General features: G+C 53.5%; 245 protein-coding genes, 3 tRNA genes and 2 pseudogenes (2 of these 250 only partly in view). 136 read left to right on the top strand and 114 right to left on the bottom strand.

Annotated elements, in window-relative coordinates:
• The 4 genes in view from SYNC_RS09950 to wecB are tightly spaced (each overlapping or abutting the next) and all read right to left on the bottom strand, a layout consistent with a single transcriptional unit that may run on beyond the window.
• Positions 1-138: the start of a sodium:proton antiporter gene (locus SYNC_RS09950; RefSeq protein ID WP_011620075.1), read on the bottom strand. Its footprint begins 1140 nt before the window's first position; 138 of the gene's 1278 nt are visible here — the first part of the coding sequence; it begins with the start codon at positions 136-138; the stop codon falls past the left edge of the window.
• Complete coding sequence (locus SYNC_RS09945) at positions 128-373, bottom strand: hypothetical protein (protein WP_011620074.1); 246 nt, start codon at positions 371-373, stop codon at positions 128-130. Before SYNC_RS09945 ends, SYNC_RS09950 begins: the two co-directional genes overlap by 11 nt.
• Entirely contained in the window at positions 291-920 is a 630-nt protein-coding gene (locus SYNC_RS09940) for a DUF1643 domain-containing protein (protein WP_237699207.1), read from the bottom strand. Before SYNC_RS09940 ends, SYNC_RS09945 begins: the two co-directional genes overlap by 83 nt.
• A complete protein-coding gene (wecB, locus tag SYNC_RS09935; protein ID WP_011620072.1) occupies positions 901-2013 on the bottom strand; it encodes a non-hydrolyzing UDP-N-acetylglucosamine 2-epimerase in 1113 nt (370 codons plus the stop codon). Before wecB ends, SYNC_RS09940 begins: the two co-directional genes overlap by 20 nt.
• A 110-nt stretch (positions 2014-2123) precedes the next feature.
• Between wecB and SYNC_RS09930 the strand changes: the two genes are divergently transcribed.
• Positions 2124-3266 carry a type IV pilus twitching motility protein PilT gene (locus SYNC_RS09930; RefSeq protein WP_011620071.1) on the top strand — a complete coding sequence of 381 codons (1143 nt, stop codon included), beginning with the start codon at positions 2124-2126 and terminating at the stop codon, positions 3264-3266.
• Positions 3267-3271: 5 nt separating this feature from the next.
• On the opposite strand, the gene SYNC_RS09925 is transcribed toward SYNC_RS09930, so the two are convergent.
• Positions 3272-3457, bottom strand: coding sequence for a high light inducible protein (locus SYNC_RS09925; protein ID WP_041426660.1), 186 nt, complete (start codon positions 3455-3457; stop codon positions 3272-3274).
• A 40-nt stretch (positions 3458-3497) separates the two neighbouring features.
• Positions 3498-4568, bottom strand: a complete 1071-nt coding sequence (gene tsaD / locus SYNC_RS09920) for a tRNA (adenosine(37)-N6)-threonylcarbamoyltransferase complex transferase subunit TsaD (RefSeq protein WP_011620069.1) — start codon at positions 4566-4568, stop codon at positions 3498-3500.
• A 77-nt stretch (positions 4569-4645) separates the two neighbouring features.
• On the opposite strand from tsaD, the gene SYNC_RS09915 reads away from it, so the two are divergent.
• The gene (locus SYNC_RS09915; protein ID WP_011620068.1) at positions 4646-5125 is read left to right on the top strand and encodes a photosystem I reaction center subunit III; all 480 of its coding nucleotides are present in this window, start codon (positions 4646-4648) and stop codon (positions 5123-5125) included.
• Between the two features lie 32 nt (positions 5126-5157).
• Entirely contained in the window at positions 5158-5277 is a 120-nt protein-coding gene (gene psaJ / locus SYNC_RS09910; RefSeq protein WP_011620067.1) for a photosystem I reaction center subunit IX, read from the top strand.
• Positions 5278-5329: 52 nt separating this feature from the next.
• On the opposite strand, the gene gmk is transcribed toward psaJ, so the two are convergent.
• Positions 5330-5902 (bottom strand): guanylate kinase, encoded by a 573-nt coding sequence (gene gmk / locus SYNC_RS09905; RefSeq protein ID WP_011620066.1) that lies wholly within the window; start codon positions 5900-5902, stop codon positions 5330-5332.
• 65 nt (positions 5903-5967) lie between these two features.
• Between gmk and SYNC_RS09900 the strand changes: the two genes are divergently transcribed.
• Both SYNC_RS09900 and tatC read left to right on the top strand, forming a co-directional pair.
• Positions 5968-7707, top strand: a complete 1740-nt coding sequence (locus SYNC_RS09900; RefSeq protein WP_011620065.1) for an NFACT family protein — start codon at positions 5968-5970, stop codon at positions 7705-7707.
• A 120-nt stretch (positions 7708-7827) separates the two neighbouring features.
• A complete protein-coding gene (gene tatC / locus SYNC_RS09895; RefSeq protein WP_041427078.1) occupies positions 7828-8562 on the top strand; it encodes a twin-arginine translocase subunit TatC in 735 nt (244 codons plus the stop codon).
• Here the strand turns inward: tatC and SYNC_RS09890 are convergent.
• Entirely contained in the window at positions 8513-8881 is a 369-nt protein-coding gene (locus SYNC_RS09890; protein WP_011620063.1) for a DUF3067 family protein, read from the bottom strand. The two genes, tatC and SYNC_RS09890, sit on opposite strands and share 50 nt — an antisense overlap.
• A gap of 82 nt (positions 8882-8963) precedes the next feature.
• Between SYNC_RS09890 and petC the strand changes: the two genes are divergently transcribed.
• The 6 genes from petC (at position 8964) to SYNC_RS09860 (ending at position 13131) form a co-directional block, all read left to right on the top strand.
• Positions 8964-9500: a cytochrome b6-f complex iron-sulfur subunit gene (gene petC / locus SYNC_RS09885; RefSeq protein WP_011620062.1), complete on the top strand. Its 537-nt coding sequence runs from the start codon at positions 8964-8966 to the stop codon at positions 9498-9500.
• 43 nt (positions 9501-9543) lie between these two features.
• Positions 9544-10476 carry a cytochrome f gene (petA, locus tag SYNC_RS09880; RefSeq protein ID WP_011620061.1) on the top strand — a complete coding sequence of 311 codons (933 nt, stop codon included), beginning with the start codon at positions 9544-9546 and terminating at the stop codon, positions 10474-10476.
• Between the two features lie 5 nt (positions 10477-10481).
• Positions 10482-11348 carry a prolipoprotein diacylglyceryl transferase gene (gene lgt, locus SYNC_RS09875; RefSeq protein WP_011620060.1) on the top strand — a complete coding sequence of 289 codons (867 nt, stop codon included), beginning with the start codon at positions 10482-10484 and terminating at the stop codon, positions 11346-11348.
• On the top strand, positions 11345-12100 hold the full coding sequence (cobM, locus tag SYNC_RS09870) for a precorrin-4 C(11)-methyltransferase (protein ID WP_041426659.1): 756 nt from the start codon (positions 11345-11347) through the stop codon (positions 12098-12100). The genes lgt and cobM overlap by 4 nt, the downstream gene beginning before the upstream one ends.
• Before the next feature lie 40 nt (positions 12101-12140).
• Positions 12141-12212 (top strand) — tRNA-Val (locus SYNC_RS09865).
• A 109-nt stretch (positions 12213-12321) separates the two neighbouring features.
• Positions 12322-13131, top strand: a complete 810-nt coding sequence (locus SYNC_RS09860; protein WP_011620058.1) for a helix-turn-helix domain-containing protein — start codon at positions 12322-12324, stop codon at positions 13129-13131.
• Here SYNC_RS09860 and SYNC_RS09855 read toward each other — a convergent pair.
• Positions 13115-14725: a Ppx/GppA phosphatase family protein gene (locus SYNC_RS09855; RefSeq protein WP_011620057.1), complete on the bottom strand. Its 1611-nt coding sequence runs from the start codon at positions 14723-14725 to the stop codon at positions 13115-13117. The two genes, SYNC_RS09860 and SYNC_RS09855, sit on opposite strands and share 17 nt — an antisense overlap.
• A gap of 102 nt (positions 14726-14827) precedes the next feature.
• Between SYNC_RS09855 and SYNC_RS09850 the strand changes: the two genes are divergently transcribed.
• Both SYNC_RS09850 and SYNC_RS09845 read left to right on the top strand, forming a co-directional pair.
• On the top strand, positions 14828-15715 hold the full coding sequence (locus tag SYNC_RS09850) for a 4-hydroxybenzoate polyprenyltransferase (protein WP_011620056.1): 888 nt from the start codon (positions 14828-14830) through the stop codon (positions 15713-15715).
• The gene (locus SYNC_RS09845) at positions 15715-16647 is read left to right on the top strand and encodes an LD-carboxypeptidase (protein WP_011620055.1); all 933 of its coding nucleotides are present in this window, start codon (positions 15715-15717) and stop codon (positions 16645-16647) included. Before SYNC_RS09850 ends, SYNC_RS09845 begins: the two co-directional genes overlap by 1 nt.
• Here the strand turns inward: SYNC_RS09845 and ispD are convergent.
• On the bottom strand, positions 16607-17284 hold the full coding sequence (ispD, locus tag SYNC_RS09840; protein ID WP_011620054.1) for a 2-C-methyl-D-erythritol 4-phosphate cytidylyltransferase: 678 nt from the start codon (positions 17282-17284) through the stop codon (positions 16607-16609). The two genes, SYNC_RS09845 and ispD, sit on opposite strands and share 41 nt — an antisense overlap.
• Positions 17285-17356: 72 nt before the next feature.
• Between ispD and SYNC_RS09835 the strand changes: the two genes are divergently transcribed.
• The 3 genes from SYNC_RS09835 (at position 17357) to fabG (ending at position 20110) form a co-directional block, all read left to right on the top strand.
• On the top strand, positions 17357-18187 hold the full coding sequence (locus SYNC_RS09835; protein ID WP_041426658.1) for a glycosyltransferase family 9 protein: 831 nt from the start codon (positions 17357-17359) through the stop codon (positions 18185-18187).
• Positions 18187-19293 (top strand): TrkA family potassium uptake protein, encoded by a 1107-nt coding sequence (locus SYNC_RS09830; protein WP_011620052.1) that lies wholly within the window; start codon positions 18187-18189, stop codon positions 19291-19293. The genes SYNC_RS09835 and SYNC_RS09830 overlap by 1 nt, the downstream gene beginning before the upstream one ends.
• Positions 19294-19357: 64 nt before the next feature.
• Positions 19358-20110, top strand: coding sequence for a 3-oxoacyl-[acyl-carrier-protein] reductase (fabG, locus tag SYNC_RS09825; protein ID WP_011620051.1), 753 nt, complete (start codon positions 19358-19360; stop codon positions 20108-20110).
• Between the two features lie 3 nt (positions 20111-20113).
• On the opposite strand, the gene SYNC_RS14750 is transcribed toward fabG, so the two are convergent.
• Positions 20114-20290 carry a hypothetical protein gene (locus tag SYNC_RS14750; protein WP_167897215.1) on the bottom strand — a complete coding sequence of 59 codons (177 nt, stop codon included), beginning with the start codon at positions 20288-20290 and terminating at the stop codon, positions 20114-20116.
• 118 nt (positions 20291-20408) lie between these two features.
• Between SYNC_RS14750 and groL the strand changes: the two genes are divergently transcribed.
• Positions 20409-22070, top strand: a complete 1662-nt coding sequence (groL, locus tag SYNC_RS09820) for a chaperonin GroEL (RefSeq protein ID WP_011620049.1) — start codon at positions 20409-20411, stop codon at positions 22068-22070.
• A gap of 21 nt (positions 22071-22091) precedes the next feature.
• On the opposite strand, the gene SYNC_RS09815 is transcribed toward groL, so the two are convergent.
• Genes SYNC_RS09815 through SYNC_RS09785 form a run of 7 tightly spaced genes read right to left on the bottom strand, consistent with a single transcriptional unit; the run spans position 22092 to position 27328 of the window.
• A complete protein-coding gene (locus SYNC_RS09815; RefSeq protein WP_011620048.1) occupies positions 22092-22274 on the bottom strand; it encodes a hypothetical protein in 183 nt (60 codons plus the stop codon).
• 18 nt (positions 22275-22292) lie between these two features.
• A complete protein-coding gene (locus tag SYNC_RS09810) occupies positions 22293-22994 on the bottom strand; it encodes an N-acetylmannosamine-6-phosphate 2-epimerase (RefSeq protein ID WP_011620047.1) in 702 nt (233 codons plus the stop codon).
• 5 nt (positions 22995-22999) lie between these two features.
• Positions 23000-23449, bottom strand: coding sequence for a hypothetical protein (locus SYNC_RS09805; RefSeq protein ID WP_011620046.1), 450 nt, complete (start codon positions 23447-23449; stop codon positions 23000-23002).
• A gap of 4 nt (positions 23450-23453) precedes the next feature.
• On the bottom strand, positions 23454-24311 hold the full coding sequence (locus SYNC_RS09800) for an ABC transporter permease (protein ID WP_011620045.1): 858 nt from the start codon (positions 24309-24311) through the stop codon (positions 23454-23456).
• Positions 24312-24349: 38 nt separating this feature from the next.
• The gene (locus tag SYNC_RS09795) at positions 24350-25363 is read right to left on the bottom strand and encodes a daunorubicin resistance protein DrrA family ABC transporter ATP-binding protein (protein WP_041426657.1); all 1014 of its coding nucleotides are present in this window, start codon (positions 25361-25363) and stop codon (positions 24350-24352) included.
• A 29-nt stretch (positions 25364-25392) separates the two neighbouring features.
• A complete protein-coding gene (locus SYNC_RS09790) occupies positions 25393-26376 on the bottom strand; it encodes a heme o synthase (RefSeq protein ID WP_011620043.1) in 984 nt (327 codons plus the stop codon).
• A 19-nt stretch (positions 26377-26395) separates the two neighbouring features.
• Positions 26396-27328 carry a heme A synthase gene (locus SYNC_RS09785; protein WP_011620042.1) on the bottom strand — a complete coding sequence of 311 codons (933 nt, stop codon included), beginning with the start codon at positions 27326-27328 and terminating at the stop codon, positions 26396-26398.
• Between the two features lie 229 nt (positions 27329-27557).
• Here SYNC_RS09785 and SYNC_RS09780 point away from each other — a divergent pair, with 229 nt between their 5' ends.
• The 4 genes from SYNC_RS09780 to SYNC_RS09765 all read left to right on the top strand — a co-directional run bounded on the left by SYNC_RS09780 (position 27558) and on the right by SYNC_RS09765 (position 31149).
• Positions 27558-28382: a cytochrome c oxidase subunit II gene (locus SYNC_RS09780; RefSeq protein ID WP_011620041.1), complete on the top strand. Its 825-nt coding sequence runs from the start codon at positions 27558-27560 to the stop codon at positions 28380-28382.
• Positions 28379-30043: a cytochrome c oxidase subunit I gene (ctaD, locus tag SYNC_RS09775; protein WP_011620040.1), complete on the top strand. Its 1665-nt coding sequence runs from the start codon at positions 28379-28381 to the stop codon at positions 30041-30043. Before SYNC_RS09780 ends, ctaD begins: the two co-directional genes overlap by 4 nt.
• Positions 30040-30642: a cytochrome c oxidase subunit 3 gene (locus SYNC_RS09770; protein WP_011620039.1), complete on the top strand. Its 603-nt coding sequence runs from the start codon at positions 30040-30042 to the stop codon at positions 30640-30642. Before ctaD ends, SYNC_RS09770 begins: the two co-directional genes overlap by 4 nt.
• A 96-nt stretch (positions 30643-30738) precedes the next feature.
• Complete coding sequence (locus SYNC_RS09765) at positions 30739-31149, top strand: AbrB family transcriptional regulator (RefSeq protein ID WP_011620038.1); 411 nt, start codon at positions 30739-30741, stop codon at positions 31147-31149.
• Positions 31150-31198: 49 nt separating this feature from the next.
• Here SYNC_RS09765 and SYNC_RS09760 read toward each other — a convergent pair whose 3' ends face one another.
• Positions 31199-31789, bottom strand: a complete 591-nt coding sequence (locus SYNC_RS09760; protein WP_011620037.1) for an HdeD family acid-resistance protein — start codon at positions 31787-31789, stop codon at positions 31199-31201.
• A gap of 73 nt (positions 31790-31862) precedes the next feature.
• Positions 31863-32525, bottom strand: a complete 663-nt coding sequence (locus SYNC_RS09755) for a riboflavin synthase (RefSeq protein ID WP_011620036.1) — start codon at positions 32523-32525, stop codon at positions 31863-31865.
• 58 nt (positions 32526-32583) lie between these two features.
• Here SYNC_RS09755 and SYNC_RS09750 point away from each other — a divergent pair, with 58 nt between their 5' ends.
• Together SYNC_RS09750 and SYNC_RS09745 are read left to right on the top strand one after the other, a co-directional pair.
• The gene (locus tag SYNC_RS09750; RefSeq protein WP_041426655.1) at positions 32584-33189 is read left to right on the top strand and encodes a bifunctional nuclease family protein; all 606 of its coding nucleotides are present in this window, start codon (positions 32584-32586) and stop codon (positions 33187-33189) included.
• A complete protein-coding gene (locus SYNC_RS09745; protein WP_041426654.1) occupies positions 33186-34343 on the top strand; it encodes an aldo/keto reductase in 1158 nt (385 codons plus the stop codon). Before SYNC_RS09750 ends, SYNC_RS09745 begins: the two co-directional genes overlap by 4 nt.
• On the opposite strand, the gene SYNC_RS09740 is transcribed toward SYNC_RS09745, so the two are convergent.
• The 5 genes from SYNC_RS09740 to topA all read right to left on the bottom strand — a co-directional run bounded on the left by SYNC_RS09740 (position 34332) and on the right by topA (position 40414).
• Positions 34332-35225 (bottom strand): ABC transporter substrate-binding protein, encoded by an 894-nt coding sequence (locus tag SYNC_RS09740; protein WP_237699206.1) that lies wholly within the window; start codon positions 35223-35225, stop codon positions 34332-34334. The genes SYNC_RS09745 and SYNC_RS09740 overlap by 12 nt on opposite strands.
• Before the next feature lie 153 nt (positions 35226-35378).
• The gene (locus tag SYNC_RS09735) at positions 35379-36569 is read right to left on the bottom strand and encodes a nicotinate-nucleotide--dimethylbenzimidazole phosphoribosyltransferase (RefSeq protein ID WP_011620032.1); all 1191 of its coding nucleotides are present in this window, start codon (positions 36567-36569) and stop codon (positions 35379-35381) included.
• Entirely contained in the window at positions 36541-37185 is a 645-nt protein-coding gene (locus tag SYNC_RS09730) for a DUF2232 domain-containing protein (RefSeq protein WP_011620031.1), read from the bottom strand. Before SYNC_RS09730 ends, SYNC_RS09735 begins: the two co-directional genes overlap by 29 nt.
• A gap of 5 nt (positions 37186-37190) precedes the next feature.
• Complete coding sequence (locus SYNC_RS09725; protein ID WP_049750352.1) at positions 37191-37697, bottom strand: hypothetical protein; 507 nt, start codon at positions 37695-37697, stop codon at positions 37191-37193.
• Positions 37697-40414, bottom strand: a complete 2718-nt coding sequence (gene topA, locus SYNC_RS09720) for a type I DNA topoisomerase (protein ID WP_011620028.1) — start codon at positions 40412-40414, stop codon at positions 37697-37699. Before topA ends, SYNC_RS09725 begins: the two co-directional genes overlap by 1 nt.
• A 126-nt stretch (positions 40415-40540) precedes the next feature.
• Here topA and SYNC_RS09715 point away from each other — a divergent pair, with 126 nt between their 5' ends.
• Genes SYNC_RS09715 through SYNC_RS09705 form a run of 3 tightly spaced genes read left to right on the top strand, consistent with a single transcriptional unit; the run spans position 40541 to position 43620 of the window.
• Complete coding sequence (locus tag SYNC_RS09715; RefSeq protein WP_011620027.1) at positions 40541-42112, top strand: NAD(P)H-quinone oxidoreductase subunit N; 1572 nt, start codon at positions 40541-40543, stop codon at positions 42110-42112.
• Positions 42105-42830 carry an ABC transporter ATP-binding protein gene (locus SYNC_RS09710; RefSeq protein WP_041426653.1) on the top strand — a complete coding sequence of 242 codons (726 nt, stop codon included), beginning with the start codon at positions 42105-42107 and terminating at the stop codon, positions 42828-42830. Before SYNC_RS09715 ends, SYNC_RS09710 begins: the two co-directional genes overlap by 8 nt.
• Before the next feature lie 37 nt (positions 42831-42867).
• The gene (locus SYNC_RS09705; protein ID WP_011620025.1) at positions 42868-43620 is read left to right on the top strand and encodes a response regulator transcription factor; all 753 of its coding nucleotides are present in this window, start codon (positions 42868-42870) and stop codon (positions 43618-43620) included.
• Positions 43621-43626: 6 nt separating this feature from the next.
• Here SYNC_RS09705 and SYNC_RS09700 read toward each other — a convergent pair whose 3' ends face one another.
• The 5 genes from SYNC_RS09700 to SYNC_RS09680 are packed head-to-tail and all read right to left on the bottom strand — an operon-like array spanning position 43627 to position 47700.
• Positions 43627-44574 carry a M23 family metallopeptidase gene (locus SYNC_RS09700; RefSeq protein ID WP_011620024.1) on the bottom strand — a complete coding sequence of 316 codons (948 nt, stop codon included), beginning with the start codon at positions 44572-44574 and terminating at the stop codon, positions 43627-43629.
• A 15-nt stretch (positions 44575-44589) separates the two neighbouring features.
• On the bottom strand, positions 44590-45390 hold the full coding sequence (locus SYNC_RS09695; RefSeq protein WP_011620023.1) for a biotin--[acetyl-CoA-carboxylase] ligase: 801 nt from the start codon (positions 45388-45390) through the stop codon (positions 44590-44592).
• Positions 45369-46562, bottom strand: coding sequence for an aminotransferase class I/II-fold pyridoxal phosphate-dependent enzyme (locus SYNC_RS09690; protein WP_011620022.1), 1194 nt, complete (start codon positions 46560-46562; stop codon positions 45369-45371). Before SYNC_RS09690 ends, SYNC_RS09695 begins: the two co-directional genes overlap by 22 nt.
• Positions 46549-46875: a thioredoxin gene (gene trxA, locus SYNC_RS09685; protein ID WP_011620021.1), complete on the bottom strand. Its 327-nt coding sequence runs from the start codon at positions 46873-46875 to the stop codon at positions 46549-46551. The genes SYNC_RS09690 and trxA overlap by 14 nt, the downstream gene beginning before the upstream one ends.
• 57 nt (positions 46876-46932) lie before the next feature.
• A complete protein-coding gene (locus SYNC_RS09680; RefSeq protein WP_011620020.1) occupies positions 46933-47700 on the bottom strand; it encodes a PspA/IM30 family protein in 768 nt (255 codons plus the stop codon).
• Between the two features lie 79 nt (positions 47701-47779).
• On the opposite strand from SYNC_RS09680, the gene SYNC_RS09675 reads away from it, so the two are divergent.
• A complete protein-coding gene (locus SYNC_RS09675; protein ID WP_041426652.1) occupies positions 47780-48316 on the top strand; it encodes a DUF721 domain-containing protein in 537 nt (178 codons plus the stop codon).
• On the opposite strand, the gene SYNC_RS09670 is transcribed toward SYNC_RS09675, so the two are convergent.
• Genes SYNC_RS09670 through SYNC_RS09660 form a run of 3 tightly spaced genes read right to left on the bottom strand, consistent with a single transcriptional unit; the run spans position 48310 to position 52228 of the window.
• Entirely contained in the window at positions 48310-50166 is a 1857-nt protein-coding gene (locus SYNC_RS09670; protein ID WP_083756075.1) for a glycosyltransferase family 39 protein, read from the bottom strand. The genes SYNC_RS09675 and SYNC_RS09670 overlap by 7 nt on opposite strands.
• Positions 50157-51269 carry a glycosyltransferase gene (locus SYNC_RS09665; protein ID WP_011620017.1) on the bottom strand — a complete coding sequence of 371 codons (1113 nt, stop codon included), beginning with the start codon at positions 51267-51269 and terminating at the stop codon, positions 50157-50159. Before SYNC_RS09665 ends, SYNC_RS09670 begins: the two co-directional genes overlap by 10 nt.
• Entirely contained in the window at positions 51266-52228 is a 963-nt protein-coding gene (locus tag SYNC_RS09660; RefSeq protein ID WP_011620016.1) for a DMT family transporter, read from the bottom strand. Before SYNC_RS09660 ends, SYNC_RS09665 begins: the two co-directional genes overlap by 4 nt.
• A gap of 54 nt (positions 52229-52282) precedes the next feature.
• On the opposite strand from SYNC_RS09660, the gene sppA reads away from it, so the two are divergent.
• The 14 genes from sppA (at position 52283) to SYNC_RS09595 (ending at position 63858) form a co-directional block, all read left to right on the top strand.
• Positions 52283-53095 (top strand): signal peptide peptidase SppA, encoded by an 813-nt coding sequence (gene sppA / locus SYNC_RS09655; protein WP_041426651.1) that lies wholly within the window; start codon positions 52283-52285, stop codon positions 53093-53095.
• Complete coding sequence (aroH, locus tag SYNC_RS09650) at positions 53092-53478, top strand: chorismate mutase (protein ID WP_193328830.1); 387 nt, start codon at positions 53092-53094, stop codon at positions 53476-53478. Before sppA ends, aroH begins: the two co-directional genes overlap by 4 nt.
• 190 nt (positions 53479-53668) lie before the next feature.
• On the top strand, positions 53669-54166 hold the full coding sequence (locus SYNC_RS09645; protein ID WP_011620013.1) for a DUF2808 domain-containing protein: 498 nt from the start codon (positions 53669-53671) through the stop codon (positions 54164-54166).
• A gap of 54 nt (positions 54167-54220) precedes the next feature.
• Positions 54221-54358 carry a 50S ribosomal protein L34 gene (rpmH, locus tag SYNC_RS09640; protein WP_011620012.1) on the top strand — a complete coding sequence of 46 codons (138 nt, stop codon included), beginning with the start codon at positions 54221-54223 and terminating at the stop codon, positions 54356-54358.
• A gap of 51 nt (positions 54359-54409) precedes the next feature.
• Positions 54410-54799: a ribonuclease P protein component gene (locus SYNC_RS09635; protein ID WP_041427069.1), complete on the top strand. Its 390-nt coding sequence runs from the start codon at positions 54410-54412 to the stop codon at positions 54797-54799.
• Between the two features lie 2 nt (positions 54800-54801).
• A complete protein-coding gene (locus tag SYNC_RS09630; protein ID WP_011620010.1) occupies positions 54802-55218 on the top strand; it encodes a PH domain-containing protein in 417 nt (138 codons plus the stop codon).
• A 90-nt stretch (positions 55219-55308) separates the two neighbouring features.
• On the top strand, positions 55309-56457 hold the full coding sequence (yidC, locus tag SYNC_RS09625) for a membrane protein insertase YidC (protein WP_011620009.1): 1149 nt from the start codon (positions 55309-55311) through the stop codon (positions 56455-56457).
• Positions 56454-57005, top strand: coding sequence for a DUF177 domain-containing protein (locus SYNC_RS09620; protein ID WP_011620008.1), 552 nt, complete (start codon positions 56454-56456; stop codon positions 57003-57005). The genes yidC and SYNC_RS09620 overlap by 4 nt, the downstream gene beginning before the upstream one ends.
• Positions 56998-58497 (top strand): AAA family ATPase, encoded by a 1500-nt coding sequence (locus tag SYNC_RS09615; protein ID WP_011620007.1) that lies wholly within the window; start codon positions 56998-57000, stop codon positions 58495-58497. Before SYNC_RS09620 ends, SYNC_RS09615 begins: the two co-directional genes overlap by 8 nt.
• Before the next feature lie 70 nt (positions 58498-58567).
• Positions 58568-58729, top strand: coding sequence for a hypothetical protein (locus tag SYNC_RS14745; protein ID WP_237699205.1), 162 nt, complete (start codon positions 58568-58570; stop codon positions 58727-58729).
• A 63-nt stretch (positions 58730-58792) separates the two neighbouring features.
• A complete protein-coding gene (gene serS / locus SYNC_RS09610; protein WP_011620005.1) occupies positions 58793-60070 on the top strand; it encodes a serine--tRNA ligase in 1278 nt (425 codons plus the stop codon).
• A gap of 19 nt (positions 60071-60089) precedes the next feature.
• On the top strand, positions 60090-61172 hold the full coding sequence (rseP, locus tag SYNC_RS09605; protein WP_011620004.1) for an RIP metalloprotease RseP: 1083 nt from the start codon (positions 60090-60092) through the stop codon (positions 61170-61172).
• 43 nt (positions 61173-61215) lie between these two features.
• Positions 61216-61518 (top strand): 30S ribosomal protein S14, encoded by a 303-nt coding sequence (gene rpsN / locus SYNC_RS09600; protein WP_011620003.1) that lies wholly within the window; start codon positions 61216-61218, stop codon positions 61516-61518.
• A 174-nt stretch (positions 61519-61692) separates the two neighbouring features.
• Positions 61693-63858, top strand: a complete 2166-nt coding sequence (locus SYNC_RS09595; RefSeq protein ID WP_011620002.1) for a polyribonucleotide nucleotidyltransferase — start codon at positions 61693-61695, stop codon at positions 63856-63858.
• A gap of 17 nt (positions 63859-63875) precedes the next feature.
• Here SYNC_RS09595 and SYNC_RS09590 read toward each other — a convergent pair whose 3' ends face one another.
• On the bottom strand, positions 63876-64793 hold the full coding sequence (locus tag SYNC_RS09590) for a 3'(2'),5'-bisphosphate nucleotidase CysQ (protein ID WP_011620001.1): 918 nt from the start codon (positions 64791-64793) through the stop codon (positions 63876-63878).
• Between the two features lie 23 nt (positions 64794-64816).
• Between SYNC_RS09590 and rsmI the strand changes: the two genes are divergently transcribed.
• Positions 64817-65683 (top strand): 16S rRNA (cytidine(1402)-2'-O)-methyltransferase, encoded by an 867-nt coding sequence (rsmI, locus tag SYNC_RS09585; RefSeq protein WP_011620000.1) that lies wholly within the window; start codon positions 64817-64819, stop codon positions 65681-65683.
• Between the two features lie 20 nt (positions 65684-65703).
• Entirely contained in the window at positions 65704-65937 is a 234-nt protein-coding gene (locus SYNC_RS09580) for a hypothetical protein (protein WP_041427068.1), read from the top strand.
• Position 65938: 1 nt separating this feature from the next.
• Here SYNC_RS09580 and SYNC_RS09575 read toward each other — a convergent pair whose 3' ends face one another.
• A complete protein-coding gene (locus SYNC_RS09575) occupies positions 65939-66769 on the bottom strand; it encodes a helix-turn-helix domain-containing protein (RefSeq protein ID WP_011619998.1) in 831 nt (276 codons plus the stop codon).
• 66 nt (positions 66770-66835) lie between these two features.
• On the opposite strand from SYNC_RS09575, the gene SYNC_RS09570 reads away from it, so the two are divergent.
• The 5 genes from SYNC_RS09570 (at position 66836) to SYNC_RS09550 (ending at position 71601) form a co-directional block, all read left to right on the top strand.
• Positions 66836-66909: transfer RNA gene (locus tag SYNC_RS09570), tRNA-Arg, on the top strand.
• Between the two features lie 190 nt (positions 66910-67099).
• Positions 67100-67291: a hypothetical protein gene (locus SYNC_RS09565; protein WP_011619997.1), complete on the top strand. Its 192-nt coding sequence runs from the start codon at positions 67100-67102 to the stop codon at positions 67289-67291.
• Positions 67292-67604: 313 nt separating this feature from the next.
• Positions 67605-69047, top strand: a complete 1443-nt coding sequence (locus SYNC_RS09560) for an aldehyde dehydrogenase family protein (protein WP_011619995.1) — start codon at positions 67605-67607, stop codon at positions 69045-69047.
• Between the two features lie 1521 nt (positions 69048-70568).
• A complete protein-coding gene (locus SYNC_RS13875; RefSeq protein WP_237699204.1) occupies positions 70569-71057 on the top strand; it encodes a DUF2808 domain-containing protein in 489 nt (162 codons plus the stop codon).
• A 133-nt stretch (positions 71058-71190) separates the two neighbouring features.
• Positions 71191-71601 (top strand): hypothetical protein, encoded by a 411-nt coding sequence (locus SYNC_RS09550; protein ID WP_041426650.1) that lies wholly within the window; start codon positions 71191-71193, stop codon positions 71599-71601.
• A gap of 117 nt (positions 71602-71718) precedes the next feature.
• Here SYNC_RS09550 and SYNC_RS09545 read toward each other — a convergent pair whose 3' ends face one another.
• On the bottom strand, positions 71719-71865 hold the full coding sequence (locus SYNC_RS09545) for a chlorophyll a/b-binding protein (protein ID WP_011619990.1): 147 nt from the start codon (positions 71863-71865) through the stop codon (positions 71719-71721).
• Between the two features lie 45 nt (positions 71866-71910).
• The gene (locus SYNC_RS09540; RefSeq protein WP_011619989.1) at positions 71911-72096 is read right to left on the bottom strand and encodes a chlorophyll a/b-binding protein; all 186 of its coding nucleotides are present in this window, start codon (positions 72094-72096) and stop codon (positions 71911-71913) included.
• A gap of 222 nt (positions 72097-72318) precedes the next feature.
• Between SYNC_RS09540 and SYNC_RS09535 the strand changes: the two genes are divergently transcribed.
• Positions 72319-72648, top strand: a complete 330-nt coding sequence (locus SYNC_RS09535) for a DUF3104 domain-containing protein (protein WP_011619988.1) — start codon at positions 72319-72321, stop codon at positions 72646-72648.
• A gap of 245 nt (positions 72649-72893) precedes the next feature.
• Here SYNC_RS09535 and SYNC_RS09530 read toward each other — a convergent pair whose 3' ends face one another.
• From SYNC_RS09530 to SYNC_RS09520, 3 genes are all read right to left on the bottom strand, one after another.
• A complete protein-coding gene (locus SYNC_RS09530; protein WP_237699203.1) occupies positions 72894-73253 on the bottom strand; it encodes a hypothetical protein in 360 nt (119 codons plus the stop codon).
• A 22-nt stretch (positions 73254-73275) separates the two neighbouring features.
• Positions 73276-73464, bottom strand: coding sequence for a hypothetical protein (locus SYNC_RS09525; RefSeq protein WP_237699202.1), 189 nt, complete (start codon positions 73462-73464; stop codon positions 73276-73278).
• Between the two features lie 412 nt (positions 73465-73876).
• Positions 73877-74113 carry a hypothetical protein gene (locus SYNC_RS09520; protein WP_011619984.1) on the bottom strand — a complete coding sequence of 79 codons (237 nt, stop codon included), beginning with the start codon at positions 74111-74113 and terminating at the stop codon, positions 73877-73879.
• A 220-nt stretch (positions 74114-74333) separates the two neighbouring features.
• Between SYNC_RS09520 and SYNC_RS15045 the strand changes: the two genes are divergently transcribed.
• The 4 genes from SYNC_RS15045 (at position 74334) to SYNC_RS09500 (ending at position 77092) form a co-directional block, all read left to right on the top strand.
• Positions 74334-74540, top strand: a complete 207-nt coding sequence (locus SYNC_RS15045) for a hypothetical protein (RefSeq protein ID WP_011619983.1) — start codon at positions 74334-74336, stop codon at positions 74538-74540.
• Between the two features lie 1180 nt (positions 74541-75720).
• Positions 75721-75960 carry a hypothetical protein gene (locus SYNC_RS09510; RefSeq protein ID WP_011619980.1) on the top strand — a complete coding sequence of 80 codons (240 nt, stop codon included), beginning with the start codon at positions 75721-75723 and terminating at the stop codon, positions 75958-75960.
• Positions 75961-76211: 251 nt separating this feature from the next.
• Entirely contained in the window at positions 76212-76556 is a 345-nt protein-coding gene (locus SYNC_RS09505) for a hypothetical protein (protein ID WP_041427065.1), read from the top strand.
• Between the two features lie 221 nt (positions 76557-76777).
• Positions 76778-77092 (top strand): hypothetical protein, encoded by a 315-nt coding sequence (locus SYNC_RS09500; protein WP_237699201.1) that lies wholly within the window; start codon positions 76778-76780, stop codon positions 77090-77092.
• 43 nt (positions 77093-77135) lie between these two features.
• Here SYNC_RS09500 and SYNC_RS09495 read toward each other — a convergent pair whose 3' ends face one another.
• Entirely contained in the window at positions 77136-77378 is a 243-nt protein-coding gene (locus SYNC_RS09495; protein WP_011619977.1) for a hypothetical protein, read from the bottom strand.
• Between the two features lie 315 nt (positions 77379-77693).
• Between SYNC_RS09495 and SYNC_RS09490 the strand changes: the two genes are divergently transcribed.
• On the top strand, positions 77694-78188 hold the full coding sequence (locus SYNC_RS09490; RefSeq protein WP_011619976.1) for a YajQ family cyclic di-GMP-binding protein: 495 nt from the start codon (positions 77694-77696) through the stop codon (positions 78186-78188).
• 223 nt (positions 78189-78411) lie between these two features.
• Here the strand turns inward: SYNC_RS09490 and SYNC_RS09485 are convergent, their stop codons facing one another.
• The 3 genes from SYNC_RS09485 to hemL all read right to left on the bottom strand — a co-directional run bounded on the left by SYNC_RS09485 (position 78412) and on the right by hemL (position 81914).
• Entirely contained in the window at positions 78412-79368 is a 957-nt protein-coding gene (locus SYNC_RS09485) for a DUF481 domain-containing protein (protein WP_011619975.1), read from the bottom strand.
• A 6-nt stretch (positions 79369-79374) separates the two neighbouring features.
• On the bottom strand, positions 79375-80463 hold the full coding sequence (locus SYNC_RS09480) for a carbohydrate porin (protein WP_237699200.1): 1089 nt from the start codon (positions 80461-80463) through the stop codon (positions 79375-79377).
• A gap of 149 nt (positions 80464-80612) precedes the next feature.
• Positions 80613-81914, bottom strand: coding sequence for a glutamate-1-semialdehyde 2,1-aminomutase (hemL, locus tag SYNC_RS09475; RefSeq protein ID WP_041426648.1), 1302 nt, complete (start codon positions 81912-81914; stop codon positions 80613-80615).
• Between the two features lie 94 nt (positions 81915-82008).
• Here hemL and SYNC_RS09470 point away from each other — a divergent pair, with 94 nt between their 5' ends.
• Positions 82009-83523 (top strand): FAD-linked oxidase C-terminal domain-containing protein, encoded by a 1515-nt coding sequence (locus tag SYNC_RS09470; RefSeq protein WP_049750350.1) that lies wholly within the window; start codon positions 82009-82011, stop codon positions 83521-83523.
• Positions 83524-83560: 37 nt separating this feature from the next.
• Here the strand turns inward: SYNC_RS09470 and xth are convergent, their stop codons facing one another.
• Complete coding sequence (gene xth, locus SYNC_RS09465; RefSeq protein WP_011619971.1) at positions 83561-84385, bottom strand: exodeoxyribonuclease III; 825 nt, start codon at positions 84383-84385, stop codon at positions 83561-83563.
• A gap of 60 nt (positions 84386-84445) precedes the next feature.
• Here xth and SYNC_RS09460 point away from each other — a divergent pair, with 60 nt between their 5' ends.
• Positions 84446-84751 carry a hypothetical protein gene (locus SYNC_RS09460; RefSeq protein WP_011619970.1) on the top strand — a complete coding sequence of 102 codons (306 nt, stop codon included), beginning with the start codon at positions 84446-84448 and terminating at the stop codon, positions 84749-84751.
• Here the strand turns inward: SYNC_RS09460 and SYNC_RS09455 are convergent.
• Complete coding sequence (locus SYNC_RS09455) at positions 84717-85523, bottom strand: lipopolysaccharide assembly protein LapB (protein WP_237699199.1); 807 nt, start codon at positions 85521-85523, stop codon at positions 84717-84719. The genes SYNC_RS09460 and SYNC_RS09455 overlap by 35 nt on opposite strands.
• An 87-nt stretch (positions 85524-85610) precedes the next feature.
• Here SYNC_RS09455 and SYNC_RS09450 point away from each other — a divergent pair, with 87 nt between their 5' ends.
• The 5 genes and pseudogenes from SYNC_RS09450 to SYNC_RS13870 all read left to right on the top strand — a co-directional run.
• Complete coding sequence (locus tag SYNC_RS09450; protein ID WP_011619968.1) at positions 85611-86267, top strand: hypothetical protein; 657 nt, start codon at positions 85611-85613, stop codon at positions 86265-86267.
• The gene (locus SYNC_RS09445) at positions 86267-86905 is read left to right on the top strand and encodes a hypothetical protein (RefSeq protein WP_011619967.1); all 639 of its coding nucleotides are present in this window, start codon (positions 86267-86269) and stop codon (positions 86903-86905) included. Before SYNC_RS09450 ends, SYNC_RS09445 begins: the two co-directional genes overlap by 1 nt.
• Positions 86902-88113, top strand: a complete 1212-nt coding sequence (gene larC, locus SYNC_RS09440; RefSeq protein ID WP_011619966.1) for a nickel pincer cofactor biosynthesis protein LarC — start codon at positions 86902-86904, stop codon at positions 88111-88113. The genes SYNC_RS09445 and larC overlap by 4 nt, the downstream gene beginning before the upstream one ends.
• The gene (locus tag SYNC_RS09435) at positions 88107-89048 is read left to right on the top strand and encodes a lysylphosphatidylglycerol synthase domain-containing protein (protein ID WP_011619965.1); all 942 of its coding nucleotides are present in this window, start codon (positions 88107-88109) and stop codon (positions 89046-89048) included. Before larC ends, SYNC_RS09435 begins: the two co-directional genes overlap by 7 nt.
• A 12-nt stretch (positions 89049-89060) precedes the next feature.
• Positions 89061-89987 (top strand): annotated as a pseudogene (locus SYNC_RS13870) (esterase-like activity of phytase family protein); the annotation flags it as partial.
• An 83-nt stretch (positions 89988-90070) separates the two neighbouring features.
• Here SYNC_RS13870 and SYNC_RS09430 read toward each other — a convergent pair.
• The 4 genes from SYNC_RS09430 to SYNC_RS09420 all read right to left on the bottom strand — a co-directional run bounded on the left by SYNC_RS09430 (position 90071) and on the right by SYNC_RS09420 (position 93453).
• A complete protein-coding gene (locus SYNC_RS09430; RefSeq protein WP_049750349.1) occupies positions 90071-91612 on the bottom strand; it encodes an iron ABC transporter permease in 1542 nt (513 codons plus the stop codon).
• Between the two features lie 235 nt (positions 91613-91847).
• On the bottom strand, positions 91848-91997 hold the full coding sequence (locus tag SYNC_RS14740; protein ID WP_167897213.1) for a hypothetical protein: 150 nt from the start codon (positions 91995-91997) through the stop codon (positions 91848-91850).
• A gap of 89 nt (positions 91998-92086) precedes the next feature.
• Positions 92087-93145: a GTP-binding protein gene (locus SYNC_RS09425; RefSeq protein WP_011619960.1), complete on the bottom strand. Its 1059-nt coding sequence runs from the start codon at positions 93143-93145 to the stop codon at positions 92087-92089.
• Between the two features lie 8 nt (positions 93146-93153).
• The gene (locus tag SYNC_RS09420; RefSeq protein WP_011619959.1) at positions 93154-93453 is read right to left on the bottom strand and encodes a 4a-hydroxytetrahydrobiopterin dehydratase; all 300 of its coding nucleotides are present in this window, start codon (positions 93451-93453) and stop codon (positions 93154-93156) included.
• Positions 93454-93546: 93 nt separating this feature from the next.
• On the opposite strand from SYNC_RS09420, the gene SYNC_RS09415 reads away from it, so the two are divergent.
• From SYNC_RS09415 to SYNC_RS09395, 5 genes are all read left to right on the top strand, one after another.
• Entirely contained in the window at positions 93547-93834 is a 288-nt protein-coding gene (locus SYNC_RS09415) for a hypothetical protein (protein ID WP_049750348.1), read from the top strand.
• 62 nt (positions 93835-93896) lie between these two features.
• Positions 93897-94130 (top strand): hypothetical protein, encoded by a 234-nt coding sequence (locus SYNC_RS09410; protein ID WP_011619957.1) that lies wholly within the window; start codon positions 93897-93899, stop codon positions 94128-94130.
• An 8-nt stretch (positions 94131-94138) separates the two neighbouring features.
• Entirely contained in the window at positions 94139-94351 is a 213-nt protein-coding gene (locus SYNC_RS09405) for a DUF6737 family protein (RefSeq protein ID WP_011619956.1), read from the top strand.
• 117 nt (positions 94352-94468) lie between these two features.
• Entirely contained in the window at positions 94469-96019 is a 1551-nt protein-coding gene (locus tag SYNC_RS09400) for a carboxypeptidase M32 (RefSeq protein ID WP_011619955.1), read from the top strand.
• A gap of 67 nt (positions 96020-96086) precedes the next feature.
• On the top strand, positions 96087-96674 hold the full coding sequence (locus SYNC_RS09395) for an inorganic diphosphatase (protein WP_011619954.1): 588 nt from the start codon (positions 96087-96089) through the stop codon (positions 96672-96674).
• 73 nt (positions 96675-96747) lie between these two features.
• Here SYNC_RS09395 and SYNC_RS09390 read toward each other — a convergent pair whose 3' ends face one another.
• Positions 96748-97725, bottom strand: coding sequence for a hypothetical protein (locus SYNC_RS09390; protein WP_011619953.1), 978 nt, complete (start codon positions 97723-97725; stop codon positions 96748-96750).
• Between the two features lie 128 nt (positions 97726-97853).
• On the opposite strand from SYNC_RS09390, the gene SYNC_RS09385 reads away from it, so the two are divergent.
• Positions 97854-98381 carry a L,D-transpeptidase gene (locus tag SYNC_RS09385; RefSeq protein WP_041426647.1) on the top strand — a complete coding sequence of 176 codons (528 nt, stop codon included), beginning with the start codon at positions 97854-97856 and terminating at the stop codon, positions 98379-98381.
• Positions 98382-98390: 9 nt separating this feature from the next.
• Here SYNC_RS09385 and hemC read toward each other — a convergent pair whose 3' ends face one another.
• The gene (gene hemC / locus SYNC_RS09380; RefSeq protein ID WP_011619951.1) at positions 98391-99341 is read right to left on the bottom strand and encodes a hydroxymethylbilane synthase; all 951 of its coding nucleotides are present in this window, start codon (positions 99339-99341) and stop codon (positions 98391-98393) included.
• Positions 99342-99476: 135 nt separating this feature from the next.
• Between hemC and SYNC_RS09375 the strand changes: the two genes are divergently transcribed.
• A complete protein-coding gene (locus SYNC_RS09375; protein WP_041426646.1) occupies positions 99477-99932 on the top strand; it encodes a DUF6561 domain-containing protein in 456 nt (151 codons plus the stop codon).
• Between the two features lie 67 nt (positions 99933-99999).
• On the opposite strand, the gene SYNC_RS09370 is transcribed toward SYNC_RS09375, so the two are convergent.
• Complete coding sequence (locus SYNC_RS09370) at positions 100000-100356, bottom strand: hypothetical protein (RefSeq protein WP_011619949.1); 357 nt, start codon at positions 100354-100356, stop codon at positions 100000-100002.
• 584 nt (positions 100357-100940) lie between these two features.
• Positions 100941-102263: an RNA polymerase sigma factor RpoD gene (gene rpoD, locus SYNC_RS09365; protein WP_011619947.1), complete on the bottom strand. Its 1323-nt coding sequence runs from the start codon at positions 102261-102263 to the stop codon at positions 100941-100943.
• A gap of 318 nt (positions 102264-102581) precedes the next feature.
• Between rpoD and priA the strand changes: the two genes are divergently transcribed.
• On the top strand, positions 102582-104861 hold the full coding sequence (gene priA, locus SYNC_RS09360) for a primosomal protein N' (protein WP_011619946.1): 2280 nt from the start codon (positions 102582-102584) through the stop codon (positions 104859-104861).
• A 2-nt stretch (positions 104862-104863) separates the two neighbouring features.
• Here priA and SYNC_RS09355 read toward each other — a convergent pair whose 3' ends face one another.
• From SYNC_RS09355 to SYNC_RS09345, 3 genes are read right to left on the bottom strand one after another with little or no spacing between them, the layout of a single operon-like run.
• Entirely contained in the window at positions 104864-105958 is a 1095-nt protein-coding gene (locus SYNC_RS09355; protein WP_041426645.1) for a DUF3153 domain-containing protein, read from the bottom strand.
• A gap of 3 nt (positions 105959-105961) precedes the next feature.
• Positions 105962-106819, bottom strand: coding sequence for an acetylglutamate kinase (gene argB, locus SYNC_RS09350; protein WP_011619944.1), 858 nt, complete (start codon positions 106817-106819; stop codon positions 105962-105964).
• Positions 106820-106830: 11 nt separating this feature from the next.
• Positions 106831-107397: a DUF2854 domain-containing protein gene (locus tag SYNC_RS09345; RefSeq protein ID WP_011619943.1), complete on the bottom strand. Its 567-nt coding sequence runs from the start codon at positions 107395-107397 to the stop codon at positions 106831-106833.
• 67 nt (positions 107398-107464) lie between these two features.
• Here SYNC_RS09345 and SYNC_RS09340 point away from each other — a divergent pair, with 67 nt between their 5' ends.
• Positions 107465-107659, top strand: a complete 195-nt coding sequence (locus SYNC_RS09340) for a hypothetical protein (protein ID WP_011619942.1) — start codon at positions 107465-107467, stop codon at positions 107657-107659.
• 21 nt (positions 107660-107680) lie between these two features.
• On the opposite strand, the gene SYNC_RS09335 is transcribed toward SYNC_RS09340, so the two are convergent.
• On the bottom strand, positions 107681-108163 hold the full coding sequence (locus SYNC_RS09335; protein WP_011619941.1) for a single-stranded DNA-binding protein: 483 nt from the start codon (positions 108161-108163) through the stop codon (positions 107681-107683).
• A gap of 29 nt (positions 108164-108192) precedes the next feature.
• Here SYNC_RS09335 and cobK point away from each other — a divergent pair, with 29 nt between their 5' ends.
• On the top strand, positions 108193-108987 hold the full coding sequence (gene cobK, locus SYNC_RS09330) for a precorrin-6A reductase (RefSeq protein ID WP_011619940.1): 795 nt from the start codon (positions 108193-108195) through the stop codon (positions 108985-108987).
• A 129-nt stretch (positions 108988-109116) separates the two neighbouring features.
• On the opposite strand, the gene SYNC_RS09325 is transcribed toward cobK, so the two are convergent.
• The 4 genes from SYNC_RS09325 to SYNC_RS09310 all read right to left on the bottom strand — a co-directional run bounded on the left by SYNC_RS09325 (position 109117) and on the right by SYNC_RS09310 (position 113857).
• Entirely contained in the window at positions 109117-110130 is a 1014-nt protein-coding gene (locus tag SYNC_RS09325) for an adenosine kinase (RefSeq protein ID WP_011619939.1), read from the bottom strand.
• Between the two features lie 72 nt (positions 110131-110202).
• The gene (locus SYNC_RS09320; protein WP_193328829.1) at positions 110203-111540 is read right to left on the bottom strand and encodes an adenylosuccinate synthase; all 1338 of its coding nucleotides are present in this window, start codon (positions 111538-111540) and stop codon (positions 110203-110205) included.
• 66 nt (positions 111541-111606) lie between these two features.
• Positions 111607-112029: a photosystem II protein Psb27 gene (psb27, locus tag SYNC_RS09315; protein ID WP_011619937.1), complete on the bottom strand. Its 423-nt coding sequence runs from the start codon at positions 112027-112029 to the stop codon at positions 111607-111609.
• Positions 112030-112060: 31 nt separating this feature from the next.
• Positions 112061-113857 carry a proline--tRNA ligase gene (locus tag SYNC_RS09310; RefSeq protein WP_011619936.1) on the bottom strand — a complete coding sequence of 599 codons (1797 nt, stop codon included), beginning with the start codon at positions 113855-113857 and terminating at the stop codon, positions 112061-112063.
• A gap of 148 nt (positions 113858-114005) precedes the next feature.
• Between SYNC_RS09310 and SYNC_RS09305 the strand changes: the two genes are divergently transcribed.
• The 5 genes from SYNC_RS09305 to SYNC_RS09285 all read left to right on the top strand — a co-directional run bounded on the left by SYNC_RS09305 (position 114006) and on the right by SYNC_RS09285 (position 116114).
• Positions 114006-114470, top strand: coding sequence for a hypothetical protein (locus tag SYNC_RS09305; RefSeq protein WP_011619935.1), 465 nt, complete (start codon positions 114006-114008; stop codon positions 114468-114470).
• A gap of 122 nt (positions 114471-114592) precedes the next feature.
• Positions 114593-114829 carry a hypothetical protein gene (locus tag SYNC_RS09300; RefSeq protein ID WP_011619934.1) on the top strand — a complete coding sequence of 79 codons (237 nt, stop codon included), beginning with the start codon at positions 114593-114595 and terminating at the stop codon, positions 114827-114829.
• Positions 114771-115283 carry an inorganic diphosphatase gene (locus SYNC_RS09295; protein ID WP_011619933.1) on the top strand — a complete coding sequence of 171 codons (513 nt, stop codon included), beginning with the start codon at positions 114771-114773 and terminating at the stop codon, positions 115281-115283. Before SYNC_RS09300 ends, SYNC_RS09295 begins: the two co-directional genes overlap by 59 nt.
• Positions 115284-115389: 106 nt before the next feature.
• Positions 115390-115749 carry a 2Fe-2S iron-sulfur cluster-binding protein gene (locus tag SYNC_RS09290; protein ID WP_011619932.1) on the top strand — a complete coding sequence of 120 codons (360 nt, stop codon included), beginning with the start codon at positions 115390-115392 and terminating at the stop codon, positions 115747-115749.
• Positions 115750-115751: 2 nt separating this feature from the next.
• The gene (locus SYNC_RS09285) at positions 115752-116114 is read left to right on the top strand and encodes an arsenate reductase family protein (RefSeq protein WP_011619931.1); all 363 of its coding nucleotides are present in this window, start codon (positions 115752-115754) and stop codon (positions 116112-116114) included.
• On the opposite strand, the gene SYNC_RS09280 is transcribed toward SYNC_RS09285, so the two are convergent.
• Positions 116077-117582, bottom strand: coding sequence for a hypothetical protein (locus SYNC_RS09280; protein WP_011619930.1), 1506 nt, complete (start codon positions 117580-117582; stop codon positions 116077-116079). The two genes, SYNC_RS09285 and SYNC_RS09280, sit on opposite strands and share 38 nt — an antisense overlap.
• Before the next feature lie 51 nt (positions 117583-117633).
• Here SYNC_RS09280 and lepB point away from each other — a divergent pair, with 51 nt between their 5' ends.
• Positions 117634-118407, top strand: coding sequence for a signal peptidase I (lepB, locus tag SYNC_RS09275; protein ID WP_011619929.1), 774 nt, complete (start codon positions 117634-117636; stop codon positions 118405-118407).
• Here lepB and SYNC_RS09270 read toward each other — a convergent pair.
• Entirely contained in the window at positions 118379-119656 is a 1278-nt protein-coding gene (locus SYNC_RS09270) for a dihydroorotase (RefSeq protein ID WP_011619928.1), read from the bottom strand. The two genes, lepB and SYNC_RS09270, sit on opposite strands and share 29 nt — an antisense overlap.
• Positions 119657-119660: 4 nt before the next feature.
• Positions 119661-120989, bottom strand: a complete 1329-nt coding sequence (locus tag SYNC_RS09265) for a histidine phosphatase family protein (RefSeq protein WP_237699309.1) — start codon at positions 120987-120989, stop codon at positions 119661-119663.
• Between the two features lie 124 nt (positions 120990-121113).
• Between SYNC_RS09265 and SYNC_RS09260 the strand changes: the two genes are divergently transcribed.
• From SYNC_RS09260 to SYNC_RS09240, 5 genes are all read left to right on the top strand, one after another.
• The gene (locus SYNC_RS09260) at positions 121114-122493 is read left to right on the top strand and encodes a CPBP family intramembrane glutamic endopeptidase (RefSeq protein ID WP_011619926.1); all 1380 of its coding nucleotides are present in this window, start codon (positions 121114-121116) and stop codon (positions 122491-122493) included.
• Positions 122494-122580: 87 nt separating this feature from the next.
• Positions 122581-123036, top strand: a complete 456-nt coding sequence (locus SYNC_RS09255; RefSeq protein WP_011619925.1) for a hypothetical protein — start codon at positions 122581-122583, stop codon at positions 123034-123036.
• A gap of 4 nt (positions 123037-123040) precedes the next feature.
• A complete protein-coding gene (locus tag SYNC_RS09250) occupies positions 123041-124852 on the top strand; it encodes a penicillin-binding protein 2 (protein WP_011619924.1) in 1812 nt (603 codons plus the stop codon).
• 54 nt (positions 124853-124906) lie between these two features.
• Positions 124907-126079: a transaldolase gene (locus SYNC_RS09245; RefSeq protein ID WP_011619923.1), complete on the top strand. Its 1173-nt coding sequence runs from the start codon at positions 124907-124909 to the stop codon at positions 126077-126079.
• Between the two features lie 147 nt (positions 126080-126226).
• Entirely contained in the window at positions 126227-127741 is a 1515-nt protein-coding gene (locus tag SYNC_RS09240) for a cryptochrome/deoxyribodipyrimidine photo-lyase family protein (protein ID WP_011619922.1), read from the top strand.
• On the opposite strand, the gene SYNC_RS09235 is transcribed toward SYNC_RS09240, so the two are convergent.
• From SYNC_RS09235 to SYNC_RS09210, 6 genes are all read right to left on the bottom strand, one after another.
• Positions 127738-128868: an NAD(P)/FAD-dependent oxidoreductase gene (locus SYNC_RS09235; protein WP_011619921.1), complete on the bottom strand. Its 1131-nt coding sequence runs from the start codon at positions 128866-128868 to the stop codon at positions 127738-127740. The two genes, SYNC_RS09240 and SYNC_RS09235, sit on opposite strands and share 4 nt — an antisense overlap.
• Complete coding sequence (frr, locus tag SYNC_RS09230; RefSeq protein ID WP_011619920.1) at positions 128865-129413, bottom strand: ribosome recycling factor; 549 nt, start codon at positions 129411-129413, stop codon at positions 128865-128867. The genes SYNC_RS09235 and frr overlap by 4 nt, the downstream gene beginning before the upstream one ends.
• A gap of 8 nt (positions 129414-129421) precedes the next feature.
• Entirely contained in the window at positions 129422-130129 is a 708-nt protein-coding gene (gene pyrH, locus SYNC_RS09225; RefSeq protein ID WP_011619919.1) for a UMP kinase, read from the bottom strand.
• A 140-nt stretch (positions 130130-130269) separates the two neighbouring features.
• The gene (cobO, locus tag SYNC_RS09220; RefSeq protein ID WP_049750347.1) at positions 130270-130974 is read right to left on the bottom strand and encodes a cob(I)yrinic acid a,c-diamide adenosyltransferase; all 705 of its coding nucleotides are present in this window, start codon (positions 130972-130974) and stop codon (positions 130270-130272) included.
• Complete coding sequence (locus SYNC_RS09215; RefSeq protein WP_011619917.1) at positions 130971-131636, bottom strand: class I SAM-dependent methyltransferase; 666 nt, start codon at positions 131634-131636, stop codon at positions 130971-130973. The genes cobO and SYNC_RS09215 overlap by 4 nt, the downstream gene beginning before the upstream one ends.
• Positions 131636-132817: a site-specific integrase gene (locus SYNC_RS09210; protein ID WP_011619916.1), complete on the bottom strand. Its 1182-nt coding sequence runs from the start codon at positions 132815-132817 to the stop codon at positions 131636-131638. Before SYNC_RS09210 ends, SYNC_RS09215 begins: the two co-directional genes overlap by 1 nt.
• 72 nt (positions 132818-132889) lie before the next feature.
• Between SYNC_RS09210 and hemH the strand changes: the two genes are divergently transcribed.
• Genes hemH through SYNC_RS09185 form a run of 5 tightly spaced genes read left to right on the top strand, consistent with a single transcriptional unit; the run spans position 132890 to position 138256 of the window.
• The gene (hemH, locus tag SYNC_RS09205; RefSeq protein ID WP_011619915.1) at positions 132890-134065 is read left to right on the top strand and encodes a ferrochelatase; all 1176 of its coding nucleotides are present in this window, start codon (positions 132890-132892) and stop codon (positions 134063-134065) included.
• Positions 134066-134125: 60 nt separating this feature from the next.
• A complete protein-coding gene (gene ilvB / locus SYNC_RS09200; RefSeq protein ID WP_041426644.1) occupies positions 134126-135907 on the top strand; it encodes a biosynthetic-type acetolactate synthase large subunit in 1782 nt (593 codons plus the stop codon).
• On the top strand, positions 135904-136329 hold the full coding sequence (locus SYNC_RS09195; protein ID WP_011619913.1) for a hypothetical protein: 426 nt from the start codon (positions 135904-135906) through the stop codon (positions 136327-136329). The genes ilvB and SYNC_RS09195 overlap by 4 nt, the downstream gene beginning before the upstream one ends.
• 1 nt (position 136330) lies before the next feature.
• Positions 136331-136549: a GIVxVP protein gene (locus SYNC_RS09190; RefSeq protein WP_011619912.1), complete on the top strand. Its 219-nt coding sequence runs from the start codon at positions 136331-136333 to the stop codon at positions 136547-136549.
• A gap of 39 nt (positions 136550-136588) precedes the next feature.
• Complete coding sequence (locus SYNC_RS09185) at positions 136589-138256, top strand: NAD(P)/FAD-dependent oxidoreductase (protein ID WP_011619911.1); 1668 nt, start codon at positions 136589-136591, stop codon at positions 138254-138256.
• On the opposite strand, the gene pgeF is transcribed toward SYNC_RS09185, so the two are convergent.
• Genes pgeF through SYNC_RS09170 form a run of 3 tightly spaced genes read right to left on the bottom strand, consistent with a single transcriptional unit; the run spans position 138248 to position 141263 of the window.
• Complete coding sequence (gene pgeF, locus SYNC_RS09180) at positions 138248-139066, bottom strand: peptidoglycan editing factor PgeF (protein ID WP_041426643.1); 819 nt, start codon at positions 139064-139066, stop codon at positions 138248-138250. The genes SYNC_RS09185 and pgeF overlap by 9 nt on opposite strands.
• Positions 139063-139977, bottom strand: a complete 915-nt coding sequence (locus SYNC_RS09175; protein ID WP_011619909.1) for a Tab2/Atab2 family RNA-binding protein — start codon at positions 139975-139977, stop codon at positions 139063-139065. The genes pgeF and SYNC_RS09175 overlap by 4 nt, the downstream gene beginning before the upstream one ends.
• A complete protein-coding gene (locus SYNC_RS09170; protein WP_041426642.1) occupies positions 139974-141263 on the bottom strand; it encodes a S1 RNA-binding domain-containing protein in 1290 nt (429 codons plus the stop codon). Before SYNC_RS09170 ends, SYNC_RS09175 begins: the two co-directional genes overlap by 4 nt.
• Positions 141264-141319: 56 nt before the next feature.
• Between SYNC_RS09170 and SYNC_RS09165 the strand changes: the two genes are divergently transcribed.
• The 6 genes from SYNC_RS09165 (at position 141320) to folE (ending at position 146666) form a co-directional block, all read left to right on the top strand.
• A complete protein-coding gene (locus tag SYNC_RS09165) occupies positions 141320-142165 on the top strand; it encodes a creatininase family protein (protein ID WP_041426641.1) in 846 nt (281 codons plus the stop codon).
• Between the two features lie 71 nt (positions 142166-142236).
• Entirely contained in the window at positions 142237-142965 is a 729-nt protein-coding gene (locus SYNC_RS09160; protein ID WP_011619905.1) for an aldehyde oxygenase (deformylating), read from the top strand.
• Positions 142966-143122: 157 nt separating this feature from the next.
• Positions 143123-144169 carry a long-chain acyl-[acyl-carrier-protein] reductase gene (locus SYNC_RS09155; RefSeq protein ID WP_011619904.1) on the top strand — a complete coding sequence of 349 codons (1047 nt, stop codon included), beginning with the start codon at positions 143123-143125 and terminating at the stop codon, positions 144167-144169.
• 20 nt (positions 144170-144189) lie between these two features.
• On the top strand, positions 144190-145179 hold the full coding sequence (locus tag SYNC_RS09150; protein ID WP_011619903.1) for an acetyl-CoA carboxylase carboxyltransferase subunit alpha: 990 nt from the start codon (positions 144190-144192) through the stop codon (positions 145177-145179).
• A 24-nt stretch (positions 145180-145203) separates the two neighbouring features.
• A complete protein-coding gene (locus SYNC_RS09145; RefSeq protein WP_011619902.1) occupies positions 145204-145911 on the top strand; it encodes an SDR family oxidoreductase in 708 nt (235 codons plus the stop codon).
• Positions 145912-145922: 11 nt separating this feature from the next.
• Positions 145923-146666: a GTP cyclohydrolase I gene (gene folE / locus SYNC_RS09140; RefSeq protein WP_011619901.1), complete on the top strand. Its 744-nt coding sequence runs from the start codon at positions 145923-145925 to the stop codon at positions 146664-146666.
• A gap of 43 nt (positions 146667-146709) precedes the next feature.
• On the opposite strand, the gene SYNC_RS09135 is transcribed toward folE, so the two are convergent.
• Together SYNC_RS09135 and SYNC_RS09130 are read right to left on the bottom strand one after the other, a co-directional pair.
• Positions 146710-147207, bottom strand: a complete 498-nt coding sequence (locus tag SYNC_RS09135) for a hypothetical protein (protein WP_041426640.1) — start codon at positions 147205-147207, stop codon at positions 146710-146712.
• 25 nt (positions 147208-147232) lie between these two features.
• Positions 147233-147916: a phosphoribosylanthranilate isomerase gene (locus SYNC_RS09130; RefSeq protein WP_011619899.1), complete on the bottom strand. Its 684-nt coding sequence runs from the start codon at positions 147914-147916 to the stop codon at positions 147233-147235.
• 73 nt (positions 147917-147989) lie between these two features.
• On the opposite strand from SYNC_RS09130, the gene SYNC_RS09125 reads away from it, so the two are divergent.
• Entirely contained in the window at positions 147990-149252 is a 1263-nt protein-coding gene (locus SYNC_RS09125; RefSeq protein WP_011619898.1) for a site-2 protease family protein, read from the top strand.
• On the opposite strand, the gene SYNC_RS09120 is transcribed toward SYNC_RS09125, so the two are convergent.
• The gene (locus SYNC_RS09120) at positions 149165-150001 is read right to left on the bottom strand and encodes a ligase (RefSeq protein WP_011619897.1); all 837 of its coding nucleotides are present in this window, start codon (positions 149999-150001) and stop codon (positions 149165-149167) included. The two genes, SYNC_RS09125 and SYNC_RS09120, sit on opposite strands and share 88 nt — an antisense overlap.
• Positions 150002-150008: 7 nt before the next feature.
• Between SYNC_RS09120 and SYNC_RS09115 the strand changes: the two genes are divergently transcribed.
• Complete coding sequence (locus SYNC_RS09115) at positions 150009-150776, top strand: sulfite exporter TauE/SafE family protein (protein WP_011619896.1); 768 nt, start codon at positions 150009-150011, stop codon at positions 150774-150776.
• Positions 150777-150788: 12 nt separating this feature from the next.
• On the opposite strand, the gene SYNC_RS09110 is transcribed toward SYNC_RS09115, so the two are convergent.
• Both SYNC_RS09110 and SYNC_RS09105 read right to left on the bottom strand, forming a co-directional pair.
• Complete coding sequence (locus SYNC_RS09110; RefSeq protein ID WP_049750346.1) at positions 150789-151778, bottom strand: hypothetical protein; 990 nt, start codon at positions 151776-151778, stop codon at positions 150789-150791.
• Positions 151778-152269 (bottom strand): CRR6 family NdhI maturation factor, encoded by a 492-nt coding sequence (locus SYNC_RS09105; protein WP_011619894.1) that lies wholly within the window; start codon positions 152267-152269, stop codon positions 151778-151780. The genes SYNC_RS09110 and SYNC_RS09105 overlap by 1 nt, the downstream gene beginning before the upstream one ends.
• Positions 152270-152348: 79 nt before the next feature.
• Between SYNC_RS09105 and psaM the strand changes: the two genes are divergently transcribed.
• The 3 genes from psaM (at position 152349) to SYNC_RS09090 (ending at position 153924) form a co-directional block, all read left to right on the top strand.
• Positions 152349-152453, top strand: coding sequence for a photosystem I reaction center subunit XII (gene psaM, locus SYNC_RS09100; protein ID WP_041427056.1), 105 nt, complete (start codon positions 152349-152351; stop codon positions 152451-152453).
• Between the two features lie 61 nt (positions 152454-152514).
• On the top strand, positions 152515-152901 hold the full coding sequence (locus tag SYNC_RS09095) for a hypothetical protein (protein WP_041426638.1): 387 nt from the start codon (positions 152515-152517) through the stop codon (positions 152899-152901).
• Between the two features lie 72 nt (positions 152902-152973).
• Positions 152974-153924, top strand: a complete 951-nt coding sequence (locus tag SYNC_RS09090; protein WP_011619891.1) for a protochlorophyllide reductase — start codon at positions 152974-152976, stop codon at positions 153922-153924.
• On the opposite strand, the gene bchL is transcribed toward SYNC_RS09090, so the two are convergent.
• The 3 genes from bchL to SYNC_RS09075 all read right to left on the bottom strand — a co-directional run bounded on the left by bchL (position 153925) and on the right by SYNC_RS09075 (position 157903).
• A complete protein-coding gene (gene bchL, locus SYNC_RS09085) occupies positions 153925-154815 on the bottom strand; it encodes a ferredoxin:protochlorophyllide reductase (ATP-dependent) iron-sulfur ATP-binding protein (RefSeq protein WP_011619890.1) in 891 nt (296 codons plus the stop codon). It abuts the gene before it with no gap.
• A gap of 220 nt (positions 154816-155035) precedes the next feature.
• The gene (locus SYNC_RS09080) at positions 155036-156604 is read right to left on the bottom strand and encodes a ferredoxin:protochlorophyllide reductase (ATP-dependent) subunit B (RefSeq protein WP_011619889.1); all 1569 of its coding nucleotides are present in this window, start codon (positions 156602-156604) and stop codon (positions 155036-155038) included.
• A 12-nt stretch (positions 156605-156616) separates the two neighbouring features.
• Positions 156617-157903, bottom strand: coding sequence for a ferredoxin:protochlorophyllide reductase (ATP-dependent) subunit N (locus tag SYNC_RS09075; RefSeq protein ID WP_011619888.1), 1287 nt, complete (start codon positions 157901-157903; stop codon positions 156617-156619).
• A 152-nt stretch (positions 157904-158055) separates the two neighbouring features.
• Here SYNC_RS09075 and SYNC_RS09070 point away from each other — a divergent pair, with 152 nt between their 5' ends.
• Positions 158056-158580, top strand: coding sequence for a hypothetical protein (locus SYNC_RS09070; protein ID WP_041427055.1), 525 nt, complete (start codon positions 158056-158058; stop codon positions 158578-158580).
• A gap of 19 nt (positions 158581-158599) precedes the next feature.
• Here the strand turns inward: SYNC_RS09070 and SYNC_RS09065 are convergent, their stop codons facing one another.
• Positions 158600-159004 carry a hypothetical protein gene (locus tag SYNC_RS09065; protein ID WP_041427054.1) on the bottom strand — a complete coding sequence of 135 codons (405 nt, stop codon included), beginning with the start codon at positions 159002-159004 and terminating at the stop codon, positions 158600-158602.
• A gap of 96 nt (positions 159005-159100) precedes the next feature.
• Here SYNC_RS09065 and SYNC_RS09060 point away from each other — a divergent pair, with 96 nt between their 5' ends.
• Positions 159101-159886, top strand: coding sequence for a BMC domain-containing protein (locus tag SYNC_RS09060; RefSeq protein ID WP_041426637.1), 786 nt, complete (start codon positions 159101-159103; stop codon positions 159884-159886).
• A 42-nt stretch (positions 159887-159928) separates the two neighbouring features.
• Here SYNC_RS09060 and SYNC_RS09055 read toward each other — a convergent pair whose 3' ends face one another.
• Positions 159929-160531, bottom strand: coding sequence for a non-canonical purine NTP pyrophosphatase (locus SYNC_RS09055; protein WP_011619884.1), 603 nt, complete (start codon positions 160529-160531; stop codon positions 159929-159931).
• Positions 160532-160851: 320 nt separating this feature from the next.
• Here SYNC_RS09055 and SYNC_RS09050 point away from each other — a divergent pair, with 320 nt between their 5' ends.
• The 14 genes from SYNC_RS09050 to SYNC_RS08985 all read left to right on the top strand — a co-directional run bounded on the left by SYNC_RS09050 (position 160852) and on the right by SYNC_RS08985 (position 176353).
• Positions 160852-161163 carry a BMC domain-containing protein gene (locus SYNC_RS09050; protein WP_006169870.1) on the top strand — a complete coding sequence of 104 codons (312 nt, stop codon included), beginning with the start codon at positions 160852-160854 and terminating at the stop codon, positions 161161-161163.
• 68 nt (positions 161164-161231) lie between these two features.
• A complete protein-coding gene (locus SYNC_RS09045; protein ID WP_011619883.1) occupies positions 161232-162644 on the top strand; it encodes a form I ribulose bisphosphate carboxylase large subunit in 1413 nt (470 codons plus the stop codon).
• 103 nt (positions 162645-162747) lie between these two features.
• Positions 162748-163089, top strand: coding sequence for a ribulose bisphosphate carboxylase small subunit (locus SYNC_RS09040; RefSeq protein WP_011619882.1), 342 nt, complete (start codon positions 162748-162750; stop codon positions 163087-163089).
• A gap of 99 nt (positions 163090-163188) precedes the next feature.
• Positions 163189-165576 (top strand): CsoS2 family carboxysome shell protein, encoded by a 2388-nt coding sequence (locus SYNC_RS09035; RefSeq protein ID WP_011619881.1) that lies wholly within the window; start codon positions 163189-163191, stop codon positions 165574-165576.
• A 7-nt stretch (positions 165577-165583) separates the two neighbouring features.
• Positions 165584-167374 carry a carboxysome shell carbonic anhydrase gene (locus SYNC_RS09030; RefSeq protein WP_011619880.1) on the top strand — a complete coding sequence of 597 codons (1791 nt, stop codon included), beginning with the start codon at positions 165584-165586 and terminating at the stop codon, positions 167372-167374.
• Positions 167375-167376: 2 nt separating this feature from the next.
• On the top strand, positions 167377-167661 hold the full coding sequence (locus SYNC_RS09025) for a carboxysome peptide A (RefSeq protein WP_011619879.1): 285 nt from the start codon (positions 167377-167379) through the stop codon (positions 167659-167661).
• Positions 167661-167912 carry a carboxysome peptide B gene (locus SYNC_RS09020; RefSeq protein ID WP_011619878.1) on the top strand — a complete coding sequence of 84 codons (252 nt, stop codon included), beginning with the start codon at positions 167661-167663 and terminating at the stop codon, positions 167910-167912. The genes SYNC_RS09025 and SYNC_RS09020 overlap by 1 nt, the downstream gene beginning before the upstream one ends.
• 46 nt (positions 167913-167958) lie before the next feature.
• Complete coding sequence (locus tag SYNC_RS15230) at positions 167959-168498, top strand: BMC domain-containing protein (RefSeq protein WP_041426636.1); 540 nt, start codon at positions 167959-167961, stop codon at positions 168496-168498.
• A 79-nt stretch (positions 168499-168577) separates the two neighbouring features.
• A complete protein-coding gene (locus tag SYNC_RS09010) occupies positions 168578-170422 on the top strand; it encodes an NAD(P)H-quinone oxidoreductase subunit F (protein WP_011619875.1) in 1845 nt (614 codons plus the stop codon).
• A gap of 7 nt (positions 170423-170429) precedes the next feature.
• On the top strand, positions 170430-171935 hold the full coding sequence (locus tag SYNC_RS09005; RefSeq protein WP_011619874.1) for an NADH-quinone oxidoreductase subunit M: 1506 nt from the start codon (positions 170430-170432) through the stop codon (positions 171933-171935).
• Positions 171932-173074: a CO2 hydration protein gene (locus SYNC_RS09000; RefSeq protein ID WP_011619873.1), complete on the top strand. Its 1143-nt coding sequence runs from the start codon at positions 171932-171934 to the stop codon at positions 173072-173074. The genes SYNC_RS09005 and SYNC_RS09000 overlap by 4 nt, the downstream gene beginning before the upstream one ends.
• Positions 173075-173964: 890 nt before the next feature.
• The gene (locus tag SYNC_RS08990; protein WP_011619869.1) at positions 173965-174258 is read left to right on the top strand and encodes a 2Fe-2S iron-sulfur cluster-binding protein; all 294 of its coding nucleotides are present in this window, start codon (positions 173965-173967) and stop codon (positions 174256-174258) included.
• Between the two features lie 377 nt (positions 174259-174635).
• Positions 174636-175397, top strand: a complete 762-nt coding sequence (locus tag SYNC_RS14375; RefSeq protein WP_011619868.1) for an alpha/beta fold hydrolase — start codon at positions 174636-174638, stop codon at positions 175395-175397.
• The gene (locus tag SYNC_RS08985; RefSeq protein ID WP_011619867.1) at positions 175394-176353 is read left to right on the top strand and encodes an NAD(P)/FAD-dependent oxidoreductase; all 960 of its coding nucleotides are present in this window, start codon (positions 175394-175396) and stop codon (positions 176351-176353) included. The genes SYNC_RS14375 and SYNC_RS08985 overlap by 4 nt, the downstream gene beginning before the upstream one ends.
• 42 nt (positions 176354-176395) lie before the next feature.
• Here SYNC_RS08985 and fldA read toward each other — a convergent pair whose 3' ends face one another.
• From fldA to SYNC_RS08975, 3 genes are all read right to left on the bottom strand, one after another.
• Complete coding sequence (fldA, locus tag SYNC_RS08980; RefSeq protein WP_011619866.1) at positions 176396-176905, bottom strand: flavodoxin FldA; 510 nt, start codon at positions 176903-176905, stop codon at positions 176396-176398.
• 98 nt (positions 176906-177003) lie between these two features.
• A complete protein-coding gene (locus tag SYNC_RS14370) occupies positions 177004-177189 on the bottom strand; it encodes a hypothetical protein (RefSeq protein ID WP_011619865.1) in 186 nt (61 codons plus the stop codon).
• A gap of 24 nt (positions 177190-177213) precedes the next feature.
• Entirely contained in the window at positions 177214-177504 is a 291-nt protein-coding gene (locus SYNC_RS08975; protein ID WP_011619864.1) for a hypothetical protein, read from the bottom strand.
• Between the two features lie 371 nt (positions 177505-177875).
• Between SYNC_RS08975 and SYNC_RS08970 the strand changes: the two genes are divergently transcribed.
• Positions 177876-178127: a 4a-hydroxytetrahydrobiopterin dehydratase gene (locus SYNC_RS08970; protein ID WP_011619862.1), complete on the top strand. Its 252-nt coding sequence runs from the start codon at positions 177876-177878 to the stop codon at positions 178125-178127.
• The gene (cbbX, locus tag SYNC_RS08965; RefSeq protein WP_011619861.1) at positions 178111-179034 is read left to right on the top strand and encodes a CbbX protein; all 924 of its coding nucleotides are present in this window, start codon (positions 178111-178113) and stop codon (positions 179032-179034) included. Before SYNC_RS08970 ends, cbbX begins: the two co-directional genes overlap by 17 nt.
• A 4-nt stretch (positions 179035-179038) precedes the next feature.
• Here the strand turns inward: cbbX and SYNC_RS08960 are convergent, their stop codons facing one another.
• Both SYNC_RS08960 and SYNC_RS08955 read right to left on the bottom strand, forming a co-directional pair.
• A complete protein-coding gene (locus SYNC_RS08960; RefSeq protein ID WP_011619860.1) occupies positions 179039-179266 on the bottom strand; it encodes a DUF3136 domain-containing protein in 228 nt (75 codons plus the stop codon).
• Positions 179267-179339: 73 nt separating this feature from the next.
• A complete protein-coding gene (locus SYNC_RS08955) occupies positions 179340-179738 on the bottom strand; it encodes a RidA family protein (RefSeq protein ID WP_041426635.1) in 399 nt (132 codons plus the stop codon).
• Between SYNC_RS08955 and SYNC_RS08950 the strand changes: the two genes are divergently transcribed.
• Positions 179737-180858 carry an ABC transporter ATP-binding protein gene (locus SYNC_RS08950; protein ID WP_011619858.1) on the top strand — a complete coding sequence of 374 codons (1122 nt, stop codon included), beginning with the start codon at positions 179737-179739 and terminating at the stop codon, positions 180856-180858. The two genes, SYNC_RS08955 and SYNC_RS08950, sit on opposite strands and share 2 nt — an antisense overlap.
• 5 nt (positions 180859-180863) lie before the next feature.
• On the opposite strand, the gene gloB is transcribed toward SYNC_RS08950, so the two are convergent.
• Positions 180864-181628: a hydroxyacylglutathione hydrolase gene (gene gloB / locus SYNC_RS08945; protein ID WP_041426634.1), complete on the bottom strand. Its 765-nt coding sequence runs from the start codon at positions 181626-181628 to the stop codon at positions 180864-180866.
• 29 nt (positions 181629-181657) lie between these two features.
• Here gloB and hisG point away from each other — a divergent pair, with 29 nt between their 5' ends.
• Together hisG and SYNC_RS08935 are read left to right on the top strand one after the other, a co-directional pair.
• Positions 181658-182311, top strand: coding sequence for an ATP phosphoribosyltransferase (gene hisG / locus SYNC_RS08940; protein ID WP_041426633.1), 654 nt, complete (start codon positions 181658-181660; stop codon positions 182309-182311).
• Positions 182311-184149, top strand: coding sequence for an ABC transporter ATP-binding protein (locus SYNC_RS08935; RefSeq protein WP_011619855.1), 1839 nt, complete (start codon positions 182311-182313; stop codon positions 184147-184149). The genes hisG and SYNC_RS08935 overlap by 1 nt, the downstream gene beginning before the upstream one ends.
• Here SYNC_RS08935 and SYNC_RS08930 read toward each other — a convergent pair.
• Positions 184122-184868, bottom strand: coding sequence for an alpha/beta fold hydrolase (locus SYNC_RS08930; RefSeq protein ID WP_041426632.1), 747 nt, complete (start codon positions 184866-184868; stop codon positions 184122-184124). The genes SYNC_RS08935 and SYNC_RS08930 overlap by 28 nt on opposite strands.
• A 36-nt stretch (positions 184869-184904) precedes the next feature.
• On the opposite strand from SYNC_RS08930, the gene SYNC_RS08925 reads away from it, so the two are divergent.
• A complete protein-coding gene (locus tag SYNC_RS08925; RefSeq protein ID WP_011619853.1) occupies positions 184905-185408 on the top strand; it encodes a GNAT family N-acetyltransferase in 504 nt (167 codons plus the stop codon).
• On the opposite strand, the gene SYNC_RS08920 is transcribed toward SYNC_RS08925, so the two are convergent.
• From SYNC_RS08920 to SYNC_RS08910, 3 genes are read right to left on the bottom strand one after another with little or no spacing between them, the layout of a single operon-like run.
• Positions 185378-186133: a TIGR04283 family arsenosugar biosynthesis glycosyltransferase gene (locus SYNC_RS08920; protein WP_011619852.1), complete on the bottom strand. Its 756-nt coding sequence runs from the start codon at positions 186131-186133 to the stop codon at positions 185378-185380. The genes SYNC_RS08925 and SYNC_RS08920 overlap by 31 nt on opposite strands.
• Positions 186130-186768 (bottom strand): TIGR04282 family arsenosugar biosynthesis glycosyltransferase, encoded by a 639-nt coding sequence (locus tag SYNC_RS08915; RefSeq protein WP_011619851.1) that lies wholly within the window; start codon positions 186766-186768, stop codon positions 186130-186132. The genes SYNC_RS08920 and SYNC_RS08915 overlap by 4 nt, the downstream gene beginning before the upstream one ends.
• A complete protein-coding gene (locus SYNC_RS08910; protein WP_011619850.1) occupies positions 186765-187922 on the bottom strand; it encodes a trypsin-like peptidase domain-containing protein in 1158 nt (385 codons plus the stop codon). The genes SYNC_RS08915 and SYNC_RS08910 overlap by 4 nt, the downstream gene beginning before the upstream one ends.
• Positions 187923-188008: 86 nt before the next feature.
• On the opposite strand from SYNC_RS08910, the gene dnaA reads away from it, so the two are divergent.
• Positions 188009-189415, top strand: a complete 1407-nt coding sequence (dnaA, locus tag SYNC_RS08905) for a chromosomal replication initiator protein DnaA (RefSeq protein WP_011619849.1) — start codon at positions 188009-188011, stop codon at positions 189413-189415.
• Here the strand turns inward: dnaA and SYNC_RS08900 are convergent.
• The gene (locus SYNC_RS08900) at positions 189412-190074 is read right to left on the bottom strand and encodes a ParB-like protein (protein ID WP_041426631.1); all 663 of its coding nucleotides are present in this window, start codon (positions 190072-190074) and stop codon (positions 189412-189414) included. The two genes, dnaA and SYNC_RS08900, sit on opposite strands and share 4 nt — an antisense overlap.
• Positions 190075-190215: 141 nt before the next feature.
• On the opposite strand from SYNC_RS08900, the gene gorA reads away from it, so the two are divergent.
• The gene (gene gorA / locus SYNC_RS08895) at positions 190216-191577 is read left to right on the top strand and encodes a glutathione-disulfide reductase (protein ID WP_011619847.1); all 1362 of its coding nucleotides are present in this window, start codon (positions 190216-190218) and stop codon (positions 191575-191577) included.
• Between the two features lie 22 nt (positions 191578-191599).
• Here gorA and SYNC_RS08890 read toward each other — a convergent pair whose 3' ends face one another.
• The 7 genes from SYNC_RS08890 to SYNC_RS08860 all read right to left on the bottom strand — a co-directional run bounded on the left by SYNC_RS08890 (position 191600) and on the right by SYNC_RS08860 (position 198710).
• Positions 191600-193117 carry a GMC oxidoreductase gene (locus SYNC_RS08890; RefSeq protein WP_011619846.1) on the bottom strand — a complete coding sequence of 506 codons (1518 nt, stop codon included), beginning with the start codon at positions 193115-193117 and terminating at the stop codon, positions 191600-191602.
• A 39-nt stretch (positions 193118-193156) separates the two neighbouring features.
• Positions 193157-193762, bottom strand: a complete 606-nt coding sequence (locus SYNC_RS08885) for a heme-copper oxidase subunit III (protein WP_041426630.1) — start codon at positions 193760-193762, stop codon at positions 193157-193159.
• A gap of 4 nt (positions 193763-193766) precedes the next feature.
• Positions 193767-195455, bottom strand: a complete 1689-nt coding sequence (locus SYNC_RS08880) for a cbb3-type cytochrome c oxidase subunit I (RefSeq protein ID WP_041427053.1) — start codon at positions 195453-195455, stop codon at positions 193767-193769.
• 14 nt (positions 195456-195469) lie between these two features.
• The gene (locus SYNC_RS08875) at positions 195470-196405 is read right to left on the bottom strand and encodes a cytochrome c oxidase subunit II (protein ID WP_041426629.1); all 936 of its coding nucleotides are present in this window, start codon (positions 196403-196405) and stop codon (positions 195470-195472) included.
• Positions 196402-197022, bottom strand: coding sequence for a DUF2231 domain-containing protein (locus tag SYNC_RS08870; protein WP_011619842.1), 621 nt, complete (start codon positions 197020-197022; stop codon positions 196402-196404). Before SYNC_RS08870 ends, SYNC_RS08875 begins: the two co-directional genes overlap by 4 nt.
• Positions 197019-197525: a DUF2231 domain-containing protein gene (locus SYNC_RS08865; protein ID WP_011619841.1), complete on the bottom strand. Its 507-nt coding sequence runs from the start codon at positions 197523-197525 to the stop codon at positions 197019-197021. The genes SYNC_RS08870 and SYNC_RS08865 overlap by 4 nt, the downstream gene beginning before the upstream one ends.
• A gap of 81 nt (positions 197526-197606) precedes the next feature.
• Positions 197607-198710, bottom strand: coding sequence for a calcium/sodium antiporter (locus SYNC_RS08860; protein WP_011619840.1), 1104 nt, complete (start codon positions 198708-198710; stop codon positions 197607-197609).
• Between the two features lie 98 nt (positions 198711-198808).
• On the opposite strand from SYNC_RS08860, the gene SYNC_RS08855 reads away from it, so the two are divergent.
• Genes SYNC_RS08855 through SYNC_RS08840 form a run of 4 tightly spaced genes read left to right on the top strand, consistent with a single transcriptional unit; the run spans position 198809 to position 203044 of the window.
• Positions 198809-200485, top strand: coding sequence for a SulP family inorganic anion transporter (locus tag SYNC_RS08855; RefSeq protein WP_011619839.1), 1677 nt, complete (start codon positions 198809-198811; stop codon positions 200483-200485).
• Positions 200486-201598, top strand: a complete 1113-nt coding sequence (gene pyrC / locus SYNC_RS08850; RefSeq protein ID WP_011619838.1) for a dihydroorotase — start codon at positions 200486-200488, stop codon at positions 201596-201598. It abuts the gene before it with no gap.
• A 31-nt stretch (positions 201599-201629) separates the two neighbouring features.
• Positions 201630-202085: a cupin domain-containing protein gene (locus SYNC_RS08845; protein ID WP_011619837.1), complete on the top strand. Its 456-nt coding sequence runs from the start codon at positions 201630-201632 to the stop codon at positions 202083-202085.
• Between the two features lie 11 nt (positions 202086-202096).
• Positions 202097-203044 (top strand): SMP-30/gluconolactonase/LRE family protein, encoded by a 948-nt coding sequence (locus SYNC_RS08840; protein WP_011619836.1) that lies wholly within the window; start codon positions 202097-202099, stop codon positions 203042-203044.
• 262 nt (positions 203045-203306) lie between these two features.
• On the opposite strand, the gene SYNC_RS08835 is transcribed toward SYNC_RS08840, so the two are convergent.
• Positions 203307-204104, bottom strand: coding sequence for an SDR family NAD(P)-dependent oxidoreductase (locus tag SYNC_RS08835; RefSeq protein WP_011619834.1), 798 nt, complete (start codon positions 204102-204104; stop codon positions 203307-203309).
• A 103-nt stretch (positions 204105-204207) separates the two neighbouring features.
• Between SYNC_RS08835 and SYNC_RS08830 the strand changes: the two genes are divergently transcribed.
• Both SYNC_RS08830 and SYNC_RS08825 read left to right on the top strand, forming a co-directional pair.
• Positions 204208-205038, top strand: coding sequence for a hypothetical protein (locus tag SYNC_RS08830; protein ID WP_011619833.1), 831 nt, complete (start codon positions 204208-204210; stop codon positions 205036-205038).
• A gap of 49 nt (positions 205039-205087) precedes the next feature.
• Complete coding sequence (locus SYNC_RS08825) at positions 205088-205579, top strand: DoxX family protein (RefSeq protein WP_041427051.1); 492 nt, start codon at positions 205088-205090, stop codon at positions 205577-205579.
• On the opposite strand, the gene SYNC_RS08820 is transcribed toward SYNC_RS08825, so the two are convergent.
• The 3 genes from SYNC_RS08820 to SYNC_RS08810 form a co-directional block, all read right to left on the bottom strand.
• On the bottom strand, positions 205576-207177 hold the full coding sequence (locus SYNC_RS08820) for a GMC family oxidoreductase (RefSeq protein WP_011619831.1): 1602 nt from the start codon (positions 207175-207177) through the stop codon (positions 205576-205578). The two genes, SYNC_RS08825 and SYNC_RS08820, sit on opposite strands and share 4 nt — an antisense overlap.
• A gap of 51 nt (positions 207178-207228) precedes the next feature.
• Positions 207229-209946, bottom strand: coding sequence for a glucosidase (locus SYNC_RS08815; RefSeq protein ID WP_041426628.1), 2718 nt, complete (start codon positions 209944-209946; stop codon positions 207229-207231).
• 67 nt (positions 209947-210013) lie between these two features.
• Positions 210014-210099 (bottom strand) — tRNA-Leu (locus SYNC_RS08810).
• 57 nt (positions 210100-210156) lie between these two features.
• Between SYNC_RS08810 and SYNC_RS08805 the strand changes: the two genes are divergently transcribed.
• The 4 genes from SYNC_RS08805 to SYNC_RS08790 all read left to right on the top strand — a co-directional run bounded on the left by SYNC_RS08805 (position 210157) and on the right by SYNC_RS08790 (position 212027).
• Positions 210157-210408: an NAD(P)H-quinone oxidoreductase subunit L gene (locus tag SYNC_RS08805; RefSeq protein ID WP_011619829.1), complete on the top strand. Its 252-nt coding sequence runs from the start codon at positions 210157-210159 to the stop codon at positions 210406-210408.
• 5 nt (positions 210409-210413) lie between these two features.
• Positions 210414-210761: a DUF3007 family protein gene (locus SYNC_RS08800; RefSeq protein ID WP_011619828.1), complete on the top strand. Its 348-nt coding sequence runs from the start codon at positions 210414-210416 to the stop codon at positions 210759-210761.
• A 28-nt stretch (positions 210762-210789) separates the two neighbouring features.
• A complete protein-coding gene (gene trpA, locus SYNC_RS08795) occupies positions 210790-211596 on the top strand; it encodes a tryptophan synthase subunit alpha (RefSeq protein ID WP_011619827.1) in 807 nt (268 codons plus the stop codon).
• 161 nt (positions 211597-211757) lie between these two features.
• Entirely contained in the window at positions 211758-212027 is a 270-nt protein-coding gene (locus SYNC_RS08790) for a YciI family protein (RefSeq protein ID WP_011619826.1), read from the top strand.
• On the opposite strand, the gene SYNC_RS08785 is transcribed toward SYNC_RS08790, so the two are convergent.
• Entirely contained in the window at positions 212003-212329 is a 327-nt protein-coding gene (locus tag SYNC_RS08785) for a c-type cytochrome (RefSeq protein WP_011619825.1), read from the bottom strand. The two genes, SYNC_RS08790 and SYNC_RS08785, sit on opposite strands and share 25 nt — an antisense overlap.
• A gap of 57 nt (positions 212330-212386) precedes the next feature.
• Here SYNC_RS08785 and SYNC_RS13860 point away from each other — a divergent pair.
• Positions 212387-212887: pseudogene (locus tag SYNC_RS13860) on the top strand (Nif11 domain/cupin domain-containing protein); the annotation flags it as partial.
• Here SYNC_RS13860 and SYNC_RS08775 read toward each other — a convergent pair.
• Genes SYNC_RS08775 through SYNC_RS08755 form a run of 5 tightly spaced genes read right to left on the bottom strand, consistent with a single transcriptional unit; the run spans position 212850 to position 215412 of the window.
• A complete protein-coding gene (locus tag SYNC_RS08775; protein ID WP_011619823.1) occupies positions 212850-213422 on the bottom strand; it encodes a phosphate-starvation-inducible PsiE family protein in 573 nt (190 codons plus the stop codon). The pseudogene SYNC_RS13860 and the gene SYNC_RS08775 overlap by 38 nt on opposite strands.
• Positions 213423-213428: 6 nt before the next feature.
• On the bottom strand, positions 213429-213686 hold the full coding sequence (locus SYNC_RS08770; protein WP_011619822.1) for a hypothetical protein: 258 nt from the start codon (positions 213684-213686) through the stop codon (positions 213429-213431).
• A gap of 40 nt (positions 213687-213726) precedes the next feature.
• Entirely contained in the window at positions 213727-214056 is a 330-nt protein-coding gene (locus tag SYNC_RS08765) for a hypothetical protein (RefSeq protein ID WP_011619821.1), read from the bottom strand.
• Entirely contained in the window at positions 214053-214427 is a 375-nt protein-coding gene (locus SYNC_RS08760) for a YkvA family protein (protein ID WP_011619820.1), read from the bottom strand. The genes SYNC_RS08765 and SYNC_RS08760 overlap by 4 nt, the downstream gene beginning before the upstream one ends.
• Before the next feature lie 58 nt (positions 214428-214485).
• Positions 214486-215412 carry a sigma-70 family RNA polymerase sigma factor gene (locus tag SYNC_RS08755; RefSeq protein ID WP_041426626.1) on the bottom strand — a complete coding sequence of 309 codons (927 nt, stop codon included), beginning with the start codon at positions 215410-215412 and terminating at the stop codon, positions 214486-214488.
• A 232-nt stretch (positions 215413-215644) separates the two neighbouring features.
• Here SYNC_RS08755 and SYNC_RS08750 point away from each other — a divergent pair, with 232 nt between their 5' ends.
• Together SYNC_RS08750 and SYNC_RS08745 are read left to right on the top strand one after the other, a co-directional pair.
• Complete coding sequence (locus SYNC_RS08750; protein WP_041426625.1) at positions 215645-216136, top strand: DUF2214 family protein; 492 nt, start codon at positions 215645-215647, stop codon at positions 216134-216136.
• Between the two features lie 8 nt (positions 216137-216144).
• On the top strand, positions 216145-216783 hold the full coding sequence (locus SYNC_RS08745; protein WP_011619817.1) for a peptidase: 639 nt from the start codon (positions 216145-216147) through the stop codon (positions 216781-216783).
• Here SYNC_RS08745 and hisIE read toward each other — a convergent pair.
• Positions 216780-217448 (bottom strand): bifunctional phosphoribosyl-AMP cyclohydrolase/phosphoribosyl-ATP diphosphatase HisIE, encoded by a 669-nt coding sequence (hisIE, locus tag SYNC_RS08740; protein ID WP_011619816.1) that lies wholly within the window; start codon positions 217446-217448, stop codon positions 216780-216782. The two genes, SYNC_RS08745 and hisIE, sit on opposite strands and share 4 nt — an antisense overlap.
• 67 nt (positions 217449-217515) lie before the next feature.
• Here hisIE and SYNC_RS08735 point away from each other — a divergent pair, with 67 nt between their 5' ends.
• Positions 217516-218001 carry a 6-carboxytetrahydropterin synthase gene (locus SYNC_RS08735; RefSeq protein ID WP_011619815.1) on the top strand — a complete coding sequence of 162 codons (486 nt, stop codon included), beginning with the start codon at positions 217516-217518 and terminating at the stop codon, positions 217999-218001.
• Positions 218002-218054: 53 nt separating this feature from the next.
• Here the strand turns inward: SYNC_RS08735 and clpB are convergent, their stop codons facing one another.
• On the bottom strand, positions 218055-220463 hold the 3' portion of the coding sequence (clpB, locus tag SYNC_RS08730) for an ATP-dependent chaperone ClpB (RefSeq protein ID WP_011619814.1). It continues 183 nt past the right edge of the window; the window shows 2409 of its 2592 coding nt (coding positions 184-2592); its start codon lies beyond the right edge, outside the window — the gene reads right to left on this strand; it ends in the stop codon at positions 218055-218057.

The raw sequence follows: 220463 nt of genomic DNA, 5'->3' as shown, positions 1-220463 counted from the left end.
GCCAGAGCGCCCGATCAGCAGCCCTGAAAGCAGCAGCAAAACCACGCCATTGATATTGGATAAAGCGGCTAGCAGCCTCGCCCCTGCCCCCGCAAAGACCGTGATGCCCCAAAGCAGCCCTAAACGCTCAGGCGTCATCGATCAAGGCGTATTGCGGTTCAACGCGCATTCCGATGACGGCATCCGGCCGCACCACAAGGAACTCTCCGTCTAGGTCGCTGAGGGGGACATTGACAAAAGCTCCTTCAGCACTGGCATTGACCAAGCCTTGATACCAATCCTGGAATTGTTCAAGTGACGTGAAATGCACCACTTCGGTCTGTCCGCCAGACAGGTGAAGGGAGATCCGATACCGGCGCGGAGTGCGGTTCATCTAGGAACGGTACTGCCCAGGCAACTCTCTGCACATCACTGGGAAGGTAGAGGGGGTGGCGGGGATCGCCCGCTTTGGTCAAACCAGTCACAAAAGGAGGTGGAAGCACTCCTCGTTGATCGCTGACGTCGTTCAACATTCTCAAAACCGCCTTATCCCGTTGCATCAGTCGTCCGCCGACCCCCCATCCCATCCAGAGATCCCATGTGGGCTGCTGCGCCCACTGCTGGAACCAGCTGTGCAGGATCAGATCGTTCTCAGCGCCGATTGGCTCAGCGCAACGGCAAAGCAGTGAGGGGGAGGGGGAGATGCGGGCAAAGAGATTCAGCACCACGAGATGGTGATACTCCCAGTGTTGTGAAAACCTTTGAAGCCTTCGCAGGGTGGGGTCGTCTCGAAGCCCATCGGCTCGCGACGGGTTCAGGCCAATGAACAGAAGCACCCTCCTCTGTTCGGACCTGTGATCCCTGGATGGAATGGGCCGATGCAGCTCCCAGCGGTAGGCACCGCAAGGACTGAACGTTGCTTCAGCTTGCCAACAGCTCAAGAGCAGCCCCGAGAATCCTTTCACTCGCGTGGCCATCACCAAAGGGATTCACGGCTTTCGCCATGGCGTTGTAGGCCTCACTGTCGTCTAATAACAGGGATGCTTCACGGTGAATCGCGGTTGGATCAGTCCCCACCAATTGGGCTGTGCCGGCTTCAACAGCTTCGGGGCGTTCCGTGGTTTCACGCAGGACAAGAACCGGTTTTCCGAGTGCTGGCGCTTCTTCCTGCAACCCACCGGAGTCAGTGAGTAAAAGAGTGCAGCCTTTCATGGCTGCCACCAAGCGGTCGTAATCCAGTGGCTCGGTTAGCACCACACGTGGATGCTCCCCTAGTAGTGCCTGGAGTGGTTCACGCACGGTTGGGTTGCGATGCAAGGGCAACAGCAACACGGTGTCGGGATGGCTGTCGAGAACACGGAGCATTCCATCCGCAATGTTCTTGAGGCGGTCACCCCAATTCTCACGACGGTGAACAGTCGCCAAAATCACCCTTTGCGCGTCCCAATCGATGGATAAGTCGCTTAACGCAGGAGCGCGTTCGGACATTCGCAGCAGAGCATCGATCACAGTGTTGCCCGTAAGCAGCACGCGCCCAACCACCCCAGACGCTTGAAGGTTGGCTTCTGATTGCTTGGTGGGAGCAAAGTGAAGATGAGAAATTTGCGAGATCAATCGACGGTTCGCTTCTTCTGGAAAAGGATCGAGAAGGTTGTCTGTTCGCAGTCCTGCCTCAACGTGTCCAACAGGAATTTGTTCGTAGAAGGCGGAGAGGGCTGCAGCGAAGGCCGTGGTTGTGTCTCCTTGAACCAGCACGAGCTTTGGAGGAAACGCTTGGAAGTCATCACGTAATCCCTGCAGCGCCGCACAGGTCACGTGCGTGAGGGTTTGTCGAGGGGCCATCAAATTGAGATCCAGATCGGCGCTCAGGCCAAACAAATCCATCACTTGCGACACCATTTCTCTGTGCTGCCCTGTCAGCACAACTCGTGTTTCCAGGTCCTTACTGGCCCGGAATTCTTGGATCACAGGCGCCAATTTGATGGCTTCAGGCCTTGTGCCCAAGACGATCGTCACGCGTGGCAGGCGGGCCATAACCATCCAGATTGTGCGGTAATCCTAAGGGCGAACTCCCCTAGAGGTTTGGTGAATCACTTGCCAGCTGACGAAGCATCGCGAAGCTGCATACAGCGGACACCACCAGCATGAGTCAGCCCGTTTTTCCTCCTGGCATCCCAGCCAAGCCCACGTTCACACCATCTTCAGCTCCACAGTCGTCGGCTTCACCGCCTACGTCTTTAGAGCAGATCGTGCGTATCGCGTATGAACAGGGGCATTCCGACGTTCATCTTGGGATCGGGGAGAGCCCAAGATTTCGAGCTCGTGGCGAGATCATTCGCTCCGATTGGCCTCCCACGAAACCCGGCGAGTTTCAGGATTGGCTAGGAGAATTACTCACTCCCCAGCAGATCGACCACTTCAGACAGTGCAAAGAGTTCGACGGGGCTCATGCCTTCTCTTTCGTAAGGGTCCGCATCAACTTGTTCGATGCTTTGAAGGGAGCGGCGATGGTGTTGCGCCTCATTCCTCAAAAGATCCTGTCGATGGATGATCTAAAGCTGCCGTCTGTTCTTCAAGTCCTTTGCGCTCATCCCAAAGGGTTGCTGCTTGTCACTGGGCCTACAGGCTCCGGTAAAAGCACCACGCTGGCAGCCATGATTGATTGGATTAATAACAATCAAAGTAGGCATATCCTCACGATTGAGGATCCCATTGAATTCGTGCATGAAAGCCGGCAGTCTCTTATCCGACAGCGTGAGGTTGGACGACACACACTCCAGTTTCATCATGCTTTGAGAGCGGCGTTGCGTGAAGATCCTGATGTTATTTTGGTTGGTGAAATTCGTGACAAAGAAACCCTAAGTACCGCGATGGAGGCGGCTCAGACTGGGCATCTTGTGTTTGGAACTTTGCATACAAACTCTGCGGTTAAGACCGTTGAGCGAGTGCTTGGAATGTACCAACCTGAAGAACAGGAAAGTGTTCGTCAGTCTTTAGCGGAATCGCTAATGGGAATTGTTTCTCAGGGATTAATACAGAGTGCTGGCGGCAAACGTACCGCGTATCATGACCTAATGATTAATACTGATGCATGTAAGGACTATATTAAAAAAGGAACACTTGATGATGTTGAAGACATCATGCAGAGAAGCGAGTTTGATGGAATGATGACCGCCAATCAGTCCTTGCAACGTTTGGTTGAATCTGGGCAAGTCGAAGCTGAGAAGGCGATAGCCGTTAGCCCTCGCCCGAATGAACTCACTCAGGCTTTAAGGGGTAGAAGTTGAAGCTTTCAGGCCGCGTTGTTAAACATCCGGACGATTAACAGAGTTGCCATGCCGATGGAAAGTCCGAGCATGGCAAGACGTCCATTCCAAATTTCAGCTTGGGGAGTAATTCCTCGCTTCCAAGCATTCAGCTCGATCGGATCAATTTGCTCTGCCACAACGTTTTGTTGGAGATCGGTTTTAGGAGCCATTAGGAAGGATCTCAGTGGAGGCAACCTTAAGAGAATAATTTCAAAAGGGGGGTGTTGAGCCATAAAGGCTTAATGCTTTCTCTAATGGCCATCGTGCTGAGACGCCTAGCTCTAGGGAGCTGGATTTCACGCCGCTTGAAAGTCGACGCAATGCTGCTACGGCAACCATTGCTGCGTTGTCCGTGCAATAGGCCAAAGGGGCGATGTGTACTGACACCCCCTTTGACTGGCCGACAGCATGCATTAGAGAACGCAGGCGCTGGTTAGCGGCAACGCCGCCAACCATGACCAATTGATCAATCCCCTGCTCTAGGCAGCAGCGCAGGCTTCGCTCCACCAGCACATCGGCCACGATCTGTTCAAAGCTGGCCGCGAGATCAGCCAGAGGAAGCTCCTCCGATTCACGCTTCAACGCTTCCACATGCCGAAGCACCGCAGTTTTCAGCCCACTAAATGAAAAGTCATAGGGATAGAAGCCTCCTTCTGGCTTGGAAACGCGCCCTTTTGGTAACCGAAACCGTTTTGCATCGCCCTCCACGGCGATGGCCTGAATCGCAGGACCTCCTGGGTAGCCCAAGCCCATGAGTCGAGCCACTTTGTCGAAAGCTTCACCGGCCGCATCGTCATGGCTTCGTCCCAGGCGTTTCATCTCTCCGCGCTGATCCACCCGGATGAGTTCGGTGTGACCGCCACTCACGAGAAGTACGAGATAAGGAGCCTTTGGTGGCTGATCTGCCAGGAACACGGAAGCCAGGTGCGCCTCCAGATGGTGAACGGCGAGGAAGGGTTTCTGATGCAGGGCCGCGAGTGTCCGCCCGGTGATGGAGCCCACCATGAGGGCTCCAACCAAGCCAGGTGCCACGGTTGCCGCGATGGCATCAAGGTCGGCAGCAATGAGACCAGCGTCTTTTAAGGCGTGCTCTACGAGGTTTGGGAGCGCTTCCACATGCCGTCGTGAGGCAATCTCAGGCACGACCCCACCCCATTGCGCATGCTCCTCAACCTGGGAGGCGATGCCATGGGACAACACTGTGAGTTGATCGCCCTCCTGGCGGAGCACCGCCGCGGCTGACTCGTCACAACTTGTTTCGAGGCCAAGCACTGTGGGCATGAAGATGGAGGGATCTCCCCTACTGTCCGTTTGTGACATCCTGCCGCTTTGGGGCAGGCTCAACAGGAACCGTTCCGATGCGTCGTCTCTTCGCTCTTGCGCTCTCGGCCCTGCTGGTGTTCGGCTTTGCCCCCGTCGCCAAGGCTGATGTAGCAGGTCTGACACCTTGCGCCGAAAGTGCCCGTTTTCAGCAGCGTGCAAGCGCTGCCGCCACGCCTCAAGCTAAGGCTCGCTTCGAGATGTATAGCGAGGCCGTTTGTGGTGAAGATGGGCTGCCTCATTTGATCGTTGATGGCCGCTGGAGCCATGCCGGTGATTTCGTCTTCCCAGGCCTGATGTTCCTCTACATCAATGGATGCATTGGCTGGGCAGGTCGTGAGTACCTCAAAGGCACTCGCGGTACCAAGGAGCAGTACACGAAAGAGATTCAAATTGATGTCTCTCTTGCCCTCAAGTCCTTGTTGGCATCAGCCACTTGGCCTGTCGCTGCTTTTGGTGAATTCACGAGTGGCAAATTGCTTGAAAGCGACAACAAGGTGACCGTCTCTCCTCGCTGAACTCGCACCACGAAGTCCTTATCTTTTTCACGATGAAGAAATTTCTTACAACTGCACCTGTCGTTGCGGCGATTTGGTTCACTCTCACCGCCGGAATCTTGATCGAGTGGAATCGCTTTTTCCCTGATCTCCTCTTCCACCCCATGGGCTGATCGTTCAGTTCACAAGACCATCAAAGAGGGGCCCAATGGCCCCTCTTTTTATTTAGGAGATAGTCAAGTTCATCTGTTTTTCCAACTCAGCTAAAGCTGTTTCAAGATCGTCGTTGACGATCACAGCATCGAATTCTGTTTGAGCTTCTAGTTCTTCTTGTGCTCGCTTCAGTCGGCGCTGGATCGCCTCTTCTGCTTCGGTTCCGCGGCCGCGAATCCGTTTCTCCAGCTCTTCTACACTTGGCGGTGCAAGAAAAATTTGGATTGCTTCTGGCAAGCTTTTCCTAACCTGTCTGGCGCCCTCCAATTCAATTTCAAGAAGCACGGGAATGCCATTCGCGACGCGTTCACTTACGGGTTCTCTAGGTGTTCCGTAGCAGTTTCCAGCGAATTCAGCCCACTCCAGCAAGCCACCGCTTTGAACGAGTTTGTTGAACCGTTCTTTGGAGTGAAAAAAATAGTGAATTCCATCGATTTCTCCACTGCGTGGAGCACGTGTGGTGGCCGACACGGAGAGCCATATCTCTGGATGACGCTCTCTCAGGCGGGCGACCAAGGTGCCCTTACCGACGCCGCTCGGCCCGGTGAGCACCGTGGGCCTGGCGATTGATCCATCAGGAGCCATACGTTGCTTGAGACTGCATCGCAGGGTAGGAAGGCTTCCTATTCAGCCTGCTTCTCAGGCAATTCATGGCCAGCCAAAGTCCGCAAGTGATGGATCTCACCAGCCTGAAGGCTGTGCTGGCGGATTTACGTGCCCGATTAATACCCAGCCGGTTTGAGAAAGCTCAACAGCCCGATCCTCAGACGCTTCAGCTCGGATTTCGCACTCTGCGAGGCATGATTTGGTTGGAGCTGAGCTGGAAAGCAGAAGTTCCCAGACTGGTTGAAATCTCCGCGCCACCCAAGCAGGGTGCAGGAAGCACGTTGGCGCAACAAATTCAGCATGGACTCCGCCAACTTGCGCTTTCGGAGCTCAGCCAGGAAGGTTTTGAACGGGTTGTGCAATTTCAGTTGGCGCCTCGACCTGGACAGCCTCCCCAGCGCACCTTGGTGCTCGAACTGATGGGGCGTCATAGCAATTTGTTGTTACTCGATGACCGACAACGCATCACTGCGATCGCACGCCAGGTCCGCATGCACCAGTCGAGAGTGAGACCGATTGGTACGGGAGATGTCTACAGCGCTCCCCCAGCCCTTCAAGGCATCGCTCCTCGACTCGATGAGCCTGAGCAGCGCTGGAGAGAGCGCTTGGAACTGTTGCCGCTAAGCCTGGAGAAGGCCCTGCGCAGTGCCTACCAGGGCATCAGTCCGGTGCTGGCGAAGCATCTTGCTGGCGAGCATGAAGACGCTGCCAGAGCGCGATTAGCAACAAGCGTTCATGAGCTAAGCGACCAGGACTGGCAGGTGTTGCACCAGCGTTGGCAGTGCTGGTTGAAAGCGCTTGAGACCGACAGTTTTGAGCTGCAATTTGATGGGCCTAACTCCTATCGCGTTTGGAATCCTTCATCGGCATCTGAAGGGGAGTCGTTGGCGGATCTTCCAGAACCTGGGCAGCCCCTAAGCCTGCGTTTGGGTCAGTACTACGCCACTGTTCTTCAACATCAGGAGTTGAATCGTGCCACTCAGGATTTGCAAAAGCAGCTCAAGCAGTTAAGGACTCGTGAGGAGGCCCTATTGGCTGACCAGAGAGCTGGCTTGGAGGAGACCCACGGTGCCGATGATTTGCAACAGCAGGGAGATTCGTTGCTGTGTCAGGTGAGTCCGAATCGGGAAACAATCGATCGCGCGCAGAAGTTGTATGGCAGAGCACGAAAACTGAGACGAGCTGTGCCGGCTCTTGAAGAACGGCTGCAGCATCATCAAAGTCGGCTGGTGTTACTTGAGGGCAGTGAAAGCTTTCTGGAAGAGCTGATTGGTGCTGATTGGGATGGGTTAAAGGCGCGCACGAAAAGCCTTCTGGACTTGCGAGAAGAGTTGGATGATCTGTTGGCTCCAAAACGGCTTCGTCGCCGCCGTCGTCAGGGATCCCGTCGCGTGGACCCTCAGCCCCTCGAAATCCATAGCCCGGCGGGATTGTTGATTCAAGTGGGGCGAAATCATCGTCAAAACGACTGGATCAGTCTCCGGCGGGCACGACCTGGTGACCTTTGGTTCCATGCCCAGGAATGTCCGGGTAGTCACGTTGTGTTGAAGGCATCGGCTGGTTTTGCGGACGAAGATGATGTCACCCTTGCTGCTGACCTCGCTGCGTGGTTTAGCCGCGCGCGTGGTAATCGCCGGGTTGCTGTCGTCAGAGCCCCTGTGGAGCATCTCCAACGCATTGCAGGTGCAGCTCTTGGAACGGTGCAACACAAAGAGGGTGAGGTGGTCTGGGCCGAGCCAGATCGAGCAAGACAGCGACTGATCGCCGGCAAGCTCTTAGCCTGAACTCACCCACCAGCAGTCGGACTGATCCCTCCCGAGCAGAACGAGAAAACAGTGCTTCCCGCTCCCGAACCGATTCGGGTGAAACCTCAACCTGAGCAGCTTCCACCCAATGATGTGGAAATGTCCCTGGTGGATCACCTTGAGGAGCTTCGTCAGCGAGTGTTTCGCAGCCTGATAGCGATTGTGATTGGCGCTTTGGCCTGCCTTCTCGCGGTGAAACCCTTGGTGAGGATCTTGGAGGAACCTGCCGGATCGATCCGATTCCTTCAGCTCGCTCCTGGAGAGTTCCTGTTCGTTTCCTTCAAGGTTGCCGGTTATGCCGGACTCACCTTGGCGATTCCTTACGTCTTGTATCAAGGCTTGGCTTTCGTTTTGCCGGGTCTCACGCGGAATGAGCGTCGTCTTATCGCTCCCGCTGTGGCGGGCTCAGCAGTGCTGTTTTTCGCCGGAATTGCTTTTTCTTGGTGGGCACTCATCCCTGCTGCCCTTGGTTTCCTGGTGAGTTACGGGGCTGATGTGGTGGAACCGATTTGGTCGATCGAGCGCTATCTCGATTTTGTGCTTCTGCTGATGCTCTCCACTGGACTGGCTTTTCAGCTGCCTGTTCTGCAGTTGTTGCTTGGGTTGTTTGGTTTGGTTCGTTGGAAGCGGATGCTCTCGGCTTGGCGCTGGGTCGTGTTGATTGCCGCTTTAGCAGGAGCCGTACTGACTCCATCTACTGATCCGATCACGATGTCCTTGCTGGCCGGTGCGATATCAGCTCTGTTTTTCATTGGCGTTGCTCTCGTTGCGTTCGTCGAGCGGTTCAGACCAGAAACTCCTCCAGACGCTCCTCCCCCTGCAGCTGCAGGCTAAGGGCTTTCCCAAGGCGTGGACGGTCTCGCGTCTCGTTTAGCCAAGAACGCACGGCGCCTGCCTGGCCTGAGCGATTCACCACATCCACCACTTGGGCTATGTGGATGCGGTACTCCTCCTCGTTTAAAGGGAAGGATTGCTGCTCGAGATAGGCCCACATCACTTGGAGATACATCCGTTTGCGCCTCACAACGAGTTGCATGTCGTAGCTGGCTTGCCAGCGTTCCCGCAGCAGGTCGATGACCTCATTGACGGTTAGAGGAGGGATGGATTGTTCGAATGTTGGTTCTACAAGCACGGAAACGGCTGAGTGGATCATCTAAAAGCCCAGTCGTTGCAAAGCGTGACGGGACCTTTACCCTCCATAATGGACCTCATTCAGTGTTGATTGAGCGTCAGCCATGACTCAGATGCCAGCAAGTGATGTGCCCGGTATGGGCCGTCGGCAGTTCATGAATCTGCTGACCTTCGGATCCGTCACAGGCGTGGCCCTGGGGGCTCTTTATCCGGTGGCGAATTACTTCATCCCGCCCAGAGCTGCTGGGGGTGGTGGCGGAACCAGTGCCAAGGATGAGCTCGGTAATTCAGTGACCGCGAGCGGTTGGTTGAGTAGCCACGCCGAGGGTGATCGCAGCCTTGTCCAAGGCTTGAAAGGTGACCCCACCTACTTGATCGTGGAAGGCGTTGATGCCATCGGAAGCTATGGCATCAACGCCATTTGCACGCACCTGGGTTGTGTCGTGCCTTGGAACAGCGGCGCCAACAAATTCATGTGTCCTTGCCACGGCAGTCAGTACGACGCCACAGGCAAGGTGGTGCGCGGCCCCGCGCCTCTGTCCTTGGCGTTAGCCAATGTCAGCGTCGACAACGACAACGTATTTGTCAGCCAGTGGACTGAAACCGATTTCCGGACGGGCGAAAAGCCCTGGTGGTCCTGATCAGCCCCTCCTTTTTGCTGTCTCTCTCCTACCTAGCTTTCCCATGCGTCGCCTGCTCTCCTCCACTTTTGCCGCACTGATCGTCGGCCTCGCTGTTTTCAGCGCACCCGCTGCAAGTTGGGCTTATCCCTTCTGGGCACAACAAAATTACGACTCTCCCCGGGAGGCCACCGGCAAGATCGTTTGTGCGAACTGCCACTTGGCCCAAAAGCTCACTCAGGCAGAAGTTCCCCAGTCCGTGCTGCCTGACAGCGTCTTCAAGGCAGTTGTCAAGATCCCTTACGACACCGGCGTTCAAGAGCTAGGTGCTGATGGCAGTCAGGTTCCCCTCCAGGTTGGAGCTGTTGTAATGCTTCCTGATGGCTTTACGCTCGCTCCTCAGGATCGCTGGACCGATGAGATCAAGGAGGAAACAGAGGGCGTTTATTTCACTGAGTACAGCGACGACCAACCCAACGTGATTTTGGTGGGGCCGATCCCTGGTGATGAGCATCAAGAGATTGTCTTCCCAGTGCTGGCTCCTGACCCCGCAACGGACAGCAGCATCAGTTTTGGTAAGTACTCCATTCACGTTGGTGGAAACCGCGGCCGCGGACAGGTGTACCCAACGGGTGAAAAGAGCAACAACACCGTCTACACGGCCCCGGCTTCCGGCTCTGTTAGTGCCATTGAACCTGGTGACAATGGCGCAAGCGTGGTCACCGTGAAGTCTGCCGACGGTGCTGAAATCACAGAGACCGTTCCAGTGGGTCCTGCTCTGTTGGTCTCTGTTGGAGATGTGGTTGAGGCTGGAGCCCCCATCACGGACGATCCCAATGTTGGTGGATTCGGTCAGCTCGATACCGAAGTTGTTCTTCAGAACCCTGTTCGCATCTACGGCATGCTCGCGTTCTTCGCAGCAGTTGCTTTGGCTCAGATCATGCTGGTTCTGAAAAAGAGGCAGATTGAGAAGGTTCAAGCTGCTGAAGGCGTCTGATCAAGGTGATCATTCCCATTGTATTTACATCACCTGGGCCCGTGCTTTTTCAGTTCGGGCCCATTACTTTGCGCTGGTACGGACTACTCATAGCGCTGGCCGTGCTCATCGGCCTCAATTTATCGAGCTGGTTAGCTAAACAGAGAAATCTTGAATCGGGATTAATTAGCGACCTTCTTCCCATTCTGGTGCTGGCTGCCATCATCGGTGCTCGTCTCTATTACGTGGCCTTTGAATGGCGCTCTTACCAAAACTCCTGGTGGGATGTGTTTGCGATTTGGCAAGGGGGGATTGCGATCCATGGAGCATTGATAGGAGGCACAATCTCCGTAATTTTGTTCTCTCGTTGGCGGAAAGTTTCCTTTTGGGATCTTCTCGATGTTTTGGTCCCATCCGTGATCCTTGGTCAAACAATTGGACGCTGGGGGAATTTTTTCAATTCAGAAGCCTTTGGGGTTCCGACCCAATTGCCTTGGAAATTATTTATCCCTTATTCAAGCCGTCCCCAGATCTTTTCTGATTCAGAGTTCTTTCACCCCACATTCCTTTACGAATCTCTTTGGAATTTGGCGGTTTTCATTGTGCTGATAACGTTGTTTCAATGGGCGCGGAGTGGGCGTATTTCACTCCCATCAGGAGCTCTTAGTTGTGTTTATTTGCTCTGCTACAGCCTTGGTCGTGTGTGGATTGAGGGTCTGCGAATTGATCCGCTCTGCTTAGGAGGAGTCCCTCCATTTTGCGACGGGGGCTTGAGGATTGCTCAGTTGATGAGCCTCTCATTGCTGCTGCTTGCGGGCTTTGGTTTGTTTTGGCTATACGGGAAACGAAAGCCTTTGCCTGATCCAGGCTTACGCATCCCAGGTACTCCATGACCACAGTGTCGATTGTCGGTGCAGGGCCCGGAGCTCCTGATCTCCTAACGCGACGTGCTGAGAACCGGTTGAAGTCTGCCCAGGTTTTGATTTGGACAGATTCGTTGGTGTCGCCTCAGATCGCGGCCTTAGCCCCAGATCACTGCGAAACGATTCGGAGTAGCACTCTCACGCTTGAGGATGTGCTTCCACTGATGATTGATCGGGCCAAAAAAGGTCTTGAGGTTGTTCGTCTTCATGATGGTGATCCCTGCCTGTATGGAGCTCTTTCTGAGCAAATTTGTGGATTAACTGACGCTGGGATTTCTGTCGACGTAGTTCCAGGAATCAGCGCTTATCAGGCGACCGCCTCAGCATTAGGGGCTGAGCTCACGATTCCTGGCCTTGTTCAGACCATTGTTCTAGGAAGGGCTGGTGGACGCACTGGGGTGCCCGAAACGGAGAGTTTGGAGAATCTTGCCCGCCTTAAAGCATCGCTCTGCCTCTATCTCAGTGCTCGCCATGTTGAGGAGGTGCAAGCAACATTGCTGAAGCATTATTCGCCTGATACACCAGTTGCTATCGGTCACCGTGTGAGTTGGCCTGATGAATGGCTTCAAGTCGTCCCACTGGACCGCATGGCAGCGATCTCTCAAGAGCAAAATTTGATCCGGACCACTCTTTATGTGGTGAGTCCAGCATTGAATGCAGGTCGCCAGCGCTCAAAGCTTTACTCGCCAGACCACGATCACCTGTTCCGTCCTAGTCGCTAAGTATCTGGACTTCTCCGTTGTGGTTTAAGATTTGCGTTCGGGGCGATTAGCACAGTGGTAGCGCACTTCCTTCACACGGAAGGGGTCACTGGTTCGAATCCAGTATCGCCCATTGAAACTTTTGATTTGAAAGTTAAATGCTTTATTGACTAGGTGAAATTTAAATTTTGCTGACAGTTTGGCGAAACGCAACTAAAATTTTTTGACGGTGAATACATGAAATGGCCGAAGTTAGTGACGCTACCGATCATTCAGATTTCCGTCAGGACGAACTCGCTTCCCTCGGCCGCGTCTTAAAGGAAGAGCGGGAAAGGCAAGGGATGACTTGCCAAGCTTTTGCCGATTCGCTCCACATGGGTAAAGAGCAGCTTGAAGCTTTAGAAAATGGAGATCGGGACAATCTTCCAGAACCCGTTTTTATTTGCGGGATGCTGCGAAGAGTTGCGCAAAAATTGGGATTAGACCCCGTTCCTTTGGTTCAACAATTCCAATCTCAGCTTGGTGAGACGAAGGCTGCGCCTGCAAAGCGGGTGAGTCGCGAGCGCTCAGGCTCTACCGATGCACCGCAAGGCCAGCAGGACTCCGCCTCAATGGGGCGCTGGATCAGAAATGCAGCCATTCCCTTGTTGCTCGTTGGAGTGACAGCAATCAGCGCCATTGCATTTCGTGGAAACCGCCAGCAATCAGAAGCAGTGAGCACCGTGCCTTCACAAGAGCAACCTGTTCCTCAGCTCACTCCAGCCAGGGAAAACGGTTTCGCCCTGGACACTGCTATGAGCGGTGACAACAAGAGTCCAGGACCGATTTCGCTTGTCAGCTCACAACCGAGCTGGGTGTCCGTCCGCAATCGGAGCGGGGATGTGATCTTTGAAGGCACTCTGAACGAACCGAAACAGTTTGAGGGCGATCAGGGGCTTGAAGTCTTCGCGGGACGACCTGATTTAGTGCGGTTTAGCTATGGGGATGCCTCGCCTCGGGCCTTGGGCAGCATCGATGAGCTGCGTTGGTATCCCCTCACTCCTGAACCTTGAGCGTGAGGTTCAAACCAGCGACCTCCCTCAGAATTGGTGCACAACTCTCCAGGCTCCACTGCTCGAGACTGAAATCTTGATCTGCCTTTTCCCCGACCAACTCGAGCACAAGATCTTCATTTTTGACTTTGACCAGCAAGCTTTTGACCACCGGCTCTGGACGTCGATCGAGGGCAACTGCCAGTCTGAGCAGTAAGGCCATATCTGAGACTGTGCGTCGATTGTCACGGGTTTGAAGCGCCTGCCAAGACTCATGCCTCTTTTTGGGAAGACTGCGGCGGTGATAACGCGCGATCGCAGCCACCATCAGATGCTCTGCTTCGGAATAGCCCAGCAGTTCGCCATGGCGGATCAGATACCAGGAGTGCTTGTGATAGGCGCTGAGATTGATGTGTTGGCCGCAGGCGTGAAGCATCGCTGCAGCCCATAGCAAGTCGCGGCCTGAGCCATCGTCACGGTGTAGATGGTCTTTGGTGTTGTCATACAGAGTGAGTGCATGGGAAGCCACACGCTCGGCTCGTTGCTGATTGACGGCAAAACGCTGCACCTGATGGATCACGGTGCGCTGTCGAATGCTGCTTTGAAAGCTGAAACGGTCTTCTAGAAGGCCGTGACGCAACATCCAATCAACGATGAGGCCTTCGCGGAGAGCGCGTTCACTCAGAACCAATTCTTTAACTCTCAACATCTGCATGCTGGTTTGCAGAATTAAGGCACCTGGAACAATGATCTCCGCGCGTCGATCGTTGATGGGTGCCAATCCTTTGCGTTGGTCTGGTGTCATCATCACCAAGCGATCAACCACCCTGTCGAGACGTTGTTTGCTCACCCGATAGCCGTGAAGCTTCAGCGGTGGACGATCCTCCTCACTCGCGGCTATCGCTCCTATGGCCATCGCGGTGCCACTGGTGGCCACCATCACGGGCGTTTCTTCAGGAGTAATCCGCCGCAGCACTTTGTTGACCGCGGGCTCTAGGGACCCTTGGATAAACGCTTGAAGAAAGGTTCGACGTTGCGGAGGCATTGGGTCATCTGTGACAAAGTCTCGCTGAAGTCGCACCGCGCCAACCCTTGTACTGGTGAGTGCTCGCGCATCGCGACCATCCGCAAGAATCAGCTCTGTGGATCCGCCTCCGATGTCCAGCACAAGATGCGGACAGTCTCCAAAAGGCATGCCTGAGAGCACGCCTAAGTAGATCAAGCGGGCTTCTTCTGGGCCACTGACGAGATCCACTTCAAGATCGAGCTGATCCTGAATCTCTTGCAAAAAGTCCCGACCATTAGGGGCTTCACGCACCGCGCTGGTGGCAGCGGTCACGATCTGTTCGACCTGGTGACTCAGAGCGAGATCGCGAAAACGACGCAGCGCTTTGAGGCCTCGCTCGATTGCCGCCTCTGAGAGATTGCCTGTCTCTGGATCTCTTTCCCCTAATCGAGTGGTGGACTTCTCCGCTAACTCGATGCTGAACGTTCGTAGCTCAGGATCAACAGAGGCCACCAAGAGGTGGGTGGAATTGGTGCCGATATCGATCGCGGCAATCTTCCGCAAGGTCCGACCGTTTTGAAAGCTCGGCCCTGCTGTCACTTGAAGCACCGTGCTGAAAGCCCTTCCACTTTGCCCTAAGCAGACATCAAGAACCTCTGTTTAGGGTTCCTCAGATGGAGTTCTTTTTTGTCAGTCGGCTCCAGTAAGCGCATGTTGTTTCGTCAAACCCTTGCTCCATGGGTTGCCCTTTTGCGTTGGAACAAACCCAGCGGAAGACTGATTTTGCTGATTCCAGCAGGCTGGAGTCTCTGGCTCACTCCGGATGCACCGCCATCGCTGGCCCTGGTGCTGATGATCGTGCTCGGCGGCCTGGCGGTCAGTGGGGCGGGCTGTATTGCGAATGATTTATGGGATCGCCGCATCGACCGCAATGTGGAACGGACGAAGCAACGTCCGCTTGCGCAAGGAAGTTTGAGCGTTGCGCAGGCCGTGGTTGTGTTGATCGTGATGTTGGTCATCAGCTTGGGGGTGGTGTTGAACTTGCCGGATTCCGTGCGCAACCTTTGCTTTGTGCTGGCTTGTTTGGCCCTGCCGCCGATATTGATCTACCCATCCGCTAAGCGTTGGTTTGCATATCCCCAAGCGGTGTTGGCCTTGTGTTGGGGTTTCGCTGTGTTGATTCCTTGGGCCGCGCAAACCGGAGATTTGAATGGCGGTTGGCCATTGGCAGGTTGCTGGGTTGCCACCCTGCTTTGGACGTTTTCTTTTGACACTGTGTACGCGATGGCGGATCGTCCTGATGACGCCCGGATGGCTTTAAACAGCAGCGCACTGACCCTTGGCTCGTCCGTCTTGCGCGTTGTGGGTGTGACCTATGCGCTCTCGATGCTGGCCCTGGCTGTTGCTGCTGCCTGCGCCGGAATCGGCGTCATTTTCTGGCCGTTCTGGTTGGTGGTGACCTTCGGGATGCAGCGTGCCACCCGTGCGCTGAACAGCGTTAGGCAGCAGTCCATGTCGGTGTATGGCGTTCATTTCAGTCACCAGGTGCGTTTGGGCGCATTGTTGTTATTGGGTCTCGTTCTCGGGCGGCTGGGATGATGCCCAACACAGAGAGGTCTGAGTTGTTGCTTTCCCCTCTTCAGAGTGGTGATGAGGTGGCCGTCGTGGCCGCCAGCTCTGCGCTTGACAACACTGACAACCTTTTGCGAGGGATCTCGATACTGAGCAGCTGGGGATTGCGGATCCGTCCGGATTTCATCAGCCAACGGCGCTGGGGGTATCTGGCTGGACGGGATGACGAGCGTCGGGGTGATTTCCAATCGGTTCCCCATGCATCCCTCTTGGCCTGTGCTCGCGGTGGCTGGGGCGCTGCCAGGCTTTTGGAGCAACCTTTTGCTTGGCAGCCAGGATGGTTGCTGGGTTTCTCGGACGTGACTGCACTGCTCTGCGCTCGAATGGCAGCAGGTGTGAGCGGTGGGGTCCATGGGCCCTTAATCACAACCCTCGCCGATGAACCCGAGTGGAGCCAGCGGCGACTGCACAACGTTCTCTTTGGCCATCCTCTGCTGGATCTTCAAGGGGTGCCCTGGCGGAGAGGCGTGGCTGTCGGTCCATTGTTAACTCTGAATTTAACGGTGGCTTCCCATTTGATTGGGACTCCTTTTCTGCCAGACCTAAAGGGAGTTGTGTTGGTCATTGAAGACATCGGCGAAGCCCCCTATCGGATTGATCGCATGCTCACGCAGTGGCGATTAGCAGGTCTGCTCCAATCGCTTTCAGGTCTTGGATTCGGTCGATTCCTTGGCTGCGATGACGGGTCGGATTCTGGTGGATTCAGCTTGGACGAGGTGTTGCGAGAGCGCACCGCTGACTTAGGGATTCCCGTGGTGGCAAATCTGCTTGTGGGGCACGGCCCGGGAGGAAATGCAGCCTTACCAGTTGGCGCGATCGCCACCCTTGATGGTGATCATGGTGTTTTGAGCGTGGGTGCTAACCCAGGCGTTCTGCCAGCACCGCTGCGGCCACAGTGAGATCAAAAGGGGTTGTGACTTTGATATTGGAGGGACCAGCATCAAGAACGTTGACTGGCCATCCCAAGCGCTCATAAAGAGAAGCGTCATCGGTGACAGTCCAGCCGCAAGCATGCGCTTCACGATGACCCTGGCGGAGTTCATCCACGGAAAAAGCCTGTGGAGTTTGAGCCGCCCACAGCTCTGCGCGATTCGGAGTCGCTGTGATCAAGCCTGATGCATCAACGCGTTTGATCGTGTCGGTCACAGGGGTCGCAGCAATCACCGCCTTGCCGCTACGAACGGCATCTGAACAGCGGTTAAATAAGTGGGGGGATGCGAGACAGCGGGCCCCGTCATGGATGAGCACATGTTGTGCTGTGTCTGGCAGTCCTGCCAGCCCCCGTGAGACTGACTCCTGACGACTGTCTCCGCCGGTAATCCAAGCGACGGGTTTGGGAGCGCCTTCCACGAGAGTGAGAATCTCGGAACGGTCAATCTCCTGACCAATGATTCCGATCCAATGGATCGACTCAGCTTCAAGAGCTGCTTGCAATGTCCATGCCAGAACGGGTTGTCCAGACAGAGGCAGCAACAGCTTGTTGCGGGTCGCCCCCATCCGCCGCCCACTACCGGCGGCTGCGATCAACAGATGCATAAGCGACTCCTGTTCCTAGCAACCTGAAATGGCCTCCATACAATCAAATCGCACCAATTGTGCTGTTGTTTCATGCGCGTTCTCGTTTTAAGCCCAGGAACAGCTCAACAGCAGCTTGAGCGTATGCCTGCGATAGCAGCCTGTGCCAACGAGCTTGGGGCCTCCATCCAGGTGGCCTGTTCCCCTGGCTACCGATCGCTGTGGACCTTGCTGCCCTCGGTTGAAAAGATCATTCCCTTTGATTTTTCTGCAAATCTGACTATGGCCGATTGGGCCAATCTTCTTGGCTCTGTTCGAGAACCTGATTTCCAGGTTTGCCTCAATTTTGCTGAGGGACGTCAGGTGAACTTGATGCTCTCGATGAGCCATATCCCAACGCGGGTTGCAGAAGCTGGATTTGCTTCGACGGCTGAGGCCAGCAAGGCTGGCGGCTGGAGTGCGCAACGTTGCTCTGGATTCATTGCTCCGCTCGGTCTCAGCCTGGATGCCGAGGCCTTCCGGATCAGCTTGCCCGCAGCGCTGATGAACAGCGCCCGCGAACGGCAGCCGCAGGGAGATGGGCCTCTGTTATTGCTTCAACCAGCTGCAACAAAGGGAGATTGGCCAGCAGAACGCTGGAAGCAATTACCACTCACGATCAAGGACAAGCTTCCCGGTTTGCGAACCATTCATCTGCGTGACAACAGCCCGCTTTCAGAGAGAGCAGCACAGATTGCCTGTGCAGATGTGGTGTTGACCAGTTGTCCTGAGACCAGTCTGTTGGCAACGTTTTGCGGGGTGCCGTTGGTTGCACTCGGACTGTCTGACGATCAACTGCCTGAGCGGGATGTGATTCGGCATCTCGGCAATGATGATCTCCGCTCTCTCTCAGAAGCTGATGTATTGGAGGCGATGGGCTTCTGATGAAGAGGCCACGACGGAGGTCGAAACAACGCCGTCGGCTTCAGCGCTATCCCTTGCAGTTTTACCGCCCTCAGCTAGGCCAGCTGGCAAGGCCATGGCTGTTACCTGTCGTTGCCCTGGCCATCGTGATCTTGGGCGGAGCGATTGGTTATCGGATCACGGAGGGATGGGATTGGGGTGATTGCTTGTGGATGGTGCTGATCACAATCAGCACCATTGGTTATGGAGAAGTGGAACCGCTCTCCCAGGCCGGGCGGCTGGTGACGGTTTTGATCGTGGCAGGAGGCATCGTTGTGGTGCAGCTCTCGATTCAAAAGGTTCTTGGCCTGACAGAATCCGGATACTTCCGTCAATTGCGGGAGTTGAGATTTCGCCGAAACTTACGGCGTATGCAGAACCATGTGATTCTCTGCGGGTATGGCCGCATTGGTCGGGAGATTGCTGAACAGCTGCTCCTGGAGACCGTTCCTGTGCTTGTGGTGGAGATGGATTCTGCTCGGCGACAGGCGGCTGAGGAACGCGGTTTACCTGTGCTGCAGGCTGATGCCACCCTCGATGAAACTCTTTTAGAGGCTGGACTTCATCGCTGTCGCAGCTTGGTGGCGGCCTTGCCCAGTGATGCTGCCAATCTGTATGTCACGCTCAGCGCTCGAGGCTTAGAGCCTGGATGCCGGTTAATCGCTCGAGCCGATAGCGAGGAAGCAGCAGCAAAACTCGAACTCGCTGGAGCCACGGTTGTGGTGAGTCCTTATGTCGCTGGGGGAAGGGTGATGGCAGCAACAGCTCTGAGGCCCTTGGCGGTGGACTTCATGGATTTGTTATCTGGGTCGGAATTTGAAATTGAAGAATTTCGGTTAAGTCGTGATCCCTTGCTTGTTGGTCACTTGGCCAGCAAGAGCTTGTCGGAGCTCCAGCTGGGCCGCCGAAGTGGGGCCATGGTTCTGGCCATCCGTGACGGCAGTTCATTGAAGGGAAATCCCAGCGGGGAAGAGCTGCTGGGTCCTGGTCAACTTCTTGTGGTGATGGGGAGCCAGAAGCAGTTGGAGCTATTCCGCAATTTGTTGGGTGATGCCATCGACACAATTGAAACCATGCGGCGCACTTAGCTGTCCTTGATGACTGAAAGGGCCAACGATCCCTACGATCACACGATCGTAAAAAAAAGCGTTCATGAGTTCATCCGCTTCTCTTGACGGTCAAACCGCTCTTGTTACAGGTGCAAGTCGTGGCATCGGACGTGCAGTGGCCTTGGCTTTGGCCGCTGAGGGTGCAGAAGTGGTGGTGAATTACGCCAGTTCTTCTGATGCGGCTGAGGCAGTGGTTGCCGAAATTCAGGCCAAGGGCGGCTCCGCTTATGCCCTCCAGGCCGATGTTGCTGATGAGGCTTCGGTGGACGATTTGATTAAAACGGTGTTGAAGCGAAGTGAACGCATCGACGTGCTGGTGAATAACGCGGGGATTACGCGGGACGGCTTGTTGATGAGGATGAAAACCGAGGATTGGCAGGCGGTGATCAATCTCAATCTCACTGGAGTCTTTCTCTGTACGAGGGCCGTGACACGCCCAATGTTGAAACAGCGGAGTGGTCGCATCATCAACATCACCTCGGTGGTTGGGCTGATGGGCAACGCCGGACAAGCCAATTACGCAGCAGCCAAAGCCGGCGTTGTGGGACTGACGCGAAGTAGCGCCAAGGAGATGGCAAGCCGTGGAATCACGGTGAATGCCGTGGCACCTGGTTTCATTGCCACTGATATGACGAAAGACCTTGAGGCAGATGCCATCCTTTCTGCCATTCCTTTGGGACGGTTTGGATCCCCTGATCAGGTGGCTGGAGCTGTGAGGTTCTTAGCTGCTGACCCTGCCGCTGCTTACATCACGGGGCAAGTGCTTCAGGTGGATGGTGGGATGGTCATGAGTTGAATGTCAGCTCTGAAGGGGCTGACCAAGCTCCTCTCTTAAGCGGCGAATGCGCTGAAGCAACTTCAATCTCCGACTGCGGTCCGTGGCCGTGAGATAGATGCGCAGTGGTACGTAGACCAATGTCATGGTTGCAGCCATTGCAGCCATGAAAACGAAGAACAGCGCCCCGGATTCCTTCATCTTCAAACCTTAACCAGACCCTTTGCGCCGTTGGCCGATGGATTCGGCTTTCCCCACTTCCGAGAGGAGAGGGTAGTCGTAGACGCTGGAAGGGATTGCCCTTTGGGTCCCTGAAACTATGGCCAAACTTCTCAGCTTCTCGAACGAATCACGCGAGTCTCTCGAGCGAGGCATGAATGCCCTTGCTGATGCCGTTCGGGTCACGATCGGACCTCGTGGCCGCAACGTGGTGCTCGAGAAGTCCTACGGCTCGCCCGACATCGTTAATGACGGTGACACGATCGCCAAGGAAATTGAACTTGCAGATCCGTTCGAAAACATTGGGGCCAAGCTGATCCAGCAGGTGGCGTCGAAGACCAAGGACAAAGCTGGCGATGGCACCACGACTGCCACCGTGCTCGCCCAAGCGATGGTGGAAGAGGGGCTTCGCAATACAGCTGCTGGTGCTAGCCCAATCGAACTGCGCCGAGGGATGGAAAAAGCTGTGGCGGCTGTGGTCGCGAGCCTGAATCAACGCAGTCAGTCCGTAAGCGGTGATGCGATTCGCCAGGTTGCCACGGTGAGTTCAGGCGGAGATGAGGAGGTGGGTCGCATGGTGGCTGAGGCCATGGACAGGGTGAGTTTTGACGGTGTGATCACTGTTGAGGAGTCCAAGTCTCTGGCTACTGAGCTTGAAGTCACTGAAGGCATGGCCTTCGATCGCGGCTACAGCTCTCCCTATTTCGTCACCGACGGTGATCGTCAGATCTGCGAATTTGAGAATGCGTTACTGCTTCTCACCGACCGCAAGATCAGCTCGGTGACTGACTTGGTCCCTGTGCTGGAAACGGTTCAGAAATCAGGATCACCCTTGGTGATTTTGGCTGAAGAAGTGGATGGCGAAGCCCTAGCAACTCTGGTTGTGAACAAGAACCGAGGGGTGCTGCAGGTGGCTGCCGTGCGTGCTCCATCGTTTGGCGAGCGGCGTAAAGCGGCTCTTGCCGACATCGCTGTTCTTACTGGCGGTCAAGTCATCAGCGAAGACAGGGCGATGACCCTCGACAAGGTGACGATGGAAGACCTGGGACGGGCACGCCGGATCACGATCAGCAAGGACAGCACCACGATCGTGGCGAGCGATGACAGCAAAGAGGCCGTCAGTGCCCGCGTTGCTTCAATCAAGCGTGAGCTCGACAACACGGATTCGGAATACGACCAAGAGAAACTCAACGAGCGCATCGCGAAGCTTGCTGGAGGCGTGGCCGTTATCAAGGTTGGCGCCCCGACAGAGACGGAGCTCAAAAACCGCAAGCTACGTATTGAGGATGCTTTGAATGCCACCCGTGCAGCTGTGGAGGAAGGCATTGTTGCTGGAGGTGGATCAACCCTTCTGCATATTTCTGCAGAACTCGATGCCCTGACCTCTGGGCTGGAAGGTGATCAAAAGACTGGCGTCGAAATCGTTCAGCGTGCCCTGAGCGCCCCCCTGCGTCAGATCGCTGAAAATGCCGGTTCAAACGGTGACGTGGTGGTGGATCGCGTTCGCAATAGCGGAGAGGGATTCAACGCTCTCACTGGCAACTTCGAAGACCTCATGAATGCTGGAATTCTGGATGCATCCAAGGTGGTTCGTCTTGCGCTTCAGGATGCGGTCTCGATTGCATCTTTGGTGGTAACCACTGAAGTTGTCGTGGCAGATAAGCCTGAGCCTCCTGCGCCTGCAGGTGGCGGTGGTGATCCTATGGGCGGCATGGGTGGTATGGATCCCATGGGCGGCATGGGCGGCATGGGAATGATGTAATTCCGCGGAATGGGGATCCCCTTAAAGGGATCCCACCAGTCGCGCGTGGATTCGACACACCGATAAGGCTTCGCGGGGAGGTTCACTGCACAGTCTCCCCAACTCTCGATTAAGCGCCTGTAGTTCTGTCATCGGCAACCCTGCGATTGGTAGAGCGAAGAAGGCTCCGCTGAGCACAACAGGAAAAGCAAATTTCAGCAACATGCCCGAGTCTTGTGAGACTCACCCACTCTGCCTCTTCAGGGTCCTGAGGTACTTGGCCACCTGGAGATCGACGCCAGTAATCGCCGTGCCGACGACCACAAGATCGGCTCCATTCCCAAGGGCTTGGAGCGCTGAATCAGGTGATTGAATGCCCCCCTCGCAAATCAAGGTCACCTGGTCGGGAAGTTGATCTCTTAGAGGAGAGATCAAGCCGTAGCCAGGGGGAGTGAGCTGTGCTGTCTGCTCTGTGTATCCATACAGAGTGGTGCCCACCCATTCGCATCCCAGTGATGCCGCAATCAAGCCGTTTTCGATGGAGTCCACATCGGCCATGAGTGGTGCCCCTAGGTCTTCCTTCGACCTTTGAATCAGTTCCGCAAGGTCTTCCCTATCTGGCCTTGGGCGGGCCGTGGCATCGAGGGCGATGACGTCAGCACCGGCTGCCCAGACCGTTTGAATGTCATTCCAGCGGGGTGTGATGTAGACAGAGCTATCTGGAAATGTGCGCTTCCACAGGCCAATGATCAGAGCGTCAGGGCAGCGGTTGCGTACAGCTCGAATGTGCTCTGGGCTCTCGAGGCGCACACCCGTTGCTCCATTGCGAAGACTGGCTTCAGCCATGGCCGCGATCACATCGGGATGCCGCATGGGTGATCCTTCCGGAGCCTGAACGGACACGATCAGACCACCCTCAAGCTGGGTGCGGGATGGAATGGGCATGGTCCTCAGGATGCCTGCAGATCTTGGATTGCTGAAGCTGCCACCATCCAGCGACGAAAGCGCTGCGCACCAAGTGCGATCGGTGGCGGCTCGATTGCGAGTGGCGGATTTGAAGAACGATCAGCCAGATCTTCAATCACCTCAGCCTCATCATTGGAGTCAATCGGTAGGGGTGGTGCCACTTGCAAGACCCGTGCCTCAGTCTCGGCCTGTTGATCGCTAACCGGAGAGAGGGGCTGGATGTTTGGCTCCAGTTCTGAACTCGGGGTAGAGGGGAGAGCATCTGGGGAGGGTTCTTCTGTTCGCTTGGGAAGAGAGGTCACCCCATAGCGATGCACCCACTGCAGCTCTAGTTGCGCAATAAGGGAGGGGTCTCTTAATTCATTGGCGACAAGCAAGCGACGTTGCAGGTCCAGTTGGCGGGGGTTCAGGGGCTGAAACGAAGAGACAGACACGGAATCAAGAGAGTTTGCGGTTGAGCAGTGGTCGGATGAGGAGAAACAGCCCCACGGTGAGCACGGTCAAGACCAACAAGCAGGTCTGTCCTGTGACTGACCCATAGGGTGCGTCCAAGAGAACCAGCGAAAGATCGAGAGGGCCTGCATAGGCCGCTCGAATTGGTTCTATCGCGAAGGTAAGGGGATTTAGGGCTGCTAGCCAGCCCATCCACACAGGCATAAAGCTGAGAGGTGCTAATGCGGTGCTTGCAAAAAGCAGAGGAAGATTGGCGACAAAAATCACAGCAATCAACTCAATGTGACCAGGCAATGCAAAGGCCAAACCCAGACTTAAGGCTGTAACGGCAAACACCAGAAGCAAAAGGGTGAACAGAACGAGCAGGAGTCCACCAGTTCCAGGCCATCCATAGCCGAGCAAGGCCGCTGTAAGCATGATCGCCAAACTCTGTACGAGGCTCAATGTGGTGATGTAAATCACCGAAGCGAAGACAATCGAACTTCGACTTCTTAATGGCGCAACAAGAAGTCGATTGAGAAATCCAAATTCGCGGTCAAACATGACCGGAAGTCCTGCATTGAGTGCACCGCTGAATGCTGTGAAAACAATGACTCCAGCACCCAGAAAACGCCCATAGCTCATGCCACCTGGCAAAAGTCCCTCTGGAGCTTTAGAGAACAGAGCTCCAAATAAAATCAACCAGATCAGTGGCTGAAGAACGCCTGCAATCAGCGTGGAGGGACGACGTTTGAGCTGTACGAACAGGCGACGCGTCAAAGCAGTCGTTTCCTGGATGAGCTCTGTTAAAGCGCCTCGGGAGGACTCTTGATTGGTATCGATCTGGAGAAGGGGAGTGGTCATAGCGCACTGATGGAAATCGGAGGGGGGAAAGCAGGTCGTTACCTCATGGCTTGCTTGCGCTCTTGCTTGGAATCACGTTGACCGGCAATAGCCAGCTCGGCATCCATCAGGGTGCGTCCTGTGGCCTGAAGGTAAACATCGTCCAGACTGGGCCTGCTTTGGGCGAGGGCAAACACCGGAAGTCCTGCTTCTTCCAAACACAGACGAAGGCGAGGAAGCACCTGTTCTCCATCCACCACAAGGTTCAGTGAATGGCCCTGCGAGCGATTAATCACAATGTTCTGAACGCCATCAAGGGGTTCAAGCAACTCACGAATCGTCTCTGCTTCCTTCTCATTGCTGAACTCACGCACACGCAAGGTGACCCGATCACCTCCAAGACGTGTCTTGAGTTCGTCCGGTGTGCCTTCCGCAATCACTGTTCCGGCATCAATAATTGCCATTCGATCTGCGAGTGCTTCCACTTCCTCGAGGTAATGGGTGCTCAGCAAAACCGTTGTGCCTTGGTCTCTTAAGTCACGGAGCACGTTCCAAATCACGGCTCGACTTTCGATGTCAAGTCCGACAGTGGGTTCGTCGAGGATGAGCAGTTGGGGGCGATGTAAGAGACCTGCCGCTAAATCAAGTCGACGACGCATGCCCCCTGAATAGGTGCCACATCGACGATCGATCCAGGGATTCATGCCCAACATCTCAATCAGTTCGTCGATCCGTTGGTTCCTCTGCTTTGGTCGTAGGTGATAGAGGTCGCCTTGAAGCTCAAGTAGCTCTCGCCCGGTGAGGATTTTGTCAATCGCTACTTCTTGAGCGACATATCCAATGAGGCGCCGAACGTCCCGTTGGTCTTTTAAGGCATCCAGGCCAGCAATGCGGACATTGCCAAGATCTGGAGCCAGAAGAGTGGCAAGAATTCTCAGTGTTGTGGTTTTGCCAGCACCATTGGGTCCCAGCAGGCCATACAGACATCCTTCAGGGACTTGCAAGCTCAAGTCCCTGAGCGCTGAAATCGTCCCGTAAGACTTTTCCAGGTGATCGAGCACGATCAGGGACATGGAACCGTCCAAAAGCGAGAGTAAAGAATCTAGGAAGCGACAGTCAGAAATCCGCCTGAGAGGATGTCAACGACGGCCCTCACTTGCAGGTCAAACTGAGCGGCACCAGACATTCGGCTCATGACAAGCAAGAGACAGACTCCGAACAGATAAAGGATCGACCAACGAAATAATCCCTTAGCGCGATCCCGGTTGTTGGGCTCAGCCGCCAGACGCTCCACCATCTGTAGAAGGCGACCGTTGAAGGGAAGGATTAACAGCCCATACAACGCACCACCTTCGGGTAGAGCCCAAATGCCCAAAAAGCTCAGCAAGATCGTGGCCCATCCGTAGCGTCGAATCGCCCTCGTGGTGACCAACGGTCCCTTGACGACAGGGAGCATTGGAATGCCAACGGCCCGATAGTCGTCATGCAAAAGCAGGGCAAGTGCCCAGAAATGGGCTGGAGTCCATACCATCACAAGCGCGAACAGCCACCATCCACCAAGGCCGATGTGGCCTGTTGCTGCAGCCGCTCCGACCAGGGGTGGGATAGCGCCAGCAACACCGCCAACCACAATGTTTTGCGTGGTGCGGGGCTTAAGAAGCGCGGTGTAAAGCAGGACATAACTACAGAGTCCTAGGAGAGATAGTCCAGCTGCAAGGCAATTAACCCCACTGACCAGAAGAGCCGCTGCAGCAAGAGTGCAGGACACCGCTCCAACAAAGGCCGCAGATGGTGACAACCGTCCAGAGGGAAGGGCTCGACCACTTGTGCGCAGCATGCGTCCATCCAGTTCCTGCTCCCACAAACAGTTGAGAACTCCTGCAGCGGCTGCCGCTAATGCACCACCACCAAGGGTGCATACCAGCCTTGGTGAGGAGAGTGGCCAGCCTTCGGTGAGAGCCATTCCTCCCAAGGTGGTTGCGAGGAGAAGTGGGATCAGCCTTGGTTTGGCAACCTCAAGCCAGGGGGGAAGTTTGATTCTCTTGCGAGATGGCACCACCTCCTCTCTTGTGAGGGATGGTGGCATTGGAGCAACGGAAGCTGAACTAGCCATGACAGGGCTCCAGGGTTGAAGAATCGTGAGAGATCGTGGGGGGGGAGTCGGGTGCTGACGGGAGCCTCCAGGTGAGAGCCGCGAGCACGGCCACGAGCAGACAGGCAACGAGTTGATGACACACCGTCACCGCGGGCTGGCTCAGACCAAGCCTCAACGTGAAAACCCCCAAACCGATCTGGGTTGAGACCAAGAAAGTGGCTGTGAGGAGGAGGGGCCATTGCTGACGAGCCCAGCCGCCGGCGATGAGAGCTGTTGCAACAAACAGCAAAACGCAAACCGCTGCTGGGGTTGCGGCACTGCGATGCCAATGAAGCCATTGGCAGGACTGACCCTCCTGTAAGCAACGTTGGGCCGCCCATGAAGTTGCCATTCGGCCTCCGAGAAGGCATTGGCCTGAAACGGCAGCAAGGCTGATTCCGCCAAGCCAGGGCCACCAGCGAGGGGCGGCTGATCCTATAAATCCTTTGTGCAGAAGTCTTTGCGTAAGTCCGCTCATCACGATGACCAGGGTCAGAGCCAGAACGAGATGGGCTGTGACCACTGCGGAGGGAAGCAGTTGAAGCACGGTCAGAGCGCCGAGCCCTCCTTGAAGAACCACTAACAGGACTAAAAGGAGAGACAGAGGCAGCAACCAGCGGGGCAGTTCCTTTCTCCAGAACCAGGCGGCACCGAGTTGGACGAGCAGAGCGATGCCAACAACAAAGGCATCCAGGCGGTGAAACCACTCCAGGAACACCTTGAGATTCATCTGGCGGCCAGGCAGCAAGCTCCCGTAACAGAGAGGCCAATCAGGACAGGCCAGCCCTGCTTCCATGACACGGGTTGCCCCTCCAATTACTACGAGGGCAATGAGAGCTACGACCAGGTGAGCGGCGAGCTGCGCCAGGCGCAAACGAATCGGAACTGTTGCTGATGAAGTCAACGACTGTCCCTCCTAATCACATGGTTTGTTTTTGGAAACTAGCGATCTGATCACAAACGGCACGTTATTAACAGGTCTCCGACATTTTCAAAAGCGCCAACATCTCCCTTTGCTGACAACAACGCCCTGAAACAGGTGTGTTAGCAGGAACTTCAGGCTGCTTTAACAATCACTGCATGAAGAAGGCATGAGATCTCCATAGTCTGATGGGACATGTACCAGGAGTTTCGTGCCCATCCCCTCGGCAATTCTCACTCTTGTGCTGGGAATGATCCTTGTGCTGGGTGGATTGTGGATTGGCCAAAACATCAACCTTCTTCCTGTTGATGCCAGCGTCAATGCACCCATTTACGACGAACTGTTTCGTGTTCTGTTCAGCATCGGCACGATTTTGTTTGTAGGAATCGTTGGGCTTGTGGTGTTCAGCCTTGTACGTTTCCGCCGCAAAGCTGGACAGATTGGTGACGGGATTGCACTGGAAGGCAATTTGCCGCTGGAGATTTTTTGGACCGCTGTCCCAGCGATTGTTGTTCTCTTCGTAGGTCTATTCAGTTACGACATCTATGAACGAATGGGTGGAATGGTTCCACTCGGTCATGGGGGACATGGTGAGTCTCAAGCCACCGAAGAGAGGGTTTGGGGAGGAATTGGGACGGCAGGTGCAATGCAAGCCAGTTCTGAAATGACGGTGTCACCTTTGCCAGTTGAGGTCACGGCGATGCAATTTGCTTTCCTTTTCCATTATCCCGATGGAGACATTATTTCTGGAGAACTTCATGTCCCATCAGGACGACCCATTTCATTGAAAATGGAGGCTAAAGATGTGATTCATGCCTTCTGGGTTCCGGAATTCAGGCTCAAGCAGGACATCATTCCAGGCCAGCCCACCTTGCTTAATTTCACTCCCACCCGCCCTGGTCGTTATCCAGTGGTTTGTGCTGAACTTTGTGGCCCTTATCACGGGGGTATGCGTTCCACGGTGGTGGTTGAGTCGGCTGATGACTACGACGCCTGGTTCCAAGCCAATCGCAAGCTCCCTGTATCTGAGGCATGACACTCACCCTTCCGCAGCAAAGCAAGCCCCCCTCGTTGCAACCCACTGGTTGGCTTCGCTATCTCAGTTTTAGCGTCGATCACAAAGTGATCGGGCTTCAATATCTTGTGTGTGGGTTCGCTTTTTACCTTATTGGTGGTGCCCTTGCTGGCGCTATTCGTACAGAGCTGACCAGCCCTGTGGCTGATTTTATGCCCCGGGATGTTTATAACCAGGTGCTTACATTGCACGGCACTGTGATGATCTTTCTCTGGATCGTTCCGGTGGTCAATGGTGCCTTTGGCAACTATCTGATTCCGTTTTATGTGGGAGCCAGGGATATGGCCTTCCCAAGGCTGAATGCTGTTGCATTTTGGTTGATTCCTCCAGCTGGATTACTTCTGATCACTAGTTATTTCATTACTGGTGCGGCTCAGTCAGGCTGGACAGCATATCCACCGCTCAGCCTCACAACTCCGGCGACTGGTCAGATTATTTGGATTCTGAGCGTTTTATTGCTTGGGGGAAGTTCAATTTTTGGTGGAATCAACTTTATTGCTACGATTCTGAAATTGCGTCGGCCTGGATTGAAGCTGATGCAATTACCTATGTATTGCTGGGCGATGCTTGGAACGAGCATTCTTGTTGTTCTGTCAACACCCGTTCTTGCTGGAACCTTGATTCTTCTGAGCTTCGATATTGTTGCTCATACAGGATTCTTTAATCCTGGAATGGGTGGAAATGTTGTTGTTTATCAACACCTCTTCTGGTTTTACTCCCATCCAGCCGTTTACATCATGGTGTTGCCGGCATTTGGTTTGGTAAGTGAAATTCTGCCGATCCATTGCCGGAAGCCTCTATTTGGATACACCACGATGGTGTATTCGATCATGGCGATCGTTGTTCTTGGACTTGTTGTTTGGGCTCATCACATGTTTACCAGCGGTACACCTCCATGGATGCGCCTGTTTTTTACAATCGCGACGGCTTTTATCGCGGTTCCAACTGGTATCAAATTCTTTAACTGGCTAGCCACTCTGTGGGGAGGGAAGATCAGCCTTAATAGTGCTGTCCTCTTTTCTTGCGGTTTTATCATTAACTTTGTTTTGGGCGGGATCACTGGTGTCGCGCTTGCACAGGTTCCTTTTGACGTCCATGTTCACGATACCTATTTTGTTGTCGCTCACTTCCATTACATTGTTTATGGGGGATCGGTTTTCGTGATCTTCGCGTCTATTTATCACTGGTTCCCAAAAGTGACGGGGAGGATGTTAGATGAAAAGCTTGGGCGTTTTCACTTTTTGTTGACGTTTATTGGATTCAATCTTTGCTTTGCCCCCCAGCATTGGCTCGGCCTTAATGGCATGCCAAGGCGTGTTGCTGAATACGATCCTCAATTTGCGTTTGTGAACCAGATCAGCAGCGTTGGCGCCCTGCTGATGGCCCTCAGTACCTTGCCTTTTCTCTGGAACGTGTTTGCGAGTGCACGCTCCGGTGAGATTGCTGGAGACAACCCTTGGCGTGCCTTGACCCCTGAATGGTTGACCACTTCTCCACCTCCTGTAGAGAACTGGAAAGGTGAACCTCCTTTGGTCACTCACCCCTATGGGTATGGAATCCCTGCAGACCAGATCGATTTGAAAGATGCCAGTGGCAGTGATTTATGGAGCAACGGCCGATGACTTCCCTATCGCCTCAAGACCAAGCAGTTGAAATTCAAGGGCATCACGAAGAAAGCCATCCCGACCACCGCATGTTTGGGCTTGCCACCTTCTTGGTGGCTGACGCGATGACATTTGCAGGGTTCTTTGCTGCTTATCTCACGTTTAAGGCCGTTAACCCTCTTCTCCCTGGTGCTGTGTATGAGTTGGAGCTTCCACTTCCAACGCTGAACACAATTCTTTTGCTTGTTAGTAGTGCCACCTTCCATCGCGCTGGTGTGAATCTGCGCCGAAGTGAAATGCAACGCTGCAGGAGCTGGCTACTTCTGACAGCCATTCTGGGCTTGGCCTTTTTGGTGAGTCAGATGGTGGAGTATTTCACCTTGCCATTCGGGTTGACTGACAATCTTTATGCCAGCACTTTCTATGCTCTCACTGGCTTCCATGGTCTGCACGTAACCCTGGGCGCACTGATGATCCTGATTGTCTGGTGGCAATGTCGTACTCCTGAAGGGCGCGTCACAGCAGATAATCACTTCCCCCTTGAAGCTGCAGAGCTCTACTGGCACTTCGTTGACGGCATCTGGGTTGTCTTATTTGTCATTCTCTATCTCATCTGAGCGAGCTTGGTTCCTAATGCTTCCAATCTTATTTCGAAACTTTTGTTGCTTCGTATGAGAGTTTTGGCCAGAATAAAATCAAATTTCATGAGTTAGATGCTCACTGGCCAGGAATTGCTGAACAGGGCCCGGTCACTCAGCAATCGCTCTGAAGACGAAATTGCTAGGGGATGCGGCTATGTCGGTCCCAGTGGCCGCGTTCTGCGTAAGGGCTTCTACAAAGCTTTAGTGGAAGCGAAGGGATACAAGTTGCCCTCTTCCAGTTCTGGTGGTGGTGGAACTAGAGGTCGCCAAGCTGAATTCAAGACCCGGGTTCATGGGAATGGAAATCTGCTGATCGGCCATGCCTATACACGTCGCCTTGGCCTAGAACCGGGTCAGGAGTTTCGGATTGAACTGCGCCAAGACTCTCGTTCCATCTTTCTTCTTCCGATGAATAACAAGGAGCTCAAGGTTGCAGAGGTGGACTCTGAGCAGGATCAAGACACAACAAAGGACCCAGGTTGAGACCCGGGTCATTGTGCTCACTGGCTTTAAGACACTGACTTCTAGGTGATCAGGCAGCAGCTGGAGGATCTTGATCGTTGTGAATGGTTGAGCTCAACGCGATCAGGTCAATGCCGCTGAACAGGAAGCTGATGCCTACAAGTACGCCCAGTACCCAAAGCAAGCCCCAGAACTTCAGCGTCACGATCAGCAGCCCAAGAATGAACGTGATCACGCCGTTGGCAACGGCCCAGCCCGCTCCAGGACGGTTGCTGTGAGACAGGCCGTTGAAAAAGGCCACCACACCCTCAACAAGAAATACGATGCCGATTGCTAACGACAGGGTTGCGACCTGTTGTGCCGCGTCCGCAGGACTTCGGAAATTGCTGATCATCGAAGCCCCCGCAACGATGAACAAGGTTGAGACGACTAAACGCCAGAAGCAAATCCAGCGCCCCATGCGTTTCGAGCGGGCCAGATTGCTGATCCAACCCACTACTCCTCCAACAAGAAAGACAACGGCGATCACTCCAGTGACCCATACGGACGCAATCACCGGAAAGATCAGGGCGAGGACGCCCAAGATGATCAGCAAAATGCCTTCAGCGATGGCGAAAGCTTTAAAAGTCCCCACCGAATCGGGACGATCGTCAGCGGTCATGAACTTTGTAAAAGAGACAACCCCCGAAAGGTATTGATTCTCCGAAGTGCTGACCCGTTTTTGTGATGTTCCCTCAGCTCCACCCGTGGGAGGCCAGCCATTCAGAGCTCATAGAGCTGTGGTTCCCAGAGTTGGATGCTGTTCCTTCTCGCGAGTGTCCGAGCAAGCGTTCTGTATAACGAGCGAGAAGATCGATTTCTAAATTCACCTCATCCCCCGGTGCGAGATCCCGCAATGCCGTCGCCATCCAGGTGTGTGGAATCACGGCGATCCAAAATCGCGCACCAGCATCACTGCACCCAGCAACTGTGAGGCTGATGCCATTGACGGCAATACTGGCTTTTTCACAGACGTACCGGCCATAGGCGGCATCTCGCCAGCGCAGCTCGAGATTCCACGATTGGCTAAGGGCTTCGATGCTTGCGACTTCGCCGATACTGTCGACATGACCACTCACGAGATGTCCGCCAAGGCGATCGGACAAGCGGAGGGCTGGCTCCAAATTGACCGAACGGCCCGAAGATGCTTTGCGGCCGAGTGTGCTGCGTTGCAGCGTTTCTTCGCTGACATTGGCGAGAAATCCATCACCGACTAGTTCTGCCACCGTTAGACAGACGCCGTCAACGGCGACACTGTCCCCCAGCTGAAGGGGAGCGAACGGAGAGCAGCCACTCACCGCGAGGCCATTGCCGCGGCGCTCAATCCAACCAACAGCTTGCACCAGACCCGTGAACATGCTGTGCATTCAGCGTGTGTTCACTGGTCATAATCGAGGAAGGGGGAGAGAGCCGTCGATGGTGGAAATGAGCGTGATTGGGATTGCTCTGGATGCCGCCAGCCGGAGTCCGATCGTCCTGCTTCGAGATCTATCTCGACGGCGACAAGTGCCGATCTGGATCGATCAGGCCCAGGCCCATAACATCATGGCTGGGTTGAATGGAGAGCCATCTCCTCGCCCTTTAAGCCATGACTTAATGGTGCGCTTGTTGGCTGCTGGTGAACTGCATCTCGAGCGGGTCATCATCCATGCGATTGAAGACAGCACGTTTCGCGCTGTCTTGAAACTCAGCCATGACGTGCCAAGCGATGCGATTGAGGACTTCACAGAAGGTGAGTCGATCGAGGAGAACGAGGCGAGCGAAGAACCGTTGGACATTGATGCCAGGCCCAGTGATGCCATTGCGCTTGCCATTCGTACAGGCAGCAGCATTTGGATGTTGGAGGAAGTGGTCGCTGAAGCCTCGATCGCGGTGGATGCAGAAGCGGATGCAGAGGATCGAAACGAGTTTCGACGATTTTTAGATCAGGTCAGTCCTGCCGCCATGGTTCGGCATCTTGAGACGCGACAACCGCAGGACGATCCATCAGACAAAGAAACGGACGACGACAATTTGGGATGACAACAGAGCCTTTGGCTGGTTCTGGAGTGCGTCGTGCCTTTGGCAAGGGTCCCGCGGTGAGCTTGTTCACCCTGGGCACGATGCGTGCGTTGAAAGACCGCGAGCAAATGGTTGCCGTAGTACGAGCAGCCCATGCTGCTGGGATCAATCACCTCGAGACGGCACCCGCCTATGGCCCTGCTGAAGTCTTTTTGGGGCAGGCTTTGGATCAGCTGGAGCAACAAGGAATTGCCCCTGAGGGGGGGTGGTTAATCACGAGCAAACTCCTTCCAAGCCTGTCTTTTGAACAAGGGCAACGCGCCTTGTCGGCATGCCTTGAACGGTTGGGACGTCCCTTTTTGCATGGCCTGGCGGTCCATGGTCTGAATCGTGCGGAACACCTGCATTGGGCGATCGACGGGGAAGGAGCCAGGCTCTTGGAATGGGCCCTGAGATCTGGGCTTGTGGGTCAGGTTGGTTTCAGCAGCCATGGCTCCAATTCATTGATCGCGCGGGCGATCTCAAGTGGTCGCTTTCAGTTCTGCAGCCTCCATCTCCATCTCTTGGATCCAGCACGGCTCCCCTTGGCATTGGAAGCGCTGGCTGGAGGAATGGGCGTTATGGCGATCTCCCCTGCAGATAAGGGTGGACGCTTGCAAGCACCAAGCTCATTGCTACAGGCAGATTGCCAGCCATGGGAACCCTTAGCTCTGGCTTACCGCTACCTGTTAGCTGCTGGGATAAGCACCCTGACGGTCGGGGCCAACAGCCCGGCCGATCTCAACCTTGCCGCCTCCATGGCCAGCAGCGATGGGGCGCTCACCCTTGCAGAACAGACCGCTTTGACACGCTTGGAACTTTTGCGTCAACAGCGGCTCGGGGAAACGCTTTGCCAACAATGCAGAGCCTGTCTTCCCTGTCCGCAGGAGGTTCCTATCCCTGAGCTGCTGCGACTGCGCAACCTTCGACTCGCTCATGACCTCAAGGAGTTCACAGAAGAGCGTTACAACTTGATTGGGCGCGCTGGCCACTGGTGGGAGGAGGTCAATGCCGAAGGCTGTGAGACCTGTGGGGATTGCCTTCCACGATGTCCCCATCAACTGGCGATTCCTGATTTGTTGGCGGAGACCCATCAGCTTTTGGCTGCGGCCCCTCGACGACGTTTATGGGGCTGAGGCCTTCCACTTGGCTTTCAGAGCGTCCTGCTCAGACGGATCCAGAGGGGCAAGATTCCAGCAGCTCTGCCAGATCTCGTTGGATGGAAGAACCAGGGCATGAAGCCGTTTTGGCACCCGCGACATTGCGGTACTGAGTTTTGATCGAGCCAAGGGGGGGACCCATCCTGCAGAGAGGAGCCGACTCAGCAGTGGTTCTTCCCAGGCTTTTTTGACCCAGTCTTGAGGTAAGGGCTCTTTGCTTGAACTTGGGCGCAGCATCAAAGTCCAGTTCAGAGGCGCCCCCTGCGCAGGCAGCACTGCATGCAGCCTTTGGTCTCGAAGAAGCGCTCCCATGCTCCGTTGCAGTGGCAGCACTGCTACTTGTGCATCGCCTTGCAGCAACCAGTTGAGGGCGTGTCGATCATCAAAGCTGATGGCTGCCTGTCTGAGGCGTCGCAGCGCATCAGGGGTCTGCATGTGCTCTGCCAGCGACATCACCAGTCGTGGGCTCGACGGTAAAAGGACCTTGCCTTTGAACTCTGGATCCAGCAGCACATCCCAGCTGTTGGACGCTTGGTCTTTGAGGGCTGGTTCTCCTCGAAAAAGCAGCACCCAGGGGCTGACCCCCACAGGAAAAATTTTGCCTTTCCAGGATGTCGGCAATTCAGAGAGAAACTGCTCTGCTAAAGGTCCTAATTGCGATTGAAGAGGAGCGGCATCAATCGCTTGAAACGATCCTGGGTTGAGATTCGATAACCAACCGTCTCCAATCGTGAGCAGATCGGTGGAGGAGAGCCACGGGGGGTCAGAGCTGACGAAGGCTTTCAGCTCTGTAATGCGCCACGGAGCCTTGAGTTGCTTTTGCCACGGTGCAGGCAGGGTCTTTGTTGGGGCCCGCATGATGGGCGAACCATTGGATCGCGCACAGCCGGCGAGCCATGACAGGCCTGCTATGCAGCTGGCCTGAAGCAACTGTCGCCGGCGAAACGAAGCGGTTTGAGTAGATGGGCCGATCATTCTCAAACCTTACGGGGCTGGATTCCTGAGGGATTTTTAGGGTTTGAGCTTGGATTTGAGCAATTGATCCATGGCGTTGTCGCAGTCCTGGCTGATGCGGTCTAAGGACAGTCCACGCAGCTGCGCTAGCAATGCAAGGCCACCGGCACCCACCCCCTCTTTGACGTGACCGAGCTCGTAGTCACGCAGCGAGAGGTGTCGACTATCGCGAAAGCGCAGACCACTCGCCAGCGCAGAGATGGCAACATCGAAATGATCCTCCAGTAATGCGAGCAGCTCGACCAGTGATGCGCGTTTGCTTCCGGTTGGCGTCAGCACTTCCCCAGCCAACCAGGCCGTTGTGCCAATCAGCACTTGATTGGACAGCAAGCGGCGCTCTTTGGCAGAGACCATGCTTAAGGCAAGTGCAAGCACGGCAGCCATCTGACTGCCTCCAGCCAAGAGGAGGGGTTCACCGCTCGAGAGGGATCCGATCAGCAACCCGGTTGCAAAAGCCTGAAAAGGGTCTCCCACGGCAGCTAAAAGCTCCTGTGCCGAGGGGATTGCACTGAGCTCTGCGGATTGCAGCCCCTGACGCACAAGTTGACGTTTCAAGGCCATCGGTGGATGGATGGCACTACCGCTGATCAGGTTATTGGCGGGAAGTCCAAGACCACGAAGAACGGCTAAGGCTGTGGTGGTTCCTCCTGGGACACATTCAGCAAGAACAAGTGGGTGCCTCAAACGCTCACCGAAGCGTTGGCCCTTGGTTAACAGCTGTAGGACGCGTTCAGGCGTCATGGAGTGCCCAGTGCTGATGCAGGCGGCTGGACCGAGCTGTGGATCTTCAAAGCGAAGATGAGCGAAGGGAGGCATCTTTGATAGCCCAATCGATCCCACCCAGGGCTGGATCTGTAGGGCTTCCGCAGCAACCCAACTGATCAACGCCGGCGAGACGCCTGCGGGCAGAGGCGGTAAAGGCCAACGAGGCCGATGGGAAGGCCCATAGAGAAGCAACTCAGCGTCAGCAATGGCTGTATAGCGGCGTGATTCAGAGGTGGCACCGGCTGCAGAGATGCCTTCCACCTCGGCGGTCAAAGTGGAGGACAGAAGCAGTAACAGATCGGGAGCAGGTTCTGGGTCGGACCAAAAGCGGTGAGTGGCACCGGTCCAAAACTCGGATGCTCGGCCCGAAAGGCGAGTGCATCCAGCTGGGAGCTCAAAGAGGGTCGAGGGCGACCAGGCCATGGAGCAGGGGGGGAGGTTCAGGAATCGGAGCTTGGAGACGGGGAAAGATCCAGTAAGCCAAAGCGTGAAGAGCCAGCACATAAACGAGCTGCTGCACCACGACGAGCGTGATCGCCATGGCTTGCACCAAAAGCAGATCAGGGGCGAGGGGCAGCTGCATCAACTCCAGGACGCGATCGAGGAGTCCGGCGCCGGCTCTTGTGATCACCAACCAAAGGTTCTCGCCCACCATCAAGGACAGCGCCACCACCCTCACCAGAAATCCAGCAGCTCCAATGACGACGCCGAGCCCCCAGCTAATCCACCAGCTCACTTTTTTGTGCCAGCACCACCCCAGCCAAAGCGACAGCAATCCATAGGGAAACAGCATCAGGGGCCCACGCAGAGGACCCATGAGCACCACCAGAAGCAGAATCGCTACGACAACGCCCTCAACCCCGGCGCGACTGCCCCGACGCACCAGCAGCAGCGCTAAGGGCAGCGGCAGGGCAAGACGGAACAGGGCTCCGCCGATTGGTAAGTAGTACAGAGCCAGCCAAATCAAGGCCGCCGCCGCCGCCAGGTAAGAGGCCTCCATCATGCGCAGCGCTTGTCGACGGCTGAGGCGTGGTTCCATCACGTTTAGGGCTGCCCTGCGCTGTCACTGGTGGTTGCTTTTGAGGACTGACTCGAAGGGATTTTCTCGATCGTTTCGACTTCGAAACCAATTCCGGCGCGACGTAAGACATCGGTGACACTTTCCGCCGGTGCGGCAGGATCAGCGGCCGCTAAGCGAATCGTGATGCGGTAGGGCCGAGGGTCGGCGGGCATCGAGCGGACGGGGGCTGATTCTTGGTTGGCGGGTTTCGCTTTGGTTAACTCTTCTTTGATGGTCTTTGGCTCTTCCGCTTCTGTTGGCTTTGCTTCAGCATCCAACTCTGCCTTGTCCTTTTCGAGCGCGTCTTCGGCTTTCGCTGGTTCCTTCAGGGCGGTGGCTGGCTTTTGATCCAGCTTTGAGTTTGGTGTCTGCTGGGCCGCGGCTGGTGTGGCTGGTGAATCGAAGCTATCGGCCAGCTTCTGCCCAAATGTTGTTTCTGAGCAGGCCTGTAAGGCGAGCAGCAGCGGTATCAGCAACCACCGCGCGCGCATTAAGCGTCACCAGGTCGGATGATGCGCACTGCACTCGCGCGAAGGCGTCCGGTTTTAGTCGTTGCTGGTGCTTTACGGGCAGCAGGTTTGGCTTTTGCGCTCTTGGTCGTGCTTTTGGCTTTGCTGGTGCTCTTGGTCGTTGAGGTTTTGCGCTTTGTGGTTTTTTTGGTGGCGGCTTTTGCCTCGAGTAGCTCGATCGCCTCTTTCAAGGTGATGTCGTCGGCCCCTTTCCCTTCCGGCAGTGATGCATTCACTTTTCCTTGTTTGACGTAGAGGCCGTAGGGACCATCAAAGACCTGCACGGTCTCTTCGCTTCCCTCCGGTTTCCCAAGATCCTTGAGCGCCGTCCTTCCCCCTCGACCGCGTTTGGGCATGGCGAGTAGTTCCAGGGCACGACTCAAACCAATTGCGAGCACGTCGTCTTCGCCCTTGAGAGACCGATAGTCCTTTTCGCCTTTTCCCTTGTCCCAAACCACATAGGGGCCAAAGCGACCCAAGCCAGCTTGAACCTTGCCGCTCTCTGGATGCTCGCCCAGTAGACGGGGCAAGCGCAGTAGCCCTAGTGCGTCATCCAGTTTCAGATCTTCGGGCTTCACCCCTTTCGGCAAGGAGGCCCGTTTCGGTTTGGGGTTCTCATCGCTGACCTGACCCTTCTGCACATAGGGGCCGTACTGACCGAAGAGCAAGTACACGAGATCTCCCGTTTCGGGATCTTCGCCGAGCGCTTCTGGACCATCCGCTTTGTGCTTGAGGATGAGTTCTGCTTGTTCCTGATCCAGTTCACCAGGGGTGATCTCTTTGGGCAGGGTTGCCTTGATTAGCTCCTCTTCTCCGTCGTCCCCAACACGTTTGGATTCGAGATACGCCCCGAAGCGTCCAATTCTCACTACACAAGGCAAGCCTTCGAGGTCAATCGTGCGTGATGCTCCCGGGTCGATGTCTCCCTCGCGTTTTTGGACCAAAGACTCCAGTCCTTCATCACCTTTGAAAAATCCATCTAAGTAAGGCAGCCATTGCACTTTCCCTGTGGAGATTTCATCCAACGTGGTTTCCATGCGGGCGGTAAATCCGGTATCCACTAAGTCGGGGAAGTGTTCTTCCAGCAGGGCGGTCACAGCAAAGGCCGTGAAGCTTGGTGTGAGCGAATTGTTATTGAGGGAGGAATAGCCTCGATCAACAATCGTCCCAATGATGCTGGCGTAGGTGGAAGGACGGCCGATTCCTTCTTTTTCGAGCATTTTTACCAGGGAGGCTTCGCTGAAGCGAGCAGGCGGCTGGGTTTGGTGTCCGAGCGCTTCGACGTCGTGAATTTTGGGGGAGTCACCAACGTTCAGAGCAGGCAACAACACTTCCTGACCTTCCAAAGCCGCATCAGGGTCATCGCTGCCCTCGACGTAGGCGCGGAAAAATCCAGGGAAGTCAATGCGCTTTCCATTGGAGCGGAACACTGCTTCTCCCACCGTGAGATCCACCGCGAGCATGGTGAGTCGGGCTTCTGCCATTTGACTCGCGACTGTCCGCTTCCAAATCAGCTCGTACAAGGACAGATCACGCCCTTCTAAGCCAGTTTCGGAGGGAGCTCGGAAGCTTTCCCCTGAAGGTCGGATCGCCTCATGAGCTTCCTGGGCATTGCGTGACTTGGTGCTGAACTGCCTGGGCCCGTTGCTCAGATAGTCCTTGCCGTAGCGCGATTCCACGCAGCTGCGTGCAGCCGTAATGGCTTGGTCGGAGAGATGCACCGAATCGGTGCGCATGTAGGTGATGTAACCGCGTTCATAAAGGCCCTGAGCGCAGCGCATCGTCTCCCGCGCTGAAAGACGCAATTTGCGATTTGATTCTTGCTGCAGCGTGCTGGTCGTGAACGGCGGAACGGGCCTGCGCACCGTTGGCTTTTCCTCGACCGAGGAGACGTTCCAATCAGACGATTGAAGAGCAAGCGATAGGGAGCGAGCGTCGTCTTCGCTTAGGAGCCGCACCTTGCTGCCCTGCTTGAGGCCGCCAGTACTTTCATCAAAGTCACTGCCGGTGGCGACTTTCGTTCCGTCGAGGTGCGTGAGCTTGGCTTCAAAGCGGATGCTCTGCTGCTCGAGAGCAGCCTTCAGATCCCAGTAGCTGCCACTACGAAAGGCGCGTCTAGCCCGCTCTCGCTGTACGAGCAGTCGGACAGCCACCGATTGAACACGTCCGGCCGAAAGCCCCCAGGCAACTTTCTTCCACAACAGGGGCGAGAGGGTGTAGCCCACCAGTCGGTCGAGGATTCTTCTGGTTTCCTGGGCATGCACCAGCTCCATATCGAGCTCACGCGTGTCATCCAGTGCCCGGGAGATGGCCTCTTTCGTGATCTCGTGAAACACCATTCGTTTCACCGGGACTTTCGGTGACAACAGCTGAAGTAAATGCCAGCTGATGCTTTCTCCTTCGCGATCTTCGTCAGTCGCTAGCAGCAGTTCATCAACGCCTTTCAGAGCGTCTTTAAGCTCGCGCACAATTTTTTTCTTGTCCTTGGGGACCACATAAAGGGGTTCGAAGTCCGCCTCAGTGTTGACTCCAAGATTGGCCCACTTTTGACCTTTTTGAGCTGCAGGAATCTCACTTGCGTTGTTCGGCAGATCCCGCACGTGGCCCATCGAAGCTTCCACCCGATAGCCCTTGGGGAGGAATCCACGGATGGTGCGTGCCTTTGTGGGGCTTTCAACGATGACCAGGGTGTTCGCCACGTGGGGTCGGTAACCGTCCCCTTCTTTATCGCACCGCCGAGCTTTCTGCAGCGAAATCAGGGAATTCACTCAGGGAAGAGCAGGAGCGCAGCTACAGTCCCTCCAATTGGTTTGACCACACTCGCTATGCCCGAGTTGGGTTCTCTGCTTCTCTCCACCCAGGCCGTGGCAGCTCCTGGGGAGCTGCTCAACCTTGCTTTGCATGCCGGCACGGTTGGACCTGAGGCCGCTGTTTTAGTGGCGATGATCGCCACGTTGTTGGTGGATCTGGCAGGAGAAAAAGTTTCAGTTCGTTGGGTTCCACCCATTTGTTATGCGGGTTTAGGTAGTGCCCTGGTTTTGCTTGCCCTTCAATGGAATGCACCCCTTGAGCCTTCGTTTTTAGGTGCTTTCCTTTCCGATCACCTTGCGATTGCCTTTCGTGCTGTTGTTGCCCTCTCCACCCTTCTCTCTCTTCTGATTAGTTGGCGATATGCCGAGCAAAGTGGCACTCCAGTTGGGGAATATGCGGCGATCCTGCTGGCAGCCACCCTCGGCGGAATGCTGCTTTGCGGTGCAACAGATCTGGTGAGCGTTTTCGTCTCGCTCGAGACACTTTCCGTAGCCAGTTACCTGTTGTCGGGGTACATGAAGCGCGATGCTCGTAGTTCAGAGGCAGCGCTCAAATATTTGCTTGTGGGATCGGCTGCGGCGGCCGTATTCCTGTATGGAGCTTCGCTTCTTTATGGCCTGAGTGGCTCAACCAGTTTGGAAGTGATTGGTAATGCTTTGGTCACGAGCCCCACACCGTTGGCCGCTCTAGCGCTTGTTTTTGTGCTTGCAACGGTGGCGTTCAAGATTGCTGCTGTGCCCTTCCATCAGTGGACGCCTGATGTGTACGAGGGGTCTCCTACCCCTGTTGTGGCGTTTTTGTCGGTGGGTTCCAAGGCAGCAGGTTTTGCCCTGGCCCTGAGACTTCTTGTCGGCTGTTTTGGAAGTTTCGATACGCAATGGAAACTTCTCTTCACCGTTTTGGCGATTCTCAGCATGACGCTGGGCAACGTGGTGGCGTTAGCCCAGACCTCGATGAAGAGAATGCTGGCCTACAGCTCAATCGGACAGGCCGGATTCGTAATGATCGGTCTTGTATGCGGCACTGAAGACGGCTTTGCCGCAATGGTGCTGTACATGGCCACCTATCTCTTCATGAACTTGGGTGCGTTCGCTTGCATCATTCTGTTCTCGATCAGAACGGGAAGCGACCGCATTTCTGACTATGCGGGCCTGTATCAAAAAGATCCCCTGATCACCCTTGGTCTGAGTCTCTGCCTTCTTTCTCTTGGCGGAATTCCACCGATGCTCGGTTTCTTCGGGAAGATTTATTTGTTTTTTGCTGGCTGGGCGGACCACCAATACGTCTTGGTGGTTGTGGGCCTTGTGACCTCGGTTATTTCGATTTACTACTACATCGGCGTCATTAAAATGATGGTGGTGAAGGAGCCTCAAGAGGCTTCAGAGGTTGTGAAGGCCTATCCACCGATCAACTGGAGCACGATGGGACTTCCTCCTTTGAGAGTGGCGCTCGTGCTTTGTGTCCTGGTCACGGCTGTTGGCGGAATCCTTTCCAACCCGCTATTTGAGTGGGCCAGCAGCACGGTGGCTGGAACACCTTTGCTGCAGCAGGCGATTGCTACATCTTCAGGAGCCTCCCTTGGCTGATCTCTTTGATGAAGGCCGCCCAGCGGTGGCTCAGCTCCGAGATGTCAGCAAGGTGTATGGATCTGGAGAAACGGAGGTCAAAGCACTCAATGGACTGGATCTGGATGTGCTTCGCGGTGACTATTTGGCTGTGATGGGTGCGAGTGGATCAGGAAAAAGCACAGCGATGAATGTTCTTGGCTGCTTGGATAGACCAACCAGTGGCACCTATTGCCTCAACGGCAGTGCTGTTGAGCGGCTTCATGACGATTCGTTGGCAGATCTGCGCAACAAGGAACTGGGTTTTGTGTTTCAGCAGTTCCATCTCCTTCCCCATGCGACAGCTCTAGAAAATGTGATGCTGCCAATGATTTATGCCGGACTTCCCTCCGCGGAGCGCGAGCAAAGGGCTGTTGCAGCTCTTCAACAGGTTGGTCTTGGCAAAAGAATGGAGAATTGTCCCAATCAACTGTCGGGTGGTCAGCAACAGCGGGTGGCCATTGCTAGAGCAATTATCAATAAGCCAACCCTCCTCCTCGCTGATGAGCCCACCGGTGCTTTGGATTCACGCACGACGAATGACGTTTTGAACTTGTTTGATGAATTGCACTCTCAAGGAATCACGATTGTTCTCGTTACCCATGAAGACGATGTGGCCGCTCGTGCCCAGACTGTGATTCACTTTCGCGACGGTAAGGTCGAGCGAGTGGCTCAAAACCGCGTGAACCCTATGCTTTAAAACGCCTTCCCCTGATTAAATTAATTGAAGTTTGAGAATGGACCAGCTGCCAGAACCCTTTGAGCAAACGATTCGAATTCTGCTTGTGGATGACGAAGTCCACTTGACGGAGTTGTTGCGCTTGGAGTTGGACGTAGAGGGTTATGAGGTCGAGGTCGCGTCGGACGGTGCCAGTGGATTAATCAAAGCCAGAAGTCAGCCGGAGCCCGACCTCATTGTTTTGGATTGGAACCTTCCGGATTTCTCCGGTGTGGACATTTGTCAGCGAATTCGCAGTAGCGGAGTCACAACTCCGATCTTGATGTTGACCGGTCACGATGATATCGCTGATCGTGTCAAGGCTCTTGATGCCGGCGTTGATGATTATTTGGTAAAACCTTTTTCAATCGAAGAATTGATGGCTCGGTTGAGAGCGATGCAGCGCAGAGCTCAGGGCTTTACGGGTTCCGCACAAGGGAACGATGCCGATTCAACCTTTTTGTCAGTTGGAGGCTTAACAATCAATACCGAGACAAGGGATGTGCATCGTTCTGGGCAAAAGATCCAGCTTTCTGTTAAGGAGTATGAGCTGCTTTGCTTCTTGATGCGGGGTAACGGAAAAGTATTGGAAAGGTCTGAGATTATGAAGGGTGTCTGGGGAGAAGACTTTTACGGAGACGATAATTTGCTTGATGTCTATATACGCTATTTAAGGCAAAAAGTGGAAAACAAGGACCTTCCATCTTTGATTCATACCGTTCGTGGCGTTGGGTTCATCTTGAGAGATGAAAGTACTTCCACAACCCCATAAATCGGTTCAGGCTTTATCTCTCTCGAGACTGTTCATCAGTTGACCAACAAGCAGCGAGACGGCATCAGTTCCAGATGCTGTGATTGGGTTGAGATCCAATTCCCCAGGATCTTTTGCCACCCACCCTTTGCCCTGTTTCATTCTCAGCTCAAAATGAAGATGAGGTCCAGTGCTGAGGCCGGTGCTTCCGACCCTTCCGATTACCTCACCCTGTTGGACCTTCTGTCCAGATTTCACGTAGATCTCTGAGAGATGTCCGTAGAGCGTCCGCCTCCTGGGGGAGTTGTGCTCCAATTCCACAGCGATGCCATACCCCCCGGCGAGTCCACTGCTCATGACCGTGCCTGAGAGTGCCGCAATGACGGGTGTTCCTTCTGGGGCGGCGAGGTCTTTCCCAGCATGCATTAACCAACGGCCAATCACGGGATGCTGGCGCATTCCGAATTCACTGGTTGTGATTGCAGAGCCAATGATGGGGAAGAGCAAGCGCTGATCACCATTGCCTGCGATTGCAAGAGGTCTTGGCGAAACCGAGAAGACGGACTCCAAGCGAAAGCCATTTCCGGCTCCTGCAAGAAGCGCAGAAACGGGGACCGAGATGGGAGCGAGACGCCGATTCCTTGGGCTGAACGTTGCGCGATTGGACCGCCCGCGAAAGGCCACGCCGGTTGCGCACTCACGCTTGGACAGAGCGCCACTTCGACAGGCTTGTTGCAAGCGACGCACATCAATGGGCTTGGCAACGCCTCCTCTCTCCAGCGTTCGCCGCTCTTGCGGAGTGATGATTTGATTGCGTTCGAGGGACTCCAACGAGCGATCGAAGCGTTGGGGCGGCTTGACGCGAAGTTCAGCTGGAGGAAGTAGGGGTGCCTGAGGAGCTGGAAGGCTTTGAGTGCTCTGCGGAGCAGAGGGCAGGGTCAGCACCAAGGGAGCAGCAAGCCAGCGCAAGACCACTTCGTTTCAAAAGTCTTATAAATCGAGATTGTAGAGATTGTCATGGTTGACATCAGGCCAGCGGGTCCAGCTGGCGGTCCGGGCTCCTTGGCAAAGTTGAAGGGCTCCATTGAGGGCCAATCCTTGGATCTCCCAGATCTCTCCGCTCTGAGGATCCTTCACCTGATTGGCCCAAAGGCGGTTCTCTATTCCACGTCGCACAAGCTCCGGTCGGCTTGCCAGGGTCTGGATTCTCTCCAAGGCTCTTAACACCTCCACCGTCCAAACGTCTCGTCGGGCGCATCCACGCGGCAGGAGGTCGCGAAGGGCAATGGCCCCAACGGGAACCGGGTTGGCCACATTCATTCCAACTCCAATGCGCACCATGCGTAAACGATCGCCACGAAAAACCAGTCGAGGAAGTACTCCAGCCAGTTTGCGGGAATTGATAAGGAGATCGTTGGGCCATTTGATCCGGACGGGTAGTCCCGCCTGTTCCAGGCGTTCACATAACGCATACGCCACCATCAGCCCGAGCATGTCGGCATGACCGCTGCTTGAATCCCAGGGAAGAGCAGCGCTGATCCAGACCCCTCCACGGGCTGCCTCCCAGCGGCGGCCACGCTGGCCCTGTCCTCTGGTTTGGTGATCGGCCAAAACAGCTCGAGGGAGTTCTCCGCGCCATGGAACGGCTTGAAGCCAGTGGCTCAGTTCAACTTCTGTGCTCGCACAAACAGGTCTGCATTTCAGCTTCCAAGCATCGGCTTGCTGTCTGCGGAGGCGATGGACGAGTCCTCCTGCCCGTTGGTGATGGTTCAGCACTGCTGATGCCACCAAGGCTTCAGTCGTGCAACTGCAGCCTCAAGTTCGGCCACTGGACGGACCAAGGCAAGGCGTAGCCAATCACGTCCAGCCTCTCCAAACCCGGAGCCTGGAGTGATTGCAACCCCGCAATGCTCGAGAAGCTGAGCGGCCATCTGCTCGTCTCCCCATCCTTGGGCGCTGGCCCAGGCAGGAACGGGCATCCACAGATACAGAGCCATGGATGGAGATGGGATCGGCCATCCAAGCTCAGACAATGCAGTGCGCGTGCGATCACGCCGTTCGCGGTAAGTCGGCAGGAGATGGGCTGGCCAATCGGCGTGGTCCGAGAGGGCCACAACAGCGCCCTGCTGAAGCGCCTGACATTGATTGAAATCGATCACACTTTTGATCTGCCTCAAGGCCGTAATCAGGGGTTCGGCTCCGATTGCAAATGCCAGACGAAAGCCACCAAGGCACCACCCCTTGGAGAGAGAAAAGAACTCGATCCCGCGTTCGCGCCAGTGGGGACAACGCAGAAGGGAAGGGGCTTCTCCCTCAAGCGCTAGATCTAAATAAGGATTGTCGTGGGCGACCACCAGATCATGGCGTTGGGCCTGACCCATCGCTTCATCCAGCCAGGATTGTTGACCAACACAGGCTGTGGGGTTGTGGGGAAAACCAAGCATCAAGAGACGCAGTTGATCCCACTGACTGATTGTGATCGCCTTGAAGTCCGGAGCCCAACCTTGCTCCGCAGTGAGGGGCAGGGTCTGGATGCAAGCATCTGCTAATTCAAGGCCTCCGCGATGGGAGGGGTAAGACGGATCAAGAATCAGGGCTTGATCACCAGGGTCCAACACAGTCAGCGGGAAATGGGCGGTCCCCTCTTGAGATCCAACAAGGAGAAGAACCTCACGCTCAGGATCCACCGACACACCTAGTCGCTGATTACACCAGGCCCCTGCTGCCTCCCGAAACGAGGCTGTTGCAGCGTGCAGGCAGTAGGCCGCGCTTCTTGGCTCCTGGAGGCGGTCCCCCATGGCCTGAACTGCAGCAGGCGGGGGAAGCAAATCGGTGCATCCCAGGGAGAGGTCGATGAGCGGTTGCTGTTGTTGGGTTCCCCCGAGCTTGTACAAGCGCTTGCGCTGATCATTGCGATCAAACACTCCGCTCCCGAGGCGAGCCAGACGCTTAGAGGTGAGCATCCAGAAAGGATTGCAACTGAGGGCGGGCAATGGCCCCCTCGTGCCTAGCAATTTCCTGGCCGTTACGGAACAGGATCAGAGTTGGTATGCCTTGAACTTTGAACCCATCGCGGGTGATTGGGTTGCCATCCACTTCAAGCTTGCCCACTAAAAGGCTGTCGGCGTAGGTCTCAGCAGCCCAGTCCATCAATGGCGCCATCAACCTGCATGGGCCACACCATGGGGCCCAGAAGTCAACCAAAACGGTCGTAGATGCAGTCAACACTTCCTGCTCGAACGCTGCATCTGTGAAGTCGGAAACAGCTGAAGACACGGGCGATAGTTGAACTGAAGCAATCCTATGGACTCGGCCGCTGAAGGAGCTGATTCATCACAGTTTGTCGATAGATCGACGCAGCTCCTCGAGATCGGCATCAACCTCTTCCACCTTGACGGGTTTTACCTCAGAGTCCGCTGCTGGGAGAGCTGCAGCCTCCGAGCCTCCTTTGACCTGCTTTCGTAAGGCTGCCAATTCATCGTCCACATCGTCGCCACCTTCAAGCGCCGCGAACTGGCTATCGAGGTCAGCACCAGCGAGCTCAGCTGCTGCTTGGCTACTGGCTTCGAGAGATTGAACCTTGTCCTCCATGCGCTCGAATGCAGCCATGGCTGAATTGGTTCCCATGCTGCCAACAGCGCTCTGGAGCTGCTGTTGAGCCTGGGCGGCTTGCGCCCTGGCTTTGAGCATGTCTTTCTTGGTTCGAGCCTCGGCAATCTTTCCTTCCAGAGCAACCAAGCTTTTTTTGAGGGTTTCAACTTGAGCGCTCTGAGCTTGAACCTGAGTGCCAAGAGACGTGGCCGTTTCTTGGAATGTTTTGCGACGGGTGAGGGCCTCACGTGCTAGGTCATCCTCGTTTTTCTTGAGTGCGAGCTCGGCGCGTTCGTACCAGGTACGAGCTTGAGACTCGGCCTGCTCTGCTTGGTTTTTGAGCCGTTTTTGACTGGCGATTGCCATCGCAACAGCCTGTCGGAGTTTGACCAGGTCGTCTTGCATGTCAGAGACGGCTTGATCAAGGATCTTGACGGGATCCTCAGCTTTGCTAACAAGATCATTGAGGTTGGCGCGCAGCAGACGGCTGAGCCGGTCGAAGAAACCCATGAATCGGTGCGAGCACTGCAAGAGATTAGCGAGCTGGACCACCTTTCCCCACTAAGGTCCAAATTCATTTGATGACGTTATGGGGCGAGCACCTCGATCCCAGCGGCGCCGTTTTGGTCGGGGAGAGGTGTTGGTGCCGCCGCCACCGCCGCCAGTTCAACCTCTGCAAGAGTGCCTTGAGTCTCTGCGGAGTACATGGAGACGTGAAGGCTCACTGGCTGCGCTTTGGCAGGACTGGCCCCAGTTAGCGGGGCGTCCCTTGGCTGATCACTGCAGGCCCCTGAATTTGAGCCATGGTGTCCTCACTGTGGGAGCGCGCCACCCGCAATGGCGCCAGGCTCTTCAGTACAGCAAGCCTCAACTCTTGGCAGCAGTGCGAAGCGCTGGCCATGCCGTACGCGATCTGAGGATTCAGCAACACCACCCATCACCTACAGCAGAGTTAGAGACAGAAGAGAGTGTTTGGGCTCGCCATCCGAGCCGGATCGATGTGCATGGAATGGCGTCATGCCCTTGCTGTGACAGCCCAGCTCCGGCAGGGGAGATGGCTCTCTGGGGCCACTGCGGGTTCTGTCGAAGACTGAAGCTTTCAGAGTCGCTCGGAAGCAGTCAGTAACGTTCTGGACGGGACCTTTCCCATGTTGATTTGTGTCCAGAGGCCTTGAGCTCTGAAGCCCTTTTTTCCAACTTACTCCTATCGAATCTAAGAACTTGATAGATCCCAAATTGTCCGATCATTGCTGGATTAAGACCTTGCCAATGAGTCCTTTTAAATGTGTCCGAATCAATAACGACCATCACCGTTTGCGAACCTTCACCATCGCTGTCAATTGAAACTCCTTGCCACCCTCTTCGATTCTCCCTGCTTAATCGATCAGCCAAATTTATAAGAGCATTTTTTGTAAGACCTTCGTAGACAACGACCTGATCTGCGTAGAAATGTAAAGACGGCTTCTCGACTCCAACCATCGCTAAAGGTTCACCAGGACGCTGGTTTTCCAACACAGTTGCGGCAACATCACGGATTGGAAGCTGACGCACGCGATCGCCTAGGTCAATGATGGGGATTAGAGCAATGAGCTGGAACACCACCAGCGGTCCCTGAACGGCTAGCAAGCGACCGGAGGCCTTCCGCTTGATCATCAAGAGGCCCAAAAAACCAGCGATCGAAAAGCACACTGCTGCCCTTAAAACTAAGCGGCTTGCAATTAGTTCTTCTGGCAGCGTGGGCATCTCGGGGTCATCGATGAGAGGTATCCAGACCGAGGAACCCCAGAACCCCATCGACAAAACAAATGTCAGCAAGATTGTTGTGCCCCAGGCCCAATCGAAAGGGAGGCGTTTCCCTGGTTCGGAGGGCCTTGCTGCAAGGGCGATGAGAATCGCTGCAGCTGGAGTGGCAGGCAGCCAGTAACTCGGAAGCTTGGTTGCCGCGGTGGTGAACAGCAGAAATACAGATACAAGCCAGCAACTGGCAAAACTCTGAAGAGACAAGCTTGCATTGGGTTGGACGGATGAAAAGGCACGCTTCAGGTTTGATGGATGCAGGGTTTGCGCCAGCCCAAGGAGCAACAAGGGAGTGAAGGGCAGGGATGCCACAACCAAAATCACCCCGAAAAACCACCAGGGTTGAAGGTGGTTATTCACGACTGATGTAAAGCGTTGCAGATTGTGATAACCAAAAAAGCTGTCCCAAAAAGGCTGGCCCTCGACCATCAGCTCTGCGATGTACCAAGGGAGGCTGATTAACGCGGTGAGCCCGAGGCCACGTATAGGTTTGATGCACTGCCATATGCCCTTGAGATCTCGGCGCATCAGAGCAAACAGCGCCAGAGTCATGCCACTGAGGACCACGGCTACAGGCCCTTTTGTGAGAACGGCTGTGGCGAGCAGAACCCAGGCGAGCCACCATCGTCGAGATGCTCCACTGGCATAACAACGCCACTGGCAGAGAAGGCTGAGGGCGAGGGTGCCGCTCAGGAGGGCATCACTGACGGCGGTCCGACTCCATATCTGCACCAAGGGGGAGAGCGCAAAGGCCAGCGCTGCTGCCACCGCGGTGCGGCGTGGATGGCTCTCCTGTTCAGCTGGGTGCAGTATCAAGGTGTCCCCAAGCATGAGCATGGTTGCCACGCTCGCGAGGGCTGAAGGAAGCCTGCCGGCCCAGGTGCCGAGTGGATCCCAGAGCTCGTTGGTTGGAATCGAGTAGCCCAAACCCATCAGCCAGTACACCAGGGGCGGTTTGTCGAATCGTGGTAATCCATTAACCCGAGGCGTTAACCAGTCTCCCGTGCGTGCCATGGCACGGCCAGCTGCTGCAAAGAGCGGTGGAGTTTCATCGACAAGGCCGGTGGAACCCAGTTGCCAGCAGCACATGGCAAGGCCAAGCGCCAAGATCAGCAACAGCCCCCGGCTGCGCTGTCTTGGCGAGATCCGTGGGTTGGTAGGCACGTTGATCATCGACATGGAGCGATCGTGCCATTCCTTGGAGAGAGGCCCTGCCTGATCCAATCCTCAACGCGTTGTGCGAAAACCATATGGCTTGCGTTCTGTTCCACCCAACGGCGGCAAGCGCGCCGATCAATTTGATCGACTTTGCTGCTTGCCATTTTTAGGGCCTCGAGATCATCGGGCGGCACAAGCCATCCCGTTTTGCCGTCTTGGATGAGTTCGCCCGGACCGCCGCGGTTATAGGCCACGACAGGGACTCCGCATGCCATTGCTTCCACCACCACATTGCCGTAGGCCTCATTCCATTTCGGTGTGTTGAGTAGGGCGCGGCAGCACCCAAGCTCTTCCTGAAGTTGGTGTGTCGGCTGAAAACCTCGCCAATTAATGGTTCCTGGAGGCACGGTGGCTTCGACCGATTGCGCATAGTCAGCATCTTCAACCAAGCCCCAAACCAGAAGCGCTTCTCCCAGAGCTGCGGCAACAGCTGCAGCATCTTCCAGGCCTTTCTCAGGTGCGATGCGACCGGCCCAACCCAGTGGGCCATTGAAGTTCAACTGCAACTGGTATCGCGTGAGATCAAAGCCATTCCCCACAACAGACGGTGGACTAGGCAATGAAAAATCTCCTGCCTGTCGTTGGGTATGGAATGACATTCGCCTCTGGTCCCATTGAGCGATTTGAGAGATGACCTCATCCATCGCTTGCGAGACAGACCCCATGCTCACGAGATGAAATAACGAGGGCTTGGCATGGGGAGTAAGCCAGAGCGGTAACCAGTCGTAGCTGAAGTTGATCACCGCATCGGCGTCCTCGCCTAAGGACAAAGCAAGGTCCCATAGATGGGGAAGGACACCATCAAAAGGAACTTGGACGGAAGCATCTCTTTCGGAATGCTGCCAGCTGGGTTGATCGGTGCCCCCCGCGGTGTGGAGTGAGAGTCCAGGGCAGTCCTCAGGCGCAACCGAGCCGTTCGGGGCGACCAGGGTGATCCGATGCCCCCTTGCCGTGAGACCTCGTAACAACGAGATCAGCGTTAGTTCCACACCACCACCGCGTCCACTGCCCAAGTGTCCGATGGGTGTGCTGACCAGAATTAAATCGAGAGGAGTGGTGCTCATGCTCCGAGATCACTTCGCTGGGGTTCGTTCACGAGAGCAACCGGCTCCCAAAGTCGTTTGCGTTGGCTTACCAGTACCACCGAAAGCAGAACCAAAAGCACCGCTAACCATTGAAGGTTGTTGAGTCGTTCCTGCAACAGCAGACCACCAGAAGCAAGAGCAAAAACAGGTGTGAGAAATCCAAGTGTGGTGAACCCTGTGAGGTCCTCACGGCTTGCAAACCAGAAAAAGAGTGCGTAGGCCACAGCTCCCCCCATCAGGGATGCATAGGCCATTTGCGTCCATGCAAAAACGGACCAAGGCGGAACCAATGGGAACGCTCCGTCGAGACCATGCCAAATCAGCAAGGGGAGTCCCCCCAGCAACATGTGCCATCCCGTGACGGCAACAGGATCGCTGTTTCGGCAGGCAAATCGACTCAGAACGGTGCCTACAGCCATTGCAATGGCAGCCGCCAACATCCAGCCGGTTCCAGCTTGCCAACCCGATTGAAATGACACCCCCTCACCCAACAGCCACCAGTGCTGGAGGAGCGGTTGGGGAACTCCTAGGCAGACAATTCCCATAAGGCCAAGAACCAATCCCATCCAACCGATGGGATTGATCGTTTCTGCAAAGAGCCAGCGGGCAAGCAGTGCAACCATCAAAGGCTGAGAATCAATCAGTACTGAACCGAGACCTGCGCCAGTGCCTTCGAGTCCGCGGGCAAGACAGATCTGAAACAGCAGGGCATCAATCAGGGTGAATAGGAGAAACCAACCCCGATCCCCAGGATCAATCGCTAAGGAACGTCCGAGAAGCGGAACAAAGGTGATAACGATGATTCCAGCTGGGAGCAGCCTCAAGCAGGACACCAGAATGGGCCCTCCTGTGCTGACCAGAGGAGCCATTGCTGTCATCGCTGTGCCCCAGAGGACGAACGGCAAGATCATCAGCAGCCCTCGGCGGAGAGATCCCATGGGGTGCTGCGAACAGGCTCCTTTTTAAGATCTAAACGTGTTCGATTGACCATCATGATCTGGCCCTGGCGCCGCAAGTCCCGGCGAACGATGGCGAGGATCGCCATTGAGGGGGCGATCACTGGCTCCACCCGCCGTCGCGTCCTTAAAGCCCTAAAAGAGGTTCAGGAGCGGGAATTTCCTGCACTGTTGCTGCGAATTGATAGTCCAGGAGGGACTGTTGGCGATAGTCAGGAAATTCACTCTGCCTTGCTGAGGCTGCGCGAAAAAGGCTGTCATGTTGTCGCCAGTTTCGGAAATATTTCTGCATCAGGTGGGGTTTATGTGGGTGTTGCCGCAGAAACGATTGTGTCCAATCCAGGCACGATCACCGGTTCCATCGGTGTGATTCTTCGCGGCAACAACTTGTCCAAATTGTTGGATCGTGTTGGCGTCAAATTTGAAACGGTGAAAAGCGGTGTTTTTAAAGACATCCTTTCTCCTGATCGTGCTCTTGGCGCAGAAGAACGTGAGCTACTGCAAGCTCTGATTGACAGCAGCTATGAGCAATTTGTGGCGGCCGTTGCAGAAGGACGGAAGCTTGACCCCAGCCGCGTTCGCGAGTTTGCGGATGGTCGGGTGTTTAGCGGTGCACAGGCCAAAGATCTTGGGCTCGTCGATGAGCTGGGTGACGAAGAGCGGGCAAGGGTGCTTGCGGCACAGTTGGCTGATCTGGATGAGGAGCGCTGCCGCGTGGTGACACTTGGAAAACCCCGTAAGCCATTGCTGCAAGGCTTGTCGGGGTCCAATCTGCTTGTACGCATTCAAGAGCTCGTCACAGTTGAAATGGAACTCAGCGGTCAACCTTTGTGGTTGTTTCGGCCATGACCATGGGGAGCCGATTGGCCTTGCGCGGCTTACGTGGTGCGACCACCTGCAGCGCCAACACAGTTGTTGCGATTGAGCAGGCGGTCTTTGAGCTGATGGATGCCCTGGTGAAACACAACGCGTTAAAACCGGACTGCATCGTTTCGATCACGTTTTCTGTGACGACCGATCTGGATGCCTGTTTCCCTGCTGCCGTTGCAAGGCGCCGCGAAGGTTGGGATGGGGTGGCTCTGCTCGACTGCCAGCAGATGGCAGTTGAGGGAGACCTGACTCGGTGCATTCGTCTCCTGGCCCATACCTGGATGCCAGAAGATCAGGAGGTTCGCCATGCCTACCTGGGGGAAGCCAGCCGCCTTAGGCCAGACAGATCCAGTCACAACTGACAGATGCCACGCCGGCCCCCCGAACCCCTTGCCGCTGCCTGTCCTTAGGACAATCATGGGATCTAACAATGCGGTGATTGTTTTCACCAGTGAATTAATGGACCTTCTGCCTACGACCCCGATCCGCCGCTTCGGCGTTATTGCAGGGGTGATCGGTTGCGGAGTTGTTGCTTCAGCTTCGGTGGTGGAGATGCTCCAACCCGTTGCTGTTAAAGCTCAGAACACTCCCTCTTTGATGGAGTTTCGCTGGGAAAGCGACAACAACTATCGCAAGTTGTATTACGTCCAAACGAGCACCCGTCCTCGCGAGCGGTCGGATTACTACCTGATGCTTCGACCTAAAGATCGCAAAACCGCGATCCTCAAACTGAGCATCACAGTGCCTGATTACTTCAATGCAAAGATCCGCCCCAATAAATTGAAGCTCTGCAAGATGAAGAAGGGCGGCATGCTCAGTAGAAGCCGTTGCGAAGAGGTCATCCCAGCTGTCTTCGAAATCAGTGAGAACCAATCTGCAATTGAGGTTTTCCCTGAAACTCCGATTCCGACTGAAGACACCTACGCCGTGTCCATGACGATCTTCAACCCCAATCAAGCTGGGATGTTTCAGTTCAATGCTCTTGCACAGGCTCCCGGAGACGTTCCTGTGGCTGGCTATTTAGGGAGCTGGAACTTCAGTATCGACTAAGCATTGGCTGATAAGCTCTTCTACTGATGCAAGGCTGGGCGCCAGAGTGAATCCATGACCAAACGAACTTTTGGTGGCACCAGCCGTAAGCGCAAACGCGTTTCTGGTTTTCGTGTTCGCATGCGATCTCACACAGGCCGGCGCGTGATTCGGACGCGTCGTAAGCGTGGACGTTCACGCTTGGCTGCTTGAGCTTGAACATTCACGCCTAGTCCCCTAGGGGTGACGTTTAAACGGATTTCGATGGTGCTTCCGACGTCGATGCGATTGCGCGGCCACCGCTGTTTCGATCACCTCCATCGCAGGGGTCAGCGCTTTCACGGATCGTTGATGACTCTGCGTAAGGCCTCGGCGATGCCGAGGCTTTTGCGTTGGGAGTGTCGTCCTCTGGAGGGGGAAGGCAAGACGAGTGTTTGCAGGTGCGCTGTGGTGATCAGTAGCAAGGTCAGTAAAAGGGCTGTTATTCGTAATCGGCTGAGACGTTTGCTGCACGATCACTTACGTGAGCATTTTGAGCGGTCGTTTCAGCACTCCAATACTTGGATTTTGATCAGCCTCAAACCCGGTGCAGAGGCCAAAGACGCCCCTGTCCTGGAAGAATGCGACAGATTGCTCCAACAAGCGGGGTATTAGCTATGCCAACTTCCATTCAAGAAGAGACCTTTTACGAGGGGGGGCCAGCACGCGGTGACTTGATTTTCAATCTGTTGCTTGGGCTGACATTGATCGGTCTGCCCTTTGCGGTAGGAGCGATTGTTCGCGCGGTCTGGTTGCGCTTCAACATCACGACTCGTCGAATTTCCGTCACTGGCGGCTGGATGGGACGGGATCGCAGTCAGGTGGCTTTCAGTCAGGTGGCTGAGGTCCGCTGTGTGTCCCGTGGGTTTGGCGCCTGGGGAGACATGGTTCTGGTCTTGACGGACGGATCACGTCTGGAACTGCGCTCTGTCCCACGCTTCCGTGAGCTCGAGGCCTTCATCGAAGAGCGCATCCGTGCCCGCCGTGAAAACGCGAGTGCGAAGCACGAGGAGAGCAAGGGCTTCGCTGCCTGATTTAGGTGTTCGCCTCAAGCGAATTGCCACACAAGCCCCTGTGCTGTTGCACACTGGCAACAACATTCATCAATCACTCGGAACGCCATCGTGATCGGGTACATCTCCGACAATCTGCTGATACCAATCCTGGATTTTTTCTACGGTTTGGTCCCAAGCTATGGCCTGGCGATCGTGGCTCTCACGGTGGTAATTCGCCTGGCTCTCTTCCCTCTCAGCGCAGGGTCCATCCGTAGTGCCAGGCGCATGCGGATTGCACAGCCTGTGATGCAGAAGCGTCAGGCAGAAATTAAGGCGCGTTATGCGAACGATCCCCAAAAGCAGCAGGCAGAACTTGGCAAGTTAATGAAGGAGTTCGGGAGCCCATTGGCGGGTTGCCTACCTCTGCTGGTTCAAATGCCGATTTTGTTCGCGTTGTTCGCGACCTTGCGTGGATCACCGTTCGCAGATGTGCCCTACACCCTCAATCTGAAGGTCCTACCTGCGGATCAAATCGCTGCAGTTGAGCCCAAGCCTTTCACAAGTGCCAGCCACTCAATTTTCATCACGGAAACCAATCACGTTCCAATCGTGGCAAGCCTTCCCGGTGGCACCAAGCTCGGCACTGGAGATAGCGTCCCCATTCAGCTCGAAACTCGTGGTGGAGAGAGTTTCCGCAATGTGATCTCCGGGGTTGATAACGGTCAAAGGTTCCTTCCTGCTTGGACGGTTACCAAGGGAGAGGGCGTTGTCAGCGTGAGTGAGACAGGAACGATTACGGCCCTCACGACCGGCGATGCCACCGTTGAAGGGAAAATCACTGGTTTGGCAGCACGCAGTGGCTTCTTGTTCATCAAAGCCCTCGGTCAGGTTGGGTTCTACACCGAGGGGGCGATCAATTGGGATATCGCGATTCTGATTGGTGCTTTCGGTCTGAGCTTGTTTGTCTCACAGCTCCTCTCTGGAATGGGGATGCCTGCCAATCCGCAGCAGTCCACTGCCAACAAGATCACTCCAGTGATGATCACTGGAATGTTCTTGTTCTTCCCGCTCCCTGCCGGCGTTTTGTTGTACATGGTGATTGCCAATATCTTCCAGGCCTTTCAAACCTTCCTGCTCACTCGCGAGGCCTTGCCCGACAATCTCCAGTCCATTCTTGATGCCCAGATATTGCAGAAATCCCAGCCTGCATCAGCCTCTGCCGGCGGTGGATCCAGCTCTGGACGCATGCCCTTCGAGCCCAAAGGCGGAAACAAATGATTCCTGGGCTCGAGCCCGTTCCGCTTCGCGAGCTGCAAGCTCTAGGTTCCGCTCGCGATTGGGTCTTTGTAGGCCAACTTGATGAACTGCCTTCTTTAACTCCAGTTCGTGGAAGCATTCAAGCCGAGCACCGTGGAAATATCCTCGAGGTTTCCGGTTCAGCGCAGACCATCGTGTGCTTGTGCTGCGATCGCTGTCTGAATCAATTCAATCGCAAATTGTCTACGGACGCCAATGAGCTGATCTGGCTTGGCGATAGTGAAGCCGCAGAGGCGATGGCTGAAGAGGGTCTCGATGTATCTGCAATTAATGGACTTGTGGAGTGCCTTGATCCAAGGGGCAGCTTTGAACCAGAGCGATGGGTATTCGAGCAATTGAGTCTTCAAATGCCAGCCGTTAATTTCTGCGGTGATGGCTGCCCAGGAATGCCTCAATTGGCCAACCAAGAGCAGCCTGCTTCGCAGACGCAAGCTGCCGATCCGCGATGGGAGGCTCTCTTGAATCTGCGCTTGGATCCTGGCGAGGAGTCGGAGGTCGGGTGTGACTGAACAGTGGGCACAACAACTCGATCTGCTCATTCGTGCGGGTACGCCTCTGATCTGGATTCGCAGTCACGAGGAGGAGCGTGTTGAATCTCTGCTGAGTCAAGCGGCCGATCGCTTGCCAGGCCGTCGATTGGCGTCTTGGGACTTTGTGAGTGGCCTGTCAGGTGTTCTTGGCAGCGAGGGACTCGGTGCTCGACAGCCGATGGTCGTTCTGCAGTGGTTGCAGGATCTGGATGGCAACAGTCCCACGCTGCTTCTACTCAAAGATGTTCATCGCTTCTGCGATGACCCAGGCATTGCTCGCATGCTGCGCAACCTCACAAGTTTGTTGCGTGGACGCCCTCACACGCTCGTGCTCGGTTGTGGCAGCTGGACGCCACCAACAGATTTAGAAGAAGCTCTCACCCTGCTCGATTTGCCCCTCCCGCAAGAACAGGAATTAATGACCTTGCTAGGGAATATTTCGAAGGCCACTGGATCGCCCCTCAATAGCGATGTGCTTGAGGAGCTCACCCATGCTTGCTGCGGATTGAGTGAATCACGGGTTCGTCACGTGGCGGCGAAGGCGTTGGCTCAGCGCGGTGAGCTAAGCCGCCAGGACCTTGCTGATGTGCTGGAGGAGAAACGCCTCGCGCTGGCTCGCAGCGAAGTGCTGGAGTTCTGTCGCACCGACGCCACCCCAGCAGATATTGGTGGGCTGGATGCTCTCAAGCAATGGTTAGAGCAGCGTCATCGTGCCTTCAGTGATGAGGCTCGGCGTTTTGGTTTGCCCCTCCCTCGTGGTGTTCTCTTGGTAGGGCCGCAGGGAACTGGTAAATCGCTGACGGCGCGAGTGATTGCCCACAGCTGGTCCATGCCACTCCTGCGCCTTGACGTAGGACGTCTGTTTGCTGGACTTGTTGGAGCGAGTGAAGCACGCACCCGCGAAATGATTCAAAGGGCTGAAGCGATGGCTCCCTGCGTGCTTTGGATTGATGAGATCGACAAAGGATTTGGCAGTGATGGCCGAAGCGATGGCGGAACAAGTCAACGGGTCTTAGCCACCGTTCTGACCTGGATGGCAGAAAAAACGTCCCCTGTGTTTGTGGTGGCTACAGCCAATGGAGTGGAACGGCTGCCGGCTGAACTCCTAAGGAAGGGCCGCTTTGATGAAATCTTTCTCCTGGATATGCCAGCTCGTTCTGAACGTCAGAGCATCATGGAATTGCATATCAGTCGCAGACGGCCAGGTCTCCGCCTTCCTGTTGAAACTGTCGTAGACCGTACGGACGGTTACTCCGGTGCTGAGCTGGAGCAAACGGTGATCGAAGCGATGCACCTTGCCTTTGCGGAGGGCCGTGAATTGGCTGAGTCAGATTTGATTCAAGCTGCGGCTCAATTGGTTCCTCTATCGCGTACCGCCAAAGAACAATTGGAAGGCCTGAAGCAATGGGCTAGTAGCGGCCGGGCACGTCCTGCTTCATTGCGACTGGTAACGAACCCTGACAGGGCGTAACGACCAGGCGCCTAGGTCCAGACAACGTTTGGCGACCTCCGTATGTTTCATCAATAGTGCTCTTATGTTCGTGAATCGTGTTTCCGATCTCACCACCCAACTCGCTGTTGCATGTCTTGGTGCTGGTGTGATCACCACCGTTGCGGTCGCTCAGGGTCAGAACCCACTGACAGCCCTCGGCATCACATTGTTCTCGGCTATTGCCGCGGTCATGGTTGGACAAGTTCTCTAAGAACTTTGATCGTCTGTTCTGAACCGAGACTTAGGCTTTCGAGCCTCCCCCTTCAGAATTTCCGTGCTTGACCAGCGCCTGTTGCGTGATAACCCCGAACTGATTTCCCGCGAGTTGGGACGTAGGGGGATGGATGTTGATCTCACAGGTCTTCAGCTGATTGCAAAGCTGCAACGCGATCTAGAGGAGCGTCGAAGCGGTCTTCAAGCAGAAGGCAACCGCATTGGGAAGGAAGTTGGTCAGCGCATTCAAGCCGGTGCTGATCCCAAAGGGGCTGAAGTGGCTGAACTGCGCCTACAAGGCAACCAAATCAAGCAGAAGGTGGCCATTCTCGAGGATGAAGAGAAGCAGCTCACGGCGCAGTTGCGTGAAGAGCTTCTGAGCTACCCCAATCTGCCTTCAGAGGCATGTCCAGACGGTCGCAGCGAAGACGACAACAAAGAGGTGCGTCGCTGGGGTGATCCCCGGGTAGAAGACGGTCTCAAGGAGCATTGGCAAATCGCAGAGCAGTTGTCTTTGCTCGACACGGAGCGCTCCGTGAGAATCGCCCAGAGCCGCTTTGTGACCTTGTTTGGGCAAGGCGCTCGGCTGGAGCGAGCGCTCATCAACTTCATGCTGGACCTGCACACGGGGAAGGGCTATCGCGAGGTGCTTCCTCCGGTCTTGGTGAACAGCGCAAGCCTGACTGGATCAGGGCAACTGCCGAAATTTGCGGAAGAAAGCTTCCGATGTGCGGACGATGACCTCTGGTTGACGCCAACCGCTGAAGTTCCGCTCACCTCTCTGCATCGCGACGAAATTATTCCTTCGGATCAATTGCCGTTGCGTTATGTGGCCTACAGCCCCTGCTTTCGCAGGGAGGCCGGTAGCTATGGACGCGACACGCGGGGCTTGATTCGCCTGCATCAGTTCAACAAAGTTGAGCTTTATTGGTTTGTCCATCCCGAGCACTCTGAAGAGGCTCATGAACTGATCACTGCTGACGCCGAAGCCGTTCTTCAGGCTTTGGAGTTGCCCTATCGCGTGCTCGAGCTCTGCACGGGTGATCTGGGTTTCTCAGCCGCCCGTACTTATGACCTCGAAGTTTGGTTGGCGGGTGCAGGTGCGTATAGAGAAATTTCAAGCTGCAGTGTGTGTTCCGATTTCCAGGCCCGTCGCTCCTCCATCCGTACGAAAGACGGCAAGACCACTCGCTTGGTTCACACCCTCAATGGCAGTGGCCTTGCGATTGGCCGCACCATGGCTGCTTTGCTTGAGAATGGGCAACAGCCAGACGGAAGCGTGAAGCTTCCCCAGGCTTTGGTTCCTTACTTCGGTTGCGATCGTCTCCAGCCAGAATGAACCAATTAATGGATCAGATATGAACGTTCTGGCAGCACTGTTGGTTCTAGGGCTGCTGATCGTGATCCATGAGGCTGGTCACTTTCTTGCAGCCAGATTTCAGAACATTCGTGTGAACGGATTTTCAATTGGATTTGGACCTGCCCTTTGGAAACTTGAGAGTGGAGGCGTGACCTACGCCTTACGCGCTCTTCCCCTTGGCGGATTCGTCTCCTTCCCTGACGACGATGAAGACAGTCCAATTCCTGCGGATGACCCTGATCTTCTTCGCAATCGCCCGATTCCACAGAGAGCCCTGGTCATTAGTGCAGGGGTGCTTGCCAATTTGCTGCTTGCCTGGGTCGTTCTCGTAGGACATACCGCCCTGGCAGGAGTGCCAGGCGATCCAGATCCTGGGGTGCTGGTGATGGCTGTTCAGCAGGGAGAACCCGCTGAGAAAGCGGGCTTGCAGCCTGGTGATCAAATTCTGAGCATCGAGGGACTGTCCCTTGGTCGTGGAGAGAAGGCCGTAAAGGACGCTGTTATGCCAGTAAAAGACAACCCCTCCAGAGCTCTCTCAGTTGAGGTTCAGAGAAATGGAATGGTTCGAGTAATCCAGCTCACTCCGGAAGACCATCAAGGGCAGGGTCGCATCGGTGCTCAGCTTCAGGCCAATTTCACTGGAACGACTCGTCCTGTTCATGGTTTGGGTGAAGCGATCGCGAGTGGATCGGAGCAATTCGGTGGGCTTTTGCAACGCACCGTGTCTGGATATGGAGCCCTTCTCACGGACTTTGGAACGACAGCGCAGCAGGTGAGTGGTCCGGTCAAGATCGTGGAGATGGGTGCCCAGCTCTCCAGTCAGGGAGGAAGTGGTCTAGCCCTGTTTATGGCTTTGATTTCGATCAATCTCGCCGTGCTCAATGCACTCCCATTGCCGCTGCTTGATGGAGGGCAGTTGGTGTTCATTCTTTTGGAAGGGGTCCGCGGACGACCTATCCCTGAGCGCTTTCAGTTGATCGTGATGCAGTCCAGCTTTTTGCTTGTGGTTGGACTGAGTGTTCTTTTGATCGTGCGCGATACAAGTCAACTCTCAGTTGTTCAGCGCTTGCTTGGTCAGTGAACGGATAGAGTGGCGCTTCAAGACGTCTGATCTGACTCGCTGCATGGCCAAGAAGTCGATGATTGCCCGCGATGTGAAGCGGAAAAAAATGGTCGAGCGCTTTTCCGACAGGCGCGCAGCTCTCATGGCTGCGTTCCATGCCGCTAAGGATCCGATGGAGCGCCTCGAAATTCACCGCAAAATTCAAGGTTTGCCTCGCAACAGCGCCCCAAACCGTGTTCGCAACCGTTGCTGGGCCACGGGTAAGCCTCGTGGTGTGTACCGCGATTTTGGTCTCTGCCGCAATCAGTTACGTGAGCGTGCTCACAAGGGTGAGCTGCCTGGTGTTGTGAAGTCCAGCTGGTGATTTGACATCACTTTTCTGCTATCCATCGAATGAAGAGGTGAGTGATCGCCTCTTTTTTTGTGACTTTTTTTACGGCGATGGATCTGTTGGATTTTGTGGATCTAACCGGATAACCCCAACAACGGGTTCCGCTCAAATGTAAGAATCAGTGTTGACAGAAAGACATAAACCAACGTGCAAGGTCAGACGCAGTCGATCTCCTTTGACGGTCGGGAGATACGGCTGACCACAGGGAGGTATGCCCCCCAAGCCGGCGGCTCGGTGATGATTGAGTGCGGAGACACCTCCGTACTGGTCACGGCTACACGCTCCAAAGGTCGAGATGGAATTGATTTTCTTCCGCTGATCTGTGATTACGAAGAGCGCCTCTATGCAGCAGGCAGGATTCCTGGAAGTTTTATGCGGCGTGAGAGTCGCCCTCCAGAGCGCGCCACGCTCATTTGCCGACTCATCGATCGACCAATGCGTCCGCTGTTTCCCAGCTGGCTTCGGGACGATTTACAGATTGTTGCGACTTGCATGTCGCTCGATGAGCGGGTTCCGGCTGATGTGCTTGCTGTAACAGGGGCCTCCATGGCCACCCTCCTGGCAAAGATTCCGTTCTATGGGCCGATGGCCGCAGTTCGCGTCGGTCTGCTGGGTGACGATTTTGTGCTGAATCCCAGCTACAGGGAGATCGAGCGCGGCGATTTAGATCTCGTTGTCGCTGGCACCCCACAAGGTGTGGTGATGGTGGAAGCCGGTGCGAATCAGCTTCCTGAGGGGGATGTCATTGAAGCGATCGACTTTGGCTACGAAGCTGTTTCTGAGTTGATCAAAGCTCAGCAATCCATCCTCAAAGAGGCGGGGATCGAGCAAGTGATTCCAGAGGCTCCAGAACAAGACAAAACGCTGCCTGTTTATCTGGAGAAAGCCTGCAGCAAGTCGATTGGTGAGGTGCTTGGTCAGTTCGAGCAAACCAAGGCTGAGCGTGACGAGAAGCTGGACGCCATCCGCAGCACAACAGCAGAAACGATTCAGGGCCTTAAGGACTCTGATCCGGTTCGAGTTGCGGTGAGTGCCAACGGCAAGGCCCTTCCGAACAGTTTCAAAGCGCTCACCAAAACGTTGATGCGCCAGCAAATCCTCAAGGACGGCAAAAGGGTTGATGGTCGCAACCTTGATCAGGTGCGTCCAATCAGTGCCGCTGCAGGAGTGCTTCCTAAGCGAGTGCATGGCTCAGGTTTATTTCAACGTGGCCTCACCCAGGTGTTGTCGACCGCCACTCTCGGCACGCCAAGTGATGCTCAGGAGATGGATGATCTCAATCCAAGCAACGAAAAAACCTACCTCCACCACTACAACTTCCCTGCTTATTCCGTCGGTGAGACCAGGCCCATGCGTTCTCCGGGACGCCGTGAAATTGGCCACGGTGCGTTGGCCGAACGGGCCATCGTCCCCGTGCTCCCCGCGAAAGACACCTTCCCCTACGTGGTGCGTGTTGTCAGCGAAGTGTTGAGCTCTAATGGCTCCACCTCAATGGGTTCCGTTTGTGGAAGCACGTTGGCTCTAATGGATGCCGGTGTTCCGCTGAAGTCGCCTGTGAGTGGTGCGGCGATGGGCCTTATCAAGGAGGGAGATGAGGTCAAAATCCTCACCGATATTCAAGGCATTGAAGACTTCCTTGTCGACATGGATTTCAAAGTGGCGGGTACCGATAAGGGAATTACTGCCCTGCAGATGGACATGAAGATCACGGGCCTTCCCGTGAGCATCGTTGCTGATGCGGTGAATCAGGCTCGCCCTGCGCGTCTCCACATCCTTGAAAAGATGATGGAGGCGATCGAAAGTCCTCGCGAGGGTCTCTCCCCTCACGCACCACGTCTGCTGAGTTTCCGCATTGACCCTGAGCTGATTGGCACCGTGATCGGTCCTGGTGGTCGCACCATCAAGAACATCACGGAGCGAACCAACACCAAGATCGATATTGAGGACAGTGGCATTGTCACCATTGCCTCTCACGATGGTGCTGCGGCAGAGGAAGCTCAGAAAATCATTGAAGGCCTCACCCGCAAGGTGAATGAGGGCGAAGTGTTTACGGGCTCCATTACCCGCATCATTCCGATTGGTGCCTTTGTGGAAATTCTGCCTGGCAAAGAGGGCATGATTCACATTTCACAGCTTTCTGAGGCACGGGTCGAAAAAGTTGAAGATGTGGTGAAGGTGGGCGATGAGGTCACCGTGCGCGTGCGTGAAATCGACAATCGCGGCCGTATCAACCTCACCCTGCGTGGCGTTCCCCAGAGCGGTGAGTCTGCTGACTCACAACCGGCTCCCACGCCAGTAGCACCCCTCTCCTAAGAGGGGTCCACTCAGGCCTAAACCTGAAAACCGGGATCGATCAATCCCATCGCCTGTGCCGCTTTCCTACACAAAGTGGCATGGGCTTTTCCATGGCTAGCGATCAAACAGCCGGCCTGGCGAACATCGCCGGTGTTGTAGATGAGCTCTCTGCCATCTGCATGGGTGAAGGCACCACCAGCTGCGAGTAGTACGGCTTCTGGAGCGGCCATATCCCAATCTTTCGGAGCACTTTTCCCAGACAGGGAGATGTACAAATCGGTTTCGCCGCGAAGGATCGTGGCCACTTTGCAGCCAACACTGCCCACCGCATGGGAATCCCCGAGTTCTAGGGCGGTGATCAACTGTTCAAGTCGCTGATCTCTGTGACTGCGGCTTGCCACCAAGGTGAGTTGGTTGGTGGCCTTTCGCTCACTGAAACGAACTGGCGTGCGTTCTCCTGAGCGGTTCTCGCACCAGGTGCCGTCACCCACCACACCAATCCAAAGCTCTTCTCGCTCTGGTACTAGCACCACCCCAAGGACCGGTCGTTGCTGATGCACTAACGCAAGATGCACGGCGTATTCGCCTGTGCCTTGCAGGAAATCTTTGGTGCCATCGAGTGGATCCAAAATCCATAACCACTCAGCAGCCAAGGGTTGCCCTTCCGTTAGTTGCTCTTTGGCGGTTTCTTCACTGAGAAGAGTCCAATCAGCGGTGGGGAAGGATTGTTTCAAGCCATCCAGGAGCCATTGATTAACCGCTAGATCAGCTGCGGAAACTGGACCTTCGCCTCCGTTGTCAACGCTCAGGGCCTTCGAAAAACCGTGAGGTGGCTGTTCTCCACGGGCATAGGCGCGCAGGATGTCTGCGGCTCCCCAGCTGAGAGGGCGAAGAACCTTTAAAACATCTTGCAGGTTGATACCGGCAAGAAGGGTTGGCGAGCTCGGCATCATGGTTTGATCTGGGCGGAGCCATTGTGAAGCAACGCGCTGAGCCTGCGGCTGGAGTGCTTTATGTCGTAGGCACTCCGATTGGCCATCTCGGTGACCTGTCGCCTCGAGCACGTGAACTGTTGATCGCAGTGGACACGATTGCCTGTGAGGACACGCGGCACAGCGGACAACTGCTGAGCCGTATCGGTTCAGCAGCTCGACGCTGCTCGTTCCATCAGCACAACACCCGCACGCGGATTCCCCAGCTGTTGCTGGAACTCGAAGACGGCCGGAGCGTTGCGGTGATCAGTGATGCCGGTTTGCCAGGGATTAGTGACCCTGGGCAGGAATTGGTCTCTGCAGCTCGCGCGTCGGCTTTTGAGGTGATTGCTATTCCTGGTCCCTGTGCGGCGACAACGGCACTGGTGAGCAGCGGGCTTCCCACGGCCCGGTTCTGTTTCGAGGGTTTTCTGCCTGCAAAAGGCCGGGAACGCCGAGATCGACTGGCCTTCATTGCCAGTGAGCAGCGCACCAGCGTGATTTATGAAGCCCCCCATCGTTTGTGTCAACTTCTGGAAGAGCTGTTTGAGCTCTGCGGTGAGGATCGCCCGTTACAAGTGGCTCGAGAACTAACGAAGCGGCATGAGCAACAGGTCGGCCCAACCGTTGGGGCAGCGCGGGTGCATTTTCAAGAGCACAGCCCTCAGGGGGAATTCACAGTGGTGTTGGGTGGAGCCGTGCCAGTAGAGATCGAAGCCTTAACTGACACTCAGTGCTGTGAGCAGTTGCTTGCACTCACGGCCGAGGGCATGAGTGCTAAGGATGCGGCCAAGCTGTTGTCCAGCCAGATTGGACGTTCGAAACGCGAGCTCTATGCGTTGCTGCATGCGGTGAGCGAACAGTCAGACTGATGGAGTCGAAAGCGATTGCAATGCTCATCCGCCTGAGACTACTTTTGTTAAGTCTGGGGAGCGGGCTGACGCTGCTGTTAGTGCTCTGTCTTGGCGCTCAGAATCTGAATGATCGCTATCGCCTCAATCTTGGCGTTGGTCAGTCTGCTCCCCTTCCCTCAGGTTTCATTGTTGGCATCAGCTTGGTATTAGGAATTGTCAGTGGCGGCAGTGTGGCCGCGGTATTGGCGCCAGCCCCTGATCAAGACCGCTAGATCAGGACTTGAGGGCAAAAAGGGAGCCCTCAACGACTAAGTGGGTGATGCCACGAGCGAGCAGATATGACGATGTTTGCGCAAAGATCTGGGTGTCTGGCACCTTGATCACGCGCTGACTGCGGCCGCATTGGCGTTTAGCAGCTCTCGGACTTGCATAGAGGCATAAGGCCTGGCGTTGCTGCTCTGAGGGATCACTGAGGCCCAATTCAGGGAACTCACTGAGCGGTCGAGGATCGAGCTCCACCGTTTTGTCCACCAGCATGTACACGCTGTCTGGCAAAAGTTCAGAGGCAAAGGGTCGGCAAATGACTTGTTGGGTGGTGACCTGAGGCAGGTCTACAGGCAGCACCGCTATTTCATGGAAGACATTTTCGTCCTCTGTGTTGAAGGTCTGGTTGTCGTCGAGGTCAGCGCTGCTGAAATCTTCGGCGTCATCGAGAGCGAGGGTTTCGGTGGTGCCATCGCCATTCCCATTACTGCCATCGCTCTCTTCCCCTCCTTCTTTCGTCGCACTTGAGGCGTCTGTTGTGACGTCTTCGAAGCTGGTTTGAGTGCTCTCGCTAGGACTGTCTTCAGCGATCTTGATTTCAGGGACGATGCCTTCTAAAGACGTGCTTTTGCGACCAGGGCTCTCTAAACCAGAGCTTTTGGCTGAACGCTGGGCTTTGAGATTGGCGTACTCCTCAGGGCTTAGCAGGGACCTGACGGTTCGACTCACCGTGTTGGTGCTGCAGCCATAGGCCACCGCGATCTGGGAGCTTGTTTCTCCAGCGCGGTACTTCTCCACAATTTCCTGCTTGTGGCTGTCGTTAAGCCGGCTGGGGGCCATCGTTCATACCGCACAGCTCTTAAGTTTAAGCGGGGTGGCGTACGTCGACTGTCAAAATGGATGAATGCTCCCTTAGCTCAGCTGGATAGAGCAACTGCCTTCTAAGCAGTCGGTCGTCGGTTCGAATCCGCCAGGGGGCGTAGCTCAAATCCCAGTCCATCACAGGGCTGGGCCTTTCTCAATTTGGCCGCTGCCAAGGGTTGAAATGGGTTTTGCTCAAAAGTTTGTCCATTCGGGTGAAAGGCTTCCCGAAGCCGCGTCGTACCACGGCGCAGCTTCTCAATCGCGTTAACTCGCCAAACTCAGCACAGCGCCACATAGGGCTGTCAAATGACTGACGACAAGCCATGGCAGCTGAAGCGTCTGCCGACGCTGATTAACCCCACTTCTGTGAAACCTGTCGAGGTTCGTTTGTACAAATCTGCCGATGAATGGTTACGTAGCACGAATATTAAAATCAGTGGCTTCATTCGTGAAGCTGTGCGATCAGTGCTGAACGAAATCAGAAGCAAAGGAAAATAAGTACAAATAAAGGAGCCCCTTGGTTCCTGGTTCATCAACAACCGCCAGCCTGTGAGCTTGGCGATGATTGATTGCCCCGGCGATGCTTGGAGTCAATGAGGGAGCCAAGATCTGCATGGCCATTCCTATTTTGTAAAAACTATATTATAAAGCCAATAGTGTATTTAGCTTTGTGATTTATTGGTAATGTTGTCGTCTCATTTGTAGGCCATGGATGGATCGCTAGCATTACTCAGTAAAGATTTACCCTTTCGATTCGTCGACAGCGAGACTTGAGCAACGTATAATAAAAAATACGCTGTCACTCTATTAAATGCTTGAAATTAATAAGATTTTTGATAAGTTTCAATTGTTTTATGTTGACGGGGAGTGGGAGGTCTCTAGCAGCAAAGAAAGGCTCTCGGTAATTAATCCTGCTACAGAAGAAAGTATTGGGAAAATTGCGCTAGCTGGTGATGCTGATGTTGAAAAAGTGGTGGCTGCAGCAACTATTGCGTTTAAAAGTTTTGGCCATTCTTCTGTAGAAGAACGTATTGATTTGTTGCAAAATATACTTAAAATTTATGAGCAAAGAGTTGATGAGTTTGCCTCAGCAATCTCAATGGAGATGGGTGCTCCAATTGATTTTGCGAGAAGCGCACAGGCGCAGGCAGGAATTGATCATCTGTCAGCCTTGATTGATGATGTAAAAGAATATAAGTTTGAACGAAAACTTAGGAATGGAGATACGATTGTTATGGAGCCGATTGGGGTTTGTGGACTCATAACACCATGGAATTGGCCAATTAACCAAATTGTTCTCAAGGTTGCTCCAGCATTAGCTGCTGGTTGTACAATGGTGTTAAAACCATCAGAATTAACCCCCCTTTCTGCAATTCTGTTCGCTGAAGTGATGCATGAAGCAGGTGTTCCAAAAGGTGTTTTTAATATGATTCATGGCCTAGGAAATGTTGCTGGTTCGGCCCTATCAAAACATCCTAATGTTGCCATGATTTCTTTCACAGGATCTACAGGAGCAGGACGTAGCATAATTCGCAATTCTGCCGAACGTATTGCCAAAACTACGCTCGAATTAGGAGGTAAATCTCCAAATTTAGTTTTTGCTGACTGTGAATTGTCGACAGCTATAGATCAAGGAATTGATGCATGTTTTATAAATTCAGGCCAGAGCTGTGATGCGGCGACAAGAATGCTTGTTGAACGCTCAGTTTATGAAAAATCAATTGAGTTGGCTCACGATAAGTGTGAGCGTATCTCAGTTGGTGACCCAACAAAATCAGGAAATCACTTGGGCCCATTGGTAAGCCAAATTCAATTTGATCGAGTTCAATCACTTATTGCTTGTGGTTTAGAAGAAGGAGCACGTTGTATCTCAGGCGGGCTGGGGAAACCTCAGGAATGCCAAGTCGGATATTTTGCACGCCCAACAGTCTTTGCAGATGTAAAAAATACTATGAAGATTGCGAGAGAAGAGATCTTTGGACCAGTTTTATGCATGATTCCGTTTGATTCAGAAAAAGAGGCAATTGAATTAGCAAATGATAATGCTTATGGATTGGCTGCATATATTCAAACTTTAGACCAAGGTCGTGCGCAAACAGTCGCACGGTTGTTGCGAAGCGGTTCCGTAAATATCAATAATTCATTTATTGCTCCTGGCTCACCATTTGGTGGTTATAAGTTATCTGGAACTGGTAGAGAAGGTGGAGCCGAGGGGGTTAATGAATACTTAGAAGTCAAGGTTATAGCATCATAATCCCAGGTTAATTGTGTTTTTTGCCGTCAATACTAGCGGCAAATTAAAATATTGAATTTGTTGGCCTTATCAGCTCCACTGGCTTCGTTTACCCCTTCCTGTCCAGTGATTGGAGAAGCGACTCCCTATGAGCAAGCCGTTGCTGTTTTTTCAATATCAATGTGCCTTAAGGGGTACGGCTACCCGAAGATGTCCAGAGACAGACATTGACTTACTGGGTAAACCACATCTCCCCCCATGTTTTGTCCAAAATCGCTGGTTCATGGGTCTCGCTTGTCCTCCCCCCGGAGCCCCCACATCAAAGATCACGACATGAAAAGCAGTATTGAGACTGGTCTTTTGGCTGCTTTCTAAACAGTTGGTCGTCGGTTCGAATCCAGCAGTGGGGGTACTGCCATAGCGCTGTCTTAATCCTTCCTCTTGTGCTGGCGTTGAAACAGGATGAGAACCAGAGTCCTATGAGAGAGCGCCCGCTCCTCTCTCGCTGCGATCTGTTCGCGTCGACACCGGAGTTCTGCGAACCCTTGAACTGCTGAGGCGCTCCTCCTGCTGAAGGCGGGCTGCGTCTGCCGGCGAATTGGCTGCGACGGCTCTCAAATTGCGATCGACTGACAAAAAGGACAATCGGATAGATGGTTAAGTCTGGCTAGTAAATCTCAGAAAGCAAGACAGCAAAAAGCACATCAGTCTCGATAAGCACAATCAACTCAAGGGAGGACGTCATGGCGCTTGCGTTGGTGATGATCCTGCTTCTGACAGATCTGGACTGAGGCCCCAAAACCCCCGTTCCAAAGAAGCGTGTCAGCCAGAAGGACTGAGCTCGTTATCGCATGGGGCTGCGGCTCGAGCTCAATCATTTTCATCTCGTCAGGAATAAATAGAAATATTGCTGTAAGGCCTGAAACCTCGCTTTGTTACGCGTTTTTCATGAATTTGAGTAAACAGCCGCCTCGTGGTGGCTGAATTGATAGCTTTCTAAATATTGGATCTTCAGATTCCCTTTAGATTCTTTGGAGTGTCGCTGGTGGGTTTGTCCCTTCTTTCTATGGCAAGTTCTAAAAGAGAGTTGGCACTGCTGGGCAGCACATTTCTTTTTGGTTATGGGGCCTTGGAGCTTGCGCTGCGTTTTGGTGGGTATTAACAGCTCTCCGCAACTCATACATGTTCATGGTTTCCAACCCATGCGTTGAATCCTTGCCATTGCCAGGCCCCTCTTCTGTTAGTGCATCGTGAGGTCACTGTTGGTTCGATACGCATCAGAGTGATAGAGCTAAATGGCAGGATCGATTGGCGTGCGATCTAGGCCATGCTGTTCGCTCATGCCTGGCGTTTGCAATGAGGTAGTCCCAAAAGATCAATAGAAATTGCCAGATCTGCTTATGAAATGAGTTGATAGGTCAGATGTATTCGCCTGTTTTGTGCTTCTCTCTCTTCCCTTGAGTTGTCTACTAGAATCGCAAAAAAAATAAACCTGTGAATAAGGCTGCCACACTCTCTCTCCTTTTCCTTTGCGCTCAGCCCTTGAGTGCGCATTCGACGGAGCTATATGGTCAGGAGTTTTTTGAAAATCCTCCTAGAAGTATTTCCATTCACAATTCATACTCAAATTCTTATCAGAGATCTTATCCTGTTATTTCATTAGAGCTGCCCAGCAACGCTGGAGCAAATCTTGAAAGAATTGCTTTGTCGCAAATCACTGGCACTGAAAGGTGGAAGTGGGGAGATAAAGATCTCACGGTTTATTCTGGATTTTACAATCTAAGGAAGCGGGGAAAAAAAGGGCTTGCAAGTATACGATTTGATGATGAGCGTGGAATCACTGAGATTGTCTTCAGTCCTTCTGTAAAGCCTGGTCAGATCGTTAGTGTCGTTATTCCAAGTATTAATCCAAGGCAGGGGATATATGAATGGTCGTCAAGTTTTTACCCCGAATCTCCTTCTCTGCCTCCCTCTCAGTCTCTTGGTCCAGTCCTGCGCTTAGATATTTACAGGTTGAATAATAAATTTTAATTTTTACTTGGACAAGTTTGTTTTGCTTTTGTATTTTGTTTGCTTTGAGGATGGGATCGAGCGCTTGTTTGATTGAGAGGGAGGTTGCTTTGAATTGCCCCATGCCACTGAAATTGTTGACCATGGTTCAGGTATGACAAAGCAATGGGCTCCTATGAATTCCAGTCGAATAACACAGCTCCTTTTGGCAGCGCTGGTGATTACTCAAGTACCCCATTTTATTAGTTTTATTTATGGCCTCAACCGCTATGAGTCTCCAGAGGCTGCGCTTAGAGCTTGTAATCAATGGGCAGAGAGCGCTGGCAAATACACAGTTAAGAGAACAGGGATTTGGACCAGTTACTCGCAGGCTCCGGTGCGTATATGCCTTAAGGAAGGTGATCACTACGTTGGGTCTGAGATTCCTCTTGATGGAGCAACGGAGATCGGTCAACACCTTGATGATCCGAAGGGCTTTCATTCCGACAGTGTCCCTAAATCCGAGGATTCGGGGAAGCGTTGGCGGTTTAGACGCAACAAATGGTCGATCACTATTCCCCTTTGAAGAAACGACTCAGCCCTTAATGCTGACGGTTGGCTCAAGAATTGAAGCAGGAGTTAGAAATCGCTATTAAGGCGACAATTGGCTCGGATTGTCGCCTTAGAGATTGTGAAGATCGAATTAGAAGCCGATTTGGTTCAGGATTCCCTGACCCGTTAGTAGCTCGGTGCCGAGGCCGATTACAAAGCCAAGCATCGCAAGACGCCCGTTCCAGGTTTCAGCAAAATTAACGAAGCCGAAGCGGGATTGTGTGTCGTTGTTAGTCATGGGTTGCTCTCAAAAACATTGAATTGGTTGTGCTCTTGTTCGGGCTTAGAAGCCCAAGGATTGCAGTAGGCCCTGATGCAAGAGGTCTTCGGTGGCAATAAGAGCCACAAATCCGAGCATTGCCAGACGGCCGTTGAGGCGTTCAGCTTTGACCAATCGTTCACATCGGATTTGCTCTGCTGCAAGATCATTCCAATAGCGTTCTTGGGCTAGAAGGGATGCCGTTGTCATGGGTGTCTCCGAGAGGGACCTGATCGGTCTATGTCCGCCGCGCTTGGCCTGGAAGAGGGGCCACCCGTATCCAGGAGTTCGGTTTCAGGGCCTTTTCAAATGGTTGGCGCAAGCACATCACTCTGTTGGTTTGCACTCAAGTGCTCGCCAATCCCAAATCGGGAAGGGGCTTGACAGCTGAAGCAGAGACCCTAGAACTCGACAAATAGTGCAGGAGTACTAGTGATTGTTGATCGTTCTCTCCGGGGCCGGAGTCAGTGTGCTGGCCAGGATGCTCCCGCATTCTTGGGAGTGAATACTGGCGACTTTGTCATTGTGCAGGCGGAGAACCACGATGCATCCAAGGTTGATGGCAATTGGTGGATGGGACAGGTGGTGTTCTGTGAAGGAGGATCCAGGGATCCGATGGTGAACACAATGTTTCAAGTCTCAGATGTAGACGATGGCTTCATCCATTGGGTGAACGGTGATGAGGTCAAGCACATTGTGCGATCGCTGGATGGTCTGCAACTCGGTTCCCATGAGTGCTACCAATTGTCAAAGGGCTGTTAAATCAATAGAAGATAGAAATCTGATGTTCTTGGAACCTGATCTGAATCTCAACTTGCTTGAAAGGGTTGGCAATTCATCCAAACTGTATTGATTTCTTTTCGCTTCTTTGGAACCTAAGCCTCTCTTGTTGATTGGGAAGAATGATGTTTGTTACTTCCTTTGATTTGGCTTCCAAGGTTGAATGATTCTTGATTGATATGCCTTGCCTGGAGAGTCTTAGGTTTCGTTCATCTTTTTGATAGTGTTCAAGATTCTGAACGTAGATTTGCCATTCGGTCGACACTGGAGCCGATGACCTCCACGACGAAGGCGGGCAGTCCGTCGTGATCGATAGCAGGCGTGAGTCGAAACAGTAATGCATTCACCCAGGCTGTTTCCTTGTTATTAATCTCGTTCCCCCGGTCAATAAAGCCGGGTTTTTGCCGAAAGAGATGCAGAAGTACCTCCAATACATCTTGGGACGAGAGATTCTCTGGATCGATGAAAGGTAAATTTTCCCTGATGTCCATCCATGAAATGGAAGCCGAATAGTCAAACTCTTCTGATAGCACTGCAGGTGTTGATCGGTTGCTCGTGAAGGGATCGTAGCGATCCCTCCTTGCCATCCTTTGATGCAATGCCGCAGTTCTATGGACTAAACAGCAACCAACACTGTTTTTTGTTGAGGACCTTCTTCCAGCCTAAATAGCCTGCTCCGCCAAGGATAATAATCGGAAGCGTTGCTTTGATGAACCCCAAAGCAACCGAAACCACCAAAATACCAATGCCTAAGCCAATCGCGGTCTTCTTAACCATCATTTGACTCTCGTCCGTCATTATTTCCCATTTAGGTAGTTGCATGTTTGGGTTTGCTGTGTCACCTCTTTATGCCTCAATCTCTAGTTGTTGTCATGTTTGTCTGCTGTTGCGTGAGCATATGCGCCTCGAGTTGTTGATTGATCTCAGTCATCAACTCAATTGATTTTACGTAAGCTGGAGCAAGAGTTCTGAAGACAAATCGATGTTGATTGTTGAGTCAATTCGAGGGAATGAGGTGGTCATTAGCGACCGAATGTTATCATAATGGGAGATTTTGAATAGTTTAAGGTCAAGTTTTCTGGGCTAGCTGCAATTGATTTTTGCGAATTACATGTGTGATCGTGAGTCTGGTGAAGGTTTTTGACTATTGCGTCTAAGATGCGGTGCTGAATAATGGTGGTATGTTAATCCAGATTATATTAATTATTGCTTAGTCTGCTACGCGATTGAATCCAAAAGTAGAGGTTGCTTGTGCCTCTATTTCATGACGCATTCGTGAAATGGCTTCTCTTGCAAAAGCTTTCTCATTTTCCTGTGCTGTGATAATTGCTTTGGTGATCTCACGAAGTCTTTCAATGTCATCGCAAGCATCAATCTCTCTAAAAGCTGCTTCGAGTTGAAACTTTTGTTCGATTGACAAACGGTGGTTAATCATTGGTTTTTTCAACGTTCAGGCGAATCTATTGAGTTTGGATCCGTAACTGCTGTTCGGTTAGAGGTACGGTTACGGTCCTGATCTCCCAAGTGTTTTTACTGGATCGAGGGAAAACCCTTCCTCAGCGTCAAAGCAGGCTGAGGGGCGCCATACGGCACGACGATGCGACGCTGGATTAAGGTTGTAATCCACAGCCGCAAATTCCTCTCTTTGCGAGGAGACTCGAACTGATATGGATGTTGAGTTAAACAAAACAACGATCCATCTCGATCGGCCTAGTGATAAAGCAGTTGTTCAACGCGTAGCGGCTCACATTCAACGGCGTATTGTCGAAGACGATTGGAGGCCTTATGCCTCCAAGGCCGATGCTTTGGTTGCTTGGGAAAAACTTGGAGGGATTCGCTTGAAAGTGCTAAAAGCTTTGAACTTGGTCGAGTAGTTGATCAGTCAATCTGAATCATTCATCGCTTTCTGGTGGACATCTCATGTTTTACTTTATTGATGTCGTGAGACAGCAAGATGATAAAGAAAATGGAGGGAGGTTACGATTTATTCTCGCTGTTGGTATTCTGTCTGTGGCTCCAAATGTTTTGTAGCAACAGACCAGCTCTTTTCGACTTACGCGAAAAGTGAACTTAGTTTTTTGAGGTTTTGTCCAGTTGCTTCCCGTCTGAGCGAGTGGATCGTCGATGACGAAGTTCTGAGTCATTCACCCCAAAGCTTGATGATGGCTGAAAGTTTGATCAGCAGTCGCTAGATCAATGTTGGTGAGGTGTTATTCCAGCTCAGAGTGGATGGAGTTTTAATGCACGCCACTCCTAATGTGGTCGGTTTTGTTTCTGATGGCAATGCGCCATTGCACCGATGCGCTATCCACCCGTCTAAGCCACACTTTGTGTATCGAAATCGGAGGAGCCATGACGGCCGACACTCCACCTGAGCAGATCAGAGAAGCAGCCTGACCACTTGGCCCCTGCTCCAACAGTTTTTTCACCCAACGGCGAGTTCCGTCCTTCGGTAGGCAATCTCTTGAGCGCCACGTCGATCGACACTCCATCTGCACCGAACCAGGTGCCCTAAGGAGTTCAACCACTCACCACTTAGGAACCAGGCCCCAGGCGCCGAACGCCAGACGCTTCGTACTTCTCTTTCTGTTCACTGTTGTCGTTTCGAGGTTCACGCTTCTCCGATACACACTCACTGGACATTGGCTAGCGATATGTACAAACGAGCGCGCTAGGCCGTCTCTTCCATCCGGGAGGGGCGGCCTCTCTTCTTCTGATTGCTTTTTCGTTTCCGTTTCAGAACAGACCTTGATGTCAGAGCTTGGCTTGAGCCAGAACAAAGGCATCGAGGACTTTTGATGAGCCCAAACTGGATTCAAGCTGCAGGTATTGGCAGCTTTCTAGCAGCTATTTCTGCTGTCTTTATGACGGCCGTATTTGTTGTTGGCTGAGGGTTAAGACTCCAACGCTTACCCCTTGGTCTGAATGGCGTGAAGCACATGGTTGCCCGTGCTTCAGGTGCAATAGCTGCTTTGTAGTGGATTGAGATTGTGCCGTCTACGGTTTGTCGGTTCGATCTTTGCTTTACAGTCAATGCGATGATGGCTTACCTCAATGACTTGGGAATACACGCAATTGCGTTTTGTTCCGAAAGGAAAGTCTTGGACTGGAGAAATCGAGGAACTTTGGCTTGATGAAAAGCAGTTGATTTCTCGAAGACATCCACAGCATGATGTCACTTTGGTGGGATTGATGAACGAGCTTGGACAGCAGGGTTGGGAACTGATTACCTATGCACAGCCCTTCACTGGGTATCATGGTGGTTGCTATACGTTTAAACGTCAAATTAAATAGTCAAGGGCATCAAAATCCAACTTAAGTAAAACTTTCTGAGAGTATGGATGCCTTGCTTGATTTGTTGTTTCGAACGACGTTCGTCAATGTGCTTTGTGAATCGAGCTGTGTGATGCTGAGTCCTTAATCGTTGGACAGCGTGGTTTGTCAACGCATAACTGATGAGAAAGCTTTCGCTTGATGTCAATCCGCTGGTCTAGTTGACCAGTCGTTTCTAATTTCAGGACATTGTGCGTCTGGATTGGCGTTTGATGCCCTCTTCCAAGCCGAGACGCATTGTGCCGAGTCGTTCTTTAGAGCGATTTGTCGGCAGATGGTTGGTTGCGATCCCAGTGGCTTTGGCTCCAGCCTGGCTCTCTGCAGAATTGTTCCGTCTTCCCGCAGGAAGGGTGTGCGCAGCAATGAATCGGTCGTTGCAGCAGCAAGTTTCAAGTTCTGTGGCCAAGCGGCTGCAACAGGACTGCGCTCAAGCCATCGATGAAAGCGTTAATTTTTGGCTTCTCTGGTTCATTTGGGCTCTCTTGATTCGATCGAGCTATCGCTACTGGCCTTTATTGGTTGCGATGGTGGTTGAGGGTGAGAAACATGATTTCTAGCGTCTTGCTTGGGCGCTTTGATTGACAATCGTTTTGAAAGGCATGGTTGGATTCCTCTAAGCCCGTTGAATGCTTTTGATTCGTTGAGGTGATTGATCAAGTTTTTGGGTTCAGAGTTCTGTCTTTGATTACACTGTGATTATCAGCGCCCATAAAATGGAAAACGCTGTTGTTGCTGGAATCGGCCCCTAATCCCCTTTGAGGCAGGTTTGACTCGCAAGATGGCAAGTCAGGTCTTACGCATCCAGGCCTTACAAGCGGATGAATCGATTAGCTTGAGCTTTGATTTGATGCCCAATGGCATTTCATCACCAGCCCCTGTTGATGGAATGTTGCGCCACACTAGAAGCATGACGAACAGCACCCCCACGATCCTGATCTGGGTCAACCAATACAAGAAATATCAGCAGTTGATCGAGCAGGGGCTAAGTGATGAGGCCTCATGCTTGAAACAAGAAATTGATGAAGCACTGCCTTTGATTGATTTGACCTGGAAAGATTTAGAGCAAGCTGCATCAGATGGGGCCAATCCATAGCGTGGTTTTTTGTTTGAGAAGGGCATCTGAGGACTTCACTGTCTTATTTCCTGCCATGCAGTTCTCTGAATTCTTCGAGTTTATCGAGATCTTTTTGTTCATCCATGCTGTAGTCAGTAAGGATGAGAGCCTTCCCAATCGTTCCAAGAGCATATTCAAGACGATCAAGATTTTTGCGTCCCTCTTCATCAGATCGAGCGGCTCGAATTACATTAGGCTTGAGCTGATCCGCGAGTTTTTCCATCTCATTGGCAATGTCGCGTGCCTGATCGAGAGGTGTTGTCATGGAGATCCTGAAAATACTACTTTGGTAGTCTTTGGCAATTGTAATTTAGTTGCGAAGCATCCTTAATCTCAATCCTTCGTAAACCCTTTTAAAATAATATTGATTCAATATTTGGAGGTTTTTGTAGGTTTGTTCTGTTAGGTCGGGCTCAACATGGCATGGGCATTGCATTGGCTTTCGGGCTTAGGACCCTGAAATTCTGCTTTTCAGTGCCAGAACCGTCAGTAATGCTCTGAGTTTGTTTGTTAACCCTGCCATAATCGCTCAACGTGAGTAAGTTGAGCGAAGACCTGTTCGGATCAGCAGCACAGCACTATGGCGTCATATTCATTTGATGTGGTTTCAGATTTTGACCGCCAGGAGCTGGTTAATACTCTGGATCAAGTCCGCCGAGATGTTGGAAATCGCTACGACCTTAAGGACTCAGGTACAGAGATTGATCTAGCGGAAACGGAAGTGGTCATTACCACAGCTAGTGACATGACATTGCAGGCAGTTGAAGATATCTTGAGGACTAAAGCAACAAAGCGAGATCTTTCTCTAAAGATTTTTGACTTCCAAACTCCTGAAGCTGTTGGGGGGAATCGTGTGAAGCAGGTTGTTCAATTGCGAAAGGGGCTCAGTCAAGAGCTTGCCAAAAAGCTCAGCAAAATGGTCCGCGATGAATTGAAGAAGGTCACGGTTGCGATTCAAGGGGAAAGTCTTCGTATTACGGGCAAGAGTAAGGATGATCTTCAGGCTGCGATTCAACTCGTGAAAAGCAAGGAAGAAGAACTAGATGTTCCGCTTCAATTTGAAAATTATCGCTGAATCTAGGTTTCTTCTCTAATTTCTGCTTGAAGTCTAATATTTAGTAATCCTCGATTGCAGCTTGCTGTTGACAAGCTGCAATGCCCTGCGGGTCAACCCTTTGGCGTTTCAATTTAGCGCTATAATCATTGCTTTCGGCGCTGGTATTGTCTCCTTATGATCTTCTTTCTCTAGGCGATCGTATATTGTTGAATGGCCGTAGTTAGGGAGTAGCTGAGCAGTCTTAAAAAAGTTGTGTGCCAAACTGCAATGAAAAACTATTGTCTATTTGTGGACTGGTTAGTGCATTGTAAATGAGTTGTCCGTTGAGTGATGTGAAAAGCTTTTTGTCACCAAAGGGATAAATTTTAATTGTTCCTGAAAAATTATTGCTAGGAGACACTCCGTCTACATATGAGCCTGTGAATTGGTTGCTTAGCGAAAGATTGAAGTAGTTGTTTGGCACCCAGTCGAAACCAATTCGGGCACTGCTTGCTGCGTAAGTGTTGCCACAGTATTGATCAGCATTGCACCCAGGTCCTCCCCAGATGCTCTGTGCAGAAGGGCCTGCCGAGAGGTTGAGGGTTGTTGTATCCGTTTTGATGAGGTCATATCCAAGTCCAATCGAATTGATAAGATTGTTTTTGCCAACTTGATTCAGCATGTCGTACTCATAGGTATTAGATGCATAGGCACTCAGTTTTCCTGAGAATGTGTATGAATATCGTAAGTCGATTTGCCCTTGGTTGGTATCAGTCGACCTTTCCTTCTGATCCTCGTTTCTTGAAATGTCATATTCTGTGTTGGCTTTAAAGGTAAGTAGGTTTACCTCGTCCTTGTATTGTGTAATCAGTTGAGATGTGCTGTCGAGATCATAGTCTCGGTCTGTATTTGAGCCAGTTACTCCAGCTGAGAAGCTGCCTGTCCAGCGCTTCCTCTTTGGCTTGGGTTTCAGAGAATTGGCTTGAATTTCGAGTCTCCCAAGGCTGGGATGATTGATAACTGTTGTTAGCTCATTGCTTTCGCTTTTTATCAATGTTCCTTTTATTTTGTCACCGTTGCTGAGGATTAAAGTTACGGTTTCTGCCAGCCCGCTCCTTGTGCTGCCAATGAGAAGGAGCATTGCTGTTGCATTGCAGGCAAGCGAGAGGCAGGCGGTTTGTCTCAAGATAGAGAATAGGCTTGATGCTTGTATCTCCATGCGATCTTAAATAGAGAAGTTGATTTGAGCTCCTGTTGCCCAGATTGTTGGTTGAGATCCTAACCCAGAGGGGTTGATGATCCATTGCATAAGTGGCTGTATTTGTAGGCGTTCAGAGATTTGTATCTTGTAGTTGATTTCAATGACCCCTTCGTAGCTTTGGTCGGGGGTAATGCTTCGACTGAATCCGTTTCGGTTGAAGCCTATTGCCAGCACGTCTTGAGGCCTGCCATCCAAGATGCCTTGGCTTAGAAGTCCTGCCGCTGTATAGCTTGCTAATGGGTTGTTGTTTGGATCTAGGCTGAGGCTGCTAGATATCCAAATCCGGCTGTCTTGCCCAATTGGTAGCGATATTGGCCAAGTTACTGTGCCGTAAATACCTCGATTGATGCCTTCGCCCAGGTTTTTATTTGAGTTTATATTTAAGTTGGTAGATGAAATGTAACCGCCCAATTGAATAAGTGACTCTGGCATATTTTGTTCTTCTTCCTTTGCTTTTCTCTGTTTTGAGTTGGCTAATGGATTGATCGACCACTGGAAAAGTTGTAGGTTGCCTTCAAGCTTCGGTGTCATCGGTGTAACCCCTAGAGCGGCAGCAATTTGACGCGTCCTGTCTAAGTTGTAGTATGCATAATCAAGGCTTCCAAGCTGATTATGGTGCAAGCCTATTTGTGCTCCTGTGGCAGTAAGCGGCGTGATTGGGTAGCCAATTACAGATAGATTGTAGGGTGTGTCTAATGTGTCATTTATGTAGTAATCAAGGACAGGTATATCCATTAAATTGTTTCCGATTGTGATTACTCCAGCATTCATGCTCCAGTCTATTTTGTTATCACTTTCGATTCGTTCTACTGATGCTTGCGTGATCCACGTGCCTGTTGGAGTGACCAAACTTTGTAGCGGATAGTCTGTTCCTAGTTGTTCGTTGAGATTTGGATTGCCGGCAAACTGACTCAGTGTCAAATGAATCTGCCAGTGATCTAAGCCTGTCCAGCTGCTCCGGTTTTTGTTTAGGCCCGAGCTGAGGGTGAGTCCCGCGGCAACTTGTTGCATCCAACTACTTGAAGATGGCTCTAGTCCACCTGCAACTCCCACTACAGGTTGAGCAGTGAAATCTAGATTTAAATCAATCCATCGAGGTTGTGGCCGAGATGTGTCCGCATCGTTGGCTTGAGCTCCAGTAAAAAATAAACCAAAACTCAGGATCGCATTCGCGATAAATTGAGTCTTTAGCCTCGTTCTATTCAGGAGATTGCAGCGAAGCTGTCTCGGAAGGCCTGGATGGTCGCGTCAATGTTCTCATCTGAATGAGCAAGAGACGTGAAACCAGCTTCAAAGGCTGAGGGTGCAAGGTATACACCTCGTTCCAGCATTGCTCTGTGCAGTAGTCCAAACCGTACTGAATCGGTTGCCTTCGCTTCTTCGAAGTTTCGGACTGGACCTTCACAAAGGAAGAAACCAAACATGGCTCCAACACTTCCACCGGTGATTGGAAGACCTGCTTCTCTACCTGCATCCAGGATTCCTTGAATTAAGCGTTCTGTTGTGGCAGTGAGCTTTTCGTAACTTCCTGGCTGCTTAAGTAATTCAAGTGTTTTGATCCCAGCCGTCATTGCCAAGGGATTGCCACTCAACGTTCCTGCTTGATACATAGGACCCGCTGGGGCGACCATTTCCATGATCTCCTTGCGACCGCCATAGGCACCAACGGGTAATCCTCCTCCAATCACCTTTCCCATCGTGGTGAGATCGGGAGTCACTCCAAAGTGTGCTTGAGCGCCGCCGTAGCTGATGCGGAAACCAGTCATCACTTCATCGAAGACGAGAAGTGCTCCGTTTTCTTTGGTGAGTTCTCGCAGGCCCTCCAAAAACCCAGGTTCAGGTTGAATGAAACCTGCATTGCCCACAATCGGCTCGAGAATCACGCCAGCAATGGCGTCGGGATTCTCAGCGAAGAGCTGCTTGACCGATTCCAGATCGTTGTACGGAGCTGTCAGCGTGTTGGCTGTGGTGCTCCTTGGCACTCCGGGGGAATCAGGCAAACCGAGTGTTGCCACGCCTGAGCCAGCTTTGACGAGGAACATGTCCGCATGGCCGTGGTAACAGCCTTCGAACTTGATGATTTTGTCTCGCCCTGTAAAAGCTCGAATCAGGCGCAGCATCGACATGCAGGCTTCCGTGCCGCTATTCACAAAGCGCACCATCTCAACGCTTGGGACGGCTTCAATCACCATCTCGGCCAGGGTGTTCTCTAAAGCGCAGGGAGCACCAAAGCTTGTGCCTTTTTCGATCGCCTCTTGGAGAGCGCTGATGACCTCTGGATGAGCATGACCGCAGATGGCTGGCCCCCAGCTGCCGATGTAGTCCACGTACTTATTGCCATCGACATCCCAGGCATAAGGACCTTTAACCCGATCGAACACGATGGGTTGTCCGCCAACCGACTTGAAGGCGCGCACCGGAGAGCTCACGCCGCCGGGCATCAGAGCCTTGGCAGCACTGAAAATGGCTTCGGAGTGGCTGGTGTTCAGGTTGGAAGCAGTCACGGGGACGGGAGCCAAAGGGCAATTGCAAACCGTGCAACATCTTGACCCAAGATCGGCCCGATGTGTTTTTTCTGTAGTTGAAGCCTAAGAATTGATGACAAAACTGCCTAAGTTGCAACTGTTCGGCACGTCATCAGTGAACTACGACTGGCCAGCGCTTGAGCGGGAATTGAGAGGGTTTCTTCCCTCCAAATCTGTGGTCGCGAAACGGCAAGAATTGTTGTCTTACGACTGTGATGGTCTCACCATGGATCGGCACATGCCGAGACTTGCGGTGTTGCCGGAAACGGCCGAACAGGTCGCCCAAATTTTGGCGTGTTGTCATCGCCTGGGCATTCCTTTTGTGGCTCGAGGGAGTGGCACGGGGCTTTCAGGTGGTGCGTTGGTTGAGCAAGAAGCGCTGTTGGTCGTGACCAGTCGGATGCGCCGAATTCTCGACATTGATCTCGACAATCAGACGATCACGGTGGAGCCCGGTGTGATCAATAGCTGGGTGAGTCGTGCGGTTGTTGGTGATGGCTTTTATTACGCCCCAGATCCTTCGAGTCAGGTGGTTTGCAGCATCGGTGGCAATGTCGCTGAAAATTCAGGTGGTGTGCATTGCTTGAAGTACGGCGTCACCAGCAACCATGTGCTCTCGTTGGATGTAGTGCTGCCAAATGGCACACCCACGCGCCTTGGTACCTCGTTGTGCGATGCGGCTGAGCTTGATCTTCGGGGTGTGTTTATTGGGAGTGAGGGCACGCTTGGAATTGCCACGGCGATCACCCTGCGCTTGTTGCGTGCTCCCGATGCTGTTGGAGTGTTGCTGGCAGATTTCCCGTCCATGCAGGCCGCTGGAGAGGCAGTGCGCTTGATCACTCGCGCGGGGGTGTTGCCGGCTGGTCTGGAAATCATGGATCAGACCTGCATTCAGGCGGTGAATGAAGCCTTTGGAGAAGAGGAATATCCGCCGGAGGCTGGAGCTGTTTTATTGATTGAGCTCGATGGGCAGGAACAGGAGGTCAAGCAAGCGGTCACGGTCACAACGGCCCTTTGTCGAGAGGCTGGGGCTGGCGCGATCCGTGAAGCCTGGAGTGAAGAGGATCGTGCCCGTCTCTGGAAAGGCCGTAAAAGTGCCATTTCAGCGCTCGGCAGGCAATATCCCAGTTATTACCTCCAAGACGGTGTGGTGCCACGTACGGCTCTGCCAAGGGTTCTCGAGGCCATCGATCAGCTCAGTGCCGAACACGGTCTAGTGGTGGCGAATGTGTTCCATGCCGGTGATGGAAACCTTCATCCTTTGATCTTGTATCGCTCGTCAGAGCAGGGTGTGAATGAACGGGTGAAAGCTCTCGGCGGCGCGATCATGAATCTTTGCCTGGAGGTCGGTGGGAGTATCAGCGGTGAACACGGAGTTGGCAGCGATAAACGCTGTTATCTCGACCAAATGTTCAGCGCTGAAGATCTGATCAGCATGCAATGGGTTCGGCTTGCTTTTGATCCGCTTGGCCGTGCCAACCCCGGAAAAATTTTTCCGACACCAAAGAGCTGCGGCGAGTCGTTGCGACGTTCCGTGCAATTGCAAGCAGAGGGACAATCGCTTCCAGAAGAAGCCATTGTGTATTGAACGAAGGGTTGTCTTCAAACAACATTCTGGGCTGAACTCAGTCCTCCATCTCTTCGTCGTCCTCGAAGTCCCAGGCGAGGTCAACAACCACAGGTGCGTGGTCGCTGGGTTGGATGCGTCCCCGTTCTTGCTTGTCGATCGAACAGCTTCGAGCTACTGCCCGAAGCGTTTCATCGAGATAGATGTGATCGATGCGCCAGCCACGACCTCGATCCCAAGCACCACTGCGGTAATCCCACCAGCTCCAATGGCCGCTGTTCGGTTCGAATAGACGAAATGCGTCCTGAAGATCAGGACCTAAGGCCGCTTTCAAGGCGTTCCGCTCGCGATCTGAGGCCATGATCCCCCCTGTTAAACGATCTGGATCAGGAAGGTCTCTCGCTTCAAGTCCAATGTTGAAATCTCCCATCACGCAAAGCGGTTCATCTCTGGTTTGGATGGCCCTCAAGTAGCGCTCCAGGCAGGACAGCCAGCTGAGCTTGTAGCTGTATTTATCCGAGCTGAGACTCGATCCATTGGGGACGTACAAATTCACTACCCGTACGCCATCGATGAGAGCGCTGATGACGCGTTTTTGAGCACCAAGTTCCTTGGCTTCTGCGTCGTCAAGAAGTTCTGCGCTGAAACCCATCCGCACGTCTTCCAGTGGTGTGCGACTGATCAGTGCAACCCCGTTGTAGGCCTTCTGTCCGTGAATATGAATTTGATATCCCCTCTGGAGAAACGGCTCAAGTGGAAATTGAGGATCGTCCACCTTGGTTTCCTGCAATGCCAGCAGGTCTGCTTCCGAGTGCTCAAGCCAATTCAGAACATGATCCAGTCGGGTTCGCACTGAATTGACATTCCAGCTGGCGATTTGCACGGATGATGCGGCTTCTGAAGGTGACCCTTAGCATCAGGCCGTTGTTTTGGAGCTGAGAACGTGCCATCGCGTACCTCGTTAAGACCTCATCTTCTTGGAATTATCAGTGTGCTGTCGCTGGTGACCTCTGCGGAAGTTTTGGCTCAGGAAAGCTCCACGAGTAGCGGCTATCAGTCCCCCCAGCAACGTGATGTGTTCCAGACCGTGCCCGGTCAGAAAGACCAGGAGTCGGTGTTGGATGCCACCAATCCGATGGAATTGATGAATCGGTTGCGCAGGGCCAATGCCATGAATGACGCCACCCCGCCATCAGACGCCATCGATGCAGCGCTTAAGGATTTGGAGTTGTCTCAGCCCGCGCCTTAGTCGGAGAGGGCAGAACGGTTGCGCCAGGTTTTGCCGTTTTATCTGCACCCTTTCGGAAGGAATCAAGTTGCCAGCGCACCGCTAGCTGATCGAGGGCTTGTTTGTTCTCTTCACTGATAGACAGCCGGTTGCGGACCCTGAGCAGCACCTTTTGAGATTGCAGACTCTGGCCCTTATCTCGATGGAGAAGAGCGAGAGCGAGCAGAGGCTCCATGCTTTTAGGAGATTCCGCGGCAATCAGGCGGTAGGTGGCGATGGCTGCATCGTCTTGCCCGGAGAGGCGTTGCAGATCAGCAAGGCGCAATCCAAGCGCGAGTCTTTGGCCTTTTGGGGTTTGCTTGAAACGATCGCTTGTCTGACCCAAAGCGGTGGCCTGGCGCTTTGTTCCCACATCCAACAACAGTTGGAGGTCCTGTACTTCTGGGCGATTTGGCCATAGGGCTTGAAGGGTGATGAGCTCACGCCTGGCTCCATCACGATCACCTCGTTGGAGCTTCGTTTGGGCTAGGAGCAAGCGCCAACGCCACTCGCGAGGATTGGAGAGGGCGCGTTGCTCCAGCCTTTGCTCTACCTCAATGGCCTTAGGAAGCTTGGTTTCGGTTGGACGTTTGAGAGGCTTGACGCGTGCCTTTTGTTGTTGATTGCTCTGCTCGGACTTTGGATTTTGATGAGCTGATTGGGCTACAAGCCAGCCTGTTAGCAGGGCCAAAGGAAGTCCCAACCCCATCAACCATCGATTTCGAACCGCCTGTAGTCCGTTAGCGCCTGGCAATCTGCATGGGGAGTGCTCAGACCACTTTGTATCGAATCCCCTGAGCTGGCTAGAGTTAATGAAGGCAAATGGAAGCCACTGACAGCAATGCGCGACCATCCGATTTCCCCGGTTACAGAACCCCTCCAGTACCGGGCGATCGGTGTTGTTAGGGGCGTCTACCGACCGGAATCCGACGATCAGCTGACCCGTGGAGTCTTGATTGATTCCGATGGCAATGAACTAGAGGCTGTCGTTCTTGGGAGGATGCTCACCCTCATGCGCCGTCACCTCAACATGACAGCACCCCACCTTTGGGTGGTGTATCCCCGCTGCCGTGAGTCTGAGCAGCTGCATCTTCAAATAGCAGGGATTTGGGAGCCGAGCACGTTGGCAGCCGCTGAATCCTCAGATGCCGTTGCTTCCGACTCTCAGGGCGCTGGGGATCAACTGCCCGAAGGAGACGACTTCTTCTCGATTCGTGGCGAATTGATCTTCACGAAGCCAGAAGCCAATGAGCTCGTGGTGAAGGTGCGGCAGCTGCCTCGAGCCGATGGATTCCGTCCTTTGCCATTCAAAGTTCAGCTCACAGGTGAGCTTCCCCTCGAGCACTTAAGACATTTCGTCAGCTTGGATGTTCGCCGTCAAGGACAGCTTCTTGCCGTTGAGTCCTTTGAAGTGATTGCACCGATGCCGACTCGAGGTGGGAAAGGTCGGGAGGGATCCCGCAAGGGAGGTGCTCGTCCCCGACCTGCCAAGACCTGATGCCCTCTTCTCCCTCCTTCAACACAACGGCTGGCGTTGCGGTTGCGAGTGCCACCGGTTTGGCTGTGTTCGGACCGTTGGTCGGACTGTCTCCAGCATGGATTGCTCTCGGTTTGGGAGGGGCACTTTTGGGTCTCACCGTTGATGCCGCTCAGTTGAATGGGATGGGAGGCCACCTTCTGGCGGAATCACTTCCAGGTGGACGAAACAGATTGCGCAGAGTTGCGTTTCACGAGGCTGGTCACTGGTTGGTGGCTCAGGAGGAAAATCTTGAGGTCAAACGAGTTCTTGTTGGTACCCGAGGCTGTCTTCAGGCTGGATTGCGCTGCAATGGCGTGACCGAATTTGCTCTCCCCGATCGGGCGCGTTTGTCTTTGGAAGACTTGCGTCGTTGGAGCAGGGTTCTTCAGGCCGGCATGGCTGCTGAGACGTTGCTCGACGGCCCCCCTCAAGGTGGCAAAGATGACAAGGCTCTCCTTGGACGTATCTGGGGGGTGTCTGGTCAGGATGTGGACACGGCTCAGCGAGAGCAACGCAGAGCACGTCGGGAGGTGGAGCAGCTTCTGCGTTCAAGACGCACTGAGATTGAATTAATCGCCGACAGGTTGCTGGACGGCATGCCTCCAGAGCCAGCATGAGTGCACTGGTGATTGATTGTCCAACGGGTCTTGCCGGGGACATGTTGTTGTCGGCACTTCTGGATTTAGGAGTGCCGGAATCGGCTGTTCATGAGCCTCTGCATGCACTTGGTCTCGCCAAGGCCTACTCACTCAAAGTTGAGGAATCTCAGAGTGGTGGATTGCGTGGACTACGCCTCACGGTGAGCAGTGAAGAACCCAACCCCCCCCATCGTCTCTGGTCAGATCTCCGCCGGTTGATTTCGGATGCCCCGCTGTCTGCTTCTTTAAAGACCAAGGTTTTGCAAGTGTTTCAGGCTCTGGCTGATGCGGAAGCCACGGTGCACGGCTGTGCTCCTGATCAAGTTCACTTCCATGAAATTGGCGCGATCGACAGCTTGGTGGATGTCGTCGGAGTCTGCGCTGGTATCGAGAACCTTTCCCCAAGTTCTATTTATTGCTCAGCCCCCCCAGCTGGCCATGGTCGAGTGAAGACGGCCCACGGGGTGCTTCCTGTTCCAGTGCCGGCGGTACTCGAATTGGCAAAGCGTCACCAGCTGCAGCTCCTCACCGGAGAGGATCTTCCTGCTGCTGAGCTCACCACTCCCACGGGGCTGGCCTTGATGGCTGTGTTGGCAGATTATTTTTATCGCCCCTCAAAGATGGAGGTTGAAGCTCTCGGAATTGGCCTGGGCCATCGCTCTTTGGATCGTCCCAACCTGCTGCGTTTGATCCGTATTCGTGATGCGAGCAGAACAGAAACTGGTTGGCAGGAGCTCGTGGTGCAGGAGGCCTGGATTGACGATGCCACTGCCGAAGAGTTGGCAAGCCTGGCTCAGAACTTGCGTTTGGCTGGTGCATTGGATGTGGTTCAGGGAGCTGTGTTGATGAAAAAACAAAGGCCTGGCACCTCGGTGATCGCCCTGACAACGCCAGATCAGGCCGCTGCCTTGCGGCAGGTGTGGTGGAGACATAGTTCAACCATCGGCTTAAGGGAGCGGGAGCAGGGGCGCTGGGTGCTGCCCCGCCGTTGTGGGACTAGTGCAACCCCTTGGGGATTGATTCGTGCCAAGCAGACGCGTCGGCCTGATGGGACCTTCACTCTGAAGTGGGAGCAAGATGAGCTCCAGCGTGTGTCTGCTCAGGCTGGTCTCACCGTGATGGAGCTTCGTGATCGCCTCTCTCTTGAGGCCCAGGACTTTGTGCCCGAGGAGGACTGGCAGTGCTGAAACGGCTTTCTTTGCCGGGTGGTTTACGCCTTTGGATCACCCTCCTGACCCTCGCCTTTGTGGGAGTGGCCCTGGCAAGCCACGCCACGGGTTTGCGCGCCCTCACCATCAGCCGACAGGGATGGTGGTTTTTGTTGTTGGGGCTGGGTTTGAGTTGGCTCAGCTTGGTGGTCAACGCCTTGGCTTGGAAGGTCTTGGTGGTTTGGCTCGGGCATCAGCCGGGGCGTTTGGCTTTGGTGCCGCTTTACCTCCGAAGCAATTTGCTCAAATATCTGCCTGGTGGAATCTGGCATTTCCTCGATCGTTTTCGTGCTCTCCGGCCTGATCTTGGTGGGGGCAAGGCTTTGGTATCGGTGTTGATGGAGCCGATGGTGATGGCCGTTGCTGCCTTGCTTTGGGTTCCGTTTGGGGGGTTTCAAAACGGTTTGGCGTTGCTCTGTGTTCTTCCTTCCGCGCTGCTGTTGCCGCGTTGGCGGGAGCCTTTGTTGCGTCGTCTGGAGACCAGCAAGTTGCGCCAGCTCAATCGCGTGGACCTGGGGGTGGGGGATAAGACCTCTCTTGAGGACGAAGAATTAGGCAGCGGTAGAGCGTCTTATCCCTGGTGGCCCCTCGTTGCTGAACTGCTGTTTGTTCTCTGTCGATTTGCTGGGTTTTGGTGCTGCTTGCAAACGTTTGGACTCGTGGCTGGGCAGCCTGTAGGGCTTTGGCTTGCGGCTTTTGCTCTTGCCTGGACGGCTGGTTTGGTCGTTCCGGCGGCTCCAGGGGGTTTGGGTGTATTTGAGGCTGTTTTGTTATTTCGTATGGGCATGATTGTGCCGGAAGCCCCTTTGCTGGCGGTGGCACTGAGTTACCGATTGCTCGTTACCTTGGCGGATCTGATCGCTGCTGCTGCTGTGAAGGGCGATGCCTGGATAACGGCAAAGGTTCGCGCTTAAGGGCCTGTTGTGATGGTGTGGTCGCTCCCTGAACTTCCGATGAGCTGGGAGGCGTTGCCCTGTCCGTTGGATGCCGGCTGGGCACTCATCCGTCTTTGGGAACTCCCCAAACAGGCCGATAACGGTTTGTCTCTTGGAGGGTTTTCAGCGGCGGCGTACCAAGCCTCGGATGACCGCCTTTGGTTGGTGAGTGATGCGTCTCGGGGATATCTGCTGCCAGTGGGCCCGCTTGCGAAAGCGTTGCGAACAGGAGGTCAACTGCAGGTGGGTCCACGCCTGGTTTTGCGTGACAAAAACGGAACCCCTCTTCCGCCCTCTTTGGACGCAGAGGGTTTGGCGCTTACAGGCGATCATGGAGTGTGGATTGTGAGCGAGGGGCGCCGTCGAGCAGGGCATCAAGCTCGTCTTCAGCGTTTTTCGCTTCGCGATGGACGGTTGCTGGAGACCACGCCATTGCCTCCTGCCTGGAAAGCTCTTGGTGGTCAGGGACTCGCTGTGAATCAGGGGCCGGAGTCTTTAACGCGATCCATCGATGGGGGCCTCTTGCTGGCAGCGGAGGCACCGTTGCTTCAGGATCGCGCTCCGAGCGATCGGGATAGCGTTCGGTTAGCGCATTTGGATCCGGAAGGTGTCATGCAAGAGCATGGTCGCGTTCCTCTCGATTCCATCAGTGAGGATCCAGAAGAAACGGTTGGACTGACCGAACTTCTTGCATTGGATGGTCCATCTGCACTGTTGGCACTGATTCGTCGGCATCGGCCATTGCAATGGACGGCCAGTCTTCAATTGTTCTCTTGGCCTGAACGGGCGTCTCAGTTGACTTTGCAGCCTTTAAAGGGTTGGGATCTCACGCGTGATGAGGTCCCACCAGACAATTGGGAGGGCTTGGCTTGGGGGCCAGAGCTTAACGATGGGCGTCGCACTCTCGTGATTGTGAGTGACGACAATTTCAGCCTGATTCAGCGAAATTTGGTGGGTGTGTTGGCCCCTCGTCGCAGTCCGAATTGCCGATCTTTAACGGGTCATTCAGTTTCAGTTGTGTGGTCGAGGCCTGGTACAAGCGCAGCTGCCGCAATGAGTCCGAGTCCAAGGATCATCAATGCAGGCCAGAGCGCTGCGGCAAGCCGTTCGTCGCTCGCATATTGAAAAACGCGCACCGAGAGAGTGTCGAAATCAAAGGGGCGAAGCGCGAAGGTCAGAGGTAACTCCTTCACGGTGTCAACAAAAACAAGGAGTGCACCAACAGCGAGCGGGCCTCGCAGCAGAGGAATGTGAATGCGACGGAGTACATCCGGCCAACGGCAGCCAAGGCCAGTGGCTGCTTCATCAAGGCTGGGGGACATGCGTTCTAAACCTGCATCCAGCCCCCCTTTGGCTACGGCAAGGAAACGATCGCTATAGCCCCAGAGCAAAAGCAGGATTGGTGAGAGTTGCCAGGGGCCGCCGATGATCAGTAAGGCCAGAGCAAGAACGGCTCCTGGAATGGCGTACCCGAGCCCGGCGAGAAAGGTGAGGCTGTGCAGCCAAGGGGCCGTAGTCCAGCGCTTTGTGATGGCGAGTAGCAAGGCAGCTGCTAAGGCCAAACCTGCCGCTGCAAGGGCGAGGCCAAGACTGCGCAAGGTCAGCAGCAACAGCTCCGGCTGTAATCCGGTTTGGAGTTGATCAAGGTTCAAGCAGGCCCAGATCAGTGGTGTGCCAAGGCTTAGAAACGGTGGAATGAACCCCAAGGCCTGCGCGGCCAACGCTCTGGTACCTGTGAGAGTCCAGTTCGGAGATTCTCCACCCGTTAGGCCTTCGGACCATCGACGACTGCGACGACGCAATTTGCGTTCGCCGATCAACAGTCCCGTCACGATGATCAGCGTGACTAAGGCAAGTCCTACCGCGCCAGCTGGGTTCCCTTCCAGTTGCCAGGCCTGGAGAATTCCAGCGGAGAGGCTTGGAATGCCCAGGAGTTGGACGGCGCCAAGTTCGTTGACCACCTCCATTCCCATCAAGGCGATTCCGGCACCGATAGCAGGGAGAGCCATCGGCAGGGCGATGCGTCGAAAGCTTTCCCATGGCCCTACGCCGAGGCAACGGCAGGCTTCAAGCTGACGGCGACCGCAGATGCTGAAGCTTTCAGTGCTGAGAAGAAATACGTAGGGATAGGTGCTTAAAGCCATGACCAGCACTCCCCAGCCCAGACCATAAATTCGGATGCCATGGATGCTGCCCAGATCCACGAGCGTTGCTGCCAGAAGGTAGGAAGGGCTGGCGAGGGGTAGAAGCTGGGCAATCCGAAGCAGGCGCCGGCCTGGAAAGCGGCAATTGGCGAGCAGCCAGCCGTTTGCGGAGCCAATAGTGGCCCCGAGGCTTGCCGTACCAAGCAGCAGGAGTGTTGTTCCTCGGATTTGGATCAGACCATCGGCGCCCAGGCTGGCCGAACCAAGAAGGATGCCTCTCATCCCCTCTCCGATTAATCCACCCAATGGAAAGAGCGCGAGCGCGGCGAGGAGGCAAGCCAAAACCGCCAATAGAGTTCGACCCTGTTGCCATTGGCCTTGCAAGCTCTTGCTTGTCATGAGTGGTAGCGCTCATCCATAGAGATCACCCAGCCGATCGATCTCCAAAGGCCTAGGGCTCGACTATTCACAACAATGAAACGCAGTCAGTTCGATGGCGAAGCGATGGATTGCTACTGATTTGCATTCAAATCATGACCCTGTTGAGAACGATACTCAAGAGAGTCTTATATGCCTTGATCACCCTTTTATTGAATCCCTCGTTTGAGAAAGGGAAGAGACGGGGATGAGGCAGTTAGCGTCGGTCTGTCCTCACAGGGATCGGAACGAGAGAAGGTTCCATTAAGCCGCCACCGCTGTTGTCGTCATCGTCGGAGTTGGCGGTAAACCAAAGGAAAATGCCGACCAGAATGCAAAAAGTCCCGAGAAGGGTGAGCTCCAACATCGCCAACCCAAAGCTGATAGGACTCTAATCAGATTGCTTGCGTTTCGACACCTCACCCTGAAAGCAAACCTTGGAATGGAACGGTTGGTTTAGGTGGAGGCTTTGCCGGAATCGGTGGCGACGCACTCTTGAAGCTGCTCTTTCAGGGTGCTGTGGTCCATCTCCTGACCGATCAACACCAGCTGGTTTTTGCGTTTGCCATTCCAATCGCTGTCATCGATAGAGAAGCGTTTTCCAGCTAGGTGGAAAATATGACGCTTTTCGCTTTCGTTGAACCAAAGGATGCCTTTGGCGCGAAACACGCTCTCCGGTAATTGATTGTCGAGGAAGTTTTGAAATTTGCGAAGGGAGAAGGGACCGTCGCTACTGAATGAAAGGGAGGTGTAGCCCTCGATGTCCAGATGGTCACCATGATCGTGGTGCGCATGGCTGTGATCGTGGTGCGCATGGTTGTGGTCGTGGTGAGCATGGTTGTGGTCTCCATGGTCGTGAATGGCAGTGTTCGCTATACGATCGCTTTCAAATAATCCAACACTCATCAACAAGGGCAGGGGAACATCTCCTTTTACGGAATGAAGAATACGTGCATCTTTTTTGATGCTACGCAGGCTTTCTTCCAGCTCTTTGACACGGTCTTTTGATACTAAATCTGTTTTGTTCAGTAAAAGAATGTCTCCGTAAATAATTTGAGAGCGCCCTACTTCACTCTCAATAACGCGAGAATTGCAATTTTCAGCATCGATCAAGGTGATGATTGAATCCAGCCTGGTCTGATCCCGTAGCTCGCTGCCCAGAAATGTCATGGCTACAGGAAGTGGATCGGCCAGGCCTGTGGTCTCCACAACCAAATATTCCAAGGGTTCAGGGCGCTTCAGAATTCTCTCGACGGCTTCCAATAATTCACCGTTAATCGTGCAGCAAATACAGCCATTGCTGAGTTCCACCATGTCTGCACTGGTGCTCACCACGAGATCGTTATCAATACCAATCTCTCCAAACTCGTTCACGAGAACGGCAGTTTTGAGACCGTCTTGATTGCTGAGGATGTGGTTGAGAAGAGTGGTCTTACCGGCGCCTAGAAATCCAGTGAGAATCGTGACAGGTGTGCCGTTGGACTCAATTCTCTTGTTGGAAGCAGTCTCTGTCATGGCCGGTTTTAAGTTGTTGGTGAGAGGGAGTCGATCGCTTGAGCTAATTCGGCATCACGGCTGGAAAGTCCACCTAGATCATGGGTCGTGAGCCGAATGGTTACACGGTTATAAACATTGCTCCACTCGGGATGGTGATTGGCGCGTTCGGCGAGAAGTGCAACCTGTGTCATGAAGCCGAATGCTTCAACAAAAGAGTGAAAGCGCCACTCTCTTACCAACCCATCAGAAGCAATGGTCCAGGCAGGGCAAGAGGAGTAGAGGCTCTGGCGTGCCGCTTCATCGAGCAAAACAGCTTGCTTTGACATGGATGAATTTGGCTCTTGTTCTCTTTGAAGTTTGGTTCAGAACCCAACGTTTGGGTGAACCCCACCTAATCTTTTAGAGCGTTTTGAGTGCCAATGGCGATGGCGCCCTTGCTTGGTCGTGAGTCCTCTCTGCGGACCTGGGCTTTGAGCTCTTTCCTTGCCTCAACAACTCTTGTGTTGTGGGTTGGTGAGGCTCCATCAGCCTCGGCGCAGCGGATTGTTAAAAAGATCGAGAGCCGTTGTCCCTTGGGTTATGTGGACATGCTGAACGGGAAATGCAGCACGCTCGGAATGATGACTTATACGGTCCAAGCCATTGATGGCCGATCCTGTCCATCCGGCTGGGTGGATGTGGGGGGTGGGTATTGCCGCAAACAGTGAGTCGTTGCTTTCTGTCGCTCGGCGATGTCATCACTAAAGTTCCCAAAGTTGATGCAACTTGAATGGTCCGCTTATTCGCTCTCGGGGTGTTGATGTCTCTGGTTCTACCCACCGAGGCCTTGGCTCAAAAAAGGATTCCGAAAGCAGAGGGGCACAATCAATGTCCATTGGGTTATGTCAATACGCTTGGCACCACCTGTGTGTCGCCCATTAATTACCAAATGAGGCCAACGAATGGTGAAGCTTGCGACTCCGGTTGGATGAATGTTGGTGCTGGTTATTGCAGGAAAAAGTAGGTCTGAGTATGAATCAGCAGCCAGTTGCTTTTTGGTCTCTGAAACCGTGGTGGTGTCAGCCATGGAGCATCTTGCTCACAGGCTTTGTCCTAGCAATTGGTAGCTGGCTGTTCCTTCACCAACTTTGGATCACCCTTCCCATCACTCTCGTGATTTTGGCTTGGTGGATTTTGTTTTTGGTGCTTGTGCCTGCTGCTTACAGCAGGCAAGAGGACGCTTGACCACTGCCTTGACCAAACCATCACGCTTTATGGGGTGAATCGGCACGGATGAAATGTGTTGGTGTGTTCACCTTCAAGCACCGAGCTGTATAGGGTTCATCCAGAGATGGAGCCCAGATGGGATCCAGGACAATGGCCTGGGATCGGTTAGGCGATTACCTGCGTCAGACCAAAATCATTGGTTCCATTGCAAGCACGCTCTATTGGGACCAAAACACGCGCATGCCCTCAGGAGGTGCAGCCTGGCGCGGAGAGCAGTTGGCGCTACTCGCGATTCAATTGCATTCCCGGCAAAGCTCTCGGGAGTACGCCGATCTGATCCAGGAAGCCCGTTTGGAGTGGAGTCAGTCAGGGCTTTCAACGAAGGAGCAAGCCGCTTGCGGACGAAACCTTGATTTGCTGGAACAGGATCTGAGCCGACAACAGGCTTTAGACCCCGCATTGGTGGCAGCGTTGGCAACGGCTAAAGCCGATGGCTACAACAATTGGCAACAAGCCAGAGTTGAATCCGATTTCGGTTTGTTTGCTCCTTCGTTGCGCACCATGATTGGATTGCGTCAGGAGCAGGCTCGCCAGCTTGCAGAGCCGCGCAGTTGTTGGGAAACACTGGCTCAGCCATTTGAGCCAGATCTCACGTTGAAGCGGCTGCAGGAGTTGTTTGCACCGCTTCGGCAGCGCTTGCCAGAGTTGTTGCAACGAGCTGGTGGGCAGCCTCGTGAGCGAGAGCTCAGTTGGGATCTTCCTGAACCAGCACAGCAACAACTGTGCGACAGGTTGTTGACCTCCTGGGGGCAAGATGCGTCGATCACCTGTGTTGCGCGATCGCCCCATCCCTTTTCGATCACGCTTGGTCCTAGCGACTACAGGATCACAACCAGAGTGGTTCCGGGCCAACCCCTCTCCTGTTTCCTGGCCACAGCCCATGAATGGGGCCATTCCCTCTACGAGCAGGGACTTCCGGATCAGAAACATCAATGGTTTGCCTGGCCTCTGGGGCAGGCAACATCCATGGCCGTGCACGAAAGTCAATCGCTGTTTTGGGAAAACCGAGTGGCGAGAAGTCAGCCGTTTGCGCAGCAGTGGTGGCCGGATTTCGAGGCTGCCGGGGCTCCGCTGCCATCAGCAGACGCTCTTTGGACAGCGATGAATCCTTTGGCTCCGGGTCTGAACCGGGTGGAGGCCGATGAGCTCAGCTACGGGCTGCACATCATGATCCGAACGGATCTAGAAATCGCTTTGCTCGAGCAAGGTCTGCCGGTGGAGGAGCTTCCTGCTGAATGGAATCGGCGTTACGGAGAGCTTCTTGGCGTGACACCATCCAATGACTCAGAGGGCTGTCTTCAGGATGTGCACTGGAGCGAAGGACTGTTTGGATACTTCCCTTCGTATTTACTTGGACACCTGATCAGTGCTCAGCTGAGCGAGGCGATGGCTGCTGCCATCGGTTCCCCCGAGGAGCATGTTCGTCGGGGTGATGTCACTCCCTTGTTGGACTGGCTCCGTGAGCATGTGCACCCCGTCGGACGGGCCATGAATGCGGAACAATTGGTGCAGGCCGTGAGTGGCCGAGCCCTAACCTCTGAACCATTCTTGCGCTATTTGGAAGACAAACTCGACCGGGTTTTAGCCGCGAACCCAGTTGCCGCCACTAAGTCGTTACGCATATAACGCGCTTGCGTGCTGTCTTGCTTGGATCTGGCTCCCCGTAGGATTCCCGCGCTGATCGTCCTCTTCCATGGCCAATCTCGACCAGGCTCCAAGCCGCAGCATGCCCAACTTGCTTCATGTGCTGCCGGCCTTTGCTGATGAGGCTGATCTACGCCTCAACACCATCGTGGAACTCAACTCCAACACGATCAACAAGTACGAGCTCATTACGGAAACAGGTCATCTCAAGCTGGATCGGGTTGGTTACTCCTCTCTGGCTTACCCCTTTGCCTATGGCTGTATCCCTCGCACCTGGGATGAGGATGGAGACCCTCTCGATATTGAGATCGTGAATGTGACCGAACCCTTAATTCCGGGGTCGATTGTGGAAGCAAGAATCATTGGGATTATGACCTTTGATGATGGTGGTGAGGTTGATGACAAGGTGATCGCCGTTTTGGCCGATGACAAGCGTGTTGATCACATCAAGAGCTTCGAAGACCTTGGTGAGCAATGGAAGAAGGAAACCACTTACTACTGGGAGCACTACAAGGATTTGAAGAAGCCAGGAACATGCACGGTGAATGGGTTTTTTGGTACCGAAAAAGCTGTGGAGATCATCAAGAGCTGCGAAGCTCGCTACATGGCTGACATTGACCCCAAGTTGGTTGACTGACGTCCTGAAAACCCTTTTGAATAATTAGTTAAAAGCGGGGTATGACCCCGCTTTTTATTACTCATTGGTTGCTTTAGGGCTTGATTAAAAGAGGTTCTGGTGAGGCTGGAATATTAAATTTGTCTCTCAGAGTTAAAACGGGTTGATCAGCTTCTGACCAGAAGTCTAAATCTCTAATTAGGTTCACATTGCAAGCTAGACCCTTTTCATAGCCAGCAATTGAATCGTTTGGGTGAAAGGCTCCAGTTGAGGGTGGAATGATGTTTCCAACAGTGCTGAAAGCTTTTCCTAAGTGAAAATCGAGCATGACTTCTAACAGTGATTCAAATCCAAATCCATCATCAAAAAGCCCAGCTTGAAACGCCGCTACATTCATTTCGCCTTGGATATCTGTATTGAATCCTCCAAGAATGTGGCAGCAATCATGATTTAAGAGTAATTCAGATGTGCTTTTTTTCTCCCCCGGTAGTGCCCAATTCCTGTCTCGATACCAATGGAAAAGAGTGTGGCCGAGGCTTCCTTCTGGATAACTCTCCAATTGTTGATAGCGTTCAGAAACAGCCCGATCTCCGATGGCTTGATGGAACATTGTAATGACACCTTTGATTACCTTCGGTGCTGAGTCGAGGCCTAAGAATTCACCCAGGCTTCTGCGTCCGTAATCAAGTAGAAGTCGCTTTAAGTGATTGTCTCGAACTCGGTGGAGATCTTTAATGGTTTGAGGGTGAATTTCTAAGTGATCTGCAAATTTATCTACAATCGTGACCATCTTAGTGTCGACCTTCATGTCAACATAAGGAATAAGAATAAGGATTTGAAGGAGTTGTTCGCGCTTGCTTTTATCGGATATCTGTTCTGATAGAGCGGCTGGCTTAATACCTTCTAAGTGGTTGAGATTGATGGATGACTTCAGAACAAAGTTCTGAATGGATTCCATCATTTCTATGGTGATGGGCTCAATATCAGCAATGCCTCCGATGGAGCCCACTTCATGCATCGCTTGCAAGAACAGCCTTGCTTCTTCTTCAGACCAGGCCAGTTGATGCTTCATTTCAGCCTTGGTGGACTGAGGCTTGAGTAGCACACCTCCGAAATCCTTAAGGTTTTACTCATCGCAGTGTGCGGTTTTTTTTTCGCACAGTGCATACGTTGAGACCAGTGAGTCTTGGCTGTCCACTCATGGGTCTCAAATGCACTGCCTGCGTTCCTGGTCTTCCGGTGGCGTTGTTCGCCTCCTCTTTGCTTGTGGCGGCTCCTGCTCTGTCTCGATCTCAGCCCACCCATTTGTCGATGGCTGTTCGTCATCCAGTGGAGGGGCGTGTTGTGTTGGACCTGGGCCGAAGGCAAATCAGCGTTGTGCGGGAGGGGCAGACCCTGGGCCCATGGCCGGTAGCGATTGGTGATCCCAGGACCCCCACACCTTCTGGGGTGTTCAAGGTCGAGAACATGATGATGAATCCTCAGTACCAGAGCACCAAGTCAGGAAAGTTGCATCCCAAGCGCGGTCCTCAAAGCCCGTTAGGACATCGCTGGATTGGTTTCCTACGGAGTGGACCGAATCAATTTGGCATTCATGGCACTCCCTGGCCCCATTGGGTGAAAACCAGAGCAGCCGTATCCAACGGCTGTGTGCGCATGTTGAATGCGCATGTTCAACAGCTCTATGACCACGTGGAAGTGGGGATGGCTGTAGAAATTAAGCGTTGAGCTAAACGATTACTGGCCTCGCTCCATCTCAAAGATCTCTTGAAGGATCTCTCCGGCTCCTTGATCCTTGAGCTTATGGGCGAGGTCTCGTCCCACCGCTTCAGGGTCGGCTAGGGGGCCAGCCTGCTCGTCACGGATAAGCCGTTTGCCATCAAGGCTGGCCACCATTCCTGTGAGTTGGATGGTGTCTCCCTCAATTTGAGTGTTGACGCCGATTGGCACTTGGCAGCCGCCTTCAAGAACTCTCAGGAATGCGCGTTCCGCTAAGCAGCGGGCTGAGGTTGGTGCATGATTTAGAACTTGAATCAGCTCCATCACTTCGGGGCGATCGCAAACGCATTCAATCCCTAGAGCTCCTTGTCCCACCGCGTGAAGGGAGATGTTCCCAGGGATGCTCTGGTGAATTCGATCGCCGAAGCCGAGTCGACTGAGTCCAGCTGCGGCAAGAATCAAACAGTCGTAATTGCCTGAGTCGAGCTTCTCAAGCCGTGTAATGACGTTTCCGCGAACGTCTTTGAATTGAAGATGCGGATAGTGGTAGCGCAGTTGGGCTAGGCGCCGTAGAGAGCTTGTTCCAACAATGGAACCCTCCGGCAGTGTCTCAAGTGTGTACTCAGCGTTTTTGCTGTTCACCACTAAGGCATCCGCGGGGTCTTCCCGTTCGGTGATGCACCCCAGCATCAGCCCCTCGGGAAGATTTGTAGGGAGGTCTTTCAGGGAGTGAACGGCGATCTCGGCACGGCCCACCAGCATTTGAGCTTCCAGCTCTTTGGTGAATAAGCCTTTGTCTCCGATCTTTGCTAAGGCAACGTCGAGGATTTTGTCGCCTTGGGTTGCCATTGCTTCAACAGATATGGCAAGACCGGGGTGAGCTTTTTCAAGTTCTGCTTTGACCCAATTGGTCTGAACCATGGCCAGCTGGCTGCGGCGTGAGGCGATGCGCAGATGCTCGAGGGCCATGTTTGAGAGACTTCAGTCCGCAAGATTACGCAGACGTGCCCCCCGCTGTCACCTGCATGTCTATGAAAATTGGCATGGTTCGCTTCCCTTGCCAGGGCACTCAGCTTTACAATTCATCACAGTGGGACAATTGCCATGCCAGGGCCTGTGGTTAAAGGTGTTCGGAAGGACGGTCTGCCTGCCCTGGATCAGGCAACGTCCATGAAGGAGGTTCTCCCTTTTTTGCCACTCTTAAATGAGGGCACGATCAAATTGATCCTGTTAAGCAGTGGCGGTGTCTTAATGGCGCGGCTTAGAAATACAACGGATCCAGATGGCGAAAGGGCGTATCAATTGATTCGTCCACTCAGTGTGATCAAAGCCAGCCCCAATCAGCCTTGGGAATTAGAGCCTTACCTAGAGGGCTTGACGTCACAGAAAAATATTGTGGTTTACAAAGCTGCGGTGGCATCCATTCTTGATCCTGATCCTCGGCTTCTTCAGGTTTATGCACGTAATACGTCCCAAGAGTGTCCTCCTTCAGAGACACCTGTTGAGCGACTGAAGAGAGCTTTTCAAGAATTCACTGAATGCATTGAGGACGATTTGTAGTTCGATACTTTTCGGGATGTAGCGATAAGTATTGAGTTCTGAATCTTGAATTGGTCGAATTTTTTGCTCAATTTTGAGTGGTTCCTTCAGTATCTTCTTTGAAAATTTTTTCCAAGTCTAGTTTCCCTTTCTCGGAAAGTAGCGTTTCGTAGCCAAACTCTTCCTCGATTGATTCGATTAAGTCGTCATCGTCTATGAGCTCTGGGTGAATGTCGCGATACCAAGATAGAATTCTGTCTTCGATTTCGAAAATTGTATTGAAGAAGGGGGTGATGCTGTTTTGTAAGTCATTCTGTTCATCTTTTGTTAGGCCATTGAATTGGTGGTCATGCGTCATGAATGCATGGGTCACTAGTCTTGCTTGTTTGAGTGACTCCAGGGCCTCGAGGAAGTCTCGTGATGCATTTCTGTTGTTGATGTTCATTCGCTTTGTTGATAGGTAAGGCTTAGGTTGCTGTTCTCTTTGTTTGAAAATTTTGTATCAGTGTGAGGAGCTGATTGATGTCATGTTTTGACAAGAGTGGTTGCTTTCTGTCTTGTCCTGGCTCCAGGAATAATTCTTGAGGGTGGATTTGGGCAGACAAGTGAGGGCTTCACTGTCGTTTTAAATCGTGGAGTTGCTGCTTCTTTCTGCTTTGCATTGCTATATCGTCAAATCCATATTGTATTTGTAGCAGCGTGCGCTATCTCTTTGCACTCTGTCTTCCGTTCCTGCTATTTCTAAGTATGCCTTCTCAGGCTCAGAATCAGTCGCTCGATGCGTGTGCCAGGTCGGTGGGGCTCAAGGGTTTCGCGTCTTGGCTCAGGATCTGAAGATAGTCTCTATGAATTCGAGGCCTTAAAGGGGGGAAGGAGTGAGGTATAAAAAACTGATCTCAGATGTAAAGTACTACTCAAGAGTATCGATGACGAATCTGCTTTGAAGGTTATAAGGGGGTTTTAATAGGTCATTAAAAACCTCCTGTTAAAGACAGGAGGTGGGAGAAATAATGCCTCAAGTTTGACTTGTTACTTAATGTATTCCTTGAGAACTCCATTTCTGTTGGGATGTCGTAATTTTCGAAGAGCTTTGGCTTCGATTTGACGAATCCGCTCTCGGGTTACATCAAAGATCTGGCCGATTTCTTCCAATGTTTTCATGCGTCCATCATCAAGGCCGTAGCGGAGTCGGAGCACATCACGTTCCCGCGGGCTCAGGGTTGCAAGAACTCCTTCAAGGTCTTCGCGAAGAAGATTTTTGGCAACATCTTGCTCTGGATTTTCGATATCGGCTTCGATGAAGTCGCCTAGTCGTGAATCCTCTTCTTTGCCAATGGGTGTTTCGAGGGAAATTGGAAGCTGTGCGCTCTTGGCGATAAATCGCAATTTCTCGATGGTCATTTCCATCGATTCAGCGATTTCCTCCTCTGTTGGTTTGCGTCCAAATTCCTGACTGAGGACCTTGGTTGTTTTCTTGATCCTGGAAATAGTCTCGTAAAGGTGAACAGGCAGTCGGATGGTTCGAGATTGATCGGCGATGGCACGGGTGATGGCTTGACGAATCCACCAGGTGGCATAAGTGGAGAACTTATATCCTTTCTCATGGTCGAATTTTTCTGCAGCACGAATTAGGCCAAGGCTGCCTTCCTGGATGAGGTCCTGAAAGCTCAGGCCTCGGTTCATGTATTTCTTGGCAATCGACACCACCAGGCGCAAGTTCGATTGCACCATTTTTTCTTTGGCTCGTCGGCCCAGCATCAGTCTTCTACGGAAGCGAATCACTGGCATCTCAACCAGTGCTGCCCATTCCTTGGTCTCAGGAAGTTTGCCGTTATCGCTTTCAAACTGCGCTGCGAGTTCTTCGAGATGCAGCAGGTCCGCAATTTTGCGAGCTAATTCAATCTCTTCGTCCGGACGCAGTAAGCGAATGCGTCCGATTTCCTGAAGGTAAACGCGTATGGAGTCTTCGGTGTAAACGCCTTTGGGGCCCACCTTGATGCTCGCTAAAACCTTGGCTTTCGCATCTGCTTTGGCTTTTGCTACTGACGTTTCAGTGGCTTTTACTGCAGTGGCAGTCGTTTCAGCTGCAGCGAGTAGTTGATCTGCAGATGCGTCCAAGTTGGCTGCAGTAGCGGTGGCTTTGGCCTTGCTGCTGGCTTTGCTGGTTTTTGCTTTGCTAGTGGTTTTACTTGCCTTTGCTTTGGTGCTGGTCTTAGTTGCTGCCTTTGCTTTCGAGGCAGGCTTTGCTTTGGTCTTCACTTGCTTGGGCTGACCTTTCTCGTCGGCCAGCATCATGATCGAGGGCGCTTGTTTTGCTTTGGCCTTTGCCAATTTGGTCGCTGCAGGACTCATGGCGGTCAGTAACGAAGGAGAGAGCGGGACAGGAAGCGAATGTCATCAACAGTCAATGCAACCGGCCTGATGAGGGCGGATGCTTTTGAGGCGTCACCTTCCCGTCATAGAAACGGTGCGCAAAGAAAACGCGGAGCGTTAAGCAAAATTGGGAGAGCTGGAGTGGTCCGATGCAGAACTGTCAAGGGCATTCTCAGACCGGTCGGCTTCATGGAATTCCATGGCTCGAACTTCGGATCTTCCCTTTGGAAGGAACTCTGCTTGTTCCAACAACAGCCTTTGAGCTGTCCAACATCTTTAGTTTAAAAAAAACGTGTCATGAACGCAACCCCTGTAACCGATTTTTCAAAAAACCCCGTCCGCCCGCCGCCAGTTCTTGAGGTGGTCGATGTTTGGCTTGAGGCGGGTCGGGATGGTCGCACCTTCACTTACTGCGATCGCAATCAACTTAATGTTCGTTTAGGGGATCTTGTTCAGGTATCCCTGCGGGGTCGCCGCATTCAGGGTTTGGTCACGGCCTGCCGAACTCAGCCTGAGGATGCAAATCGCCCGCTCCAGCCTGTTGATGCGCTCCTTCAATCAGCTGCCGTAGGACAAGCCTGGAGATTGTGGCTTGAGGAGATGGCGCAGCGTTGTCATACCAGCCCGTTTCGAATGCTGAAAGCAGCTCTCCCTCCCGGCTGGTTGGGGCAACGCGTTGTTCCAGCCGTGAAGGAACGCAAGCTTTGGTGGGTGTCTTTGCCTGACAGCACCCCCCATTTGGATGCTGATTTGCCAACCCGACAGGCCTGCTTGGTGTCCAAGTTGCAGGAGTTAGGGGGGGGAGCATGGCAGCGAGATCTTGTCGAGGCAGGTTTTCAATCAGGAACCGTGCAAGCCCTAGTGCGCCGAGGGCTTTTGGTTCGTGAGTTGCGTCTCGCTTCTGATGCGCAGCCAAGTCCGGTTTCAGCGGGCTTGGTCGCTGCGACTGAAGCTCCGAGAACTCTCAACAGCGAGCAGCAGGTTGCGATCGAAACCTTTCAAAAACAGCCCGAGGGTGGAGGTGTATTGCTTTGGGGGATCACCGGTTCTGGAAAGACTGAGGTGTACCTCCAGCTTGCTGCTGATGAGTTGGCAGCAGGGCGTCATGTTTTGTTGCTGACTCCTGAAATTGGTCTGATTCCCCAGCTGGTAGATCGCTGTCGGCGTCGATTTGGTTCTCGAGTGCTCGAATATCACAGTGGTTGCACGGAAAGAGAACGGGTCCACACCTGGCGCAACAGCCTGGAGGCAGAAGAACCGCTCGTCATTGTTGGCACCCGTTCGGCCATTTTTCTGCCGCTCAGTCCCCTGGGTTTGATCGTGTTAGACGAGGAGCACGACAGCTCCTACAAGCAGGAGTCCCCGATGCCCTGCTATCACGCCCGCGACCTTGCGATGGCGAGAGTGCAAAGGGAGGGAGGTCGTTTGTTGCTGGGTAGTGCAACACCCTCCCTTGAGACTTGGATTCAACTCGCTCCAGAGGGGCCGTTGGCATTAGCTCGTCTTCAACAGCGCATCTCTGATCAGCCTTTGCCGCCTGTTCAGATCATCGACATGCGCCATGAGCTCGCCGATGGCCATCGGCGCTTGATCAGCAGGGCGCTGATGGATCGTTTGTCGAAACTGCCTGAACAAGGAGAGCAGGCGGTTGTGCTGGTGCCGCGCCGTGGATACAGCACGTTTTTGAGCTGCCGAAGCTGTGGTGAGGTAGTGCAGTGTCCGCACTGCGATGTGGCGTTAACGGTTCATGGAAAAAGCACCGGTAACCAGTGGCTGCGTTGCCACTGGTGTGATTATCGAGCCTCGGTTACGACGAACTGCGGGCACTGTGGTTCGTCAGCTTTTAAGCCCTTCGGCGCTGGCACTCAAAGGGTTTTGGAACAACTGGAGTCTGAGTTGGAGGGCCTGCGATTGCTGCGCTTTGATCGCGACACCACCGGTGGACGCGACGGACATCGGCGTTTGTTGGATCAATTTGCTGCTGGTGAAGCGGATGTCTTGGTGGGAACCCAAATGCTGGCGAAAGGGATGGACCTGCCGCGCGTCACGCTTGCCGCCGTATTGGCAGCTGATGGCTTGTTGCACCGTCCCGATCTCAGGGCCGGGGAGCAGGCGCTTCAGTTGTTGTTGCAACTCGCAGGCAGGGCTGGCCGTGGGGAGCGTCCCGGACAAGTCCTTGTTCAGACCTATAGCCCTGATCATCCGGTGATTTTGCACTTAGTGGATGGTCGGTATGAGCGTTTTCTGGAGGAGGAAGCTCGGGAGCGAAGCGAAGCCGGATTGGTGCCCTATGCCAGGGCTTGTGTATTGCGGCTGTCTGGGACGTCCGCATCCAAAACTGCGACGGCCGCTGCCGTTGTGGCGGAACAACTTCGCCCTGGTTGCTCGGACGCAGGTTGGCAGCTCATCGGTCCAGCTCCAGCTCCTGTGGCACGGGTTGCTGGTCGCAGTCGCTGGCAGCTGTTGATGCATGGTCCACAAGCTTCGTCCTTGCCTTTGCCAGCTGGGAGCTCCCTTTGGGATGGCTTGCCTAGTGGCGTGTCACTGGCTGTTGATCCAGACCCGCTGCAGCTCTGAATTCAGGACGGTAATTCTGGGTATCCGAAACCCATCAGCAGTCGAAGACGTTGCAAGCTGGCAGTCAAAACAAGCAGCACCACGATCGCGAGACTGCCCACTCCAAGGCGGCTCCAGCGCCATTGACTCCACTGCAAACGGTTCTTCTCTCCAATCGTGAGCGGCCAGACGAGCTCTCCCTTGGCGTTCTTGCTCGCCATTGCAGGGCTGCTTTGCAAGCGGCGCAAGCTCGCTTGGTTCCCAAGGCGCACCGCAATTTGCAGTTCATTCAGGCTCTTAAGAGCTCTTAGATCCAGTTCCAACAGCAGCTCTTGCTTGAGACCCACGAGCCAGTTGCGCTCTTCCAGTTTGAGGGTGGGTGCTGGCAGTACAAGGCCTGCTGTTCGTCCTGCTGCTTCGACCGTTTTGCTGAGGAGTGCAGCGGCGTCCTCACTGTTTTGGGTTGGTGCTTTGACCTCAAGAAGACCGTTCCCTGAGTTGCGAACCTTCCAAGGCAGACGCATCGCCCTCAACTCTCTGCTGAACGCGTCCTGCCAAGGAAGTTTCAAGCCACTGAGACTGTCGATCGTCCAAGCCATCTCCACCCTGTCTGGTCCTGGGAGGCTGAGGTCTGCAGTGATGCGTACGCAGCCGCTCAATAAGAGCGTTAGCCCAACCAGCACGGTGATGACAAGTGCAGCGAAGCCTGCTGCAGGGGCTCGGGTTGGACCGGTAGGAGGTGATGGAGGTGGTGGTGGCAGTTTGCGGCGATTAAACAGCTTTGATGGTTTGCCAATACGAGGATCCATCTCCAAGGTTGGCAGTTGCATCGACCAGCTCGCAGGCCTTGCCAGGCTTGGCGCCTCAAGAACATCCAGCAACTGCCGTGCCCGTGTTCTCAGCTCTGGATCTTTGCAACGGGTAAGGAGTCGGCAGGTGCTCAGAGCCTTGCTCTCATCTCCCTTCCCCATCCAGGCTGTGACCAACAGCATCCGGATCTCAGCTCCTTGACTGTCACTGATCGGGTTGGCTTCTGCGAGCGGCTCCAACAGTGCGATGCACTGGCCGTAATCGCCACGCTCGAGAGCGGCTTCCGCGGCTGCCAGTGCATTGGTCATCGCTTAACCGCAGCCCAACACCATCGTTCCGATTCCTGCATCGGTGAAGACTTCAAGGAGAAGAGCATGGGGTACACGACCATCAACGATGTGCGCTGCAGCAACCCCTTGAGCCAGGGCACGAATGCAGCATTCGGTTTTGGGCGTCATCCCACCGGCAACAACACCATCGTGGATCAATTGCCTTGCCTCAGACAGCCTGAGTTGTCGGATCAGGGAGTTGGGATTGTCGCGATCGCGAAGGATCCCTTGGGTGTCAGTTAACAAAATCAATTTCTCTGCTTCGAGTGCCGCAGCAAGTTCACCAGCAACAGTGTCGGCATTGATGTTGTGAGATTCCCCTTCAGGGTTGGCAGCCACGCTTGAAATCACAGGAACGTATCCCCGTGCCAGGAGTGGTTCCAGCACATCTGGATTCACCCGAGCAACATCGCCGACCAAGCCATGGTTGCCATCACCCCAGGGACGTGCTTCGACCAGTCGGCCGTCGCTACCGCTGAGGCCTACAGCGCTAGCTCCCAGACGATTCAGTCCATTGACGATCTGTTTGTTTACGCGACCAACAAGAACCATTTCCACCACGTCCATCGTCTCGGCATCGGTGACCCGCAAGCCGTCGCGAAATTCGGAGCGAATGTCGAGCCGCTTGAGCCAGGTGTTGATCTCTGGGCCACCGCCATGAACCACAACCGGCTGCACTCCCACGCTGGCCAGCAGAGCAATATCGCGAAAAACGGCGTCACGCAGCTCTGCGTGGACCATGGCCGCTCCGCCGTACTTGACCACGATTCGCCGACCAGCGAATCGTTGGATGTAAGGAAGGGCCTCGCTCAGGACGGAGACCCGTAGGGAATCATCCATGCTGCAGGTGCTCAGGGCTCTCCATGCTCGCTTGTCGAGGCGTCACTCTTCGGGAGCAGGGTCAAATCGAGTTGATCGTTTTCCAGGGGGATGATTTGCGCTTCTAAACCTTTGGCAAAAAAGCGACCCAAACGCTCGCGACGTTCTTGCCAACGTTCGAGGCCTACCGCTTCGCAGGCAAAGCGAATCCTCAGACCGTATCCGGATTCATTACTGATTTCTTCGATCTCCAGCAGCTGAGAAGGCTTGTCTTCATCCCAGAGTTTCAACGCTTCGAGTGAGCTTTCGAGGTGAGCTTTCTGTCCGTAGCGCCAGCGAGTGACGTCGTTCAGCAGCTTGACCAGCTCCGGAGACGCCGCCTCGCGTTCCTCCCGAAATTGTGCTTTTGGTGTCACCCGGCGTGCTGGGGGAAGTTCTGAGGATTTGAGCGCAAGACCTCCGAGAAGAATCGGAATTCCGTAAAAAATGGTGGGCAGGCTGAGATTGGCATTGCCAGCTCCGTAGGCCAGTGCACCAACCACGGTGAGGACACCGCCAGCGATGGTGATCAGACTTCCGGGCGAAATGAGCTCGTTCATGGGGGCCCGTGAATTAAAGCCATTGTGACCAAGAGGGCTTCAGGATGGGTGGAGGAGTCCAAAAATCATGAACACCACGTCCGAGCAGCCTCTAGAAACCCGAGAGCTAATTGCACTGCTGGAGACTGATCGCGCTTGGTTGCTCGAACAAATTGATCGCGGCCGCTGGCCAGACTTGAGACTGGATCTAGCGGCCCTCGAGCGAGAACTTGGTCAGCTGCTCTTGCGCGCCTCAGAGCAATTATCTGACAAAAATCAGTGAAAAGTCTGGAGCTTGGGGGAGTTAAAAGGGAATGTCGTCGGTCTCAGGAACCAGTGGAGAGGTGTTCCATTGAGCCGCTGAATCCTGCCCAGCAGCCGTGGGCTTGGTCGGTGATTCGGAAGACTGGGGCGTTTGAGCTGGTACCGGTCGAGCTGGCACTGTGCGCGCAGCGGTAGCGGGCTTGCCTTGGCTGGGCCCCGGTGCGCCCACTGAATGCAGCCGCGAGAGGGTGAACTCAGCTCTCTTCTCTTTGGTGCCGTCTTGACGGGGAACTGTGTTCATACGCAGTCGGCCCTCAATCACCAGCCGCTGCCCGACTTGCACGCGATTTTGAAGGTCCTGGGCGAGGTTGCCCCATCCGACGACCTTCAATTGCCCCTTGGGGTCATCGGGTCGGAGAGCATCGAAGGACACGTCCATCTCCGCAATGGGAGTTTGATTGTCTTGGGTATATCGCAGGGTGGGAGCTTGAAGGACATCCACCTCGAGCACGCAGTGGTTCATTCTCAGCTGTGACAGTGAGTGCCATCCTGATGCACCGACAGGAGAATCGCCAGGGGACTGTCTGGTTGCTGGCAGGTACAGGTGATGGCCCGCATTTGGCCGAGGTTCTGATCTCGCAGGGTTGGCATGTTCACGTCAGCGTTGTGGGTGACATGGCTGCCCATCCCTATCGGGGAATGGCATTGGAAGCAATCCACGTGGGAGCTCTGGATGGTTCATGGGGGATTTCGCAATGGCTGCAGACGATTCCTGTGGATTGGGTTGTGGATGCCACTCACCCGTTTGCACTGAGGATTAGTGACCAGTTGAACCAGGCTTGCAAGCGCTCGGGCCATCGGTTGGTGCGGTTCGAACGGCGTATGGAGGCCTCGGGGCAGGCGGTTGTGCTCGGCTCCATAGCTGACCTTGCTGATCAGCCCTTATCGGGACGACAACTACTTCTGGCCCTAGGTGCCCGCCAGTTGGTTGAAGCAGCGATGGTCGCTCGTAAAGCAGGTGCCACGGTGTTTGCCCGTGTTCTTCCTTCACCACTGTCTCTGATACAGGCAGCAGCAGCTGGCATTCCGTCTGAACACTTAGCAGTGGTGCGACCACTCCAGGGTCCCGAGCCAGGTGCATTGGAAGCTGCGGTTTGCAGGCGCTGGGCCATCACAGACGTGGTCTGCAGGCAGTCTGGGGGAGCGACTGAGGCGCTCTGGGCGCGCCTTTCGATGCAGATGGGGTTTGGGTTATGGCTACTGCGCCGACCTGCACCGATTGCTGAGGTTCCTGTTGTGAATAGCGTGAGCCAGCTTCTGGCGCATCTGAATGGCAAAACACCCTGATGCTTTGTGGTTGGTTTTAACCACCGAGGCTGATCAACAGAGAGCCTTTGCAGTCCCTGAGCAGCTGATCAGCCTTGAGCTGGCAGGCTCAGCTATTGCAGGCCTATGGCGTATGGGCCGCGGCGTCCATCAATCCAGATGCTTAGCGATCAGATCTGGCAATGAAACCTTCGAGCGAGGCCCTAGTTGGGTCACGACTTGTCCGGCACAGATGGACCCCATTTTTCCGCAGACATCCAAAGGAAGGTTTTGGGTGTAGCCATGAAGGAACCCACCTGCATACAGATCGCCGGCTCCTGTGGTGTCAACGAGATCGCCGAGTTTGTAGGAGGGGATTTCCCATCTCTGATCACCGCAAAGAACAACAGAGCCTTGAGCGCTGCGGGTTAGGACGGCCACGCTGCAGCGACCTTTTACTTGCTCGAGTGCGCTCTCGAAATCTGCTGTTCCGTAAAGCGATTTGATTTCATCCTCATTGGCAAAGAGCACATCCACATGTCCATCGACAAGCTCGAGAAAGCTTTCACGGTGACGGTCCACGCAGAAGCCATCGGACAGGGAGAGGGCGACTTGTCCTCCGCTATCTCGGCAGGCTTCAGCCGCCGTGATGAAGGCTTTTTTTGCTGCAGGACTATCCCAGAGGTAGCCCTCGAGATAGAGAACCTTGGTGTCGCGAACCATCGAGAGGTCGAGATCATCAGGGTCCAGTTGGGTTGAGGCACCGAGGTAGGTGCACATCGTGCGTTCGGCGTCCGAGGTCACGAGGATGAGGCAACGGGCCGTGCTCGCACCGGTCACGGCAGCCGGTGTGTCGAAACGGGTCCCTACGGCACGGATGTCGTGGATAAAGATGGTTCCGAGTTGGTCGTCACGAACACGACCGATGAAACCGGATTTGCTCCCGAGTTGAGCGAGACCGGCCAGAGTGTTGGCTGCTGACCCTCCAGAGGTTTCGAGACCTGGACCGCTGGCTTCGTAAAGGCTTTTGGCTTGATCTTCATCAACAAGAGCCATGCTGCCCTTGCTGAGGTTGTGATCGCTCAGAAACTGGTCCTCGGCTTGAACCAACACGTCGACGATGGCATTGCCGATGCCTACGACGTCGAGAGAACTGGCAGTGTTGAACCGGGGAGTGGAGGACATCTCTGCTGTCGTTAATACAGCGGAAGTATGCCTGTTCGCTGGTTAGCTGCTGCCAGTGGGCGATTGCCTGCCCTAAGCGCTGAGGAGCGCGCGCTTAGGGCCATGGATCGGATCCTCCACCACGATCGTTTGGTCTCGGCTTGCACCGAGGGAAACGATCGCAATCGGCACGTCCATTAGGTCAGCGAGGAAACGCAGGTAGTCCATCGCTGGAGCAGGAAGGTCTTCGAGCCGACGGCATTCAGCTGTGGAACATTGCCAGCCTGGAAGGGTCTCAAAGATTGGCTTGCAGCGAGCGAAATCTTCGGAGCAGCTCGGGAAGTAATCAATACGTTCGCCATCGAGCTCGTAAGCCACTGACACTTGTATTTTATCCATTTCGTCCAGTACATCGAGCTTGGTGATTGCAAGGCAATCCAGTCCGTTGACTTGAACGGCGTAACGCCCAATCACGCCATCAAACCAGCCACAGCGGCGACGGCGGCCAGTCGTCGTTCCAAATTCCCCGCCTCGATCACAGAGCTGGTCGTTCAAGCTTCCCGACAGCTCTGTGGGGAAGGGCCCTTCCCCAACTCGAGTGGTGTAAGCCTTGGCGACTCCAATCACTCTGTCGATCAGGGTCGGACCTACACCTGCACCGATGCAGGCACCTCCTGACACAGGGTTAGAGGAGGTCACGTAGGGATAGGTGCCGTGATCAAGGTCGAGCAGAGTTCCTTGTGCTCCTTCAAAAAGAATATTTTTGCGGTCGCTTGCGGCTTCATGGATGGCGCGGGTGCAATCCACCACATGAGGGGCTAAGCGTTTTCCGTAAGCCAGATATTCACGAATGATCTCTTCAGGATCCAATGGCTTTTCGCCATAAATGGTTTCAAGCAATTGATTCTTCTCGCTCAGCGGGCCTTCAAGCCGATCACGCAGTCGAGCTTCGTCGAGCAGGTCAAGAACCCGGATGCCACTTCGCTGAGACTTGTCTGCGTAGGTGGGGCCGATGCCGCGGCCGGTTGTGCCGATCTTGCGTTCACCTCGTTGCTTTTCCATCGCCAGATCCAAGAGGCGGTGGTAAGGCATCGTGATGTGCGCAGTTGAAGCCAGCTGGAGGCCTGAGATGTCAATCCCGTTGGAGATCAGCATGTCGAGTTCTCCAAGCATCACTTTGGGATCGACCACAGTTCCGGAGCCGATCAGGCAAGTGGTGTCTGGATAGAGGATTCCGGAAGGGATCAGATGAAGCTTGAGCACTCGACCGTCCACCACGATGGTGTGGCCGGCGTTAACACCTCCCTGATAACGCACGACAACATCAGCGGAGCGGCTCAGAAGATCGGTGATCTTTCCTTTTCCCTCGTCACCCCATTGAGCACCGATGACGACAACGTTGGCCAAAGAATCGGCGGCCCGAAGCCGCATTTCTGCACAATCCAGCAGTTTCGCAGACAGTGATGCCTGCGGTCAAAGTGCTGTTCGATTTTGTGATCAAGTGCCGCGAACTGCTGCTTTCTCGGCCTTGCCCAGCTCCTTATCGATCCTGGCTCTTAGAGCCTCAGGAACGGGACGATTGGTGTAGTTGTTGTAGTGACCAGCCAAGGAGTTGAGCGCGGTCTGCATGGTGGTAAACGAACTCAAGCCGTTCACCTTGGGACGTGCTCTGTAACGGGATACGTAGTCGGTGATTAGGTCGCGGGCCTCTCCATCAGCCTCTCGACGATTCGCCGCGTCCTGGGGCAACGCCAATGTGTCGTGAATTGTGTGGGCAACAGCGACAGTGTCTTGGACGTAATCTCCGGTGAGGGTGGACGATTCGTTGCCGCAGGCCGTAACGAGCAAAGAAAGCCCAAGGCAAAGAGCCAGGCTCAGATTGATTAGACGGCTGGTAAGGCGTTGAAGTACGGCGATCATGACGGAGGGAATTTGGTGGACTTTACGCGGCTCAGAGTTGGATGCGGAGCTCGGTTGGGATTGCTTCGAGAAGGGACGAAATGGCTTCGGCTCGGCTTAAAACGTTGGCGTCCCGTTCTGAACGTTTCACCAGTTCCACATTCCCTTCTGCAGCAGCGCGACCAACGACAACTCTCCAAGGGATTCCAATGAGATCGGCATCCTTGAATTTCACCCCCGCGCGCTCCCCTCGATCGTCCAATAGGACATCGATCCCTGAGGCCAGGAGTTCGTTGTAAATCTCCTCACCGAGAGCCATCTGGACTTCGTCTTGAACATTGGCCACCACCACAATCACCTGAAACGGAGCAATGCTGAGCGGCCAGATGATGCCGGCGTCATCGTGATGCTGCTCCACGGCGGCTTGGGCCAGTCGTGAGATTCCGATGCCGTAACACCCCATCCAGAGGTGCTCCTGTTTTCCTTCTTTGGTGGTGATTTGAGCTCCCATGGATAGGGAGTACTTACGACCGAGTTGAAAAATATGCCCCACCTCAATCCCGCGTCGTTCTTCAAGGCTCTGTTCTGGGCGATGGACACAGTGATCGCCTGCTTTGGCATTGCGAAGATCCATCGCTGGAATGGTGCCGAGATCAGACCAGCTGGCCCCCCAGCGGTGTTCGTTGCTCGTGTTGGCTCCACAGACAAAGCGCTCTAGTTCGGCAGCTGTTGTGTCGGCGAGTTTGTAGAACCTTTCTTTCCAGCTGCGTGCCCCAGCGAGGGAGTGATCAGAGAGGTCAGGACCGATTGAGCCCAACGGCAATGGCTGCAGTCCTTGTGTTTTCACTTGATCAGCATTGATCGGGCTGAGATCGAGAACGGGGCTGTCCAGTTGTTGTGTCAGTGCATTGACGAGCTTCACCTCGTTGAGTTCTTGATCTCCTCGCAGACAGACAAGAACCGGCTGTTCATCGCCGGATTCAAGCTTGGCGAGGAGAAGCAGAACTTTGACGACCTGGCTGGGATGGAGCGATTGGGCCGAACAGAGCTCATCAATCGTGACCTGGCCGGGCGTGGAAATGACCCGAGATTCCCCGCTGGGTAACGGCAGAGCAGGTGGTGCGATCGAGACCGCTTTCTCTTGATTTGCTGCGTAATCACCATCTGGACTGATGAGGATTAAATCTTCTCCAGCATCTGCCGTCACCATGAATTCCTGGGATGCGGCGCCGCCGATCGCTCCACTATCGGCATCCACACCAACAGCCGTTAGACCACAACGTTGGAATACACGGGTGTAGGCCTTCTCCATCTCCTCATACATTCTGGCCAGGTCCCCTTCATCTCCATGAAAGGAATAGGCATCTTTCATGATGAATTCGCGGCCGCGCATCAAGCCAAAGCGTGGTCGAATTTCGTCCCTGAATTTGCTCTGAATTTGGTAAAGGGTGACGGGGAGTTGGCGATACGACCTCAGTAGATCACTGGCTAATTCCGTGATGACTTCCTCGTGGGTAGGGCCTAGTCCCAGGGAGCGCTCTTGGCGATCTTCAAGATGGAACATGATCCCCTCGCCTGCGGTGTAGCCCTGCCAACGGCCACTCTTTTCCCATAATTCGGCGGGTTGCAGTTGCGGTAGCAACGTTTCAAGAGCCCCAATTTGATTCATCTCCTCCCTGACGATTCTCATCACCCTTTGAAGAACCCTCCACATCAGTGGGAGATAGGCATAGATTCCTGATCCAACGCGTCGGATAAATCCGCCACGAATCAGCAATTGTTGCGAGGCGATTTCGGCGTCAGCGGGAACATCCCGCAGCGTCACCAGCATCAGGCGGGAGACGCGCATAGCGATCAACGTTGAATGAGGGTGGAAGCTACCACTGCTGCAAGAAAAAGGTCGCTTCAGGAAGTGTCCCGATAGCTTGGAACGACGCTGGCATCCTGAGTCTCAGCTGCTACTGTCTGCCCAATCCAGTCAGTCCTAAATCAGTCTCATGTTTCCTGGGTCGATCAATAGTTCTGTTTCTGCTGCCGAAGATTCCTCAATATCCGGAACAGATGTTGACGCAGTGATGGCTCAATCAGACGCCTTAGTTGCTATTGACGATGTCCAGAAATCTTTGAACCGGTCAAGAGCTTCTGTATATCGCTATACGAATACTGACCCTCGTAATCTAAATCCTCCTTTTAATCCCAGGAAATTAAATCCTGAATACCGTAGCGACCAAAAAGATCCTCTTCATTTTCATCCAAACGAAGTTGCGCGCTTCGCAAAAGATGTTTTGAGAATCAAGGAAGTCACTGTTGAAGTCCTCAATTCTCCATCCACTGCGATTCAGCAAGTGTTAGGCGCCATCCTCGAGGAATTGCGCCAGATTAGAGCTCACCTCGATTATCTTCCTGCAGCTCCATCCGACCTTGCGGCCCGTCGTGACCGTCAAGAACGTCCAGCCGCTTAGAGCTTTGATGGTGCGACAATTCTGTCTAGCTTTGTCATAACGCCTTTCCGGAGCTTTTCATGCCATCACGCATGGAGTGCATAGGGGTAATCCCTCTACCGGATGTCCTTAACCCTGTCTGAATGGACCCCGAGCCTGCCCGCGAACTTTCTCAGCAACCCTCCTTTCAAGTTGCTGCTCCAACACTTGCCTTTTTGGGGTTCATCGTCGCTTTCACCAGCCTTGGAATTCCGTTGGCTGCTGTGCTGACCGACCGACCTCCAATCGACTCTTTGACACCACTCACTGCGCAAGATCGCCATGGATCTGAGGTCCCTGCCTCCTTCTCCCTCTCCGGGGCTACTCAATCTGATCGTTGAGATCCCAGCAGGTAGTTGCAATAAATATGAGTTTTCAGAAGACGTTGGAGTGATGGCACTGGATCGTGTGCTCCATCCCTCGATTCGCTACCCCTTCGACTATGGATTTGTTCCCAATACCCTTGCCGAGGACGGATCGCCTCTCGATGCAATGGTGATCATGGCGGAACCCACCTTCGCGGGGTGTTTGATCAAGGCCAGGCCGATTGGGGTGCTCGACATGAATGACACCGGCCATTACGACGGCAAGATCCTCTGTGTTCCAGTTGCTGACCCTCGGCAAGCAGGAATTCAGAGCATCCAACAAATTGCACCTAGCCAGCTTGAGGATGTGGCCGAGTTTTTCCGTACTTACAAAAATATGGATGGTCGTGTCATTTCGATTGGAGGTTGGCGTGATTCGGATGCCGTCGCTCCCCTGTTGGAGGCATGCATTCGGGCGGCCGGTGGTTAGGTGGTCAGGATGCTGAATTCAGATTTTCTCGGCAAAATCTGTGATTGAGGCGCTAAGACGGCCGTACTTCTTGTAAGTTGGTTCGCGCCTAGATTGTGAACGACCCGTGCCCACCATCCGTTTTGAGCAGGAAGGCCAACAGGTCGGTTGCATCGAAGGAGCGAATTTACGCAAAGCAGCCCTTTCATCCGGGGTCAATCCTTATAAGGGTTTTAATAACCTCAACAACTGTGGCGGGGTTGGCCAGTGCGGAACCTGTGTGATCGAGGTTCTCGAAGGAGCTCAGAACCTTTCACCACGAAGCGATGTGGAAGAGGTTTATCTTTCTGACCGTCCTGCGAACTATCGCTTGAGCTGCCGCACGAGTGTGAATGGCGATGTGACCGTTCGGACTCGCCCCGACGAAGGAGTTGGCAAGGGTTCAAACAGCTTGCTAGGTGCTGTGAAGAACTTGTTTGGACGTTGAGCTTGGCTCCACCCATCAAGGTTTACAGCTACTCCCGATGTTCAACTTGTCGTAAGGCCTTGGCTTGGCTGGATGCCAACAACTTGGCCTATGAGGTCGTTGACATCACAATTGCTCCTCCTTCAAAAGAGGTGCTTTCGCTCGCTTTTGAACGGTTAGTTCGTCGTCAACTTCTCTTTAACACCAGTGGCCAGAGCTATCGAGCTCTGGGAGCACAGGTTGTGAAAGCGATGAGTGACGATGATGCACTGACTGCGTTGGCTGCAGATGGGCGTTTGATCAAACGCCCTTTTGTTGCTTTGCCCAGCGGCGATTTTTTGGTGGGATTCAAGCCCGAGGATTGGAATCAGGCTCTTTTGGGTTGAAATTAAGCCCATCGAGCTCTGTGATCAGTTCGTCCACGCCACCTTGGGTGTGCAGTTGGAACATGCTGGTGCGTTTAAATTCTTCGAGAAACGCCACCAAGAGTTCTTGGCTCCGTTCCAGTACGACGCCTTGTTCGAGCGTTCGTGCGAGCTCCTCCCAGAATCGATCGAGTGTTTGAATCCCAAGATCTTCGAGAATTTGATCTTTCTGGCCAAGTTGGTCGCCCGCACTCTTTGAAAGCCCCAACAGTGAATCCACCATCCCCATGGCGAGTTGACGGCTCAGTTCGGATTCAGCTTTTTGAACTCCAGGCAGCTCCCTTAGCGGCGCCGGCAAGACCAGGCCATCGAGATTTCGCTGAAGAGCGTGGCCAAATAGCGCCACGAGTTGCGGCCGCATCCCTGGACCTACCTGCGTGAGAATGAGAGGGAGCCAGAGCCGCAGCAGCTCCGCGAGTTCCTGTTCTTCGCTGCTGTCAACAGACTGATGACTACAAAGCCGGAGAATCCTTTCGGGAAGGTTCGGCGAGCGCACGATGCCTTGCATGGCATCCAGAACACGCAATGTGATCACTTCAAATAATTCGAGTGCCAGGACCGCGACAACCCCGCGACTGACGGCTGCTCGAAGGGGCTCAAGATTAAGAAGCTGAGCGCGGGATAGCCGCTCTGTGACTGGAACGATTCGCAATAGGCGCCAAAATGGAATTAAGAGGGGTAGGTCAATCCAACGCCTAAGTAAGGCATCTCTCCAGCTAATCGCCCGAAAACGCCGTTTCAGTCGGAGCGTCCGGACCAGGATGTCCAAAAGGAACAACGTTTGAAAAGGAATGTCGATCCGCCAGGAGAGGTCGATGGGCATTCCGTTTTCATCAATCCCGCGCGAGTAATTGGTCTCCGCTAGCGGAAGCACTTTGGTGTTCCAAAACTGGCGCTCTTTTCCCCAGTCATGCTTGCTCAAGTAGCGGTCGCTGAGGAGATAGGCCGCCGCTTGCTTGGCTGAATCCATCCCAGCTCTTGCTCTAAGACGGTTCTTGAGCTTTTCGAATGCACCTACATTCCCAGAACTGATGAACGGGTTTTCATCCAATAATTGGCTATTCCTGACCACCATTTCAAGCCGCAATTGTCGTGCGGCTTCACTGTTGATGCCCAATTTTGAAGCGGTGCTTTCGAGCCTGCGGAAATGCTCGACATAGGACATCGTGTCTCGGTGAACTTCGATGCCCTTCAGCGGGTCATAGAAGGGTGTGATGTCCGGCAGCCAGGGCAGTGGCAAGGCCAAGTTGATCGAGGGGAGGGGATAAAGCGTTCTCTGCAGCCAGAAATTTCGCAGAGGGATATAGGTGACATCGAAAATCACCCAGATCAAATTGAGCGCTGCAATCAGGGCTAAGACCTGATCCCAGCGATTCCAGAACAATTGGGTGGTGCGGGGTTTCACGCCCTGCCAGCGGGGTCGGACCATGGATCACCGTGCCTGTTTTCAGGCTAGAAGCGCAGGCTGATCGCGCCTATCGTGATCTTGAGGATTGAAGCAAGGTGCCTGTTGGCTGATAAGCAACACAACAGTCGTTCTGACGATGACCGGCCCACCAGCAGCGAGCCTCATCAGGAGCCCAACAAGGCTCTGAAAAAGGACCGGGGTTCTGGACATCCGCTCTGGGATTTTTGGGGCCCGCTGTTTTTCACGATGGCTCTCTATTTCGGGATTCGTCATTATTTGGCCGAGGCACGCTTCATTCCCTCAGGCTCGATGCTCCCTGGCTTGCAGATCCAAGATCGGCTGCTTGTCGAGAAGCTCACCTATCGCGGCCGCAAACCTCGGCGGGGAGAAATTGTTGTGTTCAATTCCCCCTATGCCTTCGATCCTGCACTGCGCTCAACAACGTCACCCCCCCCTTTCCAATGCGTTCTCGCCAATATCCCTTTGATTGGGTTGATTCCTGGCGTCAGTCATCCGTCCTGTGATGCCTACATCAAACGCGTTGTGGCTGTGGCAGGTGATCAGGTGGTAGTGAACCCTCGAGGAGAGGTTCGTGTGAACGGTGTTGATCTCGACGAACCGTATGTGACCAATTACTGCCCTCTGGACAAGCGGGGGATGAGCCTTTGCCGCACCCTGAACGCCACGGTTCCGGAGGGACGGGTACTCGTTCTTGGTGACAACCGCAGTAACAGCTGGGATGGTCGCTATTGGCCGGGGGGGGCCTTCCTGCCTGAAGATCAGATTATTGGTCGAGCGGTCTGGCGTTTCTGGCCGTTTAATCGACTTGGTTCGTTGGGATCTTGAGTCCACAACTCACCACTTGCCCCCGAATTGCAAGGCCGATCCACGGTTGATTGGCCGCTTTGGGGGCGTAGAGGGCATCACGGGCTTGATCCCAGGTTTGGTCAGGATCAAAGAGCAACCAGCGGTTGCTTCCGATGCTGAGTCGTTCTTCGTCTTGGCCAAGCAACCGTGCCGGCCCAAAACTGAGCGCTTGCCATAGCTGGTTTACGCTCCACCCCAAATCGACCACAAGGCGTTGCCAGAGCGTTGGCAGCACCAAGTGGTGCCCTGATAAGCCTTTCGGACGTTGATCGGGAGGCAACAGGCACTCCTCATCGTCAAGGGGAATGCCATGGACAGCAACGGCATTGATCGTTCCTTCTCCTAAGGCCTGAATTAAGGCTTGGCGATCGGCTTGTCCTCCAATGGAAGGGGTGACAAACCAATGGGTGGCTTCTGCTGTTTGGTTGGAACGATCCTGTACCAGGTGCCACCAGCTCACAGTGGCCAGTGGTGGAGACGTTGTGTGGCTCAGCATCTCTACGCCATCAGCGGTGGAGAGATTCATGAGCACAAGCTTGCGAGTGTTGTGCCGTCGCTGCAGCTCCAGGAGTTGCCCCATGGGAAGCGTTTCGCTGATAGTTGGATCGGCAGGCCATCCGGCTCGTAGTGTTTCAACGCCCTCCCGGATCATTCCGTTGCCGCGCAAGCTGGCGTCATTGGGTGCAATCAGCACAGGGGCCCCAGCCATCTCCCCAAGCAGTAACGCGCGGTCGATGAGGTTGGTAGGTGGGATCTTCTGCCCAGCACTGAGACCGATTGCACCTGCTTCAAGAAGATCGGCGTGACTGCTGAGGCGTTCTCCTTCACCGCGATGGCTGAAGCTTCCCCATAAATGAACTTTGAGATCGCAATCCCTTGGTTGGAAACCCTTTAAGCGTTCTGGGCTGTCCCGCTCCGATTCACCGTTTGGAAGCAGCGCTAGTTGTCCATAACCGGCTCGCCCTGCAGCGTTGATGAGCGTTTCGAGCGTCTCTCCCCCGCCTGTAAATGGACTGGGAAGGCTTGAATGGGGGTCGACGAGACATGGGGCCAGGAGTTGGTGGGCCCGGTTCTGGCCTGCAAGACCTCGCTCAGCAGCTCTCTCCCTCGCTTCGTCCCCAAGGGCGATGAGACGATCACCCTCAAAGAGAGCAGCGCTTCCTACTTGGAGCGGCTGATCGCTGGCGACTAGAACCTGTACCGGATCGAGCAGCATCGTCTCAGTCATGGGTTCAAAGTGCTCCCGCTGCTGTTCGATCCAGAACCCCACCGAGGTGGGATGTGAGATTCAGGCAACTCACAACTGCAGGTTGGCTGGGATCTTCGGGCATGTCGATCACCGTGACGCCACCGTTGCCTTGTTTCACAGACCAAATGTCTTTGGGCGCGAGCCCTAAGAGGTGGCAAAGGATTGTTTTATTGACTGCATCATGCGCCACAACTAAGGCTGTCTCGGACGGCTTGAGGCCATCAGCGATGGTGTTCCAACAGTCCACGGAGCGTTCCCATACATCTTGAATCGTTTCTCCTTCCGGCATTTGTACGGTTTCGGGAGCTTCCTTCCAGGCTTGGAGTAACTCTTCCCAGCCCTCCCGAATTTCTGATTCCAGTTTTCCCTCCCAAAGCCCGTGACCGATTTCCATCAGGCCATCAGTCACGGTGAGCGGGACGCCTGAGTGCGATTTCAAAATCCCCTCAGCGGTTTCTCTTGGGCGAGACATTGAGCTGCTGTAGGCCCGATCAAGAGTTACACCTTCGAGGAAGGAGCGCGCAGCTTCTGCTTGGGCATGGCCATTGCTATTGAGAGGAATATCAATCTGACCCTGAAAACGTCCCTGCCGGTTCCAATCCGTTTCACCGTGGCGGACAAGGATTAGACGGGCCTTGGAGCCTTTGGCTGGCAGCGCAGGTTCTAGGTGGGCAATGTTGTTTAAGCATTCGATCTGAACTTGGTAACCATTCGGTCCTGGGGAGAGGTTGAACACCGACAACGATGCGTTGTCCAAGCGCAGCCGCCTGAAGCCACCTTGGGGCTCGCCAAGCAACACCAGGATTAAGCAGCGGAGAATGGCGTTGTGACCTACCACCAGCACGGTGTCGTCGCTGGTCACCGGATGCCGATCCATGAGGCCTTTCAAGAATGCCCGCGCCTGAACCATCAACTCGGTAACCGGTTGATAATGAGTGCCGTCAGCGCGAGTGAGTTCCAGGGCTTCGGGTCGTTGACGCCAGGTGGTGAAGCCCTCTGGATCCTTGATCGCCCGTTCATCGGCGGTTAGTCCGCTCCAGGGCTCAAGATCAATCTCCAGTAGTCCGTCATCCAGGACGGGGGAAAGCCCGTCTTCACGCACGCTCAGAACGCCGGCTGCGGTGGCGGCAGCACGTTGAAGAGGAGAGCTGTAGGCCGCATTAATCGGCACGTCGGCCAAGGCCTTGCCTATGCGCCGCGCTTGGTCTTCGCCAGTCGCAGTGAGTGTTGAAAGATCATTACGACCCTGGATGCGGCGCTCAACGTTGAAGCTGCTTAGGCCGTGGCGGACCAGGAGGAGACGCAGTGACACCGCAACAAGGAGGAAAGGCGCGGTCATCGTATGGGCGCACGGTCGAATTACACGCCGAAATGGTCAAAATCGGTTGTTGGCAGCCCTTCGCCGGAGAGAATTGGTTGCAGTCGCCCATCGTCTGTTGACCAGCCCGCTGAACGGACGTTCAAACGCAGTGCCCAAGTGGAAAGTCCTTTTGGCTGTCGTTTCGATGGTGCTGGCTTGCAGCGTTTGGTTCCTCGGCTTGATGGATAGCCTCGGGCGACCCTCTGTGGCTCCCGCGTTGTCTTTGGAGCAGCAAGAGCTTGCGTTGTTGGCCGAACCGGCGTTGACGCCATCGCTCAAACCTCTGCTTGTTGGCCAAGATCCAGCCAAGAGCTTGCTTGAAACTCTTAGAGAGATCCCTCTCGACAGCCTCAGTGATCGCCAAACACTCTTATTTGCATCGTTAGAAAACGACCCAGGGCGTCGCAAGACCCTGCTGGAGACTCCACTCCAGCTACCCAACCTTCGGACGCTTCAGGAGACCCTGGCCACCGAGCCCCTTCCTCGCGATCTCTCCTCTCGTGATCAAGACCTGTTGACTGATAACAGTCCTGATCCCTTAACCCAGCGTCTGGTCTGTGAAGCGCTGGGAGGGGTCCAGGCTGATTGTGTGGAAAGCTCAGCAGCCAAGGCCGCGGCCCGACGTCTTGTTCTCAGTGAGCTGATGCCGCTCGGAGCGTTGTTGTTGGGATCTCTTCTGCTGGTTCGGCAGCTTTGGTTGCTTTTTCGCCGAAAGCAGTCCGCCTGGCCTGAGCTGCAAGCCGCTCCCCTTGGCTTGGTTGACATGGTGCTTCTGATCGCTGGCGGTTTTGTTGTGTTGGGTGAGGTGTTGGTCCCGCTTCTTGTAACGCCTCTTTCAGCCTTGGTGGCTCGGAGCATTGCGGCGCCGCTCAACCAGTCGGTGGCTGTGCTCATTGGCTATTGCGCTTTAGCAACGCCACCGCTTCTCATTCTTAAAAGTCAGCTTGATGGTCTGGATCAACGTTTGGTGCCTGCAGGCGGTTGGCTGCAGTGGCGCGTGCGCCCGTGGTGGACAGCTCTGTTTCAGGGCGGTCGCGCCTGGTTGATGGTGATGCCACCAGTGGTGTTGACCGGTTGGCTGATGAGTCGGTTTATCGGCGATCAGGGAGGCAGTAATCCATTGCTGGAAATGGTGCTGAACGGCAGAGATCCGTTGGCCTTGTTTCTGCTGGCCATCACCGCGGTTGTGTTAGCCCCTTTGTTTGAAGAAACCGTATTCCGTGGGGTGTTGTTGCCGGTTTTAGGACGTTCGTTCGGGCGTGGTTGGAGCGTGTTCGGTAGCGCCCTTGTGTTTGCGGTTGCTCACCTCAGCATTGGTGAATTACTTCCTTTATTGGTTCTTGGTTTGGGGTTGGCATTGCTGCGTTTGAGCAGTGGTCGTCTTCTTCCTTGTGTGGTGATGCATGCTCTCTGGAACGGTGTCACCTTCCTGAATCTTGTCTTGCTCGGAAGTTGAGCCAATTTCCCTGATGCTGTAAGACATTTCAGCCTTGCGGGCGGACCATACGGGTGGTTCACTGGCGAATCACCATATTCGTTCAAAGTGGTCGCGGTTCCCCAAACTCAACCTGCTCCACAGGAACATGCATCAGCCACTGGTGCCTTCGAGCTCATCCAGGGCTCACTGTCGGCCAAGCGTGTTGCACGCCGCTCTCCTCTGCTTGCTGGCCTTCATCGTGCGGCTGATGGCAGTTTGATTGGTGTTTTTACAGCCGTGCTGGCTCTCAGTGGCCTCACTCTTCACTGGCAATACCGCTGGACGGTCGCCTTTGAACGCTTGGAGAACACACGAGGTGTGGGCCATCGGCTGACGGAGTCCACAGCCATGCTGGAGCGTTATCTCCTCGATCGAACCCAGACGCCAAAGTCGATGGTTCCGACGACCGCAGAAAAATTGTTGTATCTCGAACGTCCCACTGAGGCGGAATCCGGCGGATCCCACGATCATCTGGCTTTCATTGGCTCCTTGATGGATCGTTCAATTCATCACGGGTATTAAACAGATGCCAGCCAACCGGCAAGGCTCGACCTCCAAGGCTCGTCGTGAACGACGACGGGTGATCCGTCTTGAGCCGGTGCCGGCCGGTCGAATGAAAGTGGTGTTTGTCCTGCTGTGTGCAGGCTTGTTTGGATTGGTCGGGCGTATGGCCTGGCTACAGATTTTTCAAGCCTCTGAGTTGGAGACGCGGGCCCGATTGGTGCAAACGCAACGCACCAAGCCCCTTGGCAGCCGTCGGCCGATAGTGGATCGCAACGGCAGACTCGTGGCCTTAGACGAGGAGCGCTACCGACTCTGGGCCCATCCTCGTTACTTCAACTTTCCTGGCGACGAGCCAACGCTGATTCGTGACCGTAAAGAGGTTGCTGCACTCCTGTCTCCCGTGTTGGCCCTTTCGACTGGCGAGATCAACAAAAGAATGGGAGACAGCTCTTCTGGCATCAAGTTGGCGGAGGGCGTCGACCCTGAAACAGCAACAACAGTTCGTTCCCTAGGAATCAGTGGCATCGATCTCGAGCCCTATCCCTACCGCGTTTATCCGCAGGGATCTCTCTTTGCCAATGTCGTTGGTTTCCTCAATCAAGAGCGTCAGCCTCAGGCGGGGCTGGAGCAAAGTCGTGATGAAGATCTCCAGCGCCACGAACAGGCCCGTAGTCTTCGTCGCGGAGCAGATGGAACTCCGTTGCCAGACAACCTGGCCCCCGGGGTGTTTTTCGGGGATGACCTGAGATTGCAGCTCACCTTGGATGCTCGCTTGCAGGAGCTGGCTGCAAAGGCGCTGACGGCACAGGTAAAAACCTGGAAAGCCAAAAAGGGAGTGGCAATCGTGATGGATGTCCTCAATGGCGAATTAATGGCGCTCGCCTCAACGCCGACGTATGACGCGAATCGTTATTGGGACTTCAAGCCAGAACGTTTTAGGGAATGGTCCGTTCAAGATCTTTACGAACCGGGGTCAACTTTTAAACCGATCAATTTGGCTTTAGCGCTGCAAGAAGGTGTGATCCAACCCAATGAGACGGTTTACGACAGTGGGGCCCTCACCATTGGTGGCTGGCCGATTCGCAACCACGACCGCAAGGGCAATGGCGTTGTGGATTTTGCAACGGTGCTTCAGGTGTCGAGCAATGTCGGCATGGTCCAGGCGATGCGCAAAATGCGTCCCTCTAATTACTGGGACTGGTTGAACCGACTTGGGCTCGATGCGAAGCCGGATACAGACCTTCCAGGTGCGGTGGCGGGCCAGTTGAAGACCAAGGAGCAATTCACCACTCAGGCCATCGAGCCAGCAACCGCAGCATTTGGTCAAGGCTTCTCGCTCACGCCTCTCAAGCTTGTTCAACTCCACGCACTGATCGCCAATGGCGGGAGGCTTGTGAGCCCTCACATCACTCGTGGTTTAAGGGCTGGTCATGCGTTGGCGCCAAGTGGAGCGCGGATGGGACAGCCCCTGCTCCGCCCAGAGGTCACTCGCACGGTTTTGAACTGGATGGAATCAGTGGTGGAAAAAGGTAGTGGTAAGGGGGTTCGCACCCCTGGTTATCGCATTGGTGGCAAAACAGGCACGGCCCAAAAGGCAGTGAATGGTGTGTATGTCCCAGGAGCTCTGATTTGCAGTTTTGTCGCAACGCTTCCGATAGAGAACCCTCGTTATGTCGTGCTGGTGGTGGTTGATGAACCACAAGGGGCCCATGCCTATGGCTCAACTGTGGCTTTGCCTGTGGCTAAATCCATCATTGATGGGCTTTTGGTGATTGAAAAAATTCCACCAAGTGGCCCGGTTAAATCTGCACAAACGGACACATCTCTCCCCTGAGCTGTCAGTTTGAAAAACGTCGCTACTTTGAATTCATAGAGTTTTAAGTGCGCCATGGCCACCCTCCTTGAGCAGCTTTCCGCCATGACAGTGGTGGTGGCCGATACGGGTGATCTCGAAGCGATCAGGCGTTTCACTCCTCGTGATGCGACGACCAACCCCTCCCTGATCCTTGCTGCAGCTCAGATTCCTGCTTATGAGAATCTCATTGATGAAGCTCTGCGGTCATCTCGCCGGCTTTTAGGAGAGAGCGCTCCGGTGGAGCAAGTGGTTCACGAAGCGCTTGATGAAATCAGCGTGATATTCGGAAAGGAAATTCTGAAGATCGTTCCTGGCCGAGTTTCAACGGAAGTGGATGCCCGCCTGAGTTATGACACCGAGGCAACGATTGAAAAAGGGCGGAAGCTTATTCGCCTCTACAACGACTCAGGAATCAGTAATGATCGTGTTTTGATCAAAATTGCCTCCACTTGGGAGGGAATTAAAGCGGCTGAAGTTCTTGAGAAGGATGGAATTCATTGCAACCTCACCCTGTTGTTTGGCTTCTCTCAAGCTGTGGCTTGCGCTGAGGCAAGCGTGACCTTGATCTCGCCATTTGTGGGTCGCATTCTCGATTGGTTCAAGGCCGACACAGGACGCGATTCCTATCCAGGTCCCGAAGATCCTGGTGTGATTTCAGTCACCAGCATCTTCAACTACTTCAAGACATACGGGTATAAAACCGAAATCATGGGAGCTAGCTTCCGCAATCTTGATGAGATCACTGAGCTTGCCGGTTGTGATCTATTGACAATTTCCCCGAAATTGCTGGACCAATTGCGAAGTAGTGATGCTGCGCTAATTCGCAAGCTTGATCCTGCGAATCTCGCTCCTGTTTCAGAGCAAATGCACGTAGATCAGGAGCTCTTCATCTCAATGATGGCTGAAGATCGAATGGCCACTGACAAGCTCAGTGAAGGCATCAAAGGTTTCAGCAAAGCGATCGAAACTCTCGAGCAGCAACTCGCGCACCGTTTGGCTCAGCTTGAGGGTGGATCCGCATTTAGCCATGCCGTTCAAGAAATTTTTATGTTGAACGACTTCAACGGCGATGGTTGCATCACCCGCGATGAATGGTTGGGAAGTGATGCGGTCTTTGACGCCTTAGACCAAGATCATGACGGTCGTTTGACACCAGACGATGTGCGTTTGGGTTTCGGTGGTGCTTTGTCCTTGACTGCTGTTTGATCGAGCTGGTTTGAGGCTTTTGCCATCAAGTACGCCCTCACTCAATAGAGCAAGGGCGTTTCATTTCAGAGGCTTGCAACAGAGGCTCGCTGAGTCTGTACTCCATCGTTAGGGTCAATCGATGAGGCTTTAGGGGGGTCGGCTTCAATGGCGCTCCAGCTTGTCTGGTTCAAGCGAGACCTTCGGGTGAAAGATCACAAGCCTTTGCAGCAGGCCTTGCTCAGGGGACCAGTTCTCCCGCTTTATGTCGTTGAGCCCGAGTTGTGGCAGCAGCAAGACGCCTCGGAGAGGCAGTGGTTGTTTTGTCGGGAGTCTTTGCTGGATTTGCGCCTGGCTCTTGCGGCGCTAGGCCAACCGCTTTTGGTCCGCAGTGGTGATGTGGTGGAGGTGTTCGAGCGAGCCCATCGTCAATTTGGTCTTGAGGCGCTCTGGAGCCATGAGGAAACCGGCAATGGTTGGACCTATCAGCGCGACCAACGGGTAGCCCTTTGGTGCCGGCAGCACGGCATCGCTTGGAAGGAAATCCCCCAGTTTGGTGTGATCCGCCGGCTGCGTTCGCGCACTCGTTGGGCTAAACGCTGGGAAGCGCAGATGGCCGAACCGATCACTCCATCCCCGTTAGGTCTGCCATCCATCGAGGGGATCGATGCCGGCGTTATTCCTGACTGCCCCCATCCGACGTTGGCATCTGATCCATGCCCGCATCGCCAAAGCGGTGGCCGGTCGATGGCATTGCTGGAACTGGATGATTTCCTCGAACATCGGGCGCCGGGGTATGCGCGCTCCATTTCCAGCCCCAACACCGCTTTCACCGGTTGTTCTCGGCTCTCCGCTTATCTCACCTGGGGATGTCTTTCGATGCGAGAGGTGATCCAAACAAGCCGTGGCTTCAGCGGCCGTGGAATTAGCAGCTTCGAGTCCCGTTTGCATTGGCATTGTCACTTCATTCAAAAGCTTGAAGCGCAGCCGTCGATTGAATTCGAAGATTTTCATCCGTTCATGCGTGGGCTGCGCTGCACGAATGATCAGCGGCTCCTCGCCTGGGCTGAGGGACGCACTGGAGTGCCTTTCGTAGATGCCTGCATGCGTGCCTTGCGGGCCCACGGTTGGATCAACTTCAGGATGCGAGCGATGTTGATGTCATTTGCCAGCTACCACCTCTGGTTGCCGTGGCGTGATAGCGGCCTTCATCTGGCGCGGCAGTTCGTGGACTATGAGCCCGGAATCCATTGGAGCCAGTGCCAGATGCAGTCAGGCAGTACGGCCATCAATACCGTTCGGGTTTACAACCCGATCAAGCAGGGGCAAGACCATGACTTGAACGGTGAATTCATTCGCACTTGGGTGCCTGAACTCCATCTCGTTTCCAATGTCTACGTGCATGAGCCGTGGAAGTTGTCGACGGCAGCGCAACGACAAGCTGGGCTCCAGCTTGGAGTGGACTATCCCTTGCCCATGGTGGAACCTGCGCTTGCGGCGAGGGAAGCCAAGCAGAGGATTTGGGCGATCAGGGAGCGCTCTGGGTTTTCTGCCATTGCCGATGGCATTCAGCAGCGTCACGGGTCGAGACGTTCGGGCTTGGCACCTACAGGCAAGGGCCGCCATCGACGACGACGAAACCCTAGGCCCGATGGTTCACAACAGCTAACGCTTGATCTTTAACCCCTTTGCAGCATCAATCGGCGGATGACCCTCTGCGCGATGTCGCCGTATCCCATCTCACCAGAAAGAATTTGGGCAATGCGCTGCGGCGCAGTGGGGCGCTTGATTCCGAGTTGATAGCCCACTTTCGGAAATCGATAAAACACTTGGGCTATGCGGCGTCCCCAAGCCATCGAATCGCCCCAACGTTCGCGCATGCTCGCTGTGTAGTTGGACAGATCTGGCTGAGTCCCATTCAGCCAAGAATCAAGACTGGCTGCTGCTTCGCAGCCGCTCATTAGCGATGGCCTGAGGCCTTCGGCCAGAAAGGGATCGCAGAGCGATGCGGCATCCCCTACTGCCACGATGCCTTTGCCATGGAGGGGTGTGTGGCCATTCCAAACTCTTAAATCGGCGTTTTGTCGCAGCCCGTCTGTGGAAGAAAACCCCAGATCCGGTAGGAGTTGCTCGAGCACGGCTTCCGCGTCACTGGCCCGTCGCCCAATAAAAGTGCCAACTCCCACATTGATGCCGTTCGCCAGAGGAAACGCCCAGGCGAAACCATGGTGAACGAGCCCAAATTCAAACCTTGCTGTTCCTGGTTGCAAGGTTCCCATTCCTTCGAGTCGAACAGAGAGCGTCTTGGCCATGTGGAGAGCTCGAGGGCCGATTCCAAAGCGTGTGGGCCAGGGAGAACCTGAGCCATCAGCCAAAACAACGGCTTTGGCATCGATGACTTCACCGTCTTTGCTGCGAACAAGCCAGTGGTTTTCATCTCGTTCAAGGTCTACAACCTCGAAGGGTCGGCGCAGCTCTGCACCTAAAGCGATCGCTTGCTGAAGCAACAGTGCGTCAAGCCGTTCACGTTTGACGATCCAGAATGGTGCAGAACCTGGAAGCTCAGCAACCACTGGATCAGTGAGACACCAGCTGAAATCAACCTGTTGGATGACGTCATCCACAGCTGGTTGAAGGTCGAAGGGGAACCACTGCTGAACGGATGCCGCCATCCCACCACCGCATGGTTTGATCCGCTCTGAACGCTCGCGTTCCAGAACGGTGACGCGATGTCCTAGGTGGGCGAGATGGAAAGCCGTGCTGGAGCCGGCTGCACCGGCCCCGATAACAACAACGTCAGTGGTGCTCAAACCTTGAGGATTTCAACCTCTTTATCAGCTAGATGTTTTTCAAGTTCTGCAATGAAACGATCGGTTGTTTTCTGAACTTGATCTTGCTCATCTCGGCTTTGATCCTCTGAAAGATCACCCTCCTTTTCCTGTTTCTTGATTTTGTCAATCGCGTCACGACGCACGCTGCGCAATGCCACCTTTCCCTCTTCTGAATACTTTGCAGCAAGCTTGCAGAACTCTTTTCTGCGCTCTTCTGTGAGAGGTGGCACGTTGATGCGAATGATCTTGCCGTCGTTGTTGGGCGTGAATCCCAAGTCACTCGTGGCGATCGCTTTTTCGATAAGCGCCAGGGATCCCATATCGAAGGGTTGAACGGCAATCGTTTGCGAGTCGGGAGTGGAGAGACTGGCTAGTGACTTCAGTGGTGTGTCAGCGCCGTAATACTCAACATTGATTCGATCCAACAACGAAGGATTGGCTCGGCCCGTGCGAATGGTGTTGAAGTTGCGCTGGGTGGCTTCCACCGACTTGCGCATGTTGGCTTCGAGATCTGAGTTCGACATGACGATGACTAGTTGCTGATACGAGAACCGATGGGCTCACCGGCCACGGCTTTGCCGATGTTGCCAGGTTCAAACAAATTGAAAACAACAATCGGGATGTTGTTGTCTTTGCAAAGAGCGATGGCTGTGCTGTCCATCACGGCGAGCTCTCCGCTGAGCACTTGTTGGAAGGTCAAGGAGTCGTAACGGACGGCATCAGGGAATTGATGCGGATCTTTGTCATACACACCGTCAACCTTGGTGGCTTTGAACACCACATCAGCACTGATTTCGGCTGCGCGTAAAGCAGCTGTGGTGTCGGTGGTGAAAAACGGATTGCCACAACCTGCTCCAAACACGACCACCCTGCCTTTTTCTAGATGTCGCATCGCGCGTCTGCGGATGTAGGGCTCAGCCACTTCTTGCATTTCAATGGCGGTTTGCACGCGGGTGGGAATGCCGGCTCGCTCCAGTCCGTCTTGCAGGGTGATGGCATTCATCACGGTGGCGAGCATGCCGACGTAGTCAGCGGTGGCGCGATCCATGCCTGCGGCTGAACCTTTCAAACCTCTGAATATGTTTCCGCCGCCGACGACAATTGCCAACTGCGTGCCAGTGGCAACAACTTCGGCAACATCTCTGGCGATGGCCTGAACAATTTCTGGATCAATTCCGTAGCCCTGATTGCCCATCAGCGCTTCACCGCTGAGCTTCAGGAGGGCACGCGCGTAGGCCATTCAATATCCTTATCTTTAGGACAGTAGCAAGGCTGTTCTTAAGGGATCGAGAAAGCTGATGTGCTTCTGATCTTGCCCTGCCAACTGGGTATGGAAGTCACCCAGATCGCTGTGGACGCATTGATTAGACCTCGATTTGTTCAGAACTCAATTCCTTGCTGTGCTTTGACGCCCTGCTCCCGGAATGGGTGCTTGACGAGGGACATTTCCGTAACTAAATCGGCTCTTTGGATCAGCCCGTCCGGAGCTCCTCTGCCGGTGAGAGCAACGTGGGTGAGCTCAGGCCGCTCTTCGAGGCCTTGCAGGACTTGATCCAACTCGAGATAGCCAAGTTTTAACGCCACATTCACTTCGTCCAGCACCACAAGCTTTTGTTTGGGATCTCTGAGATAAGAGAGCGAGGTGTCCCAAGCTGCTTGCACCAGCTGACGATCACGTTCACGATCTTGCGTCTCCCAGGTGAAACCCTCTCCGAGTGCATGCCAACTCAGCGACTCTCCAAAGGCTTTTAATGCTTTGGCTTCTCCAGGCTCCCATCCACCTTTGATGAATTGGACAACGGCAACACGGTGTCCGTGACCCAGAGTCCTTAAGGCCAGGCCCAGAGACGCGGTGGTCTTTCCTTTGCCGTGACCGGTGAAGACCAGGACCAATCCCTTTTCAACACTTCGCTCTGAGACACGTTGTCGCTGCACGTCTTGTCGGCGTTCCATGCGCTTTCTGTAAGCATCCGCGTCTTTCTCTGGGGCTAAATCGCCTCCCATCCCCAGTGACTCGGCTGATTGATCTAACCCTGATGGGTCCACAGACGATGGCTTTCCGGCTGACGTTCGATCCGAGCTCATGGCATCTTCCCTGTGACCTCCAGCATGCCGCTGGAGGGGCAGCGTGCTGTGATGCGTTGGAGAGCAGACCCGGCCAGAACAGACTGCTCAACACTGGTAAAGCCGATCTCCTGCAATTGCTTGGGGATATCGTCCTCGAGCAATGCAATCGCAGTTTCTGTCTCAAACAAAGCGCAAAACAGCTGTTGGGGGAGTTGCAAAAGAGGACCGGCAGGATGGAGATCGATAACCACAAGCCAGCCGCCTGGTTTGAGTAATTCCAAACAGGACAGCAACACCTGCTGACGTTCTGTCCGTGGGAATTCATGCAGCGCCAGGCTGATTTGAATGGCATCAAAGCTGGCTGGTGCGCAGGGCGGAGCTTCTGCCAGCCCCTCAATGCATGTCAGGAGTGGGTAGCGGGTTGCGGCGAGTTCCAGAACCTTGGGTGAGACATCGAGCCCCGTGACCTGAAATCCTGCTTCGATCCAGGGCGCCGCCGCTTCTCCTGAGCCGCAGCAGAAGTCCATCACCCTGGCACCCCTTGGCAGAACAGGATCGAGCGCTTCGAGCCCAAGACGGCGGAGTCGATCTACACCTCCAACACTCAGCGCAGAGATCCCTGTGACGGTGTCGTAAATCCAGCGATAGCGATAGGCCAGTTGGCGCAGAGGTGATCTCATCAGGCTTCTCTCCTGGCCAACGCGGCATCGACGGCCTGCTGTTGATCTCGCCTGGTGATCCAGTGGTGATAGGTGCGGGTGTGAATCGCTACGGAATGCCCCATCATCCTGGCAGCCACGGTATCGGGAAGTCCAATGTGGATGGTGCGTACGGCCCACGCATGGCGCAGGTCATAGGGCGTAAGGGGAACGTCGTACCTCCTGAATTGCTCTGCTACACGCCGTCCAACTTGTTGAAGTGTGGTCTGGCGAAGATCGGTGCAAACCGGAGGGAGCGCCGCAGTGTTAGAGGCGAGATGCGTCAAGTTGAAGCGATCCACCCACTCCGGATGGAAGGGCCAAACCTGATGCTCACCGGTTTTGGTTGTGGGAAGAACGCGAATCACCCTGTCTCCTCCATCAGCCAAAGCCGAAACATCTGTGAAAAACACTTCATGGTTGCGAAGTCCGTAGGTGGCCATCAGCCCATAAACAAGTCGCCAACCTGGATTCGGAATACGCAGCATGGCTTCGAGAATTTGCGGGTCGCTAGGTAACTGCCGAAAACGAGCGCGGTGCAGGCCGTATCCGCCTGCCTCTGCACGCCATGCATCCGGAAGGGGCAGGTTTTGATGACGGGCGAGTGCCCCTAGGGCAGTGGAACACTGTTGGCGACTCCGGCTTCCATCGTGATAACTGTTCAACGTCAGCAGTAATAGGTCAGGAGTCAGGGCCGATTGGTGTTCAAGAGCCAATGCCTTGAGACGTCTTAGGTAGGGCTGGTAGGCCCCGCTCCAAGTGGTGCGGCTTCCCGCGGGGGAGCGACGACGACGGGGATCTGCGAAAAACGCTTCTTTAAACGTCTCCAGATCGCGATCCAGAGGATTGGCAAGCGTGGTTGATGTGCCTTTTGAGTTGTTGTTCTGCTGAATTTTTTGCTTCGGTAACCATTGGTCCCATGCAAAAAGCTGTCTTTGTAACTGCAACTCCACAAGCTGCAAGATGCGCTCAGCCTCTTTCAACCCATTCAGGTCGGCGAGCAGTCCAAGACTCAGGCGCTGAGTTTTCCATTGGTTGGGTTGCTGGCGGCATGGCAGCCGTCCACGCAGATTGAGTTTTTGTCCTCGCCGCTCCACACGAAGACCGCAGCCCTGCTCGGCCAGGGCCGCATTGGCAGCCTTTAGAGCGGTGTCGAAGTTCATGACCCTGTAAAGACAGTGTCACCATGACGTTGATGGGAGTTACGCTCAACCCCTTAATACAAAGAAACTTCGATGGCTCGGGTTGGCATTCTTCTGCTCAATCTGGGTGGACCAGAACGGATTCAGGATGTTGGCCCTTTTCTGTACAACCTGTTTGCAGATCCAGAGATCATTCGGCTGCCGAATCCGATTCTGCAGAAACCCCTGGCTTGGTTGATCAGCACGTTGCGAAGTAGTAAGTCGCAGGAGGCCTATCGCTCAATCGGCGGCGGCTCACCTCTGCGCCGAATCACCGAGCAGCAAGCGCGAGAGCTGCAGAGTCTTCTGCGCCAGCGGGGCGTGGATGCGACCAGCTACGTGGCTATGCGCTATTGGCACCCGTTTACCGAGTCGGCGGTGGCTGATATCAAGGCTGACGGCATTGATGAGGTTGTCGTCCTTCCCCTCTATCCCCATTTCTCGATCAGTACCAGCGGTTCGAGCTTCCGCGAGCTCCAACGGCTGCGGCAAATGGATGAGCGGTTTGAGGCGTTGCCTTTGCGCTGTATTCGTAGTTGGTACGACCATCCAGGCTATGTGCGTTCGATGGCCGAGCTCATCGCCGAGCAGGTTCGAGCCAGTGATGACGTTGAACACGCGCACATCTTCTTTAGCGCCCACGGAGTGCCGAAGAGCTACGTGGAAGAGGCCGGAGACCCCTATCAGCAGGAGATTGAAGCTTGTGCGGCTCTGATCATGGCTGAATTGGAGACCATTGTTGGACATTCCAACCCACACACTCTTGCTTATCAAAGCCGAGTTGGGCCGGTTGAATGGCTGAAGCCCTACACAGAGGAAGCCCTCGAAGAGCTCGGACGGGCGAAGACGCAAGATTTGGTGGTGGTCCCCATCAGTTTCGTGAGTGAGCACATTGAAACGCTCGAGGAAATTGACATCGAATACCGCGAACTTGCGACAGAGTCAGGGGTCGTGAATTTCCGACGCGTTCGGGCTCTGGACACGTATCCACCCTTCATTTCTGGATTGGCTGATTTAGTCGTCGCCAGCCTTGAAGGCCCTGAAGTGAATCTCGACCAGGCGGCCGAACTTCCTACCACCGTGAAGCTCTACCCCCAGGAGAAGTGGGAGTGGGGTTGGAACAACAGTTCTGAAGTGTGGAATGGACGCTTGGCAATGATTGGTTTTTCCGCATTCCTTCTCGAGCTGATCAGCGGCCATGGCCCACTGCATGCTGTTGGTTTGCTTTAAACAGTGCCAATTGGCCAGATGGCCACTTAATCTTGAGGGTCAGATCCCTGTGAGGCAGCCGTGACCCTGACATCCGTTCCCACGGCCGCGGATGCATTGGATTGGAATGGTCAACGCCGTATCACCGGCGCCCACGCCTTGATGAATGCCCTCAGGCTCCATGGGGTCGACACCATTTTTGGCTATCCGGGCGGTGCGATTCTGCCGATCTATGACGCTCTGCACATTGCTGAAAGTGAGGGCTGGCTGAAGCACATTTTGGTGCGTCATGAGCAGGGCGGCACCCATGCGGCCGATGCCTATGCCCGCGCCACTGGTCGGGTTGGCGTCTGTTTCGGGACATCTGGACCAGGAGCCACCAACCTGGTCACAGGCATTGCCACGGCCCAAATGGATTCTGTTCCAATGGTGGTCATTACAGGTCAAGTCCCTAGGCCTGCGATTGGGACTGATGCTTTTCAGGAAACAGATATTTTCGGCATCACTTTGCCGATCGTGAAGCACTCCTGGGTGGTTCGTGACCCAGCTGATCTTGCTTCCGTCGTTGCTCAAGCTTTTCTGATTGCTTCGTCAGGTCGCCCTGGCCCTGTGTTGATTGATATCCCTAAAGATGTAGGGCAAGAAGAATTCGATTACGTCCCAGTTCAACCGGGATCGATTCAACCTCCTGGGTTTAGGCAGCCAGCTAAGCCTGCAGTTCAGGAGGTGATCGATGCTCTTGCCTTGATGCGTAAGTCGAGTCGTCCCCTCTTTTACGTCGGGGGTGGCGCGGTCAGCGCAGGTGCCCACGACAGCCTCCGAATCTTGGCTGAGCGCTTTCAGATCCCTGTGACCACCACCCTGATGGGGAAGGGAGCTTTTGACGAAAATCATCCACTCGCCTTAGGCATGTTGGGGATGCATGGAACGGCATATGCCAACTTTGCAGTCACAGACTGCGATCTGTTGATTGCCGTTGGTGCTCGTTTTGATGACCGCGTGACAGGCAAGCTCGACACGTTTGCTCCCAAGGCCAAGGTCATTCATTTTGAGATTGATCCTGCGGAGGTTGGTAAGAACAGGTGCCCCGATGTGGTCGTGCTGGGTGATGTGGGTTTAAGCCTTGCTCAACTTGTGGATCAGAGTCGACCGCATTCCGCCGAGTTGACAACCTCGTCTTGGTTGGAACAGATCAACAGCTGGAAAGAGCTATATCCGCTCACCATTCCTGCTAAGGAAGGAGCGATCTTTCCTCAAGAAGTGCTGTTGGCTGTTCGTGATCTCGCGAGTGACGCGATCATCACCACTGATGTAGGCCAACATCAGATGTGGGCTGCGCAGTACTTGCGCAATAGGCCGCGTTGTTGGATCAGCAGCGCAGGACTGGGAACCATGGGCTTTGGAATGCCAGCTGCTCTAGGGGCTCAGGTGGCATTCCCGGATCAGAAAGTGGTTTGTATTGCTGGTGATGCCAGCATCCTGATGAATATTCAGGAACTAGGAACACTGGCTCAGTATTCACTTCCTGTGAAAGTTGTGATTGTGAATAACCACTGGCAGGGAATGGTTCGGCAGTGGCAAGAAAGTTTTTATGACGAGCGATATTCAGCATCCGACATGCTCAATGGCATGCCTGATTTCAGTGCATTAGCCAGGGCTTTTGGGGTCGATGGAGTCAAGATCACTGAACGAGATGATTTGCACAGCAAGCTGAGTGAAGCCTTTGCATCACCCCGTCCAACCCTTATTGATGTCCACGTCAGACGCGGTGAAAATTGTTATCCGATGGTTCCACCAGGCGCCAGCAATGCACAGATGGTGGGTCTTCCTTCCCATCCTGAGTTGGCTCAGGATTCCAGATGATCATGTCCGGACTGCTCCATCTTCACGGCCAGCGATCGCGGTTTGCGCACCGTTTGCGGAGATGCTCTGTGATCCGTTTTTGCTCCAGTCTTCTGATCCTGTTGGTGCTGGTGTCTTTCCCAATGAAGTCCATGGCAGCAGAAGTGTTGCAAGTGCGTTCCTCCACCCTTCTTCAGATTGGTGATCGCAACCGCAATTACAGCGTTCGTTTGGCATGTATCGCAGTCGATCCTGTCAATGAAGAGGCTGCCGTTGAGCTTTTGAAAAAAGCGGTGCCTCGACGCAAGCGCGTGAACCTGCGTCCAGAGGGAAATGAAGAGGGTGTTTTGATTGCTCGCGTTACTCCCCTTGATGCCGATCAGGACCTTGGGGTTTCCCTGGTCACAAACGGCTTGGCCACGCAAAGTTGCACCGAAGGCTGAGATGGAAAAAAATCGCTTCGCTGCTGGCATCGTGATGGTGCCCTGTTTACTTCTATCAGCTGCTTTTTTTAGTACGGCGGTCTGGGGTGATGTGCCAGGCGAGAATCAACCCCTCGCCCTTGGACTTGGAGGGTTGCTTTTGGCTGCAGGTTTGTTCGCTCTATTGATTCCATCATCAAGTCCGGAGATAAAAGAGGACGAAAAGGATCCCTCTGTCTAAATTTTCATAAGGAGCTAGTGAGGGGAGTTTTTAAAGCCGGTGTTGCGACTTAGTGAGCTCCGTCTTCCTTTGGATCACGGCCCTGATGATCTGGAGAAAGCGGTTCTGCGTTGCCTGAAGATTCCCCCGGCACGTCTCCTGCATTGTCAGTTGGTTAAGCGGAGTGTGGATGCTCGTCGTCGCGATCGCATTCAGCTGATTTATTCCGTTGATGTAGCAGTGGAAGGCGAAGCGACTCTGATGCGCCGAAGGCATGGCGATCGAAGACTTCGTGCGACCCCAGACACCCACTACAAATTTGTAGCGCAGGCTCCGGAAGGGTTTGGCGGGCATTCCGAGCAGCGGCCTGTGGTGGTTGGAGCTGGTCCCTGTGGTTATTTCGCCGCTCTTCTTCTGGCTCAGATGGGGTTCCGCCCGTTGTTGCTGGAACGGGGACAGCCAGTCAAACAGCGAACAGCCGATACATTTGGATTTTGGCGCCGAACGGCTGAGTTCAATCCCGAATCCAATGCCCAGTTCGGCGAGGGCGGTGCCGGAACCTTCTCGGATGGGAAGCTGTATAGCCAGGTTAGTGATCCTGATCATTACGGCTGCAAAGTTCTGGAGGAACTGGTGGCCTGTGGAGCGAATCGCGAGATTCTTACGGAGCATCGACCCCATATCGGAACCTTCAAATTGGCCACGGTGGTGAGGGGGCTGCGGGCCAAAATTGAGGCGCTCGGCGGGGAGGTTCGTTTCGGCAGTCGGGTTGATCAGCTTCTGCTGGAACCCTGCGGTGGACCTCATGCTTCAGGTAAGTCGCAGCAAGTGGTTGGCCTGTCCTTGTCGGATGGGACGGTATTGCCCTGCCGTCAGGTGGTGTTGGCTCCAGGGCATTCAGCTCGAGATAGCTTCAAGATGCTTCAGGAGGTTGGAGTCGCTCTTGAAGCAAAGCCCTTTTCTGTCGGCTTTCGCATTGAGCATCCCCAGGCCTTGGTCGATGAAGCTCGCTGGGGGCTGAATGCAGGCCATCCACTCCTCGGGGCGGCGGAATACAAGCTCGTTCACCATGCTGAAAATGGTCGCTGTGTCTACAGCTTTTGTATGTGCCCAGGCGGGTTGGTGGTTGGAGCTACCTCTGAGAAGGGCCGGGTCGTCACCAACGGCATGAGCCAGCATTCGCGCAATGAGCGCAATGCCAACGCAGCATTGGTTGTTCCTGTAAATGAGGACGACTTGGCGGCCTATGCCGCCTGGCCAGGGGATCCCTTGGCTGGTCTTGCCTTCCAGCGTGCGCTGGAACACAAAGCCTTTGTTCTCGGGGGGGCTGATTACAGCGCTCCAGTTCAGCGGCTGCAGGACTTTTTGGCTGGACGGCCAACAACGGAACTCGGTGCGATCGGCGCTTCTTATCAACCTGGTGTGTCGCCGCGTGATTTACGCAGCCTTCTCCCGACGTCAATGGTGGAGGCATTGCAAGAGGCTTTGCCGCGTTTTGCTCGTCGCATCAAGGGGTATGACCATCCAGATGCGTTGTTAACAGCAGTGGAGACCCGCACATCGTCTCCCCTGCGGATTCCTCGTGACGAACATTTCGAGTCGATCAATACGGTGGGACTTACCCCTGCTGGAGAAGGGGCTGGCTATGCGGGGGGGATCCTGTCTGCAGCGATTGATGGAATACGAGTGGCAGAGGCCGTGGGTGTTCGGCTGGGTTCCTCACTCTGAGGAGTCGGCAGCTTGACCAACGATTCCGCTCCACTGAACCGCTTTGACCTGATCTCGACGCCAGGAGTGGAACAAACTTGGCTCTGAAATGGTGCAGAGAGGGCAGAGATTGATTTGTTGCTCTGGAATACCGCAGCCTTGCAGCTGCTCCTGGGCGGCAAGACGGATGTCGAGGCGACACTTGTTGGGGGCTGGATCGGGCAGAAGGATTCCCATGGCTTCTAATTCGGTAATCGCTAGAGATCGATCGGAATGGAGAGCTTGTCCTACCTGCTCTGCCACGTCGATCTGTACCTGATAGAGAGCACCACTGACTGCTGGACCTAGGGCAACAATTAGGTTTTCCGCTTTAGCGCCTCGCGTTGCCAAACGTTGTATTGCAGCAGGCAGAATGCCACTGGCGACCCCTCGCCAACCGGCATGACAAGCAGCAACGTGCCCGCTGGTGGGGTCTGCAAGAAGAACGGGCGTGCAATCGGCGCCGCAAACCCAGAGGCTTTGGCCACCACGGTCGCTGACCAAACCGTCGGCATCAGGCCAGGGAGAAGAGGTGGCGTCTCCAGCGTTAAGAACTCGGTTGCCGTGGACTTGTTGGGGGCGGTGGACACTCACTCCCGCAGAGAGATAGGCCGCTAAGGCATCTGGCCCGCGGTTGTGCCAAAGACGGGTGAAAAATCCATGCTCGAATCCTGCGGCCTGTATTGCATCCGAGGTGAGGTAATAACCGCCGTAGCAGCCCACCCATGTCCATTGCTCAAGTGTGTTGAACAGGTTGTCGGGCTGCTGGAACGGATCGGCAGCTGAGGTCATGGTTCCGCTTGATCCCGCAGCATCCAAAACCCTTCAAATCGCTCAGCTTCTGGTGACGTTTGAACAGCGATGAATTGCAAACCTTCGGCGTGCTCAGAAGCCCCCTTCATCAGGTCTGAAACGTGCTTGGCTTCCTCAGAACTGAGATCGCTTACGAGCCAGCAGTCATCTTGACCCGCTTCCAACAGAAGTTGGGTACCGCTCACCTTTAGGCGAACAGGTTCAATCCCACCGAGGAGACCAGCCAGGGCTAATCCTCTGGTTTGACTAAACAGGCGTAAGCCTGGGATGACTTGGTCATCCTTAATCGTGATGGGAACTGGGAGCAGGCCTCGGAATCCGATGGGCCATCCTGCGGCTTCACGTAAGGCTGAAGCAGGAAGTTCGGCCCAATTCCAGGCATCACCGCGTACGGATTCTGGTAGGGGACGAGGAGGTGTGCTGATGAGTGCTGGCGGGGGAGCAAGAGGCCCTGCCATATACCCCTCTTCATTGGGGTACAGATCCTGTTCGCGTTCAGCGATCCAATCCAACAATGCATAAGTTCGACGGCTTGGCACCATCTCGAGACCTAGTTCAGATGCAGCCCTCTGAACCATGGTGCGCATGGAGCTTCTCCACGAGCGCAGCTTTCGAGGCTCTGACCAGCCTTGCTGTTGGGCGGCTGCAATCGCTTCGGTGAGAGCGCTGGTTAACCAGGTGGAATTGACGCTGCCGGCAGGGCATCGTTTTTCAAAGCGAAAACTGCTGGTCGTTCCCTCAGAGGGAGAGCTGATAATCAGCAGCTCCCAACGTTTTTTGCCATCAGGCTCGAGGATGGGTCTGGAATAAAAATCGAGTTCCCAGTCTCCTGAAAGGATCCCGCTTGAATGTTCATTCGCATCGTTCTGGATCTGTTCGGCGGAGATCATCCAGCTGATTGCTCCTGTTGCTTCAGGACGTTACGAGCCCTGTTGGCTCGATCGGTTGCTTCCGCCATCACTTTGTCTTTTTCAACAAGTAATTCACCGGGCTGTCCTTCCAGCATTGCCGTATTTAGTGCGATACGTCCGCGACCAGGATCCAACTCCGTGATCAACGCTTTAACAGCATCGCCCTGATCGAAAATTTCACGCATCGACCGCATGCTCCCTCCGGTGATGGCGGATTGATGCAGAAGTCCGCTGATCCCTCCCAGATCCACGAACAGTCCATAGGGCTTGATGGCCGCCACATGACCTTCCACTAGTTGTCCAATTTCTAGTTCGGAGAAACGAGCGGCAGTGGCTGCTCTCTTCTCAGAAAGGACCAATTTCCGTGTTTCAGAGTTGACCTCGAGGAAGGCCACACCCAAGGTTTTGCCTACCAACGTTTCATGGTTTTCACCGTCTTGCAATTGGGAACGCGGGATGAAGCCTCTTAGTCCTTCTAGATCGCAGGTCACACCACCACGGTTGAAACCGGTGACTTTGACCTGAGAGACCCTGCCGTCTTTCTCAAGCTGCTTCACCTTGTCCCAGCTCTGACGTAGGGCGAGAGCGCGGCAGCTGATGGTGACCATCCCATCAGCATTTTGTTCGCGAGTCACCAAAACTTCAATTTCGAGACCCTTGGGGAATCTCTCCTTCAGGTTGGTGATCACTCCGAGACCACATTCGTTCTTAGGCATAAAGCCAGGGGCCTTGCCGCCGATGTCGACATAAACACCATCGCTTTCCATTCCGATCACAGTTCCAGTCACCACTTCACCTGTTGTGCCAACAGGTTCGTTGGCATCGAGGGCGGCTAGGAAAGCACCTTCGTCGAAATCAAAGTCGTCGACACTTCGATTTGAAGTTTTGGCAGGACGTGGAATGGACTTCGAGGACTTTCCATTCGAATCGGATGGGCCGAGAAGATCGGCCATGCTCATGCCACTGAACTCATCGGTCCCAAAGCGAACATCGTCGTCGTCTACGGCCGATGGCTTAGCCGTCGATGTAGGAGCCATGGGGGGCTTAGCCGTTGTGTTCTGAGCTCTTTGCGCAGCTTTCTCCAACTCAACAGCTCGTGCCATCGCCGCATCTGCGGCCGCCCGCGCTTCTTCCGCCTCACGATGGAGGCGGTCCTGTTCGTCTTTGCGGCTGATATGCATGACCTGCAACGGCTTGCGTGGAGGCTGCGCTGCCGGGCTTTGCCCTTTGCTCTCTATGGAATGTTGGCTTTCTGATCCCGCCATGGGTCTCAATATCCTCGATCAGCCAGTCTGGCAGGAAATGGGAGGCCTGTCGGCTCATGACTGCACAAGCTCACTTGGGTCTTTCAACGACACGACGCTTGGACAAGTTGAGTTGGCCAGAAGCGGAAAAGGCCTTGCAGCATTCCAGTTCCACCGTGGTTTGGCCAATGGGCGCTTTTGAACAACATGGCCCCCATCTCCCACTTGCTACTGACGCTTTATTTTCCGAGCGAATCCTCTCCTCTGTGTTGTCAGAGCTTGCTCCAAACGCCCCGATTTGGAGCCTTCCCTCGCAGTCCATTGGGTTCTCGCCAGAGCATTCAGGCTTCCCTGGAACCTTGAGCTTGTCCTCGGGATTGTTGACCCAGCTGATCCTTGAGGTGGGTAAGCAGTTGTGTACTCAAGGGGTAAAACGTTTGGTGTTGTTCAACGCCCATGGGGGGCAGATCGGATTGCTGCAGGCTGCGGCGAGGGAGCTGCGAGTTCAATCGCCATCGATGGCGATTCTTCCTTGCTTCATGTGGAGTGGTGTTCCCGGTCTAGATGCATTAATTCCTGGAGATGAGCTAACGGGCGGACTGCATGCCGCTCAGGCTGAGACAAGTTTGATGCTTGCTCTCGAGCCGGAGTTGGTGGGGGAGGCACGGCCTGTAGATGGTGACCATCGCCAGCCTTCCTCTCTCGCTACCCCCCCGCCCGGCTGGAGTCTTGAAGGGGCGGCTCCTACGGCTTGGTTAACGACTGACTTAAGTAATAGTGGGGTAATCGGTGATTCACGCGCCGCCAGCATCGAATGTGGTGAAGCCTTGGAATCCTGTCTGGTGCGCCATTGGGTGCACCTTTTTGGCAGTTTATTGGCGAGTGATTGGCCCCCTTCTCAACGTGTTGCGGTTGTCAACTGACCCTTTGAGCACGTCTGTTCTGTTCAACACTGGTTACAGTCGTCGACATTGCTGATAACCGGAAGAGAATCATGCCAACCCTTGACTCCACATTAGTCGCTGTGCTCGACGATCAGCAGGGTTTGGCAGAGCTACCTGATTTCACGACCGATGCTTACAAAGATGCTTACAGCCGCATCAACGCCATCGTGATCGAAGGCGAGAAAGAAGCGCATGACAATTACCTTTCATTAGGCACGCTGATCCCTGAACAGGCTGAGGAACTCGCCAAGTTGGCGAAGATGGAAATGAAGCACATGAAGGGCTTTACCGCCTGTGCAAAAAACCTGGACGTTGTGGCTGACATGCCCTTTGCTCAAGAGTTTTTTGCCCCCTTGCATGGCAACTTCCAATCTGCTCTGAAAGAGGGGAAGGTGGTTACTTGTCTGCTCATCCAAGCGCTATTGATCGAGGCCTTCGCGATCTCGGCCTATCACATTTACATCCCTGTTGCTGACCCCTTCGCCCGCAAAATCACTGAAGGTGTCGTTAAAGATGAGTACACCCACCTCAACTATGGCCAAGAGTGGCTGAAGGCCAACTTTGAGGCAAGCCGCGATGAGTTGATGGAAGCCAACAAAGTGAATCTTCCTCTCATTCGTTCGATGCTCGAGCAGGTGGCTGCTGATGCTTCTGTTCTCCATATGGAAAAGGAAGATCTGATCGAAGATTTTTTGATTGCCTATCAGGAAGCTTTGAACGAGATCGGGTTTAGCTCCCGCGATATCGCTCGCATGGCGGCAGCAGCACTATCTATCTAACTGCTTTTAACCCAACGGTGTTGCGGATGGTGGGCGTCAATTTCGCCCTTGTCCGTTCACCCTGAACCCGCCCCGTGCTTAGGTGGATGCCAAATCCATCGCCTGATCGGTTGATGCGATTCAGATCCCTACTGTTAAGTACGACCTTCGGCAGCACATGTTTGGTCTGATCGGACATTCCACCAGTTTTGAAGCTGCTAGGCGTAAGGCTTTAGAGCTGGGTTTCGATCACATTGCCGAGGGTGATCTCGACGTTTGGTGCAGTGCACCGCCTCAGTTGGTAGAGCATCTTGAAGTCACGAGCCTGACTGGAAAAAAAATTGAAGGCGCCTATATCGATTCCTGCTTTGTGCCAGAGATGCTGAGCCGCTTCAAAACGGCAAGGCGCAAAGTGCTGAATGCCATGGAGCTAGCTCAGAAGAAAGGCATCAACATCACGGCTCTGGGTGGTTTTACTTCGATTATTTTCGAGAATTTCAACCTTCTGAAGCATCAAACCATTCGCAGCACCACGCTGGAATGGGAGCGATTTACGACTGGAAACACCCATACGGCATGGGTCATCAGTCGACAGGTTGAAATCAATGCGCCTTTGCTTGGTATCGACCTCAGTAAGGCTCGGGTTGCGGTGGTGGGAGCTACTGGAGACATCGGGAGTGCCGTTTGTCGATGGTTAACGCAGCGCACTGGAATTAAAGAGCTACTCATGGTCGCTCGTCAGCAACAGCCCCTGAAAGACCTGCAACAGGAATTGGAGGGCGGCCGCATTCTCAGTTTGGATGAAGCGCTTCCCGAGGCTGATGTTGTGGTCTGGGTAGCGAGTATGCCCCGCACGTTGGAAATTGATTCGGATCGCCTACAGAAACCCTGCCTGATGATTGACGGTGGCTATCCCAAAAACCTTGATTCTCGTGTTGCTGGACAAGGTGTTCATGTCCTAAAGGGAGGCATCGTTGAATTTGTATCTGATATCGGCTGGACCATGATGGAGAATGCTGAATGGCAGATGGAGAAGCCTCAGCGCCAAATGTTTGCTTGCTTTGCAGAAGCAATTCTTCTCGAATTTGAGGCTTGTCATACCAACTTCAGCTGGGGTAGGAACAACATCACCCTTGAGAAGATGGATTTCATTGGCGCTGCTTCGGTCCGTCACGGTTTCTCAACTCTCAACCTTCAGGGGCAGCTTCAGGCTGCCGCTGCCTGACGTTCACAGATCCGGTTTTCATGGCACGTCGCCCCCTGCTCGAGTTTGAAAAGCCACTCATTGAGCTTGAACAGCAGATTGAGCAAATTCGCCAGTTGGCAAGGGACTCAGAAGTTGATGTCAGTCAGCAGTTGCTTCAGCTTGAAACCCTTGCTGCTCGCAGACGCGAAGAGATTTTTCAAAACCTGACTCCAGCGCAGAAAATTCAGGTTGCTCGCCATCCTCATCGTCCGAGCACTCTGGATTTTATTCAGATGTTCTGCGATGACTGGGTTGAGCTCCATGGTGATCGACGTGGTAGCGACGATCAGGCTTTGGTGGGTGGCCTCGGTCGCATCGGTGATCGCTCGGTGGTGCTATTAGGGCATCAAAAGGGTCGTGACACCAAGGAAAACGTGGCTCGAAACTTTGGGATGGCGACCCCAGGTGGATATCGCAAGGCCCTGCGATTAATGGAGCATGCCGATCGTTTTGGTCTGCCGATTTTTGCTTTTATCGATACTCCTGGTGCTTATGCGGGCTTACTGGCCGAAGAGCAGGGCCAGGGTGAAGCAATCGCTGTCAACCTCCGTGAGATGTTCCGCCTGAGAGTGCCAATTATTGCCACTGTGATTGGGGAAGGCGGATCTGGTGGTGCTCTTGGAATTGGTGTTGCTGACCGGCTTCTGATGTTTGAACACAGCGTTTATACGGTGGCGAGTCCTGAGGCCTGCGCCTCGATTCTCTGGCGTGATGCAGCCAAAGCACCGGAAGCGGCGGCGGCGTTGCGCATCACCGGCAAAGACTTACTCAGTCTTGGTGTGGTTGATGAGGTGCTTGCGGAACCGTCTGGGGGAAACAATTGGGCCCCGCTTGAGGCGGGAGCAACGCTGCGGGAAGCTCTTGAACGCAATCTGTCTGAGCTTTTGGCACTCCCACCGCAGGAATTGCGGGATCAGCGTTACCGAAAGTTTCGAGCGATGGGCCGCTTCATCGATCAAGCCTCGTCAGATGCTGATTCAGCTTCTTAGGATTATCGGGATCGCTGAGGCTCATTGCCCTCTGTACTAATTACCGGAGCATCTCGCGGCATTGGCCGTAGTGCTGCTCTTGCTTTCGCTGAAGCTGGGTGGGATCTCATCCTGTTGTCGCGCAGCGAAGCACCTCTTCAATCTCTTGCCACCGAATTGGCTTCGACCGGTCAACGCATCGTGTTCGGAGCTGTAGATCTCACCAAGCCTGAGGAGATCGCTCCAGGGGTGGCAACATTGCTCAGTCAGGGGCTTACACCGTCTGTACTGATTAATAATGCTGGTGCTGCTTGGACAGGAGGGCTACTTGAGATGCCCCTGGATCGCTGGGATTGGTTGATGCAGCTCAATCTCACCAGTGTGTTTCAAATGTGTGCTGCCGTGGTTCCTGCTATGCGCGATGCAGGTGGACTGGTGATCAACATCAGTAGTCATGCTGCTCGAAATGCTTTCCCGAATTGGGGTGCTTATTGCACAGTGAAAGCAGCCTTAGCCAGCTTCACGCGTTGTCTTGCTGAAGAGGAAAGGGCTCACGGGATCCGCGCCTGCACGCTCACGCTCGGTGCTGTTGATACGTCACTTTGGGACTCGCCAATGGTTCAAAGCTCTTTTGACCGGCGTGCCATGCTCCCAGTCGAGCAGGCTGCTGTTACACTTCTTCATCTTGCGCAACAGCCGTCCACACAAATTGTTGAAGACCTCACTTTGATGCCAGCTACTGGTGCCTTCTAAACACCCCTGACATGACTTCTACTTTTCCTGCTATCTCCAACGGCACTTTGCCTCAACTCAATACTGGAGTTCAGTCCGTTTCTGAGAGAATCCGCCAGAGACTAATTGATCAGGGCATTTCTTTCCTGGCCAATGACAACGTTGCAGCATTCATCGAAACAGGTGAGCTCGATGAGCTCGAGATCGAGGTTGCTGATCGTGTTAGGGATCTTCTTCGAAGCCTGGTCATTGACATTGAAAATGATCACAACACTGCTGAGACCGCCGAGCGGGTGGCTCGGATGTATCTCCGTGAGGTGTTCAAGGGTAGATATCATCATCAACCCAAAGTTGCGAGCTTCCCAAACGTCAAGCAACTGGACGAAATTTATACTGTTGGCCCTATCACCGTTCGCTCTGCCTGCTCCCATCACCTTGTTCCAATTATGGGGAACTGCTGGATCGGAATTAAGCCCGGTGATCGTGTGATTGGTCTTTCTAAGTTCACCCGAGTAGCTGATTGGGTGTTTTCAAGGCCTCACATTCAAGAGGAGGCGGTCATGATCCTTGCCGACGAAATTGAACGCTTGTGTGCTCCCCAGGGGCTGGGAATCATTATTAAGGCCCAGCACTACTGCATGAAATGGAGAGGTGTGCGTGAACCTCAAACCAGCATGGTGAATTCAGTTGTTCGTGGCGATTTCCGTCATGACCCCAGCCTTAAGCAAGAATTTTTTGAGCTTGTGCGGCAACAGGAATCGATGCTTAATACTTGATTATTAGGCTGTTCTGATGGTGATCAGCAGGAGTTAATCGGTGTTATTGAATTGGACCGATCACATTGCTGCTCACCCTGCTCACTTCTCCATCACTGGTTGTGACAACCATCACAGCCATCACTTTTGCGCCGAAATTGGCTTGGTTGATTCGATAAGTTTCTTCGTTGGTATCAGTCAATAGTGTCCAAGGACCATTGTCTTGACGTTGGTACCAATGAATATGAACACTGTTGATCTTGTTTGCTTGCAGATCAAATTTGGCTCTTAGGAGTTGTCCTTCTTTGGCTTCTCCAGTCAGGATGAATTGCTTCAGTCCTTGGATGGTTTGTGTGATGTGACCTTCCCTCTGGAGGTCTGTTGAGATCTCTTTGTCGAGAACGTTGATCTGTTTCTCAGGATCTGCCGTTAACCCTGGAACGCACTGCAAGCTTCCGTTTTCAAGACGACAACCTGGCAGCATTCCTTGCGCTTGTGTTGAGACAGGAAAAAGATTGATCCATGAAACAAGCAATACAGATGTTGCAGCCCGATAGGCCATGAAAATTGCTCTAATTGAACACAACTTATTGCCGAAGTGGTTCGTTGTCATGAACGGCTTGAACAAGGGCACGAACTTTGTTGAGGTCTTTCACTCCCGGTTGCGACTCAAGACGGCTTGATGCGTCGAGTCCATAGGGCGATACCAGGCTGAGAAGTTCAGGGACCCATTCGGCGCTGATTCCTCCAGCCAACCACCAGACGGTGTTTGGTTTGAGCTGGTCATGCAAGTGGGTGAACCAGCTTGGGTTTAGACGGTGGCCGGTGCCACCAAGTTGATCAGGGCTCCAGGCATCAAGCAACAGGGCGTCGGTGTGCGGTTCAAAGGAGCTGAGTTCACTCAGATCGTGTTCAGTCCGCAATTTCAAGGCTTTCCACCAGCGCACTTTGGGATGGCGTTGTTTCAGCTGGATGCAGCGCTCTGGCGTCTCCGATCCATGGAGTTGAACGACGGTTGGCGTGCCCTCTCCTTGAAGTGCGCTTCCAATAGCGTGATCGGAGGGATCGGCGACCACCCAGACCCGCTCAACAGTCGGATGCAGCTTTTCCAATTCCATAAAAATGAATCGTCGACGCGGCTCCTCGACGAAACGGGGTGTTTGGTCCACGCCGATCACGCCGATCGCCTGCGCTCCCATGGCAGCGATGAAACAGGCTTGAAAATGATCGGTGAGCCCACAGATCTTCAGAGCGATAGCCGCGTCGGACATTCGATCTAGGTGCTCGAGTGGTTCCTTTCTAGGATTGGACCACGGGCCACGGCAGTGCCCAAAGGAGGAGCCCATGGGCGATGGCTGGCAGCTGATTCGGATTTGCGGAATTCCGCTTCGGATCCAACCGAGCTGGTTCATCATTTTGGGGTTGTTAACCCTTGCTTTTCAGCAACAGGCCGCGACTCTCCCTGAAGCATCTAGTGCGCCAGTCTTGAGCTGGTTATTGGGTTTGGCCACTGCACTCCTCCTGTTTGTTTCGCTGCTCTTGCACGAACTGGGGCATTCCCTTGTCGCGCTAAGGGAAGGCATCAAGGTGAGCAGTATCACGCTTCACTTGATTGGAGGCGTTGCCCGTATGGAACGGGAATGCTCTACGGCGATGGGATCGTTCCGAGTGGCCGCGGCTGGTCCAGCGGTCAGCCTTGTTTTGGCTGGCATGCTTTTGGCTAGTCAGCACGCGGCAAACCATGCCAATCCTTTGCTGGGCAATCTTGTTGGTCAGCTTGGTGTTCTGAATTTGGTCCTGGCTATTTTCAACCTTTTGCCAGGACTGCCTCTCGACGGCGGCTTGATTCTTAAAGCGCTTGTCTGGCAATTCACAGGGAGCCAACGCCGCGGTATCCAGGTGGCTACGGCCACGGGGCGATTTCTCTCCCTGGCAGGGATCTTGCTCGGCTCTTACATCTTTCTTCGTGGTGGTGGATTGATGGGCCTATGGCTTGTGATGCTGGGTTGGTTCGGCATGGGAGCCTCGCGGTCCCAGTCTCAGACTCTGGCTCTGCAGCAGCTCTTGATCAACTTGCTTGTAGGGCCTGCTTCTTCCAAACGTTTCCGGGTGTTGGAAGCCGATCAAACCTTGCGCAGCCTCAGCCAAATGCGCTTGAGAGGAGCTGAGTCTGAGAGCGATCTCATGCCCGACTGGGTGCTCATTTGTCGGTCTGGGCGCTGGATCGGATATATCACTGATCAGCCACTGAAGGACCTCTCTGTCCAGTACTGGGATCAACAGACGGTTGGGGAGCACATGCGACCACTGGCTGAACTCCCTTCTCTTCAAGAGTCAGATCCACTCTGGAAAGCCGTTCTCGCACTCGAGCAAAGTGAACATGGCCGCTTACTTGTAACCGGTGCTGCTGGTCTTCCCTCCGGAACTCTCGATCGCAGTGATGTAGGCGAAGCAGTTTTGAAGGGATTGTCCCTCAAATTGCCGGCCTCCCTCCTCGAAGCCTCCAGGCGCCGAAATGACTACCCCTTTGGCCTACCTCTTCTCCAGGCGGTTATGTCCATGCGTGCCTCAGGATTGTTGGATGAGACCTCAGAATCATTGACTTGATAATTGGAGGCGCGTTCCGCTACGAGCTGCTGTTCCAGACCACTCATTGGAGTCACGCCCCAGCGGAGTCCTGGCCAGATCTCTGAAATCGCCTCGGTAAGAGCTATTTCCACACTGGCAGCCGAAGGCGCGCTGGGCTGCCAACAAGGTGGCGCTGTTCCAAAGACCTCTTTCCAAAGCTGTTCGGACGGGGCCAAGGGGATTTCACCGTGCTGCAAAAGGTGCCCCTTTTGCCAAAACTGGGCGCTGCCGATGCGTTTTTGCCCTGAAGGATCCACTAAATCGGCCGCGGTGGCGCTTGCAAAGCAATGTTGGCTTCCAGCGAGGGCAGGATCATCCCCTGGATGAAGTTCAAGGCCGAGTCGCGCTAACCCAGAAGATATCCAGGCGTTCACCCGGCGATACGCTTCGCGTCGCTGTCGGGGTGGATCCGGCCAGATCAGGGCGTAGGTCAGGCCACCGCCATGCAGAACAGCCCCTCCACCGCTAGGACGTCGGACCATGTTTAAGCGTCTGTTTCGTAACAGATCGAGCCAATGATTGGAGCGTGGTGTCTGGTGGCGACCGAGTGACAACCAGGACCCTTCCCAGTGATAGAAGCGGAGCACCGGGCCAGGGTTGCTTGTGCTTTGGCACTGTTTCAACAACAGGGCATCAAAGGCCATGTGTTCTGGACCTTGGCCTGCGATAGCTGGGATCAGTCGGCCGAGAGTTTCGAACTCAGACCGGCAGGATGCAGGAATCGACATGGCCGGAATGGAGATTTTGGATTGGCTACTGGTGGTGCCTCTGGGACTGCTTGCCGGGGGATTGGCCGGTCTGCTGGGAATTGGAGGTGGTTTGATTTTTGCCCCTTTGTTGCTCTGGATGGGGTTATCACCGCATCAGGCTTTGGCGACAAGCACTTTTGCCATTGTGCCGACTGCACTCAGTGGCACGGCCACACACCTTCGCGCTCGAACTGTGCCTGCTCAGGCTGGATTGGCCATTGGTATTGCCGCTTTTGTGACGGCGTTGTTCTTCAGTCGCCTGGGGCGCTTGGCCGCTGGATGGCATTTGTTAGCGCTTCAATCGCTGCTTTATCTATTTTTGGCTTCCACGATTCGTTCGCGTCCCCACGATTCGGGCTCTGATTCCGATCAGACGTTGTCGCTTCCAGGACTAACCGCGGTGGGTGGTTTGGCAGGATTTGCAGGCGGAATGCTGGGCTTAGGAGGAGGGCTCGTGATGGTGCCCGTGATGGTGCGTGGGTTGGCAGTCCCGATTCGACTCGCGATCCGATTCAGCACAGTGGCAGTGGCGTGTTCCACCGCGGCGGCGTCTTTTCAGTTTCTTTCTGAAGGGAGAGGTCAACCCACTTTGGGGTTGATTCTGGGTGGAGTGGCAGCGGTGGGGGCTCAGTGGAGCGCATCGCGTTTGGATGAGGTGAGAGCCGATCGGCTGGCCTGGATGCTGCGGGGACTAGCCATTCTGTTGGCTTTAGATAGTGCTCGAAGAGCATTTCAGCTTGCGCTCCTGGGTTGATTCAGTGGGCCTTCAGCTGGATGTAAGGGAGATGAGTGGCTGAATGCCCAGGGCGATCGTCAAGCTCACGATCAGGCCAACCCCCGCTTTCCAGATGTCTTGGCTCAGATTTTTACTGAGGTGAGCGATAGCGTTCGTTGAGCGATCATTCTCAGCTGATCGTTGTCTCAACGTCAGGGCAATTTCGCGGCCGCCTAGAAGTCCGAGAAAAACCCAAGTCGTACTGAGGGGGAAGCTGCTGAGCTGGGTCTGTGTGAGCAGACAGATCGCAAACATGAGATCGATCACGGTGGCTGAGCGCAGGTCCGCTGCGTTGGTTTTTGAGCGCAGTACCTCCTGGATAGGTCCCCCTCCAAGACTCACCAATGCGCATAGTCCTGAACACAGCGCGGTGGTGCAAAGCAGCATCGGAATGAAGCCAATGCGGCGCGGTAAAAAAATAAAAATGTTCGCCAGATCCTGCACCAGCCAGAGGCTCCAGAGCGAGCCTGTTGAGCACCACTGAAGGCCGTACCAGAGTCTGTTGAAATCGGAGCTGGCTTGATGTTTTTGTTTGAATAAGCTCTCGAGCAGCGTTAAACCCAGCCCCCAGACGGCGAGCCCCAGGCTGAGGGAGAGGAGATACCCCGAGACAGATTGCTCAACAAGCGTGCCGATGTTTCCCGGTACAAACGCTGAGAGCACAAGAAAGGAGGTGCTCACAGGAGCCCCCCACGCCGTGAGGGCTAGCACCGCAATGGGTGGAATGAGGTAAGGCCAGGTGAAGCAATCAGGTTGAGGAAAGGCTGTGAGACGCCCCCAGGCCGGCTCCCCGTCGTTGATGAACCAGCCCACCATCATCACGCTGGCTGTCATCGTGCAGAGAAACACCATTTGCACGCCTTTGGGAGTGCATTGTTCGTTGGATGACAGGTAGCTCCCTAGGGTCTGCAGCGAATCATTGGCAGTCACCGAATAGGCGGCCAGCAGGAAGCCGATCACCATCCAGGGTGTGATCTCCATCAGTGTTGATCAAGGAGGGTCCAGAACGCTGCATCCACCTCGTAGCCAATGGTGGCGGCCATCTGGAGCAAGTTCCATCGCTGAGATTGAGGAAGTTGTGCTCCCAGGTGATCGAGAAGCATGAATCGGTGGGTGATCCAGATTTCCAGGGCTTGAGGGTCGAAGCGAATCCCTTCACTTGGACTGAAGTCGTGGGGAACCACCATCGCCACATGTTGGATCAGGCTTCCGCCTGATCGTTCCAGCACTAGGGGCAGCCAGGGGTAAACGGCATCTGCCCTGAGGGCCCAAAGACGTGGTTCTGGGCATTCACTCAGCTCTCTAGGATCATCGGCATCCCGTGGCCAGTTGTACTGGAGCTCTAACCCTGCTCCATCGTTGAGGAGGTCTGTGAGCGGCCGCTCCATCCATGGGTTCAGCGCCTTGAGATCAAGCGTCTGAATGGCAACGGCATCGATAACAACCGGTTCCGTCCGACTTTGGGCATCCATGGTGGTGTGACAGGCCTTTGCGAATGATGGCTTGTAGAGGGGGTTAGGAGAAAGAATGGTGGAGCGTTATCAATCCGTCATGGTCACTTCTATTACTCAAGCTGAAGTTTTGATCGCCTTAGTGGTGGCTGCCCATGCCGGTGTGTTGGCTGTGCGCTTGTGTGTGAGCTTGTATCGGGCATAAACAGACGTATTGGTTGCGCGATGGACTCTTGCAGTCTTTGTCCGCTGCGTTAAAAGCGGATATGGCTAAGGCAGCTTCATCGCCAACACGACAACGATCGAGGTCATCTGATCGCTCCGCTAAGGCCCCGGTCGATGCAGTAACACGTGCTGCCCTGATTCAAAATCAGGGTGATCGTAGAGACATGCTCTGCAGTGGCCTCGCACTGGCTGTGAAAATCGGCCTGATTAGCCTTGGTGGCGTCAGCCTTGTCAGGCTTTCTATTGCTTACCAGGAGCGCTTAGACCGCCATGGAGAGCTTGCTGCTGTTGTGGATGTGGAGACCAACAAGCTCCGTGGCCTACAGCAACGATTTGACCGTTTGTTCACTCTCGGTGGAAGAGACCGCCTGATGGATGAACAGGATCAGTGGATTGCTCCAAACCGTCTTCGCATTATCTGGCGCTGAACCCCTGGTTCTTTGAGAGTTGCCTCCCATGACACCTGAAGGGTCAAACTGGGATGAGATAGGCCTCTCACGATGGGAACTCCAGGCACCGTTCTCATTACAGGAACAACTTCTGGTGTGGGCTTAAATGCCACCCAAGCTTTGGTTCGACAGGGTTGGACCGTGATTACGGCCAATCGCAACCCTCAGAGAGCGGCTGGAGCTGCTGATCAGCTGGACATTCCCCGCGGTCGCCTGCATCACATCCTTATGGATTTAGGGGATTTAGAGAGTGTCCGTCATGCGGTTGAAAACCTCTCAATCGGGATTGATGCGCTGGTATGCAATGCGGCGGTCTATGAGCCCAAGTTGAAACAGCCCAAGCGTTCGCCCCAAGGCTATGAATTATCGATGGCCACCAACCATTTGGGCCATTTCTTGCTGATTCAGCTGCTTCTTGATCGGTTGAAGGCGTCCAGCCATCCCTCAAAACGAATCGTGATTCTTGGTACCGTCACGGCCAACTCCAAGGAACTTGGAGGGAAAATCCCTATTCCAGCTCCGGCTGATCTTGGCGACCTTTCAGGTTTCGAAGCTGGTTTTCAAGATCCGGTCTCGATGGCCAGTGGACAGTTGTTTAAGCCAGGCAAGGCTTACAAAGACAGCAAGTTGTGCAACATGATCACCACCCAGGAACTGCATCGAAGGATCTACGCGGACACAGGGATTAGCTGTACGTCTTTGTATCCAGGTTGCGTCGCTGACACGCCTTTGTTTCGAAATACCCCAAAGGCCTTTCAAGTGATTTTCCCTTGGTTTCAGAAAAAGATTACTGGCGGTTATGTCTCTCAGTCTCTCGCTGGTGAACGGGTCGCAATGGTAGTGGCGAACCCCGCGTTCAACCAATCAGGTGTGCACTGGAGTTGGGGGAACCGTCAAAAGAAAGATGGTCAGCAATTCAGTCAAGAGCTTTCCGATAAGGCGACAAATCCAGATGTCGCCCGTCGGGTTTGGGAGCTTTCAATGAAACTCGTTGGTCTTTGATCAGTCGAAACCCAGAAGGTCAAAGATCTCCCTGTCTTTCAGTGACACGGCTTCCAATGGTTCAACATTGTTGAGCATATTGCTGGCTAATCGAATGTATTCGTCTTGAACAGCTTTAACGCCGTCATCCTTATCATCCATCTCAAAAATCGTACATTTCTTCAGTCTTGAGCGTCGAATTGCATCGACATCTTTGAAGTGAGCCATCGTGCGTAGCCCCGTACGTTCATTGAATTTATCGATTTGATCTGTCTCTGCGGAGCGATTGGCTACCACTCCTCCAAGGCGTACCTTGTAATTTTTCGCTTTGGCTTGGATCGCCTGCACGATTCTGTTCATCGCGAAGATGGAATCAAAATCGTTAGCGGTCACGATGAGGCAATAATTTGCGTGCTGAAGCGGTGCAGCGAAGCCACCGCAAACAACGTCGCCCAGCACGTCAAAGATCACCACATCTGTGTCTTCGAGAAGATGGTGTTCCTTAAGTAGCTTCACGGTTTGGCCGGTGACATAGCCGCCGCAACCGGTACCGGCGGGTGGTCCCCCGCTCTCGACACACTTCACGCCGTTGTATCCCGTAAACATGAAGTCCTCGGGTCGGAGCTCTTCGCTGTGAAAGTCCACCTCTTCAAGGATGTCAATCACCGTAGGCACCATTTTGTGGGTGAGGGTGAATGTGCTGTCGTGCTTGGGATCACAACCAATCTGGAGAACCCGTTTACCAAGTTTTGAAAAAGCGGCAGACAGATTGGAGGAGGTGGTCGATTTGCCGATGCCACCTTTGCCATAGACGGCAATAACAAGAGCTCCTTCCTCTATTTTTGTCCCTGGGTCCTGATGGACCTGAACACTGCCGTCACCATCCGCCGGACGGGTGAGAGTTGTGGTCATGCAGAGACCTGCTTCGTGGGTGTTGTTTTCATTTAACTTCAGCAAGCCTGAACAGTCAGCTTTCAATTCATGATCGAAACATCAGGATTCATGGTGTTGAAATACTGACGAGAATTGAGCGAATTGGCATGAAAATAGCTGGATCATTGAGTACAAAGACTCAGCCGATTATGCGTTGTTCCAGGTAATAAATTTGGGTCTGAACAATTGGGTTGGGTTCTTAGGCGCTGAAGTGGGCTTTCGCGTCGTAGAGCGTTTCGCTGTCGATTTGGTTGCGCCCAGTGGATTTTGCGAAGGCTTCTGTGTTTCGGCGTACTTTCCCCCGAACGAAGAAAGGGATCTTTTTCAGCTCCGCTTCTCCTTCAGCAGTCCAGACCAGCTCGTCCGTGAGGGTGCTCACCGCTACCTCAGTGTCTGCAATCGCTCCAGAACCTCCAGAATGTCCGAGATGGCTTTGGTGGCCATCCACGAACTCAAAATCGTGACGGAACATGCCGATCAGGTGTTCCTCTAAGCCCATCATCAGCGGGTGCACCCAGCTGTCGAAGATCACGTTCGCTCCTTCCCAGCCCATTTGAGGACTGTTGCGTGCAGGCACGTCTTGGACATGCATCGGTGTGCTGATCACTGCACAGGGGAGCCCTAGTCGTTTGGCACTGTGTCGCTCCATTTGTGTGCCGAGCACCAGTTCAGGTGCGGCTGCGGCCATTGCTGCCTCCACCGCGAGGTAATCGTCACTGATGAGGGCCTCAATCCCCATCGCTTTCGCTGCTGCTCGCACGGGTCGAGCCATTTCTCTGCTGTAGGTGCCTAAGCCAACCACTTCAAAGCCCAGTTCCTCTTTGCAGATGCGTGCTGCTGCCAAGGCATGGGTTCCATCTCCAAAGATGAACACCCTTTTTCCTGTGAGGTAGGTGGAGTCCACCGATTCGGAATACCAGGGCAGCCTTGACTGACGAATCCCCTCTTGAGGGGAAGGGGGTGTCATCCCCAGCAGATTGTGAACTTCAACGAGGAAATCATGGGTTGCACCAATTCCAATCGGCACGGTGGTGGTGAACGGGATGCCAAAACTGCGCTCGAGCCAAGCGCAGCTGGATTCGGCGATCTCTGGGTAGAGGCACACATTCAGATCGGCTTCAGGGAGTCGATGCACATCTGCCACCGTGGCTCCCAACGGAGCGACTACTCCCACGTCGATGCCATGCATGTTGAGTAGCCGTTGAATTTCGAGGACATCGTCTCGACAGCGAAAGCCGAGCAAAGAAGGTCCAAGTAGATTCACGCGGGGACGACGTCCCTCGTGCTGCCAGGCCTTGGGGTCATGGTTGAGCTCAGCAGGAGCCTGATCTTTCAGCAGAGTCCTAACCAGTTGATAAAAGGTTTCTGCTGCACCCCAATTCTCTTTTTTGCTGTAGGCAGGCAGCTCTAAATTCACGATTGGCATGGTCAAGCCCATGCCGGCGGCTAAGGCACCAGGTTGGTCTTGAATCAATTCCGCGGTGCAACTTTCGCCAACCAGAAGGGCGTCGGGTTGGAAGCGATCAACGGCTTCTCTGACATGGCGCTTCACTAGCTCCGCGGTGTCACCCCCGAGATCTCTAGCTTGAAAGGTGGTGTAGGTGACGGGAGGTCGTTGATCTCGACGCTCGATCATCGTGAATAAGAGATCGGCATAGGTGTCGCCCTGAGGCGCGTGCAGTACGTAGTGGACACCTTTCATTGATGCCGCAATGCGCATGGCACCGACGTGAGGTGGTCCTTCGTATGTCCAGAGGGTGAGTTGCATGGCTTGATGGCTTTAGGCGTGAACGGGGTCAGAGTCGATAAGGGCGCTACTGGGCGGGTTCAGCGCTTGGCGGATGAGTTCGCGTCGTCTGAGCGGGCGGGAGAACAACTCGGCCAGCTCTCCGGCCTGATCGATGCCATGAATGGGACTAAAGACCAATTCAATTGACCACTTGGTGGCGATGCCTTCCGCTTCGAGCGGATTGGCAAGTCCCATGCCGCAGACCACTAGATCGGGTTGAGTGGCACGAACGCGATCTAGCTGGTTCTCCACATGCTGTCCCTCCATGACAGAGGTGCCCTCAGGCAGAAGCGCTAGCTCTTCTGCCATTTGCTCGCGATTCAAGTAGGGCGTGCCTACTTCCACCAGTTCCATGCCGCATTCTCTTTGTAAGAAGCGAGCGAGCGGAAGTTCGAGTTGAGACTCCGGCAGGAGAAAAATTCGTTTCCCGTTCAGGATTTCTCGGTGTGGAGCTAGAGCGCTTTGGGCGCGAGCTACCAGTGGATCCAGTACGGAGGCGACCTGGTCGGCGTTGATTTGAAAATCTTTTGCTGCGGCTTCCATCCAGCTGCGGCTTCCTTCCGCACCTAAGGGGAAGGGAGCTGTCAGGACGCGAGCACCCCGATCGCGAAGCAAGCGTGCTGTTGTCGTGAGGTACGGCTGCGTCAATAAGACCGTTGTCCCTGGTCCAACCGCTGGCAATTCAGTGGATTTACGTGGGGGCAAGCTGCAAACCGAGTCGATGCCAATCCGACCAAAGAGGTGGGTGAGGCGATCTTCAACGGCATCTGCGAGCGTTCCGACCATCAACAGTTGGCGTTGATCTGTCGAGGGCAGTAAAGGAACTAGGGCTGAAAGTGCTCCATCTTCTCCTTGGGTAAACGTGGTTTCAATTCCGCTCCCCGAATAATTCACGACCTGCACACGGCCTCTCAATTCATCGTTGAGTCGTTCTGCGGCCCGCGCTAAATCCAGCTTGATCACCTCGCTTGGGCATGACCCCACCAAAAACAAGGTGCGGATCTCGGGCCTTCGTTCCAGAAGCTCACGAGCGACCCGATCCAGTTCATCCTGAGCATCGGCGAGGCCAGCTAGGTCGCGTTCGCTCAGAATCGCTGTTCCAAAACGAGGCTCAGCAAAAATCATCACGCCAGCAGCGCTTTGAATCAAATGGGCGCAAGTGCGTGATCCCACCACCAAGAAAAATGCATCAGGCATCCTGCGGTGCAGCCAGACGATTGATGTCAGACCACAGAACACCTCCCGTGGTCCTGTTTCCTTGAGCAGATTCACGCTCATCGCTTTTAAGCCAGGTACCTATCAGTCACGATGACGCCAGAATCACGTAGTGCTCAGACCTAACAAAATTCTTCGGGATCGGTTTTGATTTCCAGTTGGGCCAGATTCGCTGGAAATGACTAAATTTCAACGCAAATGACGCCAGTGTGCTGATGTTGTCTTCGCGAGTTTTCCCTGCTGTTTTGGTTCTGGGTTTGGCGTTGGCCGCCTGTCAGTCAGTGGAAAAAAAGGCAGTCACAGACCAGGTGAAGGTGGTCTCAGACTCTGGACTGGTCTGTAATGCGACTGCTGAGGTGGAAAAAGCCTTGGACAAAATCGATGCGTTAACCCCTGCGTCAACGGTGGCTGATGCTGAGTCCGCTGGTGAGTCGCTTAAAAAAGCTCTCGCCACTCTCGATAAAGCTGAGGTTGAACTCCAAGCCTCAAAATTGAATGAATATCGCGACCAGGTTGCGATCTACGAAAAATTTGTAGGTCAGATCAGACAGAACAAAACGATGACCCTCGAGGAAGCAGCCCAACAACTCAAAGCACAAGCAGCTCCTGTAATTGCCGCTCATGAGCAACTGTCCGAAACTACGGATTGCATCGAAGTTGAAGAGCTGATGGACTCAGACAATCAAGCCTCTTCTGGTAAGTCGAAGGACGACGCCTCCGGCAAGGCTGATTCCGAATAATTGCAATCAACGGCGCTGTTCAAAGGCGACGACGGAAACGATCGTCGCCGAATCCACCTGTTGATTGAGATGAATCCGAGCTGATCTGGGTCAGACGCCACACATTTCTGCTCAAACGGCTCGCCCTTAGGCCTCCTCTTTCAACTTGTTCGGAACTAGGGCGGATTCCAAGTAATTGGGTGACTTCTGCCGTACTTAATGGGGCTCCTGTCTTAATTGCTAGGTCTGTCAGTTCGAGTCTTTGGCGCAACTCAACAAGATTGGCAGCACCACCATCTTCAGCATCGCTCCAAATCCAACGACCGGGGCCCTCCTGATTGAGCTTTTGCATTAAGCCCATTCCGATCATCCCAAGCGCTTGTTCGGCGCTGAGCTCAGAACTCAAGGAGGTTGTTTCTGGGCTATGGGTTTGATTGGCTGCCATGCTGCACTCCCGATTTGCGCGGACAGTATCGGTTCCATTGGCTGATGCAAGTCGCGAGACGAATTTTGTGAGCAACCTTCCGGTAACATCCCCGCAATGAATCGCTTCGCCAGCTTCGATGCCCGGGAGCGGCGAGTAGGCGGAAGCGCTCTCGTCACCGGAACTGAGGTTCACACCTCGGCTAGTGGAGCGAGCTGTGTTGTCACGACCGACAGCGAATCCCCACGGCTGTTGAGGCAAAACAGCCATGTGCAGTCCATTGAACTGCGCACTTATGTCTTTCTTGACTCTCTTCAACCGCAACTCGCTGCCTACATGGGCACCGTGAGTCAGGGCTTTTTGCCGATCCCAGGTGATGCCTGTCTTTGGATGGAAGTTTCACCAGGGATGGCGGTGCATCGAGTCACGGACATTGCTCTCAAGGCCAGCAATGTCCGTCTTGGCCAGATGGTTGTCGAGCGCGCCTTTGGATCAATGGCGCTTTATCACCGAGACCAAAGCACTGTGATCCATTCCGGTGATGTGGTCCTAGAGGCGATTGGCAGTTCCGTTGACCGACGAACTCCTGCTGATGTCAGTTGGACGGAAGTGATTCGGGCTATTACGCCTGACCATGCCGTCCTTATCAATCGTCTGAACCGCAGGGGATCGATGATCGAAGCCGGAATGAGCATGTTCATTCTTGAAACAGAGCCTGCTGGCTACGTTCTGATTGCTGCGAATGAGGCTGAAAAGTCCTCGAACATCACATTGGTGGACGTCAAGGCGGTTGGCGCGTTTGGACGACTCACTCTTGCCGGGAGAGAAGGTGATGTTGAAGAGGCTGCGGCTGCGGCAATGCGTGCGATTGAAACGATCAATCGCAATTGTTCATCAAGGTGATGGGTTTGGCCGGCTGATCCACGATCAATACGAAAGTGTTGGTCAACGAATACCTAATTGCTGACGTAAGCGCGGAGCCATGTCCCTAGCCGCTTTCCCGCGACTTCCAAGTCGGCTTAGTTGGGCTGTTGTCAATTCTCCATAGCTGCATCGCGTTTCGCGTAGCCAGAAGAGTGATTCCAATCCACCACCTGGGTAGGCAGGAGATTTGAGGAGTTCACCCCAGCAAATGCCTTCTGAGCTCTCAATCGTCGTTCCATCTGGGGAGCAAAGCACCATCGCGCTACGAAAGAGGGCACTGCGATAGGGCTGTTCAGCCATCGATCGCAGCAGTTTGGAGATTTTCTCGCTGTCTGTGGGCGCCAGGCGGGCTGTGTATAGACCGGGAGCGCTGTTAAGAGCATCTACCTCTAGCCCGGAATCATCAGCAAGAGACCAAGTGCCTGTGAGCTCGGCTGCAGCAGAAGCCTTTAGGAGAGCGTTCTCTAGATAGGACACACCTGTTTCCTCAACCTCCAGTTCTGGAGGTTGACGTACCACTTTGAGTGGAAGAGGCCCGAGCATTGCCTCGATTTCAGCAACTTTGCGTGGATTGCCACTGGCAATCGTCAGAGTGAGCACTGAAGAGGATCGGTTGAATCCCATTGTGTGGGTTAAGGGTAGAAATATCGGTCAAATTCGAAAATGAAGCTCAGCTGGGGTTGAACATTCCACTCCGCTTTCGCGAAAAAACTTGGCTTCGTCGGCAAAGATATGGGGTTTGTGGACCCTTGACTACTGCTTGTGTTGGTGTGCTCACTCGAACCCGCACAGGGCTTTAGATCAGTACAGGCAAGGGTGATCAGTAGTGCTTATGAGGTTCAGTATGGACAATGATCTTGAAAAAGGCCCAAACGGCTTGACGAGTTGGCCTCCGGCAGACCAATGTCATCGGCGAACATTCCACCCCCCTTACTCGGTAGGCAATGGCTAACGAAACCATGGGTATCGCTCTCGGCATGATCGAGACACGCGGCCTGGTCCCAGCGATCGAAGCAGCTGATGCAATGACCAAGGCTGCTGAAGTGCGCCTGATTGGTCGTGAATTCGTCGGCGGTGGCTACGTCACAGTTTTGGTCCGTGGCGAAACAGGTGCTGTGAACGCTGCAGTGCGTGCAGGTGCAGATGCTTGCGAACGTGTCGGCGACGGCCTCGTCGCGGCGCACATCATTGCTCGCCCTCATCGCGAAGTTGAGCCAGCACTCGGCAACGGCAATTTCCTCGGACAAAAGGACTGAGATCAGCTGTTAACCCCCTGACGGGGTTGCGCCTCTCTTTTCCCTTACCGAATTAACGGAATTAATCCATGAGCAAGAAGTACGACGCTGGGGTCAAGGAGTACAGAGACACTTACTGGACTCCCGATTACGTTCCCCTCGACACCGACCTGCTGGCCTGCTTCAAGTGCACCGGCCAAGAAGGTGTTCCCAAAGAAGAAGTTGCAGCTGCTGTTGCCGCTGAATCTTCAACTGGTACCTGGTCCACTGTGTGGTCCGAGCTCCTCACCGACCTCGACTTCTACAAAGGCCGCTGCTATCGCATCGAAGACGTCCCTGGTGACAAGGAGTCGTTCTATGCCTTCATCGCTTACCCCCTCGACCTGTTCGAAGAGGGTTCAATCACTAACGTTCTGACCTCATTGGTCGGCAACGTGTTTGGTTTCAAAGCACTGCGTCATCTCCGTCTGGAAGACATTCGCTTCCCGATTGCATTTATCAAGTGCTGCGCTGGACCGCCAAACGGTATTGCCGTTGAGCGTGACCGTATGAATAAGTACGGCCGCCCTCTTCTGGGTTGCACCATTAAGCCAAAGCTTGGCTTAAGCGGTAAGAACTACGGCCGTGTTGTCTATGAATGCCTCCGTGGCGGTCTGGACTTCACCAAAGACGACGAGAACATCAATTCCCAGCCGTTCCAGCGTTGGCAGAACCGCTTCGAATTTGTTGCAGAAGCCATCAAGCTGGCCGAACAGGAAACGGGAGAGCGAAAGGGTCACTACCTCAACGTGACCGCGAACACTCCTGAAGAGATGTATGAGCGTGCTGAGTTCGCCAAGGAACTCAATCAGCCGATCATCATGCACGACTTCATCACCGGTGGCTTTACAGCTAACACTGGTTTGTCGAAGTGGTGCCGCAAGAACGGCATGTTGCTGCACATTCACCGTGCGATGCACGCTGTGATTGACCGTCATCCCAAGCACGGTATTCACTTCCGCGTCCTCGCCAAGTGCCTGCGTTTGTCAGGTGGTGACCAACTCCACACCGGCACCGTGGTGGGCAAGCTGGAAGGTGATCGTCAGACCACCCTCGGCTATATCGACCAACTCCGCGAATCCTTCGTTCCTGAAGATCGCAGCCGCGGCAACTTCTTCGATCAGGACTGGGGTTCCATGCCTGGCGTCTTCGCCGTTGCTTCCGGCGGTATCCACGTGTGGCATATGCCCGCACTGGTTGCCATCTTCGGAGATGACTCCGTTCTCCAGTTCGGTGGTGGTACCCACGGTCACCCCTGGGGTTCCGCAGCTGGTGCTGCTGCCAACCGTGTGGCCCTCGAGGCCTGCGTCAAGGCACGCAACGCCGGTCGTGAAATCGAGAAGGAAAGCCGCGACATCCTTATGGAAGCCGGTAAGCACAGCCCTGAGCTGGCGATCGCTCTCGAGACCTGGAAGGAGATCAAGTTCGAATTCGACACCGTCGACAAACTCGACGTTCAGTGATCGGTGACAGGGGTGAATTTTTTCACCCCTCTCCCGAACTTCGATATAAATCCGGCTCGAGGACTTTGGTCCAGCCAAAACATTTTTTTAAAGCGTGATCCCCATGCCTTTTCAGAGCACCGTGGGTGACTACCAAACAGTCGCCACCCTGGAGACATTCGGCTTTCTTCCGCCGATGACCCAGGACGAGATCTATGACCAGATCGCTTACATCATTGCCCAAGGTTGGAGCCCGCTCATTGAGCACGTCCATCCTTCCAATTCCATGGCCTCTTATTGGTCCTATTGGAAGCTCCCGTTTTTCGGTGAGAAGGATCTCAACGTTGTCGTGAGTGAACTCGAGGCCTGCCATCGCGCATACCCCGACCATCACGTGCGCATGGTCGGCTACGACGCATACACCCAAGGCCAAGGTGCCTGTTTCGTGGTTTTCGAAGGACGCTGATCCTTCGTCTTCACGATTTCGAGCCCTGAGTTGATCAGGGCTCAACTTTTTCTGTAGGGACTCGTTCCCTTCAATTCACGACGACATTCTCGGGCGGACATGGCAAGACTTTCTAGTCGCGAACTAGCACTCGAGCGCCGTAAGGCCCTCACTACTGCTGGCAAAAAGGCATCCGTTGCTGTTTCAGCAGGTGCGAATCGCGTTCGGTCGGCCGACGATGCTCGCAAAACGCGCACCAACGCAGATCCAATTGCAGCAGCTCCCATACATGCTGCGACCCCTGTCGCGACTGAGCGACCAAGAAATCAATCACTCACCTCTTCATCAGGTGCCCATCGCTCTCGGGTGAAACCCGTTAGCCAACCAAGTCGTGAACTCGTTCTGGCTCGTAGAGAAGCCCTTTCACGTCGTGGAAAATCAGCAGACACTACGAAAGATAGAAATAGAGCTGAAGTCGCTCGTAAAACAGCGACAACGACATCCACTACAGCCCCTGCAGTCAGCAAAAAGGACTGTGGTTGTGGAGGCAATGCTGCAGCTGAACCCCCAACGCGTTTGAGTCGTCAGGCTGTATCTATGGATCTTTCGACCAAAAACTCCTCCCGACGCAGCCAAGCTCCAAAGCGTCGTGCCATCGAAAATCCAAGTAGATCACTTGTCTTAGCCCGTCGTGAAGCGATGTCTAAGCACGGGAAAACAGCAGGCAAACAACCCACAAGCGCTGCTGCAGTGGCCCGTCAGGCAAATCCTGACCTCACCAGTCGCGAGCTGGCTCAGCAAGTACGTGAGCTTCGCGCGAAATCAGGAGCTCGCAGCAAGCAAAGCCCTGGAGTAACCCGTCCCACAGGCCCGAATCGAAACGGATCCAAGCAAGCCGCTGCCGCCGATGCGCACTGGAAGGTGGGTGAGTCAGAAACCACCGGCGGCCAAACTGTGACTGGCACTCAAGCCAATCGCTCCGTCAAGACGACAGGCAACGAAGCCAGCACTTGTCGTTCCATCACTGGTACTGAGTATCTAGGTGCAGAGGTCTTTCAGACCTTCTGTCAGAGCGCTCCAACTCCAACCACACCTGCCAAGGTTCGTGTGTCTGCCACTTCCCATGGCAATCGAGTCACAGGCAACGAAGTTGGTCGCTCTGAGAAAGTGACTGGGGATGAGCCCGGCACCTGCAAAAGCGTGACGGGTACAGAATATATTTCGGCCAATCAAAGCGCCGCCTATTGCGGTGGAACGACCCCCTCACCTCGCAAAGTTGGCCACAGCCTGACTCAGCAAGGGCGGCCTGTAAGTGGGGTGATGGTGGGGCGATCCTCGAGCGTGACTGGTGATGAAGCTGGTGCGAACCGCTCGTTGACCGGTGATCAATATTTAGGATCTGATCCGCTTTCCGAAGGACGTCCTGCTGCCAAGGTTGGTCTTTCTGAAACCCTTTCAGGAACAGGTGTTACAGGCACGATGGTAGGCCGTTCTTCAAGCGTTACGGGTGATGAGTTCGGATCCTGTCATCGCGTGACTGGGGATCAATACATCAGTTCAGAACAGGTCAACTCATTTTGTGGAGCCAAGCCAGATCCTGAAGCCGCCAAAGTTGGATTCAGTATCACCAATCGCAACCAAGTGGTGAGCGGCACGCGCACCGGTCGTTCTGAAAAAGTCACTGGTGACGAACCGGGAAGTTGTAAGGCTGTAACGGGGACCCCTTACGCAGGCCTTGAGCAAGCTGGTCAATATTGCGGTAACTCCGCTGTTCAAGCCATTCGCGAACGGACGCCGGTCCGCCCCGGCACGCCTGCCGCTCCAATGACTGGACTTCAACCAGGTATCGGAGGAGTGATGACCGGTGGCGAACGTGGAGCTTGTGAAGCTGTAACGGGTACTCCTTACATCGGTGCCGATCAGCTTTCAGCAGCTTGTGGTGCAGAGGCTCCCCTCGGAACAGATACGCATGGCCACTCACCAGAAGGGTCGAGTTGGACTCGATTCAGTGTGGTTTCACCTGCGCGTGCCGCGCAGCAACAACGTGAGACCAGCAAAGGCGTTACCGGCACCGCTTACGAAGACAGCAGCCGTATTACTGGCCCTTTTGATTTGGCCGGTGGCAAAATCACCGGCACGGAGCAATTCAGGTTTGATAATCGTGAATTTCAAGAGCGTCACAGTCAACTTCAGGGCCAACGTCAATTTCAACCCACCACCCCTGAGGTTGATGTAGCTGCTCAAGAACCTGCTTCCCGGGTCACCGGAGAAGGATCGTCCACCAAAGTCACAGGTGATGACTGGGATCGGGGTGATCATGTGACGGGTACCGAAGGAGTTTCGGCTCGCCGTCGTAATCCAAGCCGCTCTGGTGCAATGGGAGCCATGCCCCCATTTGAACGAAAGCGCAATGAGCAGTCCGAATGGCCTGAAAGCCGGGTGACAGGTTCCAGTGGTAACACCTCAAAGGGTTCACTGATTACCGTCTCTGGCGGAGCAAGGGGCTGATCGACTAATGGTCCGCTCTGTGCCTTCCCGCGGCGGGCGATCTCTGTCTCCCTCCGCTCCTACGCGACGTCAGTTGCAACAAGAGAGAGCCGAATCTTCGCCTGCCTCTGAGTCCAAGCAAGCTGATGTGAATCCGCTTTCTGCCCGTGCGGCCTCTCTTGAAAGGAGGCGTGCACTCACGACATCGGGCAAGGCAGCCGTTTTGGCTCAAGGCACGCTTGGTGCCGGTCGCGTCAGGACAAGCCAAGACAGCAGGCGTCCAGTGCCCCAACAGCCCGGCTGGGTCCGTCGCGATCAAAAGTCGTCAAGTGCACTGTCAAGTAGTTCGAAGCTCTCAAGATCTAACCGTTCAACAGCCAACCTCTCAACATCAAATCGTCAATCCTTTAATCGCCTGCATCCTTTAACGGACTCGGTTGCTAATGACCATTTACGGTCCTACGAACTGGAAGTTAAAGGTCGCTTCGAAAGGATTGTTCCTGTCCTTCAAAAGATCTCAGCGCTTCAACATCATGCTGACTTTATTGATCAAGCTCAGCTATTAGCCCAGCGTGAACTTGGATTTGACTTGCCCAAGCACATCCTTGAGCGAGCCTGGGTTCGCCCATTAGATATGAGAGCGCTCTACGCGTGGTGCGTTTTTGAGTCGCATCGTGTCTTTAGTGATTGCTTTTTTCAGAGCGATCCTCTTGCTGCCTCTTCAGGAAGTGAAGCGGCACAGACTTTTGAAGGCTTTCTTCTCGATTGTGGCTTCCATCTCCTCGATGTGACGCCTTGTGCTGATGGTCGGCTGGCTCATTCCATTGCTTACGCCTTACGAATTCCGTTCAGCTCCGTGCGTCGTCGTTCCCATGCGGGAGCATTATTTGACGTCGAAAATACAGTCAACCGATGGGTCAAAACAGAACACCGGCGTTATCGAGAGTCCATCCCTAACGCTGCTATTCAAGACACCCGTTATCTCAAGGTTGTGACCTATCATTTCAGTTCCTTGGATCCCAGCCATCAGGGCTGCGCTGCCCACGGAAGTGATGACAAATTGGCGGCCTCAGCCGGATATCAGCGTCTTCTTGATTTCAGACAAGCTGTTGAGAACAGTTTTTGTTGTGGCGCTTCCGTTGATTTGTTGTTGATTGGACTCGATACCGATACTGATGCGATCAGGGTTCATCCACCCGCAAGCGACAGTTCCACTCAGTTAGACCGATGGGTGTCAGCTCAAGATCTTTATAAGGCAACGTCAACAATGTCTCCTGATCAGGCATTGATTCAGATTGCTGAAGCTGTTGAATCTGGTGCACCTGGAACGATGGATTCGGGAATGGTGTCCTTGATTACGCGCTTAATTGCTAACAATATTTCTCAGATTGATTACGTATCCGATCTTCACGGTGGTCCTTATCCCGATGCGGGTCATGCAGAACGTTTTATAGGTGTAGGGATCGGTTTCAAGGAAGTCCATTTGCGAAATCTTACATATTTTGCTCACTTAGATACTGTTGAAGAAGGCGCACCAGATTTGGATGTTGGTGTGAAAATCTTTAAAGGCTTAAACGTTTCACATGACTTACCTATTCCCATTGTGATCCGTTTTGATTATTCAAGCTCTGTGCCTGGTGCGCGTGAACGAGCTATTTCAGATTGTCAGAGAGTTAACTCGGCCATCTCCAATCGATACTCCGATCTCGTTCGTGACGGCCTACTTCATACCTGTTTAACGATTCGAGATCGAACTCAAACATCTCCAGCAGAAGTTGTAGGGTCCACACTCGATCCTGTAGTTCAGGAGGCTCACTGATCATGCTTATCGTCAAGGTCGTCAAGCCACTGGTTTCTACAAATCGCATTCCTGATTTCGAACACAAACACCTTCAGGTTGTTCTAGACGGCAGCACTCAAAAGGTGGCCGTCGATGCTGTTGGCGCCAAGCCAGGTGATTGGGTGATTTGTGTCAGCAGTTCTGCAGCTAGAGAAGCTGCAGGAAGTAAGTCGTATCCCAGTGATCTCACCATTGTTGGGATCATTGACCATTGGGATCCCGATCCACCGAAGCCATCATCTGCATCGAAAGAGGCGAAGAGATAATGGAAATCATGCAGGTAATGGGAACTTTGGTCTGTACTTTCCGCGTCGGAGGTTTGGACCATATGCACCTGCGAATTCTTAAAAACAACAAGGGTAAAAAACTCGTTGCTGTTGACCCTGTTGGAGCGCGAGAAGGCAACTGGGTTTTTACGGCTAGTGGTTCTGCTGCACGCCATGCCTGTCCAGATAACACTGTTCTCACAGACCTCACCATCGGAGGAATCATCGACCACTGGATGCCAGATGGATAACTAAGTCTCGTTCTGCTCTCCGTTCCACCTCATCTCAATCCATCCAATGGCCACTCCTTCACCCCGTCGTCGTTCCAGCGCAGATTCCGCTGCTTCAACACCAGCTAGCAAAGCTGCTTCCTCCACCTCAGCAGCAGCAAAGGCAACTGTGGATGTGAAGCCTGTTGCCAGTGCGTCTGCTCCCGCTGCGAGATCATCTGCTCGCAGCTCCTCGAGAGGCACACCTACGAGTGGTGGCAGTGGAAAAGGCTCCTCCCTTCAGGCTTCTGCGAGTTCTTCTCCTAGGCGTGCCTTCGGTATTGCTCTTGGCATGATTGAGACCAGAGGCATGGTTCCGGCAATTGAGGCCGCTGATGCAATGACAAAAGCTGCTGAAGTGCAGCTCATCAGTCGTGAATACGTTGGTGGGGGATACGTCACGGTGATGGTCCGTGGAGAGACCGGAGCGGTGAACGCTGCCGTGCGCGCTGGAGCCGATGCCTGTGAGCGGGTTGGAGATGGCCTTGTTGCTGCTCATATCATTGCTCGTCCCCACGATGAAGTGGAGCCAGCTCTCTCCTGTACAAATGTGACGCGCCGGATGTGATCAATACGTCAGGTCTCTCCAACTCCGTTTAGATTCCCGCCCCAACATTCCTTTCAACGGCGCAAAAGCCCCGTTTCCTTTGACCTCAGCTGCAACGCTGCCTCTGCAAACCGCCTGGTTGATCCCGCTCTACGGGTTTTCCGGGATGTTGATCTCACTGCCTTGGGCTTTGGGGGTATTCCGGAGGGATTCCCATCGCCCTGCGGCCTATCTCAACATCCTGCTCACACTGCTGGCTTTCGTGCATGGAAGCCTTGTTTTGCGCGATGTAATGGCCGGTGGACCCACTCTTCTGACGTTCCCTTGGCTGAGTGTGGCTGATCTCAATCTGGAGATCAGCTTCAGTCTCTCTCTCACCAATGTGTCTGCTCTTGAGCTGATCACGGGTTTGAGTTTTTTCTCTCAGTTGTATTCGCTCGGTTACCTCGATAAGGAGTGGGCGTTAGCCAGGTTCTTTGCATTGCTTGGTTTCTTCGAAGGAGCTATGTCGGGGGTTGTTTTGAGTGACTCCTTGTTCCAGAGCTATTTCCTGTTGGAAATGCTCACGCTTTCGACTTACCTCCTAGTGGGCTTTTGGTACTCCCAGCCTCTTGTCGTGACTGCGGCAAGGGATGCATTCCTCACCAAGCGCGTTGGCGATGTGATGCTTTTGATGGGCATGGTTGCCTTAGCAACGTGGTCAGGTGTGACCAGTTTTGACGATCTCTATGCCTGGTCTGCTGCAGAAACAATTAGCCCACTGGCCGCAACGTTGCTCGGACTAGGCCTGATTGCTGGTCCTACTGGTAAGTGTGCCCAGTTTCCGATGCATCTCTGGCTTGATGAAGCCATGGAAGGTCCTAACCCAGCCTCAATTCTTCGCAACTCTGTGGTTGTGACCTGCGGTGCCATTGTTTTGCTCAAGGTGATGCCTCTGCTGCAGAACGCGCCAGTAACGCTCGTTGTTCTCCAGGTGATTGGAACGATCAGTGCGATTGGGGGGTCTCTGGTCTCGATCGCTCAGGTGGATATCAAACGCACGCTCTCCTATTCCACGACTGCCTATCTAGGACTTGTCTTTATTGCTATTTCCTTGCAGGTGCCCGTACTCGCTCTGCTGCTCCTGTTCGCCCACGCTGTTTCGAAGGCACTGCTTTCGATGAGTGTGGGTGGCGTGATCGCTTCCACCAATTGTCAGGACATCACTGAGCTTGGTGGTCTTGGCGGGAGAATGCCTGCCACAACAGGTTCTTATTTGCTGGGGAGTGCTGGGCTTGTGGGACTTCTTCCTCTTGGAGGATTTCTTTGCCTAGCTCAGGCAGTTGAGCTGGTGGGAGCTCGCTCAGTGATTTTCGTACCAGTTTTCCTTCTCACCAATGCTCTAACAGCTCTCAATCTCACCAGGGTTTACCGCCAAGTCTTCCTTGGCCGCTCTTTGACAAAGACGCGTCGAGCGGCAGAGGTGAACTGGCAGATGGCCTTCCCGATGGTGTCTCTTGCCGTCATCGTTGTTTTAACTCCGCTCCTTTTGATTCGTCTTGAGTCTCTTGATGGTTTGCTTGCTTTCCCTCTTTGGGCGGCTGGTGTCGTCGTGGGGAGTGGGTTGATCGGTTTGTTGGTAGGAGCTTTTATCCCCCTCAACAAAGCCTGGTCTCGATCTCTCAATCCGGTGCTGCGTTGGTTCCAGGACCTTCTTGAAAATGACTTCTATACCGAAAGATTTTATCGTTTGACCATCGTTAATGTAGTGTCTTTATTCTCGAAGCTTGCTTATAGCTTTGATCGAAACGTTGTTGATGGATTACTACATGGTCTTGCTCGATTCTCTCTTCAGAGTGCTGAAGGTCTGAAGTTGAGTATCAGTGGCCGAAGTCAAAGCTATCTTTTAACTGTAATCGCGGCAATTGTGTTGCTTTTGTCATCCCTGAGCTGGTGGCTGAACTGAATTAATGATGATTCTCACTCTGTTACTGATCATCCCCTTCTTGGGAGCTCTCCTGTTGTCCCTTTGGCCTGAGGGATCGACCCCAGCTCAACTGAGACGCCTCACCCTGGTCATTCTTTCGGTTCAGTGCATTGCCAGTTTTGCGGTGCTTTTCTGGTTTGATCCAAGCAACTCGGGCTTGCAGCTTCAGGAACACTTGCCCTGGCTTCCCAGTGTTGGGCTTGATTATTCCTTGGCGGTCGATGGAATATCCCTTCCGCTGGTTTTGATGAATGCAGTGCTCTGTCTCGTGTCAGCAGTGGCATCAAGAAAGATCGAGAATCGTCCAAGGATTTATTTTGCGCTTTTGTTAATCATTAGCGGCGCTGTAAATGGAGCCTTTTTGGCTCAAAACCTTTTGCTCTTTTTCCTGTTTTATGAGCTTGAACTTATTCCACTTTGGCTGCTGATTGCGATCTGGGGGGGTGCTAATAGAGCTTATGCCTCTACCAAATTCCTGATTGTTACGGCCGTGTCTGGAGTTTTGATCCTGGCAGCATTTCTTGGGATCGCTCTTGTGACAGGGAGCGTTGATTTTGGCATCAGCCCAATTCTTGCAGGAGAGATGGGGCTCACCTCTCAGCTGTTGCTGATGGGGTCGCTTTTGATTGGCTTTGGGATCAAGATCCCTCTTTTTCCCTTTCATACCTGGCTTCCTGATGCTCACACCGAAGCCTCAACTCCGGTGTCGGTTCTCTTAGCAGGGGTTCTCCTCAAGCTTGGCACCTACGGATTACTGCGATTTTGTCTTGGTCTCTTCCCTGAGGCTTGGGAGGTAGCGGCCCCCTGGCTGGCTCTTTGGGCAGCGATTTCTGTGCTGTATGGCTCCCTAGCTGCCATTGCTCAATCCGATATGAAGCGGATGGTGGCTTATAGCTCTGTTGGACATATGGGATATGTCTTGCTCGCTGCCGCCGCTGCAACGCCATTGGGTTTGATCGGTGCGCTGTTCCAAATGGTGAGCCATGGTTTGATTTCAGCGATACTTTTTCTCGCTGTGGGTGTTGTCTATGAACGAACGGGAACAAGAGATCTGAATGTTCTTCGGGGACTTCTTAACCCTCAGCGCGGCTTACCCCTCACAGGATCCCTGATGATCGTGGGTGTGATGGCCAGTGCAGGAATCCCAGGTATGGCAGGATTTATCTCTGAATTTCTTGTCTTCAGGGGAAGCCTTCAGCCCTTTCCAATCGCCACCTTGCTCTGCATGGTGGGATCAGGTTTGACCGCTGTGTATTTCTTGTTGCTTGTGAACCGAGCGTTCTTTGGACGTTTGGCCATTGCTCCAGGCAGAGTGCCTAACCCAACCGTTCTATCCATCGTTCCGCTCCATGAGCAGCTTCCGGCGATAGCGCTGTCATTCATTGTGCTGCTCCTGGGTCTGGCTCCGGATCTTTTGGTCGGGATGAGTCAGGCAGCAACAACCGGCCTCAGCGATTTAGCGCTTTTACCCATCACAGGAGGACTTTCATGACTGCTACGAAGATCACTGATGTCCCAACAATTCCAATCCTCCCTGATCGTGAAGAGCTGATTCGTCGTTTACTCTCTGACCAGCCTTTATTAGCTGATACACCTGATCATCTACTGCAGATTGTCAATGTTCTCGATAGCTACGGGATCGTTCTTGATGCTTACAGCCGCAACCTGGTGAATCAGGGTGAAAACCAGCTGCTGAATCCATTTCCAGTGATGCGATTCTTTCACGAAGGTTTCAGTGTTGAACGCTTATGGCAGCACCTGCGTGGCGATCGCATCAACTTTGAGTATGCCGAATACTGCCAAAAGGCAATGTTTTGGCACGGCACTGGTGGAATGGATGCTTATTTCGATTCAGAGCCTTTCCTGGAAACCTGTCAGAAAATCATTGCGTTGCGTAGTCGCCGTGATCCCTTGTTGGCATTGGTGCATCGGCTTTATCCAGGTTTTGCTCCTGAAGCAATCCGATCGATGGCCACTATTTATGCTCTTGGTCTGTTTTGGCGGGTGATGAGTGACCTCTTCCTTGATCTTTCTCGTCGATATCGCAACGGTGAAATTGTTTCTGTTATTGATGCTGTTCATCACATCAGAGATGGTTTAGTTGCTGCCGCTGGTGATCCGATGACTTATAAAGTCACGGTTGGGAATGAAGACGTATGGGTTCTACCTCCAGAGGCCGGACTGACATTTCTGGTTGATGTGGCTGTGCCATACGTGGAGGCTGTCTTTTTTAGGGGAATGCCCTTCCTTGGCACCGTGTCATATAACGCTCAGGCTCGACAAATTTCAGCTGACATCAGTGATTTCAAGTATGGAGCCTTGTACGCAGATCCAATTCCCAGTATGGGAGCGGGTATTCCACCAAGTCTGTGCATGCAAGATATGTACCGAAATCTTCCTGAGGAGCTCAGTAACTGGTACAAGTCGCATGGCAGGGGAATGCATGATGTTCATGTTCAGATCTGCATTAGTTTTCAAAAATCGATGTTTTGTGTCACCAATGGTGCAATCTCCGGCACGATGCCATATCCACTTGATACGACTGATATTGATCAGCAACAAGCCAATCGTGCTTATGCAGAATCATGGTCTGAGCGCTTGATGGGATGTCAGCGAGGAGCACTGCTCTGATTACCTTTTATAAGCCAAACACCTTATCTTAATCAATTAACCATATGATACTGATTTCTTAATCTCACATCCTTTAGCACTGTTTGCATCAAAGGTTGCAGTATTAGCGAAACATTCGCATATATGTTCATCGCTGATTCGCTGATGATTTCTCAGTCGCTGAGGCCATTCCAATGCAAGATCACGATGATTCAGAGTTCTTATCCAGATGTGATGAGTCAACTCAGATTCTTGAAGATTGGATCAATCGAAAAACATCAGAAAATCATTCTCAATGGAGCAAGCTCTATTCTGACAGAAATAAAAAAGTCAAGAATAAAGACAGTTGATTCCATCTCTAATGAATGGCAAAGCTTTTCATAAAGCTATTGCCTGATTAGATTTCATATTGATGGGAGGGGCTTTCCTTAAATTGAAAGTCTTCTTCTTTGCATCATGATGTCGCTTGTGTCTGCATGGCTAGCTTCTCTTTTGATTTAATAACGAAACATTTGATGTCCCTTCCTATTGAGCGTGGAGTTGTACTTAGATGCTCTCCAATTTCCTGATACGACCATCCTTGCTGTCGTAAGGCGATTGCAAGCCTTAAGCGCTTGGATCTCCATCCGTTTGCTGAACCGAGAAAACGAGAAAATCTTTCTTCTTTCATGTTGATTAAATTCACCAATTAAGATTATCAAGTGTATTTGCAATTCATTGATAAGATGATATTCTTTGCTCTATCAGACCAGTCATCTCAGGTATATATTTTTAGGTAGAGATTTATGATGAAGTGTCTTGCTGGTTGTTGCCATTGTTGAGCTAAAAGTGCTCAATGATACATTGCCGATCAATCGATGTTTCGAATTGATGGATGAATGCAATAAAATAATCGCTGGACTTTTCTTGTGATGACATCTTTTAATGTTCAGCTGATCACACCCCAAGGAGAGGTGTCATTTCACTGTCCTGATGATGAGTATATTTTGGATGCAGCAGAGCAAGCCGGTATTGATATGTCGTACTCCTGTCGCGCTGGTGCATGTAGTTCATGCGTAGGTCGACTTATTCAGGGAACTTTGGATCAAAGTGATCAAAGCTTTCTGGATGAGGCACAAATTAAAGATAAATATGCACTCTTATGTGTAGCATATGCCACCTCTGACCTGGTCGTTAAGACCGATTGTGAAGAGGAACTTTGGTGATTGCTTCCTCAAGTTGTTAGCTGCTAATTAATTCAGTTCTTAGCAGCATAAGTAGCTTATTGTTCATTCCCACTTCTTTCTTGCCTCATGAAAGTCTCGTCTATTGTCGCAATCTACTTGGATGCAGTTACCTCAATGGTGATACCTCTCTCTGCATTGAATGCTCTTTCTTTTTTGAAAACTACTGCTGATAGTGCTGAGTATCGATTAATTTCCACATTAGAATTAAAGGTAAAGCAAGGAATTATTCAGGTCATACCTGGGATGAATGGTGATCATTCGTCTGGTTCATTCGTAACATATTGATCTCTGTACTGTGCTTCTTCGTTCGTGTCATCGCTAATGGTGAAGCAGCATGATAAAAGCATAATTTAAGCATGTCATCGATTCTTTGGATTGATTTGCAGCCTTCTGTTTTTTGCTTTAATAAGAAGCTTGCTTGCATTTTAAGTCAGTCAAGGCATGTACGCCGTTGGTCTTTTCAGCATGATCTTGATGAGATATGTTCATTATCCACAATTTTTGATTTTCTTAGAGAAACAGTTGATCAATTAGATCATCCACCTCATGTTGTAGCACATGGTCTTAGTGGTACTGTCGCTTCTTTGTTTGCGCGACAATTCCCAAAATTATTCCGGTCACTCACTTTAATTTCTGTCGACCCAATTTCTACTAATCAATGGACGAGTCATTATTTGGAAATGAGGCGGAAATTGCCCTGTGCAAGATCTTCTATCTTGTCTCATATTATTCCACTTCTGTTCGACAAGAAATCCAATGATACTAATTTAGTTCTTTCTGGCTTCTTCGAAAAATGTCTTGATTCTGATTTTATTCCTGGTTCCATCGCTTCTCATTCTCTTCTTCCCAACCTTTCTTCGATTGACATTCCCTTGTCGATCATCAATGGCTCTCATGATTTTGTTATTGATCAGAACTCTGCCCTCCGTTGGAAGCCTCATCTAAAGAATGGGGATCGATTCTATTCTTTACCAGGAGGTCATCATTTCTCTCATTTTTCGCAGCCCAAATTTTATGGAAGATTGATTAATTCTTTTCTCGAGATGATTCCAGATTCATTTTCACCTGCCTTCCCTAATCAATTTCACTCTTCACTCTCGAGAAAGATTTCATTATGACAGATTATATTGATACCGATGTGTTGATCATAGGAGGTGGTCCTGCAGGCTGCTCGTGTGCTCTTTATACGTCAAGGTCATCATTAAAGACCTATATATTAGACAAAAACAAATCGGTAGGTGCTTTAGCTATTACTCATAAAATAGCTAATTATCCTGGGGTCTCTAATGAGATATCTGGTTCTGATCTGCTAGATATGATGCGAGATCAAGCCATTTCTTATGGAACAAATTATCTGCGTGCTCAGGTATTCAGCTTAGATTTGTCTGGTGATCAAAAACTTGTTTATACACCGGAAGGTGTCTTTCGTTCTCGTACGATTGTTTTGGCGACGGGCGCGATGGGAAGGACTTCGACCCTTCCTGGAGAAAAGGAATTTTTAGGTCGTGGTGTTAGTTACTGTGCTACCTGCGATGCCGCTTTTTATCGTGATGAAGATGTCTTGGTTTATGGCTCTAATCAAGAGGCTGTTGATGAGGCACTTGTACTCGCTAAATTTGCCAAAACAGTTCATTGGGTTACAAGTGGAAAGCCAAGTCGATCTACGAATCGGGTTGAGTTACTCACAGATCTTCCAAATGTAAAACAATGGGAGCGAACGAAGTTATTGTCGATTCATGGAACTGATTCCGGGTTGAATTTTGCAAAAGTTCAGTCTACTAGAGATAAGGAAACTTTTTCCTTAGATGTTACTGGAGCATTTTTATACTCTACAGGTACGCTTCCTATCACCGATTTCCTTCATGGAATGATTCCACTGCGAGCCGATGGCGGAGTTGATGTGGATGAGAATATGATGACTTCTATTCCTGGAGTTTGGGCCATTGGCGATATTCGTAATACCCCTTTTAAGCAGGCTGTTGTTGCCTGCTCAGATGGTTGTATTGCGGCAATGTCAATCGATAAATTTCTCAATTCTAGAACTGAGTTTCGTGTTGACTGGGTCCATAAATAGACATCAAAAAGCGCCCATTATGGGCGCTTTATTATTTCGCTTTTAAGCTTCTGAATTGATTTGTTTGACCCAGTCGCTGAGTCGTTGATCTGTTAGATCTGACTCATTGTCTTCGTCAATAGCCAAACCACAGAACTTTCCATCAATGACACTTTTTGATTCTGCGAAAGTGTACCCGTCTGTGGGTACTTTTCCGATTAGGTTTGCACCTGCTTGTACGAATGCTGTGTATAACTCTTCCATTGCATCGCAGAAATAGTCAGAATAGGATGATGAATCACCAAGTCCTACTATTGCAACTGATTTTCCACTGAAATCCATACTTGGTATTTCTTCAGCATAAGTATCCCAAGCTGTTCCAGAACGACCTTCATCTGCGCCTGTATTCCATGTAGGAACACAGCATATGAGTGCCTCTGCTTCAGCTAGCTCTGCTGCAGATCCGATGCTGTCTACATCTTTGCTTTCTGTACCTGGTAATAGATCTTTGAGCTTGTCGGCAACATCTTCAGTCTTTCCTGTGGAAGTTGCGAAAAAGATTGTGTAGGCCATGACTTGAACGTAGACCAATCTATTTTGGTTGTTTCCACCTCCCAACCTTGTGCATCTGAGTGCTTATTGCTGTATATTCTTGCGATTTGATTGTCTAATTAATTTCTCTGCTTTTGATCATTTGATACTGTTGCTGGATTGACTTGTATTGACTTGTTGTATTCTCCAAGCGCCTGCTCAAGTCCGATCTGTCCAACTTTTTTGAGCCAACGTTCTCTGTTGATTCTGCTTGACTCAATGGTCTCAATAAATGATTCAAGCAGTCTGATGTTTGTTTCCTTCATGGGTTCCTTTCCTGTTTGTTCTGTTTAGATTGCGCTGCTTTGACAGCCGCCTCTGTTTTGCAGTTCATTCTCTGCTGACTTAATCGTGTTGTAGGCAGAAATTGCTGTAGCTCTTAGTTCTGCAAGAAATACAAGGCAAGACTTACAGTTTGCCTCGTCTGCAATATCCATAAGGTCAGCAAGAGATGTTGTCGCCTGGCTTAATTCTGATTTTGCTCGTCCAAGGTTCACGGCTACTACATTGATTGTTTGGTTTGCATCGTTTTTTCTATGACTGCTTTCAAGTGATTGTTGAAATGCCTCTAAGTTTTCCATTTAATTTTTTAACCTTACGGTTTGATGCTTTCAATTCTCTTCGCCTGTGTCTTGTTTTACGTATCATAGTTATCGTTGCTATGTATCTATTTTTTGTTTCTATGATATTGGTCCGTCCACTTGCCTTGTTTGGTGAGGGGCATGATTTTTTGTGTCCAGTTTTCTTTCCTTGGCGATTGTCAGTTCGTTGCCATTTTTGGACTTGGAGGGATTTGTTGCTTGTTACTGCTTTCGGTTATGCCATGTTTCTCTCTTTGCGGAGATATTTGAATTTCATGTCTTTATTGAGGTTTGGGTTTAGTTTTAAAACTTATTTGTTTTGTTTACGGCGCGCTCTCTACTAGGTTTGTTGCTGATGGAAGGATGGTTTTATGGACCAGTGGCATGAGCGCAAAAGGCCAGTTTGTCTTGAACGCCGATTTGAATTTCAAGACTACAGTGCTACACGTGATTTCCTTGATCGGCTTGGTGATTTCAGTGAAGCTAAGCAAAGATTTCCTGATATTAGTTTTGGCCGAACCTACGTGAATATCACTCTGCGTCCAGAGGCTGAAGGCAGTGACAGTCAGCTGAGTGATGATGATCGTTGCTTTGCTTCAGAGATTGATGCCCTCTTCTGTTGATCTTGCTGCTGCTTATGCCGATTCAGGTGTTGCGGAGGTTCTTGAGCAGTTGGACCAGGAGTTAGTTGGCTTACGCCCCGTGAAGACTCGCATTCGTGAAATTGCGGCTTTGCTCCTGGTTGATCGAGCACGCCAACAGTTGGATTTGCAAAGCACAGCCCCTGGTTTGCATATGTCATTTACTGGTAAGCCTGGTACGGGGAAAACTACAGTTGCTAAACGAATTTCTCAAATACTTCATCGGCTTGGCTATTTGCGAAAGGGTCATGTTGTGACTGTGACTCGTGACGATCTTGTGGGCCAATATGTGGGACATACTGCACCTAAGACTCGTGAGATGATTAAGCGTGCATTGGGCGGTGTGTTGTTTGTAGATGAAGCTTATTATCTCTATAAGTCAGACAATGAGCGTGATTATGGAGCAGAAGCTATTGAAATTCTATTGCAAGATATGGAGCAGAAGCGATCAGATTTTGTGGTGATTTTTGCTGGTTACAAGGATCGAATGGCTAGTTTTTATCAATCTAATCCTGGTCTGTCCTCACGTGTTGCTCACCATATTGATTTCCCTGATTACAGCGAAGAGGAGCTCATGGCGATTGCCCTTCTTCTTCTGAATCAGCAGGATTACCACTTCAGTGAATCAGCGCATGATGCCTTCTATCGTTACATCAAGAGGAGGCGTCAGCTGCCATTCTTTGCGAATGCTCGTTCGATTCGAAATGCTCTTGATCGTCTGAGACTCCGTCAAGCAAATCGTTTATTTTCGCGCCTCGATCAATCTCTTAGTCGCGATGATCTGACCACCATCGAAGCAGAGGATGTCTTGGCAAGTCGTGTCTTCCAGGGTGAGATCGAGGGCCGTGATCCTTCTCAGCCTTTGACAACGTCTTTTGACGCTCCTTGATCTGTCATGAGTGCTTGGGTTGATCGAGATCTCTTCGAATCAATGCCAGCAAATAAGAAGGCGCTTTGTAGCGCCCTGGCAGGCAGCGATTCAGCGTTTCTAGGTGTCCCCAGCAAACTGTTCGTTCAATGTCCTTGATGCTTCGTCCTTCTTTGAGAAGTCTGCGTAAGGCTTTGCAGTACAGGGGATAGCCCGCTTCGAGTTCGCCAATGGTCAGCTTGGCTTGGGCCATAGGTTCTCTCAGCATCGTCTCAACCTAAGAAACCGCGGCCCCCCCCCTCTCTGGAGAAGGACCCAATCCATTCTTAATTCAGCCATGCAATGCAATCAATTTCTACTTTCGAGCCCTTCGGCAAAGCTGCAACCTGAACGCAAGCTCTGGCAGGACTGATCCCGTCACCAAACATTTCGGCATAAATTGCGTTCACGGCTTGGAAGTCACCGAGATCTACGAGAAACACGGTTGTGCGCACGACTTTTGTGGGGTCGGTACCGGCCTCAAGGAGAACAGCTTTTAAATTGCGGAGCACTTGGCGTGTCTCAGCCTCCACATTTCCCTCCCCCACCATCGTTCCAGTCGCAGGATCAAGCGGAATTTGACCGGAGCAATACAGCCAACCGCCGGCAATCACAGCCTGGTTATAAGGCCCCACCGGTGCTGGTGCCTCTTGGGTGATAACAGCCTTGAGTGGGGTGGATGACATGGTCACGGCTCAGAATGAAGCTTCATTTTTGCGTTCCGTGCTGATGGAGTCGTGGCCGGTTGAGCTTGATGGTCTCTGGCACCGCTATGGCGGCGAGGAGGGAACGTGGACGTTGAAAGACATCAATCTTCAACTGAAGACGGGGGAGCTTGTGGGTTTGCTTGGGCCGTCAGGTTGCGGAAAAACCACGCTTCTCCGCCTCATTGCTGGTTTTGAACATCCGAGCCAGGGAGTGGTTCGTCTGCATGGGAATGACGTCGCGTCGTCACGTGTGAGCCTTGCTCCAGAGCGTCGCGGCGTGGGCATGGTCTTTCAGGACTATGCACTCTTCCCCCATCTCAACGCTTGGGACAACACTTGCTTTGGGCTTCGTCGCGGTCAGGACACCAGCCGCGCGTCATGGTTGCTTGAGCTTTTGGGTCTGACCGATCTGAAAGGACGCTTCCCTCATGAATTGTCGGGGGGGCAACGTCAACGTTTGGCTCTGGCAAGAGCTCTTGCTCCCGCACCCTCTGTTTTGTTGCTGGATGAACCCTTCTCCAACCTTGATGTTGAAGTGCGTTTGCGTTTGCGTAGTGAGCTGCCTGGAGTTCTCAGTGCTTGTGGGGCCAGTGGTTTGCTGGTGACCCACGATCCGGAAGAGGCCCTTGCTATCTGCGGGCGAGTTGCCATTCTTCGCGACGGCCATCTTCATCAATGCGCCACTCCCCGAGAGCTGGTTGAGGCTCCGGCAACACCTTTCGTGGGTCGGTTTGTGCTTCAACGCAATGTGCTCCCGGTCTGGAGGGACGAATCGATGTCGTTGCTGCACTGTTTGCTCGGTGATCTGGAGATTCCAGAACAGCAGTTGTCCATGGAGCTCCCGGATGACGCCACAGTTTTAATTGATCCGGCGTTAATTGATTTGCACCCCGATCCTGCAGGAGATGCCTGTGTGATGGGGCGGGAATTTTTGGGTCGTTCTTGGCTCTATCGCATTCAGATCGGAGATCAGCAGTTGCGTCTGATCAGGCCCCTTGCTGAAGACCATCAAAGGGGATTGCGCTGCAGGCTCTCTTTGCAAAAAAACAGTGAGGTTCTGCTCCACCCTCAATGCTTATCGCTTCAAGTCTTGAGCTGATTGGATCAGCCTCTCCAGCTGTCTTTGTGTTGACGCAGACGTCCCAATTCTTCGGAGCTAGTTGCCCGCAAAAATAAATTGGAGCGCCACTCTTCGGCAATGCTGCTGGGAAGGGTCAGGGATCCTGACCGACGTGTCGCTTCCACCACCCTTAGTCGGTTCGTGATGAGGGCATCGTCAGGCTCCTGTTGCGCGGCCCAGCGCAGATTCGCTTCGGTGTATTCGTGAGCGCAGCAGACCAGGGTTTCTGGCGGCAGTGATCCCAGCCTTTGCAAGGCGCGATGCATATCGGCAGGTGTTCCCTCAAAGAGTCGTCCACATCCGCCGCTAAACAGGGTGTCGCCGCAAAACAACACGCTCGTTAGAGAGGTTGAGATCTCTCCTTGTGGCAACCAGTAAGCGATGTGAGCTCGTGTGTGGGCTCTTACATCCATAACCCTGACTGGCCTGCCAAGGAGCTCGATTTCGTCACCATCGCGGACGGACAGAGTCTGAAATGGAATGCGCTCTTTGTCGTCCGCGGCAGCGATGACTTCAGCTGATGACCAGCGTTGAAGAAGCCCAGGGGTGCCGCCGATATGGTCGGAATGGTGATGGGTCTGAAGCACTGCAACGAGCTGCAATCCACGTCTGTCGAGCCAGTCGAGAATGGGGGCAGCAACGGCAGGATCGATGACGATGGCCTGATTCCCACGTACCCAAACCCAGACGATGTTGTCGTTGAGGACAGCAACCGGGTGGATCCCATCAATCGTGGATGCCATCGCCATCGTTAAAGTTCTGTTCAAAGCTTGATTCCATGATCACTGTTGCCCTAGCCAAGGGAGCGCTTCTGAAAGAATCAGTGGCCCGCTTTGCGGCGGCCGGGCTCGACTTTTCGGCAGTTCTCGACCCGGATAACAGGCAACTGATGGTTCCATCAGCGTGTGGGCGAGCCCGAGCTTTGCTTGTGAGAAATGGAGATGTTCCCGTCTACGTGGCGTACGGCCAGGCACAGCTTGGAGTGGTGGGTTACGACGTTTTGCGTGAGCATCAGATGCCTGTTGCGCAGTTGGTGGACTTGGGCTTTGGTGGTTGCCGAATGGCAGTGGCTGTCAAGGCCAGCAGCGGATATCAACGGGCGACGGATCTTCCTCCCCATTGCCGAGTGGCAAGCAAATTCACCCGTTGTGCACGCGACCACTTCGATGCCATCGACTTACCTGTGGAGCTCGTTCACCTCACTGGTTCGGTGGAGCTTGGTCCGATCACTGGAATCGCCGAGGCGATTGTTGATTTGGTGGCTACGGGCAGGACTCTTCGCGACAACGGTTTAGTCGCGATCGAAGATCTCTTCCACACAACAGCTCGCCTGGTGGGTCACCCCCTCTCAATGCGCCTTGATCAAGGCGACTTGCGTCAGATCGTTGAAGCGATGCGGTCCACAACACCAGTGTCCGAGGTGGCCAGCTGATGGCTGGTTCGGATTTTCAGAGGGTCAAGCGGCTAGGTCGTTATTTGGGCCGAGACCGACGACGGCTGACGCTCACGTTGGTGCTGCTCATTCCGGTGGCACTTGCCGGCGCGATTCAGCCGCTGTTGGTCGGCCAGGCGATTGCCGTTCTACGGCGTGTTGGTGGGGCCGCTAACGAATCGGTGATCCCTCTCTTTCAGGGGCTCGACAGCACAGTTGCGATCCGACTGATCATTCTGATGTTGCTGGGCTCCGTTCTGGTTCGCTTGGCACTTCAGGGGGTCCAGACGTTCAATATTCAAGCCGTCGGCCAGCGTCTCACCGCTCGAATCCGAAAGGACTTGTTTGCACATGCGATGAGTTTGTCCTTGAGGTTTCATGACAGCATGCCTGTGGGCAAGCTCCTGACCCGCCTCACTAGCGATGTGGATGCATTGGCTGAAGTTTTTGGGAGCGGTGCCGTCGGTGTGCTCGGTGACCTTGTCAGCCTGTTGGTCATTGCGGTTTCGATGCTGCTGATCGAGTGGCGTTTGGGTTTGTTGCTGTTGGTGACCCAAGTGCCTGTAACACTCGTGATTGTTTGGCTGCAGAGGCGATATCGCAGGGCCAATTATCGAGTGAGAGAGGAGCTATCTCAACTCAATGCTGATTTTCAGGAAAACCTCCAGGGCCTTGAGGTGGTGCAGATGTTTCGCCGTGAAGCTGTCAACGGAGACCGGTTTCAGAGAACTGGGTTGGCATATCGGAGTGCAGTGAATGGCACGATCTTTTTTGACAGCAGCATCTCTGCTTTTTTGGAATGGGTGTCTTTAGGCGCTGTTGCCCTAGTGCTTGCTCTTGGCGGATGGATGGTGACAGCAGGAGCGATGGGCCTTGGCACTCTCACAACCTTCATCCTCTATTCACAGCGTTTGTTTGATCCTCTGCGTCAAATGGCTGAGCGGTTTACACAGATTCAGGGGGGACTGACCGCCGTGGAACGGATCGGAGAGCTATTGGAGGAACCTCTCGAGATTGTTGACCATGGCGCAACCCGTGGTTCAGCGCTTGCTTCCGCTTTTGGTTCCACGCTGCTCCAGAACGCTTCATCCTCTCAATCCCGTGGTGAGGTGATCTTTGAAGAGGTGGACTTTGCCTACCGACAAGACGAGCCGATCCTTCGCAATCTGAGTTTTCGGATTGCGCCCGGTGAGCATGTTGCGCTTGTTGGACCTACCGGATCAGGCAAGACCACGGTGATTCGGCTCCTCTGCAGGTTGTACGAGCCCCAGCGGGGACGAATCCTTCTTGATGGCCAGGACATTCGCACTTTGCCTTTGCAAGAGCTGCGTCGTCAGTTGGGTGTGGTGCTTCAAGACACCTTTCTCTTCAGTGGAACGGTGGCTGACAACTTGCGTTTGGATCGCCCCCTCGATGACCAGAAATTGCAGGAGGTTTGCCGTGATCTCGGCCTGGATCCCCTGTTAGGTCGATTGCCCGAAGGCTTGGAAACCGAATTGAGAGAGCGGGGCGGAAATCTCAGCTCTGGAGAAAGACAGCTGCTTGCTGTGGCCAGGGTGGCGATTCGCAACCCAACGGTCCTGGTGATGGATGAAGCCACTGCGTTTATGGATCCCTCCACGGAAGCCACCCTTCAGCGGGACTTAGATCGTCTTCTCAACCGCCGCACCGCAGTGGTAATTGCCCACCGGCTCGCTACTGTCGAGGCGGCTGATCGAATTTTGGTACTTCGCCGAGGAAGCCTGATCGAACAGGGCACCCATCTTCAATTGAGGGCCAGTGGCGGTTTGTATGCCGAACTTGCGGATCTTCAGGAGCGAGGGCTCGCCAGACTTTGATTGATGAGCCAGTGATGGATGGTTTTTGCAAGCAGGTCGGGATGGCTCTGCATTGCCAGATGTCCGCACTTCTTCAGTTCTTTTAGGCAATGTTTGTCGCTGTATTCAGCAAGGTGTTGCACATAGCCGGGTTCCATCACACGGTCTTGTTCACCACTAATCCATAGGTTTTCGGCTTTCAATCCCGCAACCAGGTTTGGAATCTGTTTGACAGCTCCTCGGGTTGTGCTGTTCACCAGAAGCCCCAGTGCAGCACGCTGTTCCGCTTGAAATGGCCCCAATTTGCCGATGGGCCCAGGACATTGTGTGGGACGGAGTTTCAAAATTAATTGCCCTCCAAATCTGAGACGTCGAAACGGTCTTGGTTGGTAGATCCCACCTCCCGCCGCCAACATCACAAGGCCCGAGAGTGGCTGATTCCATTTTCGACGTAGTGAAGTTTCCGCATGCAGGGCAATGCTTCCTCCCAGCGAGTGGCCCATTAAGACCACTTGGCGACCCTTGGCTTGAACGTGAATCTGCTCCGCAAGCCATTGTCCGTAGGACGCCAAGGTTGGTCGAAGCTGGCGCGGTCGAGACTCCACTCCAAATCCTGGTAAATCAGGACACCACAAAGGAATGGATGTTGCTAAGCGAGTCCAGCTTTCTTCAAACGGTGCCCAGACCTTTCGGCTGAGCATCCAACCGTGTACGGCGATCAGCAGCAGATCAGAGCTCATCGGTACGTCAGGATTAAGGAATCGTCGCAGAACAGGGTGACTAGCACTTCCTCTCTCACCCAAGAGATTTTGGTTCATTCCTATGGGAAAGAGGCTCGGATCTGTGAAACGGCTAATACGCAGCTCAGCCTGGTGTTTAGCCAATCTCGTCCGATGGATTTGGTAGAGCTGGAACAGCTTTTAGAGGCGGTGGGGTGGAGTCGCAGACCTGTTCGCCGCGTTCGTAAGGCTCTCGACAACAGCTTGCTTAGGGTGGGGCTATGGCGCCATGACCCACGCATTCCACGCTTGGTGGGCTTTGCACGCTGCACTGGAGATGGCGTTCTTGAAGCCACGATTTGGGATGTGGCCGTGCATCCCCTGTATCAGGGCGCTGGGCTTGGGCGTCAGTTGATGGATTACATCCTCGAGGCTCTGAGAGAGATGGGAACGGAGCGCGCCACGCTCTTCGCAGATCCGGGGGTGCTGCCTTTTTATGACCGACTTGGCTGGGACTTAGAGCCCAATGGTCATCGTTGTGGTTTTTGGTACTCCAATTGAGTGGTTGAAATGACCTTTCCGTAGTACTCCGCTGCCAAGCGAGCTGGTGATTCCCCACGTCGCCAGCGATGCCGCAACAGGGCGTTTTCAAGGCTGCGACGCAACACACCCAGCCGTTCCCAGCGCCGGCCATCGGTGGTGATTGCCAGGCCAAGAGCACGCAAGCGTGTGAGTGGGCTGAGTCGCTGCACAAGGTCGAGATCTTCCATTATTGGCAAGGGTGCATAGCCATTACTGCGCTCATAGAGGGACCTGTGGATCAGGAGTCCCTGATCTCCATAGGGTTGTTGGCACCAGCGGCTACGAAGAGCGATCACCGCTTCCAACAGGCGTCGTGCTGGAGTGCTGGGTTGAATGCGCAGGTCAAAAAACCATGCGAATCGTTGCGCATCAGGATGCCGAATCCGATCCAGCACGCTGCTTCCCCAGTGGCTTGGTAGACGGCTGTCGGCATGGAGAAAGAGAAGCCATTCGCCTTTGTTTTTCTGGATTGAGTGTCGGGCACCTGCCGCAAGTTGCCTACCCCGACCAGGTGGATACTCCGTGATGCAACGACCACCAGCAAGAGCGCTGATGCGATGGCTGTGATCGTTGCTGCCACCATCGACAACCGTGATCTCGATCGGGAGAGGCCAGCGTTGCAGGTCAGCGAGGAGAAGCGGGAGACGTTCTGCCTCATTGAGGCAGGGAATCACCACGCTGAGAGTTGGGGTATTAGTGCTCATCGCTGCCATGCACTGAGATCAGCAAGACAATCAATGTCGTTTTTCCTGCTGAGCCGATGGGGGATGAGCCCCAGCCCATGAGCGCGAGCACAAGTGATGTCAAGCACCTTGTTGGTTCCCCATGGCATGGCTGCAAAGAGTGCATCGAGCTGTAGCCGCGTTAATGCTGGGCCCAGGCCCAGTAACCAATACCCACCATCTGCAGAGGGGCCAAGCACCATTGGATGGTTTTGCAGCCTTTGGATCGCCTGGAGCAGATCGTTTTGGCAGAGATCTGCAAGATCGGTGCCGATCAAAATCACCGGCTTGTGGCGTTGCCCGAAGCGCGCACGATGAATCTGGCGGAGCATGCGAGCCCCTAGGGATCCCCGACCCTGATCCACGAGGGTGCAGGGCGGTAAGGAGGTCAGCGAGCGTTGGGCTGATCGCAGACTCACTCCGCTCATGGCCACCTGTACATCCACGTCAGCCCGTTTGGTTAGAGCTTCAACAACAGCGAAGGTATGGGCGGTGAGGCGTTGCTGAATGATGGCCGCCTTCTCGCTTCCGATGTCGACGCCAAGGCGACGTTTGCAGCGACCGCTAGCTGGCCAGCGAGCCATCACAACGAGTGTTGGGATGGGTGATTGACTCATCTTTGGCGTGGCAGCTCCTCTGGGATGACCTCCAGGGTTTGCTGTTCTCCACCACGTTCCACAATCAGCGGCATGGCCTGACCTACCTGTCCTCGGTCAACAGCCAGCTGCACTTCAGAGGGGTCGTTGACGGCGGAGCCATTCACGTTTCGGATCAAATCACAAGGCTTAATCCCCGCCTTGGCTGCGGGGCTATCTACCACGACTTCAATCACGAGCACGCCGTTGAGTTCGGGCACGGTGCAAAGGTTGCTCGTGGCGTTGATTTCCTTTGCTAACTGGGGGGTCAAGCTTTGTAGTCGTACACCGATAAAGGGATGAGAGGCCTGCCCGGTGCTGATGATTTGTTGGGCAATGCGCTTGGCCAAATTGATCGGGATGGCAAAACTCAATCCCGCGCCTGGCGCTTGGCGAATGGCTGTGTTGATTCCGATCACCTGTCCTGCGGCGTTAATGAGGGGACCACCGCTGTTTCCAGGATTCACAGCAGCGTCGGTTTGGATGTAAGGCACACGCTGACCTTCCCCTACGGCATTGGTTCGATCCACAGCGCTGATGATGCCTGCTGTGACCGTGTTGTTGAGCCCAAGGGGATTGCCGATCGCGATGGCCCATTCCCCGGGTTTGAGTGCGTTCGAGTTTCCCAGGGGGGCGACAGGTAACTTTTCAGCCACCACGCGCACCACGGCCACATCCGTCAAAGGGTCGCCGCCGAGAACGCGTCCACTGAAGCTGCGACCGTCAGGCAAGGTGACGGCAACTTTGTCAGCGCCTTCCACCACATGCGCATTCGTGAAGATCAGGCCGTCAGAGCGTGTGATGAATCCTGAACCTTGACCGGCTTGTTTTTGGGTGGTTGGTCCACCTCCAAACAAGTTGCCGAGTGGATTGGACACTCGTTTCACGGTGTCGATGCGTACAACCGACGGACCAACCCTTTCAACGGCTTGGACGATGACGTTACGACCTGGTTGCAAAGGGGCTGAACGAGGCCCATCACTCACTTTGGGCAGGGTTGCGGGTGCCTTCGCTTCAGGCTCTAAGCCAAGACGTTGACGCAAGGACGACCCACACCCTCCCATGGCCAAGCTGACTAAACCGATCCCGATCCAGGGCAGGGATCGTGCCAGGGGGCGGGAGACGGCAGCTGCCATGAACAGAAACGTGTTGAAACTGGTCTCATTAAAGACGCGCCGCTCGGCATAAGGCGCGTAGATTCAGCATTCGCAGAAGGTGGGATGTGGAGCTGACGGGCAGTGAGCTGTGGGACAAGGTGCAGCACGCCCTTCAGAGCAACCTCAGTAAGCCCACCTTCGAGACGTGGATTCGTCCTGCGCGGTGCAGCTCCTTTCAGGATCGGATGCTCACCCTGCAGGCTCCCAATAGTTTCGCCAGCAATTGGCTGCGCAAGAACTACGCCAGCACCATTGCTGAAGTGGCGCAGGAGATCATCGGTCATCCGATCGAGGTAATCGTGCTCGCTCAAGACGATGAAGACGCTGAGTCTGGATCGACTCCGCTGTCGCGAGTGTCGACCTCTAACCAGCCGCTGGCCTCAACGGCTGCTGAAGCTGCTGCAGCCGTGTCTGCACCGCCAAGCACTGCTCCTCGGCGGCTGCCCGGCTTGAACATGCGCTATGTGTTCAATCGTTTTGTGGTGGGACCCAACAGCCGCATGGCGCATGCGGCTGCTTTGGCAGTAGCCGAGGCCCCAGGTCGTGAATTCAATCCGCTGTTCATCTGTGGAGGTGTGGGCCTAGGTAAAACCCATCTCATGCAGGCAATCGGGCATTACCGCCTCGAGATTGATCCGGAAGCGCGCGTGTTTTATGTATCCACCGAAACGTTTACCAATGATCTGATCACTGCGATTCGTAAGGACGGCATGCAGGCTTTCCGTGACCGTTATCGGGCTGCGGATCTCATTTTGGTTGATGACATTCAATTCATTGAAGGGAAGGAATACACCCAAGAGGAGTTCTTTCATACCTTCAATGCTTTGCATGACGCTGGGAGACAGATTGTGATTGCGAGCGACAGGCCACCCAGCCAGATTCCACGGCTTCAGGAGCGATTAATCTCTCGATTCTCGATGGGATTAATCGCTGATATTCAGGCCCCTGATCTGGAGACTCGAATGGCGATTCTTCAGAAGAAAGCCGAGCAGGAGCGCGTTGCGCTTCCTCGAGACCTAATCCAATACATCTCTGGCCGCTTCACCTCCAACATTCGCGAGCTTGAGGGAGCGCTTACTAGGGCTGTCGCATTTTCCTCGATCACTGGAATCCCAATGACCGTCGAGTCGGTGGCGCCGATGCTCGATCCCAGCGGCCAGGGTGTTGATGTCACACCGCAGCAAGTGATCGAAAAGGTGTCGGAGGTGTTTGACGTCACGGCGGATGATATGCGCAGCAGCAGCCGGCGTCGGGCGGTGAGTCAGGCTCGTCAGGTGGGGATGTTCCTGATGCGGCAAGGCACAGATTTGAGTTTGCCGAGAATTGGCGACACCTTCGGAGGGAAGGATCACACCACAGTGATTTATGCCATTGAACAAGTGGAAAAGAAGTTGGCGACCGACCCTCAACTCGCTAGTCAGGTTCAACGGGTGAAGGATCTGTTGCAGATTGACTCTCGACGTCGTCGTTAAGGATGACCGCCCTTCCAGCCCGCTAAGTGAGATGCCGCTGATGAGCGAGCAAGTCTGCGTGCTGCAGGCAGGGCTGGATCCAAATGTTTGGAGCTGAAGGGAGGCATGGGCCGAGTGCGCAACCAGAGGCCCCAACGAAATTCGTGATATGGAATCAAGGGCTGTGGCTTGATCAACCCCTCCTGCTTCAGTTTCCAAACCAGGCTGCGGTAAGGGTCATCCTGGAGGCCAAGCAATGTGGCCGGCAGATCTTTCGCTGGCCTCGGGCCATTGCCTCTACCGTCGTGAAGATAGAGCCAACCCTTGGCGTGCAGGGCCTGGAGAGACTCCTCCCTGGTGTCACTGGTTAGGTCGTCGATCACGTAGCCGTAAGTCGTGATCGTTGGAACCATTTCGAGCAAGGCTCGGAGGCGGTGATGACGATCCACCATCCAAAGATTTCCGCGCTGATTGCGCACCAACGGCACTGGCTTGCGATTGAGATAACGCCGACGTTCTTCGGCACTTTCCTCATGGAAATCGTGTTGCCGATTCCAGACCTCAGCCATCCCCACACACATCTGTGTGGGTTGAAGGTCAGCAACGGCCACCTCAAAAAGTTTGAACCCTTTGGTGTGATCAGGGATGGGGGCGTATTCAGGAAGATGCAGAGGGCAGATCTCAACGCTGCATGCACCCCACTATGCCGAGGTTGAGTTGTGAATTGACTCGCCAATCATCCCTGAGCTCTATTGGCATCGATTGTTGTGGGGTGCATGCACTGAAGGCTGCGGCCAAAATGTCAGAAAACAGTGAAGTCCATGGAACAAAGCTTTGATCTTGTAGTCCTAGGAGCTGGGTCTGGAGGTCTCGCCGCTGCCAAACGTGCTGCCAGTTATGGAGCGAAGGTGGCGATTGTGGAGGGAGATCGCGTTGGTGGGACCTGTGTCATCCGTGGCTGCGTGCCGAAAAAGCTGCTGGTGTACGGCTCTCTTCTCTCCGAACAATTGGAGGGGGCGTCCAGTTATGGAGTGAGTGTTGAGGGCGCAAGATTTGATACTTCAGTTCTTTTGCGCAATGTGCGTCATGAGGTTGATCGCTTGAATGCTCGTCATATCGAGTTTTTGGCCAAAGCTGGAGTGGAGTTGGTCACAGGCTGGGGGCGTTTCCTCGACCCTCATCGCATTGGTGTCTCTAGAGAGCGTGAGGGCGAGATCGACCAGGTGCTGCAGGCGAAGAGGGTGATGATTTCAGTGGGCGGTCGCCCCGTTCGGCCGGACGTTCCAGGGGCTGAGCTTGCGTGGGTCAGCGACGACATGTTTTTGCAGGAGCGTTTCCCAGACCAGGTTGTGGTGGTTGGAGCAGGATTTATTGCTTGTGAATTTGCTGGCATCCTGCGAGGTCTTGGTGTAGGGGTGACCCAATTAGTCCGGGGTGAACAGCTCTTGAGAGGTTTTGACAGCGAACTTTCAGGAGTTGTGCTGGAGGGCATGCAGGAGAAGGGCATCAACCTGCGCTTTGGACAAGGCCTTGCTGCGATTGAGGGCCGACCGAAGGATTTGACTGTCGTCACCAAGAGCGGCGATCGGCTTCCCTGTGGCGGGGTTCTGTTGGCAACTGGTCGTCAACCATTTCTGTCAGGTCTGGGCCTCGATGCTGCTGGCGTGGTGGTTGAGGGGCGTCGTATTCCAGTCGACGCAGATCTAGCCACCAATCACTCGCACATTTTTGCTGTGGGAGATGTGACGGATCGGATTTGCTTGACCCCCGTTGCGGTGGATGAGGGGCGTGCCTTTGCGGACAGTGTGTTTGGAAGCACTCCGAGGCAGGTGAACTACGACTTAGTGGCGAGTGCTGTGTTCAGCCAGCCTGAGCTGGCCACTGTGGGGTTATCGGAAGAGGAAGCCATCGCCAAGCTCGGTGCGGATCAGGTTGTGGTTCATCGTGCGCGTTTTCGCTCCATGGCTCAGGCTTTGCCTCAACAAGGCCCTCGATGCTTGTTGAAGCTGGTTTTGGAGGCCAGCAGCAAGAAGGTGCTCGGATGTCACATGGTTGGTGAACATGCCGCTGAAATTATTCAGATGGCTGCTATTGCCGTGGGGATGGGGGCTACCAAGGCCGATTTCGATCGCACCATGGCCCTGCATCCGACGGTCTCTGAGGAGTTTGTAACGATGGCCTGACCCCTTCAGCTCTTGGGCTGGGTTAGCTCATGCACTGGCTGAGCGTGTCAGCTAGCCGCAGGGCTAAGGCGATGGTGGTCAGACCCGGCCCAACACTGGGACAACTTGGAAAGACGCTCGTGTCGGCAATGTAAAGGTTGTCCAGTTCATGACATTTACCTGTCGCGTCGACCACCGAAGCCGCTGGATCGATGCCCATGCAACAGGTTCCGCATGCGTAGCCCACAACGCTTATGGGCGCTTCGCCCCGGGGGTGGGTCGGAGCTGTACTCACGACCCGAGTGAGTGGATCGGCTTCGATCGCTTTGAGGGTGTCAATCCAGCGGTAGACCAATCGATCATGGGCTTCGCGGTTGTTGTGGATGTAGTTGATGCGGATCTGATCGTTGTTCAGCCAGACCTTGTTATGGGTGTCGGGTAAGACTTCAGACATGGCCCACCAAGCCACCGAGCGGGACGCCAGTCGCTCCAGCCCAAAATCAGGAATCATTTTGCTGACAAGGGACAGCACCGGCGGTGACTCCGCAAACAGGGCGTCTTGCAAGACGCCTCCCGCGGCCTGAATGTGGCCGAGCGGGAAAGAGACATTTTTGTCTCCCCAGTAGTAGTCATTGATTCCGAGTGAACGCGAATAACGTCCGTCGTTGCGTTCAGTCGCGAGCTGCAGGATGGAGGTGAGTTGGAGATTCATCAGGTTGCGACCAACCTGATCGGATCCGTTGTTGAGTCCGCGGGGGTGATGGCTTGAATGCGATCGCAGCAGGATTGCCGGAGAGTTGATGGCTCCTGCGGCCAGCACGATGAGATCCGCTTTGAACAGCCATGTTTCTCCTGCTACGTCAGCTTCAACACCTTTGACGGAGCTGCCGAGTGGATTCACGTGCAACCGCTTCACGGTGGCTTGCGTTCGGATTTCTAACTTGGAACGATTGGCATGATCGATGCCATACAGCTGGGAATCTCCACTCGGATCGTCCTGGCTCGTGGACCAGCTCAGCGGTAGGTCATAGGGCTGACATCCCTGGCGTTTGAGAGCTTCTCGCAGAGGCTCAAGAAAGGGAACCAATGGTTTTGGCTCATACTCAAAAGGTGCAGAACGGGCTGGTTCGGTTGGGTCGATTCCAGCTCGACCATGGACGCGGTACAGCGTTTCTGCTGCTGAGTAATAAGGAGCTAACTGGTCGTAGTTCATGGGCCAAGACGGTGAAATCCCTTCTTGCAACGGGACGTCACCAAAATCCTTTTCGCGCATGCGTTCCAGGACTGCGCCCCAGATTTTGGTGTTGCCGCCGAGCGAATAGGTGGTTTGTGGTGCAAACGGATCACCGTCGGGCCCAAACCAGCGTTCATTCCTGGGGTGATAACGATCTTTACGAAACAGATCCACATCGGCCACATTTTGATCTTCGAGAGCCATGGCCTCTCCTCGCTCGAGCATGAGCACGGAGTGACCTTTACGGCTCAGGGCACCAGCAAGAGTTCCACCACCGGCACCACTGCCGATGATGATTACGTCGTAATGGCGGTCGTCGATGATCATGATGGAAAGAATGAAGGCCGATCTAAAAAATCAGATGGTTCAGGTTGTGCGTTGCCAGACGTAAATTAAGAGGTAAAGAATGATCCAAATAACATCAACGAAATGCCAAAAAAGGCTGACTGAGGTGACGCCCATATCACCTTTCTCGTAATTATTTGGTCTGAAAGATCGAAGTAGCATCAATCCCATCAACAGAATGCCTGTGATTACATGCAGGCCATGAAATCCTGTGAGTAGAAAAAATGTACCTCCAAAGACTCCACTGCTAAGGCTGAACTGAAGTTCGGACCATTCCACATATTGTCCATAAACGAAGTAGGTTCCCATCGCCATCGTGAGAAGCCACAAAGCTCGAAAGCCCCAAAGGTTTTTTTGATGTAAATATCGCTCTGCGAAGTAGGCCACAAAGCTTGAGCTAACCAAGATGACCGTGTTGATCAGAGGCATCCGTGTCTCCAACCCTTCAACGCCTTCAGGGAGCCACTCTGGAGCGGTGATTTTCAGAACTGCAAAGCCAGTAAAAAAGGCTAGAAAAATGATGCTTTCTGAACACAGGAAAATGATAAAACCTGTGATGTTGTGCCCATCATGTTTGATGTGGCCGGGTTGATGATTGAGGGGTAAGTCTTGATTGGTTGTGGTCATTGTCTCAAGCCTCCATAGAGCGACGGATGTAATAGTCCTGGTCTTCAACCAAGGGTTTGTTCAATCCATAGCCGTAAGGCTCACTAATCACCGTTGGAATGTCGTCTTCAAAGTTTTCGGCAGGTGGTGGAGATGGCAACAGCCACTCCAGGCCAATCGCTCGCCAGGGGTTGGGTGGAGCCTTGGGCCCGCGAGCCCATGAGCTCACAATGTTGAGGATGAAGGGGATTGAGGCAACGCCAAGCATGAAAGCGCCGATGCTGGCAATGACATTCCAGATGGCGAATTCTGGGTCGTAGGAGGCAACGCGCCTGGGCATGCCCAGCAATCCAGCCCAGTGGAGTGGTAGCCAATTGAGCGTGGCGCCGATGAAGGTGAGCACGAAATGGACTTTTCCAAGGCCTTCGTAGTACATCTTCCCTGTGAACTTTGGGAACCAGTGATAAATGCCGGCGAAAACACCGAACACAATCGTGTTGAAGATCACATAGTGGAAGTGGGCTACGACGAAGTAGGTGTTGCCGACGTGAATATCGATTGGCACTGTGGCCAGCATGACTCCAGTGATTCCCGCAAAAATAAAATTGATAAGTCCGCCGATGCAGAACAACATCGGTGTATTTAACCTTAAATTGCCTGCCCAAAGTGTTCCCAGCCAGGCGAAAACTTTCACTCCAGTGGGTATGGCAATGAGCATCGTAGTGAACATGAAGATATGACGCATCCAGTTTGGTGTGCCCGTGTAAAACATATGGTGGGCCCACACAATTAGGCTGAGAAAAGTGATTCCGAATGAGGCAATTGCTACAAAGCGATAGCCAAATAGTGGTTTGCGTGCATATACCGGAAAGAGCTCAGAAAAAATACCGAACACAGGTAAAACCAGCACATATACGGCTGGGTGGGAATAGAACCAAAAAAAGTGCTGAAATAACACTGGATCGCCACCACCCTCTGGTCGAAAAAAGCTGGTGCCGAAGCTCAGGTCAAACAGAAGCATCACCGCACCACCAGTGAGAGCGGGCAGTCCTATCAGCTGGATGGTCTGGGCAGCCCATGCTGTCCAAACAAAAACTGGCATTCTGAAGAAACCCATCCCTGGGGCCCTCATCCGGATGATGGTCGTCACGAAGTTGATTGCTCCCATGATCGAGGAGATACCGGAAAGTGCCACCGCAAGAATCCATAGAAACTCTCCATTGATGAAATGGCCGAGCGGATTTTGCAGACTCATTGGCGGATACGACCACCATCCCGATGATGCGGGACCGCCGGGGGCGAAAAAGCTTCCCATTAAGACAATGGAGAACACAGGCACAAGCCAGAAAGCAGCGGCATTAAGTTTTGGAAATGCCATATCTGGTGCCCCGATCATCGTTGGGATCAACAGGTTGTTGAAGCCGTTGAGAATTGGGAATAAAAATAGGAACAGCATCACTGTTCCGTGCATGGTGTAAAGGCCGTTATAAACACTTGGATCGACAAGATCGGCCGGAGGCGTGATCAGTTCGCCTCGTACGATCATCGCTAAAAGTCCGCCTACTAGTAGGAACAACATCGCTGTAGCGATGTATTGGATTCCAATCACTTTGGCGTCGGTGTTGAAACTGAAGAAGCGTTTCCAGTTGTCCGGTGCTCCAGGAACTGGATGAGGTGCCTTGAGAATGCGTAGGTCGTATGTTTTGCTTTGCATGGTCATGGCACGTCTCAGGCGTCGTGAGGGATAGAAGGATCACCGGGGTCGTTCACCATCGGTGCTGGAGAGGGAGGCACCGTGGCCCAGCCTTTGTCACCGCGGGCGATGCGGCGGTCATAGAGGGTGCGACTTGGGTCAAGACCCTCTTGCAGCGGTTGTCCTGCCGTTGTCTTTAACCATTCGGCGTAAGCCTGTTTGGTTTCAACAATGACGTCTGTCTGGTTCTGGGAGAAGTAGGCGCCGCTAAACATGGCGTCCCGAAGCCTGAATCGCCCTTCCTTTGTGGGAGTCAGGCTGTACGAAATGATGCTTCCGGGGATGATGTCTTGCTTGAGACGGAAGGCCGGCACAAAGAAACTATGGAGTACGTCCTCAGAGATCATCCGGAAATTCACGCGCTGATCAATCGGTAGATGCAACTCCGAGCTGCGAACTCCATCGGGGTAAACAAACTCCCAGCTCCACTGACGGGCAATGACATCGATCGGTCCTACATCAGCAATTGGGTCTGCCTCCATCAGTACGGTCGGGTCAGTTCCTACGGCGTATTTGTGCTTCGGCCCAAGGGTTTGAAGCTTCATATTGACGTTCATTGAATAGGTCGCGATCAGGAAGACCGTCACCAGGGGAATGATCGTCCAGGTGATTTCTAATTTGGTATTGCCCTCGATTGGCGCCCCATCACTTTCGTCGTACTTTCCAGCTCGGTTAAATAGCAGCACCCAGCCAATGAAACCGGTACAACCAAAAAAGATGAATGAGCCGATCCCCGTTTCGAGTGCAAAAAGATTGTCGACGTAAGGAGCGGCACTGGAGGCTTGGGGTGGAAACCAATTAAGAGACCAGGTCGCCATCAGTTTGGCGATGACCAGATTGATCGCGATGGCCACTGTGATGATCACAATCGCTCTGATGTTTGGTCCCTTCTTGGGAGTCGTTGTGGTCATGGCAGGACCTCATTAAGGTCGGCTCCGGCAGCCAGGAGTTGATCCGCTGTGATGTGAACGCCAAATTCACTCGCAAGCCAGGCACCAAGGCTTCCATGAAGGCCCATCAGCAGGAGCACTGAAGCTCCGCATCCGAGATAGAGCCAGCTCACCTGACGGCCGTAATCTTTACGCCAAAAAAATCGCTGAAACCCTCGCCAGATGGTCATCACCACAATGATCAGTAGTAATGCGACCCCACCGATCGCATGCCAAAGCATGGTGTCGATTGCATTTTGGCCAATGATGCTGCGAATCCCTGGCAGTGGAACAGCCAAGATCATTTCGTAAAAGCCAGCTGCTACGGTGAAAAAAGTGATCACGCTGCAAGCAAGCACGTTGTACCAGCCGACATCGTGAAAACCGCTTCGTGTCACAGGTAGTGCCAGGAAGCGAAACAAACGTTTTTCTAGTGGATAAAACGCTCCTGCAAAATCAAAGGCGATTCCGATAGCAAATAGGCCAATGGTGAAGTGCACCAAATTGGGATGAATCGGGATCGAGTAGGGGAGATCATTCGCACCCAGTTTGTCGGCAATTTCATTCACCGGGGAGAGAATGGTGCTGATGAAATTCATGACAGGGCTCCACTACGGACGGCTTCGACAACCGGGACCGTATGGAGGCCATAAACCCAAACGAGTTTGTCGCCTAGGTAAACCTGGCAGAACACCAGAACGGCAAGAACGGAATCAATGATCAGAAACCCTCTAGGCAGAACTGTTGGGTCTTTTTGTCTTGCAACGTATCGCCAGCCCGTGAGCAGGCTGAGAATTGCAGCGAGAGACCAGCCAAGGGTGCTGTGATAATTCAAAATGTCTCTTGAAGCTCCGTAAGGAGTGGCTAAGCCTGCTTCAATTTGGCCAAAGATGATGGCGACGAAGATTGCAACGGTCGCTACCACTAAGTTCCAGAAGCTCACCTCAAACAGATTGCGGCGGCGAGTGATCACTCCAATTAGGTCAAATACCACAGTGATCAGCGCCATCGCAATCACGAAATGCACCACGATTGGATGAATGACATCCAGCCAGGGGAGATTTTTGTCGTTGAGCGGGGGGAGCAGCCCAATCATCTGCATGCCGACTGATGCCCTTTAAGCATGTACATCTTTCGCTCTGCAGTCACCCCTCCATAACGGAATGCAAGCAGAAGTCTTTGTTTAGTTTGAGAGCCCTTTGCGTTTGAGCTGTCTCCAATAGCGAGCTGCCTGCACGATGATCAGGACGACAACGGCTGGCAGCACAACGCAAAGCATGATGAGACGAAATTCATCAGACCAAGAGGAAAGGCCTGTTCGGGGTAGAACATTGTCGGTGATGTAAAGAACGTATAAGCCGACTAGTAATCCACCTTCAAGTCTGGTAATTCGCCCTTTTGTCCAGAAGATTGGTAGGCAAGCCAAGCTGGTCAGGATCATCACAGGCATGTCGTCATGGATTAAATCCGGAGTGACATTCAGACCTCTTGCTCCTGCCGCCATGGCACCTCCAGCAAGGACAAGTAGAAGATTCAAGAGACAGCTACCAACGACGTTGCCGATGGCGAGATCTGTTCTCCCTCGTAATGCAGCGACCAGAGAGGTAATCAATTCAGGCATGGAGGTGCCGGCCGAAACAATGGTGAGTCCGATCACGGCTTCACTCACGCCCAGGCTTAAGGCAACGGAGCTGGCTCCTTTCACCAGCAGGTGAGCTCCGCAGCCAAGGACAACAATGCCCACCAAGAGTTGAACCATGGCTTTGATCCAGCCCTGTTGGGCGGTTCCCAAGTCAATCTCTGGTTCGGCAGGCTCCATCTCCTCTGGTTCCTCCCGTGCGGTTCGGATTTCCCAGACAGTGTTGATGACAAGACCCAGCAAGAGAGCGACGCCAGATTGCCAGGTCACACGTCCGGCCGAAGCCATTCCCCAAGCCGCCGCCGAGACGGCTAAGAGAAGTGGGACATCCCTTCTCACTAGGCGGCTTTCCACTTTCAGAGGAAGAACGAGGGCACTGCAGCCGAGTACGACCAATACATTGAAAATGTTGCTTCCCACCACGTTGCTGACGGCGAGCGCATCAGCCCCTTGAACCACAGAACTGATACTGACAAAAAACTCTGGCGCGCTCGTTCCAAGCGAAACAACTGTCAGGCCAATGACCAGCTGAGGGACGCCGAGGATGACGGCAAGAATCACCGCACCTTGAACGAATAATTCTCCTCCTCCGAATAGGAGTCCGATTCCCACCAAGAGCTCGAGGGTAGAGATCAGAAAGTCAGGCATCGACTCCGTGCTTGTTTAGCGACCATTTTCCTTGTCAGCCTCAACGGCTCTATGGGTGAAGAGGCTTAACATCATTCAACTTCAATGACGAGTCTCTGGTGCTCCTGAATTACATCAGCACCCGCAACATCCGGGGGGATGCTTTTGGCGGGCTAACCGCAGCTGTGGTTGCACTTCCGATGGCATTGGCTTTTGGAGTGGCCTCTGGTGCTGGCGCAGCTGCAGGTCTCTGGGGTGCTGTGATTATCGGTTTGGTAGCTGCTCTTTTCGGCGGTACGTCCACGCTGATTTCTGAACCCACCGGTCCCATGACGGTGGTGTTCACTGCGGTGATTCTTAATTTCACCAGTCAAATCCCCGACCGAGGAACAGCACTCGCTCTGGCTTTCATGGTGGTGATGCTGGCAGGTCTTTTCCAGATCCTGTTTGGACTTTGTCGACTAGGTCGCTACATCACGATGATGCCTTACACAGTGATTTCAGGCTTTATGTCTGGAATCGGTGTGATTCTGGTGATCCTTCAGCTGGCTCCGTTCCTAGGGCAGACCAGTCCAACCGGTGGTGTGATCGGCACCTTGTCCAGTCTTCCCCAGTTGATTTCCGGTGCACAACCTCTTGAGTTTTTACTCGCACTGATCACGTTATTAATTCTTTGGTTTACTCCTGAGAGCTGGAAGCGTTTTTGTCCTCCTCAGCTTCTCGCTTTAATTGTTGGAACAGTTCTATCACTCACAGTATTTGCGGATGTGGGGTTAAGCCGAATTCCTGAGTTTTCAGCTGAGTTTCCCAGTTTCCAACCACCTACTTTTTCTGGCGTTACTCCAGATTTGCTGCGGCTGATGGTGGTGAATGGAGCTGTATTGGGGATGCTCGGTTGTATTGATGCCCTGCTTACATCTGTTGTGGCAGACAGCCTGACACGTACAGAACATAACTCTAATAAAGAATTAATTGGACAGGGTCTAGGGAATTTGGTGTCTGGTTTGTTTGGTGGCCTGCCTGGGGCTGGCGCCACGATGGGAACGGTTGTCAATATTCAGGCTGGAGGGCGTTCGGCCTTGTCCGGAATTGTTCGAGCACTGATTTTGATGCTTGTCATTTTGCTGGCAGCACCTCTGGCATCGCTGATTCCCCTAGCAGTACTGGCTGGCATTGCTCTCAAGGTTGGATTTGACATTATCGACTGGAGTTTTTTAATGCGTGCTCATCATCTATCGATGAAGGCGGCATGCATCACTTATGGGGTAATTGGTCTGACTGTTCTTGTGGATTTGATTTGGGCTGTATTCATCGGAGTGTTTGTCGCCAATGTTTTAACGATTGAACGTATGACGGCCCTTCAGTCCAAGGGAGTGAAGACGATTAGCACGACCGATGATGATGTAACTCTTCCGCTTGAAGAACAATCATTACTCGATCAAGCTTCGGGACGATTGTTGCTCTTTCAGCTCACAGGTCCAATGATTTTTGGTGTCGCCAAAACCATCAATCGTGAGCACAATGCTATTGAGGACTGTGAAGCTGTGTTGTTTGATCTCAGCGAAGTCTCTCACCTTGGTGTAACCGCCTCACTAGCGCTTGAAAATGCGATCAAGGAGGCTATTGAGGTTGGTCGTTCGGTGTATTTGGTGGTTTTGCCAGGCGCAACTCGTAGGCGTTTAGAGAAACTGAAGTTGCTTGATCTTCTTCCTGAGAATCACGTCAGCGCAAATCGCCATGAGGTGTTGCTGAATGCGGTGAATCAATTGCCTACGCTCCAGAAGCTCTCTTCTTAGATGACCTCCTCAGATCGTCTGGTCTTGCGTCGTCCGGATGACTGGCATGTGCATCTGAGGGATGGCGCCATGTTGAAGGCTGTGCTTCCTGCCACTGCCAGAACCTTTGCCCGGGCCATCGTGATGCCCAATTTGCGTCCACCTGTGACGTCGGTGGAGGAGGCAGTCGCTTATCGCGCCAGGATTCTTGCGGCTCTTCCCGAGGGAGTCAGCTTTCAACCTCTGATGACTGCTTATCTCACCGACGCTATCGATCCTTGGGAATTGGACCGGGGATTCCATCAGGGAGTGTTCAGTGCAGCCAAGCTTTACCCCGCTAACGCCACCACTAATTCAGCAGCTGGTGTGAGCGATCTCCAGAACATTTCAGCGGTGCTGGAGCGTATGGAGGCTATTGATATGCCCCTGCTGATACATGGCGAGGTCACCGACCCCGATGTGGATGTGTTTGATCGGGAAGCCCTGTTCATTCAGCGGCACTTGAAGCCTTTGCGTGAGCGTCATCCCAGGCTGCGCATCATCCTCGAGCACATCACCACTGAGGAAGCTGTGACCTATATCCGTGACTCTTATCAGGGCGGTGATGAACGCATCGCCGCCACGATCACACCGCATCATCTTCACCTCAATCGAAATGCGATGTTTGTCGGTGGTCTGCGCAGTGACTTCTACTGTCTTCCTGTTGTGAAACGAGAATGCCACCGAAGGGCTTTGGTTCAGGCTGCCACCAGTGGTCTTCCTTGTTTCTTCTTAGGTACGGACTCGGCACCACACCCCCGCTCAGGTAAGGAATCAGCGTGCGGATGTGCAGGCATCTTCAATGCGTTCCATGCGCTGGAGAGTTATGCCACCGTCTTTGAACAGGAAGGAGCACTGGATCGCCTTGAGGGCTTTGCCAGTGAGTACGGTCCGCACTTTTACGGTCTGTCCCTGAATACCGACACCGTTACGTTGGTTCGGAGGGATCAGCCCATACCCTCTCGATTGTTGCCACCCCACTCAGCACGGTCTGGGGATGACACCTTGCCTGAGTCTGAGTGGCCTTTGCTTTTTCATGCCGGGGAAACACTCGCCTGGTGTGTGGAAATGAATGGGCACTCCGGCGCAAACTGAATAAGGTTCTGCCAGGAGATCGTGCGAGATCATGAGCGCCCCTCAGGCACCTGCTGCTGAAAACTATTGGCATCTCTGGACGGATGCCGATGGAATTAGCCGGCAAGAGAGTTGCAAGATTAGTCAGTTCACTCTTGGTCGCCTGGGAGAGCGCAATTCACCTCAATTTTCAAGAGGTCTGATGAAGGATGGCAATGCGTTTGTCACTTATCTGCCGGTCGGCTGGGTGGGTCCTTGGCATGAGAATCCTGAGCCGAAATGGATTTATGTGTTGCGTGGCGCCTGGTCTGTGACAAGTATGGACGGGCAGATTGCATTGATGAAAGCCGGCGAATATTCATACGGCGGGGATCAGGGTTGCATCATTACGCCAGATGGACGCACTGGACATCTTTCTGCGCAGGTTGGTGATGAACCCTGCGTGCAACTGATTATCCAGCGCAATGATCAAGCTTGGAGAAATCTTCCTCCAGGATCATTCAGCTGAAAGGACAAACAATGAGCGTGTATCGCAGTGAGTTTGTTGATACCAGTGTCGAAGTGGTCGATCCTCGATTTCACTCATTGGTGTTGTTCAACGCACAGTTGGAGAAACTGTTCGACGGTTGCCGGTGGCTGGAGGGGCCGGTGTGGTTCGGTGATCAGCAGCGGCTACTGGTGTCTGACATCCCAAACGATCGCATTTTGTCTTGGGATGAAAGCGATGGTCTCCGTATTTTTCGACATTCCGCTGGCTTTCCTAATGGGCAAACAAGGGATCGTCAGGGACGGTTACTGACTTGCAGCCATGGTCATCGTGCTTTGCTGCGAACAGAACACAACGGTCAGGTTGTTTCGTTAGTGGACTCTCATCAGGGCCAGCCTTTAAACACTCCCAATGATGTTGTGGTCAAGAGTGATGGCACTGTCTGGTTCAGTGATCCTCTCTATGGGCTGGTCAATGATTTCGAAGGAGGGCGTCGGCACTCATTTCAGCCAGCAGTGATTTATCGCTTTGATCCGGCGGATCGCTCACTCCAGGCCATGACTTCTCCAGACGAGGTGAAAGGGCCAAATGGGCTTGCCTTTTCACCTGATGAGTCGATGCTTTATGTCGTCGATACATGTGCCCCGGATGATTCGACCCCGGATCACCTGATTCACCTGTTCGACGTTGAGGAAGGCGGTTCGAAGCTCTCCGGCCGCCGGGATTTCCACCGAGTTAACAATGGCAATGCCGATGGAATTCGAGTGGACGCTATCGGCAATGTCTGGAGCAGTGCTGGTAACGGGGTCCATTGCATTGCTCCAGATGGCACTTTGCTGGGCCGGATTGCTACACCACGTCTGGTCGGCAACCTGTGCTTCGGTGGTGTGAATGGAAATCGGCTGTTTTTGTGCAGCTGGGACACCATGTATTCCATCTATGTCAACACGAGGGGGCTGCAGCACCCTGCTCTGTCCTAATGAATCAAGGGCAACTTTCGATCCCATGAACAGCAATTCTCAGCTGGAGGTATTACTCAACAAGTTGCTGCATAGGGGAGACGATGGGGTTTTAGTTCAGTTCTGTAGTCATCCTGGTGCATCAGGCATCAGCCACTTTGACGCTTTCGTCGGATCCCCTCGAGCCCCTTGCTGCCGGCATGGAACTGAATGGACATCTTTGGAAGATGTCCATTCAGTGGACCTGATCCGATGCAAATGATGAACTGCGAAGGTTTCGAGATCAGAGCCCAGGGCTGCTCATCATGATGCCGCCGTCAGCGAACACGCTAGTGGCTGTCATGTAGCTGGCTCCATTCCCGGCTAAAAAGGCAACAACTGAAGCGATTTCCGCTGGCTGTGCCATACGCCCAATCGGGATGGCTGCATTCAATTTGGCTAATAATTCTGGATCGTTCATGGTGGAGTCATTAATAGGCGTTGCAACTGCTCCGGGGCCTACATTCACGATGGAGACGCCTTTGCCTGCGAGTTCCACTCCAGCCGTGCGTGTGAGCATGCGAACGCCGCCTTTGGCTACGCAGTATGGGGTGTTATTCGGCATAGGCCAATCTTCATGGACTGAAGAGATGTTGATGATTCGGCCACCACTTCCTTGGCTAATCATCTGTTTGGCTGCGTATTGAGTAGCGAAGAAAACACCGCGTAAATTGACATTCATGACTTTGTCAAAGTCGTCTGGAGAGGTGTCCAGAATCGATGTACGCGTTTCGATACCAGCATTGTTTACCATCACATCAATCTTTCCGAATGTTTGTACAGCGGTATCGATTAAGTGTTGTAGATCCACGAGCTTGCTGACATCAGCCTGAACACCAATCGATTGACCACCGAGTTCGCCCACTTCTTCGATCAATTCCTCAGTCCGCTCAGGATGAGAGCGGTAGTCGATCACAACTTTGGCGCCCAGGCTTCCCACCACTTCAACAATTGCTTTACCAATGCCGGAATTTCCGCCAGTGACAACAATGACTTTGTTCTGAAGACAGAGGGAAGCTAAAGCGTGGGGAACCTGAGTCATGGCTCTTTTGAGATCTCCTCTTCAATTAGCCGCTTTTGTCAGTCCTGGCAGTTAATCGGTAAGCCTTGTTGCTATCAACAGACAAAGGTTTCCAGGAAAATAGATGGTTTCACAATCTGGACGTATCGAGGGTGTGGCGTTTTCAGCCCCTCAATCTGAAGCGCTAGCACCCCTTCTCGATGCTCTCGGAGCTGTAGCGCAACCTCGGCAATGTCTCGAGAAAGAGGCCGCTGCGCAGCGTTTTGGACCGAGCGCCGGTCGGGCAGAGATCACTCCTTTTTTGTTGGGCCATGAGCGCATAGAAATCATTCACTTCCCTGATGCACCGCCACGCCACAAGGTGGATCCAGGACCGTCGAACACGCTGTGGTTTCAACATGTCGCGATAGTGGTGCGGGATTTGCTGAGGGCTGTTGAGAAATTGGCGCCTTTTGTGACCCCCATTTCTGCTGCACCTCAATATCTGCCGAATGGGGTTGGAGCTTGGAAATTCCGAAATGCTTGCGGCCATGCGATGGAACTATTGTTTTTCCCAGAGGGGATGGGCGATCCCCGTTGGCATCAATCAGGCGAGTCTTTATTTCAGGGGCTTGATCACAGTGCAATCGCAGTTGCTGATTCGGATCGGAGCCTGCGTTTCTATATTTGCGAGATGGGATTGGAGTTGCGATACGCCTCTTATAACCAGGGTGTGGAGCAGCAACGGCTAGATGATTTGGACTCCGCTGAGGTTGTGATTCATGGAGTTGGAGGAAGGTCTGGTTGTGGAGTTGAGTTTCTTCGTTACGTGCAGCCTGAACCGATAGGACCGTCCTCCATTGATTTGCAGCCTCATGATGCTCTTTATGCTCAGATTCTGGTAAAGGACGCCACCTTGGCGACAGGTCAATTGTTGGTGGATCCTGATGGTCATCGCCTATGGCTTCATCCTTGATGACTACAACGACAACTGTTTCTAATGTTTGTGCATCGTGGTGAAACTCATGGACGTTGTTTCTCTTTTGGTTCCTGATTCCTCTTTGGGGTTTGCATCCAGTGGTTTGATCTTGCTGCGCCTTTTTACCGGTTTGGTTTTCATTCGTCATGGCTGGACGAAATTAAGCAACCTTGGCCTTTGGGCTGATGCAATGAAAACTCCCGCTTGGCTCTGTTTTCTTTCGGCCTTTTCGATGTGGGCCGGAGGCATTGCTTTAGTGATTGGGTTCCTCACGCCATTAGCGGCGATGGCCATTGCTGTGTCGATGCTTTATGCCGTTGTCTTGGAGCTTCTCAATGGATTTCCCTTTATCGCACCCGATCCCTTTCAAATCCCGCAGGGAGATTACGCAGGCCCTATGGGAGTTGGAGAGCCTCCCAGTTGGGAAAAAGCCGCGATGTATGTGGTGATGTGTTCAGTTTTGATCACTTCAGGTGGAGGGCCAATCAGTGTTGATCTTCTTTGGGTTGCTCCACGTTTGCAACAGTTTCTGGCTTAACCGTTGAGTCGCTCACGCAGGTGATCGCTGATGCGGATTGCATTGGCGATAGCGGTGAGAGATGGATTCACCGCTGCGCTGCTGGGAAAGAAGCTGGTATCAACAACGTAAAGGTTGTCGACATCATGAGTGCGGCAATTCAGATCTAGAACAGAGGTCTTTGGGTCTTGACCAAAACGACAGGTGCCGCATTGATGGCCTACTGCAGCAAGCTCCATGGCTGATGCAAAGTACACCTGCCTTTCTGCTAAGTGATTATTTAGGTACAGCTTGTCTAGTAATCCTTCTAGCCTTGAGATTAACTCCTGAGATGCTTGATTATTAGTTGAGGTGTAGTTCAGGTGGATTTTCCCTTCACGATTAACTGTGACGCGATTGGATGACCGAGGTAGATCCTCTGTTTGCATCCAAAAATCCAGGGAATGCTCTGCGAGTTTGTCCATGCTCCAAGTTGGGGCTAAGGCCGTAAGTCGTGGTTTATATCCTTTCATCATGGCCCCATTGGTTTTGCCCGTCATTTGCACATGACCCATTGGAAAATCAAAATCGTTGTCTCCGAAGTACCAGTCATTGATGGCTACCGTTTTTTGAAACACCGTGTGATTTGGCTCATGCGCTAAGGCCACAACTGCTTTGCAGTTGTGATACATATAGTTCCTTCCTACCTGATCCGAGCTGTTGGCTAATCCGTGGGGGTGCGCCTCATTAGCCGACATTAAAAGCAGACGAGCAGAATTCGCGGCACCTGCAGAGACCACAACGATGCTTCCCTTGAAACGCCGTTCTTTGCCTTCGTGATTCACAACTATTTCACTAACCTCACGTCCCGTGGAGTTGGTGTTGAGCCGAACAACCTCAGCATTGGTTAGGAGAAAAACGTTGTCATGAACGAGTGCTGGCCTCACTCCCATGACTTCAGCATCCCCTTTGGCATGCACCAAACAGGGAAAACCATCGCAGCGGTTACAGCGCACGCAGTCACTAAATGCTGGCGATGTTTCGTTGAGAGCAACACCTGTGGGCTGATGAAAAGGTCTTAGTCCTGCAGATCGAAGGTCATCGACCAGCTTTTGCATTCGTGGTTCATGACTAATCGGTGCGTAGGGGTAAGGAGATGATGTAGGGGGTTCAAACGGGTCTTCGCCCCTCAGTCCATGCACGTGATACCACTCTTCTGCTTTGCGGTAATAGGGTTCAAAAACGTCATATTTGATTGGCCATTCCGGTGACTCTCCATCCACATGCATCACCGATTCAAAGTCACGCTCACGCAGCCTGAAGTGAGCAGCTCCATACATTTTTGAAGCACCACCTACGAAGTAATGGCTTCCTGGTTGGAAGGATGTTCCCTCTTTGTCTTCCCAAAGATCCTTGGAGACATAACGATCGTTTTGGAACACTTCAACCGGATCCCAATTTTGAGGTTCTCTTGGCAGCCATCCGCCTCGTTCGAGGATCAGAATCGAATGGCCTGAATCGGCAAGTGCCCTGGCCAGAGTTCCACCCCCAGCACCACTTCCGATGATCACAACGTCAAAGTCTTCTCCTTGAGGTTCGATCGACGTACAGCGCGCAGTCGATCGGGTGGAGCAAACCATGATCTTGATCTGGGAAAATCATTTTCAAGGTAGTCAGATTGGTGCGTTGCGTCAGCTTTCCTTGTTGGGTTGCCAACGCTGAAGTTGCGTTATCATTTTCGCGACGATTGCGGTCCAGCCTGTTTGGTGACTTGCTCCAATCCCTGATCCATTGCAGCCATGAAAGTATTCATTGAATAGGAATAAATCGCGCCAGAGGGGGTCATTTTGGAAGAGTTCAACATCACCATTGAATGCTCTGTGTTGGTTTTCATCCCGTCTGAATATTCCAATAAGACGCTTCTCTAGCTCAAGAGAAATTTCCCAGAGGTTCATTTCTTGTCCAGAACCTGTTGGGAACTCCATTGTGAAATCATCGCCAAAAAAGTGCCCAAATTTTTGAAGAGCCTCAATTAATAGAAAATTAATTGGCATCCACACTGGACCACGCCAATTCGAATTTCCACCGAACATTGCTACGGGACTGTCTGCGGGGCTGTAGCTAATCGAAGCATAGTCATCGCCCTGTTGATATGAATATGGGTTGTTTTCATAGGCTTTGGATAGGCTTCTGATTCCATAAGGGGAAAGGAATTCTTCTTCGTCGAAAACGCGTTTAAGAATGCGCCTAAGCCTTTCAGGTGGAACGATGGAGAATAAAATGCGATCGTGATTCCAGGAACCAAGGTGGCTGATTGCATCGAAAGGTGCTCCCCGTTCTTCTTCGAGCTGGGCGAGTTGTAGACCAACATCTAGAGAAGGAATTGCTTTTACGCTGCTGGCGGCAAAGCTATTGACAGCTAAAAGTGGGATCAGACCACTAATCGATCTAGTACGCAGATAATCAGTAGAGCCATCAGGGCGCTTGAGAACGTCATAATAAAAACCATCTTCATCATCCCAATTGACAAATCCTCGGCCAACAGAACTATTTAGGGAATAAGTTAGACGAGTAAAATCGCGAACAAAACGTGAGCATAGTTCGATATATTCCTCGCGATCTTCTTCTGCAAGAATCACCGTTGTTTTTAGCAAGTTAAGGCTAAGTAGCCCCATCCAGGCCGTACCGTCTGATTGTTCGATGCGACTTCCGTCTTTAAGAGGATAGCGTCGATCGAAGATGGCAATATTGTCGAGGCCTAGGAACCCCCCCTCAAATAGGTTGTCTCCGTTGCGATCGGTTCTGTTTGTCCACCAGCCATATTCGAGCAACAACTCTCGGAGGCTTGCCCTTAAGAAGGCATAGTCTCCTTCTCCTGTGTGGCGGCGGCTGATCTGAAAGATTCGTAGGGCTGCCCATGCACCAATGGGTGGATTGGCATCAGAAAGTGCCCATTCGTAGGCCGGGGATTGACCATTTGTTGCTGTGTAATAGGCCTGTCTGAGCATTCGACATTGTTGCTTCGCTTCAGCAGCATCAAACTCTGCAAAAGCTACGGCATGAAACATTAAATCCCATTGGCAGAAATAGGGGTATTCCCAGCAATCTGGCATGGAAATAATATTTTTAGCGCGCAATGTTTTCCAGTAAGCGTTTTCTGTGTGCCAGCGTTGTTTTGGGGGTCGAGTTGAGTTGTTGTCTCCTCTTAGCCAGCGACTGACATTCCAGTTGTAAAACTTTCTGCACCAGAACAACCCTGCTCCTGCAGCGGAGTGGATGGCACGGTCTTCGTCGTTGAGGCCTGGAGCAATCCATTGCTGGTGATGCTTCCATTCCAGGTATCGCATCTCAACCAAACGTGTGCTCTCTGCGGCAGAGATTGGGAGCGTTTGGTTAGTTGCTTGGTGGCTTCGTCGACATAGTCGTAAATGCACAACCCAAGACTCTCCTGCGGCGAGAGTGTGATGGAGGTGAAGAGCAGCTTTGCTGCCACACTGAGCTGGATTGACGGCGTTCTTTTCCCCGTTGATTAGATAGCGGTTGAAGGCATCTTTGACGTATGGCTGAGTCAGGGTTTTGCCCCAGAGAGCCTGAGTATTGGTTTCATTTTCTGTGAAAAGCCACGTGCCCTTTTCACTGCAGTTCAGTTCGTAAGCATCAAGGCCATCGATGGCCTCCGATATCAAACTGTTTCCTTGGAGATGCAGGCTTGGCCGACTGGCCTCACGATCTCCCCAGGACCAGGTGTTGCGGTACCAAAGGCTAGGTAAGAGATGTAATTCGGATGATTCATCACTTTGATTTGTGATGGTGAGTCGAATGAAGATGTCTTCGGCATCAGCTTTTGCATATTCGACTTCCATGTCGAAAAAGCGATTGTCTGAAAAGATTCCTGTATCGACCAGCTCATATTCTTTTTCGTCGCGGGAGCGACGCCTGTTTTCATCACGAAGATGTTGATAGGGAAATGCTGCTTGTGGGTAGCGATAAAGGGCTTTTGCGTAACTGCAGGTTGGTGTTCCTGCCAAGTGATACATCGTGTCCTTGATGTCTTCACCGTGATTGCCTTCGGGATTCCCGAGACCGAACAATCGTTCCTTGAGAATTGGATCCTGACCGTTCCAAAGTGCAGGCGCGAAGCAGACCAATCCCTCAACGTCGCTCAATCCCAGTAAGCCATCCTCTCCCCAGCGGTAGGTGCGTAGGTGGCTCTGATCGAAGGGAAATGACTCCCATGCATTGCCGTCAGCGGAATAATCCTCCCGAACGGTGCCCCATTGACGGTCGCTGAGGTAGGTCCCCCATAAATTCCATGCGACCTTCCCAGACTCACGCTCTTTGCAGCGATGGATCTCATGAGGCGGTTCTTCCCGCTTTTGGGTCGAGAGCGCGTTGGCGGAACTGGACATCACTCGACCGATCGGTGCGAGCTCTCAAATTAGGAAGTGTGCTCGGCCTTGACCACGTCAGACCTAATGGGGGCGGGGGGACTTGAACCCCCACAGGATTTTCATCCCAAACGATTTTAAGTCGCGTGCGTCTACCGATTCCGCCACGCCCCCGCGTGCCATGCAAGCTCGCTCCGACATCTTAGATTCACTCCAACCAGGTCGTCTTCTGTGTCCATCGAGAATCTTCTGTCTTCGGTCTCCTTAGACACGCTGCTTGTGATCGGTGGCTATGTGGCTTTGGGTGGCCTCTACCTAGTTGTGATGCCACTCTTACTCTTCTTTTGGATGAATTGGCGCTGGCATGTGATGGGGAAGATTGAGCGCTTCTCTGTGTACGGGCTGGTGTTCTTCTTCTTCCCAGGAATGATTGTGTTCGCACCATTCCTTAATCTCCGCCTCAGTGGCCAAGGGGAGGTTTAAGTCCATTGACGCGTGCAGGTGTTCTCAAGCTTGGTCTGGGTCTCTTACTTGCTGGGGGTGTTGGTTTTTGGCTGTTTAAGGCTGCAGGATTTGAGGGGTTTTCAGCAGGAATCGCTGCTGAAGCTGTGTTGGTGGTGATTGTTGTGGGTTGGACAGGCTCCTACCTCTTCAGGGTTGTGACTGGACAGATGACGTACATGCAGCAGCGACGCCGCTACCGAAAGGAATACGACCAACTCACAACGGAGCAGCTTCAGGCTCGTTTTGATGCCTTAAGCCCTGATGAGCAGCAAGCCTTGCTCGCATCTCTCAATTTGGATGAGTCCGAATCAGAACAGACCACAAAACCGTAGGCTCCGTTAATCAGACCATCTGCTTTCTGTGACGGATCAACTTTCGAGGATTGAAGCGGTTTTCTCCCGTACGGCTCAGGAACAACGCATGGCATTGATGCCATTTTTGATGGCAGGGGATCCAGATTTGAGCGCAACTGCTGAAGTGCTTCTGAGCCTTCAAGCCAATGGTGCTGACATTGTTGAGCTGGGTATCCCTTACACCGATCCACTGGCTGATGGTCCTGTGATTCAGGCTGCTGCTTTTCGGGCTTTGGAGCAAAAGACCACGCCAGCGAAAGTGATCGAGATGTTGGCTGGGTTGAAAGATCAGCTCAGCATGCCTGTGATTCTGTTTACTTACACCAACCCGCTACTCAATCGAGGGCCGGAGCGCTTTTTTGCTGAAGCTGCTGCTGCTGGTGCTGCAGGCTTAGTGGTGCCTGATCTTCCTTTGGAGGAAGCCGAGAGATTGTCGCCTTTGGCTGCGACGTTTGGATTGGATTTGGTGCTTCTCGTTGCACCGACAACACCACAAAATCGGATGCAGCGAATTGCTGAATCCAGCCGTGGTTTCACTTATTTGGTGAGTGTGACCGGTGTGACCGGAGAGCGCGTGAAGCTCCAAGATCGCGTGGCGTCTTTGGTGAGCGATTTAAAGGCTTGTAACAGCGGTCCGGTGGCTGTTGGGTTTGGTATTTCTGGTCCTGAACAAGTTTTGCAAGTGAAACAGTGGGGAGCTGATGGTGCGATTGTTGGCAGTGCTCTGGTGAAACGTATTGCGGCTGCAGCGCCCGGGAAAGCCGCACTAGAGGCCGGAGAATTTTGCAGGCAACTGCGGGATGCTGCTGGATGATGATCTGGCTTACTTATAGAGGTTGTTGTTCTAAGGACATCGAAATCGAATTAGAGGCTTCTTAATGCAATTATCAACAATGATTCAATCAATTCAAAAGATTTGTGCAGTTTAAAGATTTCATTCTATCGTCAACAAAAGGCCTAAGGGAGAATTGATCAATGGCACGCTTCGTTCTTTGGGGTACATATTGCGAGGGCGCACTTGAAAAGCGTGAGCCTTTTCGAGCTGAGCATCTTGCTGGACTGCGTGCTCTTAAAGAACAGGGAACATTAATTACTCTGGGCCCTACGGAAGGAAGCACTCACGTCTTTGGGATCTTTGAATCAGACAGCAAAGCCAGCGTTTGTGCTCTGCTTGAACAAGACGTGTATTGGCGTGAAGGGATTTGGACTCAGCTGGATGTTTATCCCTGGGTCCAAGCCTTTTGAGCTTGTTGCCAAACCCATTCGGCTACAAACACATCTCCATCTTCACCAAGTGCATCGGCGTAACCACTCATTTGTCCGATTCCTTCTCGGGCAACTTGTGCGATGGCCTCGCTGCTATCGAGTCCACGTTTTGTCAATGCTTTCATCTTGAGTGTGCGCCCTCGACGAATAATGTTTTCGCCATTGGGGTGGCAGCTAGCGCAATTGTTTTGAAATAATGAGGCTCCTGTCTCAACTGCAAGTGCAGTGGATGGCAAAAACAGCATCAAGGCAAGCAGAACTGATGAGAGGAGTGGAATCATGCTCACAGATGCTGGTAGAGCAATAGTTTGCTTCCTTATTCGCCTGTGTGCTGATGCTTGTCTCGATTGTTGGCAGGATTAGAGAATTCATGGAATTTTCAGTTGGCCGAAAAGGATCTTCAGCGATTCCTGCAGAAGGTGAATCATCTGAATGGCTTGGTTCAGTCACTTCGCGAGCATCCTGAGCGACGTCAGCAGCTCGCTGCTTGTGACGATCACAACTCAGTTGTGCAACTTGCCCGGTCCTGGGGGTTTGAGATCGCGCGGCGCTGGGGGGATGAAGAGGGAGCAGTCATTGATAGGCGGCCTAACAACTTGTTGCTCGGTCAGGGTTTGGAACCTGGAGAGGAGCATGAGCGCATTCTTTGCCAAGGTTTTGGTTGGCGTTTGATGCGGATTGAGTCATGCGCGGCATCTAGCCCGAAGGAGTTCTGGTACGACCAGGCAGAAAACGAGTGGCTAACCCTGATGCGTGGTAGTGCCAGATTGCAATTCAAGGATCCCGATGAATGGGTCGATCTCAGCGCTGGAGATCAGCTCTTGATTTCAGCCCATCGTCGCCACCGCCTGGTGAGGACAGATCCGCATCCTGGGACTGTATGGCTCGCTCTGTATTGGTCTCTGAACTCCAGTCCTCCTGTCTTGCCGCTGAATCAAGAGGGCTTGAGCGTTTGACGAGCCAGTAGGAGCCAGCAAGAGCAATCGAAGCGATACCAAGCCCAATAAGAAGTTGCGGTTTGTTTTCAGATCCTGCAGGTAAAACAATCACTTTTCGGGCAACAGCCGTTAAAGCTGTTACCAAAACGAGTTCAATCTGGATGACATGTTTCCTGAGGTAGCTTGTGACGTTCTGAAGAACTTCAAGGGCAATCAGAACGGTTAGGAGATCTCCAAGAATTTTGATGAGCCCATCACCGAGCCAATAGGAATTGCGATCGGTATAAATCAGCGCAAGGCTGACTCGAATCGTGAGTTGAATCAGGGCCGCCACAATTACCACGGCTGTGATGACCGTGAGCAGCTTGGCTACTTGTTGCTCTGCGGAGTCAACGAGCAGCAGGAAGGATCGACGCTTGCGACGGGCCTGAGTCACGGCTGATCAGTTGGTGAATGGGTTGTAGTAAGGCTTGGCAGGGGTCGTACCTGCAGGGTTTTCGATCTTGGTATCACAGGTGATCGAACCGTCGTCTCCCGTGACGCAATCAGTTGGCACCACAGTGCTGCCTTGTCCCGAGCGGCTGTTGGGTCCAAGCAGCCATGTTTCCGTTTGAGCCTGCGCCATCTGGGGAGCAAAAACAAAGAAACCAGCACCAGCCATGAGTCCGATGCTGAAGACGAGGGAACCGGATAAACGCAAGGCAGGAAGGCATCTAAAACCACTTTGCCTGTGATTTCGTTCAGTTGCCGCGATCGTCGCGGATTTCGCGCAGAAGCAGATCGAGTTGGCCAAATGGATCCGTGTCGGTCGTTAAGTCGCCTGCGGAAGCGTTGGCATGGGCGGGAGCATTATTGATCCAATCAGCCTCGATGCTGCAGAGCTTCGCCGCGAGCCTGGGCAGTCCTCCGAGCCGATGCTCTCGTTCAAGCACTTCCATCAAAGCGGGCATGCGTGTTGAGGTTGCTCGGAGGCTTCGGCGAAGATCGGCTTGGGTTCGACCCTGCTGTTTTAGCCAATCCTTCAAAACTGAGGCCAGCTCTTCCTCAACATCGGGAGACCAGGGGTTCATGAGCGTCCGAGGGGGAACCATCGATCCAGTCTGCGTTGTGCCCGCAGACGAATGTCCGGTGTGATGTGTTTGCTGCACAAGCCGATCACAGCTGTCAGGGCAACAAGGTCATCGCTAAAACCCGCGACGGGCAAAAAGTCGGGGATGAGATCGGTCGGTAAGAGGAGGTAGGTCAGAGCTGCCAGCATTGTGAGCCTGGCCTGAGGAGGTGTGGTCTGATCCAGAACCATTTCGAGGGCTTCGAGGGCTGGAGCTGCAATCGTTCTTCCCGCGCGCCTTAATAGCCGTTTGAAAACTCCCTCATCGATGACGGAGCTTTCGATCACGTCAGCTTCAAAAACCGAATCAGTGCAGGAAGAGGCATCAGTCATGAACGATGCAGCGATGGGTATTCAAGATCTCTCCACTATCACTTAATTCACTGATTTTTCAGTGGGCGGGTTCCACTAAGCCGTGCTGGATGCTGGTTTTACGCAGTTTGCGTAAAGCTCGTTGCACCACCTGACGGCAATATTCTCTGCTGCAATTCATCTGTCGGGCGACTTCGGCAAGGGTGCGCCACTCGTGGCTGCCATCCAGTCCAAACCGCAGCATGACGATGGTTCTCTCTTTGGGAGTCAGGTTCGAATTGTCGAGCAGATTCCAGGCGGAGTCCGTTCGCTCGGCGATTTCAGCCCGCTCCATCGGTGGAATTTCATCGCTTGGTAGGACATCCACCAGTTCGGACGGATCGGATTTTGACTTCACGACACCCTGCAAGCTCACGGTGACGCTGCGAAGTTCACATCCCAACAAGTCCTCGACTTCGCTAATTGGCAACTTCATGCATTCGGCCAATTGCTCGGCGGATGGGGCAAGTCCATTGCTTTGCATGAGTCGAGCTTTAGCAGCGCGTAATCTCGTCAGTTTTTCATTGACATTCACGGGGATGCGAATGGTTCTACTTTGTGTTGAAAGCGCACGGTTCAAGCCTTGACGAATCCACCAATAGGCGTAGGTGGAAAACCGATGGCCTCGCGTGGGATCGTATTTTTCAACGGCTCGGGTCAGTCCAAGGGTGCCTTCTTGGATCAGGTCGAGAAGATCAAGTCCCTTGCCTTGATATCGCTTCGCAAGATTTACGACCAACCTTAAATTGGCCGTAATCATTTGATTTTTTGCCTTTTCTCCTCGCTTGATCGTGCGCTTCTCTTCGTCGCTGTAAACGCATGCATCACCTTCGCCACCAGCCATCGTGCAGCGCTCAGTGAGAGCTGCCATGGCCTGCACCTTGCGGCCCAGAGTTAATTCCTGTTCCGGCGTCAACAGTTGATGCCGACCGATTTCGCCGAGAAAAGCACTCAGAGAACTCACCATCTGTGACTCCTGGTTTTCTTGAACTTAGGGCGAAAGTCTTTCTATCCAGATTGCGTAATAAAGACTGCGGAATTTATGTTTATAGCTTAATTCATGTTTTTTTCGTTATTCATTATTGCTCCATTATCTCTTTTTGTTGCGCGTTCGCTAGGACTCTGTGACCCCTGCCCCTTCTTGTCTTGGCGAGTGTGGCGAGCCAGCAGCTACGGTCACCCCCACTGAATCATTTGTTATGCCGCTGGCCACTTTGCTGACCCCAGAGATCGCTAAAAGCGCTGGTGTGGCCTATGTGCACTACCTAAGTTTCATGCTCTGCTTTGCCGCTCTTGTCGTGGAGCGTCGCTTATTGCGTCCTGATCCGGATCGTCGGGCAGCTACGGCCATGGTGATCACCGACATCATTTACGGAATCGCCGCTTTGGCACTGCTGGTCAGTGGCATTTTTCGTGTCCTGTATTTCGGGCAAGGCAGCGATTTCTACACAACCAATCCCTTGTTCTGGTGGAAGGTCGGTCTGTATCTGTCCGTGGGTGCTTTGTCGTTGTATCCCACAGTGACCTACATCCTCTGGGCGATTCCCCTGCGAAAGGGTGAACTCCCCAAAGTGTCTGAGGCTCTAGCCACCCGTCTGGGCTGGATTGTCAATATTGAGCTTGCGGGTTTTGCTCTTGTGCCTTTGTTGGCAACGCTGATGGCTCGTGGTGTGGGCTTGCCGGCGTCTTGATCTGAACCATGCAAGTTGACCCCTGTCCTCCAGTTCAGGCTCAGCAGATCAGAACCGATCCGTTGCGCCGTAGTGACCTGACCAATGCCCCAGGCTATGGCTCCAGATTGGCGATTAGCTCATCTGGATTTCCCGTTTTGCCGCGCTGGTGCGTCTGGGTTCAGCCAGCTCAAAGCGTTGAGCCCAATCGTTGGGAAAGGCGATGGTTCGGCGCTGTCGATCGTGCTCTTGATGAGTGGTCTGCTGTGTTGCCGATCATCCGTGTTGATGATCCTGAGCGGGCCCATATTCGAGTAGAGCGACGCAGACCGCCCCGGCGACGTCTTGCTGATGGATGGCGCGCAAGCAATGGCAGAAGCGTGCTTCAGGTGTTGGAGGTGCAACGGCAGGGGGTGTGGCGTCTTGAGCCCCAGGTCACCGTGATGGTGTCACCTGAGTTGAGAGCCGAGTCTCAACAGGCCACAGCACTTCATGAGTTAGGGCATGCTTTCGGGCTGTGGGCCCATAGCTTGGTGCCCAGTGATGCGATGGCACCTGTCCAAGGAGCCTCGCCGGTGTTGAAGCTGTCGCCCCGTGACCAGCGCACTCTGGAGTGGATGCGCCAGCAGCCGAGTCAATTTGGCTTGCCTTTGTCTCCGACGCCTTAGGAGCGTCTTGGCGCTCCACGGCGGTTGGCAAGTACGGCCTGAACATCCCTCCAACTGACGTTGTGATGAGCCAAAGCCACTTGGAGATGAAAAATTAAATCAGCTGCTTCCCCTGCGATCTCGTTGGCATTGTTGTCTTTGCATGCCATCACAAATTCTGCGCTTTCTTCACCGATTTTTTTGAGAATTTGATTGTCTCCCCCTTCGAGTAATCGGTTGGTATAACTGCCTTCATCGGGGCAGTTGCGGCGATCCTCAATCACTCGCATCAATTCGGTGCAGGCATCGGCTGGAGGGGCGGCTGCCTCATGCCCTCCTTCGCTAGGCACTGGACCATTGTCATAAAAACAGCTGCGAGCTCCTGTGTGACAGGCCACATCGCCGTCTTGCTCGATGGTGAGTAGGAGCACATCCGCGTCGCAGTCGTAGCGAAAGCCCTTGAGATGTTGGATGTGACCACTAGTAGCTCCTTTATGCCACATCTCTTGTCGAGACCGACTCCAGTAATGCACTTCACCCGTGCTCAGTGTGAGCTCCAGTGCTGCGCGATTCATCCAGGCTTGCATGAGGATCGCTCCGTCTAGCCAGTCTTGAGCGATTGCAGGAATTAGCCCCTTGTCATTGAAGCGGAGTTCATCAATGAAGGCGGCATCAGCGGCTGGCATTGGGCCTCGGTGCATGTAGATGTAGACAAGGTCAATTCTCCCGCAGTGTGCTCCTTCTTTCGAGCTGATGTTTCTGCCTCCCGCCGGTTTCACCTGCAGCAAGCATTTCGAGGGGTATCCCTGTTGTCATAGGCAGTGGCAACACGAAGGACATTGTCATTTCGTCCATGGCTACAGCCGAAGCTTCACCTTTTGGTTTGCTGCTAACGAGCTGGATGCATGTGGCTTTGTGGTGGATTTCTCAAGTTTGCGTCCCTTAGAGAAACAGTTGAGAGATCAGTTTGATCACACTTTTTTGGTCAACCAAGATGATCCTTTGCTGGAACAATGGCGATCTCTTCATGCGCAGGGAGCCCTGGATCTTCGCGTGATGAAAAATGTAGGAATGGAAAGTACAGCACAATTGTTGTGGAACTGGGCGAATGAACTCTTGAAAGAACGTGATCGTGGTCGAACTTGCTGCTGGAAAGTAGAAGCAAGAGAAAATGTTAGCAATGAGGCAACATATTTCTCAGTGCCGCATTGGTTTGAGTCTTTGAGCTTTAAGGGCTAACTTTTTGCTTTGAGCTGATTTTTCTCGCAGATTGAAGAGTATTAAGCGTGGTTTTAGAGCAGGTTTAGGCGTTCTTCTTTGACTTGAATTTGAACGCTACTTCCTTCTTCATAAGCACCTGAAAGGATCGCTTTTGCAATGGGCGTTTCCAGTTCGCGCTGAATGGCACGTTTGAGGGGTCTCGCTCCATAGACAGGGTCATAGCCAGCGTTCGCTAACCAGTCAGTCGCTTCTTCGCTGATGTGGAGATCCAGCTTGCGCTCGCTGAGGCGTTTTCTCAACCGTTCCACCTGGAGAGCAACAATCAGGCGAAGTTCATCACGACGAAGGCTGTGGAAAATAATCGTGTCGTCGATTCGATTGAGAAATTCTGGGCGGAAGTGGTTGCGCAGAGCTTCATTCACCCGGCTTTCCATCTCTTGATGTTGAGAGTCATCCCCTCCTAAATCAAGGATGGATTGACTGCCGATGTTGCTCGTGAGAATCAGCACCGCATTGGTGAAATCAACGGTACGGCCTTGGCCATCGGTAACACGACCATCATCGAGGATTTGGAGCATCACATTGAAGACGTCCGGATGGGCTTTTTCCACCTCATCGAACAGGATCACTGCGTAAGGCCTGCGCCTCACCGCTTCTGTGAGCTGTCCTCCCGCTTCATAACCCACATATCCAGGAGGAGCCCCGATTAATCGGCTCACCGTGTGTTTCTCCATGTACTCCGACATGTCGATGCGAACTAAGGCGTCTTCGCTGTCAAATAGTTGGGCTGCCAAGGCTTTCGACAGCTCCGTTTTCCCTACTCCAGTTGGACCTAAAAATAAAAAACTGGCGATTGGTTGATTGGGATCGCTCAGCCCGGCTCTCGATCGTTGGATGGCATCGGCTACTGCGGTAACGGCCTGGTTTTGTCCCACGACGCGTTGATGCAGTTGATCCTCGAGTTTGAGCAGTTTTTCCATCTCCGATTGAACAAGCTTGGCAACAGGAATTCCTGTCCACTTCGCAATCACCTCGGCGATGTCGTCTTCGCTGACCTCCTCTCTCAGTAGTGATTTTTCAGCGTTGTCATCGGTCTCTACTAATGCTTGTTCCTGCGCAAGAAGTTGCTTTTGAAGTCCCGCGAGGGTTCCGTATTCCAACTCTGCAGCTTTGTTGAGGTCATAATTTCGCTTGGCTTGCTCAACTTGTAGCTGCACACGTTCGATCTCTTCTTTTAAAGCAGAGAGCTCATCAATGGCACCTTTCTCTTGTTGCCATTGCGCATTGAGGGTGCTCTGCTGTTCGGATAATTCTGCTAGCTCGCGTTCGAGTCGCTGTAGTCGCTCTTGACTCGCTGCATCAGATTCTCTTCCTAACGAAAGCTTCTCCATTTCCAGTTGCAGAATTTTGCGGTCGATCTCGTCGATCTCCTCTGGTTTGGAAGTGATTTCCATCTTGAGCCTGGCGGCTGATTCATCCACAAGATCGATCGCTTTGTCGGGGAGGAAGCGATCGGCGATGTATCGACTACTTAATACTGCTGCTGCTACAAGCGCACTATCAGCAATGCGTACGCCGTGATGAACCTCGTAGCGCTCTTTCAGGCCTCGTAAAATTGAAATGGTGTCTTCTACGGTCGGTTGATCAACCAGAACTTGCTGAAAGCGTCGCTCTAGAGCGGGGTCTTTTTCAATGTGTTGCCTGTGCTCATCCAAGGTGGTGGCCCCGATGCAGCGCAGTTCGCCTCGCGCAAGCATGGGCTTCAACAGGTTGCTGGCGTCCATGGCGCCACCGGTGGCACCCGCACCCACCACGGTATGGATTTCATCGATGAACAAGACAATCTGTCCCTCGGAGTTGGTGACCTCTTTAAGGACGGCTTTTAATCGTTCTTCGAATTCACCGCGATATTTTGCTCCAGCGATGAGTGCTCCCATATCGAGGGCAATCAGCTGACGATTTTGCAGTGCTTGAGGCACATCCCCATTCACGATGCGTTGGGCGAGCCCTTCCACAATGGCTGTCTTGCCCACCCCTGGTTCACCGATCAGGACAGGGTTGTTTTTGGTGCGTCGGCTGAGGATTTGAATGGTTCTACGGATTTCTTCATCGCGACCGATCACGGGATCGAGCTTGCCCTCACGGGCAGCGCTGGTGAGATCGCGACCATATTTTTCAAGAGATTCGTAGGTTCCCTCTGGGTTTTGGTCGGTTACTTTCTGACTGCCACGCACGGCATTAATGGCGGTTTTTAATCGTGAGGTATCCGTGCCAGCTTGGCTAAGAAGCTGACGGCCACAGCGGCCATCGTCGGCGAGGGCCAGCAGCAGATGCTCAATCGAAATAAAGCTATCGCCATAACTTTGTTTCAGCGTTTCAGCCCGATCGAGCAAAGCATTGAGGCCTTTGCCAAGAAACACTGAGTCCGGGGCGTTGCTCAGTGCTGGTTGCTGGCTGAGAAAGGTGTCTACAGACGTTTG

The sequence above is a fragment of the Synechococcus sp. CC9311 genome, assembly GCF_000014585.1.
Taxonomy (GTDB): Bacteria; Cyanobacteriota; Cyanobacteriia; order PCC-6307; family Cyanobiaceae; genus Synechococcus_C.
Note: the sequence above shows the minus strand (reverse complement) of the source record. Positions and strands in the feature narration are given on the sequence as shown.

Coding starts and splice junctions, on each gene's coding strand:
- SYNC_RS09715 (WP_011620027.1), top strand. CDS start 40,541: ATGCCCGAGTTGGGTTCTCTGCTTCTCTCCACCCAGGCCGTGGCAGCT.
- SYNC_RS09190 (WP_011619912.1), top strand. CDS start 136,331: ATGGAAAAAAATCGCTTCGCTGCTGGCATCGTGATGGTGCCCTGTTTA.
- SYNC_RS09645 (WP_011620013.1), top strand. CDS start 53,669: ATGCTCCAACCCGTTGCTGTTAAAGCTCAGAACACTCCCTCTTTGATG.
- SYNC_RS09545 (WP_011619990.1), bottom strand. CDS start 71,865: ATGACTAACAACGACACACAATCCCGCTTCGGCTTCGTTAATTTTGCT.
- SYNC_RS09250 (WP_011619924.1), top strand. CDS start 123,041: ATGCCAGCCAACCGGCAAGGCTCGACCTCCAAGGCTCGTCGTGAACGA.
- SYNC_RS09835 (WP_041426658.1), top strand. CDS start 17,357: ATGCGCGTTCTCGTTTTAAGCCCAGGAACAGCTCAACAGCAGCTTGAG.
- SYNC_RS08930 (WP_041426632.1), bottom strand. CDS start 184,868: ATGAGCTCTGATCTGCTGCTGATCGCCGTACACGGTTGGATGCTCAGC.
- SYNC_RS09830 (WP_011620052.1), top strand. CDS start 18,187: ATGAAGAGGCCACGACGGAGGTCGAAACAACGCCGTCGGCTTCAGCGC.
- SYNC_RS09070 (WP_041427055.1), top strand. CDS start 158,056: ATGTTGTCTTCGCGAGTTTTCCCTGCTGTTTTGGTTCTGGGTTTGGCG.
- SYNC_RS09485 (WP_011619975.1), bottom strand. CDS start 79,368: ATGGAGATACAAGCATCAAGCCTATTCTCTATCTTGAGACAAACCGCC.
- SYNC_RS09000 (WP_011619873.1), top strand. CDS start 171,932: ATGACTGCTACGAAGATCACTGATGTCCCAACAATTCCAATCCTCCCT.
- SYNC_RS09375 (WP_041426646.1), top strand. CDS start 99,477: ATGCCAGGGCCTGTGGTTAAAGGTGTTCGGAAGGACGGTCTGCCTGCC.
- SYNC_RS08815 (WP_041426628.1), bottom strand. CDS start 209,946: ATGTCCAGTTCCGCCAACGCGCTCTCGACCCAAAAGCGGGAAGAACCG.
- SYNC_RS09345 (WP_011619943.1), bottom strand. CDS start 107,397: ATGAACGAGCTCATTTCGCCCGGAAGTCTGATCACCATCGCTGGCGGT.
- pgeF (WP_041426643.1), bottom strand. CDS start 139,066: ATGACCTCAGCTGCCGATCCGTTCCAGCAGCCCGACAACCTGTTCAAC.
- SYNC_RS08760 (WP_011619820.1), bottom strand. CDS start 214,427: ATGACTGATGCCTCTTCCTGCACTGATTCGGTTTTTGAAGCTGACGTG.
- hisG (WP_041426633.1), top strand. CDS start 181,658: ATGATCACTGTTGCCCTAGCCAAGGGAGCGCTTCTGAAAGAATCAGTG.
- SYNC_RS08830 (WP_011619833.1), top strand. CDS start 204,208: ATGGTTTCACAATCTGGACGTATCGAGGGTGTGGCGTTTTCAGCCCCT.
- SYNC_RS09510 (WP_011619980.1), top strand. CDS start 75,721: ATGACTTGGGAATACACGCAATTGCGTTTTGTTCCGAAAGGAAAGTCT.
- SYNC_RS08970 (WP_011619862.1), top strand. CDS start 177,876: ATGGACCAGTGGCATGAGCGCAAAAGGCCAGTTTGTCTTGAACGCCGA.
- SYNC_RS09400 (WP_011619955.1), top strand. CDS start 94,469: ATGGGATCCAGGACAATGGCCTGGGATCGGTTAGGCGATTACCTGCGT.
- SYNC_RS09760 (WP_011620037.1), bottom strand. CDS start 31,789: ATGACCGCTGACGATCGTCCCGATTCGGTGGGGACTTTTAAAGCTTTC.
- SYNC_RS09630 (WP_011620010.1), top strand. CDS start 54,802: ATGCCAACTTCCATTCAAGAAGAGACCTTTTACGAGGGGGGGCCAGCA.
- groL (WP_011620049.1), top strand. CDS start 20,409: ATGGCCAAACTTCTCAGCTTCTCGAACGAATCACGCGAGTCTCTCGAG.
- larC (WP_011619966.1), top strand. CDS start 86,902: ATGAGTGCACTGGTGATTGATTGTCCAACGGGTCTTGCCGGGGACATG.
- SYNC_RS09745 (WP_041426654.1), top strand. CDS start 33,186: ATGACAACAGAGCCTTTGGCTGGTTCTGGAGTGCGTCGTGCCTTTGGC.
- psaM (WP_041427056.1), top strand. CDS start 152,349: ATGGTCACTTCTATTACTCAAGCTGAAGTTTTGATCGCCTTAGTGGTG.
- SYNC_RS09125 (WP_011619898.1), top strand. CDS start 147,990: ATGGGCGATGGCTGGCAGCTGATTCGGATTTGCGGAATTCCGCTTCGG.
- SYNC_RS09055 (WP_011619884.1), bottom strand. CDS start 160,531: ATGGGATTCAACCGATCCTCTTCAGTGCTCACTCTGACGATTGCCAGT.
- SYNC_RS09860 (WP_011620058.1), top strand. CDS start 12,322: ATGGCCGAAGTTAGTGACGCTACCGATCATTCAGATTTCCGTCAGGAC.
- hemH (WP_011619915.1), top strand. CDS start 132,890: ATGGCTCGGGTTGGCATTCTTCTGCTCAATCTGGGTGGACCAGAACGG.
- sppA (WP_041426651.1), top strand. CDS start 52,283: ATGATCTGGCCCTGGCGCCGCAAGTCCCGGCGAACGATGGCGAGGATC.
- SYNC_RS08960 (WP_011619860.1), bottom strand. CDS start 179,266: ATGGCCCAAGCCAAGCTGACCATTGGCGAACTCGAAGCGGGCTATCCC.
- wecB (WP_011620072.1), bottom strand. CDS start 2,013: ATGGCCCGCCTGCCACGCGTGACGATCGTCTTGGGCACAAGGCCTGAA.
- ispD (WP_011620054.1), bottom strand. CDS start 17,284: ATGCATCTGTTGATCGCAGCCGCCGGTAGTGGGCGGCGGATGGGGGCG.
- SYNC_RS09540 (WP_011619989.1), bottom strand. CDS start 72,096: ATGACAACGGCATCCCTTCTAGCCCAAGAACGCTATTGGAATGATCTT.
- SYNC_RS09705 (WP_011620025.1), top strand. CDS start 42,868: ATGGACCAGCTGCCAGAACCCTTTGAGCAAACGATTCGAATTCTGCTT.
- SYNC_RS08870 (WP_011619842.1), bottom strand. CDS start 197,022: ATGAATTTCATCAGCACCATTCTCTCCCCGGTGAATGAAATTGCCGAC.
- SYNC_RS09915 (WP_011620068.1), top strand. CDS start 4,646: ATGCGTCGTCTCTTCGCTCTTGCGCTCTCGGCCCTGCTGGTGTTCGGC.
- SYNC_RS09245 (WP_011619923.1), top strand. CDS start 124,907: ATGGCCACCCTCCTTGAGCAGCTTTCCGCCATGACAGTGGTGGTGGCC.
- SYNC_RS09500 (WP_237699201.1), top strand. CDS start 76,778: ATGGCAAGTCAGGTCTTACGCATCCAGGCCTTACAAGCGGATGAATCG.
- SYNC_RS09065 (WP_041427054.1), bottom strand. CDS start 159,004: ATGGCAGCCAATCAAACCCATAGCCCAGAAACAACCTCCTTGAGTTCT.
- SYNC_RS14740 (WP_167897213.1), bottom strand. CDS start 91,997: ATGTTGGAGCTCACCCTTCTCGGGACTTTTTGCATTCTGGTCGGCATT.
- SYNC_RS08865 (WP_011619841.1), bottom strand. CDS start 197,525: ATGCAGATGATTGGGCTGCTCCCCCCGCTCAACGACAAAAATCTCCCC.
- fabG (WP_011620051.1), top strand. CDS start 19,358: ATGAGTTCATCCGCTTCTCTTGACGGTCAAACCGCTCTTGTTACAGGT.
- SYNC_RS09405 (WP_011619956.1), top strand. CDS start 94,139: ATGAATCAGCAGCCAGTTGCTTTTTGGTCTCTGAAACCGTGGTGGTGT.
- SYNC_RS08920 (WP_011619852.1), bottom strand. CDS start 186,133: ATGAGCACTAATACCCCAACTCTCAGCGTGGTGATTCCCTGCCTCAAT.
- SYNC_RS09560 (WP_011619995.1), top strand. CDS start 67,605: ATGCTTGAAATTAATAAGATTTTTGATAAGTTTCAATTGTTTTATGTT.
- SYNC_RS08935 (WP_011619855.1), top strand. CDS start 182,311: ATGGCTGGTTCGGATTTTCAGAGGGTCAAGCGGCTAGGTCGTTATTTG.
- SYNC_RS09130 (WP_011619899.1), bottom strand. CDS start 147,916: ATGTCCGACGCGGCTATCGCTCTGAAGATCTGTGGGCTCACCGATCAT.
- SYNC_RS09680 (WP_011620020.1), bottom strand. CDS start 47,700: ATGGGTTTCTTCGACCGGCTCAGCCGTCTGCTGCGCGCCAACCTCAAT.
- hemC (WP_011619951.1), bottom strand. CDS start 99,341: ATGGCCCTCGAGCATCTGCGCATCGCCTCACGCCGCAGCCAGCTGGCC.
- SYNC_RS09800 (WP_011620045.1), bottom strand. CDS start 24,311: ATGACCACTCCCCTTCTCCAGATCGATACCAATCAAGAGTCCTCCCGA.
- SYNC_RS09690 (WP_011620022.1), bottom strand. CDS start 46,562: ATGCTCACCTCTAAGCGTCTGGCTCGCCTCGGGAGCGGAGTGTTTGAT.
- SYNC_RS09770 (WP_011620039.1), top strand. CDS start 30,040: ATGACTTCCCTATCGCCTCAAGACCAAGCAGTTGAAATTCAAGGGCAT.
- petC (WP_011620062.1), top strand. CDS start 8,964: ATGACTCAGATGCCAGCAAGTGATGTGCCCGGTATGGGCCGTCGGCAG.
- SYNC_RS09135 (WP_041426640.1), bottom strand. CDS start 147,207: ATGGCCTATCGGGCTGCAACATCTGTATTGCTTGTTTCATGGATCAAT.
- SYNC_RS09635 (WP_041427069.1), top strand. CDS start 54,410: ATGGTGCTTCCGACGTCGATGCGATTGCGCGGCCACCGCTGTTTCGAT.
- rpoD (WP_011619947.1), bottom strand. CDS start 102,263: ATGAGTCCTGCAGCGACCAAATTGGCAAAGGCCAAAGCAAAACAAGCG.
- petA (WP_011620061.1), top strand. CDS start 9,544: ATGCGTCGCCTGCTCTCCTCCACTTTTGCCGCACTGATCGTCGGCCTC.
- SYNC_RS08975 (WP_011619864.1), bottom strand. CDS start 177,504: ATGGAAAACTTAGAGGCATTTCAACAATCACTTGAAAGCAGTCATAGA.
- SYNC_RS09005 (WP_011619874.1), top strand. CDS start 170,430: ATGATTCTCACTCTGTTACTGATCATCCCCTTCTTGGGAGCTCTCCTG.
- SYNC_RS09210 (WP_011619916.1), bottom strand. CDS start 132,817: ATGAACTTCGACACCGCTCTAAAGGCTGCCAATGCGGCCCTGGCCGAG.
- gmk (WP_011620066.1), bottom strand. CDS start 5,902: ATGGCTCCTGATGGATCAATCGCCAGGCCCACGGTGCTCACCGGGCCG.
- pyrC (WP_011619838.1), top strand. CDS start 200,486: ATGACCTCCTCAGATCGTCTGGTCTTGCGTCGTCCGGATGACTGGCAT.
- SYNC_RS09740 (WP_237699206.1), bottom strand. CDS start 35,225: ATGCGGGCCCCAACAAAGACCCTGCCTGCACCGTGGCAAAAGCAACTC.
- SYNC_RS09430 (WP_049750349.1), bottom strand. CDS start 91,612: ATGACAAGCAAGAGCTTGCAAGGCCAATGGCAACAGGGTCGAACTCTA.
- rpsN (WP_011620003.1), top strand. CDS start 61,216: ATGGCCAAGAAGTCGATGATTGCCCGCGATGTGAAGCGGAAAAAAATG.
- SYNC_RS09175 (WP_011619909.1), bottom strand. CDS start 139,977: ATGATCTCCGCCGAACAGATCCAGAACGATGCGAATGAACATTCAAGC.
- SYNC_RS09925 (WP_041426660.1), bottom strand. CDS start 3,457: ATGGCTCCTAAAACCGATCTCCAACAAAACGTTGTGGCAGAGCAAATT.
- SYNC_RS09020 (WP_011619878.1), top strand. CDS start 167,661: ATGGAAATCATGCAGGTAATGGGAACTTTGGTCTGTACTTTCCGCGTC.
- SYNC_RS09890 (WP_011620063.1), bottom strand. CDS start 8,881: ATGATCCACTCAGCCGTTTCCGTGCTTGTAGAACCAACATTCGAACAA.
- SYNC_RS09075 (WP_011619888.1), bottom strand. CDS start 157,903: ATGAGCGTGAATCTGCTCAAGGAAACAGGACCACGGGAGGTGTTCTGT.
- SYNC_RS09410 (WP_011619957.1), top strand. CDS start 93,897: ATGGTCCGCTTATTCGCTCTCGGGGTGTTGATGTCTCTGGTTCTACCC.
- SYNC_RS09420 (WP_011619959.1), bottom strand. CDS start 93,453: ATGTCAAAGCAAGCTGTTTTGCTCGATGAAGCGGCACGCCAGAGCCTC.
- SYNC_RS09050 (WP_006169870.1), top strand. CDS start 160,852: ATGGCTAACGAAACCATGGGTATCGCTCTCGGCATGATCGAGACACGC.
- SYNC_RS09300 (WP_011619934.1), top strand. CDS start 114,593: ATGGACCCCGAGCCTGCCCGCGAACTTTCTCAGCAACCCTCCTTTCAA.
- SYNC_RS09730 (WP_011620031.1), bottom strand. CDS start 37,185: ATGGAACCACGCCTCAGCCGTCGACAAGCGCTGCGCATGATGGAGGCC.
- ctaD (WP_011620040.1), top strand. CDS start 28,379: ATGACACTCACCCTTCCGCAGCAAAGCAAGCCCCCCTCGTTGCAACCC.
- SYNC_RS09090 (WP_011619891.1), top strand. CDS start 152,974: ATGGGAACTCCAGGCACCGTTCTCATTACAGGAACAACTTCTGGTGTG.
- SYNC_RS09310 (WP_011619936.1), bottom strand. CDS start 113,857: ATGCGCGTCTCCCGCCTGATGCTGGTGACGCTGCGGGATGTTCCCGCT.
- SYNC_RS09060 (WP_041426637.1), top strand. CDS start 159,101: ATGAATCGCTTCGCCAGCTTCGATGCCCGGGAGCGGCGAGTAGGCGGA.
- SYNC_RS09240 (WP_011619922.1), top strand. CDS start 126,227: ATGGCGCTCCAGCTTGTCTGGTTCAAGCGAGACCTTCGGGTGAAAGAT.
- SYNC_RS08735 (WP_011619815.1), top strand. CDS start 217,516: ATGTTTCTGCCTCCCGCCGGTTTCACCTGCAGCAAGCATTTCGAGGGG.
- SYNC_RS09725 (WP_049750352.1), bottom strand. CDS start 37,697: ATGCGCGCGCGGTGGTTGCTGATACCGCTGCTGCTCGCCTTACAGGCC.
- SYNC_RS08950 (WP_011619858.1), top strand. CDS start 179,737: ATGGTCACGGCTCAGAATGAAGCTTCATTTTTGCGTTCCGTGCTGATG.
- SYNC_RS09565 (WP_011619997.1), top strand. CDS start 67,100: ATGACTGACGACAAGCCATGGCAGCTGAAGCGTCTGCCGACGCTGATT.
- SYNC_RS09030 (WP_011619880.1), top strand. CDS start 165,584: ATGGTCCGCTCTGTGCCTTCCCGCGGCGGGCGATCTCTGTCTCCCTCC.
- SYNC_RS08825 (WP_041427051.1), top strand. CDS start 205,088: ATGGACGTTGTTTCTCTTTTGGTTCCTGATTCCTCTTTGGGGTTTGCA.
- SYNC_RS09040 (WP_011619882.1), top strand. CDS start 162,748: ATGCCTTTTCAGAGCACCGTGGGTGACTACCAAACAGTCGCCACCCTG.
- SYNC_RS09590 (WP_011620001.1), bottom strand. CDS start 64,793: ATGATGCCGAGCTCGCCAACCCTTCTTGCCGGTATCAACCTGCAAGAT.
- SYNC_RS08765 (WP_011619821.1), bottom strand. CDS start 214,056: ATGAACCCCTGGTCTCCCGATGTTGAGGAAGAGCTGGCCTCAGTTTTG.
- SYNC_RS09795 (WP_041426657.1), bottom strand. CDS start 25,363: ATGTCCCTGATCGTGCTCGATCACCTGGAAAAGTCTTACGGGACGATT.
- SYNC_RS09155 (WP_011619904.1), top strand. CDS start 143,123: ATGTTTGGTCTGATCGGACATTCCACCAGTTTTGAAGCTGCTAGGCGT.
- rseP (WP_011620004.1), top strand. CDS start 60,090: ATGAACGTTCTGGCAGCACTGTTGGTTCTAGGGCTGCTGATCGTGATC.
- SYNC_RS08990 (WP_011619869.1), top strand. CDS start 173,965: ATGACATCTTTTAATGTTCAGCTGATCACACCCCAAGGAGAGGTGTCA.
- SYNC_RS09580 (WP_041427068.1), top strand. CDS start 65,704: ATGCTCATCCGCCTGAGACTACTTTTGTTAAGTCTGGGGAGCGGGCTG.
- SYNC_RS08875 (WP_041426629.1), bottom strand. CDS start 196,405: ATGACCACAACGACTCCCAAGAAGGGACCAAACATCAGAGCGATTGTG.
- SYNC_RS08750 (WP_041426625.1), top strand. CDS start 215,645: ATGCCGCTGGCCACTTTGCTGACCCCAGAGATCGCTAAAAGCGCTGGT.
- SYNC_RS08755 (WP_041426626.1), bottom strand. CDS start 215,412: ATGGTGAGTTCTCTGAGTGCTTTTCTCGGCGAAATCGGTCGGCATCAA.
- SYNC_RS09045 (WP_011619883.1), top strand. CDS start 161,232: ATGAGCAAGAAGTACGACGCTGGGGTCAAGGAGTACAGAGACACTTAC.
- SYNC_RS08880 (WP_041427053.1), bottom strand. CDS start 195,455: ATGCAAAGCAAAACATACGACCTACGCATTCTCAAGGCACCTCATCCA.
- SYNC_RS09525 (WP_237699202.1), bottom strand. CDS start 73,464: ATGACGGACGAGAGTCAAATGATGGTTAAGAAGACCGCGATTGGCTTA.
- SYNC_RS09095 (WP_041426638.1), top strand. CDS start 152,515: ATGGCTAAGGCAGCTTCATCGCCAACACGACAACGATCGAGGTCATCT.
- psb27 (WP_011619937.1), bottom strand. CDS start 112,029: ATGATCGCCGTACTTCAACGCCTTACCAGCCGTCTAATCAATCTGAGC.
- bchL (WP_011619890.1), bottom strand. CDS start 154,815: ATGACCACAACTCTCACCCGTCCGGCGGATGGTGACGGCAGTGTTCAG.
- SYNC_RS14375 (WP_011619868.1), top strand. CDS start 174,636: ATGTCATCGATTCTTTGGATTGATTTGCAGCCTTCTGTTTTTTGCTTT.
- cobO (WP_049750347.1), bottom strand. CDS start 130,974: ATGAGCTCGGATCGAACGTCAGCCGGAAAGCCATCGTCTGTGGACCCA.
- cobM (WP_041426659.1), top strand. CDS start 11,345: ATGACCACAGTGTCGATTGTCGGTGCAGGGCCCGGAGCTCCTGATCTC.
- SYNC_RS09930 (WP_011620071.1), top strand. CDS start 2,124: ATGAGTCAGCCCGTTTTTCCTCCTGGCATCCCAGCCAAGCCCACGTTC.
- SYNC_RS09370 (WP_011619949.1), bottom strand. CDS start 100,356: ATGAACATCAACAACAGAAATGCATCACGAGACTTCCTCGAGGCCCTG.
- SYNC_RS09750 (WP_041426655.1), top strand. CDS start 32,584: ATGGTGGAAATGAGCGTGATTGGGATTGCTCTGGATGCCGCCAGCCGG.
- SYNC_RS09670 (WP_083756075.1), bottom strand. CDS start 50,166: ATGTCGATGATCAACGTGCCTACCAACCCACGGATCTCGCCAAGACAG.
- cbbX (WP_011619861.1), top strand. CDS start 178,111: ATGCCCTCTTCTGTTGATCTTGCTGCTGCTTATGCCGATTCAGGTGTT.
- SYNC_RS09735 (WP_011620032.1), bottom strand. CDS start 36,569: ATGGCCTGGTCGCCCTCGACCCTCTTTGAGCTCCCAGCTGGATGCACT.
- SYNC_RS09170 (WP_041426642.1), bottom strand. CDS start 141,263: ATGGCGGGATCAGAAAGCCAACATTCCATAGAGAGCAAAGGGCAAAGC.
- hisIE (WP_011619816.1), bottom strand. CDS start 217,448: ATGCCAGCCGCTGATGCCGCCTTCATTGATGAACTCCGCTTCAATGAC.
- SYNC_RS09490 (WP_011619976.1), top strand. CDS start 77,694: ATGGCGTCATATTCATTTGATGTGGTTTCAGATTTTGACCGCCAGGAG.
- SYNC_RS09415 (WP_049750348.1), top strand. CDS start 93,547: ATGGCGATGGCGCCCTTGCTTGGTCGTGAGTCCTCTCTGCGGACCTGG.
- SYNC_RS09080 (WP_011619889.1), bottom strand. CDS start 156,604: ATGCAACTCACCCTCTGGACATACGAAGGACCACCTCACGTCGGTGCC.
- SYNC_RS09425 (WP_011619960.1), bottom strand. CDS start 93,145: ATGACAGAGACTGCTTCCAACAAGAGAATTGAGTCCAACGGCACACCT.
- SYNC_RS09845 (WP_011620055.1), top strand. CDS start 15,715: ATGCCCAACACAGAGAGGTCTGAGTTGTTGCTTTCCCCTCTTCAGAGT.
- SYNC_RS09335 (WP_011619941.1), bottom strand. CDS start 108,163: ATGAACCACTGCGTGCTCGAGGTGGATGTCCTTCAAGCTCCCACCCTG.
- SYNC_RS08840 (WP_011619836.1), top strand. CDS start 202,097: ATGAGCGTGTATCGCAGTGAGTTTGTTGATACCAGTGTCGAAGTGGTC.
- SYNC_RS09150 (WP_011619903.1), top strand. CDS start 144,190: ATGGCACGTCGCCCCCTGCTCGAGTTTGAAAAGCCACTCATTGAGCTT.
- SYNC_RS08915 (WP_011619851.1), bottom strand. CDS start 186,768: ATGAGTCAATCACCCATCCCAACACTCGTTGTGATGGCTCGCTGGCCA.
- SYNC_RS08745 (WP_011619817.1), top strand. CDS start 216,145: ATGCAAGTTGACCCCTGTCCTCCAGTTCAGGCTCAGCAGATCAGAACC.
- SYNC_RS08835 (WP_011619834.1), bottom strand. CDS start 204,104: ATGACTCAGGTTCCCCACGCTTTAGCTTCCCTCTGTCTTCAGAACAAA.
- folE (WP_011619901.1), top strand. CDS start 145,923: ATGACTTCTACTTTTCCTGCTATCTCCAACGGCACTTTGCCTCAACTC.
- SYNC_RS15230 (WP_041426636.1), top strand. CDS start 167,959: ATGGCCACTCCTTCACCCCGTCGTCGTTCCAGCGCAGATTCCGCTGCT.
- SYNC_RS09035 (WP_011619881.1), top strand. CDS start 163,189: ATGGCAAGACTTTCTAGTCGCGAACTAGCACTCGAGCGCCGTAAGGCC.
- gorA (WP_011619847.1), top strand. CDS start 190,216: ATGGAACAAAGCTTTGATCTTGTAGTCCTAGGAGCTGGGTCTGGAGGT.
- SYNC_RS08860 (WP_011619840.1), bottom strand. CDS start 198,710: ATGCCTGACTTTCTGATCTCTACCCTCGAGCTCTTGGTGGGAATCGGA.
- priA (WP_011619946.1), top strand. CDS start 102,582: ATGAACGCAACCCCTGTAACCGATTTTTCAAAAAACCCCGTCCGCCCG.
- psaJ (WP_011620067.1), top strand. CDS start 5,158: ATGAAGAAATTTCTTACAACTGCACCTGTCGTTGCGGCGATTTGGTTC.
- argB (WP_011619944.1), bottom strand. CDS start 106,819: ATGGATGATTCCCTACGGGTCTCCGTCCTGAGCGAGGCCCTTCCTTAC.
- SYNC_RS09660 (WP_011620016.1), bottom strand. CDS start 52,228: ATGGGATCTCTCCGCCGAGGGCTGCTGATGATCTTGCCGTTCGTCCTC.
- frr (WP_011619920.1), bottom strand. CDS start 129,413: ATGTCGAACTCAGATCTCGAAGCCAACATGCGCAAGTCGGTGGAAGCC.
- SYNC_RS09270 (WP_011619928.1), bottom strand. CDS start 119,656: ATGACTGAGACGATGCTGCTCGATCCGGTACAGGTTCTAGTCGCCAGC.
- SYNC_RS09195 (WP_011619913.1), top strand. CDS start 135,904: ATGATCATGTCCGGACTGCTCCATCTTCACGGCCAGCGATCGCGGTTT.
- SYNC_RS08790 (WP_011619826.1), top strand. CDS start 211,758: ATGGCACGCTTCGTTCTTTGGGGTACATATTGCGAGGGCGCACTTGAA.
- SYNC_RS09945 (WP_011620074.1), bottom strand. CDS start 373: ATGAACCGCACTCCGCGCCGGTATCGGATCTCCCTTCACCTGTCTGGC.
- SYNC_RS09105 (WP_011619894.1), bottom strand. CDS start 152,269: ATGGATGCCCAAAGTCGGACGGAACCGGTTGTTATCGATGCCGTTGCC.
- SYNC_RS09110 (WP_049750346.1), bottom strand. CDS start 151,778: ATGGAGATCACACCCTGGATGGTGATCGGCTTCCTGCTGGCCGCCTAT.
- SYNC_RS08955 (WP_041426635.1), bottom strand. CDS start 179,738: ATGTCATCCACCCCACTCAAGGCTGTTATCACCCAAGAGGCACCAGCA.
- SYNC_RS09675 (WP_041426652.1), top strand. CDS start 47,780: ATGGGGCGAGCACCTCGATCCCAGCGGCGCCGTTTTGGTCGGGGAGAG.
- SYNC_RS09025 (WP_011619879.1), top strand. CDS start 167,377: ATGCTTATCGTCAAGGTCGTCAAGCCACTGGTTTCTACAAATCGCATT.
- fldA (WP_011619866.1), bottom strand. CDS start 176,905: ATGGCCTACACAATCTTTTTCGCAACTTCCACAGGAAAGACTGAAGAT.
- SYNC_RS14750 (WP_167897215.1), bottom strand. CDS start 20,290: ATGAAGGAATCCGGGGCGCTGTTCTTCGTTTTCATGGCTGCAATGGCT.
- pyrH (WP_011619919.1), bottom strand. CDS start 130,129: ATGGCCTACGCGCGTGCCCTCCTGAAGCTCAGCGGTGAAGCGCTGATG.
- SYNC_RS09445 (WP_011619967.1), top strand. CDS start 86,267: ATGCCCTCTTCTCCCTCCTTCAACACAACGGCTGGCGTTGCGGTTGCG.
- SYNC_RS09395 (WP_011619954.1), top strand. CDS start 96,087: ATGGCCAATCTCGACCAGGCTCCAAGCCGCAGCATGCCCAACTTGCTT.
- SYNC_RS09340 (WP_011619942.1), top strand. CDS start 107,465: ATGAACACCACGTCCGAGCAGCCTCTAGAAACCCGAGAGCTAATTGCA.
- SYNC_RS09620 (WP_011620008.1), top strand. CDS start 56,454: ATGATTCCTGGGCTCGAGCCCGTTCCGCTTCGCGAGCTGCAAGCTCTA.
- SYNC_RS09505 (WP_041427065.1), top strand. CDS start 76,212: ATGCCCTCTTCCAAGCCGAGACGCATTGTGCCGAGTCGTTCTTTAGAG.
- SYNC_RS08845 (WP_011619837.1), top strand. CDS start 201,630: ATGAGCGCCCCTCAGGCACCTGCTGCTGAAAACTATTGGCATCTCTGG.
- SYNC_RS09320 (WP_193328829.1), bottom strand. CDS start 111,540: ATGCGGCTTCGGGCCGCCGATTCTTTGGCCAACGTTGTCGTCATCGGT.
- SYNC_RS09120 (WP_011619897.1), bottom strand. CDS start 150,001: ATGTCGATTCCTGCATCCTGCCGGTCTGAGTTCGAAACTCTCGGCCGA.
- SYNC_RS09280 (WP_011619930.1), bottom strand. CDS start 117,582: ATGGTCCGACCCCGCTGGCAGGGCGTGAAACCCCGCACCACCCAATTG.
- SYNC_RS09575 (WP_011619998.1), bottom strand. CDS start 66,769: ATGGCCCCCAGCCGGCTTAACGACAGCCACAAGCAGGAAATTGTGGAG.
- SYNC_RS09450 (WP_011619968.1), top strand. CDS start 85,611: ATGCGCGACCATCCGATTTCCCCGGTTACAGAACCCCTCCAGTACCGG.
- SYNC_RS09385 (WP_041426647.1), top strand. CDS start 97,854: ATGGGTCTCAAATGCACTGCCTGCGTTCCTGGTCTTCCGGTGGCGTTG.
- SYNC_RS09765 (WP_011620038.1), top strand. CDS start 30,739: ATGCTCACTGGCCAGGAATTGCTGAACAGGGCCCGGTCACTCAGCAAT.
- SYNC_RS09850 (WP_011620056.1), top strand. CDS start 14,828: ATGTTGTTTCGTCAAACCCTTGCTCCATGGGTTGCCCTTTTGCGTTGG.
- SYNC_RS09530 (WP_237699203.1), bottom strand. CDS start 73,253: ATGGCAAGGAGGGATCGCTACGATCCCTTCACGAGCAACCGATCAACA.
- SYNC_RS08985 (WP_011619867.1), top strand. CDS start 175,394: ATGACAGATTATATTGATACCGATGTGTTGATCATAGGAGGTGGTCCT.
- SYNC_RS09355 (WP_041426645.1), bottom strand. CDS start 105,958: ATGACCAATGCACTGGCAGCCGCGGAAGCCGCTCTCGAGCGTGGCGAT.
- rpmH (WP_011620012.1), top strand. CDS start 54,221: ATGACCAAACGAACTTTTGGTGGCACCAGCCGTAAGCGCAAACGCGTT.
- SYNC_RS09160 (WP_011619905.1), top strand. CDS start 142,237: ATGCCAACCCTTGACTCCACATTAGTCGCTGTGCTCGACGATCAGCAG.
- SYNC_RS08785 (WP_011619825.1), bottom strand. CDS start 212,329: ATGATTCCACTCCTCTCATCAGTTCTGCTTGCCTTGATGCTGTTTTTG.
- SYNC_RS09295 (WP_011619933.1), top strand. CDS start 114,771: ATGGATCTGAGGTCCCTGCCTCCTTCTCCCTCTCCGGGGCTACTCAAT.
- SYNC_RS08890 (WP_011619846.1), bottom strand. CDS start 193,117: ATGATCATCGACGACCGCCATTACGACGTAATCATCATCGGCAGTGGT.
- SYNC_RS09165 (WP_041426641.1), top strand. CDS start 141,320: ATGACTGCACAAGCTCACTTGGGTCTTTCAACGACACGACGCTTGGAC.
- SYNC_RS09215 (WP_011619917.1), bottom strand. CDS start 131,636: ATGAGATCACCTCTGCGCCAACTGGCCTATCGCTATCGCTGGATTTAC.
- SYNC_RS09755 (WP_011620036.1), bottom strand. CDS start 32,525: ATGTTCACGGGTCTGGTGCAAGCTGTTGGTTGGATTGAGCGCCGCGGC.
- SYNC_RS09900 (WP_011620065.1), top strand. CDS start 5,968: ATGGCCAGCCAAAGTCCGCAAGTGATGGATCTCACCAGCCTGAAGGCT.
- SYNC_RS09815 (WP_011620048.1), bottom strand. CDS start 22,274: ATGTTGCTGAAATTTGCTTTTCCTGTTGTGCTCAGCGGAGCCTTCTTC.
- cobK (WP_011619940.1), top strand. CDS start 108,193: ATGCACCGACAGGAGAATCGCCAGGGGACTGTCTGGTTGCTGGCAGGT.
- SYNC_RS09470 (WP_049750350.1), top strand. CDS start 82,009: ATGACAAAACTGCCTAAGTTGCAACTGTTCGGCACGTCATCAGTGAAC.
- SYNC_RS08910 (WP_011619850.1), bottom strand. CDS start 187,922: ATGGCAGCTGCCGTCTCCCGCCCCCTGGCACGATCCCTGCCCTGGATC.
- gloB (WP_041426634.1), bottom strand. CDS start 181,628: ATGGCGATGGCATCCACGATTGATGGGATCCACCCGGTTGCTGTCCTC.
- tsaD (WP_011620069.1), bottom strand. CDS start 4,568: ATGCCCACAGTGCTTGGCCTCGAAACAAGTTGTGACGAGTCAGCCGCG.
- tatC (WP_041427078.1), top strand. CDS start 7,828: ATGTCCCTGGTGGATCACCTTGAGGAGCTTCGTCAGCGAGTGTTTCGC.
- SYNC_RS09790 (WP_011620043.1), bottom strand. CDS start 26,376: ATGCCACCATCCCTCACAAGAGAGGAGGTGGTGCCATCTCGCAAGAGA.
- SYNC_RS09665 (WP_011620017.1), bottom strand. CDS start 51,269: ATGAGCACCACTCCTCTCGATTTAATTCTGGTCAGCACACCCATCGGA.
- SYNC_RS09810 (WP_011620047.1), bottom strand. CDS start 22,994: ATGCCCATTCCATCCCGCACCCAGCTTGAGGGTGGTCTGATCGTGTCC.
- SYNC_RS09390 (WP_011619953.1), bottom strand. CDS start 97,725: ATGAAGCATCAACTGGCCTGGTCTGAAGAAGAAGCAAGGCTGTTCTTG.
- SYNC_RS09550 (WP_041426650.1), top strand. CDS start 71,191: ATGACAAAGCAATGGGCTCCTATGAATTCCAGTCGAATAACACAGCTC.
- SYNC_RS08885 (WP_041426630.1), bottom strand. CDS start 193,762: ATGACCACAACCAATCAAGACTTACCCCTCAATCATCAACCCGGCCAC.
- SYNC_RS08820 (WP_011619831.1), bottom strand. CDS start 207,177: ATGGTTTGCTCCACCCGATCGACTGCGCGCTGTACGTCGATCGAACCT.
- SYNC_RS09305 (WP_011619935.1), top strand. CDS start 114,006: ATGTTTCCTGGGTCGATCAATAGTTCTGTTTCTGCTGCCGAAGATTCC.
- SYNC_RS09115 (WP_011619896.1), top strand. CDS start 150,009: ATGGAGATTTTGGATTGGCTACTGGTGGTGCCTCTGGGACTGCTTGCC.
- SYNC_RS09495 (WP_011619977.1), bottom strand. CDS start 77,378: ATGACAACACCTCTCGATCAGGCACGCGACATTGCCAATGAGATGGAA.
- SYNC_RS14370 (WP_011619865.1), bottom strand. CDS start 177,189: ATGAAGGAAACAAACATCAGACTGCTTGAATCATTTATTGAGACCATT.
- aroH (WP_193328830.1), top strand. CDS start 53,092: ATGACCATGGGGAGCCGATTGGCCTTGCGCGGCTTACGTGGTGCGACC.
- SYNC_RS15045 (WP_011619983.1), top strand. CDS start 74,334: ATGGATGTTGAGTTAAACAAAACAACGATCCATCTCGATCGGCCTAGT.
- SYNC_RS09325 (WP_011619939.1), bottom strand. CDS start 110,130: ATGTCCTCCACTCCCCGGTTCAACACTGCCAGTTCTCTCGACGTCGTA.